We start from the raw sequence: 230,686 nt of genomic DNA, 5'->3' as shown, positions 1-230,686 counted from the left end.
GCGTCGGTCTGGATCACATCCTCGATGGTGCGGCCGTTGGCCGAGCGGATCGAGCGGCCGAGCGCCGAGATCACGCCGGCGGTGACGGTCGATTCAAAGCCCAAAGGATTGCCGATCGCGACCACGAGCTGGCCGCGCCGCAGGCTCTTGGAATTGCCGAGCGAGGCATAATGCAGGTCGCGCGCGCCGTCGGCGCGCAGCAGCGCCAGATCAGTATCGGGATCGACGCCGAGCACGCGGGCATCGGTGACGACGCCCTCATGGTCGCGCAGCCTGATCTGCTTGGAACCGCCGACGACGTGGCTGTTGGTCAGCACCAGCCCATCCGGCGAGATGACGATGCCGGAACCAAGCCCGCCGCGCTCGCGCGCCTGCGGCGTTTTCGGCCCGGTCTCGACGCGCACGACGGCAGGCCCGATGCGATCGGTGACGTCGATGACGGCGTTGGAATAGGCGTCCAACAGCGCCTGGTCGTTGGCCGGCGCGGCATTGAAAGCGGTCGCCCCGGAAACGGGTTCCGGCGGGCTTGATGATGAGAAGTCGTCGATGGTGTCTCGGGTAAAATCCAACATGGTGAAAGTCCTCTGGCGCCATCAAATGGTGGCCAGATTTCACCATCGCAAGAGGCCGCCGGCGTCCCGTCCCGGCCCGGCGCGAGGCTGTGATCTGATGGGCGGGGAAAATGCAGCTTGCGCAGGCCAATGCAGCTTGGACCCGGCCGGCTCTGCTGCCCAAACGGAGCGCGACGGCGCGTTCGTTCACGGCGCCGTTATCATCTTTCTGTCGTGCATAAATTCGGGGCGCGCTGGATAGTTTTTGCGCATGGCCTTGGCGCTACGCGCTTTTTCGCCCGGCGCAGACCGCCTTTGGGGCGGCGGCGGCATGGCTTTTCGCCCGCTGGCGTGTGGCATGCAAGTTGCGTTGGCCGTAACGATGCAGACAAGCCCGGTCCAGTTGAGCGTTCGAAACGTGCGGAAGTCCTTCCACGGCAAGGCCGGCGAGGTCCCCGTGCTCGACGACCTGTCCTTCGACATCCACGCCCGCGATTTCGTCAGCATCATCGGGCCGAGCGGCTGTGGCAAGACCACGATCTTCAACATCATCGCCGGCCTGATCGAGCCCGATTCCGGCGCCATGCACTATCTCGGCGAGGAGATCGACAGCCTGCGCGGCCGCGTCGGCTACATGATGCAGAAGGACCTGCTGTTTCCCTGGCGCACCGTGCTCGGCAACGTGCTGCTGGGGCTCGAGACCCGCGGCGTCGACCGCACCGAGGCGGAAGGCAAGGCGCGGGAATATCTCAAGCAGTTCGGTCTGGCCGGCTTCGAGAACGCCTATCCGAAGACGCTCTCCGGCGGGATGCGGCAGCGTGTGGCACTGATCCGCACCCTGATCATGGACCCGGATATCCTGCTGCTCGACGAGCCGTTCTCGGCACTGGACTACCAGACCCGGCTTTATCTCGAAGGCATACTCAAGGACGCGGTCGAGACCTACCACAAGACCGTGATCCTGGTGACGCACGATATCGACGAGGCGGTGGCGCTGTCGAAACGCGTCGTCGTACTCAGCGGCCGGCCCGCGCGGGTCAAGGTCGTCCACGACATCGATATCACCGCCTCCTCCCCGATCGCGGCGCGCAGCGACAACCGCTTCTCGGGCTATTTCCACGCGCTCTGCGCCGAACTCGACATCCAGACCGAGAAAACCGCGTGACCCTGACCATGCCCGGCGCAACTCCCCTGCCGAAACGGCGGCCGCGCGCGACGCGCCGCCGCGCCAATTTCGACACCGCGCTCGGCCGTACCGCGCTGCAAGCGCTGGCCGTGATCGCCTTCTTCGCGCTGTGGGAGATCGGCGTGCGGATGGGATGGATTTCCGCCTTCCTGGTCGGCTCGCCGGCCGGGATCTTTGCCGACGGCTTCAGGATGATCACCAGCGGCGATCTGTTGTCCGACACCTGGTACACGCTGTTCGAGGCCATCCTCGGTTTCGTCATCGGCACCATCGTCGGGTCGCTGCTGGGGCTGGCGCTCTGGTACTCGGTATTCGTGGCACGGCTGGTGGAGCCGTTCATCGTCGCCATCAACAGCGTGCCGAAGATCGCGCTGGCGCCGATCGTGGTGCTGTGGTTCGGCACCGGCCTGGTGTCGAAAGTGGCGCTGTCGGTGTCGCTGACCGCGATCGTCGCGCTGATCGCGGCCTATCAGGCGGCCAAGGACGCCGACATCGACCTGCAATCGCTGTTGATCTCGATGGGCGCGGACAAGCACCAGGTATTCTTCAAGGCGGTGGTGCCTTCGACCCTGCCGTCGATCATCGCAACCTTCCGGATCAATATCGGCTTCGGCCTGGTCGGCGCCGTGGTCGGCGAATTCATCTCCTCGCAGCGCGGGCTCGGCCACCTGATCTACACCGCGTCCAGCCTCTACGATCTCAACACCGTATGGGTCGGCCTGTTCACGCTGATGATCATGGGCTTCGTCCTCTATTACGTCATCGATACCATCGAGCGCACCAGCCTTCCCTGGAAGCAGGCCAGCGCCACCCATCAGGTTCAGGTTTAATTCATATGTACATACGGAGACGTCAGATGCCGTTGCTCACGCGCATTGCCCGCGCCGCAGCCCTTGTTTCGATCCTGCTCGCCACCCCGGCCCTCGCCGAGAACAAGAAGGCGGTGCTGTCGCAGGCATTCCAGTCGATGCTGTATCTGCCGCTCTATGTCGCGATCGACGAGGGCTTCTTCACCCAGCAGGGCCTCGACCTCACCAAGGAGACCGCCGGCGCCCCGACGGTGGCGCTGTCCGCCGTGATCTCCGGAAGCGCGCAATTCTCGATTCACGGGCCGGAATGGACCGCGATCGCGGCGTCGAAGGGCGCGCCGGTCGATATCATCGCCAATGTCGTCAACGGCGCCGCGGTATGGATCGCGACCTCGCCGGACTTCAAGTTCGACAGCATCAAGGACATCAAGGGCCAGAAGGTCGTCACCGGCCTGATGCCGACCACCAGCACCTCGCTGTTCATGAAGCTCTTGAAGGAAAACGGCATGGACCCCAAGACCGACGTCGATATGATCCAGGTCGCGCTCGGCTCCGAGCCCGGCCCATTCATGGCCAAGCAGGCTGATATCGCCGTGATGTATGAGCCCGGGCTGGACCAGGTCGCAGCCAAGGGCATGAAGGTCGTGCTCGGATTTCCGAAACTGTACGGCGCCTACGCCTTCTCGGCCGTGACCGCACGCAAAGATGTCGATCCCGATATCGCTCAGCGGGTCGTCAACGGCATGGAGATGGCGGTGCGCTTCATGGCCAAGAACCAGGACAAGACCGTCGAGATCGCCAAGAAGGAATTCCCGACGCTGGACCCGGCCGTGGTGGAATCCGCCGTCAAGCGCATGCTCGCCGAGGGCGTCTATCCGCCGAGCGTGGACATATCGGCGGACGCGCTGAAGGTGGCGATGGATACCCAGATCGCGCTCAGCAATCTCTCCGCCCAGCCGGACTACAAGGCCTTCGTGGTCAAGACCTTCATCGATCCGGCAGTGGCGATGAAATAGCGGAAGGCCGGCAACAAGCCGACATGCAGACCGCCGGTCTGCGCGCGCCCTGTCCCTGATCCATTGATTTAGCGCCCGGTTCTGGTTGAATGAGGATCGGGCTCTAATATTTTGTTTTGACGCTTTTTTCGTTACGCGAACCGGTGTCCCGTTCGCTCGAAAACGGTTTAAGAGTTCTGCTTCGGGAATCGCCGACATGATCGATCCGACCACACGCTCCGCCCTTCCATCCGGCGCGGGAGTCCTCGAACTTCTCCGCCTGTTCAGGAACGATCAGGCAGCCGCGGACCAATATGCCGCCGCCTGCCTGGAAAAGGCAAAGGCCGTCGAGCCCGCGCTGAAGGCGTTCGAATATCTTCCCAGGGATGTCACGCGGCGGCCGGGCCCGCTGTCCGGCATTCCGGTCGCGATCAAGGACATCATCGCGACCTCGGACATGCCGACCACCAACGGCTCGCCGGTCTACCGGGATCATGTCCCTGCGGCGGACGCCTGGGTGGTCGAGCGGCTGCGCAATCTCGGCGCCACGATCTTCGGCAAGACGGTGTCGACCGAATTCGCCTGGCGGCATCCGGGACCGACGGTCAATCCGTGGAACAGCCGGCATACGCCGGGCGGATCGTCGTCGGGATCGGCGGCGTCGGTCGCCGCCGGATTGGTCCCGCTGGCGCTCGGCACGCAGACGCTGGGCTCGGTGATCCGCCCGGCCGCATTCAATGGCGTGGTCGGCTTTAAGCCGAGCTTCGGCGCGATCCCGCGCATCGGCGTGCATCATTTGAGCCCATCGCTCGATCATGTCGGCTTCTTTGCCCGCCGCGTCGACGACGTGGCATTGGCGCTGTCGCTGCTCGCCGGCACCAGCGACCGCGACCCGCACGGCCGGCCGCTTCCAGGCTTTACCGTCGATATCGATCAGGGCTTGGCAGCGCTGGAGCGGCCGCGGCTTGCCGTCGTCCGCTTCGCCAAATGGTCGAAGGCCGAAACAGAGCAGCAGAAGCTATTCGACACCGCTATCGCGACGCTGCGCGGATCCGGCGCCATCGTCGAGGAGCTCGAACTCGCCGAGATCGACCGCGCCAATTGGGACACCGTGAACACCATTCTCGCCGCCGAAGGCGCCGCAATCTTCGCCGGTCTTGTGGCGCGCTATCCCGACCGCACCAGCGATCATCTGAAGTCGCTGGTCGAGAGCGGCAACGCCAGGTCGGCGACCGATTACCTGGCCGCCAAAGCGTGGCAGGAGAAATGGCGTCAGGCCTTCGCCACGGACATATCCGGCTATGACGCCGTGCTGACGCTGCCGGCGTTCGGCGAGGCGCCGCTCGGGCTGGACTATACCGGCGACGCCGAATATTGCGCGCCCTGGACCCTGCTCGGCGTGCCCGCGCTGTCGCTGCCCGCGGGCTTCGGCAGGAACGGCCTCCCGTTGGGCGTCCAGGTGGTCGGCCCCTATCGCGAAGACCTGCGAACGCTGTGCGCCGCCAAATGGATCGAAGGCGCGCTGGCGTTCAATCCTGGCCTCGCGCCGGTGCAATAAGCGACCGCTACGCCGCCTTCTTGGTCTCGAGTTCGGCCTTCCACTCGCCTCTGCTGGCGAGCGAATTCATCAGCGCGCGGTGGCTGAAGGCCTGCTGCCCGGCGGGCACGTTCTCCGGCTTGCCCGCCCATGCCTTTTGCGGCGCCGCCTGCAGCGCGCGGCCGTAGGAAAAGGTCAGTTTCCATGGCAGGCCGCCGATCCGGTTCATGGCGTCGAGATGGGCAGTGGCTTCCTCGTCGTCCTGGCCCCCTGACAGAAACGCGATACCCGGCACCGCCGCCGGCACACATTCCTTCAGCAGCCGGATGGTCTTCTCGGCGACTTCCTGAACCGGCGCCTGCTTCGGGCATTTCCTGCCCGAAATCACCATATTGGGCTTCAGGATCATGCCTTCGAGCGCGACCCGCTGGATCCGCAATTCCTGAAACACCTTGTTGAGCACGCGCCGGGTGACATCGTAGCAGCGGTCGATATCGTGATCGCCGTCCATCAGCACTTCCGGCTCGACGATCGGCACGATCTGGGCGTCCTGGCACAGCGCCGCATAGCGCGCCAGCGCATGGGCGTTGACGTGGATCGCGGTCATGCTCGGAATGTCCTTGCCGATATCGATCACCGCGCGCCATTTCGCGAACCGCGCGCCCTGCTTGTAATAGTCCGCCAAGCGCGAAGCGAGCTTGTCGAGGCCAACGGTGACGAGTTCGCCGGGGCAGCCGGGCAGCGGCTGGGTGCCTTCGTCGACCTTGATGCCGGGGATCGAGCCCGCCTGCTCGATCAGCTTGACCAGCGGCGCGCCGTCCTTGGCCTTCTGCCAGATGGTCTCGTCATAGAGGATGACGCCCGAGATGCATTTCGACATCGCATCCCCGGAACGGAACAGCATTTCGCGATAATCGCGCCGGCTCTCCTCGGTGGATTCCACCTTGATCGCGTCGAACCGTTTCTTGATGGTGCCGGTGGATTCGTCGGCGGCCAGAAGGCCCTTGCCCGGCGTAACCACAGCCTGAGCCACCTTGTTGAGCTCGGAAAGGTTCATCGCTGTCTCCCAGACTGTGATTGTGCTGAAATCAAGAACGGTTCAGGGGCCAATCCGTTGCACGCAGGATATGCAATGCCGCCCGCCCGCTCAAGCCGGGCAACGTCCAGGCGGAGCGGATCCGCGGGAACATTTGCGCTCGATAAACCGGTCCGCATCGGCTAGCTTTTTCGCCGGCAGCCATAACGGCCGTCGCCGTCATCAGGCGGTTACAAGAAAATTTCAGGGAGTTTCGAGTATGCCCGCCCCTTCGTTGCGCCTGACCTTGGCGTGTCTCGCCATAAGTGCTTTCCTCATGAGTCTGCCTGCCCAGGCCGCCGGTCCGAAGCTTGAGAGCAGCGATGCCATGATCCCCTCTGGCGACCCCGGGATCGAATTGTTCGTCCGCAACAAGCATCCGGCCGGCACGCAGAAATTCCCATCCGACCGCATTCTCCTGTTCGTGCATGGCGCTACCTACCCGGCCGAGACATCGTTCGACCTGCCGATCGAAGGCGTATCGATGATGGACCTGCTCGCCCGGCGCGGCTTCGATGTTTATCTCGTCGATGTCCGCGGTTACGGCCGCTCGACCCGGCCGCCGGAGATGAACGAGCCGCCCGAAAAGAACAAGCCGGTCACATCGACCGAAACCGCCGCGCACGATCTCGGCGTTGCCGTCGATTACATCCTCAAGAAGCGCCGTGTCTCGAAGATCGACGTGATGGGTTGGTCGTGGGGAACCTCCATTGCGGGCCTCTACACCAGCGAGCACAATGCGAAAGTCGATCGCCTCGTGCTCTATGCGCCGCAATGGATCAAGCAGCCGGCCGTGCCCGTGGATCCCGGCGCTCCGCCGCTCGGCGCCTACCGGCTGGTCTCGAAGGATTCCGCCAAGGCGCGCTGGCTGAAGGGCGTGCCGGAGGACAAGCAGGCCACGCTGATCCCGCCGGGCGTGTTCGAGGCCTGGGCCGATGCGACCTGGGCGACGGACCCGGAAGCCGCCAAGCATTCGCCGCCGATGCTGCGCGCGCCGAACGGCGTTTTCTCTGACAGCGTCAATTATTGGAATGCCGGCAAGGCCCAATATGATCCCGGCAAGATCACCGTGCCGACATTGATCCTGCACGCCGAATGGGACGCCGACCTGCCGAGCTATCTGGCGCAGAATTATTTCAAGCAGCTCACGAACACGCCCTACAAGCGGCTGATCGAGCTCAGCGAAGGCACGCATACGGTAATGATGGAAAAAAACCGGATGCAGTTCTTCCACGAGTTGATCGGTTTCCTCGACGAGGAAAAGCCGCTGGCGCTGAAATAGCGGCAGGCAAAACCGAAACAGCCGAAGCAACCGGGGTCAACGTTGCTTCGGCAGCTCGTCCACCAGCACCCGCATGTTCTCGCTGTAATCGACGGGAACGACGACGAGATGTACGCCCTTGTCCTCCAGCGCCAACTTCAGCGTCGGCAGGAAATCCTTGGCCGACTCCACGCGCGAGCCCTTGGCGCCATAGGATTTTGCGTAGGCCACGAAATCGGGATTGCCGAATTTCAGGCCGAAATCCGCAAAATGGTCCGCCTGCTGTTTCCAGCGGATCATGCCGTAAGCATGGTCCTCGAGAATGAGCACGGCGATGTTGACGCCGAGCCGCACGGCGGTCTCCATCTCCTGCGAATTCATCATGAAGCCGCCGTCACCGCACACCGCGAGCACTTTTTTGTCGGGATGGATCAGTGCGGCGGCGATCGCGGAAGGGAGCCCTGCGCCCATCGTCGCCAGCGCGTTGTCGAGCAGCAGCGTGTTGGCGACGCTGGTGCGGTAGTTACGCGCGAACCAGATCTTGTACATGCCATTATCGAGCGTGACGATGCCGTCCGGTGGAATCGCCTCCCGGACGTCATGGACGATGCGCTGCGGCGTCAGCGGAAAGCGATCCTCCGTCGAGCGTTCCGCGAGCTTGGCGAGGATTTTCTCGCGCAACCCCAATAGCGCGCGGGCGTTGGGCAGCTTGCCCTCCAGCCGGCCCGCAAGCGCAGCCAGGCTGGCGCCGACATCGCCGACGATCTCGGCCTCGGGGAAGTACACCTGTTCGACGGTGGCGGGCGTCGCCCCGATATGGACGACACGCGGCCCGCTCTCGTTCATGATGAAGGGTGGCTTTTCGACCGTATCGTGGCCGATGGAGATGATGAGATCGGCCTGATCGACGGCTTCATGGATCCAGTCGCGTTCCGACAGCGCCGCCGTTCCCATATAGAGGTTGGAGCCGGCATTCACCGCACCCTTCCCCATTTGCGTGTTGAAGAAGGGAATCCCGAGACGGCGCACGAACAGCGACAGCGGCTCGGCGAGTTGCGGGCGGCTGGCGGCGGCGCCCAGCATGACCAGCGGCCGTTGCGCGGCGGCGATCATCGCCGCCGCACGGTCGATCGCCGCCGGAGGCGCAACCGGGAGTTCGACGGGATGCGCAGGCACGACCGCAGCGATTGCTTCGTCGGAGGCCACATCCTCCGGCAGTTCGAGATGCACCGGCCCCGGCCGTTCCTGCTGTGCCACCCGGAAGGCATCGCGCACCAGGGTCGGAATGCTCTGCGCCGAAACGATCTGCGTCGCCATCTTGGTCAGCGGCCGCATGGTGGCGACGATATCGACGATCTGGAATTTGGCCTGACGGCTGGTGTGGATCGCCTTTTGTCCCGTGATCATCACCATCGGCATCGCGCCCAGATCCGCATAGGCCGCGCTGGTCGTCAGATTGAGCGCGCCGGGCCCGAGCGTGGTCAGGCACACCCCGGCGCGGCCGGTCAGCCGGCCATAAGTCGCCGCCATGAATCCCGCCGCCTGTTCGTGACGGGTGATCACGAGCTTGATCTTCGAATTGCGCAGCGAGTTCAGGACATCGAGATTCTCTTCGCCTGGAATCGCGAAGATGTACTCGACGCCTTCGCTCTCGAGCGCCTGGACCAAAAGATCAGAAGCCTTCGTCATCGCTTAACTCCTCGAACGTCGTCCTGCCGTGAACGATGTTAGCAAGATCGCAACAGCGCCGATATGTCCGTTGTTCGATATGTCAGTTGCTTCCTGCGGCAATGAAAACGCCGCCAGCCTTGCGGCCGGCGGCGCGATGACGAAACCATGAGACGAGACTAACCGGCCATCCGCCGCGGCAGCTTCCAGCCCGGCCGCACGAAATGGCAGGTGTAACCGTCCGGATAATGCTCGAGATAATCCTGATGTTCAGGCTCGGCCTCCCAGAAATCGCCGACCGGAGCGACCTCGGTGGCCACCTTGCCCGGCCACAGGCCGGAGGCGTCGACGTCGGCAATGGTGTCGCGCGCGACCCGCTCCTGCTCGGGGCTGGTAAAGAAGATCGCCGAACGATAGCTGGTGCCGATGTCGTTACCCTGGCGATTGCGCGTGGTCGGATCGTGGATCTGGAAGAAAAATTCCAGCAAATCCCTGAAGTTCAGCACGCGGGGATCGAAAATGATCTCGATCGCCTCGGCATGGGTACCGTGGTTGCGATAGGTGGCATTCTTGACGTCACCGCCCGAATAACCCACGCGCGTCGAGATGACGCCGGGCCTGCGGCGGATCAGATCCTGCATGCCCCAAAAACAACCTCCCGCGAGAACGGCGCGCTCTGCATTTGTCGTCATCGGTGTTTCTCCATATTCGCCGCGAAACAAGCCTCGTGCCGGACTTTCCGTCACGGCCCGGTTGAATGGGAGCGTAGCATAAATGTGGGGTGGATCGAGTCCGCGCAAGTCGCGCCGGAGGCATCGGACCCCCGAGGGCATAGGAAAATTGCAGGAATTGCGCTAGCTGTGGACACGCCGCGCGGGTCTTCCAAGAGCGAATATGCGAATGGCTGGATTTCTCCGTTTCAATTGGTCTTCCACCGGCACGCCGACCGGCCGGAGAGGCCTTTTCGGATATCCCATCCTTGTCTCCGGCATTCTCTTGTGCGCGCCGGTCGCCAGACCCTGCGCCGCTCAGGATGCGCCCGAAGCCCCGGCCGCCGCGGAAGACGTTCAGCCGGAAATCTCGCGGCAGGAATGGCTGGACCGGATACAGGAGGCCAGGCGGCGGGCCAGGGAAGTCGCCCTCGAACGAAGGATGCATCCCGAGCGCTATGCGCCCGGGCCCGAAGATGCGGCGCGCATCGCCAGTGAGCGCGCGCTCAACGACAACAGCCTTCAGCCGGGAGACGTCGTCGCGACCGACAAGGGGCTGTTCGTTTTCCGCGGACGGCTCGACCAACATCCGAGCAGCGAGGACTTCATTCAACTGCCGGACCGATAGAGCGATAATGGGATTCTAACCAAGCCGACCTACAGCTTCCCAGGACTGAACGAATCAGATTCGGAAAGTTACGGAACCAAGCCGAGATGAGCTTTTCCATCACATCGCGAACCGCGAAGCTTGCAACCCTTACGGTGTTCGCGATGTTACTATGGCCCTCGCCTGTTCTGGCGGCGCCGAGCGTCGAGGTGGCCAAGCGCTGCGTTCACTACGCCTATATCGTTTACCCCTGGAAGCGTCCGGGATCGGGGCCGATGAGCGGCGACCGCCAAGCCTATATCAACGATTGCTTCGCCAAGAACGGCAATGTCCCGGAGCCTGCACGTCCGACCAAGCAATGATCCAAGCGCCGCAGGCCAATCAGCAGCCGCGGGCCATCGCAGCCGCGGGCCGATCAGCGCCGCAGCCAAATCGGCGTCGCGGGCGAAGCGGCCGCGCTACTTGATACGGGCACGATAGGCCGGGTAGCGATGGATCCGATGCAGGCGCATCGTCCGCTGCGGCTGGGTATGCGAGGTGTTCGGGGTCGCGGTCGATCCGGGGGGCTCGTCACGCGGGCGGATCGGAAACCCCATGGTCGGGCCAAGATAGGAAGGATCTTTGGTCCCCTGCGCCCACGCGGCCGCTGGCCATGTCGGGACAGTCGCCACGATGATCAACAGCAGTTTCGATACGCACATCGTTAGCCCTCGCCAGAGCAACGTAGATACCATAGAGCAACGCAGATGCCATGACGCAGGTTCCAAAATCTGCTCCAGCGTTTTCGAGCGAAGAGGATTCAGGTTCGCGTGAAGAAAATAGAATTTCAGCGCGCGGTTCTAATTCAATCAGAACCAAAATTGCTCCAGCTTTAACTGGCCGCAACCCTTTGCCGTTCACGCGTCAGCGCAAACCTAAATCATGCGAATATGTCTTACTTGAAAGGTCGAGGGTTACGCGAGGCCAGGCGCGCCGCAACGAGACAATTAACCAGGGCCCATATCCCCAACGACACCCATGTGAGCGTACCCATCAATCCTCATCGTTCTCCAGCCCGAGCTTGTTTTTATGTTTCTATTTTTTGTCATCGTGGAGGCAGATTCGCCAAATTCCAAGCGGATTTTTTTAATCCGCTCAACCCATAGTGGCGCATGAATAACTGCGCTCTCCTGCCGCGAAATCCAATAGTTGGCCGGAAGAGATGGATCAGTGGCAATGCCGTTCAAGCCGCATCGGGCGAGCGATCCAAACACTCAACCGAAAATCGCTGAAACGACAGACGCAAAAAATATCAGAGAGATTTGGACCGCGATGCCCGGACCGTTACCGGCAGGCCCGCACGCGGCGCAGGCGCGGGCCCGAGCGCGTCTCAACCTCGACGTAACGGACGCAACGTCCCCAGCCGGTATAGCCGAACGGATACGGCCGGCCGAAAAACGACACATGCTGTGTCTCGCTGGACGACGGGAGTGGATTTACGGGCCCGAGCGCCAAAGCCGAACTTGCGCCCGCCATCAACCCGACCGTAAACACACACAGGATGCCAAAGCTGCGAACCATCAACCTGCTCCCCCAAAAATATCCCGAAACCATATCGCCTCCCCGATTACTAACACTCACAGACCGTTGAAACAAATGGAAGCCTTTTTGGTATGATAACACCTTTATATTCCTATCATTTAGTAACGTTAAAGATGACAACCAGTTGAGAATATATGATAATTTATCAATAAGCGGTTTTACGAAATATTAGCCAATTAATATTCCGACCCGTGATCGGGGTTTAGCTTATGAATCAAGTACCGGGTCTATCGCGACGCTCGCCTCCGGCAGAGGCAAAAGTGGTGTCGTTGGAGATCCCCCCCGGCTCCGGCGAGCACCCGCGGAGAACCTGGAACAGGTTGCTCCGCCCCCAATTCGTCGAGCATGCCGTTCTGGTCACCGATTACGTCCTGATCGTCTTGGCGAGCCTCGCCTGTAGCGTCGGCTATCATTGGATCACGACGGGCGACATCATCAACGAAAAGGCTTTCTTTTCGATCGGAATCATCGTCGCCGCGAATTTCACCGCGATCATGGCCTCCCGGCGGAATTACCGCCTGAAGAATCTGACGTTACTGGCCAGACAGGCCAGGGATACGATCATCATCTGGTGCGGCGTGTACGGCACGCTGACCGTGGTGGCTTTCACGCTGAAGATCAGCGACGAGTTTTCCCGCGGCGCGGCGACATTGTTCTTCTCCGGCGGGCTGGCGGCGCTGTTGTCCTGGCGCTTTCTGGTCGCAAACAGCATTTCCCACGCGCTGGCCAACGGATCGTTCGCACGGAAAAAGATCATCATCATCTCGGAGCGGGGCCTGAATGCGTCGTCCCGTCCGTTCGGCGAACTGCGGCGTTACGGCTATCATCCCGTCAAGACCTGCGAAGTCACGCAGGAAGAGATTTCCGCACCGGGTATCAGCGGCTCGCTGCGATCGAAGCTTGCCGATGTCATTCAGGCCGCGAAAAGCGAGCGGATCGAAGACATCTATCTTTTGCTCGGCTGGCAGCACCGCCGCACCATCGACGGAATCCTGAACACGCTGGCGGTGCTTCCGATCTCGGTTCATCTGATTCCCGATGAAAGCGCGGCGCGCTTCCTGAGCCATCCGATATCCAATGTCGGAAGCACATGGACCACCGAACTCCAGCGGCCGCCGATGACGCGTCTCGAGCTTGCGGCCAAGAGAGTCTTCGATCTGACCTTGGCGACGGCCGCGCTTATCACATTGCTGCCGTTGATGCTGGTCACGGCGCTTCTGATCAAGCTGGATTCGCGTGGCCCGGTCCTGTTCCTGCAGAAGCGCAACGGCTTTAACGGCCATGCCTTCAACATCTTCAAATTCAGGACCATGCACGTCCTAGAAGACGGCCCTGTGGTCCAGCAGGCGAAGCGAAACGATCCGCGCATCACCCGCCTTGGCCGCTGGCTTCGCCGGTCCAGCATCGACGAACTGCCGCAATTGTTCAACGTCATTCTCGACGACATGTCGCTCGTCGGCCCGCGCCCGCATGCGGCCTCGCATAATTCCGAATACGAAAAGCTGATCGCGAATTACGCTTTCCGGCATCACGTCAAGCCGGGTCTGACGGGATGGGCGCAGGTTAACGGGCTGCGCGGCGAGACGTCGCACATCGAACAAATGGAACGCCGGGTTGAGCATGATCTCTGGTACATTAATAATTGGAGCCCCTGGCTCGATTTAAAGATTGTTTTGCAGACAATCGTCACGACGCTGCGCCAGACAGCGGCTTACTGAATAAAGCCCTATATTATTGCCTGCCAGGACGTATTGCCCGCGGAACATGCCTGCCCTGCCTCCAGCCGTCGGCGCAGCCGGGTTGACGGGGACAGAAATAACAATCAAACGGACGATCGTAATGTTAACGCTATCGTAGGAATTGTGTCACGCCGCGGGGGCGGAATGTTACGGTAAAGGACAGGTGAGCGGGGGCTTCGCCAGCGTCCTTTTTGAGGGAAATGATGTGGCCCAGCGTATCGGGTTAATTACTGACATTACCGGCCGGGTAGCGCTCTTTTCGCGAAACCGCTATTCCATCGAGAGACTGCCGTCCGCCGCATCGAGCGTAGAACGTCGTTTTTCAAATCCTGCCCAACAAAATTTACAGACTGGCTGCCTTTGTGCCGCCGCCCGACACGGCGTTGGCCGATAAACTGCCGGCCTTTTTTGATTGATGGTTGGAGCTTTTAATTAATGCGGATTCTGCTGGTTGGCATCAACTACGCCCCCGACCTGATCGGCGTAGCCAAATATAATACCGAACTTTGTGAATCCCTCGCCGCCGCCGGTCATGAGGTCCGCGTCGTCACCGCTCCTCCGTACTATCCTGAATGGAACATTCCACAGGCCCATCGAAGCTGGTTCTATCGATCGGAAACGATCAACAACGTATCCGTCGAACGTGCCCCGATCTATGTCCCCCAAAACCCCACCGGGACCAGGCGCCTCGTCCATCACGTTTCGTTTGCGCTGACCAGCGCCTGGCCAATCATCTCCGAGTCGCTTCGCTGGCGCCCGGATGTGATTTTTTCCGTCGCGCCGTCATTGATGTCGGCGGCGCTCGCCGCGTGGATCGCGCGCCGGACCGGCGCATTTTCATGGCTGCATGTGCAGGACTTCGAAGTGGATGCCGCATTCGATCTCGGCATTCTCAGCAACCGGCGTCTGCGCAACAGGATGGTCGCCATCGAAAGCGCCATTCTCCGATCATTCGACTGCGTCTCGACGATCTCGCCGCAGATGCTGGACCGGCTGGCCCACAAGGGAGTGGCTCCGGAAAGGATACGCGAATTCCGCAACTGGACCGACATCGATCAGATTTCACCCGGCGAGGGATCCACGAGTTTTCGGAAAGAACTTCATCTTGAAGATCATTTCGTCGGGCTCTATTCGGGCACGATGTCCAACAAGCAGGGTCTCGATCTGATCATCCAGGCCGCCAGGCAGTTGGAACTGAGCGATCCGACCGTTCGATTTGTCTTGAGTGGCGAGGGCCCGCATAAGGCCACGTTGCAGGATATGGCGGCCGATCTGACCAATGTTCAGTTCCTGGGATTGCAGCCGGACGACCGCTTCACCGATCTGCTCCGAACCGCCGATTTTCATTTGATTCCGCAGAAGGCCGAGGCTGCCGACCTCGTGCTGCCGTCAAAACTCGGCGGCATCTTCGCCACCGGCCGGCCGGTGATCGCCATGAGCAGACCGGACACGGGACTGGCCAATGAAGTGGCCGGCGCCGGCCTCGTTGTTGCGCCGGGAGACACGGCCGCCCTCGCGGATGCGGTGCGCCTTCTGGCTTCCGATCACGGGCTCTGCTGTTCGCTCGGCAAGGGAGCCCGGTCTATCGCGCTCGCGCGATGGGACAAGACTACGATCCTGGCCTCGCTCGAACAGACGCTGGTGAGGTCCGTCGAACTTAGAAAGACCGCGGCGCATCTCCCGCTCTCGTCGCAGCCGCGCGCCATAAGAATTGAGTAGCGAAGCCGCGCGACGTCCACCTCACCCTATTCCCGACGACGTCCGGTTCTGCTTCAATCAGAACCGACAAGGCTCCTCGGTGAGCCGTTCGCAGCAAACGGGCGGTAATTACTGAACGCCGGCCTGATCTTTGACGCCGTCCTGCGTCAACAACTGCTCGAAATAGGCGATCGTCCGTACCAGCCCTTCCTTGAGCGGCGTGGTCGGTTGCCAGGAGAGAAATTCCTGCGCGCGCGAGATATCCGGCTTGCGCTGACGCGGATCGTTCTCCGGCAGCGGCAGATGCACGATGCGAGAGCGCGAGCCCGTCATGTCGATGACCATTGAAGCGAGCTGAAGCATCGAAAATTCGCCGGGGTTGCCGATGTTGATCGGCCCGGTCACCGAGTCTTCGGTCGCCATCAGACTCATCAGCCCGTCAATCAGGTCGTCCACATAGCAGAATGAGCGTGTCTGGGAACCGTCGCCGTAAACGGTAATGTCCCGGCCAAGCAAGGCCTGAACGACGAAATTCGACACCACGCGCCCGTCGTTCGGGTGCATGCGCGGTCCGTAGGTATTGAAAATCCGGGCCACCTTGATGCGCAGCTTGTGCTGCCGCCAATAGTCGAAAAACAGCGTTTCGGCGCAGCGCTTTCCTTCATCGTAGCAGGAACGCGGCCCGACCGGGTTTACGTGCCCCCAATAATCCTCGACCTGCGGATGAACATTCGGATCACCATAGACTTCGGAAGTCGACGCCTGCAAAATTTTCGCCTTCACCCGCTTGGCCAGCCCCAGCATGTTGATGGCGCCATGCACGCAGGTCTTGGTCGTCTGTACCGGATCGTTCTGGTAGTGAACGGGTGAAGCCGGACAGGCGAGGTTGTAGATCTGGTCAACCTCCACATAGAGCGGAAACGTGACGTCATGCCGCAGCAGTTCAAAGCGCTTGTGATCGAGCAAATGCTCGATATTCCGGCGGCTGCCGGTAAAGAAATTATCCGCGCAAATGACGTTGGCGCCCTGGGCAAGCAGCTTTTCGCAAAGATGAGAGCCGAGGAACCCGGCGCCGCCGGTGACCAGGATACTGCGTCGTTCGGGATACATCTGTTGCTTCTCGCTTTATCCGTGAGGCTGCCGCAAAGACATTTGGTTCAAAAATGACGAGGACCGTCCGAAGAATATAATCGGCGCCAGAGGCAAGCAGTGGCTGATTTCAACCTGTTTCCATTGATTGACGTGCCGATAAAAAGCTGCGCCTCTATCGCTCTCGGTCACCCAGAGATCAAGTCACCAAGAGATCAAATAGACAGACCAACTATTAGCTATGCCGGCGCAAAGATGCAATCTGGGTTCCGATATACTGTTAACATTATTGATTAAAGCTAGGGACAGTATTGTTGGTCGTGTGCGCTCGACACTGCGACAGCCCGCGACTATACTTAGTATTATATTATCCAATAAGATGGTACTCGCGGGCGGCTGTCGCGTGTCAACGGATACGGCATAAGTCGCACACGCACACCGATCCTGAAACCAGATGAAATGATCGGAAGGCTGCGAGAGCAACGCAGTTGGACACGATCATCTCGAGCTAGAACCAGATACCCGAACCAGACCTGGGCCAGTAGAGCAACCGATATCATGAACACCCCGAAGCGCCGGTGTCGTCAATGGACGTAATCGTTATTGAGGCCGGCAGAGCCGAACGCCATTATTGGCTCGACCTCTGGCGATACCGCGAACTGTTCCGGGTTCTCGCGTGGCGCGACCTGGCTGTCCGTTACAGGCAGACAGTGATCGGCGTGCTGTGGGCGTTGATCCGGCCCCTGCTCACCATGCTGGTGTTTACCATTATTTTCGGGCGCATTGCCAAGCTGCCAACCGAAGGCAACGCGCCTTATGCGCTGATGGTGTTCGCCGGAATACTGCCCTGGAGCTTTTTTTCCTCGGGCCTGAGCGAGGCCTCCAACAGCTTGGTCAACAACGAAGGCCTGATCAGCAAGGTCTATTTTCCGCGCCTGATCGTTCCGATCGCCACCATCGTCGTGGCGTTCGTCGATTTCCTCATCAGCTTCTGTATTTTATTCGTGCTGATGGGTTGGTACAGCTTCATGCCTGACTGGCGGATCCTTTTCCTGCCGCTCTTTGCCCTGCTGGTATTCCTCACCACTGTTGGCCCGGCGCTCTGGATCACGTCCCTCAACGTCAAATACCGGGACTTCCGCTACATTATCCCGTTCATCGTTCAGTTCGGACTCTATGTTTCGCCGGTCGGCTTCAGCTCCAGCGTGTTGCCGGGGCAATGGCGGCTGCTCTATTCGCTGAACCCCATTGTCGGCGTGATCGATGGATTTCGATGGTGTGTCCTTCGTGGACAAAGCGAGCTGTATTTGCCGGGCCAGGTCGCCGGCATCGCCGTGACGGCTTTTTTCCTGTGGTTCGGAATTCGTCAATTTCGAAAGTCGGAAAAAAGCTTTGCTGATCTGATTTGAGAAGACAAACAATCATGTCCGAAGACGCGGTCACCGTCGAAAACCTGTCCAAAAGCTATCTGATCGGACATCGGCACACGTCCAAGAAGAACTTCCGTTACAAGGCGCTGCGCGACGTCATCGGGCAGGAAATCCGCAACTTTGCGCGCAAGGCCGCTGCCGTCGCCCGCGGACAGCAGATCGTGCAAGGTGACGAAATCGAGGAATTCGCCGCGCTCAGCGACGTGAATTTCTCCGTCAAGCAAGGCGAGGTTCTCGGCATCATCGGCCGCAACGGCGCCGGCAAAAGCACGCTGCTCAAGATTCTGAGCCGCATTACCGAACCGTCCAAGGGACGGGTGATATTGAGAGGGCGTGTCTCCAGCCTGCTCGAGGTCGGCACAGGCTTCCATCCCGAACTCACCGGACAAGAGAACATCTTCCTTAACGGCGCGGTGCTCGGCATGTCGCGGCGCGAAATCCGCAGGAAGTTCGATGAAATCGTCGCTTTCGCCGAGGTCGAGAAATTTCTCGATACCCCGGTGAAACATTATTCGTCCGGAATGTACGTCCGGCTCGCGTTCGCCGTGGCCGCACACCTTGAACCGGAGATCCTCATCGTCGACGAGGTCCTTGCGGTTGGCGATGCTGAATTCCAGAAGAAGTGCCTCGGTAAAATGAACGAGGTCTCCCGAAACCAGGGAAGGACCGTATTATTCGTCAGCCACAATATGGATGCCGTACTAAAGCTCTGCACGCGCGCGGTATTCTTTGAGTCCGGACGCGTTAAGCTCGAAGGTGACGTCGAGCCCGTGGTGTCGCACTATCTCAGCAGTCAATCGGCTTCCGCGCGGCTGGTCGATCTGTCGAGCAAGCCCCGTCCCGACTATATCGCGGGAGGCCGCCGAGTTCGCCTCGTTCAGGCATCTCCATCGAACAGCGAGAGCAGTTGGTCGCTTCCGTTTGGGCAACGGCTTTCTCTAGACCTCGCGGTGGATGCGGAATCCTCCGTAAACGAAATCGAAGTCTTCGTTGAAATCTACTCGCTGCGCGGATTCGAAGTCGCAACCTGGTCCAATACCTGCAGCGGTGTGAAACTTCCGCTGCGCCCAGGAATAAATACGTTCAGAATAGGATTTCCAGAATTGAGCCTCCTTCCGGGACATTATTTTATCGGCATTTCCCTCGTGGGTAAGGATGGCATCGAAGATTACATCAATGAAGCGATATTTTTCGAGGTCGTTTCGAGTGCCGAGGCCGTAAAGATAAATGCGCAAGTGCTCGGTGGCGCGCTCGTTCCATCCGCAACGGTTTCAATTCTGGATTGATCGGGCGCCAACGCAGGCACGTCGGACCATCAACATTGAGCACACCGCATGAGCGACACGGGTGACACCCGGCTGGCGATCCTGGGCTGCGGCGCGATAGCCGAGCAGTTATATCTGCCGGCAATGCGGCATTTGCCCGGCGCGCGCATCACACTCCTCGTTGACGGCGATGCTGACCGGCGCGGGGGGCTCGCGTCACGATTTGACGTCGCACACACCCATGACACTATCGATCAGTGCTACGATCTTTTCGATGCTGCAATCGTTGCATTGCCGCCGGCGTTGCGCCAGCCCGCCTGCATCAAATTGCTGACGCAGCGCAAAGCGGCACTGGTTGAGCCTCCGATCGCGTTTTCCGTGACTGAATTCGACGACATGATCCGCGCCTCGGAACAGACGAATACCTTGCTGGCGGTGGCGCAGATTCGACGGTTTCTCCGGGCCCATCGTTTCGCGCGTTTCTTGATCGAAAGCGGAACCTGGGGACGGATCGAAAGCTTCGATTTCCGGAATGGCTACATTGATAGCGGGCCCATCGGCTCAGATTTATCTTTTCGCAAGGAAATCGCCGGCGGTGGCGTGCTCATTGACATGGGCGTCCACGTTCTGGATGGCCTGCTGCATTGGCTCGGCGACTTTTCCGACGTCGAGTATTTCGACGATGCCGCGGGAGGCGTGGAAGCGAATTGCCTCCTTAATCTTCGCCTACGAAACGGCGTTTCCGGCGTCGTCGAGCTAAGCCGCACCCGGCAGCTCCGTAATACCGCAATTATCCGTTGCGGGCGCGGTTCGGTCGAAATTGGCCTTGATGCAAATAATTCCAGGCTCACATTCGCCAATCAGCCCTATGCGCTTGGCGGTCTGGTCGGCGATTTGAGAGAGCCGGGCCAGGACCAGGACGATCTCGGATTGACACGCGCGCTCGTCGAAGACTTCGTTGCCGCGATCAGAAATGGCCGCAAAGTCGAGGCCGATGCCCCATCGGCCAGATCCACGATCGGGTTGATCGATATCTGTTACCGTCGCCGTAGACCGCTGCAATCTACCTGGGCATATCAGGAAGCAACAGGGAACGCTTGAATCGATGGACCGCAACGATCTGATTCTCGTTACGGGCGGCGCCGGATTTATCGGGGCGCGCCTTGTCGAAGCACTGGCCGGTCGCGGCCTGCGCATCCGCGTCGCGACATCGGATTTTCGGCATTGCGCACAGGTGGCCCGGTTTCCGGTCGAGCTGGTCAAGGCCGATCTCGGCGACCATGAATCGCTGGCCCGTGCAGCGGCCGGCTGCACGGTTATATTCCACGCAGCGTACCGGTTTGGCGGTTCTCCTAAAGACGAGCGACGGATGAATTTCGACGGCACCTGTGCGCTCGCCGAGGCGTTTCTAGAAGGCAAAGGGCGTCGGTTTGTCCAGCTCAGCAGCATAGAGGCATATGGCGATCAGCGCGGGGGCGACCTCACCGAAGAGACACCAAAACGGCCGATTCGGGGCAAACCTTACGGAAATATCAAGCAGGACATCGAGCGGGCCCTGCTCGACCTCCATCGGACCCGTGGCCTGGCTGTGTCGATCCTCCAGCCGACCATCGTGTATGGCCCCTATGGATATTTCTTCACGATCCGGCCGATCGAGGAATTGCGTTCGACCCGCGTTGTCTTGCCTGCGGGAGGCGTTTGCAACGCGGTCTATGTTGACGATGTCGTTTCCGCCGCGCTGCTTGCGGCCGAGCGGGAAACGGCCATCGGCGAGGCGTTCATCATCTCCGGCCCGTCACCAACGACTTGGCGCCAGTTCTATGGGGCCTATGAAAAGATGCTCGGTAAAGAAGCTGTCATTGAACTTGACGACGACCAGATGGAGATTGCGGTGCGTCGTCAACGAGCGCGCTCATCTTTGCCTGGGCGACTTCACGGTGAATTAGCCAAACGTCCGGCACTTCGGCAGCGTTTGCTCAACTTGCCGCCGCAGCGATGGTTGCTGGCAGGCGGCCGACGGCTTCTGCCGGATCCGGCCAAGGCCGCCATCAAGCGGAGATATGACGCATTCTGGGACGCTTCCTTTAATGCGTCAGAGACTAGCTCGCTTCCCTTCATTCCGGCCGAGTCCTGGCGCGTGATCTATACTGCGGAGTATCATGCGCGAATTGACAAGGCGCGCGCGAAACTCGGATATAATCCCGCCTTCGATCTCGATCATGGAATGGCGCGCACGGCCGAATGGGCCCGGTGGGCCAATTTGCTCCCTATCTAATCGCCAGGATTTTACTGTCTGCCAACGGATGGCCGTAACCGAGGCCGCCAACCATCCGTTGCCCGGATGTGTGACGGCGCCGCGCGCTCTGACAAGTTCAAGCAGATTACGAGTTCACGAAGCTTTTGCGCTCGGCCGTTTCAGGTTCCGGAAGCAATTGGCGGCCATTCAACGCATGACGGCAGGCGCGGGCAGTGAGCGCAAGCATCGTCAATGTGGGATTCTGGTAGCCCTGGGACGGAAAGCATGCACCGTCCGTCACGTAAAGGCCACGCGCATCCCAGCATTCGTTGTTGGAATCGACCACAGAGTTATCCGGATCTGTTCCCATCCGCGCGGAGCCGCATTCGTGGTAGGCGCCGCCCGGCGGCACCGGCGTCTCGTCTATTTTTGTCAGTTCCACGTTTGCAAGTCCGGCGAGTTCGCGCAGCGCCTGCGTTTGATCCCGCGCGCCGGCCAATTCCAGATCACTATAGGCGCAATCGATCCGTAATATCGGAATGCCCCACGCATCGGTCCGGTCGCGATCTAGCGTGACCCGATTTTCCTTCCGCGGAATCATTTCTCCAAACGAAAAGGCCGCAAAATGCGATCGTCCTCCGGCGCCGGCGAACTCGTACACCTGCACGCCGAAGCCGCGTCCGGGATGCGGCGATACCGATCCACGCGCGTCGAAGCGGGGAATAAAGAGGCACCGGTTGGATCGCGGCTCGTGCGCGGACTGCCCACCGATTCCTTCCGCGCTGACAAGCACGTGATCCATCAGGTAACGCCCCAAAGCGCCTGAGCTTGCACCGAGCCCCTGCTGATTTCGCGATGAACGCGAGAGCATCAGGATGCGGGTCGATTCCAACGCCGATGCGCAAAGGAACACCAGCGGCGCGGCCGATCGCTGTTCAGATCGTGTTCGATGATCGATCCAGGAAACTCCACAGACACGTCCCGATCCGTCCACGTTTATTTCCCGAACGACGGCGCCTTGGCGGCAACTCAGACGGCCGGTACGCGCGGCCGCCTCCAGGCTCTCCAGCGGGGGGGCGGAGCGGCCGGCTATCGCACGCGCACCGGGCCAGCGGGCGGCTATTTTATCCCGGAGTGCAGCCTCCGCCGGCGTGAGGCTGAGATTGTTGGTGATCTCGCTATCGGGCAGCCAGGGAAGGCCGTTGCGCATGCCGGACAGGTCCAGCCGCTGCTCGACCGATGCGTACCACGGATCCAGTTCGTTCGGATGCAGCGGCCAGGCCGGACTCAATCCATCGCTCGGATTGAAATCGTCGGAACCCAGACGATAATACTGGCGGCCATGCCCCGGGATCCCGACGCGGCCACCCAGTCCCCGCACCCGTATCCAGGTGAAGGGATGATCTGGCGGCGTCTCATATGGACATTCCCGATCATCGACGAACGCATTGGGCGAGACTTCCCAACTCATGCAAAGCGACTGAATCGGCTGGCGCCACCGTCCGAGCAGTTTCGCCGTCGCTCGCGCCTTCGGAACCAAGGCCGGAGGCAAAAACCTCAATCTATCGGGTGCCGAAAGCCTGCCGGCCACGCGCCCGATTACCTTGCGCAACGGCGCGCGTATCCGGCTGCGTGGCACGCCCGCGTCGAGCACCAACACCCGCAGGCCGCTTTCGGCAAGCAACGCCGCCGCCAAACCTCCGGTTGCGCCGGCACCAACGACAATCGCGTCGTACGGGTCCGCCGCGCGCACCGCATCCAGCGTTGTGGCTTGCAAAACTGCAGGAAGCGCAGCTTCAGACGGCATTATTTATCCCGATCACCGAATCCAGCAGGTCCGACACAATAAGAAGAATTTGAAAAATGATGATCGGCAGATAACCCATTTGCATGCTCGGAACAAGCAACGCATTCCCGCACCACGAGGATGCCTTAATCATGATAAACATAAAGATGGCATGATGCTACCATCGATTTCCGTTACCCTTAATACTGTCTGCCTCGACGCGTTCGCTCCGCAATCAGGGCTTTTCTGATTTAATAATGTGCGATGGATTTACAGGATTTCAGATTGCAATTCATTGAAGTGAAGGGAGGCTTTTAGGTGGAAGTGCTGTGTACCTGTGATGAACGTTATCTGCCTCACGCGGCGGCGATGCTCTGTTCGCTGCTTGAGCACAACAAGGTTTCCAGAATTCATCTCTTTTATAGCGCGGTCGCCGGGCAAGAGCTGGCGAAGCTGGAATCTTTCGTAGCGGGATATGGAAGCAAGATCACATTCTACGAAATGGCGTTGGAGGATTTCGACGGCTTGCACATCGACAAATGGGCTTCGGCGGCGGTTTACTTCCGGCTTCTGGCTCCACGCTTTCTGCCGGTTGATCTCGACAAGATTCTCTATCTGGATACTGACATTATCGTCAGGCGCTCATTGGCCGAGCTTTGGAATATCGACATTACCAATTACGCGCTCGCTGCCGCGCCGCACAACGAAGACGAGGATGACTTCCGAAAAGCGCTCGGGCTGCCTGAGGGATCCAAATATTTCAATTCCGGCGTTCTGTTGATCAATCTGCGATTCTGGAGAGAACATAACGTCGTTGAACACGCGATCACCTTCATCAAGGAAAATCCTGGAAAGATTCAGTTCTGGGATCAGGATGCGCTCAATGCGACATTGCTTGGTCAATGGTTCGAACTGCCGATATCCTGGAATTGGCGAGATTGGTGGCATCCGCCCGGAGAAGAAGCGAAAGCGGGCCCGGCTATCGTGCATTTCGCCGGCCATCTCAAACCCTGGCAATGGTCTAACCGGCACCCGTTCAGGCACGCTTATCTCAAATACCGGCATAAGACGCCCTGGCCATACAGGGAGGAAAACCAGCCGCCCTTCCCGCAGCGCTTTAGCTATTCGCTGCGAAGATTTCTCGCCGTCGCCCTGCCGGGCAGTTTGCGACGTTGGCTAAGGTCCCGCTTCTTTAATGCTCCTGCCTGACGCAGGCCGCGCCAGCCGACGGAGATTTTCCGCGTCGATTGGCGCGCAATCCGAAACCGCAAAATTCACATCACCGCCGATTTCTGTTACCCTTAATACTGCTTGTCTCGACGCGATCGCTCCTCAATCAGGACGCTTCTGATTTAATAAGCGACCCCAGATTAGAGACGGAGTTACGGGATTTCAGATTGCAAATCATTGAACTGAGGGGAGGCTTTTAGGTGGAGATTCTATGCGCCTGCGACGAGCTATATTTTCCTCATGCAGGAACGATGCTCTGCTCCTTGCTTGAGCACAATAGTGTCTCGGGAATCCATCTTTTTTATAATTCCGTCGCCAAACAAGAGCTCGCCAAGCTTGAAGCTTTCGTTTCAAAATATGGAGCCAAGATCACATTCTACGAAATGGATTTGACAGACTTTGAGGGGCTGCACTTCGATAAATGGGCTTCCGCCGCTGTTTATTTCCGGCTTTTAGCTCCGCACTTTTTACCAGCTGAACTCGACAAGATCCTCTACTTGGACTCCGACATTATCGTTAGGCACTCATTGGACAATCTTTGGAATACCGATATTACCGGATACGCACTGGCGGCGGTGCCTAACCTTGAGGACAATGCACGTAAGCTGCTCGGCTTTCCTGAAGGAACCAAATATTTCAATTCGGGCGTTCTGTTGATCAATCTACAGTTTTGGAAAGAAAACCAGATCGTCGATCACGCAATCGATTTTATCAAGAGCAATCCCGACAAGGTTCACTTTTGGGACCAAGATGCCCTGAATGCGACGTTGATTGGTAGATGGATCGAGCTACCAACCTTTTGGAACTGGCAATTGAATTCGGCAACTCCGAAACCGGGAACTGAGTCGGAACCGGCAATCGTGCATTTCCTTACCGACGACAAGCCTTGGCATTCATTCGGCACACACCTCCTCAAGAGCGAGTACCACAAGTACCGTCGTAAAACGCCTTGGCGGCAATATGTGCCGCGTAGCGTGCCGCCGAGAATTAGTCGCACCATTCGCAGCTTCGCCCGAACGGCATTGCCGGGCGGCCTCCGAGCATGGTTACGGACCCGGTTCCTTTGAACAGTTCTGCTCCAAAAGATCGGATAGATCCAAATAATCCAGACTTCAGGTAAGAGCCCATCGGATAGCAGGCCGTTATGAGACATCGCCTAGCCATTTCGCGTCTTTGAACATGGCGGCGGTGGATTGATGACGGCTCAATCCGCGAACCTGAAGCTAAGCCTTAGCAGGACATCGTTTTAAGTACGTCTTTGTAGCATTCGCGCTTTCAGCCGGCTTAGGACATAGCTCATAAAGGGTCGCTTCACGGGATGCCAAAGCGTATTCCGTTTCCATCCCCGGCCAAAACGGATAGGACGAGCGACAAAGGTGCCCGGCGACAAATTTTGACTGCTAAGCGTGCTGGTGTACCAACGGTTCACATTGCCGGGCCGCACGAACGGCCCATCGCCGCCAATGTCTTCGATGACCAGGCCGCGGTTGTGCAAGACTGTCGGCCACATCACTTCATAGTAGCCGTCGACGCCATTCTGCCCGGCTGCAATGATCGCATCCATCGCTCGATCGGAGAACCTCGCGAACGGAAACATGCATCGAACCAGTTCAGGTTTGGTGTCATCCACCCATACAAGGCTCTTCCACCAATCCCACGTCGGATTTGTTTCCGGTCCATGCATGCTGGTACAAAGAAGGTCAGACGCGTTATCGGAAAATGCACGGAACAGATCAGACCAGCGGCCGGAAAACTCCACGTCATTTTCCACGATCCAATAATAATCATATTCAGGCTTGCTCTTACGGAAGGCCAGAATAGCCTGATCAATTCCGGATCGAATGATCTGCGTGTAGCTCGGCGCCGTGTCCATCCACCAGCCGGTATCGCCTGCGCGACTGGGATGGCCGAGCGCGGCGCGCTTGGCCGGCGTTATAGTAAATGTGTCCTTCAACTCTGGTGGAATGTTTTCGCTATTCAGATTCGAAACGAAATAGACATCGGCCAAGCCGCTGCATTCTCTCTCCAGACGCCTGTAAGCGCGCCATAGCGTTTTATTGGCGACGTGGCTTAAGTACAAAATGGCTTGTTTCGGCACCGTTTCTTTCACCTGATGATTTTCACCTGATAATAAGGGATTTTTCGCAATTCAGCCAACGCAGCAGGCCCGATAGATTAACCACGCCCAAGCTAGCTTTCCCTGCCGAAAATATCCAATGCGAATTCCCGGCAGCCTTAATATCAAACGCGGGATAATTGGATCACGACGATCGCCTTGCCCGATAGCGGCGCGCAATTACCGCAGCAGCGCGCATCAGGTCAGCGCATGTTCCTTGATGGATCGCTGCGGCAATGGCTCGATCCGGCGGCGACGCGGCCGGCAGACGAACGAAAGCATCCCGATCAGGCCGCCATACAGGTAGATATGCGAGATAATCGCGATCAGCGAACCTCTCAGGATGATGGTCTCATAGCCTATCAAGCCACCATAGAAAAACTTCTCGAGGATATGGCCCTGCTCTCGGCCCATCGACGCGGCACGGCGATCGAGCGAGATGATAAACCATCCGACCAAAACCGGGATGAGCGCCAGTCCGACGGCGCCGAAATCAACATAGATCTCGGATATCAGCGGCGCGGACAGGTTAGTGAAAGAGTAGCCGGCAAACTCGGCTGCCGACACACCGGTCGGATAGGCCTTCTGCGGCCAGATATCTCGCGGAACATAGGAGAGCAACGCTCCCAGAAATTGCCAACCCCAGGAAAGACCTTTCGACTGAACCATCTCGTAGACATTCAACGTCGATTGAAGCCCGTCGAGGTCGCCGCTTTCCGCGATGTATTTCAGCGGATTGATATCGAGACTTGCGCTGGTATCGCCCCGGGCGAAGTAATCGATCGTGGGAAAGACCGTGAAGATCGAGACGACGGCAACAACGGCAAGGCAGACCTTCAGCCTGACACGTGAAAGATCGACGATCATATATGTCAGGGCGATGATGCGCTGGAACATGACAAATCTGGTTAGCGACAGCGGGAAGTTGACCAGCAGGGCAATCGTTGCGGTGATCGCGAACAGGAAGATGCTGGGAAACGAATTGCGCCGCATCAGGTAGAATGTCGAGATCGCGCATAGGAACATGGCTGAGCTTGGCAACGACGAAAGAATGAGCCCGAGAGGGCTGTCATCATAGGAAGAATCCGCCAGTCGCGAGACATGGATACCCGAGACGGCGATGCACGGGATCGATATCGCCAGCAGCAACATCGCTCCGAGGAACAAGTCCTTGTTGCGGATCTTGCGCGCGGGAATTTGGTCGGGCGCAGCAGCAGCTTGTCGTTTCGACAGGCCGATGCAGATCCCGAGGAATGTGGAAACTGAATAAAGCAGGACCAGGCCGGAAACCGGCAATGTCGTGCTGTATTCGAACGACACCTCGTAGAACGGGAAGATATTCCGGGCCATGTGGATCATGCCCGGCAACAGGAAAAAGAAAAGGTGATACAGCGCAAAGATGAAGAGCAGGATGCTCAATTCCCCGAGCAGGATGCTGATCAGGAAAATCGCGAAGAATATTGCGAAGGAAACGGCGAGCATAACTCTCGGCAGCGCATTGTAGTCGCCATAGGAGCTCGAAGCGAAATAGGCTAGGATGCCCGCCAACGCGCTCAGCAGCGCGATCGTCGTGTATTTTATCGCCACGGCGTCAGCCTCCGCACCCAGCGCCGCAGCACGCGCGGCGACCACGGCCTGTCGCCGGCCGCGCCCGCCTGGCAGGCGCCCGGAACTGCCTCGGGCAGAACGCTGTCGGGTCCCCATCCGGCATGTATCGGGCGAAAATTGACCGGCGCATTCAGCAAGCTGCTTCCATCTGCGATTTGATATTGAACGGCCGAAACCCGCGGATTGACATGAACGGGCGCGGCATCGCTCAGGCAATTGCCATTGTCGCCCTCCTCCCCGCCGGCGGCATTGAAATAGATATTGTGCGCGACCTTCGGCGGCGGAATCTTGCCGCCACAATAATAGGAATACCCCTCCTGGTTAAAGAAGAAGGTATTTTGCGCACCGGAAAAATTCGAAAGCACGAGGTTACGCTCAAAACTATTGCCGGCCATTGGCGTGTTGGCGCCGCCGCGCGGAAGCATCAGGAAAACCGCGGTAATGGTCCGGGCATTACAGCCGAGATCGATGATGTTGTTCTTCACCGTGTTGTTGCTGCCGCCGCTCAGGATGACCGCGGCAGCACCCTCGGCTCCCCACGGTCCGGCACGTATGATGTTGTCCGTCACCGTCACATTCGAAGCCGATTGATCCAGATAGATGCCGCGCCCCTGATTGTTGGAGGGGCCCTGGAAATTGTAGATGTAATTATGCGTAATGGAGATGTTGACCGAATTCAGGATCTCGTCCTGCACATAGATCGCTCCGCCATCGCTGACGACCTGCATCGAGTTTACCACGACATTGCCGTCAAGGCTCGATCCGGAAATATCGTCACCGGGCCGCTCCGCCCCGATACGCGCACCCATGCTGTTGGTGTCGTGGAAATAATTGCGGGCGATCATCGTGTTGGGAACGACCCCTTCGGCGACCACGCCGCCGCTGTTCCAATATGAATAGTCTCCCGCCGCCCCCGATGGCGCGGAGATATCGGATACCTCGGTGTTCTGCACGATATTGCCGACCGCAGGATCCGTCGCGACGTTGAAAACAGGGTCGTCGGAAAACGCCGCACCGCCGTGAATTCCTACGCCCCGATAGAGAATGTTTTTCAGCCGGAACCCGTCGATGGTGATGCCGGAGCCGCCCATGACCAGGAAAATATCGGTCGCCTTGCCGCCGCCGTCGATCTCGGCGGTGCGGTTACCCAGCCAGGTCTCCCCATCGTCCGACCTAGTGAGAACAAGTGCGAATGTGCGCTTGTAGGTTCCGGGACCGACGCTGGTGGTCTTGATGTTGCTTGCGCGCATGGCGTCGCGGGCGCGCTCAAGCGTTTTGAAAGGGGCAGCCTCCGACCCCGGATTAGTGTCGTCTCCCGATAGCGAAACATGGAACGATGACGTCGGAGCATCCGCCCGCGCCGCTGTAATGGCCGAAACGACGCCAAGAACGCCGGCAGAGACGGCAGCGGACCATATCGAAATCCGGGTCATCTTCCCCGCCACGCGCAGGAGCCTCACGGGCCCGGGAGCGGAAGTCGTTGCCATGGATATCCGGCAGATCATTGCAACACCGATCGCTTGCGGTCAGGCATTGGCGAGCTGATGCTCGCCGGATGAACAGATCTCACTGACCAGATCGCTCTTTTGGATATCGGCCTCCCGTTTCAGCATCTCAAATCTCGCGCGCGCTGCGGCTCCGATCGCCTGCCGATATTTGGTGTCGTTATAGCAGCGGATCAGGAACTCAGAAGCCACGGTCTCGAACTCGCTGATCGGCGCCGACGCGCCCGCGTCTCCGACCAGCTCGGCGCAATAACCCTGCCGGGACGCGACGACCGGCACGCCATAACTCATGGCTTCGAGGATCACGAGCGGCTGTCCCTCGACCCGATAGCGGCTGGGAAACAGAAAGACATCGATCGACCTGAAGAACTCCTGCTTGCTCGTACCGGACACCGGGCCCAGCACGGTCAAGCCGTCGCCAAATTCGGCTTGTGCGTCTGCGACCATTTTTTCCGCTTCGCGGGATGCGGCAGGACCAGCCAGTATCGCCCGCAGATCAAGACCCGCCTTCCGGGCGGACCGCAGACAGTCGAGGAAAGTATCAAGTCCCTTTTCGCGGCTCAGATTGCTCATGAAGCCGCAGGTCAACGGGCGCTCGCTGCGCTCCTCGCGCGCGGGATCATCGACATAGGAGGCGTTGAGGGCAACCGTGATATGGGCGAGAGAAGGATAGTTCGCCTTCAGGTCCCTCGCCATGAACTCATCCAGCGCGACGTGCAGCGCGTCCCTGCCGGCGATCCGGGAAAGCCAATCGAACCGGGGATCGAAGGTTCTGGTGTACAGAGCCGAATGGTGATGCAGCACAATCCTGAGCCCCCTTAGCCTCGCAAGCAGAAGGATCAGGAAATTATAGGCCATTCCGGCCCCCGGCTCGACGACGCTGTAGACCAGCCCGCCCCTGGCGCCCAGCAGGGCCGGTACTGCCTTCAGCAGGTGAAGGCTCATCCGCCGGGCATGATAGCTCAGGCCCTTCCGCAGGGCTCCTGGCGACGTGTTGACCACCCTGAGCGACGCTCCCGCCGCCGCAAGCGCGTCGACCATCGCCTGGTTCACCACAGCCTGCCCGTGTGTCGGGGGCGGGAGGGCGAGGATTGCGACGATGTTGCGCAAGGTTTGGTTCTTTCGGCTATCGGGCTGGTCAGCGCGCGGTCAAGGTTTCACACGCCTCGGCGAATCTGGCTGCGTCCGCAAGGCTAGCCTGCCCCGCTGCCGCCACCGCCATCTCGTTCCACAGGCGGAGGTCGGAGCCAAGGAGGTTCATGAAATAGGCGGTTCCGCGTGGATTATCCGGCTCGACCACAAAGCCGTTGACGCCGGATCGCACCAATTCGTCGCAGGCGCCGCAATTGTTCGAGGCGATCACGGGAACGCCCATGCAAAGGGCTTCCGGAATGACGAGGCCAAACTGCTCCTCGGTGCTGAGCAGAAGCAGCGCCAGCGTCCGGCTCAAGATCCGGCTGACCGTGGATGAATCGACCGATCCGTGGAAAACGACCAGATCGGCCAGCCCAAGCTCTTCCACGCGACGCTTGAGGTCCGGCTCGAGCGGACCGGTGCCGCAGAAATGCAGCGCCCGCGGCGCCGATGTCAGGCGGGTATAATGCGTGAAGGCCTCCAGCACGGCGAACAGATTTTTTTTCGGCACCATGCGCGCGACGACGGAGAAATGCCTGGATGGAAAGTCGTCCGGTTCCGGAGCGGCGCGCGGACCGGCCTGTTCCCTGATCCGCTCCACCGAAATCGCATCATAGCCGAAGGCGATCTTCCTGCTCGGGAAACCAAGAAATTCAAGATATGCGCCCGCCCTGCGTCCGGCGACCAGGGCGCCGCCATAGGGCAGGAAGTAGAGGGATTTAAGCAGTTCCCTCCACACACCGCGCGGCTTGTCGTCGAACTTTGAATCGTTCATCGTGAAGACGCTTCGGCCCAGCAGCCGGAGCACGACCGAGGTGACAAACGTGCCGAGCTTCTCGTAACGGCAGAAAAAGAAATCGGCGGGTCCGATCGCGATACTCGCCCGCAGCAGCGCCCAGAACAGCTTCACGCCGGAAACGTCGGCCACGGTGCTACCGGGGAAAAGCGTATGCTTGACGAAACCCGGCACGCTTGTCTGCTCCCAGTCATAGGTATCGCTCCGACCGCCGAGCTCGAGGCCAATGACTTTCCTTGTCGCTCCGAAGCGCTTTGCAACCGCCACGCAGCGATCGATATGCATGGGTCCGAAGTTTTCCCACATGAAGACCAGCGGACGCGCATTCATTTGACGGTCTCTGGAAGAAACTCTGGAAGGGATTCCGGAAGAGTTTTGGCGCTCTCCCCTCGCGCCCGTGAGAACAGGAAGTCCGCCTGCGTGGGACCGAACTGCTTGGTCACGGAAAGATTGAAAACGCCGCTGAGCACGAAGCCATGTGAATCGAGAAACGACACGATCGAGCTCGCCATCGGCTGCCGTTCGTAGAGCTCGACAAAAGACACCTCGCAATAGACCGCATCGACCTGCGGCAGAAGCTTCTCGGCGCCCTGCAAGACCTGAAGTTCGGCGCCCTGAACGTCCAGTTTCAGAAGCACGGGGGCGATGAGGTCCCGCGCACCGATGACATTCTCAAGCCGATCGACGCACACCGTCGTGGTCGACGACAGGCCGACCCCGTAAGCGGACTGCTGCCCTTTCCCGGGCGCGAGAAGAGAGGACGAATCCGCTCTGGAAGCAACAAAGAAGTCCGCATTGCCCTTGTTCGCGCCAAGCGCGACGGAGTGAACCTGCACCGGTCCGGAGATCACCGATTGGTAAATCCGGCGCTCGCCTTCCAGCGGTTCGAAAGCGTGGATCTGCGCGTTCGGAAACAGGTATTGCGCGACCAGCGAAAATTGCCCCTTGTTTGCGCCGACGTCGACGACGGTACGCGGATCAAGCGATCTCAGCGCACCGATATGCTCGACCGCAGGCATCACCCCACGCGCAAGCGCCGGCCAGAAGGCGGGCTTTGATGCAGCCGTCCAATATTTCAGAATGCGGTTGATTGCTATTTTCCTTCGCGGAGCCGGTGACGGAGCACCCTGGCCTGCAATCACAGACAGCACAGGCCTTGTGCTAAAAACTATACGTGACGGACGCCATGATCTCTACCGGCTCATGATCTTCACCGGCTAAAGGGTTAACTTCCTGCCGTTTAGGGCATGATCTTTCGGAAAATCGGTGCCCACTCACGAAGCGATGCTGCCGCACCTTGCGGTAAATCCCGCATAGGGAACGATCAAAATGGCCTGGAAGGCCGAGTCTCGACGCCAGGAACCGCGATGCCGTCCAGATCCTTCCACTCCAGCACCTTCGCAAAACGGCGCCGATTGCCTTCATCGACCTGGACAAGTCCGGCCAGCAGCTTTTCGTGAACCGGCCATCCAGCGCCCACAAGAATATCCGCCGCTTCCGAATAAAAGCCGGAACGCACCATCCCGGCAAATTCCACAACGACCTGGTCCGCAAGCCCGTCCGGCAATGACGGGAAGGCCCTCAGCGCAAGGGGACTTCGTCTGACCGCGATCCATCCCTCGTTCGGTCCCAGCGCATAGGACATGCCGAGCGACTTCAGGCCGACGCCCGGATTGCCGGCGCGGGCGCTTCGAAGCCAGTAATCCGTCAACCAGAGAAACGGATTCGTCGGGCTTCCGTCGAGCGCGGCACCCAGCGCCGTCTCAAGCTTGTCGAAGCCTTGGCTTGAAAGCTGGGCGTTTCCGGACTGCAATCCTATCTCCGCGAGCCGCAGGCGGATCGTGGCGACGTTGACCAAGGATGACGGCCGAAGCGAGCCGGCGGGCGTCGAATCGATCTGTTGCGTCAGCGCATCCAGCTGCTCGGGACTAAACTTGTCTCCCGCCAGAATACGCTGCGCGGGCGCCGTCAAGGCCGCCTCGGCGCGATAGACCGGAATTGAAGAGGCCGCCCATGCTATCGAACAAATGCCGAATGCAGCGGTGAGGATACGCGTAAGTCCAAGCCGCCATCGCCCGGGAAGGTCCGCCATTCGATCTCATCCCGAATAGCCATAGCGGCCGTAATATCTTTTGTCGTAATAGCCGCCGTAATATTCTTCGTAACGTCCCATCACGCGAATATCGGCCTTGTTCAGCACGACGCCGAGCAGGAGATGATGGAGCTCCGGAGCCGCCAACAGCTGTTGCTGCACGAAGTTCTTGCGCGTCTGTCCCCACTCGATCACGTAGATATAGGAATCGACGATCTTGGTGGCAGCGCGAACGTCGACGACTGGCGCAAGCGGCGGCAGGTCGACGATGATGTAATCATAGGTACTGCGCAGCCTGTCGATCAGGCTCTTGAGCGCTTCCGACGCCAGAACCTCGTTGGTATGGACAAGGCGTGATTTCACCAACGCCGGAACAAAGCCGAGGCCGGTCTCGTCGTCGGTGCAGATCGCGTCACCGAGCGAGATCTGGTTATTGAGCACCTCCAGCAGGCCGGCTTTCGAATCCGGCGTCAGCGCGCGTGTCAGGGTCGGATTTCTCAAATCTCCGTCCAGCAGGATGACGCGCTTTCCGGAATGCGCGATCAGCTCCGCCAGATTTGCCGCGACGGTCGACTTGCCCTCTCCCGGAACCGTGGAGGTTATCCCGATCACCTTGTGGTTCCGGCTCGATCCGTCGATATCTGCGGCGATCTTGATCGAACGGAAGGCCTCCGCGAACCCGGAGAGCGGCTCGTCCACCACCTGGCGCAGGAACGGCCTGTTCTCGAAATCCAGCTTCTTGCTGCCCCCCGCAAGGTCGCGCGGGGCAATACTGGCCGCTTTCGTCGCCTCCCGGCTCAGCACCGAGGTGATGAGGTCGGAAACCTTGGATAGGCCGGCATTGTCCATGTCCCGGTCCGATCTTGCCGCAACCGGGTTCGGCTCAGGGACCGCCGATGGACCGTTGCCAAGCCATGCCGCTGGACCGCGGCCAAGCCAAGTGGAACCTGTCGCGGGGCCCAGCCGGGGCAGCACGGCAAGACAATTGACCTGAAGCGCGGTTTCCACTTGGCGGGCGGTTCGGAATACTTGGTCGATGGCCTCACGCAAAACCGCGGCGGCAAAGCTGAGCAGCAATCCGATGAAGCCGGCGATCGCCAGCGCAGGCAAGGTTCTCGGACCGCTTTTGTGGTCGGGCGGCGCCGCCGCACTGATCACACGGGCTTCGGTGATCGGAAACGACTGCTGCTGGATCGCTTCCATATATCGCTGCAGGAAGCTGTCATAAAGCTTCTGGTAGACCTGAGCCGTGCTTTCGAGGTCGCGCAGGCCCAACCGGTCACGATTGATGACTTGCGAATTGGCGACCAAGCCTTCGAGATTATGTTCGAGGCCTTCGACGCGCGTTTTCGCAATTTCATAATCGCTCTTGTAACCCTGCGCGATACGTCCCAGTTCGTCATTGATGGAGCGGCGCAACTCGTCCATCTGGGTGCGCAGATTGACGGTCGCGAGATGGTTCACACCATATCTCACGGACCAGATGGCCTCTTTTCCGGCCAGATCGAGGTACTGATTTCTCAGCCTGTTGATGACTTCGCTGTGAAGGGTGTCCGTTACGGTGGCGTCCGGCAGATCTGCCTTCATCACTTCAGTGATGCGCTCCAGGCGAGCCTTGGCTTCCTCCGCCTGGGCACGCGCCTGACCCAACTGGGTGTTCAGCTCCACGATCTGCTGCTCGCCCAGCAATTTGGGATTATCGTTGGTGCCGCCGACAGAAACGATGTTGTTCTTTTCCTTGTAGTTCAGCACCGCCCGGTCCGCGTCGGAAGCCTGTTGGCGGAGTTCCTTGATGCGGTCCTGCAGCCAGGCGCTCGCCCGCCGCGTGGCCTGATATTTGGACTGCAACTGATCGACGATGTAGGCGTCCGCGACGGCGTTGGCGATTTCGGCGGCACGCGCCGGATTGAACGACGTGAAGCCGATATCGAGAACATAGGTCCGCGCGACGCGCGTGACGCTACGCTTCGCCAGAAACGCAGCCAGCGCGGCACGGTCCAGTTTTGTTTCAGACTGCACCTTGGGTGAGGAAAAAAGGCCGGTTATCCAGCCAAGCAGGCCAGATCCCGAGCCGATGAATTCGCGGTCTTCCGTAAGCTTCAGGTCTTTCACGACCGACAATCCGATATTCTCGGATTTCAGGATTTCGACCTGGGTTTCGACCTGCGCCGTATCGATCGGAATGTCGCTAACCGGCGCGTCCTGCGGCTGCAGCACGCGAAGCTTGCTCGAATCGATCAACAGCATCGCATGCGACGTGAAGGTCGGAGGCGTCGTGAGCAGATAGACCAGACCAAGGGCGAGGCAGCAGGAAGTAATAAAAACGAATATCGGAAATTGACGGCGAATAAATCCCGAAAGCTGCTCAAAGGTTTCGGAAATCGCAAACGAGTCTTCGGATGTTTCCCGCTTGAAACGGGAGCCGCCCTGCCTGTTGAAATTTAAAGGCACGTCCATACAATTACCCTCGACCGTCCGGCGCCACGGCTAACGACCGCAGCCAACTACCGTGGACATCGAACCACATTGCTCTCGGCTCCACCGCACCGGCGGCAAGCGCAACAATTCCCGGATTTCGGCAGGACGCCCTATTGGGGGCTTACCGAAGTCGGCGTGAACGTCGTCGGCGTGAACGAAGAGAAACTCGCCCCGCCCAGTGACCCGCCGGTCAACAGGTTGGGCGTCCCATTCGCGGCAAAATTGCTGCCGCCGTTGAAGCCGCCATTGTTTGCGCCGCCAGTAGGCGCACCGGCCGTATTCGGACCACCGCCGCCGGTACCGCCGCCACCTCCCGTCGACGCCGTTCCGGTGTCGCCCGCGATGGAGGCATAAGCCTTGATGATCTCAGTCAGTCCGGTGGCTGCGACCGCCTGTTGAATCTGGTTGGCGAAGGCAGGATCATTGTTGGCTGCATAGGTCTTCGCGGCCTGTGCCAACCCCTGCGCAATTGCGGTTTGCTGGTCGGGCTCGCCTGCTTTCAAGAGAGCGATGATGGAATCCAAGAACGTCTTGTCGGAGGTGAGTTCGTCGCGAACATTCTTCGTCAACTCGCCGGGAGATTGGGCGAGGCTGGGCTGACTTGGGCCTTGCTGCGCTGTCTGGGCATTCGCAAATCCTGCCGGCACAATCAAAGCGACACTCAGCAACAGACGTGCCGCAAACCGAACGATCATCTGAAATCTCCTTGGGCTACCCAACAGGTTGGTAAAATACTGCTCAGATCGTCTTGTTAAATCTTGGCTAAGTATAACGGACGCAAGCGGAATAAAAAAGCCTAAGCTGCGCAAATCGATTCCACGAACAATCCATTGATTTATATGGATAATTCTACCTTTCTCTCGAATGTTCCAGCCTGCCCGGCCGGTCACGTCGAATTAACGCTAACGGCCTTGATGATACTCTGTTTTTTGCTTCAGGTTGACGACATCTCGTCTACTGTGCCGCGAACGGCTTGCGAAAGCCCTAGACCGAGAAGCGCAAACACAACAATTGAATAGCCGGCAATCTGCAGCGAGAAATCAACCAGTGAGTGCAGCAGCGCGATGAGCGAAACGGCGAGAGCCGCCAGCGGCGCAACCATGCTACGCCGCCGGCCGCGCAATCCCAGGAACAACAGGACCAGGGCCGCGATCCAAGCGCCCGCGACGACGACCGCGAGTGGAATCCCCATTTCGGATGCCAACTCCAGCGGCGTATTATGCGCGATGTCCCATACGCCCCCCATGTAGAAGGCGTTGCTGCGATAGGCGGGAAACGCCGCAGCAAACGTCCCCAATCCGGTTCCAAACCAGGGATTGTCGGCGATGATCCCAAGCGTCGAGCGATAGGCAGCCAGCCGGCCCACATCGCTGAGACCCTCCAGATCGATGCGATCGCCAATATTGCTGCCGAGAATTTGCAGCACGAGCAAACTGGTCAGGATGCAGCCCATCGCCGCGACGACCAGCCCCTTCCCGCGCGGAAGGTCACGGCCAAAGTAAATCAGGAAGGTCAAAACCATGACCATCAACGAGACCAGGGTTCCGCCGCGCGAACTGGTCATGAACATCGCCGACAGACAGACGAACAGCATCACGAATCGAACGATCACCCGCTTCCGGGTGTTGGTCAAAAGATGGCCCGGTACTTTTTTCCACTCGATCGGGCCACGCGGCAGGCTTCCCCTTACCGCCGAAAGCAGCAGCACCAGCCACACCGTCGAGCATGAGCCGAAATAGGCAGCGGCGGTATTGCGATTGATGAATGTCGAGGTCAGGTTTCCAAAATACGCCGTCTTCTCGCGCCACAAAATTTCGTTGGGATCGAACTCGAGCGCAAGAATGCCGTAGACGGCATAGCCAACGCCCGCCCACGCCAAGACGCGAACCGCCCGCCGGGCGCGATCCGCATCGACACCGACCAGCAGACCAAGGACGAGCGCAAGCGTGTTCGCCAGCGAAGGTCCGAGCGCGAAGAGCGGCTCGTCCCTGACAATGGATACCGATGGCGCAAGCTGCCGCCCGAGCACTTCCGAAGCCCTGGCCCAGATCGGGTTGAAGGACGCGACCCAGGGGTGAGCAGATAATTGCTCGTGGAGAACCAGGCCAAAGCACAGGGCCACGAAGGCAAGGACCGCCAGCACCAGAAGATGCCCCGCAAGCAGTCGCCGGGTGGGTGCAAAAGCCAAGCCTGCACCCAGGATAACGCACCATGCGGCGACGAAAATGGGCTCTCGCGATCCGAACAGCAGAGGCGGCCCCGCCAGCGCGACGTAAAGGATGCCGGCGGAAATCCTGCTGGAAAGGCTACGTCTGCTGCGGCGCGAGTCCCCCGGGATTTCAGTCATTTGCAATGAGGATGACGTCCTGAGGCGTTCACGCAAATAGGTGCCGCCGGGAATTAGCCGCCGCGTCGTCCTGAAGTGACACCAGGATCAACGGCAACGAACTTGCCGCTAATCCCGGCAAATTCACACCGAGTCAACATTGAGCGAGGCCGACGTCAAGCGGGGACGTCGACCTCGTAAAGGCTCAGGGCGTACCGGTCGTAACCGTCCCCGATGTCACCACGGTCGTGGACGACGTCCCGGTCCCCGACAGTGCCTTGATCGAGTTGTAGAGCACGATGCCGTTGGTTCCGAGCACGATGCCGTTGTTCGCGGTCGCCATCATGACGTTCAGGTAGTTCAGGAACTTGGTCACGTCGACAGAGGGCGAATTCGCGATGAACAGCACGTCCTGGTTCCGCATCTGGACGTTCGTCGCCAGGAAGTAACCGCCCGGATCCCGGAAGCTTATGGTGAAAATCACCGGGATCAATTCGCCGGTGAACTTCTCGACGCCGACGCCGAGTTGCTGCGCGACCTCGCGGGGCTCAAGGCGATAAAGATAGACGGAGGCCGGATCGGCCTGCACATCGACGAGGCCGCCGGCTTTTCCGACCGCTTCCGCCAGGTTGACGCGCCATGCGTCGAAGTTGAACTCGCCCTGCTGGCCGGAGGCGCCGAACGCCAGGAACTTCTGCTGCTCGCGGTAGACATAAATCCGGTCACCCGGCTGCACATAGATATTGTTCGCGGGTTCGTAGACGAGGTTGGCGAACGGTACAGTGGCGCGGCGCGTACCACGCTGCAACATCACCCAGGTCTCGTAACCCTGGCCCTTGATGCCGCCGGCACGCGTGATGGCGTCGGTGATGCGGTCCAGCGCGCCAGACGCCGCGGCAGGATAGCGCGCCGGTGTATTGACTTCGCCGAAGACGCTGACCAGCGAGGTCCGCTGCTGCGAAAGCGACACGACCACCTGCGGCTCGATCGCGCGATTCTTGATCCGGTTGACGATGTCGTTCTGGATCTCGCCGTTGGTCCGCCCGCCGGCCTTCACAAGGCCGGCATAGGGCACGCTGATATTGCCGTCATTGTCCACGGTCTGATCCGGGATCGTGACGAAGTTGCCCGGGCGAACGCCGGCCTCGGTCGGAATGAACAAACCACCCGCAGCGGCTTCGAAGATCGTGACGCTGACGACGTCGCCGATGCCGAACACGAGATTGGCCGGCCGCACTTCCTTGTCGGGGAAGGCACCTGCCAGCCCGCGCGGCTCATAATGACCGAGGACGGAGACCGTCTCCGGCGTCAGTTTGACCAACGCATAAGGAAGCGTGTGCGTGTGCTGTGAATCGACATCGTAACTGGCAGGGCCGGACGCCGGCACCAGGGCGCAACCGCCCAAAAGAATGACCCCTGCCGTAATAAAAACCACTCTGGAAATATTTTGAAACATAATGGTCTGATCCCACCCTCCCTGAAGGATTATTGGAACGGGAACATCCAAACAAGCGCAGCACCGGCTATTTGAGCCTTCCTGGCGAATTTATTGGGACAGCTGCGCTAAAAATGCCACAAAATGGCCTCGCTGCCGGAGCTTTCAGCGGGTTGACGGAGCATACCGTGACAACCGTAGAATGTCAGATCTTTCAATTGACTAGGGGTATCGCCACGGCTTCGACTTGGCAGCAATCATGTGGCATATTTACAACCCATCAACCAAAGCGTGCCTATCAACCAAGCTCTCTGGGTGGCGAATGGCCTGTTTCCGATTCGGAGCGATCCCGCTGATTGCTCTGATTTTATCAGGATACCTTCTTTCTGGAATACCGAATGCGTCCGCCCAGCAGCAGACCGATATTTCCGAAGGCTTCGCGAAATGCAAGGTCATCGCCGATGATCAGACGCGGCTGAATTGTTTAAAGAAACTGCTGCCCTCGGCCGATTCCGCCGCCATCCCTGCCCAGAGTTCCCAGGATCGGTGGCCACTCGTCGTGACGCCTCATCCCGGCGGAGGCCGCGAGGCTGTCTCGATCATGAGAACGGCCGACACCGCACGATCCGACCCCGATCTGGCCGGGCTGATGATCCGCTGCCAGGAAAAGCCCGGCTTTGAGGTCCTGCTGGCGCTGGTGCGCCCGTTTCCGCCCCGGGCGCCAAGAGACGTCGTGATTAACCTAGGATCGACGCGGCCGGTACTCCACGCCGAGGTCTCGTCTCTCGGCACCGGCCTGGTTCTGCCGGTTGAACCGGCGATATTTACAACCGAGCCATGGCGGGAACTCCGGGAACTCGATGTCGTAATCAAGGACCCGGAAGGCGAGATTCATGGCGTGATCCCACTGGATGGGCTTGCTCCGGCGATGGCGGAACTTTCAGCCAGATGTCCGTCGGGATAGCCTTAAAAGACCCCAAATCCCCAAAAACAGGAGCCAATTTCCCCACCGGGGAGCCAAGCTGCGACGGCTTAACTGAATCTTAGCGTCCGCCGCCGAATCATCCACGGGAAGGAACACTCCTGATGGTCATGATTGCACTTTGCAGCTCATTGGTCGGCGCCGTACTGGGTACCCGCTTCAGGGTCCAAGTGCTGTTTTCGGCTGCGATGATCGGCTTTGTGACCGTGGCGATAATTGCCGCGATCAGGGGCTCGGCCGTGTCGTCGGCGATCGCAGCAGAGGTCGTCTACGCCGTTTCACTGCAGATCGGATATCTGGGCGGATTGTTCGCACAGGCATCCATGACGGCGGCGCGCGTTCCGGCGCGCCGGTCGTTGCGTTCGACCATCGTGCGAAACTGATTCCCCTTCGTAGCTTTAATTAGAAATCAGATCACTCGAAATCAGGTCGTTCTTGCTTGAACCGGCGCGCGCTTTGAGCTGTGCCTTGGGGTTTTCGCGCGCGTTGCAAGGCGTATTTTATCATGTATCGTCAAAGCCATTATTTCGAGAATTGGACAACCGCTTGCCGATCGGTTTCAACCTTCTGCTTGTCTCCATTGCCGTCGTACCTGCCCTCGTCATGTTCGACGGTCCCGTGGCGCAATTCCTCATCGAAGCTCTCGCCGCCATTACGCTTGCTTTCGTCGCGGCTGCCGCCCGTGCGGCGGACATCAATCTTGCCGCCCAGATTACGCGGCGGCTCAAGCTGGTCGCAGCCGTGCCGGCGATCTGGATGCTCATCCAGATTCTGCCGATGCCGTTCTCGGGGATATCCCATTCGATCTGGGTCAATGCCGACGAAGCGCTTAACCAGCGGTCTTTCGGACATATCAGTATCGACCTTGGCCGGACCATCGAGGCATCGGTCTTTTACATCGCCAATGTCGCGCTCATCGTCGCCGGTGTGTTTGCGTTCAAGGATCGACGGCGGGCAGAGCTTGCGCTGTTTGCCCTCGCCGCGATCACGACATTAACCGCCATCGCACTGCTGATCGCAAGATGGGGGCCGGTCGCGGGACTGGCGGCCGGGGAGACCAATGACATTCTCGCCGCCGTAGCCTCACTCGGGATCATATTATCGGCTGCGTGCGGCATCCGCGCCGTCGAACGCGCTGAAAGCAGGCGGGCAGAACCTTCAAGGCCAAAACAACATACCGGCATGGCTCTATTGCTCGCCGGCATCAGCCTGCTGGTTTGCATGGCGGGCCTTGCCGTCAGCGCAACCTTCAATGTCGGCATGGTCGCCGCTTTCGGTGTCGTCGCCTTCATTTCCGTGCAGATTATACGCCGCTTTGCCCTCGCCGGCTGGGCTACCGCCGTATTCGCTGCGACTCTGGTCATCGCGGCAGCGATGATTGTCGTCTGGCGCTACAATTCCTCCGGAAGCGCGCTCTCGCCATTTCTGCGGTTTGCGACCGCCGCATCTCCTGACGCGATTTCAGTGGCGCGGCGCATCCTGGCCGACACGAACTGGCCGGGCACGGGAGCAGGAACCTACGCGCAGCTCTTGCCCGTTTACGGAGAGACTGGCAGTTCGGCGATGAGCGCCCCCTCGACCGCCGCGGCGTTCGCGATCGAGCTTGGCTGGCCGATGACGCTGTTCGTGTTCGCGCTATCGATCGGAGTAATCTTCGCCCTCTACCGCGGCGCCCTGAGCCGTGGACGGGACTCCTTTTATCCGGCAGCCGCCGCGGCCTGCGCCGTCATCATTCTCGGCCAGGCCTTTTGCGACGCCAGCCTGCTGCATTCCGGCATCAACGTGCTCGGCGACGCCGCGATCGGGCTCGGGCTGGCGCAGAGCGTCAGCCACGGCAACAGCAGCTAAAGCATCCTCCGGCCCCAGAAGGCCCGCATTAACCCAAATCAGACGTTGCGGTTGCCGAGCGAAGCCCAATAGTTCGGATTTTTCGGCGTCTGGATACGAAGCCATTGATAGCCGGTCCGCGACCACGGACGGATCTGGCCCGTCAGATTGTCGAGCACGAGATCGCCGGTCGAGGTGCGAACGACCAGCACCAGATGGTGCTCGCCCCAGGCGGTGACGACTTCACTGAGCAGAAGCGCCCGCGTCGGCCAGCCTCGCGCCAGCAGTTCGGAACGCTTGCTTACCGCGTAATCATTGCAGTCGCCGCGGGAAGGATTGATCAGCCACTTCTCACCCGCCAGCCCCTCGGTGTTGCGCTCCGGAGCGATAGACGAATTGACCGCTTCATTGACGTCCTTCAAATCTCCATAGCGCTCGCTGGTCAGACGGACCGGACCGCCGCGAAACACCACCCGGTCGGGCTTGCACTGCTCCGCATAGCGCAGGCAGAACTGCGTGAAGGCCATCGGCGGCAAGGTATAGTTGCTGAACGAAATCCGCTTCACCATCGGACCGAGCGCGCGCGTCATCCCGACGAAACCCGCCTGCGCGTTCTGGGATCCGGCCAGGGCCGTGGTTGCGGCGATTGCAACAAGCCACTTGGAAATGGTACGCATTTTCTTTGCTCCCCTTTGCAGCTTGGAAACCTAGGGGAGAAATTTTGAGATATCGCTCGAATACGCCGGAGCGTTTGACTCAAACGTGAATGGCTCCATCGAGAAATTGTTAACTATTTTACTGAACGTCCGTGGCATGACAGTCGGGGGCCGGCACGTCAAATCGGGAATTTTGCTTCCTATGCTGGGTTTTTTGCGATCGCGCCGGATTGTCGAACCGCCGCAACTGCCGGACGGCGTTCGGGTCTATGCCTTCGGCGACATCCACGGCCGCGCCGACCTGTTGAAGAAAATGTTCACCGTGATCGACGCCGACGTCTCGCGCAGTCCAGTGGACCGCCCGATCGAGATTTATCTCGGCGACTATATCGACCGTGGGCCTTATTCCAGCGAGACCATCGAGCTTCTCATCGAGCGAAGCCAGTCCCGTGAGACCGTGTGCCTCAAGGGCAATCATGAAGCGTATTGCCTCGACGTGCTGCGCGAGCCCACGAAGCTTGAGGAGTGGCGACAGATCGGGGGGTTGCAGACCTTGATGTCCTATGGCCTCCAACCCTCGCTCAATCCGGGTGCGGCCGAGCAAGCCACGCTGATCAGAGCCCTCAAGGAGGCCATGCCGCGCGATCACCTGAGATTTCTCCAAAACCTCAAGCCCTCGTTCACGTGCGGCGATTTTTTCTTCGTCCATGCCGGCGTGCGGCCGGGCATTCCGCTCAAGGAGCAGCGGGAGCACGACCTGCTGTGGATCCGGGATGAATTTCTCGACAGCAACGAGAACTTCGGCAAATTCGTTGTCCACGGACACACCCCGGTCCGCGAACCCGACATCCGCCCTAACCGGGCCAATATCGATACCGGCGCTTATGCGACCGGGAATTTGACGTTATTGACGATTCAGGGAAGCAGCATGCTGGCGCTCTGAGCCGCCGGAGACGCTTCCAGCTATGGAACTTGTAGCTATGAAGCTTGCAGCTATAGACCTTGCGCTGCCAAGCGAAACAGGACCGCGATGAAACCCATCTGGAAGTTCCGGCTTCTTGCCATCCTCATTGTAGTGCTGGTCGGAGCCGTGTCGGTCTCAAGCCTGATTGCCGAATTCCTGCGGCCCGCGCCTTCGCCGCTGCCTTCGAGAGGCGGCAAGGCCCCCACTCCGCAACTGGTTGCTTCGGCAAGACTGGTGTCGATGATCGCGCCGTTCCGGACAGACCTGAAAGCCGATTACGCCATCGCGCTTGCCGCGCAGGCGCTGCAATCCGAAGCCGGCGAACAGGCGCCAGACAGCGAGGCCGCGCAGGATGCCGTGAAAAGCGCGCTGGAATTCGGCGCGCATGACTCGCGGATGTGGCTCGTGCTGGCGCTGCTCCGGGCGCGCCGCAATCTCGGCGATCCTCTCGTCACTGAATCGCTGAAGATGTCCTATCTCACTGGCCCGAACCGCGCCGAGCTTATCCCGACGCGACTGGACAGCGTAACGCTGAACAATGCCTTGAATGACCCCGATCTGAACGAGCTCGCGCGCAGCGACGTCCGCGCCGTTCTCACGCAATATCCGGATCAACGACAGGCTTTGATCAAGGACTATTTTCGCGCCTCCGCCATCGGAAAGAAATTCCTGGAAGACAGCGCCGGGATGCTCGATCCCGTCTTCGCGGCTGCGCTGCGAAACGCGAAGTAATCTGCGAGCGCCTTATCAGTTCTGATAGAGACCCCGCTATCCAAGTACGGGGGCTCAGCCAGGCAGGAGCATCAGAAAACAATAGGACCAAGAAAACAATAGGACCAAAGATATTTGACTTCTCGAGGCCCAAACTTGCTATGGGACCTGATGAAGCGATATTCAAAGCTGTTCCTCGCCATTATTCTTGGTGTGATGGCTACCGACGCAGCGGCAGAGCCATCTACTTGCACGGCGTGCGATCTCTCGCATCGTGAACAAATCAAGGCCGATCGCGCCAAGTACGATCTGGAAAACGACAAAGTCCAGGAAGATTTACACCGCGAACAGATCAGAGCCGACCGGGCCAAATACGATCGCGAAAACGGAAAGATCATCGTTCCTTCCGGAGACGCCATCAAGGACGGCCCCGTTTCCGGAAGAGATTGAATAATCGTCCACGCAGACTTCTTTTTCAGAAAAGCCGGCTTTCACCCATCGGATCGTCGCCCGAGGGCATGCTTTTCCGGCGCTCTAACGTTTCCGGCACTCTGAGTAGAATGAGCCGTTCACGGCGGCGATGCTTTCAAGGCAATGCTTGCTGTCCGTGATCTCGCCCGCGATCGTGAAATCATAGACTTCATTTTTCAGAATCAGCCCGTAGCGGCCCGGCGAAAGCGCCTTATCCGCATCGTCGCCGAGTATCTCGTACATATCGGAATGCCCCTTGATCGGAGCAGTCTGATAGGGAGATGAAATGTTGCGGATCACCCAGCTGTCCGTGCCCTTGGCGATGATAGGCTTGCCGCTCGGATCGAAACTCATGGCCTGCGCGACCTTGGCGATGATCCGCACCTCGGCGTGATCGAGCGCGTTAACGGCAGAGTCGCGCCGAAAGACAACGAATCTGACATGGGGGTCCGGAAGCACGGTTTTGGACGGCGTAGGGATCGCCGCCGAGATCGCGACACGCGGATCCGGGGCGCGGCCGGGCAGCAATTCCAACGGAAACAGCTTGCCGCTGCTGACCGCATACACGCCGAACGAGGTCGGAATGAGCGGATCATCCGGCGGCAGCGGCGCGCTTTCAGCCTGCGCCGGCGCCACCTGCTCAGGCGTAACCTTGACCGGCTTCGACACCGCTCGCGACAACTCGGCTCCGGTCTTGCGTCCCACCAGCGCCAGCAGACTTGAGCGTTGATAAACGGCAATCCCGGCGGCTGCGACGATGGCGAGCACCGCGAGATAACGCCAGGCGGCCGCGAAATGCCACAGCCGGCGAGGATCCGGACGCTCTGGATTTCGCGGTTGCCAGCGCGGCAAATCGAATTGAGCGTCAAGCCGGGCGGAATCGAGCGCTTCCGCCGTCCGGGCCGCCATCGCTGGATCTGCCGGCGCCCCCAATTGCGGCACTTGTCCGGTGGGCGGGCCCAAGGTCTGCAATTGCATTCCGCCGAAATGCGTCTCCACGCCGTGGATGGCAGCTTCCAGGGCGTGGGCGAGACGGCTTTGCTCTTCCGGATCTTCGCTGGCCGCCTGTTCATCGAGCTTGTGACGCGCCAGCTCATAGACGGTCGTACGGAGTTGCTGCGGATCGCCGTTGACCGCGTCGATCATCCGGGACAACACCAGCGCAAAGTCGATCGCGGTCGATGTCGTTGCCACCTCCGTGCTGGGTTCCTTGCGCGTGATATCCCGGGCCATGAATCGCTTGATACTATCGAGAGATCGCTCTGGGTTGCTGTTGCCAAACTATAGCGTTTTTGAGCGAAGCGGATACCGTTTCGCGTCAGAAAATACATTAAAACAAACTATTAGGCCCCGGTCTGGATTCAACCGGAACTACCAGGATCCTGCACCAAGACTTTACGCCAACACCCAGCATTCTGCGCCAGCACTCTATATGGTATTATTGTTATAAGCGCCGCCGCTGGCAATTTCATTTTGGTACCTGCTCATTCCACGAAACTCGCCGGCGTGTACGCGCCTTTCGCAAATCGCCAGCAGGCTGGTCAGATCGACATGCCGTCGAAAAGAGCGAACAGCGGCTTCCCCTGTGGCACGCGGAAGAGCCCGGCGCGCCGGATCGCACCCACGTCCAGCGCCCGGACCCTGCGCCGATGTTCGTATCGGATCGATGTCATGACTCAGCCGTCGCGGCCGGATGTCCTGGCGAGCCCAGCATCACGCCTTTTTTAGAACACAGTCACGCAACCGACATGTCATGCCCGTTCAATGGACCCGGCGATCCCAGAAGGGACGCGTTTATGGTCTGATTGAAGGAGTTTGATATGAAATTTGTAAGAGCGGCCGCTTTAATCATCGGAGTTGCGTTGCCAACCATCGCAACGATGGCTCCCGCCAGCGCAGCGGTTCAGGAAACGTTCGATTGGACGGTCACGGGGATGCCGTTCGATGGATTCGGCGCAGGGCTTTCTGGCAACGGCGAACTCACCGCGACCGAATCCACCAATGGCAGCTGGATTGTCAACACGGTTTCGGGATCTGTCGGTGGCGTCGCAATCGAAGGCCTGGCAAACTTCCTGGGGTCAGACAACCTGATTTTTCCCACTGGCGCCACGCTGGTCGACGATCATGGTCTTGGATTCCTGCTTGCGAATGGCAAGGACGTCGATATTTTCAGTGAGTTTTCCGAAGGTCTGATGCCAAGCAACATCTACACGGTGGAAGGCACCAACTCGAACGGCACCGCCAGTTTCACCCTGGTCGCCGCCGTCCCCGAGCCGTCGACCTGGGCGATGATGATCCTTGGATTTGTCGGCCTCGGCTTCATGACCTATCGCCGCAAGAATACGACGGCATTGCGCGCAGCCTGATCAACCTGCCCTTTCAAATCGAGAGGCCGCCGTAGGCGGCTTTTCTTTTTCGGCAGCTTGATTCCCACCTGGCCCCAGCGAGCATTCGGCCACGGCCGATTCAAATGATTGATGGGAGCAGGCCAATCATCGAAACGGTTCGGCCATTTATTTTTATATATTTCCGGGAAACATTATTCCGCCTCCCAAATTAAATCCTTACGCTCCCTTTACACATAATCGTCACATATCTGTAATGCAGCCGCGCCCATAATAACTTGTTTTAAATTTCGTTAATGGAAGGGCGCGATGCGTAAATTTACCCCTGGATTTTTCAAGACCTCCGCTTTGGCGGCGGCTTGCTTCTTCTCCGTTGCAGCGACGGCGGCTCACGCCGACGTCCTGACCTTCGACTGGACGCTGACCGCACCGGCCGCCAGCCTGGGCGGATTTACGGATACCGGCAGCGGCACGATCACGGTAACCACAGGTTCCACCGGCGATATCGTGACGGCGATCACCGGTGAAATTGGCGGCAATGCCATTACGGAGCTTCTGCCGACGGGAACTCTCAACGGAAACGATAATCTGCTGTTTCCAATTGGCACAAAGTTCGGTACGGGCCGCAATGCCTATACCAGCACATCCGACTTGGACCCCAATGGTATCGGCTTTGCCACTTCGGCTGGTAATTTCGATATTTTCGGCTTCTATGCTCCGGACTCCACCGATGTCACGGCCGGCAACAATTACGGCGAAGAAGGTCCGGTTCCTTTTGGCGTCGGCACCTTTGCCATCACCGCTGCGGTCCCCGAGCCCTCGACCTGGGCGATGATGATCCTCGGCTTCTTCGGCATCGGCGCGATGGCCTATCGTCGTCGCAAGGGCAGTGCCGTCCTGGCTGCCTGAAGGGGTCGAATCGCGACGAAAAAGACCGCCTCGCCGGCGGTCTTTTTTATTTATCCGTATTTAATCGCACAGCGCCTTCAGTCCCGCCTGAAGCGATAATTGAATCGATCACCGTCCGCCGTGACCGAGCCCGCCGTCGGCGTCGGGAAATGGATCGGCAGGATCAGCGCGTCGGTGTCTGCCACGGAAGCAAAGAACTTCCGGCGCGACACCGTGGACTGTTTGGCGTCCCAGTCCGGCATCGCCGACCAATCGGGCTCGCGGCACTGGATCGCGTGGTGCATGAGATCGCCGGTCACGACCGCGCGCTGGCCGCGCGAAAAGATATTGATGCAGCAATGGCAGGGCGAGTGCCCCGGCGTCGGCGTCAAGGTGATGGTGTCATCGAGCGCGTAATCGTCATCGACCAGAAGCGCCTGCCCCGCTTCCACGATCGGCAGGCAATTATCGCGAAACACCGTGCCGGGCGGATCGGCGCCGCGCTCATGCTCGGCTTCCCACACAGCATATTCGCCTTTGTGAAAGACGTATTTCGCATTCGGGAAGGTCGGCACCCAGCGGCCATCGCGCAGCACGGTGTTCCAGTCGGTATGATCGATGTGAAGATGCGTGCAGAAGACGTAATCGATCTTGTCGTAGCCGATGCCCAGCGCCAACAATTCGTTGCGCCAGCGCTCCTTGCCGGGAAAATCGAACGGCGGCGGATGGCCCTTGTCCTCGCCGGTGCAGGTGTCGACCAGAATGGTGTAGCGCGGCGTGCGAACCACGAAGGTCTGATAGGTGATGACGATCATTCCCAGTGCCGCGTCGAACACTTCCGGCTCAGATGGCGTTTGAACGTGGCCCCGTCATAGGCCGGGAAGAAATCCTGCGGCCGCCGCCACGGCCCCGCCCGCTCGATCACCGCATCGATGGTGATGTCTCCTACCCTGATCTGTTTCACTTTTGTTTCCCCCGCACTTGCCGGAGGAGCGTAACGGCCCTACACGGTCCGTCGAGCAAGCGGCCATGGGAATAAAAGCGGAAATAAAAATTGTCCTGCGGTGTTTTCGTCACGCGGTAGCGATCTGCGTTGTAACGATGTCGTGTTGATAACCGCGATCGCGCAGAAAAATCACAAAATTTACGGTTTCGCGACCCGGATCGAATTGTGCTAGCTTCGAATTTGGAGCGGTGACGAAGGCGCTGGAAGTATGCATCTTGCAAGAATGACGATCGGCCTGACTGTGCGTGTTGTCGCGTTGGGCGCCATGACGTTCGGAACGATGACGCTCGCAACGATCGTGACCGCCGAAGCCCAGCTCGGACCGGCAGGACCTCCTGCGGTCGGCGTCATCGAAGCGGTCAAGCGGCCGGTGACCGAATCCAACGAATTTCTTGGACGTATCGAGGCGCCCAATCGCGTCAGCGTGGTCGCGCGCGTCACCGCCTTTCTGGAGAAGCGAAGCTTCGTCGAAGGCGCGGAAGTCAAGACCGGAGATATGCTCTATCAGCTCGAACGCGGTCCGTTCGAAGCCGATCTCGAATCGAAAAAGGCCCAGGTCGCGCAGTTGCAGGCGACGCTCGTCAACGCCAAGCTGACGACCGACCGGGCGCGGACCCTGCTCGGCGGTCCGGCCGGCCAGCAATCCACCTATGACGCCGCGGTGGCCAACCAGCAGAGCCTGGAAGCCCAGGTGCAGGCCGCGCAGGCGCAGGTGCAGCTTTCACAGATCAATCTCGATTATACCGAGATCCACTCGCCGATCGACGGCAAGATCGGCCGCACCGCGGTCACCGAGGGCAACGTCGTCAGCCCGAGTTCGGGCGTGCTCACCACCATCGTCAGCCAGGATCCGATGTATGTCACGTTCCCGGTCTCGGTCCGCGAGGCGCTGACGCTGCGCGAGCGCTACGCGATGCGCGGCGGCTTCAAGGCCGTGGTGATCAAGGTCAGGCTGCCCGACGGCCGCCTCTACGGACAGACCGGCCAATTGAATTTCGTCAACAACACCATCGCCCAGAACACCGACACCATCTCGTTGCGCGGCACCATCCCCAATCCGGCGATGCAAGGTTTCTCCGCCACGGAGGGGGCGGTACGTGAACTCACCGACGGCGAGTTCGTCACCGTCATGCTGGAGGGCGTGCAGCCGGTCGACGTGCTGGCGATCCCGCGCTCCGCGGTGCTGTCGGATCAGCAGGGCGAATACGTCTTCACGGTCGGCGCCGACAACAAGGCCGAGCAAAGGCGAATCCAGCTCGGACAATCGACCTCCACCATTGCCGCGGTGACCAGCGGAATTTCACTCGGCGACAAGGTGATCGTCGAAGGCTTGCAGCGGGTGCGCCCCGGCCAGCCCGTTGCGCCGGGACCGGCGAGCGCCCTGATCCAGTCCAGCATGAAGACCACGGCGGAGGACGCTCGCACGCAAAAGGATGGCGGTGCGATCGGGCCGAAATCCGCGGGTAGCAATCCATGATTTCTTCCGTTTTCGTCGACCGTCCGCGGCTTGCGATCGTCATCGCGCTCGTCATCACGATCGCGGGCGCGCTGGCGCTGTTGCAAATTCCCGTGGCGCAGTTTCCCGACATCGTGCCGCCGCAGGTAACGGTCACCGCAACGTTTCCGGGCGCTTCCGCCGAGGTGGTGGAATCCAGCGTCGCCCAGCCGCTCGAAGCGCAGGTCGTCGGCGTCGACAAGATGCTCTACATGAAGTCGACCAGCGGCAACGACGGCAGCTACACGCTGACGGTTTCGTTCGCGCTCGGCACCAATCCCGACATCAACACCGTCAACGTCAATAACCGTGTGCAGAGCGCGCTCGCGCAATTGCCGACCGAGGTCCAGGCCCAGGGCCTGGTGGTACAGAAGAAATCCTCGGCTGTGCTGCAGTTCATCGTGCTGTACAGCAAGAACGGCGCGCAGGATCCGCTGTTCATTACCAACTACGCCATCATCAACGTGCTCGATGCGATTTCGCGCACGCCGGGCGTCGGCCAGGCCACCCTGTTCGCGAAATTGAACTACTCGATGCGGATCTGGTTCGATACGCAGCGCCTCACCAGCCTCAATCTGGCGCCTTCGGACGTGATCGCGGCGATCCGCGCGCAAAGCGTGCAGGCGCCGGTCGGCCGCATCGGCGCACGACCGATCAGCGAAGACCAACAGTTCCAGTTCAATGTGCAGACGCAGGGCCGGCTGACGACATCGGCCCAGTTCGGCGACATCGTGCTGCGCGCCAACCCTGACGGCTCGGTGCTGCGCATCAAGGATGTCGCCCGCGTCGAGATCGGCGCACAGAACATGGACAGCGAGTCGCGGATCGACGGCCAGGCCGGCGTGCCGCTCGGCATCTACCTGGCGCCCGGCGCCAATGCGGTGACGACGGCCAAGGCCGTACAGGCCACGCTCGCCAAACTTTCGGAGCGGTTTCCGCCGGGCCTGACCTATCTCGTACAATACGACTCCACGACCTTCGTCAGCGACACCATCACCGAAGTGATGAAAACGCTCGGCGAGGCTTTCATCCTTGTCGTGATCGTGGTGTTCCTGTTCCTCGGCAATATCCGCGCCACCGTGATTCCGGCGGTCGCGGTTCCGGTCAGCCTGATCGGCACCTTCGCGCTGCTGCTGGCGCTCGGCTATTCGGCCAACACGGTGTCGCTGCTGGCGATGGTGCTCGCCATCGGCATCGTGGTCGACGACGCCATCGTGGTGGTCGAAAACGTCGAGCGCGTGATGGGCGAAGAGCCGGACCTGACGCCGGCCGAGGCCACCAAAAAGGCGATGGCGCAGATCACGGCGCCGATCATCGCGATTTCACTGGTGCTGTTGTCGGTGTTCGTGCCGATCGCGTTCATTCCCGGCATTTCCGGCACGCTGTTCCGCCAGTTCGCGGTGACGATCAGTTCGGCGATGGTGATCTCGGCGCTGAACGCGCTGACGTTGTCGCCGGCGCTTTGCGCGGTATTCCTGCGGCATAGCGGACCGCAGCGCGGTATCATGGGGCGCGTGCTCGGCAGCATCGACTGGGTTCGCGACCGTTACGCCGGCGTGGTGCATCGGCTGGTGCGTGTGGCGGTGCTGTCGCTGGTGGCGGTGCTGGTGTTTGCCGCCGGCATCTACGGCGTCTCGCGCGTGACGCCGACAGGCTTCCTGCCCGAAGAAGACCAGGGCGCCTTCTTCATCGCGGTGCAATTGCCCGATGGCGCGTCGGTGGCGCGCACCGGCGAGGTGACCAAGCAGGTCGAAGCGGTGCTGAAACAGATGCCCGCGATCGATCACGTGCTCTCGATCATCGGCTTTTCATTGCTCGACGGCGGCAGCGAACCGAATTCGGCCTTCATCGTCGCGCGTATGAAGCCGTTCGCGGACCGCAAGGCGGCAACCGATTCGGTGCAGGCGACGATCCGGCGCACCTTCGGCGCCGGATCGCAGATCCGGCAAGCCAGCATCCTGCCGTTCAACCTGCCGCCAATCATCGGGCTTTCGACCTCAGGCGGCTTCGAATATCAGCTCGACGCGCTGGAAGGACAGGATCCGGCCGCACTCGGCAGCGTGATGGGCGGCCTGATCGGCGCGGCCAACCGCGACCCGCGGCTGACGCGGGTGTTCTCGACCTTCACCGCGACCAACCCGTCGATCTATCTCGACATCGACCGCGCCAAGGCGCAGGCGCTCGGCCTCAACATGGCCGACGTGTTCACGGCGTTGCAGGCAACGCTGGGCGGCATCTATGTCAACAACTTCAACCTGTTTGGCCGCACCTGGCAGGTCAACGTGCAGGGCGAGGCGGCCGATCGCGGCGACATTCCCGACATCTGGCAGATCTATGTGCGCAACAGCACCGGCGACATGGTACCGATCCGCTCCATCGCCAGCCTTCGGATCGTGACCGGGCCGCAGGTCATCACCCGCTACAACAACTACCGCTCGGTCACGGTGAATGGCGGACCGGCAGCCGGCGTCTCGTCAGGCACCGCGATCGCCGCGATGGAGGAGCTCTCCAAGAATACGCTGCCGGCGGGCTATTCCTACGAATGGACCGGCACCGCCTATCAGGAGCAGGCGGCCTCGGGCCAGACCGGCATCATTCTCGCGCTGGCGATTCTGTTCGCCTATCTGTTCCTGGTGGCACTGTATGAGAGCTGGACCATTCCCATTCCGGTGTTGCTGTCGGTCACGGTCGGCGTGCTCGGCTCCTATCTCGCCATCAAGGTGGCCGGATTGAATCTCGACCTCTATGGCCAGATCGGCCTGGTGGTGCTGATTGCGCTCGCGGCCAAGAACGGCATCCTGATCGTCGAATTCGCCAAGGAACAGCGCGAGGCCGGGCTGTCGATCGCGGAAGCCGCGGCGATGGGGGCGCAGATGCGGTTCCGCGCCGTGATGATGACCTCGATCGCCTTCATTCTCGGCCTGCTGCCGCTGGTGGTCGCCACCGGCGCCGCGGAGATCAGCCGCCGTGCGGTCGGCACCGCCGTGTTCGGCGGCATGCTCGCCGCAAGCTCGATCGGCATTTTCCTGGTGCCGATGCTTTACGTGACAATCCAGGGATGGCGCGAGCGGGCGAAGGAGCGCTTCGGAGGATCCGACGAGGCGCCCCACGCAAGCCCGCCCGCGGCTTCGACCTGAGTTTGGTGAGGAAGCCAGATCGCCTCTGGCTTCCTGAAACCTATTCCACCGAAATATCGGCGCTTTTGATCACGCTACGCCATTTGTTGCGCTCGGCGTCGAAGAATTTCGCCGTCTCCGCTGTACTCCCGCCGACCGGCTCGACCGCAATCCTTGCGAACTGCTCCTTCACCTCGGGCAGCGCCAGCACTTCGTTGATCTCGTGATTGAGAAATTCGACGATCGCGGTCGGTGTCTGCGGCGGCGCCGCGACCGCAAACCAGGTGGAAGATTCGAACGATGCGACGCCCGCCTCTTCCAAGGTGGGAACGTCCGGCATCGACGCATCGCGTTTCCGGCCGCCGGTCGCCAGAATCCGCAGCCTGTCGCCCTGCTGCAGCGAGAGCGACGAGCCGAGATTGTCGAAGAACAGATCGACATTGCTGGCCATGATATCCTGTAGCGCCGGCGCCGTTCCGCGATAGGGCACATGCATCATCTGCGTCCCCGTCAGCTTCTGGAACAGGATGCCGGTCAAATGCGAGGTCGATCCGATTCCCTGCGAGGCAAAGCTCACCTTTCCCGGATTCGCCTTGGCATAGGCGATCAGTTCCTGCGCGGTCCTGGCGGGAAAGCCCGGCCTGACGTCGAGCACGTTCGGCACTGCGCCGAGCACCGTCACCGGCTCCAGATCGGGCGGTTTGAAGCCGAGCGAATCCGGCTTGTAGAGCGACTGATTGATCGCGAGCGGACCGGGCGGGCTCGCCAGCAGCGTATATCCGTCCGCCGGAGACGTCGCCACATAGGCCGCGCCGATATTGCCGCCGGCGCCGGACTTATTCTCGACCACAACGGGTTGGTTCCAGCGCTTGCTGAGATACTGCCCGACAATCCTCGGCAGTGAGTCGGCGGTGCCTCCAGCCGGGAACGGCACGATGATGCGGACCGTGTGATCCGGATAACCTTGCAACGCATCCGCAGCGTCGGCGCGATCCGGCCACACTTCCATCCCGCCTTGGGCGAGAACCAGTCCGAGCCCGAGAAGCATCTGCCTGCGACATACGGCCATTGGAATTTCCTGCCCTGGATCGATTGTTATGATTGTCTTGTCGTTAGCCCGGATCTGACCGAATTAGAACCGGGCTTTCATGTTTTCTTTTGACGCGTTTTCTTGCACAGCCTCCGGATTTCCCGACGACACATTTCCCGACGACACGAAGGGATCGGCAAAGAACTGTCCATCCGGCAGCCCGGCCAGCGTTTCGAAGTCACGCCGGGCGGTGCGGATCATCAAGGGATTGCCGCAGGCATAAACCTGCCAACCCGACAAATCGGGGATGTCGCGCAGCACCGCTTCATGCACAAGCCCGGTCGCGCCGTGCCAGCCGGCATCGGGCTCGGAGAGCACCGGCACGAATTGCAGCCAGGCCATACGCGCCTGCCATTTTTCCGCGAGCTCAAGAAGATACAGATCCTGGCGGCGGCCGCCGCCCCAATAGAGCCGAACGCGGCGGGTATTCCCGCGCGCGATCAGATCCTCGATGATGGATTTGATCGGCGAAAAGCCGGTGCCGGTCGCAAGACAAACCACCGGCTTTTCGAACTCCGTGCGCAGGTAAAACTCCCCGTAGGGAATCTCGATATCGAGCTTGTCACCCTTGTTGAGCCGCGCCAGCACGCCTTCGGAAAATTGGCCGCCGGGAATGCGCCTGATATGCAACTGCACGCCATCGCTCTCCCGCGGCGCATTGGCCATCGAGAAATTGCGGGTGTCGCCGTCCAGCATTGCTACGCGCAGATATTGTCCGGCCCTGAAGCGGGCGCGGATGCCGGCGGGAAAACGCAATAGCAACGTGTAGACGTCGTCGGCCACCTTGCCGACCCGGTAGACATCGGCGGTGATCTTCTTGCGCGCCGCCGGATCGTGACGGTTGATCCGCTTGGGATGAATGACGATGTCGGTCTGCGGCGTCGCGCGGCACAGCAAGACCCCACTCGCCGGCCCCGCCATTTGCTTTCCGCCCGAAGTGACGCTGCCGCGGCACAGTTCGGCTTCGCACGTCGAACAGATGCCCTTCCGGCAGGAATAGGGCAGCGAATAACCGGCCCGCTCCGCCGCATCCAGCACGGTCTCACCCGCTTCGCAGGCGAACGCGATATCGGTTTGATCGACGGCGACCTGAAACATCATGACGCCACCGCAACGGTGAGATCGGTCGCGCCGGACAGAAGCTTGAGCGAACGCAGCACCGCCTCCGGCTCGGCAACGCCCCTGCCCGCAATATCGAAGGCGCTGCCGTGACCGACGCTTGCGAACAGCACGCCGGCGCCGATCGACATCGCCGCCGAGTTGCGCCCGGCCATCAGTTTGACCGGGATATGGCCCTGGTCGTGATACATGGCGACAAAGGCATCGAAGTCGCGACGGCCCAGCATCAAATCGGCGCCGAGCGGCCCCTCGACATCGATCCCCGCCGCCCGCAAGCTGTTGGCGGCGGGAACGGTGATCCTGTCGTCATCGTCGCCGAACAGGCCGTTCTCGCCGGCGTGCGGATTGATGCCGAACAGGCCGATGCGCGGCTGCTTCACGTCAAGCTGGCGCAAGGCATCGGCGGCGGTGCGCGCCGCCCGATCCACCAGTTCGGAGGTCAACCGCGCCAGCGCTGTGTGCAGCCGTTCGTGCAAGGTGACGTGAACGATGCGAAGCCCGCCGCCGACCAGCATCAGGAAAACGTGATCTTCGGCAGTGCCGGTCAGGCGCGCCAGCAGGCCGGGATATCCGGAAAACGGAATGCCGGCGGCATTGACGTTGGTTTCCGAATGCGGGCACGCCACGATCGCGGACGCACGGCCTTCATTCACCAGCCGGATCGCCGCGGCGACATAATCGACTGTGGCGCGGCCACCGGCCGCGACCGGCGTGCCGGGATGGAAGGCCTCGCGGCGCAGGGCATCGACGCTCGAAAAATACAATGCGTCCGGGCGGGGCGCTGATCCGTCCAACGGCACAAGCGCAAGATCGCCGGCATGGCGCTCGGCGTAGAAGCGCAAGACGAATTCGTCGCCCACCAGAACGATCGCCGGCCCGCCCTCGCGCGCCATTTGCACCGCCGCCTTGACGGCGATCTCCGGGCCGATCCCGTTGGGATCGCCGGTCGTCAGCGCAATGACGCGCGCGCTCACAGCGGCAGCGCCATCAGCGTATCGATCCGCGAACTGTCGCACACGACCGTCCGCTCGTTCAGGCGCGCCTTGCCGTCCTCGATCCTGTAGAGATCGAGGTAGCGGCCGGTGGCAAAGATGTCGGTGTCGCCGTCCTGCACAATGCGCGCGACGAGAAAGGAGGTTTCGCTCCGCACCTCGCTGCCGCTCTCCTGCAGGATCGAAGGCTGGCCGAGAATGTGCCTGTAGGATTGCCGCTCATAGATATTGGCCTCGCGCAACGCCGAGACGCGGTCCTTCAGCATGCCCTTGGAATTCGCGAAGATGATCGCGCCTTCCAGTCCTTCACGGTGGTTGGCGGCCGTGGTGATCCTGTAGATGCAGGAACCGTGGAAATGATCGGGCCATTCCTCCAGCCGGTCGTCGTCGATGCACCTGGCATATTCGGCCTGGGCGCGGGCGATCATCTGATACACGCTGTCAATCATGGTTATCCCTCACAGGCCCATGTTGCTGCGATAGGCTTTCCAGAAGCCGCGGACGGACGCCTCGGTGACGCGGCTTTCGCTGCTCTGCGCCTGGCTGCCGCCCATCTCCAGAACGGCCTCCTGGTCCGAGGCGCCGGCGATGCCGCGCTGCACGAAGCCGCCGACGCAGCCGTCCTCCATCGAAATGTAACCGGCGGGGCCGACCAGATTGTTCTGCTTGATGCGGACCAGCCGCTGCTCCGGCGTGTCATCGGCAAAGCCGAGATAGGTCCAGTTCAGATCGGTCTTGTCGATCGCGCGCGGAACGATCTGCCGCACCGCGATCGCATTCTGGATCTGCTGCAGCACGAAGGTCGGGAACACCGACAGGATCTGCAGCGTCACGCCGTCATGATATTCGTCGAACCCTTGCAGCAGCGAAGGATCGGCCAGCTTGTACTGGCTTTCCGAGCGAAGCTGCTGCTTGGCATATTCGGCATCCTTTTGCGCGACGGTATCGATCGCGGAATAACTGACGTGATGGCCGCCGCTGTCGTCGACGATGATGCCGCCCTTCAGCGACAGCCGGTTCAGTTCGAAGGTGGTGAAAAACAAATGCAGGATGCTGGCATGATAGGAGTCCTTGACGTTCTCCATATAGAGCTTCCAGTTGTTCGGCAGCGCCTGCGTCACTCGCCCCAGCACCACCGGCTTGCGGCCGCCGAGCACGCGCTCGATGCGCCCCGAGATTTCCTCGCCGAGATATTCCTCGATCGGCGGCACCTCTTCGGAGAACGAGCCGAAGATCAGGCCGTGCAAGATCGCGATCCGCAGCTTGCGGGGAGCATGATCCTCCATGCGGAAGGTTTCGGGCATGCCGCCCTTGCCCTTGATGCCGTCCTTGAACGCGACGCCCCTGAGATTGCCCTGCCGGTCGTAGGTCCAGGCGTGATAGACGCAGCTGAAATCCTTTTTGCCCTTGCCGTGATTGTCGAGACAGATCAGCGCGCCGCGATGGGCGCAGCGATTTTCGAACGCATAGATCTCGCCATCATCGTCGCGGGTGACGACCACAGGGGTGTCGCCGATCCGGGTGGTGCGGAAATCGCCGGGCTCGGGCAATTCCACTTCCAGCGCCAGATAATGCCAGCACGGCCCCTGGAAGATGCACTCCTGCTCCTTGCGGTAGGTCTCTGCGGTCTGGAAAACCCAGTATGGCACCCGGGTCAGCGTTTCCGATGGCGTGGCTTTGTGGGCTTCGAGCAGCATCGTCGATTGTCCTCCCGGATAACGGCTGGAGATTTGTTTTTATTTGACAGTGGCGCGCCGGAATGTTCGGATACCGAACAGCGTTTCCTATATCGAACAACCTAACCCGCCCCGATCGGCTGTCAAGGCGAGCCATGCCCGCGACCACTGCAACTTCAGGCCAACGATCGAGCGAAGGCATGGGCGGCCTCGCCAAGGGCCTCGCCATCATCGAGGCGCTCGCGGCGCGCGGCGTCCTCAACGTCTCGGACGCCGCGCGCGCCTCCAACATCACCCGCGCCTCGGCGCGACGATGTCTGATCACACTCGCCGAGCTTGGTTATGTCGAACAGTCCGGCCGCGAATTCCGTCTCCTGCCCCGGCTGCGCAAGCTGGGGGGCGCTGCGACCGGACGCGACCAGATGGCGCGCCTCGCCGGACCGCTGCTGGCGCAGGCCCGCGACGAATTATCCGAATCGGTTTCGCTGGCCGTGCTCGACCGTGACAGGCCTCTGTTCATCGCGCGCGCGGAAGCCGAGCACATCCTTTCCACCGGAGTCCGCGTCGGCGCGCATCTTCCCGCCTATTGCTCGGCCACCGGCCGGGTGCTGCTCGGCCAGTTTTCGGACCAAGAGATCGCCGAGCGCCTCGGCCACAAACCTTTTCATCAGCGGACGCCGCACACGATCACCGGACTGATGCCGCTGCTTGCCGAAATTCACACCGCACGCAAACGCGGTTACGCGATGAGCAACGAGGAGCTGGAGCTGGGCATGCGCGCGCTTGCCGTGCCCGTGTTCGGCGAAGCCGGCGCGATCGTTGCTGCCGTCAGCGTCAGCGCGGCGTCGGCCCGCGTCCGCGCCGCCGATCTGCGGCACCACTTCGTTCCGGTGCTGCAATCCTGCGCGAGCAGACTGAGCGAAGCGATCGGCAAAGCGGAAATCAGTGGCTGACGCGCCAGATCGTGCCACCGGCGTCTTCCGACACCAATAGCGCGCCATCATGCGCCACGGTGACGCCGACCGGACGGCCCCACACGTCGGAATCGTTGATGACAAATCCGGTGACGAAATCCTCGTATTCGCCGGTCGGCACGCCGTCCTTCAACCTGATACGCACGACCTTGTAGCCGGTCCGCTTCGACCTGTTCCAGGAACCATGTTCGGCCGCGAACGCGTCACCGCGATATTCCGCCGGAAAGCTGTTGCCTTCATAAAACGTCAATCCGAGCGATGCCGAATGCGCCTGCAGCAACACATCGGGAATCGTGATCTTGTCTTTCAGGTCCGGCCGCTCGCCGGCATGCCTCGGATCCTGATGGTCGCCGATATAGAACCAGGGCCAGCCATAGAACGCATTTTCGCGCACCCGCGTCACGTAATCGGGCACGAGATTATCGCCTAAACCATCACGCTCATTGGTCGAGCACCATAGCGCGCCGTTGCCGGGCTGGATTGCGAGACCGACGCAGTTGCGAATGCCGGTGGCGAACAGTTTTTGGTTTTTCCCATCGGGATCGAACGACAATACCGCCGCACGATCGGTCTCGAGGCCCCAACTGGCGCCGAGCGCATGCTCGCCGCTCCACGATTCGACGCCGCCCGGAGCACTGCCCATGCCGTCGGCCACGTTGCTGCCGGAGCCGACCGAAACCAGCATCCGCTTGTCGTCCGGCGTGAACGCTATGTCCCGCGTCGAATGTCCGCGGCCATGCGGCAGATCGGCTACGACGGTTTCGGGCGGACCGGACGCCTTGAGATCGCCGGCATGATAAGCATAGCGCACCACGCTGCCGGTGTTGGCGACATACAGCCATTGCGGATTGTCGCCGCTCGGAAAGAACGCGATGCCGAATGGGCGATCGAGGCCGCTGGCATAGATCTCGTTCGTGCTGGGCTTCGAAGCGCCATCCGCCGCCCGCAACACGCGAAGCCGGCCCGCGCTGGTTTCGGCGACGAAGATGTCGCCGTTCGGCGCCGTCCTGATGATGCGCGGACCGCTCAAGCCGTCGGCGAACAATTCGATCTTGAATCCATCAGGCACCTGCGGAACGGCGGAAGCGGGCCTTGGCACGACATGGGACATGTTGGCGGTGGAAGGCGTCGCGCCCGGCGGCGGCAGATCCTGCGGCAAAATCAGGCGCGTGGTGCCGGGTTTGTCGACCTGCCAATCGCCGAACGCGGCTCTGCCCTCCAGCGGAGCCGGCTGTGCGGCTGCAGCACCGGCGAGTGCGATCCAGAACGAGAGTGCAAGAACGCCCGCCATCGGGCCGAACGATTTGAGCATCATGATTTCCTCGCAGCGCAGCACGAAGCGCGCATCGGCCGCGCAGCTTGCGCGACCATAATGACATTTATGCCGCCGCGTTCATGCGCCCCGGTCCGCACATCGATCACTTTCACTTTCCCCGGGCGTGATCGTGCCGAGGGCCAGCCGATGGGAACAAAATGAGGCCGGGGCCGCCAGGATTCTCGGGAAAAACCGCCGGGCCGGTCCCCTCACCCGCAAAAGCCCTCATCCGGGCAGCCATGCCCGCGGCCGCCGTGGACTTGGCCATCTCATTGGACTATAGCGTTTCCGAGCGAAGCGGCTTCCGGTACGCGGTGAAGAAAGCGCGTCAAAACAAAAACATAGAGCCTCGGTTCTGATTCCATCAGAACCGAAAAGGCTCTAGAACCCTGCCAAATCCAACCGGCGTCGGCGGCGATCGGCCAGCATGACGTCCGACAATCCGGGCCAACCCGAAAGTATTCCGATGGCTTACGAACAAATCGAAATCCAACTTCGTGAGCTCGAAGACAAGGACCGGCTGCGAACGCTGCGCGCACGCTCGGGCGTCGACTTCACCTCGAATGACTATCTCGGTCTCGCCGAATCCGACGAATTGAGGCAGGCTGCGGCCGAGGCGATCGCCCGTGGCGTGCCGGTCGGCGCTGGCGGCTCGCGCCTGCTACGCGGCAATCACAGCGAGCACGAAGCGGTCGAAGCCGAAGCCGCGGCCTATTTCGGCGCCGCGACGGCGCTCTATTTCGGCGCCGGCTACACCGCCAATTTCGCGATCTTCTCGACGCTGCCGCAAGAAGGCGACGTCGTGTTGCATGACGAACTGGTCCACGCCAGCGTCCACGAAGGCATGCGGCGCGGCCGCGCCGAGCGGGTGAGCGTTCCCCACAACGACGCCGACGCCTTCGATACGCGGCTGCGCCACTGGCGCAAGGCCGGCGGCCGCGGACGGGCCTGGATGGCCGTCGAGAGCATCTACAGCATGGACGGCGACAGCCCCGATCTCGCCGATCTCCTGGCCGTCGCCGACCGGCACGAAGCGATCATCGTGATCGACGAAGCCCATGCGACCGGCGTGGCCGGCCCCGAAGGACGGGGACTCGCCGCCGCGTTCGAAGGCCGCGACAACGTGATCACACTGCACACCTGCGGCAAGGCGCTCGGCACCGTCGGCGGCTTCGTGCTCGCGCCGAAAATCGTGCGGGACTTCCTCGTCAACCGGGCGAGGCCGTTCATCTTTGCGACCGCGCCGTCTCCGCTGATCGCGGCGGTCACCCGGAGCGCACTTGAGATTTCGCGTACCAAACCACAGCGCCGCGAACGGCTCGCCGGACTTGTCGCTTATGCCGATCGCGAATTGCAGGCGCGCTGCGGGATCGCCTCCTCGCGTTCGCATATCCTGCCCGTGATCGTCGGCGCCGACGGCAGGGCCGTGGCGCTCGCCGCATCGCTGCAGCGGCGCGGATTCGATATACGCGCGATCCGTCCGCCGACAGTCCCCGAAGGCACCGCACGCCTGCGCATCGCGCTGACGGCAAACCTCGACGAGGCCGTGATCGCGAACCTGTTCGACGCGATCGCCGAAGACATGAGAAATCTGACATGACGGCGCCGATCGTCGTCGCCGGCACCGATACCGGCATCGGCAAGACCGTGTTCGCCGCAGCGCTCGCTGGCGCGCTGGACGGTTATTACTGCAAGCCGATCCAGTCGGGCCTTGAAGACGAAACCGATTCCGACGTGGTACGGCGGCTGTCGGGCCTTGGCGCCGAACGAGTCCTGCCCGAACATTATCGGTTGAAGACACCGGCCTCGCCGCATCTTGCCGCCGAGATCGACGGGGTTACCATCGATCCGGAACGACTCGGCATACCCTCCACCTCACGCCCGCTGGTCATCGAAGGGGCCGGCGGATTGCTGGTGCCGCTGACGCGCGAGCTCACCTATATCGACGTATTCGCACGATGGCATGCGCCGCTGGTGCTGTGTGCCCGGACGACGCTCGGCACCATCAATCACACCCTGTTGTCGATCGAAGCGATCCGCGCGCGCGCGATTCCGCTGCTCGGCGTCGCCTTTATAGGCGACGAAAACAGCGATTCCGAACGAACGATCGTAACGCTGGGACGCACGCGGCGGCTCGGCCGCCTGCCGTATCTGGCGTCGCTGGCGCCGGATACGTTAAGGGCCGCGTTCACGGCGCATTTCGACGTCAACGACTTTCTGAAAGACGCTCCATGAGACCGCCCTCGCCGGTATGGCATCCATTTACCCAGCACGCCGTGCAGGGCGAGATACCAACCATCGTCAGGAACGAGGGCGCTTGGCTGGAGACCGCCGACGGACGCCGGATCTTCGACGCGATCTCGTCGTGGTGGGTGGTGACCCACGGCCATCGCCATCCGCAGATCATGCAGGCGATCAAGACGCAGGCGGACCTGCTCGACCAGATCATCTTCGCCGGTTTCACCCACCCGCCGGCTGAGGAACTGGCACAACAGCTCGTGGCGATGACGCCGCCAGAGCTCAAGCATGTGTTCTTCTCCGACAGCGGCTCGACCTCGGTCGAGGTCGGGTTGAAGATGGCGCTCGGCTTCTGGCTTCATTCCGGCGAGGACCGCCGCCACATCCTGGCGCTCGAAGGCGCCTATCACGGCGACACCATCGGCGGCATGTCAGTCGGCGAGCGCGGCGTGTTCAACGCGCCTTACGAACCGCTATTGTTCGACGTCAGCCGCCTGCCGTTTCCACATCGGGGACGCGAACAGGAGACATTGCAGGCCCTGGAAAAAGCCTGCAACGAGCAGGCCATCGCCGCGCTGATCATCGAACCGCTGATCCTTGGCGCCGGCGGCATGCTGATCTATGAGCCGCGGGTGCTTTCCGAGATGGCCCGCATCTGCCAATCCCACGGCGTGCTGCTGATCGCCGACGAGGTGATGACAGGCTGGGGACGCACCGGAACACTGTTTGCCTGCGAACAGGCCGGCGTGGTGCCCGACATCGGCTGCTATTCCAAGGGGCTTACCGGCGGTTCGGTGCCGCTGGCGGTCACGTTATGCCGCGGTGAAATTTTCGACGCGCATTACTCGCAGGACCGGCGCAAGACGTTTTTCCATTCAAGCTCCTATACCGCCAATCCGATCGCCTGCGCCGCAGCGCTCGCCAATCTGAAGATATGGCAGCACGAGCCGGTGATGCAGCGGATCTCCGATCTCGCCGCCGTCCACGCCAAAGCGCTCGATCGCTTTCGCGACGACCGGCGCTTTTGCAATATCCGGCAGATCGGAACCATCGCAGCGCTCGATCTCGCCGTGACCGATGCGGGCTATCTCGCCGACATCGGCCCGAGGCTCTACGGACATTTCATGGCCCGCGGACTCCTGGTCCGTCCGCTCGGCAATACGATCTATCTGATGCCGCCTTATTGCAGCACGGCCGACGAGATTAATGCCGTCTATCGGGCCATCGCCGACATCGCGTAACGCGGAAGCGGGATCGGGCGGGCAGCGCGCGCACCGCCGCCCAAGCCGGATGCGTTCGCGACATCGGAAAACACCGTTAACGATATAAAGGTCTGGGCAAATCGCCATGGTGTGATATCACGCGAAAAATCCTCGGATTGATGAAGGCCGCAGGCTGCATTGCCTCTGCGAAAGCACAGAACACAGGCTTAAACCGCGCTTGGCGAAGGCAAAGCGGAACGGAGCGCGATGACGTATCGCTGAACTTTCGATGACCAAGGGTAGCTCCCGCCGTTGCGGGCCAAATCGCATCGAAGACCCTGGACTCTGCGTCGTTCGTTCCGGCATGGCGCAAGGTGCAGCATGACCACGATCGCCGCACCCGATGCCGCCAAGCGGCCCACCTCCTACCTGCTGCCGCTGGGCTTGCGCAATTTTGTACGTAATTTCGAAACCGGCCTGGTCACGATCGCCATCGTGATCGGCCTTCTTAGCGGGCTATTGGTTGCAACCATCGCGCATCTGAGCGAGATCGCGCATGCCCTGTTGTTCGACATTCCCTTCGATGCGCGCCTCAGCGCTACCGGTGTCATTTCCTGGCAGCGCACCCTGCTGATCCCGACCCTTGGCGGGCTCGTGCTGGCGATCATCGGCGTGATCGCCGCTGGCCGGCTCAAGGGACAGCAGCTCGCCGACGCGATCGAGGCCAACGCGCTCTATGGCGGCCGTGTGTCCTTTCGCGGCAGCATCCTGATCTCGGTGCAGACCCTGCTCTCCAACGGGTTCGGCGGATCGGTCGGCCTTGAGGCCGGCTACACCCAGATCTGCGCGGCGTTCGGCTCGCATATCGGGCAGCGGCTGGCCGCGCGCCGCAACGACATGCGGCTATTGGTCGCCTGCGGCGCGGCCGGCGCGATCAGCGCGGCCTTCTCCGCGCCGCTCGCCGGCACCTTCTTTGCCTTCGAAGTCGTGCTCGGCGCTTATACATCGGCCAGCCTGGTGCCGGTCATCGCCAGCGCGGTGGCATCCTGGCTGGTGACCCGGCACCTCGCGCATCAATCGTTCCTGATGGTGCCAGGCTTCCCTTCGGCGGTTTCCGTCGAGATGATCGGTCAGACCGCCCTGATCGGCGTGATCTGCGCCTTCGCCAGCATCATCGAGATGCTCGCGGTGGCGTTTTCCGAGCGATGCTTTCAGAAACTGTCGCTCTTCAACGGCTTCCTGAGACCAATGGTGGGAGGAGTCCTGCTCGGCTCGCTGGCGCTCCTTACCCCCACAGTGCTCGGCGCCGGCCACGGCGCGATGCAGATTCTGCTCGTCAGCAACCCGACCTGGCTGCTGCTGACGACGACGATCATTTTCAAGATGTTGGCCTCGGCGCTATCGCTGGGGTCCGGCTTTCGCGGCGGGTTGTTCTTTGCTTCGCTGATGCTGGGCGCGTTGACCGGCCAGCTTTACAGCGTCGTGCTGAGCAGCCCGTTTCCCGATCTCGCCTTGCAGCCAGGCACGGCGGCGATCGCGGGACTCGCGGCGTTCGGCACCGGCGTGCTCGGCGCGCCCTTCAGCATGGTGTGTCTCGCGCTCGAGATCACCGGCGATTTCTCGGTGACGGTGGGCGCCGTGGTCGCCTCCTCGGTCTGCGCGCTGATCGTGCGGGAATTGTTCGGCTACAGCTTCGCGACCTGGCGCTTCCACCTGCGCGGCGAAGTCATTCGCGGGCCGCAGGATGTCGGCTGGGTCCGGCAGTTGAACGCCACCTCGCTGATGCGCTCCGACTTCGAAAACGCGCTGAGCGCGATGCCGGTCGCGGAAGCGCAAAAGATGTTTTCACCGGCCCAAGTCAAGCAGATCGTGCTACGCGATCCCAACGGCGTCTATGCGGGCATCGTAACCTCGGCCGATCTGCACTCGATCGCGACCGACGACAATCTTCCGCTGGCGACGATCGCCCGCCAGCAAGACGAATTCCTGCTGCCGAATGCCTCGATCCGCGACATCATGGCGACTTTCGAGCGTTCCGAGGCCGATGTGCTTGCTGTCGTCGATCGCGCCGATCATCGCGCCACAATCGGCACGGTCAGCGAAGCGCATGTGCTGCGAACCTATGGCGAGGAATTGGAACGGCGCAATCAGGAACTGTTCTTCCGGTAGACTATCCTATGGCCGAAGGTCCATATCGATCCGCACGAAGTCGCCACGATAGGTGACCTCGCCGAGATAGATCACGGTGCGGTCGGCGGAGGTGAACACGCGCCTGACTTCGGCGACTGGCGAATTCAGCGGAACCTGCAACAATTTTGCCGCCTCCAGATCCGCCGTGCCGATCGTCAGTGTCTGCCGCGCGTGCTTGATGGCGGGATCGCGCAGATCGTTCAGAATCGGGATCACGGTCTCGCTGCGGAAGCGTTTGGGCGACCGTCGAAAGATCTTCTCGTCGAGATAGATCGAGATCACGCAATAAGGCCGTTTGTCGCGCGAATGGACGCGGCGCATGAAGACGTATTTGGTCGCGGGCTTGCCATCTCCGGGCAGCAGCGGCGCGTCGGTGCGGCTTTCCGAGATGTTGATAATCTCCGGCGAGGTGTCGCGATAGACCTCTGCAAGATCGCTAAGCGTAGTCTCGACCTTGAGCCAGCGATCCTGCTTCACCATGCCCGTAACGAAAGTGCCACGGCCCTGCTGGGCTTCGACCACGCCGTCACGCGCCAGCAGCTCCACAGCCTGGCGAATGGTGACGCGGGAGACGCCGAATTCGGTCGCCAGCAATTCGTTGGCCGGCAGGCGAAAGCCCTGCGCCCAGATGCCGCGTGCAATCCGCTGCCGGAAAATATCGGCGATTTGCGCGTATTTCGGAACGTGACTGTCGGAGATCAATTCCATCTCACGTCCTCAAAGGTTCAGAAACAATCAGCTATGCCAGAACAAGAGCGGCGCCTCTTTCCCCGATCATCAGGCTGGTCGCATTGGTGTTGGCGGAGGTGACCTGCGGCATCACCGACGCATCGATCACGCGCAGCTTCTCCACGCCACGGACACGCAATTGCGGGTCGAGCACGGATTGTTCATCGCTGCCCATCCGGCAGGTGCCGACGCAGTGAAACACCGTCCCCCCCGTATTGCGCGCGAACTCCCAAAGGCCGGCCGGGCTGTTCACCGCCTCACCCGGCACAACCTCGATGTCCCAGAGATTGCGGAACGATTTCTGCCGATAGATATCGCGCAGAATCCCCAGGCCTGAAACAATCGTCTTGCGGTCGATCTCCTCGGCAAAATAATTCGGCTCGATCCGCGGCTGCTCGAACGGATCGGTCGAGCGGATCGCGAGCTGGCCGCGCGATTTGCCGTGGCACTGCCAGGTCGACGCGGTGAACCCGGAATAGCTGTGCAGGGGATCACCGGGCTTGTCGACCGAGAGCGGCATGACGTTGAACTGCACGTCGGGTCGGCCGCCGATCGCATGTTCGGTACAGGCGGCGCCGCCGACCTGCCCCGCGCCCACCGTCAAAGGACCGCTGCCGGCGAGCAGCCATTGCAGGCCCATCCTGGTGAGTTCGACGGGATTACGAACCTGGTCGTTGAGCGATATCCGTTCCTTCAGGCGGACGATCAGCCGGGCCTGATAATGATCCTGCAAATTCTTTCCGACCTCGGGCGCGTCGGCGATGACGGGAATGCCAAGTCCACCCAGCAGATCGGCTGGACCGACACCCGAGAGCTGCAGGATCTGCGGCGACTGCAACGCCCCCGCCGACAGGATGACCTCGCGGTCGGCACTCGCGTTGAACGCCTGACCGCCCATGATCCATTCCACGCCGGCGGCGACACGTCCCCGAAACGTCACCTTGCTGACCTGTGCGCCGGTGATGATAGTCAGATTCTGCCGCGGCGCCGCCGGGCGCAGGAACGCCGACGCCGCGCTGCTGCGCCAGCGCCGCCCGATACCGAGCTGATAGGCCCCGACGCCGAACGTCGTCTCTCCATTAAAATCCGGATTGCGTGGCAGCCCGTATTCGACGCCGGCCTCCACCCACGCCGCGGAAGCGCGATTGTTGCTGCGCAACTCCGACACCTCGAATTCGCCGAGGCCGCCATGATACTGGCTTTCCCCGCCGCGGTAGCGTTCGTAACGGCGGAAATACGGCAGCAGTTCGCGATAATTCCAGCCGGTCGCGCCCATGCGCTCCCAATCGTCGAAATCTTCGTGCTGGCCGCGGATGAAGATCAGGCCGTTGATCGACGACGAGCCGCCGATGACGCGGCCGCGCGGCCACACGATCGCGCGCCCGCCGGTCGCCTCGCTCGGCTCTGTCTTGAACAGGCGAGAAAAGCGCTCGTTATAGATGGTCCGATAGTAGCCGACCGGAAGCTTGAGCCAGAAATCACGGTCCGATCCGCCGGCTTCCAGCAGCAGCACACGGCAGGACGGATCGGCGGAGAGCCGGTTCGCCACCACGCAACCGGCAGAGCCGGCGCCGACGATGATGTAGTCATACCCTTGCGCCGCCATATGCAATTCCCGCCCGATCACGCTGTCCGGTATTGTTCAATCGAGGAAAGATCGGGCTCGATGCCGAGGCCCGGATCGTCGCCCAACGTCACCGTGCCATCGCTCACATCGGCGACCGGACCGCACAAGCGATCCCGTAGCGGGTTGTCGTTGGCATCGACCTCCAGCAAGCCGTCGCCGCCAACACCGGCGAGCAGATGCGCCGACGTCAGCAACCCAATGCCGCCACCGAGATAATGCGGACAGAACCTTTTGCCAGCTGTCAGGATATCGCGCGCGATCGCGGCGCAGGCGGTCAATCCGCCCCATTTGGCGATGTCGGGCTGCACCACAGACAATACGTTATCGCCAAGCACCTGCGCGAAGCCCTCACGGCTTGCGATATTCTCGCCCGCCGCAATCGGCACCTCGCTGCGTTTGCGCAAAGCCTGCCATTCCTGCCACGGCCGATCCGCACGAATGGGTTCTTCCAGCCAGGCAAGATCGAATTCGGCTAGCGCAGGGACAAGCTCCAGCGCGCGCTCGATCGACCAGCCCTGATTGGCGTCGGCCGCCAGCATACCGGTACCCACCAGCGCACGAAGCGCCGCCAAATTGGCGCGATCGGCCGCTGGCTCGAAACCGATTTTCAATTTCAACGCGCGATGCCCCCGGCTCATCGCGGCTTCGGCCGTCTCACGAGAGCCGGTTGGGTTGATGCCGCTAGCATAGACCTTGATCATATTTCCTTGGCCGCCAAGCAGCTTCCACAACGCCGTGTTGCGGCGCCGCGCGACGAGATCCCAGATCGCGAGATCGATGCCCGCAATCGCCTGCGCGAACGGTCCGGGCTCGCCGGATTGCAGCGCGAGCACCGAGGTGCCCTGCGTCACGGCCTCAAAAATTTCCGATGGTTCGCTGACGGCACGCCCGCATATGCCCGGCGCCAGCACTTCGTTGACGAGCCGCGCGCGGTGCTCGGCGCCGGTCGATGGAAAATTCGACCAGACTTCGCCCCAGCCGGCATGGCCGTCCCCGTCCTCGACCCGAACGAACACCGCGGGCCGGTTCAACATCCGGCCGAACGAAGTAACGACCGGCGTCGCCAGGGGATAGCGGTAGCAGAAGGCCTGGACGCTCCGGATGGTAAAGATCTGCGATGTCATTCCCGTCATCCGAAAGTGCGGCTCGACGCCTCTTGTATGGTCATCCTATCTATAATATGACCTTGTCCAGTTCAACCGTAATTGCAACCGGAAACGCCAGATATGAAGGGAAGTGTCGCGAGACGCTTTTTATTGGGGCTCACACCGTGGGTCGGCGCGGTCGTGCTTTGGTATGCCGTGCGCTGGAGCGGTTTAGTCAACGCCGCACTGATCCCCGCGCCACACCAAGTCGCAGCGAAATTCGTCGAGCTGTTGCTGCATGAAGGCCTGCTGATCGATATCTACGCTTCGACCCGCCGCGTCTTGATAGGGGTCGCGCTCGGCATCTCCGCCGCCGTTCCCGTCGGATTCCTACTTGGCTGGTACCGGCCGGCGCGCACCTTCGCCGATCCCATGATCAATTTCTTTCGCGCCCTGCCTCCGATCGCGCTGATTCCGCTGGTCATCGTCTATTTCGGAATCGACGAGGTCGCAAAGTTGGTGATCCTGTTTTATGCCTCGTTCTTTTCCGGCGTCATCGTGATGTACGAAGGCGTCGCGCAGATCACCCCGCTCTATATACGCGTCGCGAAAACGCTCGGCGCCGGCGAATTTGAGATCTTCCGCAAAGTCATCATTCCGCTCACGGTGCCGCACATCCTAACCGCACTGCGCGTGGCGCTCGGTGTGGCTTGGGCAACGCTCGTGGCCTCCGAACTCGTCGCCGCGCAACGCGGGCTCGGCGCCATGATCCAGAATGCCTCGACCTATTTCCTGCTCGACGTCATCTATGTCGGCATCATCTGCATCGGCCTCATCGCGCTGGTCATGGACTTGATCCTGCGCAAGATCAGCGCCCGCCTGCTGGCGTGGCAGGAACGAGCCGCGTCATGAACACAACCGCGACAAGCGCCAGGCGCGTACAGTTCAATCACGTGTCGCTGACCTTCGGCACGCCGAAGGGTCCGCTCAAGGTCGTCGAGGACGTCACCTACGACATCAACGACGGCGATTTCATCGCCGTGATCGGTCCATCCGGCTGCGGCAAGACCACGATGATGAGCATGCTGGCCGGCTTTCAGAAACCGACCACCGGCCAGGTGCTGTTCGACGGCAGCCCCGTGAAGGGACCGGGTCCCGAACGTGGCGTCATTTTTCAGGAATATGGTGTATTCCCGTGGCTGACGGTGAAGCAGAACATCGCCTTCGGCCTGCAACTGAAGGCCAACCATGTCGCCGCCACCGAACGCGAGCAGATTTGCGCACACTATCTTGACCTCATGGGCCTTTCGGATTTCGCCAATTCCTATCCGAAGCACCTGTCCGGTGGGATGCGGCAGCGGCTCGCCATCGCGCGGGCCTATGCCGTGAAGCCGCAATTTCTCCTGATGGACGAGCCGTTCGGCGCGCTCGATGCCCAGACCCGGTCCAATATGCAGAACCTGCTGCTTCGGGTGCTGGCGACCGAGGGCAAGACCGTCATGCTGATCACCCATTCGGTCGAGGAAGCGATTTATCTCGCCTCCCGTATCGTGGTGGTGACGGCGCGCCCGGCCCGGATCAAGGAGATCATCGAGGTCCCATTTGCCTATCCGCGCGACGAATCGATTCAGGAGCGGGCCGAATTCGGCGAGTTGCGCAGCCACATCCGCGAACTCGTCATGAACGAATACCGGGCACAGCAAGCGCAGATGCGCCCGGTGTCATTTTCGGAATAATAGATAAAATCAAACGGAGGGAGAAAACCATGGATCGGCGTCAATTTCTGACGACAACGGCCGGCGTTGCGCTTGGGGCCTTTGCAACTTCCGCACCCGCGATCGCGCAGGCCAAGACAAAAATCCGCGTCGGCTATCTCCACACGGTTGCGGTCGACGGCCAGATCTGGACTGGCATGGACCAGGGCTTTTTCGACAAGCAGGGGCTCGATCTCGAACTGCGCCAATTCAATACCGGGCTCGAAATCTTCCAGGCCCTGATCGGCGGCAGCCTCGACGTACTCGCCACCGGCGCGGTGCTCTCGAATTTCCCGGCGCGCAACCAGGGCAAGGTGTTCCTGATCAACGACATCGAGGTCGCAACCGCGCAGCTTTGGGTGCGGGCCGATCAGGGCATCAAGACCTTCGCGGATCTGAAAGGCAAACGCATTGCGACCGCAACCGGCACCACCGCGCATGTCTTCCTCGACAAGGCGCTGCGCGCCAACAAAATCGACCCCAAGGATGTCGAGTTGCTCAACCAGAGCATGCCCGCGGCGGTGACGTCGTTCATCTCCGGCGCCGTTCCGGCCGTGGCGCTCTGGGTGCCCTTCAACATCACCGTGCGCGACAAGGTCCCCGGCGCGGTCAAGCTTGCGGACGCGTCCGCCTTTTATCCGCAAGCCGCGATCGTCGGCGGCTGGGCCGCCGCCAACGACTATTATGAGCCCAACAAGGAAACACTCGCCAAGCTGATCAAGGGATGGGCGGAGGCCAACGACTACATCATCGGGAACAGCAAGGAAGCGATGGAAGCCTTGCAAAAGGCGCATTACAGCCAGACCCCGCTCTCCGACATCAATGAGCAGTTCAAGGCGCAGAAGATGTTCTCTTCCCGCGACTGGAAGCGGCTCTATTCGGACGCCACCGTGACCAACTGGCTGCAGCAATCGACCGACTTCTTCATGGCCAACGCAGGCGTCAAGGACTTCACGCCGGCGAGCAAATATTTCGATCCGAGCCTTTATCTCCAGACGATCGCCTGACTGGAGCGCGAAGGGCGGCTACACGGCCGCTGTTCGCACAAAGAGCTCGGAAAAAGCAAGGTGCCGGGCTGGCGCCTTCGCGACGCGCCCGATATCGTTCCTTGCCATATAAAAGAGATCGGAGGAAACGATGTTCAAAGCAGCGGCGCAGGCTGCCGTACTTCTCGCTTTAGGGGCGGCTCCATCGGCCGCGCAGACGCCCTACCCTTCGCGCCCCGTCACGATGGTCGTCCCCTTTTCCGTCGGCGGATCGACCGATCTGATCGCGCGGGTGCTGACCAAATACATGTCGCCCATCCTCGGACAGCCCGTCGTCGTTGAGGACAAGGGCGGCGCCGACGGCGCGATTGGCTCGGCCTACGTGACGCGCGCGGCGCCGGACGGATATACGATCGTGCTGGCCACGACGAGCACCCATGTCATCAATCCCCTGCTCTACAAGGACATCCAGTACAACCCGGTTGAAGACTTTCAGCCGGTCTCGCTGGTCGCGCAGGCCCCGAACATTCTGGTTTCAAGCCCGGGCTTCGATGCCAGGTCCGTTAGCGACGTGATCGCCCGCGCCAAGGCGGCTCCCGGCACACTGAACGTCGCGACTGGCGCAACGATGCATCTTCTGAATGCGGCGATGTTCAAGAGCATGGCGAACGTCAGCTGGGTCGACGTCCCCTATAAAGGCAGCGGACCTGCGCTGAACGATCTGATGGCCGGACAGGTCGACCTGATGTTCGACCAGCTGCCGTCCTCGCTCGCCCAGGTGCAGGGCGGCCGGCTGAAGGCAATCGCAGTGACCTCCGCTAAGCGCACGTCGGTCGCGCCCGATATTCCGACCGTGGCCGAGTCGGGGCTGCCCGCTTTCGAAGCGGTCTCCTGGTGGGGCGTCCTCGCGCCGCCGAAAACGCCGCCCGAAATCGTTGCAAAGCTGAACGCCGCCATCCATGCCGCGCTTGCCGACCCGAATCTTGCTGACATCTTCAAGACCATGGGCCTTGAAGCCCGGCAGAGCACGCCGGAAGAATTCTCCCGGCTGCTGATCGAAGAGCGCGCCAAATGGCAGAAGGTGATCGCCGACAACAATATCGTGGTGAATTGATCGGGACCAACCGGAAGCAGCTACGCCGATTTGACGAGCCTCAGTCGAACCAGCCCTGCCGCTTGAACCAGAACAACGGCAATAGCCCGCTGGCAATCACGGCCAGGCAGGCCAGCGGATAGCCGAGCGTCCAGTTCAGTTCCGGCATGTTCTTGAAATTCATGCCCCAGACACCAACCAGAATCGTCGGCGGCACGCCGACGACAGACACGATGGTTAGAATCTTGAAGAGATCGTTCTGCTGGATATTGATGAAACCGAGAACGGCATCCAGCAGCAGCTGGATCTTGTCCGACAATCGCGTCTCATAGTCGCTCAGGGAGGCAACATCCTTCGAGACGGCCTTCAAGCGAGTCCTTGCAGCGGGCACGATCCATTCACTGGCGACGTCACCGGCAAAGGTTGCGATCCGGCCGACGCCGAGCAAGACATCGCGCGCCTTGGCCAACCGCTCCGCGAGTACACCTACATTCTCCAGCGCTTCACGCAGCCTACGGCTGGAGCGGACCGGACGTTTCGTACGGATCAGCCCTCCCCTGAATATCGCCCTCGACAGATCGTCAATCGTCGCACCGAGATGCTCAAGAACATCGGCGCCGCGATCGACCATCTCTTCGAGCAGGCTCGTGAACACGCTCATGCCGTTCTGCAAACTATCGTCGGAAGTAATCCGCTGTGCGACATTGTCGAAAATCGACAGCTGCGAAAACCGAACGGTCACGAGCGCACGCGGTCCGATGATGAATCCAACCGATGTCAAATAGGCTTCGCCGTCCTCATCTTGCCGCACGGCCGGCGAACTGAGATAAAGCAGACCGTGATCGAAGATCAACCGGCTCGACGCTTCGATCTCGCTCAACGCGTCTTCGGACGGCACCCGTATCTTCAGCACCCGTTCGACGAACTGCTTCTCTTCCGCCGACGGCGTCACAAGATCGATCCAGATGATCTCCGGAGCAAGCTCGGGGCCGGCGCTTCGCCAATCGTCGCTTTGGCTCCGGTACATTCTCAGCAAGGCAATCGGTCTCCATTCACAGCGATTCTATGCCGATTGTAACCCGCCAGCCGCATGACTCGTTCCAGGACGCACAGGATCGGTCCGATGGTAAGATCCCGCCGCGCACCCCAGCGCCATCAGCCCCGGACGCCGACGCGATATTTCAGAACCCGCGTCTCGGCTGGAGCAATATGCATCAGGCCCGGCTTGTGAATGAAGTCCTCATCGATGGCCTCCGGACTGGCAAAGCCGCGCCAGGGCTCGACACAGATGAACGGCGCGCCGCCAGGCTTCGACCAGATTCCAAGCTCCTGGAATCCGTCCCAGGATAATTCGATCGATGGGCCACGATCGGCGCCATAGCGGACCGATGTGCTCACCAGCCGATCCAGGATGATGGCATCGTCGTCGAACAGCCGCTCCGACAGCGCCAATTTTCTGCCGTTGACCGGACTGGTTTCCGGCATCGCCCGCATCAGGCCGCCGCGCAGCCGCCGGATCGGCGCGGACTCATCATGCGAGAACGTGATCTCGTAGTCTTCCTTGGCGAGACCCGGCAGCAACGGCCAATTGAACGCCGGATGGGCGCCGATCGAGGCCGGCAGCATCCCCTCACCGGTATTGGTCACTTCAAAGGTGACGTCGAGGCCGGAATTGGCGACCGCGAAAGCAACTACCAGCCGGTACGCGAATGGATAGCGCTTGCGGGTCTCCGCATTGTCGGTGAGGAGCAGCGCGCATGAGGCAGGCTCGCGCGCCACCCAATCGAACCGCAGATCGCGCGCAAAACCGTGCTGCGTCATCGGGTAGGTTTTGCCGTTGTGTCGCAACACGTCGTCCTTCAAACGGCCGACGATCGGGAACAACAGCGGCGAATGGCGCGGCCATTGCGGTCCGGCCTGCCACAGCAGTTCACGCCCGTCGGCGTTCTTCAGCGAACAGAGTTCGGCGCCGTCAGCCTTGACGGCTGCCGTGATCCCGCCGCCGCGAAGGGTGTGGACCTCACCGGCCATATCCGCACCTGGATGATGTCGCCCGAAACGACCACCGTCATAGCGCGCCAAGCGGTGCGGCGTCGAGCCCCCGTTCAGGAACTGATTTTGGCTTTCCTCGCCGTGATCTGCTGCAACGCCCAGCGCGCATTCTTGCGTACCTCGGGATCGGAATCGTTGGCCACCAGCGCCAGAAACGGCTCGGCAGCGGAATCGGCGATCTCGCCCAGCGCTGCGGCGGATTCTTTACGCAAATTGGCCTGCTCGTGCGTGATGCAGCCGCCGATCGGCCGCACCGCGCGATCGACCTTCATCTTGCCGAGGCTTCGGATCGCCTTGAGCCGCACCTGCCAGAATGCGTCCGACAACGCCGCGATCAATTGATCCGCCGCGACCAGCCCGTTGGCGTTCGAGCCGAGGGTTTCCGCGGCCATCTCGCGGACCATCCAGTCCTCGTCCTTTAACGCGCGGGTGATCGAATCGGCTGCGGGCTTCATCTGCGAAAAGGCCAGCGCGCTGACGGCGGCGCGCCGGACATGGGCGTCCGGATCGGCGGTCGAGGCGGTCAGCGCCGGAATGGATTCCTCGAGTTTCAGAAAGCCGATCACGCCGATGGCCTGGACGCGAACCGCGGCATCCGCATCCTGCAGCGCTTCCAGCGCGGGCTTCAGCGTATCCTTGCGCCGCAACTCCTTCAGCGCCCGCAGCGCGCCCATCCGCACGAAGGCATGTCCATGTGTGACCAGCGGCAGGATCGCGTCGGCGCAGGCCGGATCCTTAAATTCGGCCATGCTGTCGGCAGCGGCGGAGGCAACGATCGGTTCGGGATCGACCAGCAATTGGGCCAGCGCCGCCGCCGATTCCGGGCCGTCGAATTCGCCGAGCGCCATCGCGACCTGCTGGCGCACCCCCGCGTCGGGATCAGAGACCATGTTCTTGAGATATCCGACGGCAGCCGGATCGCCGGATTGCCCGAGTGCTATGATCGCGACGCGGCGCTCGCCGGGATCGGCGGCCTGAAGACGCTCGTCCGCGTCCTCGAGATCATCGTAGGATTCGAACGGACTCGACATGGCAGCCTCTACTTCAGGAGATAGGGAATATTGACGGTGACGGCGCCGGTCGGGCAATCGGCCTCGCACGGCATGCAGTACCAGCATTCGTCATAGGCCATATAGGCCTTGCCGGTCATGTCGCTGATGCGCAGCACATCGAGCGGACAGACATCGACGCAGACGGTGCAGCCCTTGTCCGCGATGCATTTGACGTCATCGACGACGACCGGCACGGAAGTCTGGTAACTGGCGAGAGGCATGATTGGTCTCCTGTTGGACGTGTTCGCAGCAATGTCAGGCGCTGGCGCGGATGCGCTGCTTGTCATAGAGGTCCTTCTCGTCATCGGCGACCGGGACCACATAAGGCTGCACGGCACGTTTCTCGCTGGTCATCCTGCCGTCCTTCTTGCTCAGAAGGGTGTGGCAGAACCAGTTCTCGTTGTCCTTGTCCGGGAAATCGGTCCGCAAATGATAGAGGCCCCAGCGGCTTTCCTCGCGATAGAGCGATGCGTGGGCGGCCATGTCGGCGCAGTCCAGAATCGACTGGGTCTCGAGCGCGCGCAATAGCTCGTGCGCGTTGCGCGCGATCATCTGCTGCTCCATATCCTGCCGCACTTCGGCAAGGCGGCGCTGGCCAAGCTCGAACTTGCGCGTGACCTTCGGCGGTTGCAGATAATCGTTCACGAGACGGCGGGCCTTGTATTCGATCTGGTTCGGTGGAATGCCGTCCTCTCGCCTGGTCGGCGCCATCACGCGGTCGTACTCCTTGGCGACGTCGGCGGCGTCGAAATCCGCGAAGTCATGGTTGTCGGCGAACTCCATCGCGTCGGTGCCGGCAACGGAGCCATTGGTGAAGGCGCCGAGCATGTAATTGTGCGGCACGCTCGCCATGTCGCCGGCGGCATAAAGTCCCGGCACGGTGGTGCGCGCGAAATCATCGACGAAGACGCCGGAGGCGCTGTGCCCCGAACAGAATCCGATCTCGGAGATATGCATCTCGATCGATTCGGTCCGGTAGTTCGTTCCACGCCCCTCCTGGAACCGTCCGCGCGTCGGCCGCTCGACCTTGTGCAACGTCGATTCGATCTCCTCGATGGTCTTGTCGTGAAGATGCTTCAACTGAAGGAACACCGGCCCCTTGCCGGAGAGCAGTTCGTTGTAGAATTCGAGCATCATCTGGCCCGACCAGTAGTCGCATTCGATGAAGCGGTTGCCTTCGTTGTTGGCGGTGAACGCGCCGAAAGGGCCGGCGACATAGGCGCAGGCCGGCCCGTTGTAATCCTTGATCAACGGATTGATCTGGAAACATTCGAGGTTCGCGAGCGCGGCGCCGGCATGATAGGCCATCGCGTAGCCGTCGCCGGAATTGGCGGCGTTTTCATAGGTCCCGAACATGTAGCCCGAGGTCGGCAGGCCCAGACGGCCGGCCGCGCCCATGCAGAGAATGACGGCCTTGGCCTTGATAACCAGCATTTCGGCGGTGCGGGTGTTGATGCTGATCGCGCCGGCGACGCGGCCATCGCCCGACGTCAGCAGGCGCGTCGCCATGTAGCGGTTCGAGATCAGGATGCGGGCACGACGAAGCTGCCGGTAAAGCGCTTTCTTGACCGTCTCGCCGTTCGGCATCGGCAGCACATAGGTGCCGATATGATGCACCTTCTTGACCGCGTAATCACCGTTCTCGTTCTTGAGAAAGCGGATGCCGAAACTATCGAGTTCCTCGATGATTCCGTAACAGTTTTGCGCGTATTTATAGACCGCCTTCTGGTCGACGATACCGTCGTTCGCGATGGTGATTTCCTTGGTGTATTGCTCCGGCGTCGCGTAGCCGGGAATGACGGCGTTGTTCAGCCCGTCCATGCCCATCGAGATCGCGCCGGAGCGCTTGACGTTCGCCTTCTCCAGCAGAACGACATTCGCCTTCGGATTTTTCAATTTCGCCTTCAGCGCCGCCATCGGCCCGGCCGTGCCGCCGCCGATCACCAGCACGTCGCAGGATACTTCCGAAGATCCGCCGACTATCTCATCCATGGCCATCGTTGTCTCCTGGTTCGCCGGCGCTGTGGCCGCCATCGTGCTAGGGTCGTTCAGGCGGCTGTCCGGCGATAGCAATTAGTTGTCGCCGGAACGAGAATTCCAAGGTTTGGCCCATTTGCCTCTATCGAAGCGGCTCCTTGGTCAACAAAGAGGCAAGCGCGCTCCTACCGCTCGACGAAGGCCTTCTCGATCACAAAATGACCGGGCTCGCTGTGATTGCCTTCGGTGAAGCCGTGGCCGGTGAACATGGCATGGAGTTCCTCCAGCATGCCGGGGCTGCCGCACAGCATCACGCGATCAGTCTCGCGATCGAGCCCTGAAAGTCCGACATCGTGGAAAAGCTGGTTCGACGCGATCAGGTCGGTGATCCGGCCGCGGTTGCGGAATGGCTCGCGGGTCACGGTCGGATAATAGACCAGCTTGTCGGCGATCAGCGGTCCGAACAATTCATCCTGCCGGAGCTTCTCGACGAGACGTTCGCCATAGGCGAGTTCGGAGACTTGGCGGCAACCATGCGCCAGAACGATGGTTTCGTAATTCTCGTAAATATCCGGATCCTTGATCAGGCTGGCGAACGGCGCCAGCCCCGTGCCGGTCGACAGCAACAGCAGCCGTTTGCCGGGAATCAGGTTTCCGGTGATCAGCGTGCCCGTAGCCTTGCGTCCGACCAGGATCGGGTCGCCTTCCCTGATTTTCTGGAGCCGAGAGGTGAGCGGCCCGTCGGCGACCTTGATGCTGAAGAATTCGAGTGTCTCTTCGTGGTTGGCGCTGGCCATGCTGTAGGCGCGCAGCAGTGGCCGACCTTCGATTTCAAGCCCGATCATGACGAACTGGCCATTCTGGAAGCGGAAGCCGGGATCGCGGGTCGCGGTGAAGCTGAACAGGGAATCGGTCCAATGCTGTACCGACAGCACTGTTTCGGTCTGAAAAGCGCTCATCGTCCGCCTCTCCTTCGCTTTGTCCGATCGTCAAAAGCGCATGGCATGCACTGCGATCGAACGTTTCGACGAGAGACGGATTCCGCGCAACGCTGAACATCGATTCCCGGTCGATTAGTTTCACATTTCGCCAGGACAGGTTAAACACTGCATCAGCGACCACTGAATTTTATCAGGATGCGGCGGAAGCAGAAGCCGATCCGGAAAGTTTGGAGCAAAACGGCTGGCCGACCGATGCGGCAGGCAATTAGTTGCTATCCAACCGGCAAGCGACGCCTTAATTGTTCTTTGCGAGGGGTCTGGCCGTGACAATAGCCGCGATGGTTGCACCGACAGTGGTCGATTGCGGAGTGAATTCCGATCTGGCGTCGCTTTCGCTGACGACATCGGATGGGCGACAACTTGCGCTTACGGCAGAGGCGCTTCGCGCGGCCTGTAAATGCGCGCACTGTACGCGCGCGCGTTTTGACGGGCGTTTTCCGCAAAACTTCCCGGGTATCGCGATCGTGGAAGTGGCCGATCTCGGCTACGGCCTGAACATTTCCTTCTCGGACGGGCACAACCGCGGCATCTATCCCAAGACCTATCTATTGGATCTCACCACCCTTTGATTTCACTTGCTTTTTCGGCCCCGAGGCCGGATGCCCGGGAGACCACTCGGATCTGTTGTCTGGCATGAAGATTGCTGCTTTCTGGATTGGTTCTAAGTCATCCGGAGGCTAGTCATGTTGCAGATCGCGAGCGGAGTGCGCGGCGGTACGCCTTCAGCGTCCGGACCCGCGGGACCGAGCGCGAACTCATCGCTGCTGCTCACCGAAAGCCCGCAATGGATCGGCGGCCCACCATCGCTGATCGAAAGGCTGACGCCGCGGGAGCGGGAGATCGTCCTCAAGCAGGGCCGCCGCAAGGTTCTCAACCGCGGCCAGACGCTGTTCAGCCAGGGCGCGAAGCATGACGGCATCTACCTGATCGAGAGCGGCCGCATCCGCGTGTTCTACACCTCGCCGCAAGGGCGCGAGATCACGCTGGCCTATTGGCGCGCCGGCAATTTCGTCGGCGGCCCGGAGGTGTTCGGCGGCGGCATCCACCAATGGTCGGGCCTTGCCTCGAGCAATTGCAGCGTCGTCCATCTTCCCGGCAAGGAGCTGCGAACGCTAGCAACCGAGATTCCGAATCTTGCGATCGGACTGATCGAGGGGCTGACCTTCAAGGGCAAATGCTATTCCGCCCTGGCGCAAATGCTGGGCACCCGTTCGATCACGCAGCGGCTCGCGCATCTGCTGCTGCATCTGATGAATCTCTACGGCGTCGAGGATCCCGACGGGGTGGTGATCGCCGCGGCGTTCACCCATGCCGATCTCGCGCATATGGTGGGCGCAACCCGGCAATGGGTCACGATCAGCCTGAAGCGGATGCAGGAAAAGCGAATCGTCCTGACCAAGCGGTCCCAGATCGTGGTCTGCCGTCCGGATGTGCTGGAGGAAATGCGCGGGCAGGCGGTGGATTAATTAAAAGGATTGCGGATTAAAGCCGCTGCATATGCAATTGGCTTTGAGCACCGAAATTGCCCAACGACTATGCAACGGGCTTTTCCCGGCAACTAATCCACCATAACGGCCAGTCCTCATTTGCCCGGAGCGCCCCGCCAACCAATCATGGTAGCCGCAGAACATCCAACCGAATGAGGATGAGAATGGCCCGCCACGCTCCCGCACTCTCGATCGCATTGTCAGTTGCATCTCTGGCCCTGATGCTGGCGCAGCCGGCCGTAGCGGAAACCGTCACGATCGGCATCGGCACACAGGATACCACGACGAACACGGTCACGACCGGAACAGTGATCCGGCAACTGCATCTGCTGGAAAAATACCTGCCGACGACGGGAAAATATGCCGACATCAAATTCGACATCGAATGGCAGAATTTCACCTCCGGGCCGCCCGTCACCAACGCGATGATGGCGGACAAGCTGCAATTCGGCATGATGGGCGATTATCCGCTGATCGTGAACGGCTTCACCTTCGAGAACAATCCCGACAGCAAGAGCCGCCTGATCGCGGTTTCGGCCTACAGCCTGTCGGGCTCGGGCAACGGCATCGTCGTCCACAAGGACTCGCCCTATTACGAACTCTCCGATCTCAAGGGCAAGCTCGTCAGCGTGCCCTTTGGCTCCGCTGCCCACGGCATGGTGCTGAAGGCGATGCAGGACCGCGGGCTGCCGCCGGACTACTTCCAACTGGTCAGCCAGACGCCCGAAGTCGGCTCGACCAATCTGCAGGAAAAGAAGATCGACGCGCATGCCGACTTCGTTCCGTTCGCGGAGCTGTTGCCGTTCCGCGGCTTTGCGCGAAAAATCTTTGACGGTGTGGAGACGAATCTCCCGACCTGGCACGGCGTCGTCGTCCGCACCGACTTCGCGGAAAAATATCCCGAGGTGGTCGTCGCCTATATCAAGGCGGTCATCGCCGCCAATCAGTGGCTCAAGGCGGACCCGAAAGCCGCGGCCGAGAAGATCCAGGAATGGACCGGCATCAACAAGGAAGTCGTCTACATTTTCCTCGGGCCCGGCGGCAACATGACGCTCGATCCGACCGTCAAGCCGCAGCTCATCGATGCCGCGGCGGCCGACGTCAAGGTGCTGCAGAACCTCGGCCGCATGAAGGAGTTCGATCCAAAGAAATGGGTCGCCGATTCCTACATCCGCAAGGCCTATGCCGAGATGAAGCTCGATTACGACGCCGAGCTCGCCAGCACCAAGAACTACGAAGTCTCCGGCGAGGACAAGTTCTGCAAGAAGCCGATCACGGAACCTCGCAAATCCGGCGAAGTGTGGGTTGACGATGAAGGCATCCTGCCCTTCAGCAGCGCCATGTGTGCGCTCGGCGCCTATGCGGACTTCAAGGCCAAGGGCAAGAAGATCGACGTCGCCTATGTCTTCGACACCGCGCGCGGGATCAAGCTGTTTGCCGATCAGGCCTTCTATGCCGTAGGCAGCGGCGATGTTGAGCCATTCCTGTTGAAGAAGGATGCCGAGGCCTACGCCGCCAAGAACAACGGCAAGGTGCTTGGCTTCGAGGACGCCGTGAAGGCAGCCGTCAGTGGGGGCAAGACGTGAGCAGTTCCGCGCTCGTACGGCATCCGGCGGAAGCCGAGGCTCCGGCGGCCGCGGCGGAACAGGCGCCGGCCGTGACACCACCGCACCAAACGGCCACGTTCGGGGCGATGGCCGCACGCTGGTATCGGCTCAACAAGGGCAGGCTGCGCGCGATCGCGGTCGGCTCGATCTCGCTGATCGTGTTTCTGGTCGCCTGGCATCTCCTAACGAAATACCGCGTGGTATTCTTCGTCCGCTTCACCAACGTACCCTCGCCGCTTGCGGTCTATGACAGCTTCAAGCGCGCGATCCACGACCCGATGTTTCTCATGCATGTGGCGTTGAGCTGCCGCCGCATCCTGCTCGGCTTCACACTCGCGGCGCTGGTCGCGGTGCCGCTCGGGCTGGTGATGGGCCGGTTCAAGCTGATTCACGAAATGATCTTCCCGGTCTCCGAAGTGCTGCGTCCGATCCCCGCGATCGCATGGGTTCCGATGGCGATCATGCTGTGGCCGACCAACGAGCAGAGCATCGTCTTCATCACCTTCCTTGGCTCGTTCTTCCCGATCCTGGTGAATACGTTGCACGGGATGACGCTGGTCGATCCGGTGCTGGTGCGCGCCGCGCGCTGCCTCGGCGCCCGGGAAGCCGCGATCTTCCGCGAAGTGTATTTCCCAGCCTCGCTGCCGCACATCTTCACCGGACTTACCGTGGGCATGGGCGTGGCCTGGGTATCGCTGATCGCGGCCGAAATGATCTCCGGCCAATACGGCATCGGCTATTTCACCTGGGAAGCCTATTCGCTGGTCCAATACTCCGACATCGCGCTCGGCATGATCGCGATCGGCGTGCTCGGCCTGACCTCGAGCCTGCTGATACGCGCCATCGGACGGCTGGTGATGCCCTGGGGGCGAGCATGAACCTGATTGACACCAAGAGCGCCGCAGCAACGACGACCAAAGGCCACGTCGACGTCAAAAATTTCTCGCTGAGCTACGAGACCATCGACGGCTCTTTCGAAGCCGTCACCGACACTCAAATTCACGTCAAGCCAGGCGAATTCGTTTCGATCATCGGTCCCTCCGGCTGCGGGAAATCGACGCTGCTGAACGCGGTCGCGGGTTTCCTCAAGCCCACCACCGGCACCGTGACCGTCGACGGCGAACTGGTGAAGGGACCGAGCGCCGAACGCGGCATGGTGTTCCAGCAATATTCATTGTTCCCCTGGAAGACGGTGCGCGAAAATGTCGAATTCGGCATGAAGATGCGCGGCATGGATCGTTCGCAGCGTGAACGCGCGGCGCGCACCCTGCTCGGCCTCGCCGGGCTCGAGGCGTTCGAGAAGCATTATCCCGACCGCCTTTCCGGCGGCATGAAGCAGCGCGTCGGCATCGTCCGCGCGCTGGCCACGGGACCGAAAGTGCTGCTGCTGGATGAGCCGTTCGGCGCGCTCGACGCGCAGACGCGCGTGATCATGCAGCAGATCCTCACCAATATGTGGCAGCGGCTGAAGATATCGGTCCTCTTCGTCACCCACGATATCGACGAGGCGATCTTCCTCTCCGACCGCGTCTACTGCATGACCGCGCGTCCCGGCTCGATCAAGGCGGAGATTCCGATTCCGCTGGAACGTCCGCGCCAGCAGTCCATGATGATGTCGTCTGAATTTCTGGCGCTGCGGCGCGGGCTGATGTCCCTGATCCGGGAAGAGAGCCTGAAGGCGATGGGCGGCGAGATCACCGATCTCGGCATGCAGGGGCTGAATATCGAATTGCAGGGGCAATCCCTGGCCGACGTGCTTTAATTTATCGTGCTCAGTTCACTCACTCAATTCACCGGCGGATAAAGCTGCGAACGCGGACGCGTAAAGGACGTGCGGCCGCGCTTGAGGCCCCATAGCGGCTGGGCCAGCGTCGTGATGACGTCGGCCGGATTGGCAGCATCCAGAGCAACGAGATCGGCCGGTCCGCCAACCCGGATGCCATAATCCGGCAGACGCATCAGCCGCGCGGCCGAACCCGTGATCATGTCGAGGCATCCGGCGAGATCGGCGGGCCGCGATACGTGACAGACATTCGCGTAGAGGTTTGCCATCCGGACCAATGAACCGTCGCCATAGGGCGTGAACGGGTTCAGGACGTTGTTGGTGGAGATCGAGCAGGTCACGCCGGCGGCGCGTAACGGCTCGACGGGCACGACGCCGCGCGGCACTGCATGATCGTGGCTGCGGCCCATGAGGTGAAGGTCGGTCGATGGCAGCACCGTCACCGCAACACCGGCGCTGGCAAGCCGCGCGGCAATGGCGGCAAAGCGATCCGGCGGCAACAGCGACATCTGGGTGACGTGCCCGACAGCCACCCGGCCGCCCCAGCCGAATTCCTCGGTCTTGCGGCAGACATATTCGATCTGCATGCCATCGGTGGTTTCGGCAAGATCCAGATGCATGTCGATCTCGGCATCGAAGTCGCGCGCGATCGCAAAGATGCGGTCTATCTGGCGCGGCGGGTCGGTGTCGAAATACGGAGCCGCGCCGATCGTGCGCGCGCCCCGGCGCAGCCCCTCGATCAGCAGCTCCTCGGTGCCGGGATTGTTGGTCAGTCCTTCCTGCGGGAATACGCACAATTCCAGATCGATCGCCCAAGCATAGTCGCGCGCGAGCTGGCTGATGGCGTCGAAACCGATCATGCCGATGCCGGGATCCAGTTCGACATGGGTGCGCATATGCATCGCGCCATGCGCGATACAACGCTCCAGGGTTTTCTTGCCGCGTGCGTAGACGTCTTCAGCCGTGAAGTTTCGTTTGGCGGCGGCGGTCTCCCGGACCGCTTCCGCAACGGTCCCTTCCTCGATACGGCAGCGATCGAGGATGCAGGTCTTGTCGAGATGGATGTGCGTCTCGATCATGCCGGGGACGACGAGGCAGCCGGCAGCGTCCAGCTCGCGCGCGTCGGCTTGCAGCACGGGGGCTATCGCCACGATGCTGGCGCCCTGAATCCCGATATCGGCGACGCGAAGCTCGTTGTCCTGCAGCAGGCAGGCGTTTCGAATGATGAGGTCCATTAATTCACCGTCGCCGGATATGCGCCCAGATAAGTGTCGCCCGGAGCCGCGAGTTCGGAGACACTTGCCCTCGCCACGCAACCGTCCCCAAGCGGATTATCATCGATCTGGGCCGCAATTCTAAGCAAACGGTATGCCACAACCGCCGACTGTCGGGCGAATGGCCCGGATTTGATATCGGCGGGGAATGAGAGTTCGGCGCCGGTGCGATCGCAACGGCCAAAAAGCGATCGAAAATCGATCTTTATTTTCGATTGAAATAACAGATATAATGAATTTGTTCGATCAAACGGACTCGCCGATCATGGGCCATCTCAATTGGAGTTTAGCCCATGACTGCCCTGTCCCCCGATATTGGCGCCGATGACACAAGCATTAGCCCCCCGGCTGTCGAAGCCAGCCTTCCCTCGGCCTTCGGCATCTGGCCGGGCCTGGCCTTGACGGCGGCGATCGCGGCAATGGCCTTCGCGCTCCGGCAAATTCCGTATGTCTCGACGCTGAGCCCGATCATCCTGTCGATCGCGATCGGCATGACCTTTCATAATTTCGTCGGCACGCCTGCGCTCGCCAAGCCTGGCGTCGCGTTCTCGATGCGGCGCATCCTGCGCTTCTCGATCATCCTGCTCGGGCTGCAGCTCACCGCCTCGCAACTGGTGGAAGTCGGCGGTACCGGACTTGCCATCATCGCAACGACGCTGGTCGCGACCTTCCTGTTCACGGTACAGCTCGGGCGGCTGATCGGCGTCGATCGCAAGCTGGCGCAGCTGATCGCCGCCGGCACCTCGATCTGCGGCGCGTCCGCCGTGATCGCGACCAACACCGTCACCGACGCCCCGGACGAAGACGTCGCTTACGCGGTCGCCTGCGTCACCGTATTCGGTTCGATCGCGATGTTTGCCTATCCGCTGGTGCCTGATTTGCTGCATCTCGATCCGCATGCCTTCGGCCTGTGGTCGGGCGCTTCCATTCACGAGATCGCGCAGGTGGTCGCCGCCGCCTTCCAGGACGGCCGTAGCGCCGGCGAATTCGGCACCATCGCCAAGCTCGCGCGCGTGACCCTGCTGGCGCCCGTCGTGCTGTCGCTCGGATTCATCGCCGCGCGGCAGGCCCGCCACGGCGGCCAATCGACCGCCCGCGTGCCGCTGCCGTGGTTCGTGCTCGGATTCATCGCCCTGGTTGGTATCAACAGCGTAGTTTCCATTCCGGACGGGGCGCGCAGCATGATCGCAACCGTGACCACCTTCCTGCTTGCGATGGCGCTCGCCGCGATGGGGCTCGAGACCGACATCCGCAAGCTTTACGCCAAGGGGCTTCGTCCGCTGCTGCTGGGCGCCGGCGCATTTATCTTCATCTCCGGCTTCAGCCTCGTGCTGATCAAAACCCTGATGTGATGGAGGCGGCGTGACGCTCGAGCAGCTTCGCATCTTTGTCGCTGTCGCCGAACTCGAGCACATGACCCGTGCCGCGCAATCGCTCAACCTCACCCAGTCCGCCACCAGCGCCGCCATCGCGGCGCTGGAATCTCGTTATGCCACCAAGCTCTTCAACCGGATCGGCCGCCGCATCGAACTCACTGACGCCGGACGGCTGTTCGTGGTCGAGGCGCGCGCCGTGCTGGCGCGGGCTGCCGCGGCGGAAACCGTGCTCACCGATCTCGCCGGACTGTCGCTGGGATCGCTGACATTGGCCGCCAGCCAGACCGTCGGCAATTACTGGCTGCCGCCGCTGATCCACCGCTATCAATCGCTGCATCCCGGAATCAAACTGGCTTTCCGCATCGGCAATACCGAACAGGTCGCCGCCTGGGTGATCGAAGGCATTTGCGATCTCGGCCTGATCGAGGGCAACATCGACGAACCGGCGTTGGCGATCCAGCCGATCGCCGACGACGAACTCGTGCTGGTGGTGGGCGCCCGGCATCCGTGGGCGAAGCGCCGCTCGGTCGCGCCGCACGATCTTAGGGCGACACGCTGGGTGTTGCGCGAACGCGGCTCCGGCACCCGCGCCGCGTTTGAATCCGCACTGGCGAAATTCGGCGTGGCCGCGGCCGATCTCGACGTCGCGCTCGAACTGCCGTCGAACGAGGCGGTCCGCTCAGCGGTCGCGGCCGGCGCCGGCGCCACGGTGATCTCGAAACTCGTGGTGACGGCGCTGCTCAAGACCAAATCGCTGGTCGCGCTGGGTCTGCCGCTGGAGAAGCGGCATTTCTCCATCCTCCGTCACAAGGAGCGCTACCTGACCCAGGCCGAGCGGGAATTTTACCGGCTGGCCTCCGGCAAGGCGTGAACGGCTGCGCAGCCGGATTCAATCGCGCGAGCTGCGGATCGCGGTCCAGAAAGAAAATTGAGCCAGCGCACCGGCGACGACCAACACGACGGCGGAGCCCAAAGCCGGCGTCGAGCCCAGGCTTGCGGCCGAGGAACAAATCGCGCCGACTGTCATCTGCATGAAACCGTAGACACCGGATGCCGATCCGATGACTTTCGGATTGACGCTCATGGCTTCCGCAAGCGCAGGTGGGCTTGAGACGCCGACGCCGAACATAAACATGATCATCGAGCCGACGGTGATGGGAACGCTCAGCACGCCGAACAGAACCGCGCCGAGGAAAATGAACGCGCCGGCAACGCTCATCAGATTGCCGCCGATCATTTGCCGGTTGACCGCGACACGTCCCGCGATCCGGCTCGCAACAACGCTGCCGACCCACAAGGCGCCGACGATGATCGCGAGATAAATGCCGACATCTCGGCTCGGCTGACGAAGCTGCTCGGTGAAAATGAACGGCGCAGCGCTGATGAACGCATACATCGACGTCGTCGCGCAGCCGCCGCCGATGGCGTAGCCCAGAAAGGCGCGCGAGGTGATGAGTTGCCGGAAATTCGACCAGAGCTCGCCGGTCCTGCGCGCGTCGCGATGAGTGCTTCGCTGCGGCCCGGTCTCGGGCAGGAGCCTCCAGGTGATCAGGAAATTGATGAGGCCCATCGCGGTCAGCGCGAAGAAGATCGAACGCCATCCGAGCCAAGCCCCAAGCTCCGCTCCCGCCAGCGGCGCAAGGCCCGGACCGACATTGACGATCAGGCTCACGACCGCCAGCCTTCGAGTCGCCTCGTCCACCCCAACGCCGTCACGAACGATGGCCCGGCCCAGCACCAGCCCGGAACAACCGCCAATCGCCTGAAACAGCCGGGCCACCACCAGTATTCTGACATCCGGCGCCAAGGCGGCTACCAGCCCCGCGACGCTGTAGAGCAGTAGTCCAACCAGCAGCACCGGCCGGCGGCCGAATCGATCCGACAACGGGCCGTACAGCAATTGGCCGATCGCCAGCCCCAGGATGTAGATGCTGATCGTGAGTTGCAGCGAGCTCGAACTTGCGGCGAGATCCCTGGCCGCGAGCGGCAGCGCCGGCACGAAGATGTGCATCGCCAGCGTGCCGCTGAAGGTGACTGAGGCTAGAATCCACAGCGGCGCCCGCGGATTGAGCTTACTGGCTCCGCTCACCTGAGACGATCTCGTGAAATCAGACAATCCCGCGAAATGGAGCCGCACGTCGGCCTCGATATCGGCGAAAAATGGGCACTACAAACGAAATCGAAATGATCCTGGGCGACCTTGCCACTAGCCATGGGGGCTAGGGTTAGTGTGTCGCCGCCTTCGTTACCATTGCAAAATACGCAGGGTCGGCTCCGCCTGGCTCAACCCAGTCCTCCGGCAAGAGACAAAACACCAGAATTATTACCGGCGCTGGCCCTCGCGCGTTTGTCTCCCGATGCCTGCTCCAGTAAGCGAGAAACGGAGCCCGGCTGGGATGGGCAGTGCGGGTTCACCCGATCATTTCGATCAAGCCCGCTGCCCCAAATCTGGCCACGACCTCCAACGATTCCGAAACTTGCACTGCGGGCAAATATGTCTATCACCTGCGGCGCCGACCGCCTCCGAAAGGAGGCCTCCTAAAATGTGCGAGAACTTGCCAGCCTTAAACCCGGCTTGCCCGATCGGGCCTCGACTTTAAGCGCGGCTATTTTTGAACGCCAATCGATCCACGATTTGCTCCCTGCCTTGCTTTGTTGATCTCGTTTTTATTTAAAGGCGCTTTTTCCCCGAATGTGACGACGGCTCCGCTTCTGTCACAAAGCGTGAAGAACGCCGCCAAACCGGGATGGCGCAAATCCCGCGCAATGGCACGAAGCCTGCATTGGTGAATTCAACCGGGTAGTTCCCTCATGAATGAAGGTCACCATGCTTGTTACTCTCGTCGCCGTTCTCTGCAATGGCCAGCTCTGCCAGGAGAAAGTCGTCACCACCAGTGAACAGTCGGGCATCACCATGACGGCCTGCCAGGCCAACGCGCAAATGGGCATTGCCGAATGGCTCGCCAACGGCCCGTACCGCGAATGGAAGTTGCAGGGCTATAAATGCGTCCTCGGCAAATACATTCCCAAAGACGCCGCATGAGCTCGCGCGCCGGATCCTTCCGCAGGTAGATCGCGTCACTTCGATCGCCATTGAAATAACCATTGACGAATGGCTATCATTTCCATATTCGTTGAAATATGGAAAAGATAAATGTCGTTGCCGCCCTGGCCGCGCTCGCCCAGGACAATCGTCTCGATGTGTTTCGGCTGCTCGTGCAGGCCGGCCCCGAGGGCATGCCGGCCGGCGCTGTCGCCGAAGCGCTGGACCTCGCCCCCAACACGCTGACGTTTCACTTCGATCGGCTGCGAACGGCCGGGCTTGTCAGCGTGCGCCGCGACGGCCGCTCCATGATCTACGCGGCCCAATTCGAAAAGATGAATGAGCTGCTCCGCTTCCTGACCGAAAACTGCTGCGGCGGCGCGCCATGCGCTCCCGCCGCCATCTGCAAACCTTCGCGCAAGCGCGCCAAAGTGCCAGCCTGAAAGGACACACCATGAAACGACTGCATGTTCACGTCTCCGTCGAGGATCTTCCGCATTCCATCGGGTTTTACTCGGCGCTGTTTGCCGCCGACCCGGCGGTCGTGAAACCCGATTATGCGAAATGGATGCTCGACGATCCGCGGGTCAATTTCGCCATCTCGACGCGCGGCCGCCAGGCCGGCCTCGACCATCTCGGCATCCAGGCGGAAAACACCGATGAATTGCATGAGATCTATGCCCGCTTGCGCCAGGCTGGCGGCAACGTCATCGAGCAGGGCGCGACCGCCTGCTGCTACGCCACATCCGAAAAATCCTGGATCGACGACCCCGCCGGAATTGCATGGGAGACCTTCCACACGACAGGCGAAAGCACGACCTATGGCGATGGCTCCGGCGAAAACCGGGCGCGCGTCGCCCATGAAAAAATCGCCGGAGGGAAAATCGCCAATGAGAAGGAAGGCGCTTGCTGCGTGCCGCAACCGGCGGCCAAAGCCTCGGCCTGCTGCTGACGGCGGGCAACCGAATGGACGTTGTCATCTACCACAATCCCGATTGCGGAACGTCGAGGAATACGCTCGGCATGATCCGCAACGCCGGGATCGAGCCGCACGTCATCGAATATCTCAAAACGCCGCCGGCGCGCGCCATGCTCCAGCAACTGATCGCACGCATGAACATCAGCGTGCGCGCCCTGCTCCGGGAGAAAGGCACGCCGTTCCGAGAATTGGGGCTGGGCGATCCAGCACTAAGCGACGACGCGCTTCTGGATGCGATGGCGGCGCATCCCGATCCTCATCAACCGGCCCATCGTCGTCACGCCCAATGGCGTGCGGCTCTGCCGGCCATCGGAAAAAATCATCGAATTGCTGCCGCCGCAACGCGGTGACTTCGTCAAGGAAGACGGCGAACGCGTCACCGACCTGCGCAACCGGACACTAGTACAGTCGGGCGATATGCCAGGGATATCCTGAATCGGTTTGACGGCATCGCGAGATGCAGTTGTGTCGCAATCGATCGGTTGTGAACCGGATCGCGCTTCGCGTGCAAAAAGAATCCAAAAATAAAAATTGCAGGGTTCCACGCGATCGAGAGCTTTTTATACGGCAAGCAAATGCTTCGGAGCAGTCAGACGCGCAAACATCCTTGACGATAGTTGGAGTTTCGCCTTCAATCCTTTGGCCAACGGCGCTGGATGAACGGAGCATCTCATGACTTCCGAAATCGTCCTTTCAGCAGATGCTGCCCAGCCACTTGATCACCGCGAGTCCCTTGGCCTTCACCTGACTTCCGATGGCAACGGATTATCGGAGACGGAGATTGCCTCACTCGTTCAGGATATTGAACGGGATGGGTATGCCGTCCTTACCCAATATATTTCGCAGGCCGATCTGGACGCTCTCCTTCGTTTCGTGAGAGATGCGGTAGCGGCGGCGGGCAACCGGTACGTCGCGCTGAGCGGTCCGGAGCCCGTGGCCGAAACTGTGCTCGGGAAGATGACGGAATCGCCGACGCTCAAACAGCTTTGCGCGCGCATCTATGAAAGCGCAACTTCCAGGCCCGCGCCGGATCAGCCCTATTATCAAATTCTGCGATGCCTGACCGGAGACTTCGGCCGCAAACATTCGATGAATTTTCACTTCGACTCCTACGTTCTGACCCTGCTGCTCCCGATAGAAGTTCCCGCCGGCAACGACAGCGGCGAGCTGATCGTATTGCCGAATGTTCGGAGCGTCAGGCGCTGGTATGCGGCGAACCTGATCGACAAGGTCCTGCTCGACAATCCCATGACCCAGCGGATTCTCCGCGCAATGGCAAAGTTGCATCCGGAGCGATTTGTGCGCATCCCGATGGTTCCGGCAAACCTCTACTTCTTCTGGGGCTATCGATCGATCCATACCAACGCACCTTGTGATGCTGACAAGATCCGGGCCACAGCCCTCTTCCACTATGGAGACCCACACCACGACAGCAAATTGAAGAAGTGGCTGCGCCGGTCACATTGAAGGCGACAGCCCGATCGGGGCGTCGCCTTGCCCCAAACGCACGGCGATACGTTTGATATCGAACCGTCGGATCGTGCCGCTTCTCGTGCGGACCCACGCGGTCATGCCAGATCGAAGCCAACTTTCCCTTTCCACACAATAAATTTGCCGTTACCAATTGGTGGGCTGTGGTTTCGATGGGGGTGATCCGATGCTCGGCATGGAAGCCGCGGCTAGGAACTTGACGGGAGCGACAGAACACTACGAAGCGATTGTGCTGGGCGCAGGTATCACTGGTCTGGTGTCCGCATCGGTGTTGTTGGCTCAAGGCTGCCGGCGCATCCTCGTCGCCGACACTTACAATCATGTCGGGGGTAATCATATCGACTGGTCGACCGGCGATTACACCTTTGATGCCGGCAGTTTTATTTTCCAGGATGACTCGCCTTTGCTCCGGCATTTCCCGGAGTTGCTGCCCCGGTACATGGTGATCTTTCCCGACTGGGGCAGATTAAATCCGCAAGGCGTCGTGACCTCGTATCCGATCTCCGTGAAAGACGACATTTTGGGCGCCGGCCCGATGGGATGGATTCGCATATTTTCCTCGGTTCTCTATGCGCGCCTGTTTCAAAGGAAAATACGCAACGCCAAGGAATTCGCCCGGTATTGGATCGGCGGTTACTTGCTTCATAGGTCGGGTCTGGAATCCTACATGAAGCGGTTTTATGGCGTGCCGCCAGACGAGATTGATATCCAATTGGCGCAGAAGCGGATGCTCTGGATCAGCGAACATGCATCGGTGGCGAACCTGGTCCGCCGCTTATTGCCCCCGCGGCGTCAACAGAAGGGACCGACCAACCAGCAATTGATCCGTCCCAAACAAGGCTTCAGTCATCTCTACAAGGCTGCCACCGAACGGCTGGAACAAGGCGGAGCCACGTTTCTTCTGGGAGCGACCTTTCAAACTCTCGAGAGAAACGAAAAGACCTTTTTCCTTCACGTAAACGACCGGACGATTTCGTCCGACCGCGTGATATCGACGATCCCGGTCAACCATGTCGGGGCGATGTGCGGGTTCAAATCAGAACAATTGAGCAGCGTGACACTATTGAGCCTGTTCTTCAGTTTTTCCGGACAACGGGGTTTCACCCAGTCCATCCTCTATAACTTCTCGCACCAAGGCGCGTGGAAGCGTCTCACGATGCACTCGGATTTCTATGGCCACGCGAACGGCCGCGACTATTTTGCGGTCGAGGTCATTGCCGCCGATGTCGATTTTTCGGCCGAGCTCGGCGAACAGAACTTCAGGAACCATGTTCAAGCCGCGGGCCTGTTCGACGGCGATCTGAAGCTGGAAGGCAGCATGCTTCTCGAAAACGCCTATCCGATCTACAGCAAGCAATCCGGCGCACGCGCGGCTGAAACAATCCGCGCGCTTGAACATTTCGGCATTGAATCTTTCGGACGCCAGGGAGGCTTCGACTATCAGCCTACCGCCAGGGTATCCACGATAGAGGCCGAGACCGCATTAAGTCGCTGATATTTTAGCTCGTCGACCGTCGAACGACGTCGAGACCGAATTCATCCCCACCGGAACCAACGCAAATCGAACTGCGGTATCGGGTGCTGAGCACGCGGCATCATATTGTTGAACAACGCAGAATATGGGTGAACGGCACTTGGCCCCGGACCCCTTTGAGGCAGGCACGGACGAATTCAAAATTTCACCGGCATTGTGACGTTTTTAAGCCTGCTATTGAGACGATGATTTTCGTCAATGCCGGTGATACACGGATCCGCTTTGGCCCAGGCAACCGCAGCACGGGAAAGTGAGATGCCCAGATCTCCGGGATGTCAATAAAGTCGAACATGATCGATTGCCGATCGAGGCAAATGCTCGACATAAAAAGTTTTCAGGTTGGGTGGAAAGGCAAAGAGCAACATTGTGTTGCTCGATTGAAATAACCAAACCTTTTGCAGCAGCTAGACCCATGTCGAAACCCGATTCCAGCCGGATCGATGGCCTCGACTCTCTCCGCGGCTTGGCCGCTGCCGTCGTCTTGGTTCATCATTGTTATTTTATATTAAGGCGATCGGACACCGGATGGCTGAGCGACATTCGCTTCAGCCCTCTCCGCTTGTTCATCGCCGGTCATGCCGCCGTCATTGTCTTCTTTGTCCTTAGCGGCTTCGTGCTTGCACTTCCCCAAGCTTCAAAACAGATCCATGCATTCGACTTCATCGTGCGCCGAACCTGTCGAATATACATCCCGTTCGCCGCGGCTATTTTTCTTTCCGCCGCGATCGTCATTTTCGTTCCCAGAACCGATTTGATACCCGGCGCCGGAGAAGGATTGAATTTCCCCTGGCCGCATCAGTTGAATCCATCCGTTGTCGCCGGTCACCTCTTGATGCTCGGCACAACCCAGGATGTCGAACTCGATCCGCCGATCTGGAGCCTCGTTCACGAATACAGGATTTCGCTGATATTCCTCGTGCTTTTGTGGTGTATCCGGCGGCGGCCCGTGATCACGCTCGCCACGACTGTTGCCGCCGCGATAGCCGCGGCTGCCGGGCTGGTTGCAACAGGAGATGCCGATGACGGCGTCGTCATTACATCGGGAACCGTGATTGGATCCTTGTTGATCACGTTGCGATATTTACCGCTGTTTATTATCGGCGCATACATGGCCCTGGACAAAAGGGTGATTGCCGCATCGCGTGCTATCTCGCCTGCCATCAGGTTTTTCCTCATGTTGGCAGGTGCTGTCCTTTTATCCGGGCCAAGCGTGCCGGTTTGGTCCGACATCCCGCTCACAGTAGGCGCGATCATGCTGACCTTCGTCCTCGTGTCAGGATGGCAACCGTTCTTTCTTAAAGCGAAAGTCTCGCGGTGGTTGGGGCGCGTCTCGTTCAGTCTTTATTTGGTGCATGTGCCGATCATCATCGCTTCCTGCTTTTTGTTGACGAGCATCATGCCTGTCGAAGCCGCGGTCTTGCTGGGAGCCTGCCTTTCTCTCCTGGGTGCCCAGTTCATGTATGTAACGGTCGAAGCCAACGCACATAAGCTCGGCAAATATCTCGGGAACATCATACAAAAAGCGTCACCTAAAAAGGTCACGCCGATACAGTCGTAACGATGGATCACAAGCCGGACGAACTTCGGCGATTTCCTTAAGTCCAACGCCAGCTTAGGGCGAGCTCCACGGTGTTTTCGAGCGAAGTGAATTCCGGTTCGCGTGAAGAAAAAGGCGTGAAAACAAAATGTTAGAGCCCGGTTTTGACTCAATCAAAATCGATAAGGCTCTACTGAAGCCGCATTGAATGAAGCTGTCTTGCAAGATGCAGGAACACCCAAGGCGACGTGTCCCATCGCTCCACGGATGCAAAAGTGCGTCAGCCGTCCCGAAGATGTTCTGTTTCCGGTTTGGAGAAAGAAACCGGCTTGCGCTGAACGACAGAGAAGATCATCCGGCTGACCAATCCCAGAAAATAGCTGCCCTGGAGAATTACCTGCGAGACGATGATCGCCAATATGGTGCCCGAGACGCCATAATCACGGGAAAATGCGAAGGCCAGTGAAATCACCAATAATAACGTGACGGCCCCCAACAGAAACCGCAAGCGGAAGACCAAGCCGATAGCCACCCCCAATATCGCAAGTACGATGGCGGCGTATCCCATCCGGCAGCCCTCCTCGTCAGCAACGGTCAACGTCCACGCCCGCTATCCGGAAGCTAAGGCCCACAACCCACACCACCGGAAACCTCGTCCACTCAACCGCATTATCCTGTCCCAGCTCGCCGAGCGGAATCCGATCGACTGGAACACGGAGTTTCATCAAGTTCCATAAAAAAACGCCAAAAATTCCAATGAGCACCGCTGGCTTTGTGGGAAACCGGCAATTTGTCGGCGGGCATGTGGTAATATGTAACCGTCCGCTTATCGACTTAACATCGAATTTTATTCTCCGTCGTTTGGTGCCATGAATTTTCGCCAGCGAACGTACCCAGCCACCGAAACGCCTTCAGGTTGCAATCGCCGCTGCATTACAGCTTGATATTGTCACATTCGAAAAGAGCTTTTTCGTCAACGCGGCCGGCTCGTTTAGGTTCATTGCCAATGCTGATATCGCGGCGAACCATAATCCACGTTCGAGAGACCAACATTCTTCGGCTGCGACCCGCACAATCGGGTCGTAGGCGATCGTCGGCCTTTATCGACTCTGCCCGGATCTTGCCTCAAGTGATGGAGATCACGCGAATGCCCCGGCTCTCAATCATATCGGCGGGCCGGAAGTCCGACATTCGGAACACTCGAAAATACGCGACGCCACACGGCTCCGGCGAAAACATCTTCGTGCGACCGGGCGACATCGTGCCCGTCACGCATGACGCGATGTCGCAGAGCCGCGCGGCTGGCCTTGCCGACGCGCAACACCCCGGACAACGCTTGAATGGAGATCGTGATTGTTGCAAGCTGAACGCCGTGTTCAAAGGTTCAGACTTGCCTCGTAGAAGCTGGCCTTCATATCGTTCGAAAGTCCGGATGCGACAGGTCGTACGATGCGCATCTTGCAGTTGTTGAATCATACCAGGCGCCTGAACGGACATGTTCATGCCGCGGTCGATCTCGCCTGCGCCCAGACCAAACTGGGTCACAGCGTTGCGATGGCAAGCGGCGGCGGCGATTTCGACGCGCTGCTTGCGGCCAACCACGTCGAAACCATGCTGGTGAATCACGAGCGCCGGCCTGTAACACTCGTCAAAGGATTGGGAACGCTCTATCGCCTGGCTCGCGGTTGGAAGGCGGAGGTCGTGCATGCCCATATGATGACGAGCGCGGTTTTGGCCTGGCCCGTCTGCAAAGCGCTCGGCATCCCGCTGATCACGACCGTTCACAACGAGTTTGAAAAAGGCTCGATCCTGATGGGCCTCGGCACTCGCGTGATCGCCGTGAGCGCGGCCGTGGGCCGGTCGATGCAAAAGCGGGGAATTTCCAAATCCCGGCTCGATGTCATCTTGAACGGAACCATCGGAGCGGCCCGGTTCGACGGCAAGGATCGGACGCCGCGCCGTCTCAATTTTCCCGCCATCATTTTTGTGGGCGGCCAGCATCCCCGGAAGGGCATCCCGGATCTGCTGGCCGCATTCGACACCGTTTACGACAAGCACCCCGAAACGCGGCTATATCTCCTTGGCGATGGTCCGCACCTCGACGCGTATATGAGTCAAGCCAACGCGATGAAATGCGCAAGCGCCGTCACCTTCATGGGAGCCCAGGACGATCCGTTTCCCTTCCTCTTGGGAGCCGACATCTTCGTGCTGCCCTCGCATGCCGACCCGGCGCCGCTCGTGTTGTCGGAGGCGCGCGAGGCCGGCTGCGCGATCCTCGCAACGGATGTGGATGGAATTCCCGAACTGCTGGAATACGGAAAGGCGGGCATTCTCATCCCCGCGCGGGACCCGCCCAGACTGGCGGAAGCGCTGTGCTCGCTGCTTGAGAACGGGGAAGCTCTTCAGGAATGGAAGCAGAAGAGCCAATTCAACATCGAGCAATTGCGCATCGATCGGGTCGCTCGCCAGACGCTGGAGGTTTACGCAGCCGCCCGCCGGCAAGTTCACCCGACATGACCAGATCTGACATCGGGAACGATCCGCGGGCCCCCCTGGCGAAACCTGTCATGCCTGACAGTCCAAAGCTCGCGGTCATTATCTCCTGCTATAATTATGAATCCTTCGTCGGGCACGCGATCAGAAGCGTCATCGCTCAAGGCCGTGATGATTGCGAACTCGTCGTTGTCGACGACGGATCGACTGACGGCTCCTGGGACGAGATCGGCCGCTTCGGCGTAACCGCCTTCAAGATCGACAACGGCGGCCAACGGGCCGCCTGCCTGTTCGGCCTCGACCGGACCCGGGCACCATTCATTCTGTTCCTTGACGCCGACGACGAGCTCAAGCCCGGCTCGCTTGCCGCCATCATCGACCGGCTGGATCCGGATGTTGCCAAGCTTCAGTTCGCCCTGACACCCATCGATGCGGACAGCCATCGGATCGGCGGCGCGGCTTCGCCGCTCGAGGCGTTCCGGGATCGCGACGGGCTCGCCCGGCATGTGTTCCGAACCGGCGTCTACAAGACTCCGCCAACTTCCGGGAACGTATTTCGCCGGGATCTGTGCGAATTGCTTCGGGAAGCCGATTACGACAAGGCCGTCGACGGCGTCATTCTGTTCGCCGCACCGTTAATGGGTGACGTTGTCAGCCTCTCCGAGGAACTCGGATGCTACCGCATCCACGGCAATAACGATTCCGGCCTCGGAAGCGGACCTGACGCCGCCCTCCTCGAGCGTGACATCAATCGCTTCCTCGCGAGGATGGCGCATCTGCGCATGATCGTGGCGCGGTTGACGCCAGACCGGGAATTGGTAGACCCGCGCGACGCATTCTATTTTCGCGAACGCAAACTGTGCCTCGATATCATGTCAGGACAACGGCCGCGGCTGACCGCGCTGCCGGGGCTGCTTTCCAGGCTCGCGGATGAACCCCATTCGGCGAAGCACAAGCTCGCCATGGCAGCGTTCTTTGTTCTTTCCTCGGTGCTTCCAAACGACAGGGCCAAGGCGCTGCTCGCGTATCGGCTGAAGCGGGGACAGCGCTCCGCGCTCGGCTTTGCAAGAGAGATCGTCGGATGGAGCGCGCCGCTCCGGAACTGATCCGGCGTCGACACGCTACAACACCCTGACTGTCGTGATTATTTCGCCAGCACCAGCAAGGAATAGCCGCCGAGCAACCGCACGGCGAAATCCGCATTGGCCGCGAACATCATACGACGCGGCAGGCGCATGATACGGCTGCTCAGGGCCTGGTTCGGCAACTCCAGACGGCTTGCCGTATAGCAGTGATCAACAATGGTGTATCCGCAATCCTCCAGCGTCGCCAGCGCGGTCTGCTTGAAGAAGAACTGGATGTGACCCACATTGCGCCGGAGCTCCGCGATCGGCCATGCCCGCAGGATGGACTGCGCCGACAAATCCAGCGGAATATGAAATATCTTGAATGTCCCGAACGTCCTGAGCTTTTTTATGAAGGAGATATAGTCCTCGACATGCTCGATGACATCGATGGCCAGGACCACATCGAAATGCAGATCGCTCTCGGACAGCAGGTCCTTGAGATGGAACTTGGTCCTCGGCGTCTCCTTTTGCGCCGCGCGGCCAAACGCTTGCGGCGAAATTTCGTAGCCGGACAGGATCGCCGCCGGAAACGCCTTCTCCAGCATCAGAAGAATTTCGCCGGTCCCGCAGCCCACTTCACATATCGTGTCGCAAGCGAGGTTGTTTCTCTTGATCATCCTCTCGATGTGGCCGGCCTTCCACGGCGCGTCTTCTTCATGCCAGGTGGGATTTTTCTCGCCGTAAAGATCGGTTTCGTACATTTCCTTCATGTTTGCCGCCTCCCAGGCCTATTTGCGCCGTCCCGGTGAACGGAGTCGCGCAGCGATTCTGCCAGTTGCGAATAAAGGATGCGCGTATCGTAGCGCGCCCGCACCGTCTCGGATGCCGCCCGGCCCAACGCTTCGCGACGCTCCCATGCGTTCACGATTCCCGCGGCCAGGCTCTTCGCATCGCCGACCGGAACGAGCCGGCCGTTGATTCCGTCGGTGACAAGTTGTTCGAAAGCACGAATTTGGCTCAACACCACCGCCGCGCCGCAGGCCATCGCTTCCAGCGCCGCCAGGGCGACGGCTTCATTAGCCGAGGGCATCGCGTATACGCCGCAGCGGCGAAAAAAATCGCGCACCTCGGTGCGATCGATGAAGCCGTGAAATCTGACGCGAGATGACAGGTTCAGGCTGGCAGCAAGTGTTTCCAGCATAGGCCGGTCCGGTCCGGTGCCGACAATATCGAGGCTCCATTCCTCGGGTAACTCCGCGACAGCCCGGATGAGGTCACTGGTGCGCTTCTGCCGATTGGTCAGACGGGTTACGGTCAGAATAGTCTTGCCGCGTGGTACCGCGGGGTCGGGAAAAAACTGCGAAACATCGCAGCCATTGGGCTGGAATCTGGAACGGCCGCCATATCTCTCAATGATCCGGCATTCATCTTCCGTCTGGCCGTAGCACACAGCCGCCCCTTCAAGGGCCCTGTGCTTGAATAGCTTCACGACGCCATTCGACAAACCGCCGTGATCGGCGCCCACCACCGGCAGACTGACGGCATGGACGATATGATCGAATCTGCCGCTCCAATATTCCTGTATGTACAACAGGTCGATCTCGTCCTCCGCGAGCGCTTCCCGCAGAGACCGCATGAAGGCGACCGTGTTGATGCGCTCTTCGGCATAGAGCGACCAGCGTGTCGTCCGGCTAAGCCGCTTGAGCCATACCTGTTCGAACAGGCCATACCAGCGGTCGAGCGGGAGAAATCGAACGGCCACGCCCACATCCGTCTGATATTTTCCGGCTTCCCTTAATGCCGGTATATAGAGTGTCGGGTTGATACGGTTTTCCAACAGGCCGCGGGCATAATACCAGGCCCAGTCATTCCGATAACTTTCCAGATAACTTTTCCGGCTCTGCCCCTGCACCCATCCGAAGAATCCCTCGAACGAGCTACAGCTCAGCAACATGGCGACGTTCATGGCATTTTCCCGACGGGCATCGGTGCTTTCGCCGGCGCTCCGGGAAACGCAGGGGCCACCTGTTTCATGGGCGACGCTCCGAAGAGGTGCGGCGGCTTCCTTGATATCACGCACCCTTTCTCGCCTCCCTTTGGAGTAACTGCGCCACCTGCAACGCGGATCAGGAGCCGGGCGATGCGGTGTCCGTTCTAAAACGTGCTCCCTGACGCCGCCACTCGGCCCGCACGTACCAGCCATCCCACTGCGAAAACTCACTGAACACGCGATCATAGCCCTGCCCCGTCAACAACGCCTCGATCCTGGGCTCAGTGTGCCTATTCTGCTCGACGGAAATGAGATCAATCCTGTGACGGGAAAAATCGAAATGCGATAATATGTCGTATTCGCTGCCTTCCGTATCGATGGAAAGATAATCTATTCCGGCAGGCGCGTCGTGCTCCGTCAGCAATTGATTGAGGGATACGGTTTCTACCTTGATCGCGACTCCCTCGGCACGCACGCCGGCGAAATGATCTCCGTCCGCAAATTCAGCAATCGCGCTCAATTCCGGATCGGAACCATCCGTCGTCAGGAACGATGCAATCTTTCCCGTGCTGGAGCTGACGCAACGATGATCGATGATGGAATTGCGGTTCACCCTGAGGGCTGAATGCCACACAGGATTCGGCTCGGCAAGAATACCGGTCCAGCCATACTTGTTTTCCAGCAACCAGGTGTTGCTGTTCACGAGTCCGTCGGTGGCTCCGAACTCCACAAAGAAGCCGCCTCGCCGCTCGCCGAGCTCATAGCCCACCCAAAGATCCTGAAGGATTTGCGATTTCGATTCATGCCGATTCAAAAAGGAATAGGCCAGAAACCCGCACTCCTCCATGCTCCTGAAGCGCTCCGATTCGATACGGTTCAGACGGATCGAATTAAACAGCATCCTCCGGAGCGCAGCGCTCCTTGCTGCCTTGTGGGCAGCGTAGGCCAGCGCGGAAACGCCGTGCTTCGCGACGCGCAGCATTCATGCTCTCCTGTCGACCTGAATCCATCCGCACCCGTCTGGATTTTCACGGCGCTCTTCCGATGCTCGCCTGATGCTGCCATCTTTGCAGCCCGAATGGAAAGTGCTACGTTAAAAAAGATATTGTTCTGCAACTGCTGGTGGAACAGCTTGACCCAAGCATAAATCATGAAGGACGCGTCCGAAAGAGAGAAAAGGACGACTGCGCGTCTGAATATACCCTGTCGTACCCATATCATCATTCGCACCATATCATTTATTGGCGCCTGAAGTTCGTGCGCGATTTGCGATGACACGAAACAGATGACACGGAACAGTCTTTGAAACAGAGTAGTCTCGCCGAGTTAGTCAGTGCGGCCGGGCCGATCGATGTGATCTCCACTGACGTCTTCGATACGCTGCTGTTGCGCACCGGCAGGTCGGAGCGATCGCGGATTGCGAAAGGCGAACGATTATTTTCCGCTCTGCTGGCGCAGCGAGGCTGGCAGATCGAGCCTGATTATTTGGCAGAAGCCCGTGTCTGGGCACAGCGGGTGGCTTTCCGCGAGCTGGCCGTCCGGGGGCGTGCCGGCGAAGTGCGACTAGCCGACGTCATCAGCCGCCAGTTGAGCATGCTCGGCCTTCCACAGTTTCTGCTTGCCGAACGCCTCAAGATCGAAGTGCAGGTCGAGAAGACTTCGCTGATGGCCAACGCACCGCTCGCGAAGGTTTTGCGTACCCGAAAAAACGCCGGCACGCGGATCGTCGCGATCAGCGATACCACGCTTCCGTCCGAGGAGATCGACGAACTCATTCAACATTTTCATGGCCCAGACCTCATCGACAACGTCTACACCAGCTCCGATCACGGCCTGACCAAACGCGATGGTAATTTATTCCTCACCGTGATGCAGGCCGAGAACGTTTCTCCGGACAGAATGACGCATGTCGGCGACGATCTTCTGGCCGATGTGCTGGCCCCATCGGCCAAAGGCATTGCGGCTCATCATCTGCCGCGGCCCGCATATCGCCGCTATATTCGCGCAGCCAATGGCGCATTGACGGAAGCTGCACGTTTCGGGCGCAGACAAGCCCGAGCGATGAAAGCGACGATACCATCTGTCGACGATGCGAATTCGTTCGGACGTTATGTCCTGGGCCCGATCGTAACCCAGTTCTGCATGCTGATCTGGCTCTATGCTGTTGAAGCTGAAGTCTCGGACAAGACAGTCCTGCTATTCTGCGCAAGAGGCGGCGTCGGCATTCGGGAAGCGTTCGAACGCGTACTGGCAAAGCTTTGCCTTCCACTTGGCCTGCGGCGCGAAAATATCATGATCTCGCGCCTGGTCGCGGCACGGGCCGCGCTGTTGACCCGAAGCGCTTCGGTGCTCGAGGAACTGGACCGTGAATTTCGGGGAAGCGTTCTTGCAGATGTCGCCAAGGCGCTGGGTGGGCGGACCTACGAATTGCCGGGAATATGGCGTCAGCCGTTCAGCGGCAAGCACTTCGTAACGCTACTGTTCGGCAGTTCGGGCGCGGAAGTGCTGGCCGATATAAAGCAGCAGAATGCGCTGTTCACGCGCCATTTCAGGCAGATCATCCGCGACTCGAACCGGATCATATTATGTGACACTGGGCTCTACGGCAGCACGCAGCGTCTGCTCTCAAGCGGGTTCCCTGACATTCGGGTGGAAACCATTCAGTTTGCCCGCTCAAATTACAAAAATCATAGCGAGGAGCATTTCCCGAAAGTAACCGGCCTGCTGGTCGAGCAGAATTTTTACAGCCCTTTCAACGTATATTCGTGTGTGCTGCGGTACTGGCATCTGGTTGAAAGCCTATTCGAGCCAGCCGTGCCTTCGGTATACTTGTTTAAAGAGAATGCACTGGGACAGGTGGAAGCAAACTGCGGAGACATCACATTCGGCACGCTCGATCCCTCCGCGGGCAATCATCTTCTCTCCGGCGCTCTCGCTTATATCAATACGTTGCCCGCAAACGGCGGGGTTATTGCGCTTCGGGATGCCGAAGCGGCTTGGCATTATCTCAAACGCGCGATTACCCACCCCACGGAGGCTGAACTAAGATGTCTTGAAGTCGGCGGTCGTTCGGTCGATTTCGGGCGCGCCGATGTGCTTCGAATTCTTACGCCTGGGCAGGATAAGACATTCGTGAGAAAGTTGATGTCCGTGAAGACGCAGTTATGGCGCGAGGGCGCAATTGCACGCGAGTTCCCGGTGCTGAAGCATGCCCTGTTGCCTATGTTCGGTTCCATATTGTCGTTGCGCGGACTGCTGGCTCGCCAACATTGACGAGAGATATTGAGGGAGATCATGTCCGGGATGAAGTGCGTGATGAACAAGCTCGTTCCGGCATGACGCCTAAATGATTGCGCGGAAATAGTTGTGCGTGTCCTGCGTCATTTGCGCGAACCTTCATTTTCGGTAAGCTGCGGCTCAGGCGATTGATGAACTACGAAATATTCTGGAGTTAGGGCTATTCCGAAACGGACAAGCGATCGGGCAGCGATCACGCAGATCCGGCCGGCCCTGGCAGAGCCGGATATTGCGCGATGAGCATCACGCCAATCGGCCTGCTGACGATCATCGCGGGCGTGGCTTGCCTGTTGCTGGGATACCGCGCGACGTTTGCAACGCTGGTGGTCGCGACATTGTTCGGAGCTGCCGCCGCCGTTCTGATCGGCCCGAACAACATCCAGCCGGCGCATCTTCTCGTCGCCTTCGCTGCCGCCGCCACATTGACGCGCAGCGAGGAGACGGCTGCCGCCTTCGGCGCCATGCATTTTCCAAAACCGGGATTTTGGCTCACATGCCTAGTGCTTTACGGCGTCGTCAGCGCCTTCATCGTGCCGCGCCTTATGGCGGGCATCACGCCGATCATTCCGCTCGGAACCTCGGAATACGCCAACACCGGTTCGACGGTACCGCTCGGCCCGGTGTCGAGCAATTTCACTCAATCAGTGTATCTGACGGCCGACCTGATCTGCTTCGCCATCACGGCCGCGATCGCCTCGACACAGGCCGGTTTCGTGACCATCACCGGCGCGCTATTAGCCTATGCCGCCGGCAATGTGCTGTTTGCGTTGCTGGACATCGGCACCTACGCCACGGGCACGCAATGGTTACTGGATTTCATGCGTAACGCCCAATACACGCTCCATCTCGACGACGCGGTCAACGGCCTGAAACGCATCGTGGGATCGTTTACGGAAGCCTCCGCGTTCGCGCGCTCGACGCTCGGGGCCTTGGGCTTCACCGGGACACTCTTTCTGTGCGGGCGTAGCCCGATGTTGACCGGCCCTCTGGCCGCGGCGTCGCTTGTTCTTGTCGTCTTGTCGACGTCGTCGACGGGGCTTGCCGGCACCGCACCCGTGCTGCTGATCTTGTATGCGACGGCCCTATTCCGCTCCGGATTTCACCTCAACAGGCCTTATCGCTCGGCGGCTGTGCTGTGCGCGCCACTCGTAGTGATCGCCGCGGTCCTTGCCATATTGCTCAACGACGCGGCATCGGAGTCGCTGCGCAACTATTTCGACCTCTTGATCTTCAACAAGTCGACTTCGGATTCGGGTATCGAGCGCGATTCCTGGAATGCGTTCGCACTACAGAATTTCTTCGATTCCGATGGGCTGGGCGTCGGCCTCGGCACCGCCCGCGTATCGAGCTTTCCTCTGGCTCTGCTCTCGAATGTCGGCGTGCCGGGGACCATCTTCTATCTGTTCTTTGCAGCATCGGCGCTCGCGATCCCGCGCGGTACGCCGCGGACCTTTTGGGCCGACGTCCGTCTCGCGGCGCGCAATGCCTGTCTTGCCCTGATTATCGGCGATACTTTTGCAGCCCCATCGGTCGAACAGGGCTTGTTATTTTACGTGCTCGCCGGCATGGCCTGCGCCGAGCCCGAACGCGGCACCAAAGGACTTTCGGCCGCATCCAGCCAACTGACCGGAGCGAGACCATGAGCCCGGTCCCGTCATTTGGCGTCAACGGCCGGTTCCTGACCCAACCCGTGACGGGTGTCCAGCGCTATGCGCGAAACGTGCTCACCGCCATGAACGCGGCACTTTCGGATCTGAGTGCCAGCACTCCGATCATCGCTCCGCCATCGGCTCCAGATCCGGTTTTGTCAGCGATGCCGCTCGTCAGCGCTGGCCCGCTTGCCGGACATTGCTGGGAGCAGATAGTGCTGCCCACCCGATGGCGCGGGCGCTTGCTCAATCTGTGCAATACGGCGCCGGTCGCGAAGGCCGATCAGGTCGTTTGCATTCACGACGCCAATATATTTGTTGCCCCCGAAAGCTATGGAACTGCATTCCGCACGGTTTACCGCACGCTTCAACCCCTGCTCGCCCGGCGCGCCGCGAGAATTACCACCGTCTCGGCCGACTCCGCGCGCCAGATCGCCCGTTACCTTCCGGTGCGAGCCGAGGACATCGTGGTGCTTCCTGACGGCCATGAGCATGCGCTTGCGTGGAATCCCGCACTCGCGCGCATCGGCCCTTCGGTTATCACGGAGGGGCGCGAACATTCCGAACGCGGCTTTGTGCTCGCGCTTGGATCGCATGCGCGCCACAAGAACCTGCCCCTATTGCTCAAGATCGCTCCAGAGCTGGCCGAAATGGGCCTCGACATCGTGGTCGCGGGCGGAGGCGCCGGCATCTTCGCTGCCGAAATCCTTGCCTCCGCGCCGAACGTCAGGATGATCGGCTACGTCACGGATCACGATTTGGCTTACTTGATGGAGCGAACCCTCTGTCTGCTCTTCCCGTCCTGGACGGAGGGTTTCGGGCTTCCCATCGTTGAAGCGATGGCGCGCGGCTGTCCGGTGGTCTCCTCTGACCGCGCGAGCATGCCCGAGGTGTGCGGCGATGCGGCCCTGATGGCACCACCTGACAATCCCGCCGCCTGGGTCGATCACGTGCGCGCTCTGGCGCGATCCCGGGATCTCAGGCAGAATCTGATCGGGCGAGGCCGCGAACAGGTTCGCCTGTTTTCCTGGGCAAACACCGCGGCCGGCTATCTCGAACTCATGCGCGAGCCCAAAACGCGTCTGGCTTCACGCCACGCAGGAGACCAGCCCTTGCCCACCGTTGCCGTCGTCATCGCAACCCTCGGCCGCCCGCAGATTGTGACAGCCACGGTGAAGCATCTGCTTGAAACCCAGACCCTGAAGCCTGCTACCGTCATCGTGTCATGCGTCGTCCGCGAGGATGCCGGCGAGGCCGCCAATCTACCGGTCGTCACCGTCGTAACGGGACGGCCCGGGCTGCCGGCACAGAGAAACACGGCGCTGGCCGCGCTGCCGGCTGGGATAGATGTCGTGGTGTTCTTTGACGATGACTTCGTGGCCGATGCAGACTGGTTGGCCGTGGCCGCCAAGACCTTTCGCGACGAACCGCAGGTCGTCGCTTTCACCGGCCATGTTCTCGCCGATGATATCAAGGGACCAGGGCTTAGCTTCGATGATGCCCTCCGCATTCTCAGCACTGCCGATCGTTCGACGTCCTGGTCGCGCCTCGAACCCTACAGCCCTTACGGCTGCAACATGGCATTCCGTCTGTCGGCGATCGGCGACCTGAAATTCGATGAACGTCTGGTGCTCTACGGCTGGCTCGAGGACCGAGACTTCAGCGCGGCGCTCGCCAAGCGCGGCGGCCAATCCATCAAATGCGCAGCTGCCTGCGGCGTGCATATGGGTGTCAAGAGCGGCCGGGTATCGGGCGATCGATTGGGTTATTCGCAGATCGTCAATCCGATTTACATGCTGCGTAAGGGAACGATGAGTTCCGGTCGGGTTTCCGGCCAGTTGTTACGGAATATCGCCAGCAATGTGTGGGGCTCGGTGAGGCCGGAGCCGTTCATCGATCGGAGAGGCCGGTTACGCGGCAATCTCCGCGGGCTTGCGGACGTGGTGCGGGGCCGCGTTGAACCGGAGCGCGCGATGGCGATCCGCTCTGCTCCTCGGGACAAGACAGCATCGTGTACCGGCGTCGTATCCCAGCCCGACAGTCGAAGCGATGGCACGGCCGCTTCCTGATCCTCAAGACGCGGCTGGTTGTGTGCAGGAGCTGATTGACTGAGCGATTGAGCAGACGTCCGGGACCGCAACGATGCTGACAATGAAAACCCTTCTGGGGGCCGGCTGGACGGTTTCTTCGCGGCTTGCGGGCCGCCTCATCGACTTCGTCACGGTGCTCGTCCTGGCAAGAACGCTGACGCCTGCGGACTTCGGGCTGACCGCGCTCGCTATGACGCTGACGGTCATCACCGACATGGTGCTCGAAGTTCCGCTCATTCAGGCCCTGACGCGCCTGAAGCACGTCACGAAATCCCACATGGATACGGCCTTCACGCTGGGCGCCCTAAGAGGTCTGCTGCTCGCTTTCGTCGTGCTGGTGGTGGCGTGGCCGTTTTCCCGTATCTACAATGACAGCCGTCTCGTCGCCCTGGTTGCTGTTATTGCGATCGGGCCGATCGCCCGCAGCCTCTATAGCCCCGCCATGGTGGAATACATTCGGCAACTGAGCTTCCGCCAGGTATTTATCGCCGAGATCCTGGGAAAAATAGCAGCCTTCATCGTGTCGATCTCGGTGATCTACCTCGGCGGCGGCTATTGGGCGATTGCGGCCAACAGCATATCGGCTCCGGTTGCCGCGATGTTGATTTCGTATTTCCTGGCGCCGTACAGGCCTGCGCTGTCGCTGGCTCGTCTCGCCGAATTCTGGACATTCCTGGGATGGCTGTCGATGGCGCAATTCGTTGCCGCCCTGAGCTGGCAGTTCGACCGCATCTTGCTCGGCTACTTCATCAGTAAATCGGATCTCGGCCGCTATGCGATGGCGAGCGATCTGTCGGTCCTGCCGACGCAGAGTCTGATCGGTCCGGCGATGCAGCCGGTGATGGCGGCATTCGCGAGGATCAATGATGATCGCGAGCGGCTCCGAAACGCCTATTCGAAGGCCTCCCGCTTTACGATGATGCTCGCGGCGCCGGCCTGCGTCGGCATGTCGCTGACGTCGAATCTCATCGTCGAAGTGCTCTTGGGCCCTAAATGGACAGAGGCGGCACTCTACTTGCAGTGGCTGGCGCTGACGACCGTGCTCGCCGCTTTCTATCAGCCCCTGCACTCCCTTGCGCTGGCGACCAACCGGACCAGCCTCGTATTCCGGATAGGCTTCATCGAACTATGTTCGAAGATTATCCTGATGTCGCTGGGCCTCTATTTTTATTCGCTGATGGGTGTGATCGCGGCGCGCGGCGCGGTCTCGCTGATCCTGTTTGTCCTATCATTGCTGGCCGCGCGGCATCTGATCGGTGCGAAGGTCGCTTCCGAGGTTGGCCAATTTTGGAAGACCGCAGCGGCCTGCTCGCTGATGGCCCTTTTCGTTCTGTTGCTGCAACACGAATTGACGGGAAAACATCTTAATGCGGTCCTGGAGCTGGTAATTACCTCTGCCTTTGGGGCCGCCATCTACCTCGGCGCGCTTTTTGCCTTTGGGATCCGGATGACAACTTTTCCGACACGGGCTGCGTGACCACGCCGTCACCTTCGGACGGTACGCATCAGGACGGCACAGCCTTTGCAGGCTTCCCGACAAAGTCGTTTGAGGGACACCAATTGACCGGTGTCATGCGATGTTCGATGTTCTGGTATAGATATGCGTGGCTCCGTGTAAAATCGCGGCCTTTCGAAAGTCGTCTAATGCCTGCCTGGACGAAGATGCATTTTGTCCATCGTAAGTATCAATGTTCCAGCCACCAAACAGCGAGGAACGTGCCAGATGAAAAAATCGACTTTCTGCTTCCTGGCCGCCGCTCTCGTCACGTTGAAAGGTCCGACTGCGGCTTCAGCGGAGATCTCCGGATCGTGCGAACTTCATCCCGTCATGATCGAGGATTTCGACGAGGAAAGTATTTCGGCCCACCGCATCGGCCCGGCACGCTGGACCGCCCACACACCGTGGAGCGGTGATTTCGGTGATGCACAGTTTCTCGATCCCGGGCCGCGCGGTCCGTTCAAGGTGGAGAACGGAATTCTTTCGATAACCGCCGCCAAGGATCGCGCCGGCCGCTGGACCTCGGGCCTGATCGCCGCGGCCGATGCGTCGGGCGCCGGTGCCGGAACACGCTACGGATATTTCGAGGTCCGGATGAAAATGCCGCCGGGACCTGGTACCTGGCCGGCGTTTTGGCTGGCGGCGCTGAAGCCGGTCGCAGGTTCCGACCGCAATGTCGAAATCGATGTCATCGAATATTATGGTCAGTTCACGTCCGCTTACCGGACCGCCCTGCACATCTGGTACAAGGACATGGCCAAGACCAGGGCCACCGGCGAGAAGATCACAGTGCCCGATGGTTCTTTGGTCCAGGACTACCATACGTTCGGAGTCGACGTATCGCCGCAGGCCGTGGCTTTCTTTCTCGATGGCAAACAGGTCTGGAGCCAACCCACTCCGCCCGAGCTCGACGGCCCGCTCTACCCGCTCGTGAACCTCGCCCTCGGCAGCGGCTGGCCGATCGACCAGACACCGAACCCCTCCACGCTCCTTGTCGACTATGTTCACGTTTATGGGCGCGACGCCGGGCCGCCGGGTGGTTGTCCCGCGGGACCGCCACATACACCGCATTGACAGCAACCCGTTCCGAAAGCGACCGCTGCGAAGAAGTGATATTCCTGATTTGAGCCATTCATTGAAAGAGCGTCGATGAAAATCGCCATCATTCACTACTGGCTCGTCGGAATGAGAGGCGGCGAAAAGGTGATTGAAGCGCTCTGCGAGATGTATCCGCAGGCCGATATCTTCACCCATGTTTATGTTCCAGAGATGGTTTCCGGCAGAATTCGCCAGCACCGCGTCATTCCGACATTCATCAATGCGCTGCCGCGGGCAGCCAGGATGTACAAGACCTATCTCCCGCTGATGCCGCTCGCACTCGAACAACTCGACCTGCATGGCTACGACCTCATCATCAGCAGTGAATCCGGCCCGGCCAAGGGCATCATCGCGCCGCCCGAGGCCGTCCACGTTTGCTACTGCCACACGCCGATGCGCTATATCTGGAACATGTATCACGACTACCGGAAAAGCGCAGGCTGGCTCGCGCGGCAGATGATGCCGCCACTGACACACTATCTGCGCATGTGGGATGTGACGTCGGCCGCGCGGGTCGACAGCTTCGTCGCGAATTCGGCGACGGTCGCACGGCGTATCCGTCGATACTATGGCGCAGATTCTGTCGTCATTCACCCTCCCGTCGACACCGGCGCGTTTTCGCCGGCAGCGGCTTCCGAACTCGGTGATTATTACTTGATGGTGGGCGAACTCGTACCCTACAAGCGGCCGGATCTCGCGGTGCGCGCCTTCAATGACATGAAGCTCGAACTCGTCGTGATCGGCGGCGGCGAGATGCTCGATGAAATTCGCCGGCTGGCCGGACCCACCGTCAAGGTACTGGGGTCGCAGCCATTCGATGTCCTGAAGCAGCATTACGCGCGATGCCGTGCGTTGATTTTCCCGGGCGAGGAAGATTTCGGAATGGTACCGGTCGAGGCGATGGCCAGCGGACGTCCCGTCGTCGCCTATGGCCGGGGCGGCGCGATCGAAACAGTCGCAAAGGGCCTGTCAGGGGTTTTCTTTGAGAAACAGACCGTCGAGGATATTTCGTCGGCGGTGCGGAGCCTTGCAGCAATCGACATCGATTCCGAACAAATCGTGGCACATGCGCGACAGTTCGGCCGAGATCAATTCTTTCAAAGGATGCGCGCCCATATCGACGGCCTCCTAGCGCAAAAAGCCGACGCGCCTTTGGCAACTCCGCCGCGGATGGAACTTTGATATTCACCCGTCTCGAAGCGAACGCGGGACGCGCTTTGTTTACGTCAGCAGCTCCTGCGCAAAGCATAGGCAGGACGATCATATCCGACCGGCGATTTTCCGGAAAAGGTCAGGCCCTTCAACCTATTGAAGACCGCTCAATTTTGCATCGCAACCGTGATTGATATGTTCGATATTTTACGATATCTTACTAAGAATAATTCTCAATACGAAACAAATAGTTGAAGCAACCGACGGCGTTTTTGCAACAGGTTCCGCGGGCAGTGGCAGCTATCAATCCAAGCTCACATCGAGGGACGACCGTAACGCCCGGCAGCTCAGAAGCTGCTGCCGCATCCGCGATTGCGTCTAACGGCCTCAGCGTCAACACAACGAATTACGCTATAAATATAATAAATATGGCTGCTCACGTAGTTGCCCGGGCGGCACGCAGGTTTTCATTCGTCGATACGAGGTGGCTTTGCTGAATTAAGTCCGCGGTAGTTTGAGGGTTCATAGATGAACATTGCCGGACAGTTTCCGCCCTATACGTCGCAAACAGACAGCGATTCCGGCTCCGGAACGCTGTCGATGCTCCAGCTTCGCGCTTTTTTCAGCCGCGAGTGGCGCCTCATCGCCGCGATTACCGCTTTGTCAATTGTCCTTGGCATCCTCTACGTCGCAGCTTCGCCGTCGAAATACACCGCGCGAACGGACATGATCATCGACACCAAAAAAATCGTTTGGGTGCAGAGCGAAATGTCGTCCGAAAGCCGCGGCATCGACGATGCGGCGGTGGAAAGCGAGATCGAGACCACTAAATCGGAAAAAGTGGCTACCGCGGTTATTCGCCGGTTGCATTTGAACCAAGACCCGGAGTTTGTCGGCTCGGGGCCGGGATTACGGCAACGGATGTTCTCGTCGTTCAAGTCGGCGATCGTCAGGACCGGAATATCCGACCTGCCTGGATTCCGGTGGGCTGCTCAACCCGACGAGGGACCGTCGGATGACGAACTGATGCAGCGCGCCATCGACACCCTCGAAAGCAATCTGCGTGTGATCCGCCTCGGACGCAGCTATCACGAGGAAATTTCCTACACCTCGCTCGATCCGGCCAAGGCGGCAACGATCGCCAACGCATTCGCCGACGCCTACATCGAAGATCAGCTAGACGCAAAGTTCGAATCGACCCGGCGCGCCAGCGAATGGCTCCAACAACGGATAGGAGAACTTCGCCAGCAGGCAAGCGATGCCTACAAGGCGGTACAGGATTTCAAATCCGCAAATAGCATCATCATCGGCGTCGACGGCAAGCTGGCCAGTGAAACCGAACTTGATCAACTCGGAATAGCCCTGGCGAAGGCTCGCGCCGACACCAGCCAAGCGCAAGCAAAGCTCGACCGCATAACGCGCGTTATGGAGCAACGATCGGACAAGGCGAACTTCACCATTCCAGATCCGGTGGTAACGGACGCCCTGAGCAGCCCCGTCATCACAAAGCTTCGGCAGCAATTTCTCGAAGACCAAAACAAGATGACCGAGTGGAGCGCCAAGTATGGTCCGAACCATTCGGCCGTCCTTAATCTGCGAACCGATATGGCCACCTTGCAGCAGTCGATCTGGGACGAGGTTTCCCGCATCGCGGAGAGCTATAAGAGCGAGTTCCAGATCGCGAAAAGCCAGGAAGAAGCCATCGACAAGCGCATGACCGACGTGTTCCAGAAGTCGGCCGCGACGAGGCAGTCGCAAGTCCGGTTGCGCGAGCTCGAAACCGCCGCAAGCAGCTATCGCAATATCTACGAAACCTTCCTGTCGCGCTTCACCCAATCGGTGCAGCAGCAGTCGTTCCCCTCGACCGAAGCCCGTGTCGTCACCGACGCATCGCCTCCGCGTAAGCCAAGCTCGCCGAAGGTCGGACTCACGCTGGCGCTGGCGGCGATTTGCGGATTGATACTTGGAGCGGTATCCGGGATTGCCCGCGAACAACTGAACCGGCAAATCCATACCCGCGCGCAACTCGAAAAACTCCTGGGAACCACCTGCCTCGCCGTTCTGCCGGCTTTGTCCAGCCAAAAGACCCTCGTCGGCATGCGGCGACCGACCCAGGATTCGTCGGCATTTCACCAGATCAACGAGGTCTCACCCTTTTCCGCAACCGCCGAAGCCCTGCGATACATCAAGGTCGCCATCGACCTTCATCCAACCGAGGGCAAGGTGATCGGAATCGTTTCGGCTCTTCCCGGCGAAGGAAAGACCACCGTTGCCGCAGCGTTTGCTGCTTTTGTGGCGAAGACCGGCGTGCGCACGCTTTTGGTCGACGCCGATCTGCGAAACCCCTCGATGACCAGGTCGCTCGGTTATGAAGCTGCGCCGGGCTTGCTCGACATGGTTGCGGACGGACTAAAATTCGACAGCCTGGTCGTAGCAGATCCGAAATTCAAGTTCGATTTCCTGCCGGCCTCGACGCAGGTCCCGTTTTCAAACAGCTCCGACGTCCTCAATTCGGCGGCCGTCAAAGACATGCTGAAGAAGGCCAGACACGATTACGATTACGTCCTCGTTGACTTGCCTCCGATCCTTCCAGTGGTTGACGTGAAGGCGGTAGCCCACTTGTTCGATGCCTTCGTCATGGTCGTCGAGTGGGGAAGCACATCGGCCGATGAAATTCTCAAGGCCGTCGGCTCTTCCTCCATTTTATCCGATCGTCTCCTCGGCGCGGTACTCAACAAGGCCGATGAAGCGGTCATGCGCCGGCACGAAGGCTATTCTGATCGGCGTTATACCTACTACACCAAGCCCCACGCACGCGCCTGAACCGGGCAGCAGCGACCGACGCGTCGCACGGCGCCCACGCAATTAAGGCGTTTGAGGCCGCAGATCGATCAACCATGCGGTTGGCGCGCATGTCGTCGATGATGATGCTGCAATGCCGCGCGAACGAAATAACCATCCTCCAAAGGAGGTAGTGCAAAAGATGTATCTCTCGGATTCGCCTGATGAAAATTTTATTAGCACTGCCCAAAATGGGGGCTTGCGCTAATTGTGCATCGCACGGTATCCTTAAGCTAAAGTAAAACTTGGGGGATAAAAGCTAACCACTTTTGGGGAAGTGCATCGACGTACTAACACAAGCTGTTTTTTCAGTATTTTTGTTAGGAGTACCCCGATGGCCGGTTTGGTTGATACACGCGGCAAGTTGCGGTTTGCTTCTGTGGAAGTACCGCATCCCACTGGGTTAGGTCCAAAGAGAGCAGTGGACATCGTACTGGCGCTCTTCGGAATTATTCTGCTTTCTCCTTTGCTGATTATCTGTTTCGCCGCGGTTGTCCTGACTTCTCCGGGGTCCGCGCTATTCCGTCATCCGCGCATAGGATTCAACGGAAAGCCATTCCATTGTCTGAAGTTTCGCACCATGGCGACGGACGCTCCGCAGCGCCTGCAGCAACTCCTTGCTTCCGATCCCGCGGCCGCAGCCGAATGGGCGGCGAGCTGCAAGCTTCGCCACGATCCGCGAATAACGGAGATCGGCGCTCTCCTGCGCAAGTCCAGCCTCGACGAGTTACCTCAGTTGTTCAATGTCCTTAAAGGCGACATGAGCATTGTCGGACCGCGGCCGGTTACCGAGGAAGAACTGGGCCGGTATTCCAACGCCGTGAGTGCTTACCTGGCCTGCCGCCCCGGCATCACCGGCCTTTGGCAGGTTAGCGGTCGCAGCACCACCACCTACAGCAAGCGCGTCGCATGTGACGCCTTCTATGCCCAGAATTGGTCGATGGCTCTCGACGCGAAGATCTTGATCGTTACGATACCTTCCCTGTTGCTAACCGACAGCGCTTATTGAACGGATGATGATTGAAATCCGAGACGGCAGCGGACGGAGTTGGCGTTATTGTCCCGCTCGGATTGTTCGCCCGATATCAACAGCAGAGCATTCTCCCGCAATAAAGAAATGATATTGAGCCAATCAACAACTGCGCGACGTCCTTGCAAAGGTTCGATCCGCCGCGGTTCAGTTTGAGAAATTGGACTAACGCATGACCATTATGGTGACGGGCGGCGCCGGCTATATCGGCTCGCATACCTGTGTCGAGCTGATCGAGGCCGGCCATCAGGTCGTGATTTTCGATAATTTCTGCAACAGCAATATCGAAGTCGTGAGACGCATCGAGCGCATCACCAGCGCCGCGCCCGTCGTGGTTCGAGGCGACGTCAGAGATCGAGATCTCATTTCAGCCACGCTGGCGAAACATCGCTGCGAAGCCGTGATCCACTTCGCCGGGCTGAAATCGGTTGCGGAATCGGTGAGCCATCCCCTGCTTTACTATGAGAACAACGTGCTCGGCTCGATGAGTCTCGTGCAGGCCATGCAGGATGTCGGCGTCGGCAAGCTGGTATTCTCGTCATCGGCGACCGTCTACGGCGATCCGGTCTTTCTTCCACTGACGGAAGATCACCCGAAGTCGCCTTACAGCCCTTATGGGCGCACCAAACTGGTCGTCGAGGAGATGCTGACGGAGGTAGCCCAGTCCACCAACCGCTTCAAGATCGCGATCCTGCGCTACTTCAATCCCGTGGGATGTCATGTCAGCGGGTTGATCGGAGAAGATCCGCTCGGCGTTCCCAGCAATCTCATGCCCTTCATCGCCCAGGTCGCGGTGGGGCGGCGTCCCCATGTCAATATCTTTGGCAATGATTACAACACGCCGGACGGAACCGGCATCCGCGACTATGTCCATGTGATGGATCTCGCCAGCGGCCATCTGCGCGCGCTCGAACATCTCAGCCGGCAGGACTTTATCCAGGTCAATCTGGGAACCGGCCGCGGCAGTAGCGTTCTCGATCTTGTGCAGGCGTTTTCGAAGGCGTGCGGCAAGGACATTCCGTTCGTCTTTTCCGCACGACGGGATGGCGACGTCGCCAGTTACTATGCCGCTACTGACCTCGCGCACAAACTCCTCGGCTGGCGCGCGACACGAAAACTGCACGACATGTGTGCGGATACCTGGCGATGGCAGAGCCGGAACCCAAACGGCTATGGCATCGTCCCGGATCAGGTCTCGGCATAACGTTACCTGGCGGGACTGTCGTTCCCGCTGCTTATTTTGGAAACGTCTCCTCGTGGAAGCTTTTTAGCGTCTTCTGCGTGCGTTCCAGGATCGGCCTGAGCGAGCGCATGTGCTCGCCTCTGGCGCGGGCCATCTTGATAACCTCGCGTTCGATCGCTTCGAGATCGACGCCAAGCACCTTGCCTTCGCGGACAATTTCGCGGCCGGCGACATACAGGCTTTTGACGTGCCTGGTCGTCGCCCGCGTCAAAACCACTTCCATCGGATCGACCATGCCGTCAATGACGTCATACGCCATCGAATCGAAATTAAGCACGACAAGATCGCCCGGCGCTCCCGGCATCACTTCGCCGTAGCCTTCCTTGTTGTTGACGGCGCGGTAACCGTTCCGATGCCATCCCTCGAACAGAAGTTGCTGGCTCATCGGCGCGGGGCTGCCGTCGAGCGAAAACAGCCAGTGTCCCACCCGCAATTCGCGGAACGCATCCTCGTCGTCGTCGATCGAGAATGAATCGATGCCGAACGAGAAACGCATCCCCGCCTTGATATATTCACTCACTGGCGCGATCCCCGAACGCAACCGCAGGTTCGAACTTGCGTTGATCGCGATCTGCGCGCCGTTCTCCGCCATGATGCGGATTTCGTCAGGCGTCAACCAAATCCCGTGCGCGCCGGTAAACCGCTCCGTGATCAGGCCGAGATCCGCGAGGTGGCGAACAAAGCCCTTCGGATATGTCGCATTGGCCCAGCGCCGCTGGAGCGAAGTCTCCAGAATATGCGTGGTGACACGGCGGCCGTCGCGGGCTGAGGCCTCGGCTATGCTTTGAAGCAGCTTGTCCGAACACGCATAGGGGCTGTTCGGCCCGTACTGCACGGAGACAGTCGGTCCTTCCACCTTCCGGGCAATGTCCGCGACCATATCCATGTAGGTCCGGGGTGAAGGAAATGGATAGAGCCAGGTATTACGAATGAATTCGCGGTCGCGCGGATCGTGAAGCGCCAGCAGCTTTTCGTCATCGGCGTATCCGAGCGTCAATTGGTCCCGCAATGGAACCGCGAGCGCCAGCCTCACGCCCACATCCCGGGCGGCGCGGCTGATGATCTCAGCATCCTCCGCCATCCGCTCGACATTGATCGACGAATAGACGTGCATCACCGATCCGACACCGGCCTGGGCCAGCCGGCCGAACGCCAGCGCGCAATTCATGTAGAGATCGAGCGGCGGCTGCGCATAGAGCGCGGCGCGCCAGACTTCGAACGTCTGATCCTTCGCACCGAACGCGATATGATGAAGGCCGCGGACGTGATCGTGGGCGTCGACCAGGGCCGGCATGGCCAGAAGCCCCCTGCCGTTCGAACCGCTCGAGCTTTCGATCTTGCCGATCAATCCGTCCGAAAATGAAACCGTCGCGCGGTTCCTGATATCTCCACGGCCCGGCGCGACCGCCAGATATTCGACGTCGACCGGTCCAGCATTTCCATTGTTCGTCATTTTTTGCATCCGGCTCGCTTCAGGAGAAATAGGCTTGCTTGATTTCGACATTTGCCATGGCGTCATCCATCGCGCCGCTCCAGGCGATGCGCCCGGCGGACAGCACGATGCAGCGCGTCGCCAGCGCCCGCGCGATCTCCAGATTCTGCTCGATGATCAGAATACCAATGCCGGTATCGCGAATGCGTTTCACGATCCCGATCAGCGACCGCGTCACGCCGACAGAGAGGCCCGCCGAAGGCTCATCCAGCAGCATGAGCTTGGGGTTGGTAACCAGGCCGCGGGCAACGGCAAGCATCTGCTGCTCGCCGCCGGACAGCGAGCCGGCCAGTTGGGCGCGGCGCTGGGCGAGCCCGGGAAACATTTCGTATACGCTCTCCAGCGGAAGCGGCGGCCGCCCGCGCGGCGCCGACATCGCGGCGCGCAGCGTTTCATCGACGCTGAAATTCGCGAACAACTCGCGCCATTGCGGCACCAGCGCCAGCCCACGGCGCACGATGTAGCTTGCCGGACGGCGGGTTACATCCTCGCCGTCAAGATTGACGCGGCCGCCGGCCGTCGGAAGCAGCCCGGCGATCGCCTCCACGGATGAGGTCTTGCCGGCGCCATTTGCCCCGAGCAGCGCCAGCGATTCACCCGCCGCGACATCGAGATCGAGGCCATGCACCACCTCGACCGAACCATAAGCGACCCGCAGACCCCTGACCTCAAGCATCAGGCGGCCTCATCGGTTTCGCCGAAATAAGTACGGAGAACGTCCCGCCGGGCAACGACCTCGGCCGGCACGCCTTCGGCGATGATCCGTCCGGACGCCATCACCGACAATGTATCGCACAACGACACCAGGAAGCCGATATTATGCTCGACGACCAGCATCGTCGCGCCCAGATCGCGATTGATGGCTTTCAGCAGGACCAAAAGTTGTTCGACTTCCTGCTGGCTGACGCCGGAGACCGGCTCATCCAGCAGAATCAGGCGCGGCTGCGACACCACGGCGCGCGCGATCTCGAGCCGCCGTTGATCGCCGAGGGAAAGCTTGCCCGCCGGCAGATCCATGACATGCGCCAAACCGACGGCATCGAGCGCCCAGTCCGCGCGCTCGGCCTCCTCGCGGCTCGTCTTGGTATTCAGCGCCCATCCGGCACTGCGACCTAGCGCGGCGCCAATGCTGTTGCGGCCAAACCCGATGATGACGTTCTGACGGCAACTCAGGGACGGAAAGATTGCAAGGTTCTGGAATGTCCGGGTCACGCCGAGGCCGATGCGTTGTTCGATCCGGTCTGAGGTCACGTCGGTACCGAACAACCGGATCTGACCGGCATCCGGGCGGATGAAACCCGAGACGGTGTTGAACAGCGTGGTCTTGCCCGCGCCGTTCGGCCCCATGATTCCGTGCAAGGCGCCTGCCCTGACTTTCAGATTGACGCCATCGACGGCAGTCAGCGCGTCATAGCGCTTCACAAGCTTGTCCGTCACCAGCGCTTCGACAGCCGAATGATCGTGAGGCTGAACAAGATGCGGCAAGGCCGACACCACTACGGCATCCGATCCGCGCGACGAACGCGCCGGTTCGCTTCGCGCGGGCCACAGGCGAGAGACCATCTCGCTCAATCCGCCGCGAAAGCACAGCATCGTCAGGAGGACGACGGTCGACAAAATAAGCTCGATATAGCCCGCAATCGGACGCAGCACCTCGGGCAGGATGCGCAGCACCGCTCCCCCGACTGCGCCGCCCCAAACCGATCCGAGGCCTCCCACAATCGGGTAAGCAAGGGTGAGGATCGAACTGTATAATCCGAAGCTGTCCGGGTCGATGATGCGAAGGCGCGGCGCGACGATCGCCGCGGCCATCGCAATCGCAGCCGAACTGATGACGAACGCAGCGATCAGATAATGTTCGATACGGATGCCGAAGGCCCGCGCGCCCACTTCGTTGACCGCCAGCGCGCGCAGATTCCTGCCGAACGGCCCCTGCAACAGAATCATCAGCGGGATCAGAATGAGCGCGGAAAACACGCAGGCCATCACGAGATTCGCGAGATCCGAACGGATGGCGACGCCAAGGATCGTCGCCGCCGGAACGCTTAGCCCCTCGGCCCCGCCGGTCAATCCTTTCAACTCGCGCAATGCAATGATGACGATCGACTGGAAGACAAGCGTGACCATCGCAAGATTGTGGCTGCGAAACCGGACCGCCGGAACGGCGAGAAACAGGCCGCCCAGCGCGCCGGCGCATCCTCCCGCCACCACCGCGAGCGGAAACGGCAGCGACAGGTTGATCATCAGCAGCACCGCGCCATAGGCGCCGAGCGCCTGAAAGGCGCCGGTCGCCAACGTGATGCAGCGCGCGAAACTCACCAGCATCGTCAGGCCCGCACCGACGACGACCGCCGATACCGTAAGACACAGGACATATCGCCAGTAATCGTCGGCGAGGCAGCCGGCGAGGATAAACAGGGCCGGAAGTCCGATCGGCAATGCGAGCAGACCGAACACGCGCGTTCCAGACATCAGGTTCCTAGACATGGCGGCGCTTCGCTTCCGGAAACAGGCCTTCCGGCCGCACCAGCAGGACGCAAAACAGCAGAAAATAGCTGATGGCCATGCTCAGGGAGCTGGAGACATAGGCTGCGGACAGCGTCTCGACACAGCCCAGCAGCAGGCCGCCGACGATGGCTCCGCCAAGGGAGTCGAATCCGCCGATGACGGCGGCGACGAAGGCCGATGCGACGATGGAGACGGCAAGATCCGGTGAAACGCCCTTGCTGGGCGCTGCGAACACACCGGCGAGGCCGGCCAGCGCCGATCCCAGGAACCACGCGATCCCATAAACACCCTCGACCGAGTAGCCGCAAAGCTGAGCGCCGCGGCTATTGGACGCCATCGCGCGCATGCTGCGGCCGAGCGAGGAATAGCGGAAAATAGCGACGCCAGCGGTGCCGACCGCAAGTGCCCCGAGCGTGACCCAGATCTGCTCGCGGGTGAAGATCACGACGTCGCTGCCGACATCGATCAGCAGCGGCGGCCCGGTAAACAGCGCGGGAACGGCGAGAAGCTCCGAATTTTCAGCCAGCCGATAGGCTTCCGAAAGCGCCGTCCCAAGAAAGATGGTACCGATGATGACCGTGAAGAGGTCCGCCCGGCGCAATGGCTTGAGCACCACGAATTCGAGCAGTGCTCCGAGTGCGCCGATCAGAACCGGAACCGCGATATAGGCCATCCAGTAAGGCCACTCGAACACCACCACCATCTCGTAGGTGGCAAAGGCGCCGAGCATGACCAGACCGCCATGGGCGAAGTTCACCGTTTTTGTCGCCTTGTGAATGACGACCAGCCCGATGGCCGCAAGCGCGTAGATGGCACCGATCTTGATGCCACCCACGATCGTCATCAGCAATTCAGCCATCACGGCTTGCCTTTCGATGACACCGCCATCAGTTCGGAACGACCTGCCAGATGCCGTCCTTGATCGTCGCCCGCCCCATCAGACGGTTGCCCTGGTGATCGGTCTCCGTGAAGGATTCCGGATAGACCACGTCGAGCCCGCCGAGATCGGAAGGTTTGACATCCTTCAGCTTGCTCCAGGAAGCGATCAGCGTTTTCCAGGACAGATCGTTGCCGGCATTCTTGATCGCCGCGGCCAGAACGTAGGTGTCACCATAGGCCACGAGATCGTAGATGTTCGGCCGTCCCTGCGGAGGCTGGCCGTAGCGATGGGTCCACAACTCGCGAAACTTGCTCGTGGCCGCAACCGACTGCGCGGGGAAGTATGGCGTATTCGAATAGCCCCAGACATTGGGCGGATTCTTGTCGCCGAGAATGGGCACGACGGCATCGTTGACCGCCGAGCCGTCAAGCACCCAGACCACATTGGTAAGTCCCTTCTCCGGCGCCTGCTTGATCGCAAATCCGGCCTCCGAAAAGCTTCCCATCACGATGACCGCGTCGACCTTTTCGCGCGTAAAGGCGAGAAGCTGGGACGTGAAGTCACGGGCGCCCTGGTCGAACTCCTCGACCACGACGTCAACGGGCTTCTTCTGGAGCAGTGGCAGAACGGCGCCCTTATTGGCTTGCGGAAAGGCATAGGTTCCGACCAGAAGCCCGACTTTCTTGGCCTTGGGATTGGCCTGGAAGACACGATCCACCAGGGCCTGCGCGGAGTCCGTGGCGGATGGCATCGCGCCATGAAATACGTTTTCGGCAAACGGCGTCCGGATGATGGGCGTCGCACCGTAAAGGTTGTAGGTCGGGACGCCCTTCTCGCGCACATAATCGGCGGCGGCCGCTGCACCCGTGCTGCCGGAAGCCAGTACCAGAACGAAGACGTTGTCGTCTTCAACCAGTTTCTTCGCCGCCGCGACGCTCTCCGCCGGCGTAAAGGCGTGTTCGAAATCGAGCTTCAGCTTGCGACCGTTGATGCCGCCGGCCTGGTTGATTTCATCGACGGCAAGCTGCATGCCGTCGCGACCGGGAACGCCCATGAAGGAAGTCGCTCCCGTCAGCGGACCGAGCGCTCCAATCGTGATTTCCGTGGCCGTCACGCCCGGAGACTGCGCCTGCGCCGCCGCGGCCCCGAACCAGACCGAACCGGCAACGATCAAGGCCCGCAAGCGATGGCCAGGTTTAACCACGATCATTTCGACACTCCTGCATTAGCTTTTGCATTTAGCTTTCGAACCGGCCAAGCAATCGACATACCAACTACTAACCTATTGAAATAAATCAATTTATTTACTCCTTCACAATTTGGCACGCGATCAGCCGGCCGACAATTAGGCGCCGCGCACAATTTGTATGCAGAATTTTAATTTTTGAATACATCAATAATCGCCGGAAATTGGCCCTGTCGGCGCGCCATGCAGGCTCGCCCAGATTTTCTGGGATGACAGCGGCGCCTCGATATGCCGGACGCCGAGCGGCGCAAGCGCGTTCAACACCGCATTCACGAAGGCCGGCGTGCTTCCGGTTGCCGCAGACTCCCCGATGCCTTTGACGCCGAGCGGGTTGCTCGCTTCGGCATTCTCGAGCAAAGCCGTCGCGATGTTCGGCAGATCCGCCGCTCTGAGCACGCCGTAATCCATCAGACTGCCGGATATAAGCTGGCCGCCCGCGTCATAGATGATCCCTTCCACCCAGCCCTGCCCGACGCCCTGCGCCACGCCGCCATGAAGCTGGCCGGTCACCAGCATCGGATTGATGATGCGCCCGGCATCCTGAACCACAGCGAACGCAATCACCTTCACTTCACCGGTGTCGGGATCGACTTCCACCTCGCAGGCATGACATCCCACCGGGACAGCCTGACCGCTTCCCTTGAAACTCGCCGAAGCGGTGAAGTCGGGCTCCGCCGCGAAGATCTCGTCCCAACCCACCACACGGTTGGTATCGGCGATCCGGAACAGACCGTCCCTGAATTGGGTATCGGCAATGGACGCATCGAGCAGCCGGGCTGCAATCTCGCGCGCCCGTTCGATGGCCAGCGCCGCGGCGCATCGCACCGACGAGCCACCGAGCGTTGTCGACCATGACGCGGCCGTGCCCACGCCATCCGGAATCAGGGCGGTATCGGACTGCACGAAGGCAAGCCGCTCCATCGGCAGATGAAGGCTGTCCGCTGCGATCTGCAGAAAGCTTGTTTCATGGCCGTGACCGGCCGATCCGGAGCCGACCATCACCGCAAGTTTGCCGTCGTGCTGCAGCTTCAGATGGGCCGGGATCGGCTCATGGGAGCCATGAAGATCTTCGGCGAACAGGCAGACGCCGACACCGCGCAGACGTTGCCGCTTCTCTGCCTGCTTGCGCCGCACCGAAAATCCGGAATAGCCGACGAGGCCGAGCGCATCGTCGAGCATCGTCTCGAAGTCCACATCGGCGAAGGGCGTCCCCAGTGGCGACGTCCACGGCATGGAGTTTGGTTGCACAAGGTTGCGCCGGCGAAACAAGATGGGATCGATGTCGAGCCTGCGCGCGATGTCATCCATCAGCCGCTCGCAGCAAAATACGTTTTCGGGACGGCCCGCTCCCCGATAGGGGCTGGTGCAGGCCGTATTGGTCAGGACGCCCTGCACGCGCACATGCGCGGCTGGAATCGAATAGACTCCGGTCAGATGGGTGAGCCCATTCAGCACGGGCACCATCGCACGCGGCGCCGTATAGGCGCCCATATTCATCAGGCGCGTGGCGCGGATTGCCAGAATGCGGGCGTCGCCATCGAGCGCGGCTTCGATGGTGAACAGGTTGTCGCGCCCGTGGCAGTCGCTTTGCAACGCTTCCGATCGCTCCGCCAGCCATTTGACCGGACGACCGAGCCGCCGCGATGCTTCCAGACACAGGACATATTCGGCATAGAGACCGTTCTTCTGGCCAAAGCCGCCGCCGGTATCCGGCGCAATCACCCGGACGCGCTCGCGCGGAACGCAAAACACACGGTCCGCCAACGCGCGCTGCAAGACGTGAACCCGCTGCGTGCTGACATGCAGCGTGAACTCGCCCTTGTGGTAGGTTCCGATACAGGCGCGCGTTTCCATCGGCAACGCGTTCACCCGGTTGCTCATCACCTCCAGTCGCACCACTCTGTGCGAAGCGGCGAAGGCGGCGTCCACGGCCGCCGGGTCTCCCTCTTCATGATCGAAGACCAGGTTGGTGGCGGAATCGTGCCAGACCAGATTTACGTCGGCGAGCGCATCCTTGAGATCGATGACCGCCGGCAGTTCCTCGTATTCCGCGACGATGGCTTCCGACGCATCGCGCGCCTGCGCGATGGTTCTCGCAACGATGAAAGCGACCGGATCGCCGATACACCGCACATAGCCGTTTGCAAGCAGCGGCTGGTCGGCGCAATGGGCTCCGGGCACCGGAGGGCCGGGCGGCGGAAAATCGAGCGGCAATGTCGATAGCCCGCCTTCGGCAAGATCGGCATAGCCGAGCACCAGTTCAACTCCCGGCATTGAACGGGCCGCGCCGAGATCCAGCGACAACAATCGCGCATGCGCATGGGACGAGCGCAGAAAGATACCATGCACCAGCTTGGGCGGATGGATATCGTCCAGAAACGTACCACTTCCCGTGATGAAACGCGCATCCTCCCGCCGGCGCACGCTTTGACCGACCAGCTTGCGCGGCTGCAAAGGAACGACAGACAACAGGCTTTCGGCCGGATGCCGGCTCGACCAGACCGACATGCTAATCGCCCCGTGCCGCCAGCGCCCAGGCAACATCGGCCAGCACGCGCGCGCCGGCAGCAACATGCGCCGGCTCGGCCCACTCGGCGGGATTGTGGCTGATGCCGCCGCGACAGGGCACAAAGATCATGCCGGTCGGACACACGTAATGCAGCTGACGGGCATCATGCCCGGCCGCCGAATAGATATCCATCGACGGCAGCGACAGATCGTCGGCCGCGCGCGCAACGAGCGAACGCACCTCATCGGAGAATGTGAGCGACGGCGCATGCGCGATCTGTCGCAGTTCGACCGCGCAGGGCCCCTTCTCGGCCTCGACAAGACGGCGGATCTCCGCATCGATCCGGTCCACGACGGCATCATCCGTATGTCTCAGGTCGATCGAGAAATAGACTTCCTCGGGAATCACCGACGGCGCGTTCGGTTTCACCTCGAACAATCCAACCGTCAGCATCACATCATCGGGTTCGCGCGCCACGCGATCGATCGCGTGAATGATGCGGACCGCAGCCATCAGGGCATCGCGCCGATCCCGGCGCAAGGTGGTTCCGGCATGGGCCGCCTCGCCGCTCACACGCACGCGGTAGCGGCGGGTGCCTTGAATACCGGTGACGACGCCGATCGTGATATTGCGCTTTTCGAGGATCGGGCCCTGCTCGATATGCGGTTCAACGAAAGCCGCCGGCGCCCATCCGAAGGCACGTTGCGGAACGTCGACATCTTTCGCAAGTACCTCGGCCACCGCCGCGCCGGCACTGCACCCGGCCGCATCCTTGGCGGCGTGCAGGATCTCAAGCGGCTTTGCTCCGGTGAACGCCTCCGATCCGGCCATGCCCGGCGCGAACCGCGACCCCTCCTCATTGGTCCAAGCCACCACTTCGATCGAACGGTCCGGGCGCTGGCCCGAGGCAATGATGGCCTCGACCGCTTCGAGGCCCGCGAGCACCCCGAATGCGCCGTCGAATTTTCCGCCGGTCGGTTGCGAGTCGATATGGGATCCGATCAGCACCGGCGGGAGTTCAGGCCTGCGGCCTTCCAGTCGCAGGAACAGATTGGCCATTGCATCGCTGAACGGGTGCAAGCCGAGAGCACGCCCCCAAGCCACCAGTTGCGCCCGCGCATCACTCTCGGTTGGCGACAGCGCCGGCCTGTCGACGCCGCCATCCTCCCGCGCGCCGAATTGCGCAAGCATCATCAAGCGGTCCCAGAGCCGTTTGTCGTCGACGAATCCGGAGGGCCGATGCGGCATGGTATGTCAGTCCGTGCGCATAATCTGCGCCGGATCGGCGCGCGGATCCCGCTTCACCCAGTGCCCGGTCTCGACCTGCGCAATGAACTCGGCCAGGAGATGATTGAACAGCGCCGGCTCTTCGAGATTCAGGGTGTGGCCCGATTTCGGAAACACCGCCAGGCCCGAGCTCGGAATGACACGCTTCAGGAACAGGCCCGGCTTCAGGCAATGGTCGTCCTCGTCACCGACCATGACCAGGACAGGGGCCTGCATCTTCGCGAAGTCGGCCTCAAGATCGTACAGCGACGGCCGGCGCATCTGCACGCCGATCATGGTATTGGCGGCGCCGACCGAGGAATGCTGCGCCAGCCGGTCGGCGAACAGCCGCCAGCCCCGCGGATCCTTGGCCTGGAATTGCACCCGTGAGGCGCCCTCGGCATAGACCGGCGCGAACGAGGCCGATCCGAGTTTCGTGAAATTGTGCGCCACCTGCTCGGAGATGCCGCGGAAATATTCTTCGTGCTCTTTCTCGGCGCCATAACCGGCGCCGGCGGCGACCACCGACAACACCCGCTCCGGATGGCGAAGTCCGGCATGGAGCGCGGCGAAGCCGCCCATCGAAAGGCCGACGATATGAGCCCGTTCGATTCCCGCCGCGTTCATGACATCGATGATGTCGTCCGCCGCACGCGCTTGCGAATATTGGTCGGCATCCTGCGGGATGTCGGACGGCGGAAAGCCTCGCGCGGCGAATGTGATGCATTGATGCCGCCGCGCGAAGAAATTCATCTGCGGCTCCCAGCTCCAATGATTGCCGCCAAATTCATGCACGAACACGATCGCGGATCCGGAGCCCGCGCTTTCGAAGAAAATCTTGACGCCGTCGCTGACCGTCGCAAATGCCATGACTGCCTCCTCAGACGATGGAACGGCGGGATGAAATTCCTCCATCCACCGTGACGATGGTGCCCGAGGTGTAACCCGAACGCTCGGATGCCAGGAACAGAAACAGATCGGTGATCTCGCGGACCGTCGCCGGCCTTTTCAGCGGATAGAGGTCCCGCAGCTCGGTGTAGCGCCCCTCGTCGCCGAATTGCGACTTGGCGAGCTTCTTCAGCATGTTGTAGATGCGGCTGGTATCGACGGGCCCCGGATTGACGCCGACGACACGGATGTTGTCATCGAGGCTGCGGCCGCCGAGCGCGCGCGTAAAGGCCATCAGGCTCGCATTGGCGGTGGCGCCGGCAATGTACATCGGATCGCAGATCTCGCCGCCATTGCCGATATTGTTGAGGATGACGCCGCCGCCCCGCTGCTTCATCAGCGGATAGATCGCGCGCGTCAGATCGACATAGCCGAAACCCTTCAGCGCCCAGCCGTCCTTCCACGATTGCGCATCGACCTGCCACAGATCGCCGCTCGGAACCGTTCCCGCATTGTTGACCAGCACGTCGACATCGCCGGCCGCGGCTGCAATCTCGTCAATCGCTCCGTCAGCGATCACATCGATCGGCTGGACCGTGACCTCGGTCTTGAACTGGGCGACAAGGGCGTCCCTGATCTCATTCAGGCGCGGGGCGGAACGCGCGACGAGGTGAAGCTTGCACCCTTCCGCCGCGAAGGCATGCGCCAGACCCTCACCGATGCCTTGCGAAGCCCCGGTAATCAGCACTTTCTTGCCACCCAGATTGAGATCCATCATTCTCTTTCCATCACGTTTCAATGTTTTACGACGGCTTTAGCTAGACGATGATGCGCAAGGCTCGCCCAGAGCATCGGAAGCCCGCAAGCGACAACCATCCCCGCCTAAAACAGCTTGACCGATTCGTTTCGCCCCCGCGCCATGTCCATCATGGCGGGCAGCAGCTCCACAAATTCCTCGATCCATTCGGCCGGCACGCTGGTGCTGACCTTGACGAAGCGATCGCCGAAATTGGGCGTGTGATAAGCGCCCTGCCGGATCATGATCCCGCGCTCCTGGTAGCAGGCCGTCAATACTTCCGGCCGCACACCGGCCCCGCTGCATTCGATGACGAGAAAATTGCCGTTCGACGGGAAAACAGGAATTCTCACGTTATCCAAGCGATCGACGGCGTCCTTGATGAGCTGCTGGTTTGCCCTTTGCTGCGCCAGCACGCCGGGAAACCATTCATCCTTGATCTGCAGGCCGGCAATCGCCGCGCGCTGCGACAAAATATTGGAGCCCAGTATATTCGGCTGGGCCGCGGCCAATCGCTCGGCAAGATCGGGCGTCGTTACCATGGCGCCGATTCTCAACCCCGCGAGACCAAGCCATTTGGAAAAACTATAAACCGTCAGCGTCCGCTCGGGAAAGCGGCTCGCCGCCAGCGTATGATCATAAGCAAAATGCCGGTAGGTGCAGTCATGAATCAGGAATGCCTGGCTCGGCCGGACCGCATCGACGATCGCATCCATCTCCGCCGGCGTGCAGGCGCTTCCCAGGGGATTGTTCGGATCGACGAGATAGACGACCTTCGTCTTCGGTCCGATCGCCGCGGCCAGCCGCTCCGGCGCGAGCCGATAGCCATATTCGTCACCGTAGATTGGAATCTGCTTGACGGTCGCGCCGACTGATTTGGCAAAGACCATCGGCCAATTCCAGGTGGGATCGGTCGTGATCAATTCGTCGCCCAGTCCAAGCAACACCCGGCAACTATGGGCAAGCGCGGAAACGGCGCCGTCGAACACCAGCGCAGCCTGATCCGGCAAGCCAAGATCGGCTGTAATTCCCGACCGCAATGCTTCGAGGCCGACGGGCGGCGCATAGATGTGGAACTCCTCATCGGCCAGGCAGCGCTGTATCGCCTCCAGCACGGCGGGATGCGGCGTGGCGTGGTTGGTGTTTTGCCCTAGCCACTTCAGGCCGGACGTATTCACCAGCCGGTCGAAATGAGCGTTGCGGATTTCAAACGGGTGCATTTTTTCCTTGCCGGCTTTGGTCCACAAATTGCTTGGTCGAATAATCTTGACCGTCATTGGGATGCGCGTAACATGGAGTTTGCATGCAAACAATAATTTTTTGTATTATTAGATCGGCTTATACGCGGCGCCAACGGAACCGGCGATAGGAGGAATCATTGAATGACCTTGAATCCGCGACATCGAAGCGGATGAAGCGCGACCGTTCCGCCACCCTGTCGGAAAACCTGCGGCGCTCCCTTGAGGAGATGATCGTCAGCGGCACGCTCACGCCGGGCGAGCGCCTCGACGAGATGGAGATCGCCGAACGTTTCAAGGTATCCCGCACCCCCGTACGCGAGGCCTTGAAAGCACTTGCCGCCGTCGGTCTCGTCGAGATGAGCGGACGGCAAGGCCTGACGGTATCCGCGGTGTCGATCCCGACATTGCTCGAGATGTTCCAGCTGATGGCCGAACTGGAGGGGCTGCATGCACGGCTAGCGGCCCGGCGCGCGCGGCAGGACCACAAGGATCGATTGATCAGCACCCACGAACAGCTGAGCGACGTGCTGAAACGCGGCGATCCGCAACTCTTCTATGATGTGAACCGCGAATTTCACGAGGCCATTTACGATGCCTCGCAGTCCGAATTCCTCGCCGACCAGACCCGAACCTTGCGCCGGCGCGTCGCCCCCTACCGGCGCTATGTCACGTTCCAGCCGGGGCGCATGACCGCGACCATCACGGAGCACCAGCTCATCCTCAATGCGATCCTGGTCGCAGACGCCGATACCGCCCAGCGCGCGGCGCGGGATCACGTCAACCTGCTCGGCGACAATCTCGCCGATTTCATCGCCTCGCTACCGCCCGGGATGACGCGACGATCCGCCTGATCCGCGGGCGTTGCTTCATCCATACCGATCTTCACCGCACGCGGAGTCTCCATGAGCAGCCCTCGGCCGAACCGAACGAAGATCGTCGGAGGCACCATCGTCGCTTACCGGGATGGTGCTCACCGCATTCTGGACGATGGCGTTCTGGTATTCGAAGGATCGAAGATCGTTCACATTGGCCATTCCTATGACGGCCCTGCCGATCTTGTCCTGAATGCCCGAGGCAAGCTCGTCATTCCCGGCTTCGTGTCGACGCACGCCCATATCAACGTTCATGAGGGCACGCGCCTGATTACCGACGTAGGCCGCCGCGACGTGATGCGGTCCGGCTTTCTCAACTACACGCCGAACAATGGTCCGGATGGGCCTCCCTATGTCGCCGCGGCGATTCCGCAAGACACCATCCGCTTCGGCTTCGCCCAGCTCATCCGCAACGGCATCACCACCGCGATGGCGTTCGGCGGCGGCACGCCGGGCGCGGCGAAGACATTCGCCGAACTCGCAGGCGAAAGCGGCATGCGGGTGTATTACGCACCGCAAGCCAATTCAGCCGTGAACTATTTTACCGATGACGGCCGGATGGTGGAGAAATGGGACGAGCCGAAAGGCCATGCCGAACTGGACGCCCAGGAAAAATTCATCGAAGAGCACCACAACAGCCATGACGGCCGCTTCCAGGGCATCGTCGTCATTCGCAATTACGCGCTCGCCACGATCGAGCTGATGCGCCGGGGCAAGGAGATCGCGGACCGCCGAAAATTACGGCTCACGACGCATTTCTGCGAACAATTGTTCGAATTCCACCGCACTGTCCGCGACTATGGCATCACGCCCGTCGACCTGATGGAGCGCGAAGGTCTGCTTGGCGAGAACGTGCTGCTGGCCCACGCGATCTATCTCGCCGGGCATTCCTACACGACCTGGGAATATTCCAACGATCTGGAAAAGCTCGGCCGCACCAAAACGGCGGTGTCGCACGCGCCGCTCGTGATGTTGCGCAGAGGCCATGCGCTCGAGGGTTTTCACCGCTACCTCGCTCATGGCGTCACCATGTCGATGGGAACCGATGTCATGCCGCATGACATCATCATGGAGATGCGGGTCGGCGCGCTGGCCTGCAAGCTGATCGCGCGCGACCACGAAGTCGGCAGATCGATCGATTTCTTCAATGCCGCGACGCTCGGCGGCGCCAAGGCGCTCGGGCGCACCGACATCGGCCGCCTCGAGGTCGGCGCCAAGGCCGACATCGTGGTGATGGATTTCGACAACCTCCAGATCGGCCCTGTCTACGATCCGATCCGGAGCCTGGTGCATCTGGCCTCCCCCGATTTGATCGAGCAGGTCATCTGCGACGGCCGGTTCCTGCTGAAGGACGGCGTGCTCCAAAACTATGACGAGCGCGACATCGTCGAAGGCGGCAAACGCTCGTTTCAGCGCGTCGTCGATGAATTCCCCAAGCGCCACTGGTCCGGGAAGCCGGTTGATGTCGAATACCCTGTTTCGCTGGGTCGCTGGTAAATCTGCATACAGAAACATCATTCCTGCATTCAATTTAGGCCACACTGGAGATCCAGACTAAAAACACCAGTTAACTCAGTCGCTTATGTTCGGCACGGCTCTTGCTGAACGGTCTCTGGCGACTTCAAAGGTCTCCGACGAATTCAGAAGGCATCAGGTGAATGATAACCCTTATCTCGGGCGGAACGATCATCGCGTACAAGGACGGCGGCCATCGTGTTCTGAAGGATGGCGTCCTGGTCTTCGAAGGCGACCGGATCATCCATGTCGGCACCGCCTATGACGGCAAGGTGGACCAGACCATCAATGCCGCAGGCAAACTGGTCATCCCGGGTTTCGTCTCCACCCACGCCCATGTCAACGCGCATGAGGGCTCCCGGCTCATCACCGATCTCGGCCGCCGCGATGTGATGCGTTCCGGCTTCCTCAACTACACCCCCAATAACGGCATCGATGGCCGCCCGGTGGTGGCCGCGGCTTCGGCCGAACATTCCATCCGGTTCGGTTTCGCTCAGCTGATCCGCAACGGCGTGACCACGGTGCTGTCGTTCGGCGCCGGAAGCCGCGACGACCCCAAGCTGATGACCGACCTCGCCGATGAAAGCGGCTTGAGGGTCTACTACGCGCCGCAGGCGACCGGCGCCGAAAACTATTTCGACAAGGATCACCAGGGTCGTCTGCAGCCGATCTGGAACGAGGCCGTCGGCTTCGAACAACTCGAGCGCGCCGTGCGGTATGTCGAGGACCATCACGGAAAGTTCGACGGACGCCTTCAGGGGCTGATCCTGGTGCGCAATTTCATCCTCGCCACCGTCCCGTTGATGCGGCGCGCCAAGGAATATGCCGACAGGCTCGGCGTGCAGTTCAGCACCCATTTCTGCGAGCAGTTGTTTGAATTCCACGAGACCGTAAGAACACACGGCATGACCCCGGTCGATCTCATGGAGGCCGAAGGCCTGCTCGGCCCCAACGTGATCCTAGCCCACTGCGTCTACATCGCAGGCCACTCCTCGACCACATGGGAATACAGCAACGATCTCGAAAAACTCGGCCGCACCGGCTCCGTGGTCGCTCACGCGCCGGTCGCCTATTTGCGCCGCGGCTACAATCTGGAAGGCTTCGAGCGCTATCTCGCCCACAACGTCACGATGTCGATGGGCACCGACGTCATGCCGCACGACATGCTCGGCGAAATGCGGTCGGGCGCGCTGGCGGCAAAACTGATCGGGAAGAACCACGAGGCCGGAACGTCGGCCTCCTTCTTCGATGCAGCCACGCTCGGCGGCGCAAAGGCGTTCGGCAGAACCGATATCGGCCGCCTGTCGGCCGGGGCCAAAGCAGACATCGTCATTCTCGACTTCGACAATATGCAGATCGGCCCGGTCTACGATCCGATCCGCAGCCTCGTACACTTGGCCACTCCCCATCTTATCGAGACGGTCATTTGCGACGGCAAAACGCTGATGTCGGATGGCGTCCTGACCGGATACGACGAGCGGTCGGTCGTCGAAGGCGGCAAGCGCTCGTTGCAGCAGGTCGTCGATCAATTTCCCGAACGCCACTGGTCGGGCAAATCGGCCGCGGAATGCTTTCCCGTTTCATATGCCGCGTGGTGAGGCCGGCAGAGCCGCCGGCCGCTGTCGCCGCGCACCGTCTTGAAATCAACGCCGCAACAAAGGACTTGCCGTGAGCGCCAAATCTTCGTTTCGAAACTGGCTACGACACAGCGGGAAAATTCTCGCCCTCGCCATGCTGCTGATGTCCGCGGGACTGCCGGGAACAGCATCGGCGGAAACCGTGCTACGGGTCGCAAAAACATCGATCCCCCGTATCCTGGACCCGCATTTCACCACCAGCTTCACGGAACGTGATTTCGGCTATCTGATCTACGACACATTGTTTGCCGTCGACAGCAAGTTCGACGTCAAGCCCCAGATGGTCGACACCTGGTCGGTCAGCGACGATCACCTCACTTACACCTTCACGCTACGCGACGGATTGCTGTTCCACGACGGCCAGCCGGTGCGCTCAGCGGATTGCATCGCCTCGATCAAGCGCTGGTCGCAGCGCGACGGCATGGGAGAACGGCTGGCGGCGCTGACCAAGGAATGGGTGGTGGTCGACGACAAGACCTTCCGCCTGGTGCTGTCGCAACCTTATGAATTTGTGCTGGCGACGCTCGGGAAGGTTGGCGCCTCGGTGCCCTTCATCATGCCGGAACGGGTTGCCCAAACGCCGATCACCGAACCGATCAAGGACTACACCGGCTCGGGACCTTTCATATTCGACCAGGCGGCCGGCACATCCGGCGTCAAACTCGTGTTCAGGAAGTTCGACAAATATGTGCCGCGCAAGGAACCGGCCGACTGGGCCTCCGGCGGCAAGGTCGCCAAGGTCGACCGGCTGGAATGGATCGAATTCCGCGACGCCATGACCGCGGTGAATGCGCTGACCAATGGCGAGGTCGACATGATCCAGGAGTTGCCGCACGATCTGGCACCCCTTCTGGACAACGATCCCAACGTGAAGGTGATGATCTACAACGAGCTCGGCCAGCTCGGCTTCATCCGCTTCAATTTCCTCTATCCGCCGTTCAACAACGCCGATGCGCGCCGCGCGGTGCTGCTGGCGGTGAACCAGAAGGAGTTTCTGCAGGGCCTCGTCGGCAACCCGAAATATTACAACGAATGCCGGTCGATCTATTCCTGCGGCTCGCCCTACGAAACCGACGCCGGCGTGCCGAAGGTCGATCTCGACGAGGCCAAGAAAGCCCTCAAGGCGTCGGGTTACGACGGCAGCCCGATCGTTCAATTCCACGCCACCAACAGCGCGACCATCGGCCCGCTGAGCGAAGTGCTGACCCGCGTGTTGCGCGAGGTCGGCTTCAACGTGAAGGACGAAGCGATGGATTTCCAGACCTTCACGCGCAGGAGGCTGGCGCAGTCGCCTCCCGACCAAGGCGGCTGGAACATCGCACTGTCGACCTGGACCGGCCCGGATGTCGTCGACCCCGTCGTCAACGTTTCGCTCGGCGGTGAAGGACAAAAGGCGCAATGGGGCTGGCCGACCATGCCCGAGATGGAAAAACTGCGCGATCAATTCGCGCGGACGGCGAGCATGGATGAACGCAAGAAGATCGCCGCCGAGATTCAAAAGCTCGCCTATGACCAGGCGCTTTACATTCCGACCGGCACTTTCAAGTCGCTGGCCGCCTATCGCAACAACGTCAAGGGCGTCGTGTCGGCTCCCGCGATGATGATGTGGGGAATTTCGAAAGAATAACGTGACCGCACAGTTTTGATGTTGAGATTCATCTTCTATCGCCTGCTGGGAGCCATTCCGGTGGTGGGACTGGTGTCCATCGCCGTCTTCCTGTTCCTCAGGATGGCGGGCGACCCGGTCGCCTCCCTGCTGGGCGAAAATGCGACAGCGCAGCAGGTCGCCGAGATCCGGCACGCGATGGGCCTCGACCGGCCCGTCATGATGCAATTCCTGTCATGGATCCTGCACGTCTTTCAGGGTGATTTCGGAATCTCGCTGGTCACGCACGAGCCGGTCTGGAAGATGGTCAGCGAACGGCTGGGCGCGACGCTGTCGCTTTCGCTGACGACCATCGTGTTCTCCATCCTGGTTGCCGTTCCGCTCGGGCTTTTTGCCGCCCGCCATCGCAAGAACTGGATCGACCGGCTGATCGTATCGTTCTGCACTGCCGGCTTCTCGGTGCCGACCTTCGTCGTGGGCTATCTGCTGGTATGGCTGTTCTCGATCAAACTGCAATGGCTCCCCGCCCAAGGCTATGCCAGCCTCGACCGGGGCGTCGGCGATTGGATATTGCATCTCATCGCGCCGACCATTGCGATGAGTTCCGTCTTCATCGTGCTGATTGCCCGCATTACCCGCGCCGGCGCCATCGAGGTTCTCAACGAGGACTACATCCGCACCGCCCGCGCGATAGGCGCCAGCGAACTGCGCGTCTTTCGCCTGTTCGTGTTGCGCAACGCGGCGGTGCCCATTGTGACGATCATCGGCGTCGGTATCGGGATCGTGCTCACCGGCGTGGTCGTGACCGAAACCGTCTTCAATCTGCCCGGCGTTGGACGGCTGACGATCGAATCCGTCCTGGCGCGCGACTTTCCCGTCATTCAGTGCGTAATCATGCTGTTCTCGTTCACCTACGTCTTCATCAACCTGGCGGTCGATATCATCTACTCGCTGCTGGATCCGAGGATCCGGAATTGATTACGGTTGCGCAAAACGAGAACAACGCCGCCGGCGTGGCCCCGAAGGCATGGCTGCGGCGCTTGCGGAATAACGGCAATTTGCTGCTTGGCGCGGCGGTCCTGATCCTCTTCCTCATCGTCATGGTGCTGGCTCATTTGCTCGGCGCCGCCGATCCGCAGGCGATGACCACCAGCGAACGCCTGCATCCGCCATCCCTTCAGCACTGGTTCGGCACCGACCGCCTGGGGCGGGACATCTATGCCCGGGTGGCATTCGGCACCTCGGCATCGCTGGCCGTCGGCGCCGCCGCCGCCGCGCTCGGTTGCATCATCGGCACGATCTTCGGTCTTGCGGCCGGCTACTTTCGGTCCATCGATATGCTGATCATGCGCGTTATGGACGGCATCATGGCCATTCCAGGCATCATGATCGCGATCGCGACCATCTCGGTTGCGGGAGCGTCCATCACCACGGTCGTACTGGCCATCGCGGTGCATGACGTTCCACGCATTGCGCGTCTTGTCCGCAGCTCCGTTCTTTCAATGCGCGAGGAGCCCTATGTCGAGGCAGCGGTGATGCTAGGTTCGCCATCATGGTCGATCGTGCTGCGCCACATGCTTCCCGGCATCCTCGCCTCGCTGGCCGTACTCGGCACCTATGTTGCGGCCAATGCGATGCTGCTCGAGGCGACGCTTAGCTTTCTCGGCTGCGGCCTGCCTCCCGATATCCCGACCTGGGGAAATATCATGGCCGATGGACGCATCCTTTTCCGGATCGCGCCGTGGATCATTCTGTTTCCGGGAGCGGTTCTGGCCTTTGCCGTGCTCGCCATCAACCTTCTGGGCGACGGTCTGCGCGACCAGTTCGACCCGACGACCGAAAAGACGATGCGATGACCGAGGCTGCCGCATGTCCGCAGAAGCCGGTCCTGGAGATCAGGGATCTTTCGATCGCATTGCCGCCCGGCTCGGATCGGGCGTTCGCGGTCGAGGATGTCAGCTTCACGATTCATCCGCGCGAGATCGTCTGCGTCGTCGGTGAATCCGGCTCGGGAAAATCGGTCACGTCCTTCGCCATCATGGGGCTGCTGGCATCGGCCTTAAAGCCCGTCGGAGGAGAGATCCTGTTCTCCGGGCGCGATCTCTTGAAGGTCTCGCCGGCCGAACTGAGGGAGTTGCGAGGAAATCGGCTCTCGATGATCTTCCAGGAACCGATGACGGCGCTCAGCCCGACCATGAAGGTCGGACGCCAGATCGAGGAAGTCCTGCGCATCCACACCCGGATGAGCCGCGCCGAACGCCGCACGCGCACGCGCACGCTTGAGCTGATGCGCCTCGTCAATATCCCCTCGCCGGACCTGCTGAGCCGGCGTTATCCTCATCAATTATCCGGCGGTCAGCGTCAGCGCATCATGATCGCCATGGCGCTCGCCCTCGAACCGGCGCTTCTGATCGCCGACGAACCGACGACGGCGCTGGACGTGACGACCCAGGCCCAGATCCTCGAACAGATCAAACAGATCCAGCAGCGCTCCAACACCGCCGTCCTGTTCGTTACCCATGACTTTGGCGTGGTTGCCGACATCGCCGACCGCGTCGTCGTCATGCAGCACGGAAAAATCGTGGAACAGGGCCTTGCGCGCGAGGTGCTGCAGTCGCCCAGCAGCGATTACACGCGATCCTTGCTCGCCGCCATTCCGGGCCTCCACAATCGGCAATCCCGTGCCCTCGCCTGCGATGTACCGGAAATTCTCAGGATCGACGGGCTGTCCAAATCATACGCCTCTGTGGGCCATTTCCTGCGCCGTCACGCTCCAACTCATGCGGTGGACAATGTAAGCCTCACCATGCGGCGCGGCGAAACCCTCGCGATTGTCGGCGAATCCGGATCGGGAAAGTCGACTGTCGCGCGCTGCGTCTGCGGCCTGATCGATCCCACCGGCGGCATGATCGAGATCAAGGGCAGCAATCGTAATGCCAGAACCGGAACTCTCGATATCGAACGACATCGCCTGGTTCAGATGATCTTTCAGGATCCGAACCGCTCCCTCGACCCGCGCTGGACCGTCGGCCAATCGATGATCGAGGGTATGCGCAATCTGGGCGTTTCGCGACCGCAGGCGATTGAGCGCGCGGGTTCGTTAATGGAAAAAGTCGGCCTGCAGAAATCCGCACTCGGCCGCTATCCGCATGAATTTTCCGGCGGCCAGCGTCAGCGCATATGCATTGCGCGTGCGCTCTCGATGGAGCCGCAGCTTTTGATCGCCGATGAAGCCGTTTCCGCGCTCGACGTTTCGGTGCAAGCGCAAGTGCTCGCATTATTGGCCAGATTGCAGCACGAGATGCAGCTCAGCATCCTGTTCATCACCCATGATCTGCGGGTGGCCGTTCAGATCAGCGACAGTATCGCCGTCATGCATCAGGGCCGCGTCGTCGAACACGGCCCGGCGCTGGAGATTTTTTCCAATCCCCGGCACGACTACTCACGCCGCCTGTTCAACGCCGCGCCGGGCTGGAACTGGACGGATTGAGAGCCCGGTTCGGATTGAATCAGAACCGGGCTCTCGTATTTTTTTAACGCGTTTTCATTACGCGAATTAGTCTGCGGGGCTACCCTGCGACACGAATTTTCCGATCAGATAGGCTTCGACGGCTTCCATGCCACCTTCGGAACCGTAGCCGGAGTCTTTCACACCTCCGAACGGCACTTCCGGAAAGGCGAGACCTTGGTGATTGATCGAAATCATTCCGCTCTCGATCTCGGCCGCGACCGCCGTCGCGTTTTTCACCGAGCGCGTGTAGGCATAGGCGGCAAGTCCGAACGGCAGGCGATTCGCCTCGCTGAGGGCGTCGTCGAAATCTTTGAACGACGAGACCAGCGCCAGCGGCCCAAACGGCTCTTCGTTCAAGGCCCGCGCATCCTTGGGCACATCGACCAGAACCGTTGGTTCAAAGAAATATCCCTTGTTCTGTTGGCGCTTGCCGCCCGCCTTGATTTTGGCGCCGCGCTGCACGGCATCGTCGAGAAAAGACCCCAGGGCATTTTGGCGGCGATCGTTCGCCAGCGGGCCGATCGTCACGCCGTCATGGAGACCGTTCCCCATTTTCAGAGCCGTCGTGCGGCCGACGAACTCTTCGACGAAGTGGTCATATACCGATTCATGGACGATGAACCGTGTCGGCGCGATGCAGACCTGACCGGCATTGCGATACTTGCCGGCGGCGAGGACGGTGGCCGCAACCTTGACGTCGGCGTCGCCGAAGACGATGGCCGGCGCATGACCGCCGAGCTCCATCGTAATGCGCTTCATATGCGTGCCGGCAAGCGAAGCCAGCTTTTTCCCAACCGGGGTCGAGCCGGTGAAGGAAATCTTCCGGATCACGGGATGCGCGATCAGGTATTCGGAAATCTCGGACGGCACACCGTAGACCAGGTTGACGACCCCGGCGGGCAAGCCGGCATCGGCCAGCGCCCGGATCAACTCCGCGGGCGAGGCCGGCGTTTCCTCCGGCGGCTTGATGATGACAGAGCATCCTGCCGACAGCGCCGCGGCGAGCTTGCGCACCGCTTGGCTGACCGGAAAATTCCACGGCGTGAAGGCTGCGACCGGACCAACCGGCTCCTTGACGACGAGGTTGTAGACGCCGGCGCTGCGCGCCGGAATAACCCGGCCGTAAGTGCGGCGGCTTTCCTCCGCGCACCAGTCGAGAACATCCGCGGAAGCAAGAAGTTCGATCCGGGCTTCGGCCAGCGGCTTGCCCTGCTCAAGCGTCATTAACTGAGCAATGCGATCGATCCGCTGCCTGAGCAGGTCAGCCGCCGTCCGCATGATTTTTGACCGGTCCAGCGGCGAGAACTTGCGCCAGATCTTGAAGCCCTTTGCCGCTGCCGCGACGGCGAGATCGAGATCCTCTTTCCGCGCCGAGGCGACGTGTCCGATCTTTTCCTCGGTAGCAGGATTGATTACGGCAATCGTCTGCCCCGAAAGACTGTCCCGCCAGACTCCGTCGATAAAAAGCTGAACGTTATTGTACATCGTCATTGTTCCTGTTTGTCAGATTCGATCGGCTTTGCATGAGAGGACGTGCCTTTGATGCCGCGAAACGAAGTGGCCTGCATCGCTTTCTCTTTGTGAGTTCTCAAACATAAAACCTTCGATAGAAGCGTCTCTTTGAGACATCCACGCGCAGAATAGCGATAGGGTCACGTTGTATATCATGAGATATATCGTTGTGGAGATCGTTTTATTGATTGCACCTCGCCCTCACCTTTTCTCAAAGCAGCGATGCATTGGCGTGACTTGGCATACCTTGGCATCAGCGCGCTTCTTCAAACCCTGCAAGGGTTGAGGTCAGATTGGCCCCAAGAATATCCGACAGATATCCACCCTCCTGCACGAATACGGTCGGCAACCCCAGCCGCGCGATCGTTTGGCCGATGCGCCGGAAGCCGTCCGTCGTCACCGCAAGACCCGCAAGCGGATCGTGTTCGGACGCATCGAGGCCAAGCGCGACCACCAGCGCACCCGGCGCGAACGCCTCGATCATCTTTTGCGCCGCGCCGAGCGCCTGCAAATAGCCCTGGTCGCCGGTGCCGATCGGCAAGGGGATATTGAGATTGGCGCCAAGTCCCGCGCCTGCACCGCGTTCATGGGCATATCCCCAGACGAACGGATAGAAGGAGGTCGGATCGGCATGGATCGAAACCGTCAGGACATCGCCGCGCTGATAGAAGATGCCCTGCGTGCCGTTGCCGTGATGAACGTCGACGTCGAGGATCGCCACCCGCTCATGTTTGAGCCGCAGATGCGCCGCCGCGATCGCGCTGTTGTTGAGAAAGCAGAAGCCACCAGCGAGGTCGTGATAGGCGTGATGACCCGGAGGACGACAGAGCGCGTAGGCCGCGTCCTCGCCGTCCAAAATAAGCTGCGCTGCCGTCGTCGCCACATCGGTCGCGGCGCAGGCCGCAGCCCAGGTGCCGGGCCCGATCGGACAGGCCGTATCGACGGTATGCCAGCCAAGCCGGCCGACGATGTGCGTGGGGTAACTCCCGGCATGGCGAACCGGGTGCATGTTGGCGATCATCTCCGAACCTGAGTCTCCAAGCTTGGACCAGGCCTCCCATGCTTCCGCCAGGAAGCTGAGATATTCGGGGCTGTGGATTCTGGCGCGCGGCCCCTGCCCGAATATGGTCGGTTCAACCAACTGATGCTTTCCTGCCTTGAGTCCCGCCAGCAGCCGGTCCGCGCGTTCAGGCTGCTCGGTGGTGCGCTTGACGACGCCGCGAACCAGGAAGAATTGCGGATCGTGACTCCGATGCAGTTCGGTATAGACAGCTTTCACTCAAATGCTCCCAGGGTTGCGCCTGCGCTCGTCTCCTCGGTCTTCCTCCAGACGGCGCCGGTCGTCAATGCGGCGCTCGAGGCGACCAGCTTTGGAATGAGGGGTCTGCTGCCAAAGCCGATGCAAGGTGTTCTCGGACGCCCGAAGAGACAGACGCTCTAAATTTAGGCTGAGCTTTGCGCGTTTGCGCCTTGAATCTTAACGTTTTCCTAGAAAATGCCGGGCTTCCTTTAAGGGAGGCCCGCCCCGCGGATCGGCCGCGATCAGGAGGCTCCGAGCGCTGGATCATCGACCGACCGGCTCAAAATTGCTCATGGGACAGGACCGATGCTGAAAGTCCGTTCGATCGCCGCGCGCCTCGTGATTTCGATTGCCATGATCGCCGCAGCCGCGGGCGGATTGGTCGGCTTCCTGGCTGTGATCAAGGAGGGCGACATCACCCGGCTGGCGCTCGATCGCGAGATGGGCATCCAGTATCAGAGCGTGATCGCCTCGTTCGAAGCCGAGAACCGCACCGGCTCCGCCGTCGCCATGGTGCTGGCCAACATGCCGCCCTTCCAGGACGCCATGGAGCGGCAGGACCGGCCGGCGATGGCAGCCCTGCTCGCCCCCGCGCAGAAACTGGCGGCCGGCCGTGGCTTCGGCACATGGTCGGTCACCAGCCCGCCGGGCATCACCTTCTATCGCGCCCACAATCCAACCTCGTTCGGCGACGACGTCACCGGGCGGCGCAAGACCGTCGCCCAAGTCTATGCCAGCAAGCAGCCGGTTGCCGGCGTCGAGCCCGGCGTCGGCAATCTCGGCATCTACAGCGTCAGCCCGGTGTTTCGTGCCGCATCGGACGGCAAGGACATCATCGGCGCCTTCGATGTCGGCATCACCTTCGGTCCGCAATTCGTCGACCGCATCAAGCGACGCTTCCATGTCGATCTCGCCGTTCTTCAAAACGAAGGCGGCACTTTCAAAACCCTGGGCTCCAGCATCGAAGGCAATACCCTGGCCACGCCCGAGGAGACCAGGCAGGCGTTCGACGGCGCCACCATCCTGCGACGAACCGTGATGGCCGGCAAACCGGTGGCGATGTATCTCGGGCAGCTCAAGAATTTCGCGGGCGAACCGATCGCCGTGATCGAGCTGGTGAAGGATATCTCGAGCTTCGTCGACAGCGAGGCGAGCACGCGGTGGTACCTGATCGTCGCCACCGCGATCGTGCTTGCCGCCGCGATCCTGATCGCGCTCTTTGTCGCCCGCAGCCTGACGCGGCCGATCGATCGGCTGCGCACCGCGATGGGCCGCCTGTCGGCCGGCGACACCGCCGCCGAGATTCCCGGCCGCAACCGCCGGGACGAACTCGGCGCCATGGCTGACGCCCTCGCCGTGTTCAAGGAAAGCATGATCGAGACCGATCGCCTGCGCACCCAGCAGGAGGCTGACCGGCAGGCGGCCGAAGGTGCCCGGCGCACGCTGATGAACGGCCTGGCCGACCGTTTCGAGGCGAGCGTGCGCGGCATGATCGGCGCCATGTCCAGTTCCGCCGGTGAGATGCAGGATACGGCGCGGAACATGTCCGTCACCGCCGAGGAAACCCAGCGCCAGTCGCTCGCCGTGTCGACGGCGGCCGAACAGACTTCCACCAACGTCCAGACCGTGGCGACCGCAGCCGAAGAGCTGTCCGCCTCGATCGCCGAGATCGCGCGCCAGACCGCCGAAGCCTCGCGTGTCGCGGGCGAGGTTGCCGATGACGGACGCCGGACCGACAAGATCGTGTCGGGCCTTGCGGAATCGGTGCGGCGCATCGGCGATGTCGTCGGTCTCATCAACAGCATCGCGGCGCAGACCAACCTACTGGCGCTCAACGCCACCATCGAGGCCTCCCGCGCCGGAGACGCAGGCAAGGGCTTCGCGGTCGTCGCCGCCGAGGTCAAACAGCTCGCCAAGCAGACGGCGCAGGCAACCGGGGAGATCCAGTCCCAGGTCGATGCGATTCAGGGCGATACCGGCAAGGCCGTCGAAGCGATCCGGGGGATCTTCTCGCGGGTCGAAGTGCTGACCAACATCACCGCCTCGCTGTCGAGCGCCGTCGAGGAACAGGGCGCCGCCACCCAGGAGATCGCGCGCAGCGTGGGCCAAGCCGCCGAAGGCACGCAGGACGTATCGAGCACGATCGGCTCGGTCACCGAAGCCGCCAACCAGACCGGGGCGGCTTCCTCCAGGGTCCTGACCTCAGCGGAAAGCGTTTCCGCCAATTCCGAGCAATTGCTCCAGCAGGCAGACCGCTTCGTCGCCGAGATTCGCGCCGCCTGATATCGATCCGGCGGTCAATCGCATCCGTTGCGTTGCGCGCAGCAGCTCTCCGGCGCTTCGCTCTCGACCGCCATGCGGCACATACATGACGACATGATCGGCACGTCCGCCAGCGATATCGCTGCCGCAAGCTTCTCTTGCACGACGGCCAATTCCTCGGCCTCGCCGCGGCGACGCAGGCACTCCGCCAAGCCATGAAGCGCCCAGACATTATCCGGGTGCTGCGCATACCGCAGAATCCGGCCGCTCAGGCCCAGATCGTCGCGATAGACCTGCTCCGCCTCGTCGTAATGGCCTTGTTCAGCAAGCAGGGCCGCAAGCGCATGCCGCGGCGGATGCATCCATGCCCACGGTTCGACATATTCCAGATTGTCGTCCCGATCGACGGCTTCGCGCAGATGAGCATAACCAAGTTCATGGTTGCTTTTGTGGTACTCCAGCTCGCCGTCCAGCATCTTCTCGCCTACACCTAAAATGCTGCGAGCGGTGTTATTGAAGACTTTGCGTTGATGCGGGATGCGTCCCAGGCTGTCGTGAAACAATCGACGCTCCCGATCGGCATCATGGAACTGCTTGAGCGCGGCGTACGCGACGCCCTTCGCGTAATGGCACATCGCGGTCGAAACCAGATACAGCTCCGGATCATCCGGCATCGGCGCGTCGACGATCTCCTGCCAGCGACCGAACCGCACCATGACGTGCATGCTCATCGAATAATAGCCTTCGAGGCTTGTGGAAAATTTCGGGCGGCCTTTGACGCTCAAAACTTCCTTCGTAAGCATGGCACGCAACTTATTCGCCGCCCCGATCGATTCGCCATATCTGCCCATGAACATGCAGGCATGCATCATCAGCAGCAGGTCGTGCGCGCAAGCCGTCGTGTAGGGCGTGAGGGCGCCGGCGTAAGCGAGGTATTTGTCGTTCACCGCGATCGCTCTCACGCTGGCGATCTTGGCTTTCTGGTAATCGCCGCACAGCACATGGACATGCGCTGGCATATGGTTCATGTGCCCCGCGTCCGGACACATCGTGGCAAGCACAACCGCGGAGACCGTCGCCCGTTCCGGCTCGTTCGACGTTTCAAGAATATGGATATGCAGATGCAGGAGCGCCGGATGCTGTTTCAGGCCTTCCCGGTTGGCGAGACCGATCGCACGCTCGCACACTTCGAGCGCTTCGATCACGTCTGAGTTTTTCGCAGACCGTCCGGTCCTGGCGTTCCACAGACGCCGTGGCGTTCGGGTGATCAAGGCCTCGACAAAAAGCGCCACCACATCCTGATCGTCCGGATGCCGATGATAAACCCGGCGCAACTCCGCGGCGTAGTCATCGTCCCAACGGTCAAATTCCTCCGGCTGGACGGAATGCGGCTTCTGGACACGGCACGCCAGCGTTTCCACCAGCCAATTTTCGAGCTCCGTCGCCCTATGCGTCAGGGCGCGCGCGATCTGGATATGTTCGTAAGCGGTGCGCGTGGCGTTATTGGCCTCCTCCTCGCTGTGGTCGCGCCACGTCATGTTGTAGAAAGGCCCGCAGCCATAGGCGACGCCCCAATGCGCCATGACGCATTCGGGATCGAATTCGAGCGCCCTTCGAAAGCACTTGACGCCCTCCGACTTGTTGAAGGCAAAGCACCAGTTCAAGCCGATATCGAACCAGCGCTGCGCTTCCGGCGAGGCTGTCGAAATCGTTCTGGTATGGCTGCCAAGGTCGAAACGATCCATCTCTTAACTCCAGCATCGCGCATCAACCGCCTGCATCGGTCACGGCTGGCAGCGCGAATTCCGCATCAGGCGCCTAAGCCCGACGGCATGGTGGCCGACAGGCCGGTACGCTCGGCCTGCTCGATCGCAATATCGTAGCCGGCGTCGGCATGACGCAACACGCCGATGCCGGGATCGCCATCCAGAACCCGCGTCAGCCGCTCGGCGGTCGCCGGATTGCCGTCGGCAACGATGGTCACGCCGGCGCTGACGCCGCGGCCGCCGAGGCCGTGAATAGCGACGAGGTCGGCGCCGGACGAGCAATTCAGCAGCGCGTTGAGGATTGGCCAGTCGGCGATGGCGTCGGAGCCATCCTTCATATTTTCGGTTTCCCGGTGCGGAAGCGCGGCCGAACCGGAATCGAGATGATCGCGGGTAAAGGCGATCGGTCCCGAGATCTTGCCGCTTGCTACCGCCTCGTTGACCAGCAACGCAAGACGGCTGCGCTCGCCATAACCGAGCCAGCCGATCCGCGCCGGAAGCCCGGTGAATTTGACATGTTCGCGCGCCTTGCCGATCCACGAGGATATCGGATGGTTGGACGAAAATGTTTCCAGGATCATGTCGTCGATGGTGTAGATGTCTTGCGGATCGCCGGAAACCGCGATCCAGCGGAATGGCCCTATGCCCTGACAGAACAGCGGGCGGATGTAGAGATCGACAAAGGAGCGCATCCGGAAGGCGTCTTCGACGCCGGCCGCCTTGGCCTCGGCCCGCAGGCTGTTGCCGTATTCGAACACGATGGCGCCGCGGTCCATGAAGCCCAGCATCGCGCGCAGATGCGTGGCGACGGACTTTCGAGCCAGCCCCATCAGCTTCCCGGGATCACTGCTTCGCATCGCTCGCGCTTCCTCGAGCGACAATTCCGCCGGCACATAGCCTTTCAAGGGATCTGGAAAGGTCTGATCGGTGACGATGTCGGGAACGATGCCGCGCCGGGCCAGTTCCGGCAGCACGACAGCTGAGTTGGCGCACAGCGCCAACGCCAGCGGACGCTGTTCGTCGCGCGCGGACTGCCACTGCGCGATCGCGTCATCGAGATTGTCCGTGCTGGCATCGCAATAGCCGCTCGTGATGCGGCGCTCGATCCGCGCCGGATCGACCTCGATCACCAGGGTCGAGGCGCCGGCCAGCTTGCCCGCCAGCGGCTGCGCGCCGCTCATGCCGCCGCAGCCGGACGTGAGCAGCAGGCGGCCGGCGAGCGTGCCGGCGAAATGCTGGCGCGCGATCGCCATGAAGGTCTCGAACGTGCCCTGCAGAATTCCCTGGCTGCCGATATATTGCCAGGCGGCGGCCGTCATTCCCGGATAGACGGTGAGGCCCATGTCGTCGAGCTTGCGGCGGCTTTCCTCGCCGCTCCAGTCGCCCACCAGATTGCCGTTGGCCATGATAACGAGCGGCGTCGTGGCCTGGCCCGGAAAGACGCCGACCGGCTTACCCGACTGCATGACGAAGGTCTGATCTTCGCGCATGCTCGCCAGGGTCGCGACGATGCGATCGAAGCTGTTCCAGTCGCGCGCCGCCCGCGCCACCGACATGTAGATCACGAGGTTTTCGGGATCCTCGCCGTTTTCAAGGTTGTTCTCCAGCAACCGGAGGATCGCTTCCTGGCGCCATCCCTTGCAGCGCAAGACGCTGCCGCGCCCGGCCTTGACTTCCTTGCCGCGACGAACGGGAATATCCATGTCACGCCTCCTCTACCAGGGGGACCCAGCCAGGCTGGGCCTTCACGCGAGCGAGCCACGCACCGATCGCGGGAAATCCTGCCATGTCGTAGCCGCCCTCCGTCGCCATCGACACATATCCGAACATGCCGATATCGGCGATGGTGTAGCGCTCGTCGACGAGCCAAGTGTGGGCGGCAAGCCAATGATCGAGCTTGGCCAGGGCCACATAAGCCCCCTCCTGGAAATCGGCGATCCGGCTTTTCATCTGATCGGCGATGCCGCGCATGTTGTAGAACCGCGGCAGCGCCAAAGCCCGCAACAGGTCCGCCTGCTCGAACGTCAACCAGCTCGTGACCTCGGCGCGAAGATAGCGATCGTCCGGCAACAGCGGCGAGCCTTCCGCGAGGTACAGCATGATCGCCACCGATTCCACGATGGTCCGGCCATCCTCGAGCTCAAGCACGGGCACGCGCGCAAAGCGGCTCTTGGCGCGGAACGCCGCATCGGCGGTCGCGCCCTTGGCCAGGTCAAGCGTGACGCGCTCGAAGGGAATGCCGAGCTGCGTCAGCAGGATGCGCACTTTCCAGGCGTTGCCGGATAACCGGCTGTCGTAGAGACGCAGCATGATCGGTTCGACCTTTCCTTAGAGCCGGATGACTTTTCTTCGAATCGTCATCCCTCTCTATCTTTTTGTTTGAGCATGATCTTTCGGAAAACCGGTTTCCACTTTTCCGGATCATGCTCTAGAGATAGGATCGCATATCGACGCCCATCGCCTGCTCGACCTCGGGAAACACTGCGGGGTCGAGCGCGCCTTTGCCGACCGGAAATTTCGACCGGTGCGCGATGATAATGGCGACGCGGCTGCCGGGCTTGGATTCCGAGATCGACACCACTTCGCCCGTTTGTGGGTCGAGTGCTCCGATCATGTCGGGGAAGGTGGCGACGCGCTTGCCGGCGAAATCCGCGGTCATGAACTCGTTGTAGATGCCGAGTACCGCCTCGCCGTTGTCGCCCCGCACGGTCATCTGGCCAAGATCGAAGCCGCCGCTATAGGTCACGCTGTTCGCCGTGACCTCGCCGTCGACCAGCACTTCGCCACCCAGGAATTCAGCCGTCGCACGCACTCGATCCGCGCCTTCGGCCGCGAGCATGGCGCGGCCGAGATCGAGCTGGAACGTGATCGCGCCCGCGGCGCCATTTTCCCTGATGAAACCGGCGGTCAGCGGACCGCGCGCGGCATAGATCAGTCCGCCATTGATCACCGCCGCCTGCCGCATCACATTCGAGGTGCGGACGATGTCGCCTTCCGCAACGATGGCAAATTCCGATTTTTCGGACTTGCTGCCGCTGCTGGCGATTTGCGTGATCGAAAGATCGAGCCGCGATGCCAGCCCCATGCCGCCCATTTTCACGGTCGGATGTCCACGCCCGTTCGATGCGGCATCGATATAGTCGAGCCCGAGCGCGGCGGCGACCAGCCAGGCGTTGAAGCCCGGCACATGGCCGCAGATCACGCCGGCGGGGGGCGTGTCCAGTTTCTCGATCAGCCGGCGCGCCGCGTTGATGGCGTCGCGCGGCTTGATCGCCCATTTGGCAAAGCCGGGCGCGCCGACCGCGGTCGCGGTAATGATCTTCGCGCCGGGTTCAAGCTCGTCGAGCCCGACCAGACGAACGCCGCCATAGTCCAGCGCCATCCGTCCCAACCCGCGATTCTTGTCGACCGCATTGCGACCACTGCCGCCCGCCGACAGGAACAATCCGCCGACCAGTCCCGCTTCCACATCCTCCGCCGTCAGCATTCGCGCCATTGGTCTTCCTTTCGTCCGCAATACAGCCTTGTTCAAGATGACGGCTAAACCGGCGCGTCCATGCCGAGAAAGGTCGCGAACATCGATCCAGCCGCTTTGGCTTCCGACGCCGTGCCCTGGTAAACCTGCACACCCGACGACAGGACACAGACCTGATCGGCCACATCGAGCGCGCGTGCGGTGTTCTGCTCGACCAGCACGATGGTCATGCCTTCGCGCTTCAACGCCAGCAGCGCATCGAGACAGAGGTCGACCATCTTCGGCATCAGGCCCAGCGATAATTCGTCGACCAGCAGCAGGCGCGGTTCGGCCATCAACGCCCGGCCGATCGCCAGCATCTGCTGCTCGCCGCCCGACAGCGATCCCGCCAACTGCGTCCGCCGCTCGAACAATCGCGGGAAGTAGCCGAACACGCGTTCGCGCTTGGCGGCGTCGCGGCTGAACGGCCGCGCATAGCCGCCAGCGGTCAGATTTTCGTCCACCGTGAGATCGGAAAACAACTGCCTGCCTTCCGGCACCAGCGAGATCCCGAGACCGACACGATCGACGGCGCGGCGGCGGGTGATGTCGTTGCCTTCGAGAACGATGCGGCCGCCGTGGATATCGACGTGGCCCATGATCGCCATGATGGTCGAGGTCTTGCCGGCGCCGTTGGGACCGAGCAACGCGAACACCGAAGCCGCGGGGACTTCGAAGCTGACATGATGCACGGCTTCCACCGAGCCATAGCCGCAACTGAGATTTTCAAGCTTCAGCATGGCCCACCATCCCGGCCCCGACATAGGCGTCATGTACGGCCGGATCGGCCATCACCGCGCGCGGCTCGCCGTCGCCGATCACCTGCCCGTTGTTTAGGACGATGAGGCGCCGGCAGATCCGCATCACTTCTTCCAGATTGTGCTCGACCAGAACCACGGTAATGCCCCGGGCGTGAACCTCGGCGATGGTCTCGACCTGCTTCGAGGCCTCGGTGTGATTGAGCCCGGCCAACGGTTCATCAAGCAGAATTACTTCGGGATCGACCGCGAGCGCGCGCGCGACTTCGAGCCGTTTCATCTGGCCGAGCGGCAGGGAGCCCGCGAGCTTGCCTTCGGTGCCGCCCAAGCCGACCTGGGCGAGAATCTGAGCGGCGCGCTCTTTCTCGCGGCGGCGATCGAGATGCAGCAGGGCCCGGAACGGATTGGAGGTGTAGCGATAGCCGGCGCCCAGCACGACATTGTCGAGCACGGTCATCTCACGAAACGGCCGCACGATCTGGTGCGTCAGCGCAAGGCCGCGGCGCACGCGGGCCGCAGTCGCATCCCCGGTCACATCGACGCCCGACAGCCGGACACGTCCCGCATCGGGCCGCAGCAAGCCCGCGATGATCCGGATCAGCGTCGTCTTGCCGGCGCCGTTCGGCCCGATCAGCCCGACGAAATCGCCCTTCTCCACGGCGAACGACACGCCGGCGATGGCCTGAACGCCGCCGAACCGGATCGCCACGCCGTCGAGCTGAAGTACCGCGCTCATGGCTTCCTCGTCCGCAGGAAGACGTTCTGAAACATGGCGGCGAGGCCGCCCGGCGCCAGACGGATCACGAGCACCAGCAATCCGCCGAACACCAGCAGCCGATAATCGTTCACGAAACGGATCGCCTCGGGCAGCAGCGTCAAGCCGGCAGCGGCGACCACGACGCCCCAGGTCGATCCGATGCCACCGATCACGACCATCGCCATCAGCATCACCGAGAAGATGAAGTCGAAAGCGTCGGCGGTAATGAACTGGGTGAAAAAAGCGTAGAGGCCGCCGGCCAGACCGGCGAGCGCGGTACCGATGCCGAAAGCGGCGAGCTTGTAGGCGCCGGAATTGATGCCGAGCGTGGCGGCAGCGCCTTCGTCCTGGCCGACCGCGCGGAATGCAAAGCCCATCCAGGAACGGCTGATATACAGGCTCAGCGCAATGGTCGCCGCGGCGAACAGCAGGATCATCGTCATGTTGCCGGCGGCGCCGAGGCCGGTGGCGGGAATGCCGCTGATGCCCATCTCGCCCCCCAGCCACGCCTGCTTACGGACAAAACCGACGAACAGGAAATTCACGCCGATCGTGGTGACCGCGAGAAAATCGGTACGCACGCGCAGCGAGGCGAAGCCGACAATGACCCCGAGAATACTCCCCGTTATTAAGGCCGCCACGATCGCCAGCGGAACGCTTCCGCAGCCGACCATCGTCAGCGCCGCCGCGTAGGCGCCGGCGCCGAAAAAGGCGCCGTGGCCGAGGCTGATCTGCCCGCAGAAGCCGCTGATCATGTTCAGGCTGACCGCCAGAATGACGTTGATGCCAATGATCGAGATGATGCTGATCTCGTAAGCGCTCATGCGGTGCGCGCTCCGGTAAATCCCTGCGGCCGTATCATCAGGAGCACGATAAGCGCGAGGAAGGCGATCGCGTCGCGATCGAGCCAGGCGCCGATGAAAATCGTGCCATAGGACTCGACCAGCCCCAGCACCAGGCTCGCGATCAGGGTGCCCCGCACGCTGCCGAGGCCGCCGAGAACGATGATGGCGAGCGCCTTGTAGCTGACGACGAAGCCGATCCCGGGATCGACCAGATTGTTCATCAGCGCGACCAGGCCGCCGGCGATGGCGGCGAGCGCCGACCCCACGGCGAAGTTGAGATAGCGAACCTTGATCGGGTCGATGCCGAAGCTCGCGGCAATTTGCGGCTTCGATACCGTGGCGCGCCAGCCGATTCCGATCCGCGTCCGCGTCGTGAACAGATGCAGGCCGGTAAACACCACGGCCGCGGCGACCACGATCGCGATCTGCACCGCGCTGACGGTGACACCGGAAAAATTGTAGGTCGCGAACGCCAAATTGTTGCTGTGGAACGTGATGCCCTGCTCGCCGAACACGATGCGGAAGGCGTCCTGCATCAGCACCAGCAATCCGACCGAAGCGATCATGGGTACATCCGGCCGGTATTTCAGCAGCGGCTCGTACAGCAGGCGATAGATCGCCATGCCGAACAGCGGGGTGACGATGATGGCGGCGAGAAAACCGAGCCCGATGCTGCCGGTGGCGTTGGCGACGAGCACCGTGACATAGGCACCCAGCGCAAACACCGCGGCATGCGCCACATGCAAAATGCGCAGCAGGCCGTACACGAGCGTCAGGCCGACCGACATCATGGCGTACATGCAGCCGAAGCTGATGCCGGTTACGGCCAGATCGATGTAATACACCGGATCATCCTTTGCCGCGGGCGGCGGAAGCCATCCCTGCCACCGCCGCCCGCATCAATACTATTTTTCAGGCGGTGCGAACGCCGCGAGATCGGTGATCACGCCGGCCGATGTAAACTTGCCGTCCTTGATCACATTGACGCTGATCGGCATCACGATCTCATGCAGGCTGTTGAAGCCGTTGAGATTGCCTTCGAGCATCGGAAAGTCCTTGGTCGCCGCAAGCGCATCGCGCACCTTGGCGGGATCGGCGCTGTTGGCGCGCTTGATGCCGTCCGCCATCAGCCTCACCGCCGAATAGGTAACGGCGGCGACGCCTTCGGGCGAATAGCCGGCGCGGTTCTTGAATTCGGCAAAGAACTTCTGCAGCGTCTCGTCCTTCCTGTCGCGATCGAAACTGTCGATGATGTAGGTACCTTCGGCGGCAGGTCCGGCGATCTCGACGAACTTCTCGGAATCGAATGCCTGCGAGCCGATGATCGGAACGGTAATTCCGGCGGCGCGAAGCTGCGCGACCAGCGGACCGCCGGTAAAGAAATAGCCGGTGGCATAGATCGCGTCCGGATTATCGCGCTTCACGCTGGCGACGATCGAGCCGAACTGGCGATCCTTGAGCGAATAGCTGTATTTGTTGAGGACTTCGATGCCGTATTTGCCGGAGGCTTCAAGGAACCCGTCCATCGTCGCCTGACCGTAATCATTGTCCATCGTGATGGTGGACACTTTCTTGATTCCGAGCGTCTTGCCGACATAGAGCGCAGTGGCGGCGCCCTGTGGCGGCCCGAGATGAACCAGGCGGAACATGTCATCGCCGGCGCGGGTGATGTCGGGATGCACGCCGTAAGCTGAGATCATGACCACGCCGGCCTGCTGAAACACCGGCGCCGCAGCACGGCCCGATGCTGAATAGCTGCCATTGACCACCAGCTTGACGCCGTCTTCGCCGATCAGCTTGTTGGCGGTGAAAATCGCCTGATCGGATTTGGCCTGGTCGTCATAGGTCACGAGTTCGATTTTCTGCCCGAGCACGCCGCCGGCGGCATTGATGTCCTCGACCGCCATCGTCGCCGCGATCTGCGCGGACTTGCCGTCGGTCGCCGAGGGACCGGTCAGCGGCACCTGGAAGCCGATTTTGATGTCGGCGTGCGCCGGCATCACCGTGGCGATGCCAAGCATCAGCATGCTGGCGAAGCCTAACGATAATCTGCTCTTCAGCGCCGGCGTTCTGGAACTCTGTTTCAACATGGCTTTCTCCATTGAAAGGATGATGTCTCGTCGTGCCTATGCAAGTTGATTTTCGTGCAATATCTCGCGGGCGCGCGCCAGCGCCGAATGCGGCGGCCGCGCCAGCTCCCAGTCCGTCCGATCACTCTGCTTGCGCGTCGCATCGATGCCAAGCTTGCCGATGGTGCCGTCTTGTTCGAGCGGCTCGGAACGATCGGCGCGAACGCCGGGAACAATGACGAAATCGCGCTCCGGCTTGGCGCGTGTCGCCTGGGCCCATTCGACCTGAAGCGCATCCCAGGGGTCGATGTCGTCATCGACGACCGTCACCTGCTTGACCAGGTTGACGGCGGCCCAGATGGCGAACATCGCCTTGCGCGCCTCACCCGGGCGCGGCGCACGCACCGCGACCACCGCATGCAGGCGGCCGGCGCCGCCGACACCGACCGCCACGTTGCAGACCGACGGCACGGCGGATCGCATGGCGCGCAGCAGACCGGCCGCGATCGCGACGCCACCGAGCAGGCAGTGTTCGGGGTGATAACCCGGCAAGATCACCTGAAAAATCGCGTCGCGGCGCCGGGTCAGCCTGGAAAACGTCGCGACGATTCCCGCGCCGTAGTTTTCATACATGCCGTGGAACTCGCTGACCGGCCCTTCCACGAAGGAGGTGCCTGCGTCGAGCGTGCCTTCCAGCACGCATTCGCAATGCGCCGGCACCAATAGGCCGGATTGCGGACAGCGCACCACATCGAGCGGCTCGCCCAGCAGCGCACCGGCAACCGGCAATTCATCCTCGCCGAGCCCAAGATAGAGGCATGCCGCCAGCAGAACCGCCGGATGGTTTCCAATACAGACGGCGATGTCGAGTTTTTCGCCACGCGCCTGCGCCGCCCGCGCCAGCACCGCAAGATGATGATTGGGCGCGATGCCGACGAAGGCACGGTTTGCGCCGAGCGGCATCAGCCGGGCGATCGACAGATTGGTGTAGCCGCTGTGGCTATCCCTGGCGATGATCACGCCGGCGGTAATATAGGGCCCGGCTTCCTTTTCGAAGAACCGCGGTATCGGCAATTGATCGGCGAGCGACGGCTCTGCGATGATTTGTTCCTGCCAGGGCGCCGACGGCAGTTCGCGATGCGGCAACGGCCTGTCGATCGCGACCAGCAACGTCTCCTGCGTCTTTTCGATCGTACTGCCCAGTCCCACGGCAAACCGTGGCAGCGAATTAAGCAGATTGCCAACGATCGGCATTGCGGCCGCGCCGGAAGCACCGATGACATTGGTGAAATGCAATGCCGGGCCGCGATCGATCTCAGCAAGGCAGCTGGCAACTTCATAATCCGCCCTGACCGGCTGCGGAATCGAAACCAGCTCGCCGGCCGCGCACAGGGTCGACATGAACGCGCGCATCGACTGCCGGGAATGCGTCGCCTCGCGGTTGATGGCATCGTTCGTCTGCACGTCAGCCTGACCTCGTAAATATCTTAGGGAACAGCCCGGGATTCGGCGACCCCACGCGAATTATCGCTTTCGGATCATATCGGCCCCTGCGGCGCGGTCCATGTCTCCTTGGAACGAACCAGGGCATAGGTTAAAGCGAAGCTATGGTAACGGCTGTCCGCACCGGGAGGATACCCGGTGCCCACCCTTCGAGATCCGATGGTTGAACTTCGCACCCTGGCCTATTTCGTGACGGCCTGCCGCTCCGGCAGCCTGGCACTCGCCGCCGCCGAGCTCGGCATCGCGTTGTCGACGCTCAGCACGACCATGAAGTCGCTCGAACGCGACCTCGGCCTGTCGCTGTTCCGGCGCATCAACAACAGCCTTTATCCGACCGAGGCCGCCCGTTCGCTGATGCGCAGCGCCGATCCTTTGCTGATGGCCGAACTTTTCGCGCGGCGATGGGTTTCGGCACCGGCGAAAGCCAAAATGAAACGGCTGACCGTCGAAATCGGACTGAGCTTTACCATCGGCGGGATCAGTAGGGCGCTGCGGCGCGCCGTCGAGCAAATCGGCATCGAGCGCCCGGACATCCTTATCGATCCGGTGTGGAGCGACGAAAAGGACATTCCACAACCCCGCAGCCTGGCCGAGGATTGGCACGATGGCGACTCCAGCCATGTCGAGGTCATGCTGGGCTCCGAGCGCGGGCTGGCATCAAAAGGCACGGCCACGCTGCTGTCGGACCGATGGGTGTTCGCGTGCCGGGTTCCGGCCGGCACCCGCAAGCTTCCGGATGCGGCGCTTCTCGCCGCTGGCCGTCTTGTCGTGCCGCTGCTGTCGCCGCCACTGATCGCACAGGCCGAACGCTATTTCAGCCAGCACGGCATCAGCAGCGTGCGGTTTCTCAACGACCACCCCGGCGACTTGCCGCGGATCATGGATGATTATCCGGACGCGGCGCTGTTCGTGCCGGAGAGCCTGGCTACTCCTCGGCTCGGACTGCTCAATGTCGCGGTGGTCGCACCGGACAAGCCGCTGACGGCCAGGATCGTCGCCCGCGCGGCCAGGCCGAATGCCGTAACGGCCCTGTTCGTGCGGCATTTGAGGCGGGCGCTGGCGGATCCACGCCAGACGCCGGTCGAACGTCCCGTCATCAGCCTGCGTCAGATTCGCTATTTCAATCTGGTACACCGGCTTCGGCGCGTATCCGCCGCAGCGCGCGGCGCCAATATCAGCCAGCCCGCGCTGAGCGAACAGCTTCACAAGCTGGAGGCTTCGCTGGGCGGCGCGCTGTTCGAACGGCACGGTGACGGCATGATTCCGACCGGCAAGGGCGAGCGCTTCGACCATGTCGCAAGGCTGATCGAATCGGGCTTTCGGCGGCTTTACACCGGCGACGCCGACACAGCGCCACCGCGGAGCCGAAAGATCACCGTCGGAATCCTGCCGTCAGTCAACCAGCATGGCTTCCTCGTCAATCAGATCACCGAGGCCATGCTCGATGTTCAGGCGCGCTATCCGGCGCTGAAACTCGTGATCCAGGAAGCGCCGAACGGCACATTGCAGGACTGGGTGATACGCGGCCTGGTCGGCGTGGCCATCGTAGAAACCGTTCTGCCGCGCATGCCGCGGTTGCCGCTCGGCTCGTCGGAACGGCTGGCGGCTATCGTCCACACCCGCCACAAGATGCTGCCGCCCGGTCCGGTGACACTTGCCGATCTCGCGCGTCTGAAGCTTGCGCTGCCAACCAACCGTTCCGGATTACGTCATCTGCTCGACCTCGCGGCCGAGCAGCACAACATCAGATTACGGCCTGATATGGAGATCGATGCGCTGCCGATGGTGGTGGCGATCCTGGCGCGATTGCCGGTTTGCACCGTGCTGCCGGAATCGGCGGTGGAACGTGAAATCGCCAGCGGCGACCTTGCCGCGCATCCGATTATCGAACCGTTGATTTCCCGGCGGCTGTTCGTGATCTATTCCGGCGAGCGCACCTTGAGCGAATTCGAGCGCGGCCTGGTCAATTCGCTGCGCCGGAAATTGTCCGAGCCGCGCCATGCAGGATGATCGCCGGGGCGGCCCCGACATGACATCATCGGCTGCGCGGCAATGAGCGATCCAACTCCTTCACCGCCTGATAGATAACAGCCGCTCCGGCCGCGATCGCGTCGCGATCCGCCCATTCTTCCGGGGCGTGGCTCTTGCCCTTGAGGCAGGGCACGAAAACCATGGCGGACGGACAGATGCGGCTCATGAACGCGGCATCGTGACCCGCGCCGCTTGGCAGATCCATCTGTCCAAGACCCAGATCCCGCGCGCCCTGCTGCAACGCCTCGCGCAGCTTTGGATCGCAGGCCACCGGAGGGCCATCCGACAAGGTCTTGAACGATGCGCGTGCCACCCGCGCAGCGGCGGCATGCGCCGCGCTGTCGCGATCGATGGCGTCGACGAAACGCGCCGTCAGCGCCGGATTGGTGGTGCGTGCATCTATCACCAGCCGGCAACGTCCCGGCACGATGTTGGACGCCGAAGGATCAACGGCCAGGATTCCAACGGTGGCGACGAAATAATCCGGACCTTCGGCAGCCAGCTGTTCGGCTAGGCGGCGGACCGCGATCACCGTATCGGCCGCGGCAACGAGGGCGTCGTGCCGCAGGTTCATCGGCGTGGTGCCGGCATGGTCGGCTTCGCCCTGGAATACGATCTCGAGGCGGCGAATGCCGACAATGGAGGTGACGACGCCGACATCGAGGAAACGGGATTCCAGCACGATGCCCTGCTCGATATGCAGTTCGAGAAACGCGCGGATATCGTCGCGCCTGGCCCGATCCAGCCGGTCGGGATCACCGCCGACACGCCGCAACGCGTCGCGCAATGTTTCGCCGGACGGCTCGGTGAGCGCGAGCATGGTCTCATCGAGCGAACCGGTCATGCCGCGGCTGCCGACGCATGAAAGACCGTATTCGCTGGGCTCCTCGGCAAGAAAATCGACGATCTCGATGGTATGGTCGAGCCGGGTGCCGGAATCGCGTAGCGCGCGAACGATTTCAAGTCCGGTCGCGACACCGGCGATACCGTCGAATCGCCCCCCCGACGGCACGGTGTCGCTGTGCGAGCCGATCGCGATGACGCCGAGCGCGGGGTCATTGCCTTCGATCCGGCCGATCAGATTGCCGGCCGCATCGAGCCGGGTCGCCAATCCCGCTTCGGCGAAACGTTGCGCCAGCCAGGCGCGGCCTTCGAGAAACAACGCGGTGAACGAGCGCCTGGTATACGGCTTCGCCGGATCGGTGATGTCGGCGAGCGCCATCACATCCGTCCAAAGGCGATCAGCGTCGAGCGGCAAATTCGTCTTCATTCGTTCCTGGCCTAGATCATGATCCGATTAGCTCAAATCGGATCATGATCTCATCTCTTCGATTTGCGCATGATCTTTCAGAAAACCGGTTTCCACTTTTCCGGATCATGCTCTAATGGGCGCGGCGCGGACTGACGAAACGTCCTTGTCCCGGTTCGGACAACACTTTCCCGTCGGCGGCGACGCAATCTCCCCGTAGATAGGTCTCAACCGCCCGGAATGGCAATTCGATTCCGTCATACGGACTCCAGGGAACGAAATTATTTCCACTGGCGGCCGCGCTGTAGCGATACGGGTCGCGGCGCATCAGCACGATGTCCGCATCGCGGCCGACCTCCAGCGCGCCCTTGGCGTGGGTGATCCGGAACAGGCCAGCGGGATTATGGGCCAGAAGACGCGCGGCATGGGTCAAAGAGAGCTTGCGCTGGTCCAACCCCTTCAGAAGCAGGACATACAGGGCTTCCAGGCCCGGAATGCCCGACGCATTCTTGAGCATGTTCGGATCAGTCTTGCGATCCTCCGACCAGCTCACATGATCGGTCGAGACGATCGTGACATTGCCGGCCGCCAGATGGTGCCAGAGCGCTTCAACCTCGTGGCGCGGCCGCAGCGGCGGGTTGATCTTGGCCTTGCCGCCGAGGCGCCGGACATCATTCTCTTCGTCGAGCGTCAGGTAGTGAACGCAGGCTTCGATGGTGGCGCCGTGTCCCTGCGCCCGGTAGGCCGCGGCCAATTCATATCCGCGGCCGATCGAACAATGGACGATATGCACCGGGCAGCCGGCGCCCGCCCCCAATTCGAATACTTCGGCGGTCGCCAGCGCCTCGGAGATCGGCGGCCGCGAAAGACCATGCGCGGTGTAGTCGGTCACGCCGCTGGCCTCGACCTGCGCCATGTAGGCGCGGACCATTTCGTCATTCTCATTATGAATGCCGGCGATCAATCCTCTTTTGCCGACGGCGCAAAAGCTGGCGTACAGCATCTGCGGCGGGATGCGAGGAAACCGTTTCGGATGGGTTCCGAAGGTCGAGAACTTGAAAGCGGCAGCGCCGGCGTCGACCAGTTCATCGACCCGCGCCGCGCCTTCGTCCGGATCGATCGTCGCATAAAGCGCAAAATCGACGCGCGCCTGCGCCCCCGCTTCCCGGACCTTGGTGCGGAAACGCTCGGCCGTTGCGATCAGGCAGTTGTCGTCATAGGGCATGTCGACGATGGTGGTGACGCCGCCCGCCGCGGCGCTGCGCGTCGACCAGACGAAATCCTCCTGTCCAAGCTGACTGCGGCTATGCACCTGCGCGTCGATCGCGCCCGGCAGCACGAGAAAACCTTGACCGCCATGCCTTTCGCCATCGGGCAAGGCGCCGGATCCGACGGACTGCACCTTGCCATCGCCGACGAGAACGTAACCGTTATCGATAATCCGGTCGAGAAGAACGACCGTTCCCGCAAAGACCTTGTCCGCCATCGCCGCCTCTTCGTTGTTCGGAAATATTCGCGCAGCCGACCGGCGATTGATCGGGATCGTTGCTGCACCGCCGATCCAGCGTAGACGAAGCCGTAGCCGGCCACTAACCCGGTTTGTCCGAAGCCGCCGATAGGAAAAACAAAATTTTCCGGCAACCGCCCGGAGACAAATCGCAATTCAGATTCTGCGCCGGCGCTTGCGGCATCCGTTGGCCCGGTTCGCGCTTGCGATGACGAAGCCCGGCGCGAATACCGGGCGGTCCAACTGATGAGGTTTTATGCAGCCAAGGCGCAAATCTCCTCATTCATCCCCGCTTGCCCGCCTGCCCCGGCTCGATTATGTATAGACATGTTCGGTGACAAGGAACGGCCGGCGTGAGCGATTCATTACTCGTCTTCGACGGGATCGGGCAGGACTTTCCAACGCCGGGACGGCGCGCGATGGTGCGCGTGCTCGACGGCATCAGCTTCGACATCGACCGCGGCAAATTCGTCGCGGTCATCGGCCCCAGCGGATGCGGCAAGAGCACGCTGTTGCAGATGGCGGCCGGCCTGCTTGCCCCGACCCGTGGCGCCGTGCGCCATCACGGCCGCAACGTGACCTCGGTCAATACCGAGGTCGGTTTTGTGCCGCAGCAGGCGCAATTGTTTCCGTGGAAGACGCTGCAGGAAAATGTCGAGCTGCCGTTATTGCTGCGCGGCGTCCCCACCGCCGAACGGCGCGAACGGGTGGCCGCCGCCCTCAAATCCGTCGGGCTCGACGGGTTCGAAAGTCATTATCCAAGCCAGCTTTCGGGCGGCATGCAGAAACGCGGCTCAATCGCGCGCACGCTGGTCTACCGGCCCGACATCATCCTGATGGACGAGCCGTTCGGCGCCCTCGACGCCCAGACCCGCATGGTGATGCAAAGCGACTTGCAGACGCTGTCGATCGAGGCCGGCGCGACCATCGTGTTCGTCACCCATGACATCACCGAAGCCGTATTGCTCGCCGACAACGTCGTGGTGCTCAGCCAGCGGCCGTCGCGGCTGCTGGCGAACATCCCGATCGATCTGCCCCGGCCGCGCAACATGTTCGAGCCCTTCCGCAACGCCGGGTTCGAAGCGGCTTACGACGCGGTATGGACCGAGTTCCGCTCGCAGATCGACACCGGACGCGTCCATTGAGCGAGAGCAAGCCCATGACCGACATGGCCTATGATGCGCGTCCGGCAGACGAGGCCACAGGCCCGCGCCGCAGCGTCTGGACGGGAAAGGTGCTGCGCTGGCTGTTGACACTGCTTCCGGGCATCGCGTTCCTGGTGTTCTGGCAATGGGCGGCGGGCCGGCTGATCAAGGAAATCTATGTCAGCAAGCCGACCGCGGTAGCGTTGCGGCTCTATGAGCTTTTCGCATCCGGCGAGATCTACCCCCATTTGTGGACGACGGGCGAGGAACTCGTGCTCGGCTATGTCATCGGCGTCAGCGGCGGCGTGATCGGCGGCTATGCGCTGGGCCGTTCGCCGCGGCTCGCCCGCATCTTCGAGCCTTATGTGATGGCGTTCTACGGCGTGCCCAAGATCGCGCTGGCGCCGCTGTTCATCATCTGGTTCGGCATCGGCATCGGCTCGAAGGTCGCCCTGGCGTCGATCATGGTGTTTTTCCTCGTGTTCTACAACGTGTTCACCGGCGTGCGCAGCGTCGACCGCGAACTGGTGAATTTGACGCTGGTGATGGGCGCGAACCAGCGTCAATTGACCTACCATGTCTTCCTTCCGGCATCGGCTCCGTTCGTCATGCTGGGCATGCGGATGGCGATTCCCTACAGCGTGATCGGCGTGATCGTCGGCGAATTTACCTCCTCGACACAGGGCCTTGGCCTGTTCATTCACGAAGCATCGGCAAACTACGATCCGGCCGGCGTGTTCGCAGGCATCGTCATTCTGCTTGGCTTCGTGACAATCGCCGGTGCGCTCGCCGGCCGGCTGGAACGCCGGCTCCTGCGCTGGCAGAAACCATCGGGCGTCGGCCCGAGCGACATCTGACGCCGTGAGAAGGCGCCAAGACGAAATAGGCCAAACGAAATAGCGCGGGCGAAATAGCTCAGCTGCTTGGCGTGAACCGCGCCATCAGGTCATAGAGCGGCCCGGGATGAACCAGCCGCACCGCCGTAATCGGCTCTCCGTTGCGCCAGGTCCGGCGCTCGACGACGAGACAGGCTGTCCCCTCGTCGACCTTCAACACGGCAGCGAGCGGCTTGTCGGCATTGCAGGCGGAAATGCGGTGCTCCGCCTCGGTCCAGGGCACGTGGTCGACCAGCCACGTGCTCGGCGGCAAAGTCGAGAAATCCTGTTGCAGGGCGTCCGGCACCGCCTTCAGGTTCAGAAGCCTGTCTTCCAGCGCAAACGGTTCATTCGCGGCATCATGGCGGCAACGCAGCGCCAGCACAGGCGTGCGCAAATCGACGCCGAGCCGCACCTTGTCGACCCGCAAGGCGGCGCGCTTCTGCTGATCCAGCAGCTTGTAGCCATAGCGCTCACCGCGATTTTCGACCTCGGCTTTCAAGTCCGGGATTTGCAGGACCGCGGAGTGGACCTTCGGACGCGAAACAAAACTGCCCGCACGCCTGCGGCGTTCGACCAGGCCTGTGGCGGCGAGCCCCGACAGCACCTTGTTCACTGTCATCCGCGAACACGAATAGGAGTCCATCAATTCATGCTCGAACGGCACCCGATGTCCCGGCGGCCACTCTCCCGACAGGATGCGGCCCTCGATATCGTTGCGGATGCGTTGATAAAGCGCGATCCCGCTATTGGTATCCGACTTGGTGGCGTTCGACTTGGATGTGGCAGTCATGCGGCGAGCAACCCCTCAAGCCGCTTGCGGAATTCGGCGGCCACCGGTTCTGCCCGATGATGCCTGCCGCTTGTCACAACCTTTCGGCCGGATGTCCAGACGCAGTCCACAGGAGAGCGCCGGCTGCTGAAGAGCCAGCGGTCGAGGATGACGTCGCCCGCTTGGCCGGCCAGCGCCAGATCGTCGGCGTCGAGGCTGACGATGTCGGCCCGGCGCCCCTGCGCGAGACCGCCGGCCGCGCCGAGCGCCCGCGAGCCGCCGGCGAACGCACCGTCGAACAAAGCGCGGCCGGTCGAGGGAGCTTCGGTCGTCGCCATGACATTGCGTGCGCGACGCGCCAGGCGCTGCGAGTATTCCAACTGGCGCAATTCGTCCGCCGCTCCGATCAGGACATTAGAATCGGAGCCGATACCGAAACAGCCGCCTTGATCGGAAAATATCGGGGCATTGAAAATCCCATCGCCGAGATTGGCTTCGGTGACCGGACAGAGACCCGCAACCGCGCCCGTCGCCGCCATCCTGCGCGTTTCCTCATCGCTCATGTGCGTGGCATGAATCAGACACCAGCGGCGATCGACCGCCGCATGATCGAGCAGCCATTGAACCGGACGGCTCCCGCTCCAGGCGATGCAATCCTCGACCTCCTTCACCTGTTCGGCGACATGGATGTGGATCGGCCCGCCCGCAGCAAGCGGCAGGATCGCGGCCAGTTCATCGGGCGTGATCGCGCGCAACGAATGCGGGGCGATGCCGACCTCCGCGCCTTCACATTCGACAACGGCACGCCGCGACGCTTCCATCAGCCTGCCGAATTGATCGACGGTGTTGATGAAACGACGCTGCCCGTCGGCCGGCGCGCGGCCGCCGAAGCCGGCATGCGCATAAAACACCGGCAGAAGCGTCAGGCCGATCCCGCTGGCCTTGGCGGATGACGCAACGCGGCCGGCAAGTTCGCCGATATCGCCATAAGGCACGCCCGATGGATCGTGATGGACGTAGTGAAACTCGCCGACCCGCGTGAAACCCGCCTCGAGCATCTCGACATAGGCCTGCGTGGTGATCGCCTCGACATCCTCCGGTGTCATGCGGCTGACGAAGCGGTACATCAGTTCGCGCCATGTCCAGAAGCTGTCGGACGATGTGCCCCTGAACTCGGTCAGGCCCGCCATGCCGCGCTGAAACCCATGGCTGTGGAGATTGGGCAGTCCCGGCAACCCAATCGCATGCCGCTCGTCCGCGCCGGTCGCCTGCACGCCGGTTTCGATCGCGGCAATCCGGCCGCTCTCGATCGATATTCTCACGTCGCGCGACCATCCGCCGGGCAGCAAAGCCTCTCTGAAATACAGCTGAGCCAATTTCTCCTCCGACGGCTATTGCGGCGCTGGACAGCGGTTTTACGTTGTCCTAATATGTATAGACAAATTGAGAACATGCCAAGCGACTGGTGCAAAGGATAGCGAGCTTCCATTGTCATGACCGCCGTCGATCATGTTTGGCACCACTGTCGGCTTGCAACCCTGTCTCCCGCGCGTGAGGGCCTTGGCATTGTCGAAGACGGCCTGATCGCCGCCAGGGACGGCCTCATCGTCTACGCCGGTTCGGCGGCAGATGCACCATCCGGCCTCGATGCAAAAGACCGCACCGATTGCGAAGGGCGATGGATAACGCCCGGCTTGGTCGATTGCCACACCCATCTCGTCTATGGCGGCAATCGCGCCGAAGAGTTTGAGCTGCGGCTAGCTGGCGCAAGCTACGAGGAGATCGCGCGGCGCGGTGGCGGCATCGTGTCGACCGTCAAGGCCACGCGGCAGGCGAGCGAGGACGAGCTCGCATCCAGCGCGCAACCCCGCCTCGCCGCGTTGATGGCCGAAGGCGTCACGACCCTGGAGATCAAGTCGGGCTACGGTCTCGAGCTTGCGACCGAGCGCCGCCAGCTTAGCGCAGCGCGGCGGCTCGGCCGCGAAAATCCTGTCACGATAAGGACCACTTTCCTCGGCGCCCATGCGCTGCCGCCGGAATTTTCCGGCCGTTCCAAAGCCTATATCGACACCGTCTGCAACGAGATGATGCCTGCGCTCGCCGCGGACGATCTCGTCGATGCCGTCGACGCGTTCTGCGAAAATATCGCATTCTCGCCGGAAGAAACCGCACAGGTGTTCTCCCGCGCCCGCGACTTCAACCTTGCGGTCCGGCTTCATGCCGACCAGCTGTCCAACCTGCACGGCGCGGCTCTCGCGGCGCGGTTTGGCGCCTTGTCGGCGGATCATCTTGAATATGCCGACGAAGACGGCGTCGTTGCCATGCGACGCGCCGGGACCGTCGCGGTGGTGCTGCCCGGCGCGTTCTATTTCATCCGCGAACGACAGGCGCCGCCGATCGAGCTGATGCGCAAGCACCGCGTGCCGATCGCGCTTGCGACCGACTGCAACCCCGGCACCTCGCCGCTGACCTCGCTGCTGCTGACGATGAACATGGGAGCCACCCTGTTTCGCCTGACCGTCGAGGAATGCCTGGCCGCGGTGACCCGCGAGGCCACGCGCGCGCTTGGCCTGTTCGGCGAAACCGGAAGCCTCGAAGCAGGCAAGCGTTGCGACCTCGCCATCTGGGAAATCGAACGACCGGCCGAACTGGTCTACCGGATGGGATTCAATCCACTTCATGCGCGGGTCTGGCGAGGCATCGCTACATGACCGCGCTTCCCCTCCATTCCAAGCTGGATTTCGATCATGACACGTATTGATAATGCCCGCACCATAAGGGCGGCACGTGGTTCAGAGCTTTCGGCCAAAAGCTGGCTTACCGAAGCGCCGCTCCGGATGCTGATGAACAATCTCGATCCGGAGGTCGCCGAAAAGCCCGGCGAGCTCGTGGTCTATGGCGGCATCGGACGCGCGGCACGCGACTGGGAAAGTTTTGACCGCATCGTCACGACGCTGAAGCGCCTCGAGGGCGACCAGACTCTGCTGGTGCAATCGGGCAAGCCGGTCGGCGTTTTTCGCACCCATGCCGACGCGCCGCGCGTGCTGATCGCCAATTCCAATCTGGTGCCGCACTGGGCGACGTGGGAGCATTTCAGTCTGCTCGACCGCAAGGGCCTGATGATGTACGGCCAGATGACCGCAGGCTCCTGGATCTACATCGGAAGCCAGGGCATCGTTCAAGGCACCTACGAGACATTCGCCGAACTGGGCCGGCGTCACTATGGCGGCGACCTGTCGGGCAAATGGATCCTGACGGGTGGCCTTGGCGGCATGGGCGGCGCACAGCCGCTCGCGGCGGTGATGGCCGGCGCATCGTGCCTTGCGGTCGAATGCCAGCCGTCGCGCATCGAAATGCGGATGCGCACGCGCTATCTCGATCGCCAAGCCAAGGATCTCGATGAAGCGCTGGCGATCATCGCGCAGGCCGGACGCGACCGAAAGCCGGTCTCGGTCGGCCTGCTCGGCAATGCCGCGGAAATCTTCCCCGAACTGGTGCGGCGTGGGGTGCGGCCTGACGCGGTGACCGATCAGACCTCCGCGCACGACCCGGTCAACGGCTATCTGCCGAAGGGATGGTCGCTCCACGAATGGGAATCACGCCGTGAAAGCGATCCGAAGGCGGTCGATCGCGCGGCACGGGCCTCGATGGCGGAACATGTGCGCGCGATGCTCGATTTTCACCGCATGGGGATTCCGGTCGTCGACTACGGCAACAATATCCGGCAGATGGCGCTTGAAGAAGGCGTCAAGGACGCGTTCGATTTTCCGGGCTTTGTGCCGGCCTATATCCGCCCGCTATTCTGTCGCGGCATCGGGCCGTTCCGCTGGGCTGCCCTTTCGGGCGATCCGGAAGACATCTATCGCACCGACGCCAAGGTAAAGGAACTGATGCCCGACGACGCCTCGCTGCATCACTGGCTCGACATGGCGCGCGAACGCATCTCTTTCCAGGGCCTGCCCGCGCGGATCTGCTGGGTTGGGCTCGGCGACCGTCACCGGCTCGGCCTCGCCTTCAATGGAATGGTGGCGCGCGGCGAGTTGAAAGCGCCGGTCGTGATCGGCCGCGATCATCTCGATTCCGGTTCGGTCGCCTCCCCCAACCGCGAGACTGAATCGATGCGCGACGGCTCGGACGCCGTTTCCGACTGGCCGATGCTGAATGCCCTGCTCAACTGCGCGAGCGGCGCGACCTGGGTGTCGCTGCATCACGGCGGCGGCGTCGGCATGGGTTTCTCCCAGCACGCCGGCATGGTGATCGTTTGCGACGGCACGCCGGAGGCCGCGCAGCGGATCGGCCGGGTGCTGTGGAACGATCCCGCCACCGGCGTAATGCGGCATGCGGACGCCGGCTACGATCTCGCGATCGAATGTGCGCGGGAGCATGATCTCGACCTGCCAAGCCTTCGCTAGATAAAAGGCCTGCGTTGAAGATCATTCGCGCCATCGATTGCCGGACCACCCGCTGGAAGAATGGCGGCGGCTCGACCACGGAGATCGCGGCAGAGCCGGCCGGCGCATCGCTGGATACGTTCGACTGGCGCATCAGCATGGCGCAAGTCGCCTCCGACGGGCCGTTCTCCGAATTTGCCGGGATCGATCGGACCCTGGCCGTCGTCAGGGGCCGCGGCCTGATGCTCACGATCGGCGCCAACGCGCCGGTGACGCTTGGGCGCGGCTCCGATCCGGTCCAATTCGCGGGAGACCTCGCAACCTCCGCGCGGCTGGTGGCGGGCGAGATCACCGACCTCAACGTGATGACGCGGCGCCGGCGCTTCAGCCATCGCCTGCTGCCCGTTCGAGAACCGTTCTCGGGTAATTTCGACAACAGCGACATCGCTATCGTTGTTTCGCTGGACGGCCGGACGAATCTGACTTCAGGGCAAGATTTCGCAACGCTCGATCGCGGCGACGCAGCCATTCTGCTGCGGTCATCCAATGCGCCGTTCCGGATCGCGCCGACGGCTCCCGGCGAATGCTATCTTGTGCTATTGCGTGAACGTGGCGATCAGCCGGGCTGACCATATCCTGCGGCGCGCGCTTCCGCCTCCCAGCGCGTCGTCTGAAGATAATCCTCAGCGACGACGGGAGCAAAGGCCTCAAGGGCAAGCCGGTCTCTCAATCCGGCGCACGCGGCTGACTTTCCGAACGCCGCAAGCGCGGACTGCAACGCCGCAACGACCTCTCGGGGACAATCCGTTGCGGCAACCAGCATCGGGATCGGCGCCGGATCAGTGCTCGCGATCACCCTGACCTGCGACACCAGTTCGGGTTGATGGCGCAGCATCAAATCCAGGGCATAGCTGTCGAGCGGGCCGACATCGATATCGTCGGCGAGCAGCGCCTCGATGACCCGGCGCGGCGTGAACAACGGCCCGATGCTGTCTCGATAGAGTTTTGCGCCGCGCTGGCGGTAATACGGCAGCAAATGATGCCGCAGCGCATTGTAGCCGGAATGGGAATCCTCGACGGTATAGCCGAGACGGCCACCGAAGGTTTCCTCCAGCGAATCGAAGCTGGAATCCGCACGCACCACGAGACGGGTAGCGTAAACCGGTCGTCCGGATATCGGCGCGTTAATGGGAATGGGGGCAGCGACCGGTTGCGGCGGATGTTCCGCGAGCGCATAGGGAAAGCCGCACATGAAGGCGCAGGCGAGATCGGAACGCGACCATAAGTCCGCGAGCGGCGACGGAAAGGCGTGGTCGATCGCGTGCAACTCGACGCCAGCCTGCTGAGCCAGCCAGCTAAACAGCTCTTTCCAGGCTGCGGCGGCTGCTGGATTGACCGAATACATCCGCGCATTCGCCACATACGCCATGTTCACACGCTCCCGGTCAGGCTTCGATCAGGCAAAGCGCAGGCGCTGGCCGATGCCAATGCGTTCGGCCTTCACGAGCATCGCATGGCCGAGCGCGATGTCGGACAGCGAAAGCCCGCGATGCCACAATAAATTGGTCTCCGCATCGCTCTCGCGGCCCGGCTTGAGGCCGGCGACGATCTGTCCAAGCTCGGCGTGCAGCGTGGCCTCCGACAATTTTCCGGCCTCGACATGGGCGCGAAGGCTGCCGAACTTGCCGCCTTTGCATTGTCCCCAATCGTCGACAACCAGCTTGCTCATGATGTCCGTCAGCGACAGTTCGATCGCGCTCATGGTGCCGTAAGGTACGACGAAAGCACCCTTCTTGATCCATTCCGTCTTCAGCATCGGCGTCGGCTGGTCGAGGCGGGAAGCTTCGACCACGATGTCGGCGCCCTCGACGCACGATTTCCAGTCCTCTGTTGCGATCACCTTCTTGCCGAGATCCTGGCTCAGCCGCTCGGCAAAGCTGTTGCGGCTTTCCGCGCGGCGCGAATGCACCCGGATTTCGTCGAAATCGAACAGATGATTGAGCAGGCGCACATTCCAATAGGCGGTTCCCCGCGCGCCGATATGGCCGAGAATTTTCGAATTCTTCCGCGCCAGATATTTGGCGCCGACCGCGGTGACCGCGCCGGTCCGCATATCGGTGATGCTGCTTGCGTCCAGAATGGCCTTTGGCGCCCCGGTGCGTGGATCGAACAGCGCCAGGATCGCGATCTCGGAGGGAAAACCGAGCTTGTAGTTATCGACGAAGTCGCCGACGACTTTGACCCCGGCGGAATCGATCGGGGCCTTGATGGCCCCACGCAGCACGTTGAAATGGCCGTTCGCGACGCCGGGTTCGAGGTGAACGCGCGGCTCGATCACGGTCTCGCCTTTGCCCTGACTGGCAAGGCTGGCCTCGATCGCCGACAGGATCTCCTCGTCGGTAATCTTGAGTTCTTCAATATCAAGGCGGTTGAGATAGGCGATGTAGATCGGCGGCACGCGGGCGCTCCCTCGTCACTAATATGTCTATACATTATAAAGGAGCCGAGGAAAGTCAATGCGCGGCCTGAGAGCGTTTTCGAGCGAAGTGGCGGCCGGTTCGCGTAAAGAAAACGCGTCAAAACAAGAATCTGGAGCTTCGGTTCTGATTCAATCAGAACCGATCCTGCTCCAGGCCCGCGGGCCAGCCGATGCTCCCAGAACGGGGCGAAAACGAGCCGCGCGCGACGCGCTCTCGCTGAACTCTTTGATGAAGTCGTCAGTGCATGGCGTGCGCCGGACCCGGCCACGGATATCGGTCAGGTATTTCCCTGCGACGCTTCACTCAACCGCCCACCGGAGATCATGAAGGCAAAAAAAGGGGCTGAACACCGCAGCCCCCTTTTTCCTCCGTCACGCCGACTCCAGAAACGAACGCGCCACTTCGGTTCGCAGGGTCTTGCCATTCGCGTTCTTCGGCAACGCTTCCCGAAAAACCAGCGTGGTCGGAATCTTGAACGGAGCGATCCGGCCGCCGAGTGATTTGGCGAGCGAGCGAATGTCGCTGTCGACTTCGGTTTCCACCTCGGATCTTCGGACCACGGCCGCACCGATCCGGTTGCCGATTTCCGCATCCGGAATAGCAAAAACGCAAGCCTCTTCGAACACCCCAAGGGAGAGCAACGCTTCCTCGATTTCGCGCGGCGCAATCAACACGCCTTTGCTCTTGAAGCAATCGTCCGAACGGCCGAGAATAAAGACGAAGCCATCCTCGTCGATTTTGGCCAGATCGCTGGTCAGGAAATAGCCGTTGCGGAAGCTGTCTGCCGTTCGCTGCGGATCGCCAAGATATCCAAGAAAAAATCCCGGATAATCCCGCTCGAACACCAAGGTTCCGACCGAATTGGCGGCAAGCGGCTGAAAGGCTTCATCCACGATTTTCGGCTGCACGCCCCACGCCACCCCAACCGAACCTTCTCGCGGCGGCGTTATCGGACCATGTCCCAGCACCATCTGCGCTTCGGAAAGTCCGTAATGCTCCCACACCGGGCAGCCGAATCTGGCTTCCCATTCCTGCTTCACGGCCGGTTCAAGCGGCTCTCCGGTCGAATTGACTCCGCGCAGGCTTGAAATATCGAATCGCTTCTCGATCCCCGGCTGGCCAAGGATGCGCCGGTAAAGCGTCGCGACGCTGTAGAGCAGCGTCACCTTATGCCGATCCACCGCCGCCAGGATCCGCTCGGGGCTTGCCCGCTCCTCCAGAATAGCGGCGCTGATGCCGTTTCGAAGAGGGAACAGCACGTTGTGCCCCAACGCGCTGACGAAACTCCACTCCCCGGTCGCGAACGCCACATCATCCTGGCGCGGCGGAATTCGCGTCCGGTTGCTGTCGCCGAGCGCCTCGAGCCATCTATGCGCGTGAACAATGCCCTTCGGCCGCCCGGTCGTGCCTGATGTGAACACGATAAAGGCGGGATCATTCGGCTCGGCCTGAAACGGCTGCACATCGGCCTGAACAGCAACCGCAGGCGATCCGGCAACAGGTTCAATGCCCTCCGTCGTCACCAGATGCACACTGGATGACGGAACCAATCCGGCGACGGAAGCATCGTCTCGAAACGAGCCTCCAACCAGGACCAATGCCGGCTTCACCAGGCCGACCACATGCTCGAGCTCATAGCGCCCGAATTGCGAGTTTTGCAGCGCCGCAACCCCGCCATTCCAGATGACGGCGAGAAAGGACGCGGCAAACTCGACGGAATTCGTCATGCGCAGCAGAACGTGATCGCCGCGCTTGAGCCCCAGCGTCCTTAGCTGTCCCGCGATATGCAGCACCAGCCGGCGAAACTCGGCATTCGTGGTGGCGCTGTTGCCGGTATAGAACGCGACGCGGCTCTCCATTTCCGGAGAAGCCGACAATTTGAGAGCGATCTCAGCGAGATTCATCGGGAGTTCTCCCGATCATATCCGGGGCCTTTGTAGACCGGCCGTCTCTTGTCAAGAAAGGCCGATATGCCTTCGCGACAATCCGCCGTTCGCGTGATCTCCATGACCGCCTCGAGCTCCGCCCGGGCGCCTTCTTCGCTCTTGTTGTGATCCCAGTATTGCTTGACGAGCGCCTTTGCCTGCCTGACGGAGAGAAACGGCGCGGCCGCGATCTTACCCGCGATCTTCAGGACTTCATCCAGCAATGCCGCGTCGGGAAACACACGCTCGACCAGGCCGATGCGCTCGGCCTCTTTCGCGTCGATGATTTCGCCGGTCAGGATCATCTCCATCGCGCGGCCGATTCCGACGAGCTTGGGCAGGTTCCGCGCGCCACCCGACTCCGGAACGAATCCTGCCGGCACGGCTACCTCTCCTAGGCGGGCGCTCTCGGAGGCATAGCGAATGTCGCATGCGGTCGCCAGTTCAAGACCGATGCCGACCGCCGGGCCGTTGATGGCGGCGATCGTGATGGCCTTGAGTTCTTCCAGCTTCCGCAACGCCCGTTGAATGACAACATGGCGCAAGTCGTTGAAGAAATAATTGGCCAGGTCGCTATAAGCGCCGAACGATCCGAAATCATGATCCCCGTCCAGCGCGCCGAGCGGGCCAGCCTCGGACCGTAGATCGCCCCCGGCGCTGAATCCCCGGCCTTCCCCCGTGATCACGACGACGCGGATCTGGTCATCGCGCCTGATCTGGTCAAGCAGGATATCCAGCTCGACCCGCAAGCGAACGTCGATCGCGTTCAGCGCCTCCGGCCGATTCAGCGTGATCAGGCCTATCGTTGGCTGATTGTCGGCCAATGGATTTGGCAGGACCGTCCACTTCAGAGATTTATATTCAAACATGTGCCGCTGTTCCTTCCACAGGGTTCTCGGTGTTTTCAACGAATTGATTGCGTCCCGCCGGCCGGTGAACCGGCTTGCGCCATCTGAAGACGTAGGCTTCCAGCGGGTTGAGCATAACGCCCTCGATCACCAGCATCACCAGGATGACGCTGACGCTCCAGGCGAAGACCTCGGGCGTATGCAGCAGATCCACGGATTCCTTCAGCTTGAAGCCGACGCCGGAAGGCGATCCGAGTGCTTCGGCGACCAGGCCGACGCGCCAGCCAAAGCTGATCGCAAGCCGCAAACCGGCAAATAGCGACGGCAGGATCGCGGGAAACACGATCTTCGAGGCGATCGCCAGCCGGCCAAATCCCATCGTCCGGGCCATTTCCTGAAGGTCGGCATCGGTCGCCCTGACTCCGTCGCGCACGCTTACCGCGGAAAGCGGCGCCGCGGTCATCGCGATCACGAAAATGGTCGCGCCATCGCTGAGGCCGAACCAGAGCAGGCCAAGCACCGCCCAGATGGCGGAAGACGTGGCCGAAACCATCGGCAGCATCGATCCCAGCAACGCCTCCGCGAGCCGCGACGAACCCAGAATGGCGCCGAATGCGATTCCGCTCACGGCGCCGAACAGCACGCCGATGGCAACCCGTCTTAGCGAAATGACAAGCTCGATCCACAATTCGCCGGAACGAACCAGATCGAGGAGAGACCCCAAGGTGTCCAGTGGGGTGGGCACCAGAAGCGGATCGCTCACGCGTGCAACAATCTCCCATAGCAGAACTATGAGTACGAACAGGAACAGCGACGCAGCTTTCCTGCTGGTTGTTTGGAGCCAATCAACCATCATTTGAGGCGCTTAACCGCGTCCTGGTAAAGCGACTGGTCGAACGATGATTTATCGGCCGCTTTGGCGAGGCTGCCCTGCGCCACGAAAAGTTGCTGGGCGAAATCCAGGCTTGCTACGTCAGCATCCTCGAATTCACCGTGGAAGCTGATCGGCCAGGTCTTCGCATAGGCCGCCGCCTCCTCATCCGAAAGCTTGAGAAGCTGAGCCATCAGGGACGACACCAGGGCAGGATCGGATGCGCCGGTTCGGATGCCATCAACGATCGATGCCACAAACGCCACCACGTCATCCCGGCGCTCCTTTATCATGCGATCTTGCGCGACGCCGACCCCCAGCGGGGGGATCGCATGCGGACCGGCTATCTTCGCCCATTCCACCCGCTGGTCAGCCAGGGATCGCAGTCCAAGCCTCTCGCCATACTGCACGAACGACACTTCCCGCAGCAGCGCCGCGTCGATGTCACCCTGGACCAGGAGCTGGATGAGGCGTGCTTCGCCGCCGCCGGCAACCTTGTACGAATTTGTCTCCAGCCCATAACTGCGCGATAGAAATGCGGTGGTGTAGGCATAACCGGCGCTACCGACCGGCGCCGTGCCCACGGTTTTCCCACGAAGGTCCGCGATCTCCTTTATTTCGGCGCGCTTTGTCACGAGCCGCCCGTCAGCCGCCTGCGTGGCGAGAATGATCTTGATCGGCCTTTGCCGCGCCGCCAGGTCCAGCGCTCCAGGGCCGGCGACGCTGAAGGCGACATCAATGCGATCCGTGGCTAATGCGACGGTATTGCCATTGACGTCCGCGAAACTCACCAACTCATAGTTGAGCCCGTATTTCTCGAAAATCTTCTGCCGCTTGAGAAGCTCGATCAAGGCAAGCTGCACACCCGTTGCCCAATAACCGATCCGTATCGGCGGCCCGCCCTCTTTTGCGCGGACGACGGAAGCGAACGGCATGCCGGAAGCCACCAATGCACCGGTGGCGATCTTCAACGCATTGCGGCGGGACGGGCGCATGAAATTTCCTTCAATCGCTTGATTTCAGACTGTTGTCCTTCAGCGCCTCAAGGAGTTCCTCCGCCTTTTTTTTATTTCGCGTTCCCAGTTGAACTTCGATCGCTCCACCTAGTAACGGGTTTCGTAAAATGAACGCACGATCCGCGAGATAGGCCGCTTCTTCCACATTGTGCGTTACCAGCAAGACCGAAAAGCCATGCCGCTCGCGAAGCGCAAGCAGCAGTTCGTACATTTCAGATCTGGTCTGCGGATCCAGCTTCGCAAAGGACTCATCGAGAAGCAGCAACGGCGCCTGCAGGGCAAGGGCGCGCGCGAGCGCCACCCGCGAACGCATTCCACCCGACAGCTGCCAGGGATAGCGATCCGCGGCATCCTGCAAACCCACCTGGGCGAGCAGGGACATGGCGGCCTCGCGGCGATTTCGACGCTCCAGGCCGAGCCGCTCAAGCGACAACTGGACGTTCTTCACCGCGCTCCGCCAGGGCAGGAGGCGATCTTCCTGAAACACACAGGCGAACTTGGGACCATCGCCTTCGGGGGCCAGCGGAAAAAGCAGCGATCCCTTGCTGGGTTCGACAAGGCCGGAAATCACGTTGAGCAGCGTGGTTTTGCCGGCTCCGGATTTGCCAAGAACCGCCACGATCTCTCCCGCATTGATGGACATCGAGAGATTTTGCAGAACCCACGGTCTCGGGGACGAAGGCTCCCCTTTGTAGGCGACAAAGAGGTTGCGAACCTCCAACGCCGCAGACTTCGAGAATTTATTTTCAAGCTGGGCCAGCATGCTAGACGTCTCTTCTACGCGACAGGCGCGGATTGACATCTAATAATCTGTGCTTGGAATCGATCTCTTCATCCTTCAATTCGCCGTTCATGCGGCGACCGTTCTGTAAATCGCTGGTCAAGTCAACGCCGGACTTCAAGCAGCTTTGCATTTCTGTCGAGCCTCACCAACATACGTTGCTTGCATCACTCTGCTCGGTACTTGAGCGACGTGCTCTTATACAAATCGTCGCACGCCGGCCGCCAAGTCATCGTCGATTCAACCTCTGCGTCATGTCCCCACGCGCAGTGCGCTATGCCGCTTGCGCAGATATGCGATCACGGACAACGCGGTGATCAGCCCGGTCTTTGGATTTTCCGACGGGATGTTTTCGATCGCCATTGAAAAGCGAGCAGAGTCGGAATCGACTTCAATACGATGCATGTTGCGCGATACCGACGGATCGGCCCATATCTCGAGCTTGGTTCGATCCGCGCCGATCCCCGCGAGCGACAACGCCACAGCGACGTTCAAATTCGCCGGGAATCCCTTGGCGGCCTCACGCGCCGTTCCATCGAAAATCTTCAGAGGCTCCGTGATGTTTTCGATGTCGATCTTGTGTTCGAGAATATAGGGCGCGCCGGCTAATCCCCTGACCGGCTTGCGCGTCACCATCCGAACCGAATGGATCGTCCCTTCCGCCGCCGCCGTTACCGCATCGAGCCCGATCAATGCGCCGGTGGGCACCACGATCTGGCCACCGTTCCGCTTGGCGAGGTCAATAAGTTCGTCGTGCTCGAGCAATGCCCCCGCACTCAGGACGATCGCCGTCTTTCCCTTGCTGACGAATGGTCCGACGATGGAGGGAAGCAGCGAGCTTGGCGCGCACTCGATGACAATGTCGGCAACTTCCGAGAGGCTTTCGATCGGCAAAATAGCCGGGGCGTTGGTCAGGCCGGCAAGAAAGCCGCGGTGCTTCTCCGGGTTCTGCACCGAGAGCGCCGCCAGAGCCAGTCCGTCGATACCCCGGTCCAGCGCCTGAACGACCTTGGCGCCAATCGCTCCCAGACCGACGACGGCAACACGCGTGCCCTTTGATGACCGAGTCGTCATTATATTACCACTTGCCTCCGCATCGCCGATGACCCGAACAAGAGCGTAAGTCCGACTGTCACAAACCTACAAACGACTAAAATTGACGGACATATTATTATTTCTCATGTATGAACAGGACAGCCTGATTCAACGATGAACGAGCGATGGGACAATTCCTGAAACGTAAGCTGCCACCGATGACGAGCCTGCGCGGCTTCGAAGCGGCAGCCCGCCACATGTCCTTCAGCGACGCCGCAAACGAACTCCAGCTGACGCAAGGGGCGATCAGCCGGCAGATCAAGTCGCTCGAGGACTATTTGAACTTCCCGCTGTTCATCCGCAAAACCCGCCAGGTTGCATTGACCCCGGCCGGCAGCGAATTGTTCCATGTGGTTCGCGACGCGCTCGATCAAATCGAGCACGCGACGTCCCAGGTTCGAAGGAAATCCAGATCCAAGACATTCGTGATCTCGGTGCTTCCGACCCTCGCATCGACATGGATCATGCCGCGGCTTCACACGCTGACGGAAGCGCGAAGCGATATCGATCTGCGAATCGTCACATCGATCGAGCCGGTCGATCTCGCAAACGACCGGATCGACATTGCATTGAGAGTCGGCCGCCTGCCCGGCCGCTCATACGACATAAAACAGCCCCGGATCGAGCTTGAGATGGTCAATGAATGGGATGGCGTAGCCGCCGACGAGTTGTTCCCGGATGTCCTCGTTCCGATCTGTTCGCCAACCCTTCTGCGGGGCAAGACAATCCGGAAAGCCAGCGATCTCCTGGCCTATCCTCTCATCCATACCTCCAGCCGGCGCTTCGCCTGGCCGGACTGGCTGCGCGCCCACGGCGTGGCCGCGCCGGAGAAAAAGAAATTCGAATTCGGCCATTTTTTCATGTCGCTCGAAGCGGCGCTGCGCGGCCAGGGCATCGCGATCATTCCGCAGGTGCTGCTTTCACTTCACAAGGACGCCGATCGCCTGATCAGGCTTTTCAAACCGTCGATCGCCAGCGCTGGCGCATATTATCTGCTGATTCACGAATCCAAAGCGAAGTTGCACGGCGTTCAGGCATTGCGAAAGTGGATATTGTCGGAGGCTGAAGCTTTGCGCTGAAGCGTTCGTTTGACGACATCAAACCCAAGGCAGAAATGGATCCACGTCCAACAACATCTTCAGCCGAACACGACATCGCAGCCGACCTGGTTGCCGTGCTGGTCGCCGTCACCTCTGGCGACCCCCGCGTTCTGACGATTCAAGATCAGCGCGCCCTGCCCTCCGGGCCGTTCGAACTCGCCCATCGGTCGCTGCAATCCGGATTGCGGGCGTGGGTCGAGCGGCAAACCCGGCTGCCGCTCGGTTATGTCGAACAACTCTACACCTTCGCCGACCGCGATCGCGCCGACGCCACCGGAAAACACGTCATTTCCATCAGCTATCTCGGCCTGACGCGAGAGCAACCGGCGCTCGGCGAACACGAGGCACGCTGGCGCTGCTGGTATGACTATTTTCCCTGGGAGGATCATCGCGCCGGCCCGCCGCCGCTGATCGAGCAAGCCCTGCGGCCCGGCCTCAGGGCCTGGATTGCCGCAGCGTCCGACCGGGCGGCGCAGCGCGGCCGCCGGCAGCGCGCAGCCATGCTTTTCGGCCTCGAAGACCACGCCTGGAACGAGGAACTGGTTCTGCAGCGCTACGAACTGCTTTACGAGGCGAAGCTGATCCCCGAAGCCCACCGCGGAAATTCCCAGGCTTTCGAATTGGGCGATACCGTTCGACCGGCCGCGCCCGGCAAACCCATGATGCTCGATCACCGCAGGATACTGGCGACCGGTATCGCCAGGCTGCGGGCCAAGATCAAATACCATCCCGTGGTGTTTGAGTTGATGCCGGACACATTCACGCTACTGCAATTGCAACGCTGTGTTGAGGCGCTGGCGGGAAGACAGGTCCACAAGCCGAATTTTCGCCGCCTGATCGAGCAGCAGGAACTCGTTGAGGAGACAGGCGAAACCAGCCAGGAGGCCGGCGGACGTCCGGCTAAATTGTTCCGTTTTCGCCGGACTGTGCTCGCGGAGCGCGCCATCTCGGGAACCAAGCTTCCCATTTCGGGCGCTTGACAACGCTTATACTCAATTCCAGTATAACTTATGCTCTCTAGGAGTATAAGTGATGCTGACGACACTGGAACCGCCGCCTTCGGACCGTCTCTACGCCAAGGTGCGGAATGCGATCCCCGCCATCGAATGGCCGATGTTCGCGAACGACATCGACGCCATCATGGCGTTGAAGAAGCGCCGCAACGCCGTCATCCTGGCCCACAATTATCAGTCGCCGGAAATTTTCCACTGCGTGGCGGACATTGTCGGCGACAGCCTCGCTTTGGCCCGCGAGGCGATGCAGGTGGAAGCCGACGTCATCGTGCTCGCCGGCGTCCACTTCATGGCCGAGACGGCGAAACTGCTCAATCCGGCAAAGACGGTGTTGATTCCCGATCGCGGCGCCGGCTGCTCCCTGGCGGACTCCATTACGCCCGAGGACGTGAAACTGCTGCGGCAAAAATATCCCGGCGTTCCGATCGTCACCTATGTAAACACCTCGGCGGCAGTGAAAGCCGAATCCGATATCTGCTGCACCTCGGGCAACGCCAAGGCGGTCATCGAGTCGCTCGGCGTCGAGCGCGTGATCATGCTGCCCGACGAATATCTGGCGAGGAACGTTGCGGCCGAAACCAAGGTCAAGGTGATCGCATGGACCGGTCATTGCGAGGTGCACGAGCGCTTCAGCGCCGAAGAAGTGCGCCAATTGCGCCAGGATCATTCCGGCATCGTCGTGCTGGCGCATCCGGAATGCCCGCCGGACGTGCTGTCGGAGGCCGATTTCGCCGGTTCGACGGCGGCCATGTCATCCTACGTCGCCGACCGGCGGCCGCCGCGGGTCGTGCTTCTGACGGAATGTTCGATGAGCGACAACGTCGCCCTTCAATATCCCGACCTCGAATTCATCCGTCCCTGCAATCTCTGTCCGCATATGAAGAAGATCACGCTCGGCAACATCCGCAGCGCGCTGGAAACGATGCAGCAGGAAGTCACGATCGATGAACGTATCATGCGGCCGGCGCGCCTTTCAGTCGAACGGATGCTGGCGGTGAAATGACAGCATTCCACGAGATCGATGGCGCTCCCGGGATAATCGCCCCGCGGATGCGGCGGCTTGATGCAAAGGAAACGCGATGACGCCCGCCCCCCTTCCAGGCATCATGATCGAAGCGCCGGTTCGGATGGCCCTGCTCGAAGATCTTGGCCGCGCCGGCGATCTCACGACCGACGCGATCGTGCCGCGCGACCGCAACGCCACGACATCCCTGGTTGCGCGCCAGCCGGGAATCGTCGCCGGGCTCGATCTGGCCCGGACGACCTTTCAATTGATCGATCCGTCGATCAAGATGCGCGTCGAGCGGGCCGATGGCTCCGCCGTCGCGCCGGGCGATGTGATCGCCACCGTCTCCGGTCCCGCGCGGGGCATTTTGACGGCAGAACGGGTCGCGCTGAACTTCCTGTGCCGCTTGAGCGGAATCGCCACCGCGACGTCGTCCGTGGTTGCGGCGGTTCGGGACTACAAGACCAGGATCGTCTGCACGCGGAAGACGACGCCGGGCCTGCGCATGATCGAAAAATACGCGGTGCGTGTCGGCGGCGGCGGCAACCATCGGTTCGGCCTCGACGATGCCGTCCTGATCAAGGACAACCATGTCGCCATCGCCGGCAGCGTCACCGAGGCACTGAAGCGGGCGAAAAATGGCGTGGGCCATCTGGTCAAGATCGAGCTTGAAGTCGATACGCTCGATCAGTTGCGCGAGGCGCTCGATATCGGCGTCGATGCCGTGCTGCTCGACAACATGAGTCCGGCCACGCTCGCGGAAGCCGTCGCGATGGTCGCCGGCCGCGCGGTGACGGAAGCCTCCGGCCGCATCACGCCCGCCACCGCGCCACCGATCGCCGCCACCGGCGTCGACTTGATATCAATCGGGTGGCTGACCCATAGCGTCGGGATTCTCGATATCGGGCTCGATTTCAAGGACTGAGCTAAGCCAAGAACCGGGCGATGCAACTGACAAGGGCGGCGGCAGAAGGACATAGCTTCCGCCGCCGCCCCGGAAAGCCGGCTTCTATTTGAGAAGCGATCTGTCGATGACACTCTCGGGATCAATCTTGTTCTCGGGATACCCTTGCGAAAGCGCAACCCACTTCCAGGTATCCGCAACAAGCTTGGGATCGAAAGCGCCAAAACCCGTCCGCTTGGAGATTTCATTGTCGACCAGCGGCTTCATCGCTTCGATCTCGATGGTGTTGGTCTCGGCATCCGTATCCGGCGCCAGTTCGTGGACATCCTTGCCGGCCTGCTCCGGATGAGCCAGCGCGAACTCGACGCTCTTCTTGAACGCGCTAACAAATTTCTTTGCAACCTCCGGGCGCTCCTTGATGATCTTTTCCGAAGCCAGCAGCGACCAGTTGTAGCCCGACAGCCCGAACTCGGACCACGGAATCGCCTTCAGCTTGACGCCGGACTCTGCGGCGAGCTTGCTGTACAGCGGCACACTGGTCACCCACGAGATCACCGCATCCACCTTGCTCGCCGCGAGCATGGGGCCCAGCGCATTGTTGTCGACCTTGAGGAATTTCACGTTGTCCGGATCAAGGCCGTTGTTCTTGGCCATCACCGGCCACACCTGGTTCGAACCGGAGAACGTCGCGGTCGCCAGCGTTTTCTTGTCCAGATCCTTGATCGAATCGATGCCGGTGCCCACACGCGCCACGATCGCGTCGGGCGACTTGCTATAGATCGCCAGGACGGCCTTCGCCGGAACGGGAGCGTTGGCGGCGGCATTCATCACCGAACTGAGCGAGGCGGCGCCGAAATCGTCCGTCCCGGCGGCGACGCGGGCGACGGCATCGGAGCCGCCACGGCCGATATCGATCGTGACGTCGAGCCCCTCCTGCTTGAAGAAGCCTTCCTTGATGCCGACATGCGCAAAGCCGATATAGCCCGCCGGGAACCAGTCCAGCACGAATTTTACCCTATCGTCTGCCTTCGCGGCCGTAGAGGCGACCAAAATCATCGCCGCGACCGCGGCGCTTTTTCCGAAGATGTTCACCACCAGCTCCTTCTGTAAAAGGTATTCAGAGCAATCCTAGCGATCGCATCGGAAGCCTGGATGCAGATCATAACGCCGCAGGTTCCGGAATCCTGATTCAATAGAGTTGAGGCGCAGGTTCAGATTTTGTGACGCTGTGGCGACCTAAAATCGATTGCAAGGCATATGGGCCTGTTCGACACTGGCCGTATGATCCATCGTTCAATCAGCCCGGGCGTTGCTACGTCTCTGAGCGCGCCAGGATATGCGCAGCCCGCGTCAACCCAAGCCCCGGATGCCACGGTTTTGCGCATTTCCACTCCGTCCGCCCTCCGATTCCAGCACGTCACCCATACGTTCATCTCCAGCGACCGCTCGGCGATCACCGCGCTGTCGGATGTCAATCTCGAGGTCGGGCGGACCGAGTTCGTCTCCATCATCGGAGCGTCGGGCTGCGGAAAATCGACCATATTGCGGCTGGCATCCGGCCTGCTTGCCCCTTCAAGCGGTGAAGTCAGCGTGTTCGGGCTCAAGGTCACCGAGCCGCGCAACGATATTGCCCTCGTCTTTCAACGGCCGACGCTGTTGCCCTGGCTGAACATCGCGGACAACGTCACTTTCCCCGAAAGGCACACCACGGGCCGCGTAACGCGCGAAACGGCGGATCGCGCTCTTCAGATTCTGGATGTCGTCGGCCTTCGTGATTTCGCGCAGAAGAAGCCGTCCGAACTTTCCGGAGGCATGCAGCAGCGCGTCGCGATCGCCCGCGCGTTGCTTCAAGATCCCGACATTCTCCTGATGGATGAACCTTTTTCGGCGCTCGACGCGCTGACCCGTGACGAACTCTCGGTCGAACTGCTCGGCATTCTCGACAAGCGCCCGAAAACGGTGATTTTCGTGACGCATTCGATCCAGGAGGCGTTGCTGCTCTCGGATCGAATCGTCGTGATGTCTCCGCGTCCCGGCAAGGTCATGGAAACCATCACCGTTCCCCTGGCACGACCGCGGGGATTGGACTCGATGCTCGATCCGCTGTTCAGCGAAATGGCCAATGAGATCAGGTCCAAGGTGTTCACGAGAAGCGGGAAAGCCTGACCATGCGGCTTTCCCGTTTTGCTCCGGCATTGACCCTGATTTCCGCGCTGCTGGCGTGGCAAGCGATATGCGTCGTCTTCTCGGTGCCGGCCTACATCCTGCCGCGTCCAAGCCAGGTCGTCATGGCCGCCACCGAAGTCCCGATCTGGACCTGGCTCGACAATATCGGCGCAACGCTGGAGATCGTGCTGGCGGGCTTCTGCATTTCGTTCGCGATCGCCATTCCGCTGGCGATGTTGCTGGTTAATTCGCCGCTGCTGTCGAGCACCATCGTGCCGCTGCTGGTGGTCATTCAGTCGACGCCGATCGTCGCCATCGCTCCGATCCTCGTGGTCTCGCTGGGCGCGGGAGCGCTTCCCCGCACCGTCATCACCTGCCTGATCACGTTTTTCCCGCTCGTCATCGCGACCGCGGCCGGGCTGCGCTCGGCACCGGCCGAACTCATCGAGCTGTCGGAATCGCTCAAGGCGCCGCGCTTCAGGCAATATACCCAGATCAGGCTGCCCTACGCCGTGCCTCATATCATCGGCGCTGCGAAGGTCGCGGTGACGCTCGCCGTCATCGGTGCGGTGGTGGCGGAATTCGTGGCAGCCGACAAAGGCCTAGGCTACATGATCCTGAACTACACTGCGGTGTTCAAGCTCGGGCGCGCTTTTTTCGCGCTTATCGTTCTGCTTTGCATTTCGCTGAGCTTGTACCAGGTGGTGGCGTTGATCGAGCGGACGTTCTTTTCCTGGAGCCTGCCCGAAAGGCGCTGATTCATTGCGCGTAGCCGTTCAGATTGAACTGACGAACGATCTTGATCGATTGTTCGATGAAGTCGTCGCTGATTTTTGACGGGCGCCGCCGGTAAGGCCGCGCGGCGACGAGATGTGATGGACGGGTATGGCCGGCAAGCGGCCGATAGACGATTTCACGCCGGTCCGGAATGCAGAAATTGAGCAGCGAATAGCCAAATCCGTTCGCAACCAGACTACGAACCATTTCGGCCGACGGGGCTTTCAGCGCGATGTTGGGCTGGACGCCGAGATCGCCGAACACCGACAGGAAATAGTCGCGGGTCTTCGGTATGTCGAGAAGAATGAAAGGCTCTTTCGCGAGCGAGGTGAGCGGAATGGTCGCGCTACCGGCCAGCGGATGCGCCTCGGGCAGAACGCATTGCGCCGGCGCCGCCTGCAGCAATGTGGTGTGGAAGTTCGGAGACATCTCGAAGTCGAGAACGAAGATCACGTCCAGCGCGCCATCTTCCAGCTTCTGCATGAGACCCGCATGCACATCGGTTTGCCAGACGATCTCCACCTGGGGAAAGCGGGCTCTGAAACTCCGCACCAGCGGCGGAACGATGTTCGGAGCGATATCACCCAGGCATCCCAACGCGATGCGGTTGCGAAACCGCCGCGCGCGGCTCGACCTGACCGACTCGATTTCCTTGACCCTGCCGACGATATCGCGGGCCTCGAGAAGAAGATGATGACCGGCCTCCGTCAAGGTGAGGCCGCGGGCATGGCGCCTTACAAAGAGCTGCTCTCCCAGGATCTGCTCAAGACTGGAAATGGCGCCGGAAATCGCGGGAGGCGACACGTTTAATTGCTCGGCCGCCCGCAAAGCGCTCTCGTTTTCCGCGGCCGCCGAAAAATAGATCAGATGCCGAAGCGTAATCCGTGGAATGCCGAGTCCGCTCTCGGATTCGGACACGCCGGAGATATCGTCGCCAAAGGCCTGCCCAAATGACTGCACCATATTTCCCATTTGACGTCCCCTTGAAACGGCAATGCGCGTCCATCGGCAAGCATATTCAGCAATTATCGTGCCATGCGCTTGATTTATTGGTCTAATTCCGCATGTGTTCAGAAAAACTTACTCAAGGGTCGATGATCCCGATTTGCTTCCGATCGCCGCGCGCTCCTATGTTTGAACCTCGATTCCGGTACGCTGAACGATTGCTGAGCGATATGAGCACAAGACGTGAGCAGTGACGCATCGACGCTGACATTGCGTAATCCGTGGTCCTGGTACCCCGTCGTGGCAACCAAAGATCTGGAACGCGGAACACTTGCACCGGTGGTATTGAACGGTGAACGGCTCGTGGTCTGGCGTTCCGCCGCTGGAAGGGCAAGCGCCTGGAGCGATCGCTGCCCGCATCGGGGAATGCGGCTCTCATTCGGGGCCGTCCATCAGGAGACGCTGATCTGCCCGTACCACGGCTGGACATTTGCGGATGACGCCTACTGCGTCCGCATTCCGGCCCACCCAGGCGTCGCCCCCTCGCGCGCCGCACGGGCTCGCGTCTATCCAACAGCGGAAGCCGACGGATATGTGTGGGTTTGCCTCGGCGAGCCCTCGACCGCGGCGCCGTCGGCACAACCGGGATATCGAGCCGTCCGCACGCTTCACTTTTCACATCCGCTGGAGGATGTCGTCGCTGCCTTCATGACCATTCCGCTGCAGCTTGAAACCGGTCGCGCGGTGTCCCTGCCGACGGAAATCGAGTGGACGCGGAAGGCCGACGGCCCGTCAGTCGCGGAACGCACGATTGCCAGTTCGGCAGCGCTGTGGGCCGAGTTCGAGGCTCCGGGCATGATCGTTTGCGAGGCGCGCAGGGATGGCGAAAATTTCTCGTACTTCATTCGGCTGCAACCGACCGAATCCGGATCATGCGCGGTACACGCGGCGTGGCCCGGATCCGACAGCCTGTCCTTTAACCGTGCATTGATCCGGTTTCGCAACGACCTTCAGCAGCCTGAGATCGCATCCCGGCTGCGTGACATGCGGCATAAATTGCACGAACTGATGCCAGTGCATCTGGCTGGCCTGATCCAGGGAGAGGCGCCTTGACCCGCACCACCGACCTTGTCGCGTTGAACGACTGGTATGTCGTCGCCTTTACATCCGAAATTCCAAAAGGCCATTCCGAGACGACGGTGCTTCTCGGTCAGAGCCTCGTCATTTATCGCGGATGGGACGGTGAATTCCAATGCGCGCTGGCGCATGGCGACGGTCATCCGCCTCCTCTTGTGCGCCAGAAATATGGATTCCTCTGGGTGTCGCTCGGCCGGCCCGACCATGACATCGTGTCCGTTCCCGAATTCTCCGAGCACGAACGCCGTTTCATTCACCGCGGCCGCATCGGCGTTCCTTCCTCCGGGCAGCGCGTCATCGAAAACTTTTTCGATCTATCGCATTTCTCGTTCGTGCATACCGGCACCCTCGGCGGATACGAGTCGGCCGAAGTGCCGAAATATTCGGTCGAGTTTCGCGAACAGGAACGCGAGTTGTGGGCCGTGGGCTGCAGCTTCGTTCAGCCCAAGGCCTCGGCGGCGGCCGGAGCGGCCAGCACGATCTACTACGACTACCGCATTCCGTCGCCGTTCATCTCGATCATCTACAAGGACTCGCTGGTGCGGCCGGGCAGGAAAGACCTGATCGGCTTGTTCATCCAGCCGCACGACGAGGAGAGCTGTACGGTCCACTCCTTTGCGCTTGTCCACGACGAACAGAACGTCTCCACCCACATCCTGCATTTCTATCACGAGATATTCGCGCAGGATCGCTCGATCCTGCTGCATCAGACCCCGAAGAAATTGCCGGTAAGCCCGCGTCGCGAGATCCCGACCATTTCGGACGCCAGTTCGATCGCCTACCGGCGTTGGCTGGACAGGTCCGGATTGCAGTTCGGCCTCGACCGTGCGTCGGCGTAAAGCTATCTGCATCCCCACATGATCCAGTTGTACGACTACATCCTCTCGGCCGAATGTTACAAGGTTCGCCTTTTATGCGCGTTGCTCGGCGTTAAATTCCAGCCGATCAAAGTCAACGTGCATCCCGGGGGCGACCATCTCAAGCCGGAGTTCGCCCTGATCAATCCGCGCAGGACCATTCCGGTCCTGCAGGATGGCGCGCACCGGATTTGTGACACCAACACCATCCTGATTCACATCGCCCGCCGCCACGACCCATCGGAACAATGGCTGCCGCGCGACGAGAACATGTTCGACGACACCCTCGGCTGGCTCGGATTCGCCGCCAAGGAGCTGGACCTGTTGCAATCGCTGCGCATGAATTCCATCACCGCAGCCGGCAGTGCGTCCAGGACGGAGATGGAACAGGCCCACGCGGCCCTGACGATCGTCGAGGATCATCTGGCGGAGGGCGAACTCGAACGGCGGCACTGGCTGGTCGGGAAATCGCCCACGATTGCCGACATCGCCGTTTTTCCGCCCACGATCCTGGCTCCCGACGGCGGCGTTCCGCTGGAACGCTATCCGGCGCTCTGGCGCTGGTTCGACCGCGTCAAGAAGCTTCACGGTTTCATCGTCATGCCGGGCATCTTTCCGAATTTAAGCGGCGTCGTCTGACGCACTCGCATATGCGAATCGCCACGGCAACGGTCCCGCGTCAATTCGCCGGCGGCTTCAAAGACCTTGCATCGAATCCCAGCGGCTCGTCAGCGACACGCCGCGCGACCGCGGCATATCCTCTCCCGAACCCGGCGGCCTTGCGCCAGACGTCTTCAAGATCGCGCTGCATCCGGTCGCGGGTTTGATCAAGCTCTCTGCAAAGCGACGCTTCGTCGACCAGCGCGGATTTTCTCTCCTTGACGACCCACGTCCCTCTGACCATGACATGCGAAACGCCGCTCCCAGGCTCGCCATAGACGAGTTGACGCACCGCGCTGTTGAACGGCCGCCACGCCGGACCGCGGACATCGATAAAAGCCAGGTTGGCCCGATAGCCCGGCGCGATGCGCCCCACCTCATCCTGCAAGCCCAGCAGGCGTGCTCCTCCTACGGTCGCGGCCCGGAAAGCCTCGGATGCCGCGGATTCATCATCGGCGGCCGACTGCATGGCCCGGATCAACGCGAAAGTCTTCATCGCCTGAAAGATGTTCTGTGCGTCACTGGCGCTGCTATTGTCGCAGCCGAGGCCGATCGTCATCCCTTCGTCGGAATATCCGCGGATCGGCGCGAACCCGTTCATCAGCTTGAGATTGGTCACGGTATTTGCGGCCAGCCCGACGCCGGCCTCGGCCAGCTGCCGGATTTCGTCCGGCGCGATCCAGACCCCATGCGCGATCGTCAGCCGCGCGCCCGCAATACCGAGACGCGCCAGCCGCCGTACCGCCGAACCGCTGTCCGCAGCCAGGCTGTGGCGCGCCAGGACGGCCTCGCTCCGGGTCTCATAGAGATGCGTATAGATCCGCAGGCCGGTCTCCGCCGAATGGTCCGCCGTCCACCGCAGAGCATCGTCCGAACATATCTGCAGCTGCACGGGACCAAGCGCCCAAGAGAGCCGCGGCGCGGAAACGTGCTTGAAGATGGACTTCAACTTCTCCGCAACGGGCTCGAAATCGACACCGCCTCCCAATGCGGCCAGTTCGGACGCGGAGAAGCATTCTTCCGCAAATGGAATCCCGGCCACGCCGGGCAGATCGCTGAATTGCGGCGCGATCACCGCCTCGATCCCGGTCTGCGAATACGCGTCAACGACCGCCTCGGCATGTTCCTGCTTGAAGTCCACCAGGGTGACCATGTCCTGGATGGTCGTCATTCCGCCGAGCAGGCATTCGATGCCATGCGCGCGGGTCCGAAGCGCGATCTCTTCCGCACCACGCGATGGCCAGTTGAACGGAAATGCGATCATCCCCCAGGACTCGAGAGATTTCTGCTCGAACAGGCCACGCAGCAGCATATCGTGCGAATGACAATGCGCGTTGACGAAGCCTGGCGTGATGAGATGGCCGCGCGCATCGAACGGCTGCGCCGAACGACCGCGCGCATGCGCCTCCCCTCCGAGCGCGACGATCCTGCCCTGCTCCACGAGAATGTCCGTTACCGGCGGCCGGTGCAATTCCCCGTACGGATCGAGAACGCGGGCCCCGCTGATCAGGAGCGAACCGTGGCCCTGCGCGGTATCGACGCCAGTCCAGTTCATGTCAGCACACGTCGTCTGCCCTTGGATTGGGATCCATGTAGCGAGCAAGCTCCTGCTCCGTCGCCGTCGTCAGGCTCGCGAGCATGAAAGCATCAAGATAGATGCGGAGATCGGAGGACAGATCCTCGATGCAAAGCCTCGGATCGTTCCCGGACCTGTCGATCGTCAGCTTGACCTGCGCAAACTCGTTTGTGACATACCAGGCTTCGGCCTTGCCGTTGGGCTCTGTCATCGCGTACCTCAGATCAGGAACGGCGTGCTCTCCAGCACTTCGCCGTTCCGCAGCAGGTTGACTTTCTTGCGCCGGATGGACCACGGGTCCTTGCGGGTATCGAACGAAAATTCGCAGAACGCGGTATGGACGGTCTGCCGCTTGCGTGCCAGTTCGACCAGCAGCATCATGCAGGTCACTTCGAGCGCGCCACTGGCTTGATCCTCGGAGAGAATCCTCACATTGGATATCAGCCGGTGAACGCGCGACGCCGGGTCCTGCGCGAAGGCAAACCCGGACCGCAGGCGTTTCACCCTTTTGGCCATCGACTCCTTGTCGTCATGGATGATCGAGACGTGGCGTGACGGGTCGATATCGTCGCGTCCGGCCGGCACCCAGTAAACGGCGTCGTCGGAGAAGAGGTCCATCCACTGCTCGAACATCTGGCTGTCGAGCAGGCGCGCTTCCATGTACAGGAAGTCTTCGACTTGGCTTCGGGATATGCTCATGGATTACTCGGCAGCCATAAGCGACGAGGCGGCCGCCATCATATGGCGCTTCCAGTTTTGATACATGCCGCGGTGCTGCGTCTCGTCCGACATCGCGCCGGTCATATAGCCGCCCTTGACCTCTTCGCGGTCCAGCCCGCGGGCGAAAACCAGCCATTCCACGGCGCCGCTCTGTAGACCTTCCTGCGTACGCTCGAAGATTTCGAGATCGTCGGTAAAGAACGTGCCGGCGGCGCCGAACTCCAGCTCCTGGTCGCGCATGCGCTTGATATTGACTTCTTCCGGAACGCCGGAAAGCCGAACGACATTGGTGTAGATTTCGGTCCGGTCGACGGCGATCGGCCGCACCGTCCTGATCTGACTGCGCAGCACGATCAGGTTCGGAAAGATCACCAGGTTGAAGCCCCCGGAAAGGCCGGCGTCAGCCGGCATCGGCCCCCAATCCGTATGGTCGGTGACGCCATGACCGTCCATCGCGATCACGCAGCCGACGCCCTGCCGGTAGATTTTCATCGCTTCTGGCGTCACCGCGCTCAGGTGGAGCGCGCCGACGTGGTACGGATCGACCCCGTTCTCAAGCTGGTATTTCCAGTTGCCGTTATAGCCGCACTTCTGGACTCCCTCGAACAGCTCGATTTTCCCCGAGGCCGAAACCGCGGCATAGGCGTCGAGAAAGCGCGTGATGCCGCCGAGATATTCCTCCAGCGACGGCCCATCTTCCGTCATGCAGCCGAAGACGAAGCCCTGATATTGGGCCACGCGCGCCACCTTCGCCAGGCCCAGCCTGTCCCGGTCGAAGGTTGACCCGTAACCTTGCGGCATCGGCACGCCGACCAGCTTTCCGGAATTGTCGTAGGTCCATGAATGATACGGGCAGCGGAAATGCTTGCTGTTGCCGTATTCGTGCTGACAAACGATGGGGCCGCGGTGACGGCAGCGGTTGATGAGCAGCGTGATCTCACCGTCGGAAAGCCTTGAAAGAATGACGGGGTTGCGCCCGATGAACGTCGTCTTGTAGTCGCCCGGCTCGGGAATCTCCGCGACATGACCGACATATACCCAGCATTTGTTGAAGATGTATTCCATCTCCAGATCGAAGATCTTGGGATCGGTATATACTGAGCGATGGATCAGATCGTTCTGGATCAATTCATCGATATTGGGAATCATGCGGCAACTCCGTTCGTGCCTTGTGCAAAAAGAGCCGGCAAAGCGCGGATGTCGAGCTCCTGTTCGGCCGTCATGACGCGCCCGGCAAACTCCTCGCCCCGCTCCGGGGAAAGCCCACGTGCCGACAACGCGACATTCCGGCGAAACTTCGCAATCCCCTGCTCGGCCGACAGCGGCCGTTCCGGATGTCCCATCGGCAGACGCACCACGTTTCGTAAACGCCGCTGGTCCGCCGTGACAATTTCGACGATTCCCTCTTCGAGGCTTCCGGGCTTCGACAGATCAGGCGAAAGCCGGTAGCTCGTCCGCGCCGCCACCTGCAAGGCTTCGGGCTGCAACCTGCCCGGCGTCTGAAAATCTTCCAGCCGAACGCGGCCATTGGCGATGGTCTTTGCCACGACGAATGGGATGCTGTTCATGGCTGCCGATGCGCTGGGCGGATGCTGGCGGATATCGAGCGGCTCGCACATCGCCTGCCCCCAGCTTCCGACATGAAGAATGACTTCGGAAATATCGTCCGGCCTGAGTCCGTGCTCGCGGACCAAATTCGACGCGGCTTCCGCGAATGAATGTCCGACAAGCGTGCCGGGGGCGGTCTTGAAGCAACGGTTGAGCGAAGCGAATTCGGAACCGAGACGGTCCGCCAATCCGGCGCGATCGTAGCGGCCGCCATAATAGGCCTGAAACAATCCGGCCGAACCGGTAAGCGGCCGCCCTTCCGCCGTCACCCCGCACGCCGCCATCAGGGCGCTCTGCAATCCCCCCTGGTTGCTGAAGCCGGCATAAAGCGATTTCCCCATGCTCTGGGCGGCATGCACGACCATTTCCTCGGTTCCAGCCGCGTGCATCAGCGCAAGACCGAGCGCGTTTCGCATCTTGCTCCCGTCAAGCCGAAGCAAGCGGCCGCAAGCCAGCGCCGCGCTGAAATATCCAAAGATCTGACTGGACAGCAGTGTCGGCAGGCCCGCCCCGAAGAACGGAGCGATCGCGCGGGCAAGGCGTGACTGGATTTCGCAGCCGATCGTCACGGCGACGATCAGATCGCGCCCGCTGATCGGCTCCGGGACGTATTCGGCAACCGCGAGCACGGCCGGGACCACGTGAACGGAAACATGGATTTGGGGAAAGGGAATAATGTCGTCGTAATCCAGACCTCGGGTATGGACCGCGTTGACGAGGGCCGCCAAGGCCGGTTCGCAGCGTTCCCCGGTCGACCACACCGTCGATACGCCCCGGCTTTGGAATAGCCGCGCGTAAGACAGCATGGTCTCGGCCCCCTCGCCGAACCGCGCACCGACGAACGCCACCCCTAACGTGTCTAGAATCGACAGCTTGGCCTGCGCAACGACTTCTGGGGACAAATCCTCGAAACGCAAATTCACGGCAAAATCGCACAGCGCGATGTCCGCTGGCGGATCGTCCGATCTCGGGGAAGTCACGGCCAAAAGGGAACTCGCGGGTGCATTACGCGCGGCAGGAGCGCTCCAGCGAATTAGAGACAAGCATGGCTTGCGTCGCAATTCGGATCGGCTGCCTGCTGCGTCAGTTTTCCTGAAGCTGCACGACAGGTTCCAGCTGACCGACCCTCCCTGCTTCAGAAAACCTGACCTTGCGTCCAGATCATCATTATTTCTAACAGCCGGCACGGCATGATTTTGATGATGAGGGAGCAGCTTCACATGACCATACCGGCGCGCTTTGTAGGCATCGATCACGTGGTATTCCGCGTCACCAGCGTCGAGCGCACGGTTACGTTCTACAACGATGTCCTGGGCCTGCGCGTCGAGCGCATCTTCGACAAGATCGGTCTGCACCAGGTCCGCTGCGGCAATAACCTGATCGATCTGATCGGGCTGAAGGCCGGCGAAACGCTGCCGCCGCCGCAATCGCGCGGCATCGAGCATCTCTGTCTCAGTGTGGAAGCAGACCTCGATGAGCTGGTGGAATACCTGAAAGCGAAAGGGTATCCGCCATTCATGGGACCGATGGAGGTCTACGGCGCCCGCGGCTTCGGAACGTCCGTCTATATTCGCGACCCCGATGGCTACGAGATCGAACTCAAGGTCGGTTACGCGCGAACCCCCGTACGCTTCCCTCCGCCGGCGGGGTAGACCCGTGGCATCGAAAATCCTTTCGCTTCATAACGACACGCTGAAACTGCGATGCGTCATGTGGGGCCATGAAGCCGCGCCGGCCGTCATGATGCTGCATGGCCTGCGCGCCTATGGTCACTGGTTCGACGATTTTGCCATACCTGCCTCCCGTCATTTCCGTCTGATCGCGCCGGATCAGCGCGGACGGGGAGGCTCGGATTGGGCCGCCGACGGCCGCTACGATACCGACAGCTACGTCGCCGACATGCTGGCGATAGCTGACGCGCTGGGCCTGCATCGGTTCGCCATCATCGGGCATTCGATGGGCGGCACCAATGCGATCAATTTCGCCGCCCGCTACCCCGAGCGGGTCACCGCGCTGGTCATCGTCGACAGCGCCCCCGAACTCGATCCGATCGGCTTGCAGCGCATCGCGCGCGAGACATCCGAAATGCCGTCGTCGTTTTCGTCACGTAAGGAGGCACGCAACTATCTGCGAACACTGCATCGTCGCGCATCGGACTCCAGCATCGCGACGCGCCTTGAGTGGGCCCTGGAGGAATCCGGCGGGACGTATCGCTGGAGAATAGATCCGGCGATCTTTCCGCTCAAACCCGACAGCCCGCAGCGATCCTGGGACGCCCTTGCCGCGATCAAATGTCCGACGCTGGTGGTTCGCGCCGGCGAATCCGATCTGGTGACATCGGAGTGCGCGAACCGGATGATTCAGGCCATCGCGACCGGATCTGGCGTGGAGATTGCCGGCGCAGGACATATGGTCCTCGAAGACAACCCGGAGGGTTTTGCCGCGGCTGCCCTTCCATTTCTCATGCAGACAGCCGCGGATTTATCTTCCCGTTGAAGACGCCTGCAAAGGCAACTGCTTTGTCGGGCAATCGCTGACCGGCTGGGCGGCATCTCGTGGGACGACGCCAAGAGCGCATCCTCTGCTTACGCAGACCTGCGCTCCCGGCGATTTTGACACGGCTTCATTCGCCATCAACCCTTGTCGTCCGGCGAACTTCGGTTCTGATTGAATCAGAACCGAAAAACGCTAGCCGAGCCCATATTCCGCCCAGCGATCCAGCACGAGTTTCTCGTCTTCCGAAGAGGGGACCACGGTCGGCGGAAATCGCTCGTTATTCCATTCCGGACGGCGCTTGAAAGTCCAGTTGCGCGTCGCATCGATCAGCACCCGGTTCCAGGTGCCGGAGCCGAGTTGCTCGACATCGCGTTCTTCCAGCGGGGTGCTGGGATCGAGCGCGTGGCCGAACGTCTCCGGGAAGATGACGATGCCGCCGTGACCGGCATTGACCCGGTAGGCGATCGACCAATCCATCTGCTGGTAGGAGGTCACGTCGATGTCGTGCTCGAACACGAACACATGCTTGTAGCGGCCCTGCCCCGCGCTGTTCCCCCACAACGCCGCGGCGATCTGCTTGGGCTGCCCCTGATACTGCTTCTTGATCTTGATGTAGATGTTGATGCCGCAGGTGACCGGGTCCGCATAGACGTCGAGCACGCCGGGAATACCGGCCGCCTTCAGGATGTTCCAGGCGATACCGGCGCGCTGCGCGGAGGAAATGACGGCATTTTCGCTGTAGGATCCCGGCATGTTGCCTTCCTGCGTCCCGCGCAGGATCGGATCGTTGCGATGGGTGACGCAGGTGACGGCGATCGTCGGCCGTGGCGTCGGAAGGTCGGATACGTAGCCGGTAAATTCCGCGAACGGCCCTTCGGTCTCGTAACTCGCGGGGTCCGGATCGATGAACCCCTCGATGACGATCTCCGCGCTGGCCGGGACTTCGAGATCGACGGTCTCGCATTTGACGACCGGCACCGGCTCGTCGCGATAGGCGCCAAGGACGTCGAACTCGCACACGCCGGCCGGCAACGGACTGCCCGCCAGAAAGCCCATGATCGGGTCCCAGCCGATCACGCAGGCCACCGGCATCTTCTCGCCCCGCTCCGCATATTTCGCGAAATGCTGGCCCCAATGCTGACCGCCCTTGATCAAGAGCGTTGGGATGGAGTTCTTCTTGCCCACCATTCCCCGGTAGATGCCGACGTTCTGGACGCGGGTGTCCGGATCGCGCGTGACGATGCAGGCATAGGTGTTGATGTAGCGTCCGCCTTCGAGATAGTGCCACTTCGGCACCGGGAATTCGAGAAGATCGATCTCGTCGCCGCGCAGGATATTTTCCTTGACCGGACCGGTCGGCACCAGAACGGGCGGAATGCGTTCGGTGTTCTTTCGCATCACATATTGAACGATCTCGCTGTTGGTGGCGTCTTTCGGAAAGCCCAGCGCGAGCGCGAGCCGCTTGCGGGTTCCGATACCGCCCGAGAAGACCTTGCGGCCACGCGCCGAGGCGTAATCCTTGATGTTCTCGAACAGAAGCGCTGGCCCCTCTCGCTCGAGGACTTTCCTGGAGATCGTGCCGATTTCGCGGTCCCAGTTGACCTCGGCCTTGATGCGCCGCACCTCCCCTTCGCGATCGAGAAGATCAATCCATTGTCTAAGGTCCATGCAGCCCATTTTATTTTTCCTTGAGTTCATTCAGGTTGAGCAAGACGCGAACGGTTACGCCGCTCGCCAGGGAAGAAGCCAGCGCTCGATCTCATCGAGCAGAAGCGTGAAGACGAAGCCGAGGAAGGCGATCATGAACAGGCCGACATACATCGTTTCCACGTCCATCAACTGCCAGGCATTCCAGATCATGTAGCCGAGGCCGCTGTCGGCCCCGACCATCTCGGCGATCGAGATCAATATCAGCCCCATGCCGATCCCGAGTTTCACGCCGGTGATGATGAAAGGCGCAGCGCCGGGAAGCGCGATGGTCCGGAAGGTCTTCCACCGGCCGGCGCCGAAATTCGTTCCGACATCGAAGTAGATTTTCGAAATCTGCAGGACGCCGGTCACAGTATTCATGATGACCGGATAGAACACGCCCATCGCAACCATGGCGATTTTCGAACTCTCGCCAAGGCCAAAAATCAGCAGCACGAGCGGCAGCAGCGCGCTTTTCGGTATCGGGTAAGTCGAGGCGATCAGCGGCTCGATGAACAGCCGGATCGGCCGCGATAGCCCCATGACGATTCCGAGCAGCAGGCCCGGCACGCCGCCGATGATGAATCCCAAAAGCAGGCGGCGCAGGCTGACGCCGACGTTAAGCCACAAATCGCCGGTGCGGGCGAGCTTCACAAACGTCACCGCGATGCTCGACGGTGCCGGAAAAAACTGCGCGCTGATCCAGTGAAAACGAACCAGCAGTTCCCACACGATCAGCAGGAGGATGGGCGAGAGGACGCCGATCAGCCGGTCCCCGTGGCGTTCCAGCAGCGGCTTCATCGTTTAATTGACCTGCGCCCGGGCGGCGTCCACTTCGGTCCGCAGGTAGCCCCATATCTGAAACACCAGTTCACCAAACTCGCGATCCCGCCGCAGTTCCAGAATGTTTCGCGGACGCGGCAGGTTAACATCGACGACCGCCTTGATGCGTCCCGGGCTCGCCGTCATAATCACGATCTTGTCGCCGAGGGTGACCGCTTCGTCGACGCTGTGGGTAATGAAGATCACGGTCTTCTTGTGCTCTTCCCAGATCCGCAGCAGTTCTTCCTGCAACAGCAGCTTGTTCTGTTCATCAAGCGCCGAAAATGGCTCGTCCATGAAAAGAACTTCAGGATCGTTGGCGAAGGCGCGCGCGATCGACACCCGCTGCCGCATGCCGCCAGAAAGCTGATGGGGATAATATTCCGCAAAGCGGCGCAGGCCGGTGCGATCCAGATAATGCGACACGATTTCGCGGATCTGCGGCGCGCTGACACCGCGCAGCTTCAGACCATAGGCGGCGTTGTCCCAGACATTCATCCACGGAAAGATGGAGTCGCCCTGGAAAACCATCGCGTTGAGCGGCCTGCTGCGATCGTCGCGCCTGATGCTGAAATTTCCCGACGTTCTCTCCTCAAGCCCGGCGACGATCCGCAGCAGCGTCGTCTTGCCACAGCCCGAAGGGCCGACCACGACGCAGAACGTGCCGGGAGCGATATTGAGAGAGACGTTGTCCAGTGCGGTGACCAGGCCTGATCGCGACGCGAACGTCTTGCTCAATCCGTCCAGCGAAATTTTCGGGGGCGCGTCCATCGGAGCCGACCTCAAAGCGTATTACCGGCCCGCGGTATAAGGGCCGAGCACCGAGAGGGCGGCCTCGACGAAAGACGTATCGACCGCATCGGTGACCGTGACGGAATCGGAGACGAGCTTGAGATCCTTGTAAAAGGCCAGATCCTTGTTCAGGCTTTCGAGATTCAGGCGGCCGTCCGGATCGACTCCGTTGGGCGACACCGCGTGATAGATCGCGGGATCCTTGACGTTGGTTTCCTTGATCAGCATTTCGATCAATTCGTCGGCGTTCGGCCCGGCCAGCCGACCATCCTTGCAGGCCCCGTTGTAAAAGCGAACGCCTTGCAGATAGGCAATCATGAAGCGCCGGGCGACATCCGGGCGCTCCTTGATGAATTTTCCGCTGTAGAGCAGCGGCGACACATTCTGCTTCGGATAGAACATGTCGGACGGATAACGAACCGCCGCGCCCAGCATCAAGGCGCGCGTTGCCGAAGGCTCGATGACAATGGCGGCATCCACTGCATGATTTAGCAGCGCGGCCGCCATGTCCGGGTAAGGCATGTTATAGATGTGACTGACGTCGTCGTATTTCAGGCCTCCGGCTTTCAAGGCCTCGTTCAGCGTCGAACCGGGCGCGCCACCCTTGCCGGCCTCGGCGATGCGAAACCCTTTCAGGTCCGCGAAAGTCTTGTAACGGCCGGAGTCCACATAGTCCTTTCGAACCAGCAGCGGCATGTAGCAATAGCCCGGCATGTTCGATGATTTATCGGCAACGACCTTGATGTCGATGCCACGCGCGATTGCATTGTAAAGGCCCGCCGACGTCGCGCCGGAAGCAACATCAACCTGACCCGCGCCCAGCGGCGCGACCATCTGCGAGCCGTTTTGAAACGACGTGCAGGTCACATTCAGATTCTGCTGCTTGAAATAACCCTTGTAGATGCTGGCGTAGAAAGCGCCGTCGCTAACCGATCCCGGAATGCCCAGTTGCACATTGTCCATCGCTTGCGCGTAGGACGCCGACATCAATGAGGGTGATGCGATCGCACCAACACCCAGCAACTTCAATGCAGCCCGTCGTGTTCGCATTCAGCTTCCCCGTGCGGGTCGAACCAACAATCTGAACATGTCGGAACACGTTCAACGGCTATTTTACATGCAATATTTGTACCGTCGTTTCGCAACGACCTTTAGAGCCAGCACATCTTGGGACGGTGGGTCCAGCCCTTATCGGCCAGTTGATTTAAGAAACGAGACTGACACGACGGCAGCGTTTTCATTCATCGCGACGCGCGTTCGGCACCCGCTTCGGCGCTGAAAAACAATCATTATCGCTGGATGAATCCGAGTGCAGTCCGACAAGCAACGCCCGAAGCAATGCGGCCGAATCAATCGTAGCTGCGACGTTCGGGCGCAGCCCTTCGCACTGTCGCTAAACGCAACTGAAGCCATTCGGCCGGATCAAACGGCGTTGTGCTATTCCGGCTTCGTCATGACAGCGCACCGAGATAGGCTTCGGCGATCTGCGCGGACTTCAACAAATCGCTCGCGCTGCCTTCGAAACTGATCCTGCCGGTTTCCAGCACATAGCCATAGGTCGCGACCGACAGCGCCTTCTTGGCATTCTGCTCGACCAGCAGCACGGTGGTGCCGGTCTCGTTGATCTCGCGAATGGTCCGGAAGATGTCGTTGACGATCTGCGGTGCGAGACCCATCGACGGCTCGTCGAGCAGCAGGAGCTTGGGCCGCGCCATCAGGGCGCGCCCGATCGCCAGCATCTGCTGCTCGCCGCCGGACATCGATCCGGCATATTGCTTGCGCCGCTCGCGCAAACGGCCGAAGCGCTGATAGACAGCTTCGATATCGGCCCCGACCTGGTCGTCGCGCCGCGTGTAGGCGCCGACCAGCAAATTGTCCTCAACGCTCATATTCGCGACGACGCGGCGCCCCTCCGGCACCAGGCTGACGCCGCGCCTGACGATGGTGTCGACCGCGAGCCGGCTGATCTCCTTGTCTTCCAGCACGATCTCGCCAGACGATGCCGGAACCAGACCGCAGATCGCCGACAACGTCGTCGTCTTGCCGGCGCCGTTGGCGCCGATCAGACAGACGCAGGCGCCGGTCGGCACCGACAGCGAAATGCCTTCGAGCACATCGACCGCGCCATATCCGGCCTTCAGGTTGCGGACCTCAAGCATCTTCGCGTCCCAGATAGGCTTCGATGACCGCCGGGCTCTGGCGAATCTCGGCGGGCGTCCCTTCCGCGATCTCGCGGCCAAAGTTCAGCACCACGATGTGATCGCACACTTTGGATACGAGATCGATGTCGTGCTCGATCAGCAGCACGGTGATGCCCGATTGACGTATTTGCAGGATGAGATCGCCAAGCCGGCCCTTCTCGGCATGGTTCATGCCGGCGGCCGGCTCATCGAGCAGCAGCAAGCGCGGCTGCGACGCCAGCGCCCGCGCGATCTCGACACGGCGCCGGTCGCCGTAGGAAAGATCACCCGCAGCGCTGTCGGCCAGGCGATCGATCCGCAGTTCTTCAAGCAGCGTCCGGCATCGTGCCTGCGCCGCGCGCTCCTCGGCGGCGACACCGGGCAACCGCGCGAACACCGACGGCAAGCCTTTCCGATGACTGCGATGGGTGCCGAGCATGACATTCGCCAGCACCGTCTGATCTGCGAGCAGCCTGATATTCTGGAACGTCCGCGCCACGCCCAGCGCCGCGATCCGATGCGGTTCGACCCCGGTCAGATTCTCGTCGTCCAGCATGATGCGGCCGGCATCGATGGGATAAAGGCCGGTGATCATGTTCATGGTGGTGGTCTTGCCGGAGCCGTTCGGCCCGATCAAGCCGGTCACGTGGCCCGCTTTGGCGCAAAACGAAACGCTGTCCACCGCCACGATGCCCTGGAAATGTTTCGCGATCTGCCAGACTTTAAGCTCGCCGTCGGTCATTGCTTTGTCCGCGGTGTTGCGGTTGCGACTTTGCCGCTCCCCGATTTGCCCGAGCGCCGGCGCAACTTCAGCACCGACAACGCGCCGTCCGGCAGATACAGCACGACCGCCACCACCAGCGCTCCCATCAGAATTTCGCGCAACTGGTTGGAGAAGCGCAGCGCCTCGGGAAGAATCGTCGTGAACACGGCGCCGACGACAGGACCGGCCAGCGCGTTGACGCCGCCGAGAATCGGATAGGTCAGCGCATCGACGCTGCGCACGAGGCCGAAATCGCCGGGACCGATGAAGTAATTGAGATGGGCTGCGAACGCGCCGGCCATGCCGCAGATGAAGCCGCTGGCGACGAACAGCGAGAGCCGGTACGCGAAGACATTGACACCCATGGTCTGGGCCACGACGTCATCCTGCTTGATGGCGGCGATGGCGCGGCCGAAATAGGAGCCGCGCAGCGTATGCACCACATAGACCATGACGATCAAGGCGAGCACCAGATGCCACGTCTGGGTATAGCGCGGAATGCTCACGATGCCGAGTGCGCCGCCGGTGAAGCTGTCCCAGTTCAGCGCGATCACCCGGACCACCTCGGTAAAGCCGAAAGTCGCCAGCATGAAGTAATCGCCGCGCAGCCGCAGCACCGGCGCACCGATCAGCGCTGCGGCCGCCGCGCCGCAAATCGCGCCGGCGAGCACCGCCGGCGCAAATGGCAGACCCAGTTCCATCGTGAGATAGACGCTGGAATAGGCGCCGAGAGCCATGAAGCCGCCGGTCGCCAGCGAGAACATGTTGGCGCTGAGCGCAAGGAACAGACCATAGGCGATCAGGGAGTTGAGCAGGCACAGATCGATGATGTTGGAGTAACTCGCGATGAATTGCGCGACAGCTGCATTCATGCGCGACGTTCCTCGAACCTTGAAAACAGGCCCGTGGGCTTGACGAGCAGGATCAGGAAGATCAGTCCGAAGCCGATCGCATCGCGGAACGACGACGAAACATAGGCGACGCTGAAAACCTCGACGAGACCGAGCAGGAAGCCGCCCGCGACCGCCCCCGGCACGTTGCCGAGACCGCCGAGAATAATGACGGTGAGGCCCTTCACCAGCATCTGCTCGCCCATGAAAGGCGACACCACGTTGAACAGATTGCCGAGCAACATGCCGGCTGCGCCGGCCAGGCCGCCGGCCAGGAAGAATGTCGTCAGGATCGTGCGGCCGACCGGCACGCCGACGATGCGCGCGACATCCTCGCTATAGGCCACGGTACGGATCGCGCGACCTGTCGAACTGCGCTGCAACGTCAGCGCCAGCAGCGCCATCAGCACGATGGAGACCACAAGGATCACGATCTGCAACAACTGGATGCGCACGCCGTCGATATCCCAGGCGGTGTCGAGCAAGGTGCTCGCCGGATAACGCTGGACCTGCGTGCCGAAGATTTCCTGCGCAATGCCCACCATCATCCGCGCCAGAGCGAGGCTGGCCACCAGCCCCATCCAGCGATGGCCGCCGCGCACCCGCAAGGTGCGGAAGATCACCAATTCGGCCAGCACGCCCAGCACGCCGCCGCCGACCAGCGCAACGAGAAGCGCCAGCGGCGCCGGCAATCCCAGACGCGCGGCTTCAAGCCCGAAATATGCGCCGCCCATGAAGAAGGCGCCCTGCGCCATGTTCACGATGTTCAGCACGCCGAATATCAGCGTGCAGCCCATCGCAAACACGGCATAGGTCGATCCAAGCGAGATGCCGTTGACCACCTGCTGGAGGAAGACCGACATACCGCGCTGCTATTCGTTCGTTACAGGGGTAAACTTGCCGTCTTTCACAGCAAGAACTTTGGGATCGATCACCGGTTCCCGATCCGTATCGAAGCTGAACGGACCCATCGGGGAATCGAGATTCTTTGTTGCGGCGACGGCGTCCCTCAGCTTCTTGACGTCTCCGACACCACCCGCCCGCTTCACAGCATCGGCAAACGCGTAAACCGCCGTATAACCCTGCGCCGCAAATGAGTCCGGATCGGAATTGTATCGCTTGCGATAGGCTTCCACGAACGACTTGTTGCGGGCGGCATCATAGGACATGTACCAGGTCGAACCGACGAGATAGCCTTCGGCTGCCGCGCCGCCGAGTTCGGCCATCTTCGTCGAGATCGAAGCAACAGCGCCCATGATCGGGACCGACTGCGGAATTCCAAGCTGCCGGGCCTGACGTACAATATTCGCACTTTCCTCCGCGAGGCCGCCGATCACGATGGCGTCCGGGTTGGCGCCCTTGATTTTGGTCAGCTGCGCAGAGTAATCGACATCGCCCTTCTGGAAGGTTTCGGTGTCGACAATCTTGATACCCTCGTCTTCCAGCGCCTTCTTATGCACACCGTAGGCCGTTTTCATCAGCGTGTCGTCGATGCCGTAGATCTGTGCAGCGGTCTTGAGGTTGAATTTCTTCTTAGCGTAGCGCAGCACCCCGGGAAACACGCCCGCTTCGGGCGGACTCGTTCTGAAGATAAAATCGCCCATCGCCGTAATTCCCGGCGCCGTGTTCGAATTTGCAATCACGAGCACCTGCGCCTTCTGGGCGATCGGGTCCGCAGCGAAGGCGCTCGTCGCCAGCGTGGGGCCGAAGATCACACTGACCTTTTCCTGGAAGATCAGGCGCTGAAAGATATTGACCGCCTGCCCGCGGTCACCCGCGTCGTCTTCGTAAATCGGCACCAGCTTGGACGCACCAAGCATCCCCGAGCCATTGATTTCATCGATGGCCAAAAGAGCAGCGTTCTTTCCCATTGTACCGTAAAGGGCAGCCGAGCCGCCTGACGTTGCCTGAACGATCCCGACCTTGATTTGCTCATCGGCCGCAGCCGCCGGGGTGATAGACGCAACTGCCAGTGCAACACACGCGCTCAGTGCAACGTACTTCATTTCTCTCTCCGAGTTAGGTCAGCACCCACCTAGCAATTACGGGGCCAACTAAGCGTTATAATTATCAAAATTGATCGCCAGAATTTCCCGGACCGGATGCGCAGCACGCAAATGCGTCATTCTGCCTCGCCGGCATTTTCGCAACCGGCCGCGAGACGCGTGAAGTCATTTAGCAAGAGACTCCCTCCGCGCGATCTCGGGCGTGAATTCACGTTGAGCGTGCCTTTTTACGTTGAGCGCGCCTTGCAAAACGGCGCATCGCGCCAAAAATCGTTCTCCTGTCGACGTCGTCATTTGGCGGCGAACTCAGGGCGCTTGACCAGATCCCCCTGCATCCGGCTGAGCAGTCCGTAAATATCTCCGAGAACCCAGAGATCGCGCACCTTTCCGCCGTCGAATGTGAAGATAGGCACGCCATCCCAGCCGACATCTTGGCCGGTCGGCGCACAGCCGAACAATGGCTGCCGGTGGACGCCGTGAAAATGCAGCTTGCCCATCACCTGGTCGTTCTCCTCGACCATGCTGATGATGTCGCTTGTATAGTTTTCAAGCGAGTTCCTGACCCAGAGGACATAATCGGAGAATTGCGCGTGTCCGATCAACACCGGCCCAAGTGATCCGCGAAACGTGAAATCGTCGTGGAAGATTTCCGGTACCAGCTTGATGTCACCGTGATCCCACATGTCCTTGTAGAATTTACGAACGACTTCCTTTTGCGGACTCAGCATTACGCCATCGAACTGCATCGGGTTTTCGCGTTTGGTCGGCACACTGCTCATGATCCCGGTCTTTCGCCTTCTGAATTCAAATTCACCAGACGGTGGTTGCCCGCCTCCCGCAAAGATGAAACATGCATTTTCGCTTGTAAACAGGACGTTTTGCCCGTTATTAGGGCGTTTACGCCCGAAATATCCTACTCCCGGATCATATGAAGCATCGGCCGAGCGATCTTGAATGGACCGATCTCCAGACTCTGCTGGAGGTCGCACGTGAGAAAAATGCTACCGCGGCCGCGGCCCGCTTGGGCATCGACGTGACAACGGTCAGGCGTCGTCTGGCCGCCCTGCAGCAAGCCCTTGGCATTCGTCTGTTCGTCAAGAACGGCAGATCGCTGCAGCTCACCAATGATGGCGAACGGATCGTCGCCGTCGCCACTGGAATGGAAGGCCTGAGCAAGGAGATCACGCGCGGTGCAACCGATGCAGCGCGCGATCTGGTCGGAGTGGTGCGCATATCGACAATGGAAGGGTTCGGAAGTTTCTATCTCGCACCGCGTCTCAGTCAGTTCATCGGTCAACATCCGCGGCTTTCCGTCGAACTCGTGTCATCCCAGCACATCGTCAATCTCTCGGAACGCGAAGCCGATGTATCATTGAATATGGTGCGGCCGCAGCACGGCCGGCTGATGGTTCGCAAGGCTTCGCAGTTCGCCGTCGGGCTCTACGCGGCTCAAGCCTATCTCGATGCTAATGGGCACCCGGCGAGTATTGCCGCGCTGGAAGATCACACCTTCATTACATATGTCGACGAACTCGTATTCGTGCCGCACGTTCGCTGGCTTCCGGATGTCGTCAAAGAACCCAAGGTTCGATTCACCAGCACCAGCCTCGTTTCGCAATATGAAGCGACGTGCGCCGGCGCCGGATTGGCGATGCTGCCCCACTTCATGGCGGCCCGGCGCCCAGGTCTGATCCGTGTCTTGCCGGCTGAAATCAATCTGGTGCGCGACTGGTGGCTCGTGGTGCATCAAGACTTGCAAGCCGTGCCGAGAATTCGCGCCATAACCGATTTCATTACCACCACTATGCGGCACGACAGCCGCGTTCTCATGAGCTCCGATGAGATACCGCCTCTCGATCTGCGATAAGCCGGTCATCTCAAGAGCAAAACTGAGGCAGCTTTTGCCCATTAATTGATCCGCATTCTCTGAAATGCAGCGAGTGCATCCAATCATCGCAATCGCTCGTTCCGCCCCATGATATCGCGTAAGAAAGCCGTCAGATTCGAAATCACCGCGTCGACGTGGTCCGGTGCCTCGAACGCATCGACGTCACGGATAGCAGGCTCCGCCACCAGCACGGTCTTCATGCTCTGCTCATGCGGCACGAGAAGATTTCCGACGCGATCGTCGAACATCGCCGATGTACGGGGATCGATGCCATGCGTACTGAAGAAGCCGGAAAAAGCGCTGAGATGCGGCTTGCCGACAAAATCACTGTCTTCGATGCTGCCGATCGCATCGAACAGATCAGCCATGCCCATGGCATTCAAGGCGGCGGCTGCGTGACCACGTGATGCGTTGGTGAAAATCACCCGCCTGCCCGGCAGCGCGCGAAGGGCCGCGATCAACTCTTCGTCCGGCACCAAGGCCGACAGATCGATATCATGAATGAAATCCAGAAACGCTCGCGGGGCGACGCCGTGCAGTTCGACCAATCCCTGCAAGGTCGCACCGTAGCGTTCGTAATAATCGAGATGGACGGCTTCGGCAGCCACCAGATCGATCTTCATGTGGTCGGCGATGAACAGTACGACGCGTTCTTTCAGCCGTCGATGGATGCCCACCGAGCGGGGATAAAGGGTGTCGTCGAGATCGAATACCCAGCTATCGACATGCGCAAATGCTTCGCGCATGTCGTTTTTCCGCTCAACTTCCATCCTGGTCGCAGAACCGATCATGAAGCCTTTCAGGGCTGAAAGTTCGAGCGCCCCCCGGCGTTATTGCGTCGCCTCTTTCAAACGCTTGATCGTACGATGCGCGCTCGGCTTGATGTCCTTGACGTCGAGACTGATATCGAGCGCCTTGATCGAGTGCGTGAGATCGCCGACCGAGATGATATCGACGCCGGTTTCAGCGATCGGCACGATGGTCTGTTCGTTGATGCCGCCGGAGGCTTCGGTGATGGCGCGGCCATTGACCAGCTTCAGGCCGGCGCGCATCTCGTCGATATCCATGTTGTCGAACATGATGATCTCGACACCGCAGGACAGCGCCTCCTCGACCATTTCCATGGTCTCGCATTCCACCTCGATCTTGAAGGTGTGCTGCGCGGTGGCGCGGAGCGTCTCGATCGCATTGGTGATGGAGCCCGCGATCTTGATGTGATTGTCCTTGACCAGGATGCAGTTGGCGAGGCTGAAGATATGATTGTGGGCGCCGCCGACGCGAACCGCATATTTCATGATCATGCGCAGGCCGGGCCAGCCCTTGCGGGTGTCGGTGAGGCGCACCTTGGTATGCTTGACCAGGTCGACATAACGCCGGGTCTTGGTGGCGATGCCCGACATCTGCTGCAACCAGTCGAGCGAGTTGCGCTCGATGATGAAGAACGTCGAGGCACGCGCCTGGATTCGCAGCAGCACGGTGCCGGGACTGACCACGTCGCCATCCTGCACCGCATAGTCGATCCGCGCATCGGGATCGATCTGCTTGATGGTCTCGTCGGCCAATAGCAGGCCGCAGACGATGCCGTGGCCCTTGGCGTAGATCTGCGCCGTCTGGATCGGATCTTCTCCGACCAGGAAGCCGCCGGTGGTGTCGCCGGGGCCGAGCTCTTCGCGCAGCGCCTGCTCCACCAGCGGCCGGATCATAAAGCGATTGAGTTTCATCGGACCGTTCCTTTGAACCTTAAGAGGATAGTTTGTTGGTGAATGCCTTGCCGGCTTTCATGATGAGGTGAAGGCACTCGCGCTTCTGCATCACGCGGATATCGTCGAGCGGATCGCCATCCACCACAAGGATGTCGGCGACCTTGCCCGCGGCGAGCACGCCGAGTTCCGGGCGCTCGATGCATTCGGCGGCCTTGCTGGTGGAGGCGACGATCACCTCCATCGGCGTCATGCCGAGCCAGTCTACCATGAACTCCAGCTCGACCATGTTCTCGCCGACCAGCAGGCGGTGCGACTGGTCGGTGCCCATGGCGACCTTGACGCCGCGGCGCACCGCGTCCTTCCAGATCGGGATCTGGTCCTGCATCAAATTGTAGATCTGCCTGTCCTTGACGTCTTCCTGGCCCATCTGATGTCCGGCCCAGGACTTGTCGTCGCCGCGCTTCTTCATCGAGAGCGGCACCAGCGCCAGCGTCGGAACCCACCAGGTTTTCATCTCGATCATCGTGTCGGCGGCTTCCTCATCGAGGAACCAGCCGTGTTCCAGCGAGTGGATGCCGGCCTTCACGGCGTTGCGGATGCCGTCGATGCCTTCGGCATGAACCGCCACAGGGCGCCTCTTGGCCGCGGCCTCCTCGACCGCAGTGCGGATTTCATCGACGGTGAACTGCGGCTCGTCCCAGGAGTCGGTAATCGAGGTGATGCCGCCGGTCGCGCAGATTTTAATAAAGTCTGCGCCGCGCATCAAAAGTTCGCGCACCACCCGGCGAATTTCCTCGACGCCGTCGGCCACGGTATTCGGCAACCAGGCACGTTTCTGAATTCGCATGTCGGCCGGCACCCAGTAGTCGCCATGGCCGCCGGTCTGCGAAATCATGCCGAGCGAGATCAACAGGCGCGGCCCATCGATCAGCCCCTCGTCGATCGCGGTGCGGAAGCCGGCGTCGGCGCCGCCCATGTCGCGCGCGGTGGTGATGCCGCAGGCCAGCGTCTCGCGAAAGATGTCGATCGAGCGCAGAACATTATAGGTCGGCGTGTTGAGCAGATGCTGGCGCATGTCACGGGCGCGATAAGTGCCGTGGACGTGGCAGTCAATGAAGCCCGGCAAAATAGTGCGGCCCGACGCGTCAAGGCGCTTGGCGCCAGCAGGAATTGCTACATTTGCCTCGGAACCCGACGCAACTATTCTCCCGTCCTCGATGACGACAATGCCGGAGCGGATCGGGTCGCCGCCCAGTCCGTCAATCAAGGTACCACCGACAATTGCAGTCAGCATCCAGGAAGTCCTTCTTATTCGAGTTGGAAGGCTAGCAGGGCCGAAACCAAGGCGAAGCTCCAAAAGCCGTTCAATCCATGGGTCCAGCAGAACTGGCCCCATGTCCCGTCCACGTGTCCCCGGATTGAGGGCTTCGGACGACGCATCGTCCTTCTAAGCCTTCGGCTCCGATTGAATCAGAACCCAAGCTTCAAATTCCTGCTTTGACGCGTTTCCTTCCCGCGAAGCGGTATCCACCCCGGATCAGGTCCTGGGCAGGCTTTCGCTCGAGAACGCTCTATGTAAGGTCCACCGTCACGGTTTTCACCTCGGTATAAAACGCCAATGCGTTCATCCCGAGTTCGCGTCCCAATCCGGAACGCTTGTAACCACCGAACGGCGCAAAAAGACTGGTGGAACTGGCACTCGGCAATCCGTTGACCGCGATCATGCCGGTGCGCACGGCTTTCGCCACCCGCAATGCCCGGCCGATATCACGCGACCACACCGAGCCGTTGAGGCCGTAGGCCGAGGCGTTGGCCATGCGGATCGCCTGCGCTTCGGTGGCGAACGGCGTGATGCTGCAGACCGGGCCGAAGATCTCGTCGCGGTAGATCGGCAATTCCGGCGAGACATCGCCGAACACGGTGGGCAAATAGAAATTACCCTTCTTCAGTTCGGCAGGCCGGGCACCGCCCGTAACAAGTCTGGCGCCACCCCTTTCCGCGGCGCGAACGCTGCTGTCGACGCGCTCCCAATGCGGCGCCGAGATCAGCGGGCCCAGCGTGGTCGCCGGATCGAGCGGCGAACCAAGCCGCAACTTTGCGAGTTCATCGACCAGCGCCTGCGTGAACGCCGCCACGGCGGATTTCTGCACCAGCATCCGCGAGCGGGCCGAACAGGACTGACCGGCATTGCCGAAGGCGGCGCCGACAGCGCTCTTCGCCGCCTTCTCGATATCGGCATCGTCAAACACGATGCAGGCGTTCTTACCGCCGAGCTCCAGCGCCACGCTCTTGATGCTGCCGGCCGCGGCGCGCATCACCGCGGTGCCCACGGCCGTCGATCCCGTGAAAGATATGCCGTCGATCGCCTCGTGCTCGGCCAGCAACTGGCCGATCTCGGCGCCGCCGGGCAGGATGTTGACGATACCTGCCGGCACACCACAATCGGCAATGATCTCGGCCAGCATCAGCGTCGAAAGCGGCGTCAGCGGCGAGGGCTTCAGCAGGCAGGCGCAACCTGCGGCAAGCGCCGGCGCAAGTTTCCAGGCAGCGGCCAGCAACGGAAAATTCCACGGCGTGATCTGGGCGACCACGCCGAGCGGCTCGCGCAGCGTGAAATTGAGCAGGCTTTCGGACACCGGAATGGTGTCGCCGAAAAACTTGTCCATCGCGCCGGCGTAATAATTGAAGACGCGGGCCGCGCCGGCAACCTCGCGGCATGCGCCCGAGATCGGCTTGCCGCCGTTGACCGACTCCAGCAGCGCCAGATCTTCCGACCGCGCCATGATGCCGTCGGCGATGGCGCGCAGCACCTGGCCACGCTCATAGACCGGCATCCGCGGCCAGTCGCCCTCGTCGAAGGCGCGCCGTGCGGCGCCGATCGCCTTCACGACCTGTTCGGGACGCGCCGCCGTGACGCTGGCGACCGTCTCCCCGGTCGCGGGATCGAGCACAGTGTCGACCGCGCGGCCCGCCTCCTGAAAGGCGCCATCAATGAAGGGCGTCAGCCGCAGCCTGGCGAGCACGGGTGTCATGCTCAGGCGGCGGTCTTGACCGCCTGCATCTGCTCATACAAATGCGCAGCGGCATCGCCCGGCGTCTTGCTGCCGGTAATCAGACGTCCGACGATGGCGAAACGGCGCTTGCACGCCGACGCCGCCGCGAAGGAGGTTTCGATGCTGCCGCCGAGTGCGCCGAAGCCGGTGAGCAGCACCAGCGGCGATGTCACGTTGGCGGCGATCCATTTCGACCAGCGCGCGATCTTGACGGGGTCATGGGCCGGCAACACGAAATGATCGGCCTTGTTATGGACGGCACGGACCAGAATGCGGTCGAGCGCATCGTCGATCATGTAGCCACCGCCGGAGACGCCATAATCCGGCACCGGGATTTCACCACCGACCAGCGGAATCAAGCCGGCCCGAACCGCTTCGCCGACAAAGCCGTCCACCGCGGTCGGCCCGGCCACCGGAAACAGGATCAGGCCATCGACATCGGCTTCCTTGCACAGCGCGGTGTATTTCACCGCCATGTCCGGCATATCGGGGCCGGCCTTTTGGTGATCGTAGATGATCGGCAGATCGGTGAGGTCGCGCAGGCGGCGAACCGATTCCCGCAGGCCGAACCGCAGCACCGAGGTGAGACCGAGCTTGTAGCCGGCGACGCCTTCGCGCTTCGAGGTTTCGCGCATCACCAGTTCGAGATGTTCGGGAGAGTCGATATCGAGCGCGGGCACGATACCCATATTTCCCTTGAGCGCAATTGCCATGAGATCCTCCTCGGTCAATCTTGAACCGAGGCTAGGCGGCCCCCCCGCGTTTCCCAAGGTCCGCGACATGATGCGTTGATGGTACCAGTCGGCGACTGGTTCCATGAACTGCCAATTCACTGGCGCTGAGACCGTGGCCTGGACCCAAATAAGTTATGCGCATCCGCGAAGAGGCCCCCGCGCATGATGATTCTAGCTTGTAACGGTAATCGCAGTCTCGCCACCAGCATCAGTGCCTATCTCCATCTGCCGACCGTCAATGCCGAGGTGCGGCGCTTCGCCGATTCCGAGATTTACGTCGAGATTCTGGAAAACGTTCGCGGCGAAGATGTCTTCGTGGTGCAGCCGACGGCGTTTCCCACGAACGACAATTTGATGGAATTGCTGATTTGCATCGACGCGCTGCGCCGGGGCTCGGCGCGCCGCATCACCGCGGTGATCCCGTATTTCGGCTACGCCCGGCAGGATCGCAAGACCGGGCCGCGCACCCCGATCTCGGCAAAGCTGGTGGCCAATCTGCTGGCCGTGGCCGGCGCCAACCGCATCCTGACCCTAGATCTGCATGCCGGCCAGATTCAGGGCTTCTTCGACATCCCCACCGATAATCTGATCGCGGCGCCGCTGTTCGCGCGCGACATCGCCGAACGCTTCGATCCGGAAGGCAGCGTCGTGGTGTCGCCGGATATTGGCGGCGTGGTTCGCGCCAGGCAGCTGGCGCAGCGGATCGGCTCGCCGCTGGCGATCATCGACAAGCGCCGCCCCAAAGCGGGGGTCTCGGAAGTGATGAACGTGATCGGCGAGGTCGAAGGCAAGGCCTGTATCCTGATCGACGATATCGTCGATTCCGGCGGCACCCTCTGCAATGCCGCCGACGCGCTGCTCGGCCAGGGCGCCACGCAAGTCTGCGCCTATGCCTCGCACGGCGTGCTTTCCGGAGGCGCCAAGGACAAGATCAGCCAGTCACGGCTGAGCTCGCTGACCGTCACCGACAGTATCGAGGATATGATCGCGCCGTCGGCAAAAATCCGCCGCGTCTCGGTGGCCCCGCTGATCGGCGAGGCGATCCTGCGGATCAGCGAGGAGCGCTCGGTGTCATCGCTGTTCGCCTGACCGTTGTTGCCAGCCGCGCCAGCGCATCCACCAATATCTGCTCCTCGACCTCGCGGCCGATCAGCACGATGCGGTTCTGGCGATCCGCGGCCGGCCACGCCTTGAGATCGACCGGCCGGTGCAACAAACCCTGTACCAGATGCAGCACGGTCGGTCCCTGCACGTGTTCGATATCGAGCATCGCCTTCATCCGCAGCAGCATCGGCCCAAGCAGATTGACGGTGTGATCGAGCCACCCCTCCAGCGCGTCCTGTTCAATGACGCCGCTGAATGCCAGTGAAGCGGTTGCGATCGGCGTCGGCTCCGCTGATCGCACCACATTTACTTTTGTCATGAGCGCTTGCGGCAGGTCGAGCAGTTCCGGCCAGAACGCCGCCATCGTCACCGAGCCGGGCGATACGATCACCTGCGGCGCATGGGGATTGATATCGGCCAGCCATTGCTGGACCGCCGCCGTTTCAACAGCCGATACCAGATCGGTCTTGGTCAGCATCAGCCGGTCGGCCAGTGCGACCTGCATTCGCGCCTCCATATGCTCCGTTACCGTGCCGGCGAAGGTGCGCACATCGACGACGGTGACGATGCCCGAGAACGCAAAATAGCGATTGAAGAACACGTCGGCGATCAGATCTTCGAGCAGCGCCGACGGGTCGGACAGCCCGCTGGTCTCGACGATAATTCGCGCGAACGGAGCCTTGTTCTCATCGCGGTTTCGACGCAACAAATTTGCCAGCGCGGGCGTCAGGGCCCCCTTGGTGCGGCAGCACAGACAGCCGCCCGCCAGCACCGCCACCGCATCGGACCCCTGCTCCACCAGCAGGTGATCGAGACCGATGTCGCCAGCTTCGTTGATCACCACTGCGGTGTCGCGAAACGCCGGCGTCGCCAGCAGTCCGTTCAACAACGTCGTCTTGCCGGAACCGAGAAACCCCGTCAGCAAAACGAGCGGTGTGCGATTCATGCGTCGATTTGTTTATGCATCAGGCGAATGGCCGCCGCCACCGCTTCCAGCCGCACATTATCACGGCTGCCGGAAAATACATGGCGCTCCGCCAGCAGCGGCTTGCCGTTGCGCGCCGCCGCAATGAAGATCGTGCCCACGGGATTCTTGGCATTGCCGCCGCCGGGGCCGGCATAGCCCGTGATCGCGACGGTGACGGCCGCTCCGGAATTCGACAACAGGCCTTCCGCGAGCCCCTCTGTCACCTCCGCGCTGACCGCGCCATGTTTCGCCGAGACATCCGCCGCGACGCCAAGACCGGTGGCTTTCGCGGACTCATGATAAAGTACATAGCCGCGGTCGAAAATCTGCGACGCACCCGATACCGATGTCAGGCAGGCGCTGACAAGACCTGCGGTGACGGTTTCAGCGGTAGCGAGACGAAAGCCTTTGTTCTTCGCGGCCGCGAGCGCGGCTGCCGCGGCATCGAGCAGGGCTGCGGGGAAAATGGTCTCACCATCGTTAAGGAAGGTTTCGTTGGACGACATCTTGGCCACTCGCATTATTTATTCAATGCCGGACGATGTGTATCAGTGCCGATCCAAGTCAACCGGTGCTTGGATGTGGCCCCAGAAGGTCGTTATGAACTGGACCCGGATACACCGGCAACCGCTTGCTGCATCGGCCAAAATGGTCTTTGCTGTGGAACGTTGAACGCTTGAGGCCGTTAGTGCTGATATCCCTCGACCGTGGCAGCGCGGAAAGCCTGCAGGAACAGATTTTTGGCCAGATCCGGGAACAGATCGTCACCGGGGTCCTGCGCCCGGGCTCGCCGGTTCCTTCATCCCGGATTCTGGCCGCGCAGCTCAAAGTATCCCGCAATTCGGTGATCTTCGGCTATGAGCGGCTGATCAACGAAGGCTATCTAATCGCACGGCCCATGGTCGGCACCTTCGTCGCTGATATCCTGCCGGACCAGGCGATGGATACAAAGACGAACGATGAAGCCGCGGATTTTTCCGAGACGTCGGAATTCCGTTCCGCCCATGTGTTCTCTGGCCGTCAGCACGCGATCCTCAACAACTCCAACATCCCGATCGATTTCTGGACCCAGCGCACCGACCCCCGCGCCTTTCCGCTGAAGACATGGCGCCGCCTCATCATGCAGTCGCTGGCGACCGCCGGGCATAACCTCACCGAATATGGCGACCCCTGCGGTTTAATGGCGCTGCGTGCCGAGGTCGCCAACCATGTCAGCCATACGCGCGGCATCCGGGTACGGCCGGAACAGGTCGTGATCCTTGCAGGCGCGCAACTGGCGCTGAACCTGGTGTTGCGCCTCCTGGCCTCGCAGGGCGACGAGATCGTGGTGGAAAATCCCTGCAACCAGGGTGCGGCGTATCTGTTCGAGAGCCACCAGATGCGCTTGCGGCCGATTGCGATCGACCGCTCCGGAATCGACGCCACCGCCGTTGCCGCCACCGACGCCCGTATTGCCTATCTTACGCCGTCGCATCAATTTCCCATGGGCGCGACACTGACGCTTGACCGGCGCCGGACCATTCTGCGCTGGGCCCAGCAAACCGGCGCTTATGTGATCGAGGACGATTACGACAGCGAGTTTCGCTATGACGGCGCGCCGCTGCCGGCGATGAAGGCGCTCAGCCCCGACCACGTCGTCTATCTCGGCACATTCTCCAAATCGCTCGGCGCCGGCCTGCGCACCGGCTTTGCGATCTTTCCCGAGCATCTGGTCGATGCGGCCGCTACGGCCAAAGCGCTGCTCGACAACGGCCAGGTGTGGCTCGAGCAAGCCGCCCTCGCGCGTTTCATGCAGGGCGGCGGTTTCATGCGGCATCTGCGGCGCAGCCAGCAGCATTATTTTTCACGCCGCAATGCCCTGATCAGCGCACTGCGCGAGCGGTTCGGCGATGTCGATCTGATGGGCACGGATGCCGGCACCCATGTCGCGTGGCGGCTGCCGGCCTCGTTCGTTCCCGCCCACAACATCAAGGCGATTGCGCGGACCCGCAACATCGGCGTCTATACCGTGCAGTCGGGTGGCGGCCACGAATATGATGGATCACAGTTCGAGGCCAATTGGCTGTTGCTGGGCTACGCCTCGCTGTCGGAAGACCAGATCCGCGCCGGCATCGATCGCCTCGCCGAGGCGCTCAAAATAAGGGACGTCATCAACAACGAGCAGGCATTGCGCGTGCCGCTGGTGCCATCCTGACGGTGCGCCAGCGCGAAAAGAGTCGGGAGCTTCCACGCCCGCCCAGCCGCTTCCGCATCCCACGGGAACAAAAATTGCAAACCGCGCAGCAAACCGGCTTGAGTGTTCCGGTTCTGTCCCCAGCTAAGTGATTGAAATCGCTTGGTGGGCGCAGTAGGGATCGAACCTACGACCCGCTGATTAAGAGTCAGCTGCTCTACCAACTGAGCTATGCGCCCGGACTTGTCCGGGAAGACCCTCGCAAGAGCCGGTCGTTTAGCAAAGCGTTCCCCCGATGTCCAGCATCAGGCCGAGCTTTCCCCTTCTGTCGCGGCCGACCGTAAAACACTGAAAAGCCGCCGGTTTCCCGGCGGCTTTCCGCGCGCTTTCAGGCAGCTCGAAAGAACCGGGCGGTCAAAGCCGCTCGGAGCCGCCCCGTCCGCCGTCCCGATTGCCGTCGCCGTCATGGCCCAGGCCCCGCTCCCAGGCACGGTGGCGCCAGCCGCCGCCAAACCGGTGCTCCAGATGCGTCAGCAGCTTGAGGCGCCGCTTCTGGCCGTCATCCAGCGTCTTGTAGAGCGGATCGGCCGCATCGGCGATCTTCTTCAAGGCCGCCGCCGAGGCCGCCATGTTGTCGGCGCTTTCACGCAGGCGCGCCACCGGATCATCCGGCTGCTGCGCATCGTCCTCGCGCGCCTTCATCCGCGCATTGGCGCGATCGATCCGCTGCTTGGCGAAATCGCGCACCGCGGCTTCGACCGGCGGCCACAGCTTTTCCTGGTCGGGCGTCAGCTTGAGACCGGCATGCACGGCCGCGATGCGCGCATCGGTCAACGCCGCCCTGTCCTCGGGGCTCATTCGGATGTGCTCGCGAACCCACGGACGATGCTGGGCATAAACAACGGTCGAACCGGCGATGACGAACGTCGCGACGCCAGCGAGTAAAATCTTTTTCATGCGAGCCTCCTTCAAAAGGTTACGCAAGAATGAGCGCGATCCGGCGCTCATTCAACTTACAGATTGGACAGGGTGCGCTGTCTTACAAAGATGTAATCCGCCGACATTAATTGAAACATAATCACATCATGCCGAGCAAATGCGGCAACCACAATGAAATCTCCGGGACATAGGTAATCAGGCCCAGGAAAATCAGCATCGCGCACAACCACGGCAGCACCGCGACGGTGATTTCACTGATGCCCATCTTGGCGATGCTGCTGGTGATATAAAGGTTCAACCCCACCGGCGGATGGCACAATCCGACCTCGGTGTTCACGATCATCAGGATACCCAGATGCACCGGGTTGACGCCGAGCTTGCTGGCAAGCGGATACAGGATCGGCGCCATGATCAGAAGGATCGACGACGGATCCATGACATTGCCGGCCGCCAGCAGGATCACATTCACGACCAGCAGGAACGTCCAGACGCCGAAATTCTTGTCGATGATCCACGCCGCCATTTCCTGCGGGATCTGTTCATGCGTCATCAGGAACGAGAACAGCACCGCGTTGGTGATGATGTAAAGCAGCATCGAGCTCATGCTCGCCGCCTGCAACAGCACCTTCGGCACATCGGAAAGCTTCAGTTCCTTGTAGACGAATACGGTGATGATGAAGGCGTAGACCGCGGCGACCGCCGCAGCTTCGGTCGGCGTGAAGACGCCGCCATAGATGCCGCCGAGCACCAGCACGATCAGCAGCAGCCCCCACAGGCTTTCGCGGAACGCATGGAACTGCTCGCGGAACGTCGCCCTGGGCATGCGGGGATAGTCGTTGCGCCGGGCGATGAACCAGGTGACCAGGGCCAGCATCGCCGCCAGCAGGATTCCCGGCACGATGCCGGCGATGAACAACGCGCCGATCGAGGTGTTGGTGGACACGCCGTACAGCACCAGAATGATCGAGGGCGGCACCAGGATGCCGAGCGCGCCCGAGGTCGAGATCACGCCGACGCCGAAACGGCGCGGATAGCCGTGATCGACCATCGCCGGCATCATGATCGAGCCGATCGCCACCACGGTCGCGACGCTCGATCCGGAGATCGCGGCGAACATGGCGCAGGCCGCCACACCGGCGAGGCCGAGCCCGCCGTGATAATGCCCCACCAGCGACGTCGTGAACGCGATCATGCGACGCGCGACGCCGCCGCGGGTCAGGAACTGGCCGGCGAGGATGAAAAACGGAATCGCCATGATGCCGAAATTGTCGAGGCCGGAAAACAGTTTCAGGCCGACGCTTTCGATTGGCACCTCGGTCATGGTGAAGAGGAAGGTCAGCACGGTCAGGCCGAGCGAAATCGAAACCGGCATGCCCGTCAGCATGAGGGCGAACAGCAGCCCGAAAATGATGGCGGCGCTCATCACGCTTCTCCGATCGCGATCGGCGCTTTTGAGCTGACGACTTCGATGCCGTCGACATTGGTGGCGTCATGATGCGGCAGTTCGCCGGTCCTCCAGAACGTCCAGCAGACCTGGAGAAAGCGGAAGCACATCAGGTAGGAGCCGAGCGGAATGCAGGCGTAGACGATCCAGCTCGGGATCTCGAGATCGGGCGAGACCTGATCGGTCCCCATCAATTCGATCACGAATTTGGCGCCCATGGTGCCGACGACGGCGGTGAACAGCGCCCCGCCCAGCAGCCCGAACAGGATCACGCCCTTGCGCCATCGTTCATCGAGACGGTTGATCAGCACGTCGACGCCGACATGGATGCCGATCCGCACGCCATAGGCGGCGCCGAACTTGGCCATCCAGATGAACATGTAGATGCACAATTCCTGCGACCAGGCGAGGTTGATCGGAAACAGGATCGGATACAGGAAGGGAACGTCGACCAGGAAGCGATGCAGCACGGTGATGAAGGTGAGCAGCGTTGCCGCCCCCATCAGGGCCGCGATGATGAATTCCTCAAACCGGTCGAGAATGCGTAACAACATCGATGTCCCCTGTAACAATCGGGCGGGTTACCTGAAGGCGGCATGGGTTTGGTTGAATCGATTTGGCCGCATGCTCCACTCACCTCTCCCTGTCGGGGAGAGGTCGGATTGCTCTTGGCGATACGCAGCATCGTCCAGTGCAATCCGGGTGAGGGCGCGCAGCTCCAACGATAGACCTTAACCCCTCACCCGGCTCGCATCCGACGATGCAAGCCGACCTCTCCCGATAGGAGAGGTCACTTCCGATACCGCCCGCTTCAACCTGATCTCATCACGCTTCAGCCGCCCGATCCTTAAAATCCGCGGAGCCGCGCAAACGGCCCCGCGATCGTTGCTCAGTTCATCGGGCTGCGGCCCGTCTCCTTGAGGAATTCGTCGATCAGGGGCTGACCGACCCGCGACGCCACGTCCTTGTAGACCGGCATCATGGCCTTGCGCATGGCCTCGTCCTGCTCGGCCGTCAGCGTCAGCAATTCGCTCCTGCCGGACTTCTTGATCGCCTCCAGCGCGTCGTCGTTTTCCTTGGCCGACTGGTTGTTGCCGTAGTCGGTGGCCTCCTTCATCGCCTTCGACAGCTGGTCGCGAATATCGGCCGGCAAGCCGTCCCAGAATTTCTTGTTCACGACCACGACGTAGCCGATATAGCCGTGGTTGGTGACCGTCATGTACTTCTGCACTTCGTGCATCTTCTGGGTGTAGATGTTCGACCAGGTGTTTTCCTGCCCATCGACGACGCCGGTCTGCAGCGCCTGATAAACGTCGGAGAACGCCATCACCTGCGGGATCGCGCCAAGCGCGCGGAACTGGGATTCCAGCACCTTCGACGACTGGATGCGGAACTTCAGCCCCTTGTAGTCTTCCGGCGCGATCAGCTTCTTGTTGGCGCTCATCTGCTTGAAGCCGTTGTCCCAGTAGGCCAGGCCGGTCATGCCCTTGGTGTCCAGGAGCTTCAGGAGCTTGGCGCCGAGCGGCCCGTCGGTCACCTTGCGCAGCGATTTCAGGTCCGGCAGGATGTAGGGCAGATCGAACACCTCGAATTCCTTGATGCCGATCGGGCCGAACTTGGAATTCGACGGCGCCAGCATCTGAACCGCACCGAGTTGCAGGGCTTCCAGCTCTTCCTTGTCCTTGTAGAGCGTCGAGTTCGGATAGACTTCGACCTTCACCCGGCCGTTGGTGTATTGCTCGGCAAGCTCCTTGAACTTCTCGGCCGCCTTGCCCTTCGGCGTGTCCGCCGCCACCACATGGCTGAACTTGATGACGATCGGCGACTGCGCCGCCGCCGGGCCTGACCAAGATACTGCGAGCGATCCTGCCAACGCCAATGCCGCGACCGATGCCGCAGCCATAATCAGTTTATGCATCTTTTTTGTTTCCTCCCGCCTGATGTCGGCAAAGCTCGCGCATTGCACGGCTCAACCATTCATGCCTCTGGCACCAATACAGAGAAGCCGCGCGAAATGCCATCGCCCCTTTAGCAGGGTCTGTTTTGCATTTGCTGCAACGCAAAACGCGGTGCCGAGGCACCGCGTCCTTCTCTGAGCCGTTGATTGCCATTCCAGTTCGCCTCGAAGAGGCGAACCTCAGATGCGCTGCGCATCGGGGGAATGACGAAGAACCTTGTTCGTCAGCTTGCCGCCGCTGCCGGAACGTCGCGCTGCCGCTTCATGACGATCTTGTTGAGCGCGCCGAGATAGGCCTTGGCCGAAGCCACCAACGTGTCCGGATCGGCTGCGCGCGCGGTCATCGACCGCCCCTCATGGGCGAGCCGCACCGACACCTCGGCCTGCGCGTCGGTTCCCTGCGTGACCGCATGGACCTGATAGAGCTCCAGCTTCGCCTCATGCGGCACCAACAGCTTGATGCAGTTGAACACGGCATCGACCGGGCCGTTGCCTTCGGCCTCCTCGATCCGGACCTGGCCATCGATATTGAGTTTCATGGTGGCGCGCTGCGGCCCGTGGGTGCCGGCGATCACGGTGAGCGAGGCCAGCTTGATGCGGTCGTGCGAAGCCATGATCTCCTGATCGACCAGCGCCTCGATGTCCTCGTCGTAGATGTCCTTCTTGCGGTCGGCCAGCGCCTTCATCCGCGCGAACGCGTCTTCAAGCTGGTTCGGGCCCAGCTTGTAGCCCATCTCCTCCAGCTTGTGGACGAAGGCATGGCGTCCCGAATGCTTGCCGAGCACCAGCGACGACTGCTTCAGGCCGACCATTTCGGGCCGCATGATCTCGTAGGTCGATGCGTCCTTCAGCACGCCGTCCTGATGGATGCCGCTTTCATGCGCGAACGCGTTGCGGCCGACGATCGCCTTGTTGTACTGCACCGGGAACGAGGTCGCCGCCGAGACCAGCTTCGAGGCCCGCGTCAGTTGCGTGGTGTCGATCCTGTTCCAGTAAGGGAATTTGTCGTTGCGCACATTGATCGCCATCACGACCTCCTCGAGCGCGGCGTTGCCCGCCCGCTCGCCGATGCCGTTGACCGTGCATTCGATCTGCCGCGCGCCGCCGGCGAGGCCCGCCAGCGAATTCGCCACCGCCATGCCGAGATCGTTGTGGCAATGGACCGAGAAGATCGCCTTGTCGGAATTCGGCACCCGCTCGATCAGCGTGCGCATGAAGTGGGTGTATTCCTCGGGCACGGTATAGCCGACAGTATCGGGAATATTGACCGTGGTGGCGCCGGCCTTGATCACGGCCTCGACGATCCGGCACAGGAAATCCATCTCGCTGCGGGTGCCATCCTCGGCCGACCATTCGACGTCGTCGATATGGTTGCGGGCGCGGGCGACGTTGGCGATCGAGGTTTCGATCACCTGCTCCGGCGTCATGTTGAGCTTGACCCGCATGTGCAGCGGCGAGGTCGCGATCACGGTATGGACGCGGCCGCGCTTGGCGAATTTTACCGCTTCGGCGCAGCGGTCGATGTCCTTCGGATGCGCCCGCGCGAGACCTGCGATCACCGCATTCTTGGAACGCCGGGCGATCTCGCTGACCGCCTGGAAATCGCCTTCGGAGGTGATGGGGAAACCGGCCTCGATGACATCGACGCCCATGTCGTCGAGCATCTCGGCAACCTCGAGCTTCTCCTCGAAGGTCATGGTCGCGCCCGGGCATTGCTCGCCGTCGCGCAACGTGGTGTCGAATATAATGACGCGGTCCTTCTCGGACTTGTTCACCGTGGTCATTGGAAAATTCCTTGTAGCTGGTGCGCCGCTATCTTGGGCGCTGAAGGGTTCTTTCGATCATCTCGCTCAAACCCCTGAGTGCCCAGGCGCAACCGCCCAGACGGCCCTCAGGGGCCGATAAGAAGCAGAAGCCCGCCAAGAAGCAGGGTGGGCAGGGACGCCGCAGCCGGAATCGCGTCAGGACGGGCGGCAGAGGCCGCTCCCCCGGAAACTCCAACTTTTTCGCTGCGAATCAGCATTGCCAGACCCTTTGGAGCCCGAATTCTCGGCCAAATCGTTGAAGGATTTATGGCCGGAAGACGTTCCGAAGCCCTTTCTAAACGACAAAGACGGTCGGCCGCAACGCCAAATAATAAGGTCAGAACGGCTGACATATATAGGGGAGACCGCATTTTAAGGCGAAGGTGCAGCTTTACTAATAGGGTCCGGGCATCGCCGCATCGGACCGGGTACCTGCGGCGCCGGCGCCGCCATTTCCTGAGGAAATGGAGAGGGACTCTTGGTGATGGTGATATCGGCTATGTCCATCGCGGCGACCGTGTGAGCGACGATCGTCGAATATTTAAAGGAATCCTGACGGACGTAAGGACCGTTCGGCCTGTAGTAGACAATCCAAGCCATCACCTCTTGCCCAACGCATTTGGACGCCACCTTCAATGTTGTGTTTTCCATCCTAAAGCAAAGCGTGCCATTTTGCGGCGGCTCGATAATTTGGTAGGTGGTTCTCGTGAGGACATCGCATCCCGCAGTTGTTCGGGTACTACCCAGGATCCTGATCTCATTGCTCATGGGGGCAACGGTGTGAATCGTCAATTTGCGTGGATGGCCATCTATAGCCTCCACATTGGAATTCCCGATCGTGAATTGCGTCGGTTCGGCCATTGCCGGTGAAGCCGCCAGAGCTATACCGACCAAGACGAAGATTCGTTTCATTTGATTGCCATGACAGCAGGCGAGCTAAAAAGCACGATTTGCCCAGATCGGAGTGGATTGCTGACCGCTGCAGGATCGCCGGAGTCGGATTGGTTTTAACAAGCTACTGTATCACATTTTTAAAGCCGGCAGAGACGGGCAGCTCAAGCTGCCACATAGACACCCCTCACTGTCTCGCGGCGCGGAGCGCCCGAGTCATGCACGAACGTTTCGCCGCTCAACAACAGAGGGCATAGCGCGCCCCTCAAATGAGGGCGCGGGGAAGGCCGGGTGGCCGTTGCACCCGCAGCCTCGCGTGCAAAAGGTAGAAAGCACACGAGTTCGTCACCACAGGTATACCGGGACAGCCCGGCCTTCCCTGCGCAATGGTTTTAACGGCTTACTCCGCGCTCTCCCCGGTGACCGGGCTTTATTGTCACCGTCGCCAGCGTGATGCGCAGGCATCATCGCCAACTTGACGCCAGCGTCGGGGCGTCAGGACCACACGGCTTCGCCGTCCGCGTTCACCGGCGTTCGTCTCTCGCCGCTGCCGCGTCCACCGCTTCCCGCGCCCAACGTCCGTGACGATCGCGATACGCCCCTCTTGCGGGTGCGGGATAACGCGGGACATGGCGGTGATTTGGCCTGGCTGTGAACCAGAATATTTTCGCGCAAGGCACTGGTCAGACTTTTGGTGATTTGCCCGTCAGGCTGTTTTGGGCGTGCCACTGCCTCCCCGTCATTCCGGGGCGCGCCATTTTGGCGCGAGCCCGGAATCCATTTCGCCGCTGGCGCATGTGGCCCGATGGATTCCGGGGTCACACATTGCACGCGCGCCCTCAGCGACAAGCGCTACGCGCTTGCGCGGGGAATGACGCGGCTTCACCAATTGACGTGCATGGAATCCCGCCGCAGCAGCGGATAGCTCGTAGCGGGTGGATGGCGCTTCGCTAATCCGGTCTACGAGCTACGAGTTCAACAAGATGCGCACGCGAGGATGCGGGGTCAAACCGATCGGCGAAATATTGCGTTTCGTTGGCCACCAGTCCGTCGCGGAATTCCATGATGCTCACCGCGTAGGATGGTATGCCGTCATAGCTAAGTACAAATTCAGTGACCCAGAGATCGCCGCTGCCGACAATTCGCCGGACCGTAAAACGCTTCTTGTTCGGCTGGACGAACCGGCTCTCCTGAATGTTGTACCGGCCCCGAATTCGCTCGCCCGATTGCGGATAATCAAGCACGGCATCGTCGCGGTAGATTTCATGTTCGACGTTGAAATCGTTCGCGTCCGAAGCATTCCAATGGCGTTCCAGCGCCACCCGCACGGTTCGATCATCCATCGCAATCTCCCATCTGCGTTGCGGCCATCATTTCAGCCCCAAGGGCGGATTAGCGAAGCGTCATGCGCCAACTCGGCGGCTGTAACGGCAGAATACGCTAGCGCTATTCCGCCCTACGGACATTCTCAGCCCCGGTCGGCACTTCGCTTTTGGGCCAGAAGCAGACATTCGAGACAGCGCAGAAACAGTCAAAATCGTCTCGAAGCCAACGAGTAAAACGGAGCGAGAAAAAGCTCGACTGTAGCTGATGACGTCCACAACCTTTGCATGCTACGGCACAGTTCACTTCGCACGGCTCGATGCGAACGACGGGGCATGAGATGTCTGATAAACTCCAAGCGAATGATTGCCTAGAAATCTACGAATCGCGCGTCCGGCTCAGTTTCTTCCTTGCCTTTGGGGTTTTTCTCACGCTCGGTGCATTGTTCATGGCCGGAGCGTGTCTCGGCGTTCTTCTTGGCTTCCTTGGCCCCCTCCAACGACGGCTCGCCGGATTGTTTCGCCGATCCTAGCATTGCTGATTGGGGTCGTCGGCATCATCATGTTCGGATCGGCTACTATTCAGTCAGCAGGTAGGCTGTTCGGTTCGCGCCAGCCGGTTCTGTTTTTGACCCGGGAAGGCTTCAAAGACATCCGGATCAGCTCTGAGTGGATTCCGTGGTCTATGATCCTGTCTGCGAAAGATTATCGGGGCAAAGGCCTTGTTCTGGACGTCGCACCCCAGTTCATGAGCAGGCTGCGACTGAGTTTTGTAACTCGGTTTACACGCACAGCAAATCGGCTCTTTGGCTATCGAGGCTTATGGGTCGTAGCATTTCCACTGGTGAACACATCAACGCGCGCACTTCTCGAAGTCATGCGTGACCGAATTGGGAGGGGACAATCTACGGGTTGAGGCCATCGCAGCGTGCCCCAGAGCCGCGATTGCTCGTAGTCCTCCATCGGCCGAATGCCCGCTCCGGATCATTCGCGACGTTTTCACGATCGCGGCTGTGAGTCCGCTTTATCAGCGAGAACCGCCCCCCTCAGTCGGGCTGGCCATGTCTCAGATGGGCCAGTAGCGGAAATGCTGAGCGTTTCCAGAACAGCCGCTCAGGATCTGCTCTCTGAGCCACGAACGCTGTCTCCTGTTGGAGAATCCTCCGCGTGCGCCGTGCCCCCATTCTGTACGATTGTCATCCAAGCCTTCCATGCTGCATCCTCCTCGACGCCTGTCGGTAGTTGGATGCTGTCAAAAAGCCCCCTTTTAGAAAACAGAATTGGAACTTTGAACTTCCCACGTCGCTCCAGCTTGGTCACGTCAGCTCGAAGCATGCTCTTTCTGCCAAACCAAGTGGTGCGCTCTATGCGGTCGGGATACAACGTCACCTGAGCAAATGTAACGTTTAGTGCCGTTACAAGAGTTACTAGTACCAACACCATAACAAAGATTAGTACCGAAGGGGCGATTCCTCGGTCGATCAAATGTGTTCGTGCGACAACACCAAGCAAGATTATTATCATAAACCCAAGTACCTTCAGTCCGCCTCTCCAGACTGATGTTCGGTAGCTGGCGGGATAAAGGCTGGGGTCAAGCGGCGTTGTCATACAATGAGCAAGTTAGTCACGAACAACTACAACATAGCCCGTCATGGAATCAAAACACCATGCGTCCTTGGCTAGGTTGTACAATGACATATTGTCAACTGCAAACGCGCGGAGAGCTGCTTTTGAATTGAGTCAGCCCAATTACCGATATGGGTCATTCGCATCGTCCTCAATGCGCGAGGGCCACTTCCGGTCTGGCCTGTTGGCCGGACATATTCTGAGCCGGTCGGCTTGTCTCAAACGTGTTTGAACCTGCATCCGCGCTATGGAACATCACGGCGCGGGGCGTTTGATGACACGGCCGGAACCCGTCCCGCCCCCGGCGGACAAAGGCTTGGCAGGGCGGCGCAAAGCCGCTAATGGTCCCGCCCCCTTCCAATCATCTGTCAGAGTGGTTCATGGCGAGCGCCTCGTCCGCCGTCTCGATCGGCATCGATTTCGGTACCAGCAACACAGTCGTCGCGCTTGCGACCGAGGACGGCAAGGTCGAGGCCATCCGCTTCGATCATGGCGGAAAACGGCACAGCGTCTATGTATCGGCGCTGTGCTTCTGGGAAGAACGGCCGGGCAGCGGAGCCGAGGCGGAAGGCGGCCCGTGGGCGATCGAGCAGTTTCTCGAAGGACGCCATATCCACCGCTTCATCCAGTCGTTCAAAACCTTTGCCGCCAGCGCCAGCTTCAATTCCACCCAGGTCTTCCGGCAGCGCTACCGGTTCGAGGATCTGCTCGCGGCATTCCTCCGGACGCTGGCACGTCATGGCGGAGACAGGTTCGGATTCGAGGCGCCGACCATCATGGTCGGCCGCCCCGTGCGCTTTGCCGGCGGCAATCCCGACGAGGCGCTGGCGATGCAGCGCTATCAGGCGGCGTTCGAACGGCTGGGCGCCGGTCATGCGCGCTATGTCTACGAGCCGGTGGGAGCGGCGTTCTCGTTCGCCCGCCAGCTGGAGCACGATGCCACCGTGCTGGTCGCGGATTTCGGCGGCGGCACCAGCGATTTCTCGGTGATGCGTTTCTCGCGACAAGGCGGCGTGCTGCGCGCCGAACCGCTCGGCCATGCCGGCATCGGCATCGCCGGCGACACCTTCGATTACCGCATCGTCGACCACGTGGTCTCGCCGCGACTGGGCAAGGGCAGCGACTACCGCTCCTTCGACAAGGTGCTGCCGATCCCCAACCACTACTATTCCAACCTGGCGCGCTGGCATCAGCTGGCGATGATGAAGGGCAGCGGCGATTTGCGCGAATTGCGCGAGCTGTCGCGCACCGCGCTGAAGCCGGGCCCGCTGCAGGATTTCATCACCATCGTCGATCTCGATCTCGGCTTTTCGCTGTATCGCGCGGTGTCCGACGCCAAGGTCGCGCTGTCGGCCCACGACCAGGTGGATTTCCGTTTCAATAGCGGCGGCATCGATATCCGCTCCACCATCACGCGCAACGACTTCGAAGCCTGGATCGCCGACGATATCGACCGGCTCGGCGCCACCATCGACAAGGTGCTGGACGAGGCCGGCATCACCGCGCACGAGGTGGAAAAGGTGTTCCTGACCGGCGGGACCTCCTTCGTCCCTGCTGTGCAGCGCTTGTTCGCCGATCGGTTCGGCGACGAACGCTTGACCTCGGCGGACCAGTTCGAGTCGATCGCCTACGGCCTCGCCCTGATCGGACACAGTCCCGACCCGGATCGCTGGACGGCGGCGCGGCAGGGTTAGGGGCGAGCGCGGATCGGCCTTCGCGCCAAGTCGCTCACGCCAGCGTCGAGGGGGCCGATCCGGGTACACCGGTCCGGGTCGATTGCGCGGACACCGACATCGCGGATTGCGCCACGCCGATCTGGCCGGTGGCATAATTGACCAGGAACGTGATCGACGACGATTCGGCGTTCACCGAACCCGCCGAAACCGAGCCGGCAGATAACGAGGATATCGTAACGCTGCTCGCCGTAGCGATGTTCCGTGTGATCGCAATCTCGTCCAACGCCTCATTGTTGTTGAGCATTGCGCGGCTGACCCCAACACCGGGAGACGCCCCTGTGGTGCCGCCGCCGGAGGACAAACGCCGCGATCTGTTCGCCGCTTATCTGGCCGTGACCGGAGCGGCCTTCCGCACCGCGAGCTTCTTGTCCTCATTCTCCAGCGCCTTGCGGACCTGCTTGAACTCTTCAACCGACGCGGGATCGACCCTCGGGAATTTCAGATTCAGGCCGTCCAGCGCGCTGACGATCACCGAGCCGATCACCACCCGCGCGAACCATTTATGGTCCGCCGGCACCACATACCACGGCGCCTCGGCGCTCGATGTGTGCCGCACCACCTCCTGATAGGCGGCCTGGTATTTTCCCCACAACGCGCGTTCGCTGACGTCGGCCATCGAGAACTTCCAGTTCTTCGCCGGCTGTTCCAGCCGGTCGAGAAACCGCTCGCGCTGCTCCTGCTTGGAGACGTTGAGGAAGAATTTCAGGATCACGGTGCCGTTGCGCGCGAGGTAGCGCTCGAACGCGGAAATATCCTCGAACCGCTCGCGCCAGATGTTCCTTGTCACCAGCCGCGGCGGGATCTTTTCGCCGGCCAGAATCTCCGGATGCACCCGCACCACCAGGCACTCCTCGTAATAGGAGCGGTTGAAGATGCCGATGCGGCCGCGCTCCGGCAGCGCGATCGCGCTGCGCCACATGAAGTCGTGATCGAGCTCGAGCGCCGACGGCTGCTTGAAGGAATGGACTTCGCAGCCCTGCGGGTTGACGCCGTCGAATATGCTTTTGATCGCGCTGTCCTTGCCGGCCGCATCCATACCCTGGAAGATCAAGAGCAGCGACCAGCGGTCCTGCGCATAGAGCTTTTCCTGAAATTCGCTCAGGCGCTTGCGGTTGGCCTTGAGAATCTCCTCGCCCTTGTCCTTGTCGAGGCCGCCCCTCTCGTCGGTCTGGTGCGATTTCAGATGGAATTCACTCGATCCGTCGCACCGGAACGGCGCCACAAAGGGCCTCAACTCGGCCGCGAGAGGCTGCGAAGGTTTCTTGCTCATGCGAACAGTTCCATTGTTCTTGCCGAAGCAGACGGTTTCGAGCGTAACGGAATGATATGCAAGCGCAAAGCTTCGCTTCCCGTTCCGTCATTCCGGGGCGATGCGACAGCATCAAACCCGGAATCCGGAGATGATGGCGCGAGATTCCGGGTTCGCGCTTCGCGCGCCCCGGAATGACGGCAACTCATGCCGAGCCGGAAAAACGCCGCTCCAGATAGGCCGTGACGAAACGCGGCATCGCCACGGTAAAATCCTGCGGCCCGCGCACCAGATGGATTTTGGCCAGCTCCGGCTGGCTCTGGCCGGCGATATTGGCCTCGATGCGGGCGCGCAGCGCTTCGCCGGTCATGTCTACATGCAATCCCTGCATGACCGCGACGGACGCGCCGGTGACGACGCAGTCCCAATAGGGGTCGGCGCGATAATCGGCGGGCACAAGGCCTGTCTCTTCCTCGATCTCGCGCATGATGCTGCCGGCGATATCGAGCGCGTCACCCCTGACATCCCCGAGATCGGGCGTGCCCGACGGAAAATAGATGCGCCCCGCATTGGCGGTGTGACCGCCCATTTCACCGAGCACGAACGCACCGTCGCTGGCAACCAGCGCGCCCATGCCAAAGCCGTTGAAAACGCCGCTGTCCGGAAAACCCCAGTCGCGCCAAGCGAGAAAGCTGGCGAAATCGGTCTCGAAATAGTCCGCGACGAAACGGCCGGCTGCAAAGACCGGGTTGCGCCCCAGCAGCACACGGCCGTTCCAGAGCCCCGGCCGCTTGCCCTGCGCGGCGGCGAAATGCGCATCGATCGCGCCGCGCCGTTCATCCGCGAACGGCCAGCACCACGGCCGCACGTTCAGATCGAGCGCCGCGACGCGATGAATGACGGGAGAGGTCATCGGCCGGTTTTATTTCGCATTGATTCCCGTGGTCTTGTCCGAAGTCTTGCCGGCCTGTTCGACGAATCTGTTGGTGTAGGTTTTGCTGACATCGATATTGGCCCCGGCGACCTCGGGCGAGCCCTCGCTGAACACCGCGAGCACGGCTTCCGCCCCCTTGGGGTCCATCCTGCCGGTTTCCGAATACATCGGAAGCGTGTTGTTCAGCGCCGCGAGATAAAGCGCCTTGTCCTTGCCGACCATCTCCGGCGGCATTTTGGCCATCACCTCTTCGGCCGAATGCGAATGAATCCACGCCAGCGTGTTCAGGATCGCATCGGTCAGGGACTGCACTTCCTTCTGATGCGCGGCGACCCATGCCGCCGTGCTATAGAGCGCGCCGCCCGGATATTCGCCGCCGAACACGGCGAGCGTATCCTTTTGCGTGCGGGTGTCGCTGAGGATGCGCAGGTCCGGATGGCTGCCTTGCAGCACGGTGACGGCCGGATCGAGCATCACGGCGGCATCGATCTGGCCCTGCTGCATCGCCGCGACCGAGGCCGCGCCCAGGCCGACGCCGATCACGGCCACGCTTGCCGGATCGAGGCCGTTCTTCCTCAACAGATATTTGAGGAAGAAATCGGTCGATGAGCCCGGCGCGCTGACGCCGACCTTCTTGCCGGCCAGATCCTTGATGGTCTTGATCTCGCCGGTGTGCGAGGGCGACACCACCAGCACCAGGCCGGGATAGCGGTCATAGACCACGAAGGCCTGCAGCTCCTGCTTTTTGGCGGCGAGATTGACGCAGTGATCGAAATAGCCGGAGACCACATCGGCGCTGCCGCCGAGCACGGCCTTGAGCGCATCCGAGCCGCCCTTGAGATCGACCAGTTCGACGGCAAGGCCGGCCTTGTCGAATTCGCCGAGTTGTTTCGCCAGCACGGTCGGCAGATAGCACAGGCAGGCGCCGCCGCCGACCGCGATGGTGATCCTGGTTTGCGCCGCCGCGACATCGGCCATCAGCGCCAGCACAACCAGCGCGGCGGCCAGCCTGCCAACGATCGTTCTCATGCGTTCCTCCGTCATTTGGCGGCGACGATAGAGTAGCCGGGATGCTTTGAGAAGGCAGCCATTTGAGAACGCAGCCTCGGTGTGCTAGTCAGCCAGCGGACGGATAAGGATGTGCCGATAACCGCCTAAATAATTTACGAAAAGGGAGGCTAACTGATGAACCGCATCGCCACCACGCTCTCGATCGCCATCGCGTTTGCCGCCGGCTGCGGCGTCACGCATCTGCTGCGGCCGGCCATCGCCGCCGAGAACGTCACCGCGCAGGTCATTCACACCCAGGATTTTTCCGGCGACGCGCTCGGCCCGGCCAATGCCGGCGGCATGCATTCGAAGATGTTCATGTCGGCCGACGGCGCCACGATCTCGATCCAGGACGGCAATGTCGGCAAGCACATCCATCCCAGCACCAACGAGATCCAGTACATCCTGGAGGGCACCGGCACGGTCTGGCTTGGCGACAAGCAAGTGCGGGTGCAGCCGGGCGACCTCATCATCATCCCAAAGGGCACTCCGCATGGCGGCACCAAGCCGGACGGCCGCCCGCTGAAGGCGATCGCGATCAAGACGCCGCCGCAGGCCCCGGACGACACCAAGATGCTGGATTGATGACTCTCCCTTCATTCCGGGATGGCCCGAAGGGCCAGACCCGGAATCCATCGCACCGCATTTCC

At 61.1% G+C, this 230,686-nt stretch carries 199 protein-coding genes, 1 tRNA gene and 3 pseudogenes (1 of these 203 cut by a window edge); 90 read left to right on the top strand and 113 right to left on the bottom strand.

What is annotated here, in order from left to right; genetic code table 11:
• Positions 1–572, bottom strand: the 5' portion of a protein-coding gene (locus HB630_RS02845) for a trypsin-like peptidase domain-containing protein (protein ID WP_213769915.1). Its footprint begins 478 nt before the window's first position; 572 of the gene's 1,050 nt are visible here — the first part of the coding sequence; its start codon is at positions 570–572; the stop codon falls past the left edge of the window.
• A 337-nt stretch (positions 573–909) separates the two neighbouring features.
• Here HB630_RS02845 and HB630_RS02840 point away from each other — a divergent pair, with 337 nt between their 5' ends.
• The 4 genes from HB630_RS02840 to HB630_RS02825 all read left to right on the top strand — a co-directional run bounded on the left by HB630_RS02840 (position 910) and on the right by HB630_RS02825 (position 5,099).
• Entirely contained in the window at positions 910–1,716 is an 807-nt protein-coding gene (locus tag HB630_RS02840; protein ID WP_249780611.1) for an ABC transporter ATP-binding protein, read from the top strand.
• On the top strand, positions 1,713–2,567 hold the full coding sequence (locus tag HB630_RS02835; protein WP_346656021.1) for an ABC transporter permease: 855 nt from the start codon (positions 1,713–1,715) through the stop codon (positions 2,565–2,567). Before HB630_RS02840 ends, HB630_RS02835 begins: the two co-directional genes overlap by 4 nt.
• A 26-nt stretch (positions 2,568–2,593) precedes the next feature.
• Positions 2,594–3,562, top strand: a complete 969-nt coding sequence (locus HB630_RS02830) for an ABC transporter substrate-binding protein (protein ID WP_213769914.1) — start codon at positions 2,594–2,596, stop codon at positions 3,560–3,562.
• Positions 3,563–3,758: 196 nt separating this feature from the next.
• Positions 3,759–5,099 (top strand): amidase, encoded by a 1,341-nt coding sequence (locus HB630_RS02825; RefSeq protein WP_213769913.1) that lies wholly within the window; start codon positions 3,759–3,761, stop codon positions 5,097–5,099.
• A 7-nt stretch (positions 5,100–5,106) separates the two neighbouring features.
• Here HB630_RS02825 and HB630_RS02820 read toward each other — a convergent pair whose 3' ends face one another.
• Complete coding sequence (locus tag HB630_RS02820) at positions 5,107–6,135, bottom strand: class I fructose-bisphosphate aldolase (RefSeq protein ID WP_213769912.1); 1,029 nt, start codon at positions 6,133–6,135, stop codon at positions 5,107–5,109.
• Positions 6,136–6,430: 295 nt separating this feature from the next.
• Between HB630_RS02820 and HB630_RS02815 the strand changes: the two genes are divergently transcribed.
• Entirely contained in the window at positions 6,431–7,435 is a 1,005-nt protein-coding gene (locus HB630_RS02815) for an alpha/beta fold hydrolase (protein WP_249780610.1), read from the top strand.
• A 36-nt stretch (positions 7,436–7,471) separates the two neighbouring features.
• Here HB630_RS02815 and HB630_RS02810 read toward each other — a convergent pair whose 3' ends face one another.
• Both HB630_RS02810 and msrA read right to left on the bottom strand, forming a co-directional pair.
• The gene (locus tag HB630_RS02810) at positions 7,472–9,103 is read right to left on the bottom strand and encodes an acetolactate synthase large subunit (protein WP_213769909.1); all 1,632 of its coding nucleotides are present in this window, start codon (positions 9,101–9,103) and stop codon (positions 7,472–7,474) included.
• Between the two features lie 158 nt (positions 9,104–9,261).
• Complete coding sequence (gene msrA / locus HB630_RS02805; RefSeq protein WP_213769908.1) at positions 9,262–9,774, bottom strand: peptide-methionine (S)-S-oxide reductase MsrA; 513 nt, start codon at positions 9,772–9,774, stop codon at positions 9,262–9,264.
• Positions 9,775–9,982: 208 nt separating this feature from the next.
• Here msrA and HB630_RS02800 point away from each other — a divergent pair, with 208 nt between their 5' ends.
• Positions 9,983–10,420, top strand: a complete 438-nt coding sequence (locus HB630_RS02800) for a hypothetical protein (RefSeq protein ID WP_249780609.1) — start codon at positions 9,983–9,985, stop codon at positions 10,418–10,420.
• Between the two features lie 86 nt (positions 10,421–10,506).
• Complete coding sequence (locus tag HB630_RS02795) at positions 10,507–10,761, top strand: hypothetical protein (protein WP_249780608.1); 255 nt, start codon at positions 10,507–10,509, stop codon at positions 10,759–10,761.
• Between the two features lie 96 nt (positions 10,762–10,857).
• Here the strand turns inward: HB630_RS02795 and HB630_RS02790 are convergent, their stop codons facing one another.
• Positions 10,858–11,100: a hypothetical protein gene (locus HB630_RS02790; RefSeq protein ID WP_213769907.1), complete on the bottom strand. Its 243-nt coding sequence runs from the start codon at positions 11,098–11,100 to the stop codon at positions 10,858–10,860.
• Positions 11,101–11,722: 622 nt separating this feature from the next.
• Positions 11,723–11,959, bottom strand: coding sequence for a hypothetical protein (locus HB630_RS02785; protein ID WP_213769905.1), 237 nt, complete (start codon positions 11,957–11,959; stop codon positions 11,723–11,725).
• Positions 11,960–12,300: 341 nt separating this feature from the next.
• Here HB630_RS02785 and HB630_RS02780 point away from each other — a divergent pair, with 341 nt between their 5' ends.
• Positions 12,301–13,698: an undecaprenyl-phosphate glucose phosphotransferase gene (locus HB630_RS02780; protein WP_249780607.1), complete on the top strand. Its 1,398-nt coding sequence runs from the start codon at positions 12,301–12,303 to the stop codon at positions 13,696–13,698.
• 456 nt (positions 13,699–14,154) lie between these two features.
• A complete protein-coding gene (locus HB630_RS02775; RefSeq protein WP_213769902.1) occupies positions 14,155–15,438 on the top strand; it encodes a WcaI family glycosyltransferase in 1,284 nt (427 codons plus the stop codon).
• A 108-nt stretch (positions 15,439–15,546) separates the two neighbouring features.
• Here the strand turns inward: HB630_RS02775 and HB630_RS02770 are convergent, their stop codons facing one another.
• Positions 15,547–16,527, bottom strand: a complete 981-nt coding sequence (locus HB630_RS02770) for a UDP-glucuronic acid decarboxylase family protein (RefSeq protein ID WP_213769900.1) — start codon at positions 16,525–16,527, stop codon at positions 15,547–15,549.
• Between the two features lie 566 nt (positions 16,528–17,093).
• Here HB630_RS02770 and HB630_RS02765 point away from each other — a divergent pair.
• The 4 genes from HB630_RS02765 to HB630_RS02750 are packed head-to-tail and all read left to right on the top strand — an operon-like array spanning position 17,094 to position 21,476.
• Positions 17,094–17,915, top strand: coding sequence for an ABC transporter permease (locus tag HB630_RS02765; RefSeq protein WP_213769898.1), 822 nt, complete (start codon positions 17,094–17,096; stop codon positions 17,913–17,915).
• 14 nt (positions 17,916–17,929) lie between these two features.
• Entirely contained in the window at positions 17,930–19,222 is a 1,293-nt protein-coding gene (locus HB630_RS02760; RefSeq protein WP_213769897.1) for an ABC transporter ATP-binding protein, read from the top strand.
• A gap of 48 nt (positions 19,223–19,270) precedes the next feature.
• Complete coding sequence (locus tag HB630_RS02755) at positions 19,271–20,302, top strand: Gfo/Idh/MocA family oxidoreductase (protein WP_213769896.1); 1,032 nt, start codon at positions 19,271–19,273, stop codon at positions 20,300–20,302.
• A 4-nt stretch (positions 20,303–20,306) separates the two neighbouring features.
• Positions 20,307–21,476 carry an NAD-dependent epimerase/dehydratase family protein gene (locus HB630_RS02750; RefSeq protein ID WP_213769895.1) on the top strand — a complete coding sequence of 390 codons (1,170 nt, stop codon included), beginning with the start codon at positions 20,307–20,309 and terminating at the stop codon, positions 21,474–21,476.
• A gap of 106 nt (positions 21,477–21,582) precedes the next feature.
• Here HB630_RS02750 and HB630_RS02745 read toward each other — a convergent pair whose 3' ends face one another.
• Positions 21,583–23,244: a GMC family oxidoreductase gene (locus HB630_RS02745; RefSeq protein ID WP_213769894.1), complete on the bottom strand. Its 1,662-nt coding sequence runs from the start codon at positions 23,242–23,244 to the stop codon at positions 21,583–21,585.
• Positions 23,245–23,541: 297 nt separating this feature from the next.
• Between HB630_RS02745 and HB630_RS02740 the strand changes: the two genes are divergently transcribed.
• Both HB630_RS02740 and HB630_RS02735 read left to right on the top strand, forming a co-directional pair.
• The gene (locus HB630_RS02740; RefSeq protein ID WP_213769893.1) at positions 23,542–24,432 is read left to right on the top strand and encodes a glycosyltransferase family 8 protein; all 891 of its coding nucleotides are present in this window, start codon (positions 23,542–23,544) and stop codon (positions 24,430–24,432) included.
• Between the two features lie 221 nt (positions 24,433–24,653).
• On the top strand, positions 24,654–25,520 hold the full coding sequence (locus tag HB630_RS02735; RefSeq protein ID WP_213769892.1) for a glycosyltransferase family 8 protein: 867 nt from the start codon (positions 24,654–24,656) through the stop codon (positions 25,518–25,520).
• A gap of 179 nt (positions 25,521–25,699) precedes the next feature.
• Here HB630_RS02735 and HB630_RS02730 read toward each other — a convergent pair whose 3' ends face one another.
• The 11 genes from HB630_RS02730 to HB630_RS02680 form a co-directional block, all read right to left on the bottom strand.
• Positions 25,700–26,563, bottom strand: a complete 864-nt coding sequence (locus HB630_RS02730) for a DUF3405 domain-containing protein (RefSeq protein ID WP_213769891.1) — start codon at positions 26,561–26,563, stop codon at positions 25,700–25,702.
• A 204-nt stretch (positions 26,564–26,767) separates the two neighbouring features.
• A complete protein-coding gene (locus tag HB630_RS02725) occupies positions 26,768–28,201 on the bottom strand; it encodes a hypothetical protein (RefSeq protein WP_213769890.1) in 1,434 nt (477 codons plus the stop codon).
• Positions 28,147–29,427, bottom strand: a complete 1,281-nt coding sequence (locus HB630_RS02720) for a right-handed parallel beta-helix repeat-containing protein (protein WP_213769889.1) — start codon at positions 29,425–29,427, stop codon at positions 28,147–28,149. Before HB630_RS02720 ends, HB630_RS02725 begins: the two co-directional genes overlap by 55 nt.
• Positions 29,428–29,703: 276 nt before the next feature.
• Positions 29,704–30,792, bottom strand: coding sequence for a glycosyltransferase family 4 protein (locus HB630_RS02715; protein WP_213769888.1), 1,089 nt, complete (start codon positions 30,790–30,792; stop codon positions 29,704–29,706).
• 28 nt (positions 30,793–30,820) lie between these two features.
• The gene (locus tag HB630_RS02710) at positions 30,821–31,942 is read right to left on the bottom strand and encodes a glycosyltransferase family 4 protein (RefSeq protein ID WP_213769887.1); all 1,122 of its coding nucleotides are present in this window, start codon (positions 31,940–31,942) and stop codon (positions 30,821–30,823) included.
• Positions 31,939–32,631, bottom strand: a complete 693-nt coding sequence (locus tag HB630_RS02705; RefSeq protein WP_213769886.1) for an FkbM family methyltransferase — start codon at positions 32,629–32,631, stop codon at positions 31,939–31,941. Before HB630_RS02705 ends, HB630_RS02710 begins: the two co-directional genes overlap by 4 nt.
• Before the next feature lie 305 nt (positions 32,632–32,936).
• Positions 32,937–33,704: a hypothetical protein gene (locus HB630_RS02700; protein WP_213769884.1), complete on the bottom strand. Its 768-nt coding sequence runs from the start codon at positions 33,702–33,704 to the stop codon at positions 32,937–32,939.
• A 6-nt stretch (positions 33,705–33,710) separates the two neighbouring features.
• Positions 33,711–36,161: a polysaccharide biosynthesis tyrosine autokinase gene (locus HB630_RS02695; RefSeq protein ID WP_213769882.1), complete on the bottom strand. Its 2,451-nt coding sequence runs from the start codon at positions 36,159–36,161 to the stop codon at positions 33,711–33,713.
• 131 nt (positions 36,162–36,292) lie between these two features.
• Entirely contained in the window at positions 36,293–36,877 is a 585-nt protein-coding gene (locus tag HB630_RS02690; RefSeq protein ID WP_213769880.1) for a hypothetical protein, read from the bottom strand.
• Between the two features lie 239 nt (positions 36,878–37,116).
• Positions 37,117–38,370 (bottom strand): O-antigen ligase family protein, encoded by a 1,254-nt coding sequence (locus HB630_RS02685; protein WP_213769878.1) that lies wholly within the window; start codon positions 38,368–38,370, stop codon positions 37,117–37,119.
• Positions 38,371–38,713: 343 nt separating this feature from the next.
• Entirely contained in the window at positions 38,714–39,964 is a 1,251-nt protein-coding gene (locus HB630_RS02680; RefSeq protein ID WP_213769877.1) for a polysaccharide biosynthesis/export family protein, read from the bottom strand.
• A gap of 238 nt (positions 39,965–40,202) precedes the next feature.
• Here HB630_RS02680 and HB630_RS02675 point away from each other — a divergent pair, with 238 nt between their 5' ends.
• The 3 genes from HB630_RS02675 to HB630_RS02665 all read left to right on the top strand — a co-directional run bounded on the left by HB630_RS02675 (position 40,203) and on the right by HB630_RS02665 (position 42,773).
• A complete protein-coding gene (locus HB630_RS02675) occupies positions 40,203–40,907 on the top strand; it encodes a hypothetical protein (RefSeq protein ID WP_213769876.1) in 705 nt (234 codons plus the stop codon).
• A gap of 122 nt (positions 40,908–41,029) precedes the next feature.
• Positions 41,030–41,308 (top strand): hypothetical protein, encoded by a 279-nt coding sequence (locus HB630_RS02670; RefSeq protein ID WP_213769875.1) that lies wholly within the window; start codon positions 41,030–41,032, stop codon positions 41,306–41,308.
• A gap of 163 nt (positions 41,309–41,471) precedes the next feature.
• A complete protein-coding gene (locus HB630_RS02665) occupies positions 41,472–42,773 on the top strand; it encodes a hypothetical protein (RefSeq protein ID WP_213769874.1) in 1,302 nt (433 codons plus the stop codon).
• Between the two features lie 38 nt (positions 42,774–42,811).
• Here the strand turns inward: HB630_RS02665 and HB630_RS02660 are convergent, their stop codons facing one another.
• Positions 42,812–43,429, bottom strand: a complete 618-nt coding sequence (locus HB630_RS02660; RefSeq protein ID WP_213769873.1) for a transglutaminase-like cysteine peptidase — start codon at positions 43,427–43,429, stop codon at positions 42,812–42,814.
• Positions 43,430–43,610: 181 nt separating this feature from the next.
• Between HB630_RS02660 and HB630_RS02655 the strand changes: the two genes are divergently transcribed.
• The 3 genes from HB630_RS02655 (at position 43,611) to HB630_RS02645 (ending at position 45,533) form a co-directional block, all read left to right on the top strand.
• Positions 43,611–44,351, top strand: a complete 741-nt coding sequence (locus HB630_RS02655; RefSeq protein ID WP_213770697.1) for a metallophosphoesterase family protein — start codon at positions 43,611–43,613, stop codon at positions 44,349–44,351.
• 87 nt (positions 44,352–44,438) lie between these two features.
• A complete protein-coding gene (locus HB630_RS02650) occupies positions 44,439–45,104 on the top strand; it encodes a hypothetical protein (protein WP_213769872.1) in 666 nt (221 codons plus the stop codon).
• 150 nt (positions 45,105–45,254) lie between these two features.
• Positions 45,255–45,533, top strand: a complete 279-nt coding sequence (locus tag HB630_RS02645; protein ID WP_213769870.1) for a hypothetical protein — start codon at positions 45,255–45,257, stop codon at positions 45,531–45,533.
• An 84-nt stretch (positions 45,534–45,617) separates the two neighbouring features.
• On the opposite strand, the gene HB630_RS02640 is transcribed toward HB630_RS02645, so the two are convergent.
• On the bottom strand, positions 45,618–46,748 hold the full coding sequence (locus HB630_RS02640; protein WP_213769868.1) for a hypothetical protein: 1,131 nt from the start codon (positions 46,746–46,748) through the stop codon (positions 45,618–45,620).
• Between the two features lie 611 nt (positions 46,749–47,359).
• Here HB630_RS02640 and HB630_RS02635 point away from each other — a divergent pair.
• Together HB630_RS02635 and HB630_RS02630 are read left to right on the top strand one after the other, a co-directional pair.
• The gene (locus HB630_RS02635) at positions 47,360–47,920 is read left to right on the top strand and encodes a PEPxxWA-CTERM sorting domain-containing protein (RefSeq protein WP_213769867.1); all 561 of its coding nucleotides are present in this window, start codon (positions 47,360–47,362) and stop codon (positions 47,918–47,920) included.
• Between the two features lie 288 nt (positions 47,921–48,208).
• Positions 48,209–48,808 carry a PEPxxWA-CTERM sorting domain-containing protein gene (locus tag HB630_RS02630; RefSeq protein ID WP_213769866.1) on the top strand — a complete coding sequence of 200 codons (600 nt, stop codon included), beginning with the start codon at positions 48,209–48,211 and terminating at the stop codon, positions 48,806–48,808.
• Positions 48,809–48,885: 77 nt separating this feature from the next.
• On the opposite strand, the pseudogene HB630_RS02625 reads toward HB630_RS02630, so the two are convergent.
• Positions 48,886–49,751: pseudogene (locus HB630_RS02625) on the bottom strand (MBL fold metallo-hydrolase).
• Positions 49,752–50,073: 322 nt separating this feature from the next.
• On the opposite strand from HB630_RS02625, the gene HB630_RS02620 reads away from it, so the two are divergent.
• Entirely contained in the window at positions 50,074–51,270 is a 1,197-nt protein-coding gene (locus HB630_RS02620) for an efflux RND transporter periplasmic adaptor subunit (protein WP_249780672.1), read from the top strand.
• A complete protein-coding gene (locus tag HB630_RS02615) occupies positions 51,267–54,425 on the top strand; it encodes a multidrug efflux RND transporter permease subunit (protein ID WP_213769865.1) in 3,159 nt (1,052 codons plus the stop codon). The genes HB630_RS02620 and HB630_RS02615 overlap by 4 nt, the downstream gene beginning before the upstream one ends.
• A gap of 40 nt (positions 54,426–54,465) precedes the next feature.
• Here the strand turns inward: HB630_RS02615 and HB630_RS02610 are convergent, their stop codons facing one another.
• From HB630_RS02610 to HB630_RS02590, 5 genes are all read right to left on the bottom strand, one after another.
• Positions 54,466–55,473, bottom strand: a complete 1,008-nt coding sequence (locus tag HB630_RS02610; RefSeq protein ID WP_249780605.1) for a tripartite tricarboxylate transporter substrate binding protein — start codon at positions 55,471–55,473, stop codon at positions 54,466–54,468.
• 63 nt (positions 55,474–55,536) lie between these two features.
• Positions 55,537–56,595, bottom strand: a complete 1,059-nt coding sequence (locus HB630_RS02605; protein WP_213769864.1) for a 2Fe-2S iron-sulfur cluster-binding protein — start codon at positions 56,593–56,595, stop codon at positions 55,537–55,539.
• Positions 56,592–57,587 (bottom strand): 4-hydroxythreonine-4-phosphate dehydrogenase PdxA, encoded by a 996-nt coding sequence (locus HB630_RS02600; protein ID WP_346656020.1) that lies wholly within the window; start codon positions 57,585–57,587, stop codon positions 56,592–56,594. Before HB630_RS02600 ends, HB630_RS02605 begins: the two co-directional genes overlap by 4 nt.
• Complete coding sequence (locus tag HB630_RS02595) at positions 57,584–58,054, bottom strand: aromatic-ring-hydroxylating dioxygenase subunit beta (RefSeq protein ID WP_213769863.1); 471 nt, start codon at positions 58,052–58,054, stop codon at positions 57,584–57,586. The genes HB630_RS02600 and HB630_RS02595 overlap by 4 nt, the downstream gene beginning before the upstream one ends.
• A 9-nt stretch (positions 58,055–58,063) precedes the next feature.
• Positions 58,064–59,302 (bottom strand): aromatic ring-hydroxylating dioxygenase subunit alpha, encoded by a 1,239-nt coding sequence (locus HB630_RS02590; protein ID WP_213769862.1) that lies wholly within the window; start codon positions 59,300–59,302, stop codon positions 58,064–58,066.
• 134 nt (positions 59,303–59,436) lie between these two features.
• Here HB630_RS02590 and HB630_RS02585 point away from each other — a divergent pair, with 134 nt between their 5' ends.
• Positions 59,437–60,234 (top strand): IclR family transcriptional regulator C-terminal domain-containing protein, encoded by a 798-nt coding sequence (locus HB630_RS02585; protein ID WP_213769861.1) that lies wholly within the window; start codon positions 59,437–59,439, stop codon positions 60,232–60,234.
• Here HB630_RS02585 and HB630_RS02580 read toward each other — a convergent pair.
• Positions 60,224–61,570: a sorbosone dehydrogenase family protein gene (locus HB630_RS02580; RefSeq protein WP_249780604.1), complete on the bottom strand. Its 1,347-nt coding sequence runs from the start codon at positions 61,568–61,570 to the stop codon at positions 60,224–60,226. The two genes, HB630_RS02585 and HB630_RS02580, sit on opposite strands and share 11 nt — an antisense overlap.
• 466 nt (positions 61,571–62,036) lie before the next feature.
• Here HB630_RS02580 and HB630_RS02575 point away from each other — a divergent pair, with 466 nt between their 5' ends.
• From HB630_RS02575 to HB630_RS02560, 4 genes are all read left to right on the top strand, one after another.
• The gene (locus HB630_RS02575; RefSeq protein ID WP_213769860.1) at positions 62,037–63,170 is read left to right on the top strand and encodes an 8-amino-7-oxononanoate synthase; all 1,134 of its coding nucleotides are present in this window, start codon (positions 62,037–62,039) and stop codon (positions 63,168–63,170) included.
• Positions 63,167–63,805 carry a dethiobiotin synthase gene (gene bioD, locus HB630_RS02570; protein WP_213769858.1) on the top strand — a complete coding sequence of 213 codons (639 nt, stop codon included), beginning with the start codon at positions 63,167–63,169 and terminating at the stop codon, positions 63,803–63,805. Before HB630_RS02575 ends, bioD begins: the two co-directional genes overlap by 4 nt.
• Complete coding sequence (locus HB630_RS02565; RefSeq protein WP_213769857.1) at positions 63,802–65,049, top strand: adenosylmethionine--8-amino-7-oxononanoate transaminase; 1,248 nt, start codon at positions 63,802–63,804, stop codon at positions 65,047–65,049. Before bioD ends, HB630_RS02565 begins: the two co-directional genes overlap by 4 nt.
• A 342-nt stretch (positions 65,050–65,391) precedes the next feature.
• A complete protein-coding gene (locus HB630_RS02560; protein WP_213769855.1) occupies positions 65,392–67,179 on the top strand; it encodes a chloride channel protein in 1,788 nt (595 codons plus the stop codon).
• Positions 67,180–67,185: 6 nt separating this feature from the next.
• Here HB630_RS02560 and HB630_RS02555 read toward each other — a convergent pair whose 3' ends face one another.
• From HB630_RS02555 to HB630_RS02545, 3 genes are read right to left on the bottom strand one after another with little or no spacing between them, the layout of a single operon-like run.
• The gene (locus HB630_RS02555; RefSeq protein WP_213769854.1) at positions 67,186–67,908 is read right to left on the bottom strand and encodes a GntR family transcriptional regulator; all 723 of its coding nucleotides are present in this window, start codon (positions 67,906–67,908) and stop codon (positions 67,186–67,188) included.
• Positions 67,909–67,939: 31 nt separating this feature from the next.
• Positions 67,940–69,535, bottom strand: coding sequence for a GMC family oxidoreductase N-terminal domain-containing protein (locus HB630_RS02550; protein WP_213769853.1), 1,596 nt, complete (start codon positions 69,533–69,535; stop codon positions 67,940–67,942).
• 17 nt (positions 69,536–69,552) lie between these two features.
• Entirely contained in the window at positions 69,553–70,680 is a 1,128-nt protein-coding gene (locus HB630_RS02545; protein ID WP_213769852.1) for a mandelate racemase/muconate lactonizing enzyme family protein, read from the bottom strand.
• A 102-nt stretch (positions 70,681–70,782) separates the two neighbouring features.
• On the opposite strand from HB630_RS02545, the gene HB630_RS02540 reads away from it, so the two are divergent.
• From HB630_RS02540 to HB630_RS02525, 4 genes are all read left to right on the top strand, one after another.
• Positions 70,783–71,553 carry an ABC transporter permease gene (locus HB630_RS02540; RefSeq protein WP_213769851.1) on the top strand — a complete coding sequence of 257 codons (771 nt, stop codon included), beginning with the start codon at positions 70,783–70,785 and terminating at the stop codon, positions 71,551–71,553.
• Positions 71,550–72,377 (top strand): ABC transporter ATP-binding protein, encoded by an 828-nt coding sequence (locus HB630_RS02535; RefSeq protein ID WP_213769850.1) that lies wholly within the window; start codon positions 71,550–71,552, stop codon positions 72,375–72,377. The genes HB630_RS02540 and HB630_RS02535 overlap by 4 nt, the downstream gene beginning before the upstream one ends.
• 29 nt (positions 72,378–72,406) lie before the next feature.
• Positions 72,407–73,402: an ABC transporter substrate-binding protein gene (locus HB630_RS02530; RefSeq protein ID WP_213769849.1), complete on the top strand. Its 996-nt coding sequence runs from the start codon at positions 72,407–72,409 to the stop codon at positions 73,400–73,402.
• Positions 73,403–73,532: 130 nt separating this feature from the next.
• Positions 73,533–74,495: a tripartite tricarboxylate transporter substrate binding protein gene (locus HB630_RS02525; RefSeq protein ID WP_213769848.1), complete on the top strand. Its 963-nt coding sequence runs from the start codon at positions 73,533–73,535 to the stop codon at positions 74,493–74,495.
• A 40-nt stretch (positions 74,496–74,535) separates the two neighbouring features.
• On the opposite strand, the gene HB630_RS02520 is transcribed toward HB630_RS02525, so the two are convergent.
• From HB630_RS02520 to HB630_RS02495, 6 genes are all read right to left on the bottom strand, one after another.
• Complete coding sequence (locus HB630_RS02520) at positions 74,536–75,501, bottom strand: magnesium transporter CorA family protein (RefSeq protein WP_249780669.1); 966 nt, start codon at positions 75,499–75,501, stop codon at positions 74,536–74,538.
• Between the two features lie 128 nt (positions 75,502–75,629).
• Positions 75,630–76,505: an aldose 1-epimerase family protein gene (locus HB630_RS02515; RefSeq protein ID WP_213769846.1), complete on the bottom strand. Its 876-nt coding sequence runs from the start codon at positions 76,503–76,505 to the stop codon at positions 75,630–75,632.
• A 74-nt stretch (positions 76,506–76,579) separates the two neighbouring features.
• Positions 76,580–77,557 (bottom strand): HEAT repeat domain-containing protein, encoded by a 978-nt coding sequence (locus HB630_RS02510; protein ID WP_213769845.1) that lies wholly within the window; start codon positions 77,555–77,557, stop codon positions 76,580–76,582.
• Positions 77,558–77,565: 8 nt separating this feature from the next.
• A complete protein-coding gene (locus HB630_RS02505) occupies positions 77,566–77,799 on the bottom strand; it encodes a ferredoxin family protein (protein ID WP_213769844.1) in 234 nt (77 codons plus the stop codon).
• Positions 77,800–77,833: 34 nt separating this feature from the next.
• Positions 77,834–79,576 carry a fumarate reductase/succinate dehydrogenase flavoprotein subunit gene (locus tag HB630_RS02500; RefSeq protein ID WP_213769843.1) on the bottom strand — a complete coding sequence of 581 codons (1,743 nt, stop codon included), beginning with the start codon at positions 79,574–79,576 and terminating at the stop codon, positions 77,834–77,836.
• Positions 79,577–79,740: 164 nt separating this feature from the next.
• The gene (locus tag HB630_RS02495; RefSeq protein ID WP_213769841.1) at positions 79,741–80,514 is read right to left on the bottom strand and encodes a ferredoxin--NADP reductase; all 774 of its coding nucleotides are present in this window, start codon (positions 80,512–80,514) and stop codon (positions 79,741–79,743) included.
• A gap of 320 nt (positions 80,515–80,834) precedes the next feature.
• Here HB630_RS02495 and HB630_RS02490 point away from each other — a divergent pair, with 320 nt between their 5' ends.
• From HB630_RS02490 to HB630_RS02470, 5 genes are all read left to right on the top strand, one after another.
• Positions 80,835–81,125 (top strand): DUF971 domain-containing protein, encoded by a 291-nt coding sequence (locus tag HB630_RS02490; RefSeq protein ID WP_213769840.1) that lies wholly within the window; start codon positions 80,835–80,837, stop codon positions 81,123–81,125.
• Between the two features lie 114 nt (positions 81,126–81,239).
• A complete protein-coding gene (locus HB630_RS02485) occupies positions 81,240–82,022 on the top strand; it encodes a Crp/Fnr family transcriptional regulator (protein WP_213769839.1) in 783 nt (260 codons plus the stop codon).
• Positions 82,023–82,207: 185 nt separating this feature from the next.
• Positions 82,208–83,629 (top strand): ABC transporter substrate-binding protein, encoded by a 1,422-nt coding sequence (locus HB630_RS02480; protein WP_213769838.1) that lies wholly within the window; start codon positions 82,208–82,210, stop codon positions 83,627–83,629.
• Positions 83,626–84,528, top strand: a complete 903-nt coding sequence (locus tag HB630_RS02475; protein ID WP_213769837.1) for an ABC transporter permease subunit — start codon at positions 83,626–83,628, stop codon at positions 84,526–84,528. The genes HB630_RS02480 and HB630_RS02475 overlap by 4 nt, the downstream gene beginning before the upstream one ends.
• The gene (locus tag HB630_RS02470; RefSeq protein WP_213769836.1) at positions 84,525–85,412 is read left to right on the top strand and encodes an ABC transporter ATP-binding protein; all 888 of its coding nucleotides are present in this window, start codon (positions 84,525–84,527) and stop codon (positions 85,410–85,412) included. Before HB630_RS02475 ends, HB630_RS02470 begins: the two co-directional genes overlap by 4 nt.
• 23 nt (positions 85,413–85,435) lie before the next feature.
• On the opposite strand, the gene HB630_RS02465 is transcribed toward HB630_RS02470, so the two are convergent.
• Positions 85,436–86,668: an amidohydrolase family protein gene (locus HB630_RS02465; RefSeq protein WP_213769835.1), complete on the bottom strand. Its 1,233-nt coding sequence runs from the start codon at positions 86,666–86,668 to the stop codon at positions 85,436–85,438.
• Between the two features lie 332 nt (positions 86,669–87,000).
• On the opposite strand from HB630_RS02465, the gene HB630_RS02460 reads away from it, so the two are divergent.
• Both HB630_RS02460 and HB630_RS02455 read left to right on the top strand, forming a co-directional pair.
• Complete coding sequence (locus HB630_RS02460; protein ID WP_213769834.1) at positions 87,001–88,059, top strand: YeiH family protein; 1,059 nt, start codon at positions 87,001–87,003, stop codon at positions 88,057–88,059.
• A 10-nt stretch (positions 88,060–88,069) separates the two neighbouring features.
• On the top strand, positions 88,070–88,954 hold the full coding sequence (locus tag HB630_RS02455) for a LysR substrate-binding domain-containing protein (protein ID WP_213769833.1): 885 nt from the start codon (positions 88,070–88,072) through the stop codon (positions 88,952–88,954).
• 18 nt (positions 88,955–88,972) lie between these two features.
• Here the strand turns inward: HB630_RS02455 and HB630_RS02450 are convergent, their stop codons facing one another.
• Positions 88,973–90,172 carry a multidrug effflux MFS transporter gene (locus HB630_RS02450; protein WP_346656019.1) on the bottom strand — a complete coding sequence of 400 codons (1,200 nt, stop codon included), beginning with the start codon at positions 90,170–90,172 and terminating at the stop codon, positions 88,973–88,975.
• Between the two features lie 738 nt (positions 90,173–90,910).
• Between HB630_RS02450 and HB630_RS02445 the strand changes: the two genes are divergently transcribed.
• The 7 genes and pseudogenes from HB630_RS02445 to HB630_RS02415 all read left to right on the top strand — a co-directional run bounded on the left by HB630_RS02445 (position 90,911) and on the right by HB630_RS02415 (position 96,688).
• On the top strand, positions 90,911–91,126 hold the full coding sequence (locus tag HB630_RS02445; protein WP_213769832.1) for a hypothetical protein: 216 nt from the start codon (positions 90,911–90,913) through the stop codon (positions 91,124–91,126).
• Positions 91,127–91,224: 98 nt separating this feature from the next.
• The gene (locus tag HB630_RS02440) at positions 91,225–91,569 is read left to right on the top strand and encodes a helix-turn-helix transcriptional regulator (RefSeq protein ID WP_213769831.1); all 345 of its coding nucleotides are present in this window, start codon (positions 91,225–91,227) and stop codon (positions 91,567–91,569) included.
• A gap of 11 nt (positions 91,570–91,580) precedes the next feature.
• Positions 91,581–92,078: an ArsI/CadI family heavy metal resistance metalloenzyme gene (locus HB630_RS02435; RefSeq protein ID WP_213769830.1), complete on the top strand. Its 498-nt coding sequence runs from the start codon at positions 91,581–91,583 to the stop codon at positions 92,076–92,078.
• Between the two features lie 14 nt (positions 92,079–92,092).
• Positions 92,093–92,540: pseudogene (gene arsC / locus HB630_RS02430) on the top strand (arsenate reductase (glutaredoxin)).
• A gap of 237 nt (positions 92,541–92,777) precedes the next feature.
• On the top strand, positions 92,778–93,572 hold the full coding sequence (locus HB630_RS02425) for a hypothetical protein (RefSeq protein ID WP_213769829.1): 795 nt from the start codon (positions 92,778–92,780) through the stop codon (positions 93,570–93,572).
• Between the two features lie 199 nt (positions 93,573–93,771).
• Positions 93,772–95,091: an NAD(P)-binding protein gene (locus tag HB630_RS02420; protein WP_213770691.1), complete on the top strand. Its 1,320-nt coding sequence runs from the start codon at positions 93,772–93,774 to the stop codon at positions 95,089–95,091.
• Between the two features lie 451 nt (positions 95,092–95,542).
• Positions 95,543–96,688 carry an acyltransferase gene (locus HB630_RS02415; protein WP_213769828.1) on the top strand — a complete coding sequence of 382 codons (1,146 nt, stop codon included), beginning with the start codon at positions 95,543–95,545 and terminating at the stop codon, positions 96,686–96,688.
• A gap of 259 nt (positions 96,689–96,947) precedes the next feature.
• Here HB630_RS02415 and HB630_RS02410 read toward each other — a convergent pair whose 3' ends face one another.
• On the bottom strand, positions 96,948–97,265 hold the full coding sequence (locus HB630_RS02410) for a hypothetical protein (RefSeq protein WP_213769826.1): 318 nt from the start codon (positions 97,263–97,265) through the stop codon (positions 96,948–96,950).
• Positions 97,266–98,116: 851 nt separating this feature from the next.
• Here HB630_RS02410 and HB630_RS02405 point away from each other — a divergent pair.
• Together HB630_RS02405 and HB630_RS02400 are read left to right on the top strand one after the other, a co-directional pair.
• On the top strand, positions 98,117–99,184 hold the full coding sequence (locus tag HB630_RS02405) for a glycosyltransferase family 4 protein (protein ID WP_213769824.1): 1,068 nt from the start codon (positions 98,117–98,119) through the stop codon (positions 99,182–99,184).
• A gap of 50 nt (positions 99,185–99,234) precedes the next feature.
• Positions 99,235–100,266, top strand: coding sequence for a glycosyltransferase family A protein (locus tag HB630_RS02400; protein ID WP_213769823.1), 1,032 nt, complete (start codon positions 99,235–99,237; stop codon positions 100,264–100,266).
• A gap of 38 nt (positions 100,267–100,304) precedes the next feature.
• Here HB630_RS02400 and HB630_RS02395 read toward each other — a convergent pair whose 3' ends face one another.
• From HB630_RS02395 to HB630_RS02385, 3 genes are read right to left on the bottom strand one after another with little or no spacing between them, the layout of a single operon-like run.
• Positions 100,305–100,997 carry a class I SAM-dependent methyltransferase gene (locus tag HB630_RS02395; protein WP_213769822.1) on the bottom strand — a complete coding sequence of 231 codons (693 nt, stop codon included), beginning with the start codon at positions 100,995–100,997 and terminating at the stop codon, positions 100,305–100,307.
• The gene (locus HB630_RS02390) at positions 100,994–102,307 is read right to left on the bottom strand and encodes a glycosyltransferase family 4 protein (protein ID WP_213769821.1); all 1,314 of its coding nucleotides are present in this window, start codon (positions 102,305–102,307) and stop codon (positions 100,994–100,996) included. The genes HB630_RS02395 and HB630_RS02390 overlap by 4 nt, the downstream gene beginning before the upstream one ends.
• 46 nt (positions 102,308–102,353) lie before the next feature.
• A complete protein-coding gene (locus tag HB630_RS02385; protein ID WP_213769820.1) occupies positions 102,354–103,199 on the bottom strand; it encodes an FkbM family methyltransferase in 846 nt (281 codons plus the stop codon).
• 320 nt (positions 103,200–103,519) lie between these two features.
• On the opposite strand from HB630_RS02385, the gene HB630_RS02380 reads away from it, so the two are divergent.
• The 10 genes and pseudogenes from HB630_RS02380 (at position 103,520) to galE (ending at position 118,076) form a co-directional block, all read left to right on the top strand.
• Positions 103,520–105,490, top strand: a complete 1,971-nt coding sequence (locus HB630_RS02380; protein WP_213769819.1) for an HAD family hydrolase — start codon at positions 103,520–103,522, stop codon at positions 105,488–105,490.
• A 260-nt stretch (positions 105,491–105,750) separates the two neighbouring features.
• A complete protein-coding gene (locus HB630_RS02375; RefSeq protein WP_213769818.1) occupies positions 105,751–107,157 on the top strand; it encodes a hypothetical protein in 1,407 nt (468 codons plus the stop codon).
• A complete protein-coding gene (locus HB630_RS02370; protein WP_213770690.1) occupies positions 107,154–109,232 on the top strand; it encodes a glycosyltransferase family 1 protein in 2,079 nt (692 codons plus the stop codon). The genes HB630_RS02375 and HB630_RS02370 overlap by 4 nt, the downstream gene beginning before the upstream one ends.
• An 82-nt stretch (positions 109,233–109,314) precedes the next feature.
• A complete protein-coding gene (locus HB630_RS02365; protein ID WP_249780603.1) occupies positions 109,315–110,730 on the top strand; it encodes a lipopolysaccharide biosynthesis protein in 1,416 nt (471 codons plus the stop codon).
• Positions 110,731–110,976: 246 nt separating this feature from the next.
• A complete protein-coding gene (locus tag HB630_RS02360) occupies positions 110,977–111,825 on the top strand; it encodes a glycoside hydrolase family 16 protein (RefSeq protein ID WP_249780602.1) in 849 nt (282 codons plus the stop codon).
• A 75-nt stretch (positions 111,826–111,900) separates the two neighbouring features.
• Entirely contained in the window at positions 111,901–113,031 is a 1,131-nt protein-coding gene (locus HB630_RS02355; RefSeq protein WP_213769816.1) for a glycosyltransferase, read from the top strand.
• A 498-nt stretch (positions 113,032–113,529) separates the two neighbouring features.
• Positions 113,530–113,805: pseudogene (locus HB630_RS28235) on the top strand (Wzz/FepE/Etk N-terminal domain-containing protein); the annotation flags it as partial.
• Between the two features lie 222 nt (positions 113,806–114,027).
• A complete protein-coding gene (locus tag HB630_RS02350) occupies positions 114,028–115,824 on the top strand; it encodes an AAA family ATPase (protein ID WP_249780665.1) in 1,797 nt (598 codons plus the stop codon).
• 352 nt (positions 115,825–116,176) lie between these two features.
• Complete coding sequence (locus HB630_RS02345; protein WP_213769814.1) at positions 116,177–116,851, top strand: sugar transferase; 675 nt, start codon at positions 116,177–116,179, stop codon at positions 116,849–116,851.
• Between the two features lie 193 nt (positions 116,852–117,044).
• Positions 117,045–118,076 carry a UDP-glucose 4-epimerase GalE gene (galE, locus tag HB630_RS02340; RefSeq protein ID WP_213769813.1) on the top strand — a complete coding sequence of 344 codons (1,032 nt, stop codon included), beginning with the start codon at positions 117,045–117,047 and terminating at the stop codon, positions 118,074–118,076.
• Between the two features lie 31 nt (positions 118,077–118,107).
• Here the strand turns inward: galE and HB630_RS02335 are convergent, their stop codons facing one another.
• The 10 genes from HB630_RS02335 to HB630_RS02290 all read right to left on the bottom strand — a co-directional run bounded on the left by HB630_RS02335 (position 118,108) and on the right by HB630_RS02290 (position 130,977).
• Entirely contained in the window at positions 118,108–119,568 is a 1,461-nt protein-coding gene (locus HB630_RS02335) for an amidohydrolase family protein (protein ID WP_213769812.1), read from the bottom strand.
• Between the two features lie 19 nt (positions 119,569–119,587).
• A complete protein-coding gene (locus tag HB630_RS02330; RefSeq protein WP_213769811.1) occupies positions 119,588–120,283 on the bottom strand; it encodes an ABC transporter ATP-binding protein in 696 nt (231 codons plus the stop codon).
• Positions 120,283–122,079: a branched-chain amino acid ABC transporter ATP-binding protein/permease gene (locus HB630_RS02325; RefSeq protein ID WP_213769810.1), complete on the bottom strand. Its 1,797-nt coding sequence runs from the start codon at positions 122,077–122,079 to the stop codon at positions 120,283–120,285. Before HB630_RS02325 ends, HB630_RS02330 begins: the two co-directional genes overlap by 1 nt.
• 7 nt (positions 122,080–122,086) lie before the next feature.
• The gene (locus tag HB630_RS02320) at positions 122,087–122,974 is read right to left on the bottom strand and encodes a branched-chain amino acid ABC transporter permease (protein ID WP_213769809.1); all 888 of its coding nucleotides are present in this window, start codon (positions 122,972–122,974) and stop codon (positions 122,087–122,089) included.
• Positions 122,975–123,002: 28 nt separating this feature from the next.
• Entirely contained in the window at positions 123,003–124,205 is a 1,203-nt protein-coding gene (locus tag HB630_RS02315) for an ABC transporter substrate-binding protein (protein WP_213769808.1), read from the bottom strand.
• Between the two features lie 183 nt (positions 124,206–124,388).
• Complete coding sequence (locus tag HB630_RS02310) at positions 124,389–126,749, bottom strand: xanthine dehydrogenase family protein molybdopterin-binding subunit (protein ID WP_213769807.1); 2,361 nt, start codon at positions 126,747–126,749, stop codon at positions 124,389–124,391.
• 1 nt (position 126,750) lies between these two features.
• On the bottom strand, positions 126,751–127,998 hold the full coding sequence (locus HB630_RS02305) for a M20 family metallo-hydrolase (protein ID WP_213769805.1): 1,248 nt from the start codon (positions 127,996–127,998) through the stop codon (positions 126,751–126,753).
• 6 nt (positions 127,999–128,004) lie between these two features.
• On the bottom strand, positions 128,005–128,886 hold the full coding sequence (locus HB630_RS02300) for an alpha/beta hydrolase (protein ID WP_213769804.1): 882 nt from the start codon (positions 128,884–128,886) through the stop codon (positions 128,005–128,007).
• Between the two features lie 10 nt (positions 128,887–128,896).
• Positions 128,897–129,679 (bottom strand): SDR family oxidoreductase, encoded by a 783-nt coding sequence (locus HB630_RS02295; RefSeq protein ID WP_213770688.1) that lies wholly within the window; start codon positions 129,677–129,679, stop codon positions 128,897–128,899.
• A gap of 107 nt (positions 129,680–129,786) precedes the next feature.
• Positions 129,787–130,977 carry a pyridoxal phosphate-dependent aminotransferase gene (locus HB630_RS02290; protein WP_213769803.1) on the bottom strand — a complete coding sequence of 397 codons (1,191 nt, stop codon included), beginning with the start codon at positions 130,975–130,977 and terminating at the stop codon, positions 129,787–129,789.
• Positions 130,978–131,078: 101 nt separating this feature from the next.
• On the opposite strand from HB630_RS02290, the gene HB630_RS02285 reads away from it, so the two are divergent.
• The 7 genes from HB630_RS02285 (at position 131,079) to HB630_RS02255 (ending at position 140,061) form a co-directional block, all read left to right on the top strand.
• Positions 131,079–131,792, top strand: a complete 714-nt coding sequence (locus HB630_RS02285) for a GntR family transcriptional regulator (protein ID WP_213769802.1) — start codon at positions 131,079–131,081, stop codon at positions 131,790–131,792.
• Positions 131,793–131,843: 51 nt separating this feature from the next.
• Positions 131,844–133,310 (top strand): amidohydrolase family protein, encoded by a 1,467-nt coding sequence (locus HB630_RS02280; RefSeq protein ID WP_213769801.1) that lies wholly within the window; start codon positions 131,844–131,846, stop codon positions 133,308–133,310.
• 161 nt (positions 133,311–133,471) lie between these two features.
• On the top strand, positions 133,472–134,926 hold the full coding sequence (locus tag HB630_RS02275) for an amidohydrolase family protein (RefSeq protein ID WP_213769800.1): 1,455 nt from the start codon (positions 133,472–133,474) through the stop codon (positions 134,924–134,926).
• A gap of 70 nt (positions 134,927–134,996) precedes the next feature.
• A complete protein-coding gene (locus HB630_RS02270; RefSeq protein WP_213769799.1) occupies positions 134,997–136,592 on the top strand; it encodes an ABC transporter substrate-binding protein in 1,596 nt (531 codons plus the stop codon).
• Positions 136,593–136,610: 18 nt separating this feature from the next.
• Positions 136,611–137,549 carry an ABC transporter permease gene (locus tag HB630_RS02265; protein ID WP_213769798.1) on the top strand — a complete coding sequence of 313 codons (939 nt, stop codon included), beginning with the start codon at positions 136,611–136,613 and terminating at the stop codon, positions 137,547–137,549.
• A complete protein-coding gene (locus tag HB630_RS02260) occupies positions 137,546–138,427 on the top strand; it encodes an ABC transporter permease (RefSeq protein ID WP_249780600.1) in 882 nt (293 codons plus the stop codon). Before HB630_RS02265 ends, HB630_RS02260 begins: the two co-directional genes overlap by 4 nt.
• Positions 138,424–140,061: an ABC transporter ATP-binding protein gene (locus tag HB630_RS02255; RefSeq protein WP_213769796.1), complete on the top strand. Its 1,638-nt coding sequence runs from the start codon at positions 138,424–138,426 to the stop codon at positions 140,059–140,061. The genes HB630_RS02260 and HB630_RS02255 overlap by 4 nt, the downstream gene beginning before the upstream one ends.
• Before the next feature lie 66 nt (positions 140,062–140,127).
• Here HB630_RS02255 and HB630_RS02250 read toward each other — a convergent pair whose 3' ends face one another.
• The gene (locus HB630_RS02250; protein ID WP_213769795.1) at positions 140,128–141,573 is read right to left on the bottom strand and encodes an NAD-dependent succinate-semialdehyde dehydrogenase; all 1,446 of its coding nucleotides are present in this window, start codon (positions 141,571–141,573) and stop codon (positions 140,128–140,130) included.
• A 274-nt stretch (positions 141,574–141,847) separates the two neighbouring features.
• Entirely contained in the window at positions 141,848–142,873 is a 1,026-nt protein-coding gene (locus HB630_RS02245; protein WP_213769793.1) for a histone deacetylase family protein, read from the bottom strand.
• 327 nt (positions 142,874–143,200) lie between these two features.
• Here HB630_RS02245 and HB630_RS02240 point away from each other — a divergent pair, with 327 nt between their 5' ends.
• A complete protein-coding gene (locus HB630_RS02240; protein WP_213769792.1) occupies positions 143,201–145,177 on the top strand; it encodes a methyl-accepting chemotaxis protein in 1,977 nt (658 codons plus the stop codon).
• A 14-nt stretch (positions 145,178–145,191) separates the two neighbouring features.
• On the opposite strand, the gene HB630_RS02235 is transcribed toward HB630_RS02240, so the two are convergent.
• From HB630_RS02235 to HB630_RS02190, 10 genes are all read right to left on the bottom strand, one after another.
• Positions 145,192–146,901 (bottom strand): tetratricopeptide repeat protein, encoded by a 1,710-nt coding sequence (locus HB630_RS02235; RefSeq protein WP_213769791.1) that lies wholly within the window; start codon positions 146,899–146,901, stop codon positions 145,192–145,194.
• A gap of 65 nt (positions 146,902–146,966) precedes the next feature.
• On the bottom strand, positions 146,967–148,625 hold the full coding sequence (locus tag HB630_RS02230; RefSeq protein ID WP_213769790.1) for a urocanate hydratase: 1,659 nt from the start codon (positions 148,623–148,625) through the stop codon (positions 146,967–146,969).
• Between the two features lies 1 nt (position 148,626).
• Positions 148,627–149,232, bottom strand: coding sequence for a glutathione S-transferase family protein (locus HB630_RS02225; protein ID WP_213769789.1), 606 nt, complete (start codon positions 149,230–149,232; stop codon positions 148,627–148,629).
• A 118-nt stretch (positions 149,233–149,350) separates the two neighbouring features.
• A complete protein-coding gene (locus HB630_RS02220; protein WP_213769788.1) occupies positions 149,351–150,418 on the bottom strand; it encodes a DUF917 family protein in 1,068 nt (355 codons plus the stop codon).
• A 44-nt stretch (positions 150,419–150,462) separates the two neighbouring features.
• The gene (locus tag HB630_RS02215; protein ID WP_213769787.1) at positions 150,463–151,176 is read right to left on the bottom strand and encodes an ABC transporter ATP-binding protein; all 714 of its coding nucleotides are present in this window, start codon (positions 151,174–151,176) and stop codon (positions 150,463–150,465) included.
• Positions 151,163–151,930, bottom strand: coding sequence for an ABC transporter ATP-binding protein (locus HB630_RS02210; protein WP_213769785.1), 768 nt, complete (start codon positions 151,928–151,930; stop codon positions 151,163–151,165). The genes HB630_RS02215 and HB630_RS02210 overlap by 14 nt, the downstream gene beginning before the upstream one ends.
• A complete protein-coding gene (locus HB630_RS02205) occupies positions 151,927–152,775 on the bottom strand; it encodes a branched-chain amino acid ABC transporter permease (protein WP_213769783.1) in 849 nt (282 codons plus the stop codon). Before HB630_RS02205 ends, HB630_RS02210 begins: the two co-directional genes overlap by 4 nt.
• Positions 152,772–153,641 (bottom strand): branched-chain amino acid ABC transporter permease, encoded by an 870-nt coding sequence (locus tag HB630_RS02200; RefSeq protein WP_213769781.1) that lies wholly within the window; start codon positions 153,639–153,641, stop codon positions 152,772–152,774. The genes HB630_RS02205 and HB630_RS02200 overlap by 4 nt, the downstream gene beginning before the upstream one ends.
• Before the next feature lie 60 nt (positions 153,642–153,701).
• Positions 153,702–154,886, bottom strand: coding sequence for an ABC transporter substrate-binding protein (locus HB630_RS02195; protein ID WP_213769780.1), 1,185 nt, complete (start codon positions 154,884–154,886; stop codon positions 153,702–153,704).
• 36 nt (positions 154,887–154,922) lie between these two features.
• Positions 154,923–156,329, bottom strand: coding sequence for a UbiD family decarboxylase (locus HB630_RS02190; RefSeq protein ID WP_213769779.1), 1,407 nt, complete (start codon positions 156,327–156,329; stop codon positions 154,923–154,925).
• 198 nt (positions 156,330–156,527) lie between these two features.
• On the opposite strand from HB630_RS02190, the gene HB630_RS02185 reads away from it, so the two are divergent.
• Positions 156,528–158,378, top strand: a complete 1,851-nt coding sequence (locus HB630_RS02185) for a LysR family transcriptional regulator (protein WP_213769778.1) — start codon at positions 156,528–156,530, stop codon at positions 158,376–158,378.
• A 25-nt stretch (positions 158,379–158,403) separates the two neighbouring features.
• Here the strand turns inward: HB630_RS02185 and HB630_RS02180 are convergent, their stop codons facing one another.
• A complete protein-coding gene (locus HB630_RS02180; protein WP_213769777.1) occupies positions 158,404–159,669 on the bottom strand; it encodes a Zn-dependent hydrolase in 1,266 nt (421 codons plus the stop codon).
• A 112-nt stretch (positions 159,670–159,781) separates the two neighbouring features.
• Positions 159,782–161,134 (bottom strand): dihydroorotase family protein, encoded by a 1,353-nt coding sequence (locus HB630_RS02175; RefSeq protein WP_213769776.1) that lies wholly within the window; start codon positions 161,132–161,134, stop codon positions 159,782–159,784.
• 374 nt (positions 161,135–161,508) lie between these two features.
• Here HB630_RS02175 and HB630_RS02170 point away from each other — a divergent pair, with 374 nt between their 5' ends.
• Positions 161,509–162,300 (top strand): ABC transporter ATP-binding protein, encoded by a 792-nt coding sequence (locus HB630_RS02170; RefSeq protein ID WP_213769775.1) that lies wholly within the window; start codon positions 161,509–161,511, stop codon positions 162,298–162,300.
• A gap of 14 nt (positions 162,301–162,314) precedes the next feature.
• Positions 162,315–163,157 carry an ABC transporter permease gene (locus HB630_RS02165; RefSeq protein ID WP_213769773.1) on the top strand — a complete coding sequence of 281 codons (843 nt, stop codon included), beginning with the start codon at positions 162,315–162,317 and terminating at the stop codon, positions 163,155–163,157.
• A gap of 58 nt (positions 163,158–163,215) precedes the next feature.
• Here HB630_RS02165 and hutC read toward each other — a convergent pair whose 3' ends face one another.
• A complete protein-coding gene (gene hutC, locus HB630_RS02160; RefSeq protein ID WP_213769771.1) occupies positions 163,216–163,968 on the bottom strand; it encodes a histidine utilization repressor in 753 nt (250 codons plus the stop codon).
• Positions 163,965–165,323 carry a formimidoylglutamate deiminase gene (locus tag HB630_RS02155; RefSeq protein WP_213769770.1) on the bottom strand — a complete coding sequence of 453 codons (1,359 nt, stop codon included), beginning with the start codon at positions 165,321–165,323 and terminating at the stop codon, positions 163,965–163,967. Before HB630_RS02155 ends, hutC begins: the two co-directional genes overlap by 4 nt.
• A 117-nt stretch (positions 165,324–165,440) precedes the next feature.
• Between HB630_RS02155 and hutI the strand changes: the two genes are divergently transcribed.
• From hutI to HB630_RS02140, 3 genes are read left to right on the top strand one after another with little or no spacing between them, the layout of a single operon-like run.
• A complete protein-coding gene (gene hutI / locus HB630_RS02150; RefSeq protein ID WP_213769768.1) occupies positions 165,441–166,658 on the top strand; it encodes an imidazolonepropionase in 1,218 nt (405 codons plus the stop codon).
• A gap of 33 nt (positions 166,659–166,691) precedes the next feature.
• The gene (gene hutU / locus HB630_RS02145) at positions 166,692–168,359 is read left to right on the top strand and encodes a urocanate hydratase (protein WP_213770685.1); all 1,668 of its coding nucleotides are present in this window, start codon (positions 166,692–166,694) and stop codon (positions 168,357–168,359) included.
• Positions 168,360–168,373: 14 nt separating this feature from the next.
• Positions 168,374–168,967, top strand: coding sequence for a HutD family protein (locus HB630_RS02140; RefSeq protein WP_213769766.1), 594 nt, complete (start codon positions 168,374–168,376; stop codon positions 168,965–168,967).
• Here HB630_RS02140 and HB630_RS02135 read toward each other — a convergent pair.
• From HB630_RS02135 to HB630_RS02100, 8 genes are all read right to left on the bottom strand, one after another.
• Positions 168,955–169,767 (bottom strand): PhnD/SsuA/transferrin family substrate-binding protein, encoded by an 813-nt coding sequence (locus HB630_RS02135; protein WP_213769765.1) that lies wholly within the window; start codon positions 169,765–169,767, stop codon positions 168,955–168,957. The two genes, HB630_RS02140 and HB630_RS02135, sit on opposite strands and share 13 nt — an antisense overlap.
• A gap of 27 nt (positions 169,768–169,794) precedes the next feature.
• Positions 169,795–170,796, bottom strand: a complete 1,002-nt coding sequence (locus tag HB630_RS02130; protein WP_213769763.1) for an ornithine cyclodeaminase family protein — start codon at positions 170,794–170,796, stop codon at positions 169,795–169,797.
• Between the two features lie 393 nt (positions 170,797–171,189).
• Complete coding sequence (locus tag HB630_RS02125; protein WP_213769761.1) at positions 171,190–172,722, bottom strand: class I adenylate-forming enzyme family protein; 1,533 nt, start codon at positions 172,720–172,722, stop codon at positions 171,190–171,192.
• Positions 172,719–173,612: an enoyl-CoA hydratase-related protein gene (locus tag HB630_RS02120; protein ID WP_213769760.1), complete on the bottom strand. Its 894-nt coding sequence runs from the start codon at positions 173,610–173,612 to the stop codon at positions 172,719–172,721. The genes HB630_RS02125 and HB630_RS02120 overlap by 4 nt, the downstream gene beginning before the upstream one ends.
• Positions 173,605–174,354: an ABC transporter permease gene (locus tag HB630_RS02115; protein ID WP_213769758.1), complete on the bottom strand. Its 750-nt coding sequence runs from the start codon at positions 174,352–174,354 to the stop codon at positions 173,605–173,607. Before HB630_RS02115 ends, HB630_RS02120 begins: the two co-directional genes overlap by 8 nt.
• Positions 174,355–174,443: 89 nt before the next feature.
• Positions 174,444–175,457, bottom strand: coding sequence for an ABC transporter substrate-binding protein (locus tag HB630_RS02110; RefSeq protein WP_213769756.1), 1,014 nt, complete (start codon positions 175,455–175,457; stop codon positions 174,444–174,446).
• Positions 175,458–175,467: 10 nt separating this feature from the next.
• Complete coding sequence (locus HB630_RS02105; RefSeq protein WP_213769755.1) at positions 175,468–176,241, bottom strand: ABC transporter ATP-binding protein; 774 nt, start codon at positions 176,239–176,241, stop codon at positions 175,468–175,470.
• A 270-nt stretch (positions 176,242–176,511) separates the two neighbouring features.
• The gene (locus HB630_RS02100) at positions 176,512–177,333 is read right to left on the bottom strand and encodes an aspartate dehydrogenase (RefSeq protein WP_213769754.1); all 822 of its coding nucleotides are present in this window, start codon (positions 177,331–177,333) and stop codon (positions 176,512–176,514) included.
• A gap of 146 nt (positions 177,334–177,479) precedes the next feature.
• Here HB630_RS02100 and gcvA point away from each other — a divergent pair, with 146 nt between their 5' ends.
• From gcvA to nadC (HB630_RS02080), 4 genes are all read left to right on the top strand, one after another.
• Entirely contained in the window at positions 177,480–178,433 is a 954-nt protein-coding gene (gene gcvA, locus HB630_RS02095; protein ID WP_213769752.1) for a transcriptional regulator GcvA, read from the top strand.
• 35 nt (positions 178,434–178,468) lie between these two features.
• A complete protein-coding gene (locus tag HB630_RS02090) occupies positions 178,469–179,434 on the top strand; it encodes a hypothetical protein (protein WP_213769750.1) in 966 nt (321 codons plus the stop codon).
• 52 nt (positions 179,435–179,486) lie between these two features.
• A complete protein-coding gene (nadA, locus tag HB630_RS02085) occupies positions 179,487–180,470 on the top strand; it encodes a quinolinate synthase NadA (RefSeq protein ID WP_213769749.1) in 984 nt (327 codons plus the stop codon).
• A gap of 76 nt (positions 180,471–180,546) precedes the next feature.
• Positions 180,547–181,398, top strand: coding sequence for a carboxylating nicotinate-nucleotide diphosphorylase (nadC, locus tag HB630_RS02080; RefSeq protein ID WP_213769747.1), 852 nt, complete (start codon positions 180,547–180,549; stop codon positions 181,396–181,398).
• An 84-nt stretch (positions 181,399–181,482) separates the two neighbouring features.
• Here nadC (HB630_RS02080) and HB630_RS02075 read toward each other — a convergent pair whose 3' ends face one another.
• Positions 181,483–182,469: an ABC transporter substrate-binding protein gene (locus HB630_RS02075; RefSeq protein WP_213769746.1), complete on the bottom strand. Its 987-nt coding sequence runs from the start codon at positions 182,467–182,469 to the stop codon at positions 181,483–181,485.
• A gap of 285 nt (positions 182,470–182,754) precedes the next feature.
• Between HB630_RS02075 and HB630_RS02070 the strand changes: the two genes are divergently transcribed.
• A complete protein-coding gene (locus HB630_RS02070) occupies positions 182,755–183,543 on the top strand; it encodes an ABC transporter ATP-binding protein (RefSeq protein WP_249780599.1) in 789 nt (262 codons plus the stop codon).
• A 2-nt stretch (positions 183,544–183,545) separates the two neighbouring features.
• Positions 183,546–184,301, top strand: coding sequence for an ABC transporter permease (locus tag HB630_RS02065; RefSeq protein WP_213769744.1), 756 nt, complete (start codon positions 183,546–183,548; stop codon positions 184,299–184,301).
• Position 184,302: 1 nt separating this feature from the next.
• Here the strand turns inward: HB630_RS02065 and HB630_RS02060 are convergent, their stop codons facing one another.
• Positions 184,303–185,292, bottom strand: a complete 990-nt coding sequence (locus HB630_RS02060; RefSeq protein WP_213769743.1) for a LysR family transcriptional regulator — start codon at positions 185,290–185,292, stop codon at positions 184,303–184,305.
• A gap of 216 nt (positions 185,293–185,508) precedes the next feature.
• Between HB630_RS02060 and HB630_RS02055 the strand changes: the two genes are divergently transcribed.
• The 3 genes from HB630_RS02055 to HB630_RS02045 are packed head-to-tail and all read left to right on the top strand — an operon-like array spanning position 185,509 to position 187,898.
• Positions 185,509–186,378 carry a Rieske (2Fe-2S) protein gene (locus HB630_RS02055; protein ID WP_346656018.1) on the top strand — a complete coding sequence of 290 codons (870 nt, stop codon included), beginning with the start codon at positions 185,509–185,511 and terminating at the stop codon, positions 186,376–186,378.
• A complete protein-coding gene (locus tag HB630_RS02050) occupies positions 186,375–187,241 on the top strand; it encodes an aromatic ring-hydroxylating dioxygenase subunit alpha (protein ID WP_213769742.1) in 867 nt (288 codons plus the stop codon). Before HB630_RS02055 ends, HB630_RS02050 begins: the two co-directional genes overlap by 4 nt.
• 18 nt (positions 187,242–187,259) lie before the next feature.
• Positions 187,260–187,898, top strand: coding sequence for a glutathione S-transferase family protein (locus tag HB630_RS02045; protein ID WP_213769741.1), 639 nt, complete (start codon positions 187,260–187,262; stop codon positions 187,896–187,898).
• 40 nt (positions 187,899–187,938) lie between these two features.
• On the opposite strand, the gene HB630_RS02040 is transcribed toward HB630_RS02045, so the two are convergent.
• From HB630_RS02040 to HB630_RS02020, 5 genes are read right to left on the bottom strand one after another with little or no spacing between them, the layout of a single operon-like run.
• Positions 187,939–189,474 carry an amidohydrolase family protein gene (locus tag HB630_RS02040; protein WP_213769740.1) on the bottom strand — a complete coding sequence of 512 codons (1,536 nt, stop codon included), beginning with the start codon at positions 189,472–189,474 and terminating at the stop codon, positions 187,939–187,941.
• A gap of 1 nt (position 189,475) precedes the next feature.
• On the bottom strand, positions 189,476–189,706 hold the full coding sequence (locus HB630_RS02035) for a hypothetical protein (protein WP_213769739.1): 231 nt from the start codon (positions 189,704–189,706) through the stop codon (positions 189,476–189,478).
• Positions 189,707–189,714: 8 nt separating this feature from the next.
• The gene (locus HB630_RS02030) at positions 189,715–190,194 is read right to left on the bottom strand and encodes an aromatic-ring-hydroxylating dioxygenase subunit beta (RefSeq protein ID WP_213769738.1); all 480 of its coding nucleotides are present in this window, start codon (positions 190,192–190,194) and stop codon (positions 189,715–189,717) included.
• 3 nt (positions 190,195–190,197) lie between these two features.
• Positions 190,198–191,364: an aromatic ring-hydroxylating dioxygenase subunit alpha gene (locus tag HB630_RS02025; RefSeq protein WP_213769737.1), complete on the bottom strand. Its 1,167-nt coding sequence runs from the start codon at positions 191,362–191,364 to the stop codon at positions 190,198–190,200.
• Positions 191,361–192,803 (bottom strand): MmgE/PrpD family protein, encoded by a 1,443-nt coding sequence (locus tag HB630_RS02020; RefSeq protein ID WP_346656039.1) that lies wholly within the window; start codon positions 192,801–192,803, stop codon positions 191,361–191,363. The genes HB630_RS02025 and HB630_RS02020 overlap by 4 nt, the downstream gene beginning before the upstream one ends.
• 240 nt (positions 192,804–193,043) lie before the next feature.
• Here HB630_RS02020 and HB630_RS02015 point away from each other — a divergent pair, with 240 nt between their 5' ends.
• The gene (locus HB630_RS02015) at positions 193,044–193,475 is read left to right on the top strand and encodes a VOC family protein (RefSeq protein ID WP_213769735.1); all 432 of its coding nucleotides are present in this window, start codon (positions 193,044–193,046) and stop codon (positions 193,473–193,475) included.
• 4 nt (positions 193,476–193,479) lie between these two features.
• The gene (locus HB630_RS02010) at positions 193,480–194,319 is read left to right on the top strand and encodes an alpha/beta hydrolase (RefSeq protein WP_213769734.1); all 840 of its coding nucleotides are present in this window, start codon (positions 193,480–193,482) and stop codon (positions 194,317–194,319) included.
• A gap of 192 nt (positions 194,320–194,511) precedes the next feature.
• On the opposite strand, the gene HB630_RS02005 is transcribed toward HB630_RS02010, so the two are convergent.
• From HB630_RS02005 to HB630_RS01960, 10 genes are all read right to left on the bottom strand, one after another.
• Positions 194,512–195,996: a UbiD family decarboxylase gene (locus HB630_RS02005; protein ID WP_213769733.1), complete on the bottom strand. Its 1,485-nt coding sequence runs from the start codon at positions 195,994–195,996 to the stop codon at positions 194,512–194,514.
• 45 nt (positions 195,997–196,041) lie between these two features.
• Positions 196,042–196,809 carry an ABC transporter permease gene (locus HB630_RS02000; RefSeq protein WP_213769732.1) on the bottom strand — a complete coding sequence of 256 codons (768 nt, stop codon included), beginning with the start codon at positions 196,807–196,809 and terminating at the stop codon, positions 196,042–196,044.
• A gap of 3 nt (positions 196,810–196,812) precedes the next feature.
• A complete protein-coding gene (locus tag HB630_RS01995; protein WP_213769730.1) occupies positions 196,813–197,601 on the bottom strand; it encodes an ABC transporter ATP-binding protein in 789 nt (262 codons plus the stop codon).
• 21 nt (positions 197,602–197,622) lie between these two features.
• The gene (locus HB630_RS01990) at positions 197,623–198,672 is read right to left on the bottom strand and encodes an ABC transporter substrate-binding protein (protein ID WP_213769729.1); all 1,050 of its coding nucleotides are present in this window, start codon (positions 198,670–198,672) and stop codon (positions 197,623–197,625) included.
• A gap of 401 nt (positions 198,673–199,073) precedes the next feature.
• Positions 199,074–199,781 carry an ABC transporter ATP-binding protein gene (locus HB630_RS01985; protein WP_213769727.1) on the bottom strand — a complete coding sequence of 236 codons (708 nt, stop codon included), beginning with the start codon at positions 199,779–199,781 and terminating at the stop codon, positions 199,074–199,076.
• Positions 199,774–200,544, bottom strand: a complete 771-nt coding sequence (locus tag HB630_RS01980; RefSeq protein ID WP_213769725.1) for an ABC transporter ATP-binding protein — start codon at positions 200,542–200,544, stop codon at positions 199,774–199,776. The genes HB630_RS01985 and HB630_RS01980 overlap by 8 nt, the downstream gene beginning before the upstream one ends.
• Positions 200,541–201,437, bottom strand: a complete 897-nt coding sequence (locus HB630_RS01975) for a branched-chain amino acid ABC transporter permease (protein WP_213769724.1) — start codon at positions 201,435–201,437, stop codon at positions 200,541–200,543. The genes HB630_RS01980 and HB630_RS01975 overlap by 4 nt, the downstream gene beginning before the upstream one ends.
• Complete coding sequence (locus HB630_RS01970; protein ID WP_213769722.1) at positions 201,434–202,318, bottom strand: branched-chain amino acid ABC transporter permease; 885 nt, start codon at positions 202,316–202,318, stop codon at positions 201,434–201,436. Before HB630_RS01970 ends, HB630_RS01975 begins: the two co-directional genes overlap by 4 nt.
• Positions 202,319–202,327: 9 nt before the next feature.
• Entirely contained in the window at positions 202,328–203,461 is a 1,134-nt protein-coding gene (locus tag HB630_RS01965) for an ABC transporter substrate-binding protein (RefSeq protein WP_213769720.1), read from the bottom strand.
• Between the two features lie 290 nt (positions 203,462–203,751).
• Positions 203,752–204,240, bottom strand: a complete 489-nt coding sequence (locus tag HB630_RS01960) for an ester cyclase (protein ID WP_249780598.1) — start codon at positions 204,238–204,240, stop codon at positions 203,752–203,754.
• 149 nt (positions 204,241–204,389) lie between these two features.
• Between HB630_RS01960 and HB630_RS01955 the strand changes: the two genes are divergently transcribed.
• Positions 204,390–205,328, top strand: a complete 939-nt coding sequence (locus HB630_RS01955; RefSeq protein WP_213769719.1) for a LysR family transcriptional regulator — start codon at positions 204,390–204,392, stop codon at positions 205,326–205,328.
• A gap of 83 nt (positions 205,329–205,411) precedes the next feature.
• Here HB630_RS01955 and HB630_RS01950 read toward each other — a convergent pair whose 3' ends face one another.
• The 5 genes from HB630_RS01950 to HB630_RS01930 all read right to left on the bottom strand — a co-directional run bounded on the left by HB630_RS01950 (position 205,412) and on the right by HB630_RS01930 (position 210,818).
• Positions 205,412–206,095 carry a pyrimidine 5'-nucleotidase gene (locus HB630_RS01950; RefSeq protein WP_213769717.1) on the bottom strand — a complete coding sequence of 228 codons (684 nt, stop codon included), beginning with the start codon at positions 206,093–206,095 and terminating at the stop codon, positions 205,412–205,414.
• Positions 206,096–206,179: 84 nt separating this feature from the next.
• Positions 206,180–207,070 (bottom strand): carboxylating nicotinate-nucleotide diphosphorylase, encoded by an 891-nt coding sequence (gene nadC, locus HB630_RS01945; protein ID WP_213769716.1) that lies wholly within the window; start codon positions 207,068–207,070, stop codon positions 206,180–206,182.
• A gap of 19 nt (positions 207,071–207,089) precedes the next feature.
• Entirely contained in the window at positions 207,090–208,346 is a 1,257-nt protein-coding gene (locus HB630_RS01940; RefSeq protein WP_213769715.1) for an amidohydrolase family protein, read from the bottom strand.
• Between the two features lie 277 nt (positions 208,347–208,623).
• On the bottom strand, positions 208,624–210,084 hold the full coding sequence (locus tag HB630_RS01935; RefSeq protein ID WP_213769714.1) for an aldehyde dehydrogenase family protein: 1,461 nt from the start codon (positions 210,082–210,084) through the stop codon (positions 208,624–208,626).
• A 2-nt stretch (positions 210,085–210,086) separates the two neighbouring features.
• On the bottom strand, positions 210,087–210,818 hold the full coding sequence (locus tag HB630_RS01930; RefSeq protein ID WP_213769713.1) for an orotidine 5'-phosphate decarboxylase / HUMPS family protein: 732 nt from the start codon (positions 210,816–210,818) through the stop codon (positions 210,087–210,089).
• A 183-nt stretch (positions 210,819–211,001) separates the two neighbouring features.
• Between HB630_RS01930 and HB630_RS01925 the strand changes: the two genes are divergently transcribed.
• Positions 211,002–211,928: a ribose-phosphate pyrophosphokinase gene (locus tag HB630_RS01925; RefSeq protein ID WP_213769712.1), complete on the top strand. Its 927-nt coding sequence runs from the start codon at positions 211,002–211,004 to the stop codon at positions 211,926–211,928.
• Here HB630_RS01925 and HB630_RS01920 read toward each other — a convergent pair.
• Together HB630_RS01920 and HB630_RS01915 are read right to left on the bottom strand one after the other, a co-directional pair.
• On the bottom strand, positions 211,891–212,889 hold the full coding sequence (locus HB630_RS01920) for a GTP-binding protein (protein ID WP_213769710.1): 999 nt from the start codon (positions 212,887–212,889) through the stop codon (positions 211,891–211,893). The genes HB630_RS01925 and HB630_RS01920 overlap by 38 nt on opposite strands.
• Entirely contained in the window at positions 212,886–213,416 is a 531-nt protein-coding gene (locus tag HB630_RS01915; RefSeq protein ID WP_213769709.1) for a CinA family protein, read from the bottom strand. The genes HB630_RS01920 and HB630_RS01915 overlap by 4 nt, the downstream gene beginning before the upstream one ends.
• Before the next feature lie 182 nt (positions 213,417–213,598).
• Between HB630_RS01915 and HB630_RS01910 the strand changes: the two genes are divergently transcribed.
• On the top strand, positions 213,599–215,104 hold the full coding sequence (locus tag HB630_RS01910) for a PLP-dependent aminotransferase family protein (RefSeq protein ID WP_213769706.1): 1,506 nt from the start codon (positions 213,599–213,601) through the stop codon (positions 215,102–215,104).
• Positions 215,105–215,246: 142 nt separating this feature from the next.
• Here the strand turns inward: HB630_RS01910 and HB630_RS01905 are convergent.
• The 8 genes from HB630_RS01905 to HB630_RS01870 all read right to left on the bottom strand — a co-directional run bounded on the left by HB630_RS01905 (position 215,247) and on the right by HB630_RS01870 (position 223,462).
• Positions 215,247–215,322 (bottom strand) — tRNA-Lys (locus HB630_RS01905).
• A 175-nt stretch (positions 215,323–215,497) separates the two neighbouring features.
• A complete protein-coding gene (locus HB630_RS01900) occupies positions 215,498–216,040 on the bottom strand; it encodes a Spy/CpxP family protein refolding chaperone (protein ID WP_213769705.1) in 543 nt (180 codons plus the stop codon).
• A gap of 121 nt (positions 216,041–216,161) precedes the next feature.
• On the bottom strand, positions 216,162–217,445 hold the full coding sequence (locus tag HB630_RS01895; RefSeq protein ID WP_213769703.1) for a TRAP transporter large permease subunit: 1,284 nt from the start codon (positions 217,443–217,445) through the stop codon (positions 216,162–216,164).
• Entirely contained in the window at positions 217,445–218,020 is a 576-nt protein-coding gene (locus HB630_RS01890; protein WP_213769702.1) for a TRAP transporter small permease, read from the bottom strand. Before HB630_RS01890 ends, HB630_RS01895 begins: the two co-directional genes overlap by 1 nt.
• A 335-nt stretch (positions 218,021–218,355) precedes the next feature.
• The gene (locus HB630_RS01885; protein ID WP_213769701.1) at positions 218,356–219,384 is read right to left on the bottom strand and encodes a TRAP transporter substrate-binding protein; all 1,029 of its coding nucleotides are present in this window, start codon (positions 219,382–219,384) and stop codon (positions 218,356–218,358) included.
• A gap of 263 nt (positions 219,385–219,647) precedes the next feature.
• Positions 219,648–221,207 (bottom strand): 2-isopropylmalate synthase, encoded by a 1,560-nt coding sequence (locus HB630_RS01880; protein ID WP_213769700.1) that lies wholly within the window; start codon positions 221,205–221,207, stop codon positions 219,648–219,650.
• Positions 221,208–221,600: 393 nt separating this feature from the next.
• Positions 221,601–222,140, bottom strand: a complete 540-nt coding sequence (locus tag HB630_RS01875) for a hypothetical protein (protein ID WP_213769699.1) — start codon at positions 222,138–222,140, stop codon at positions 221,601–221,603.
• A gap of 929 nt (positions 222,141–223,069) precedes the next feature.
• Positions 223,070–223,462 carry a nuclear transport factor 2 family protein gene (locus HB630_RS01870; RefSeq protein WP_213769698.1) on the bottom strand — a complete coding sequence of 131 codons (393 nt, stop codon included), beginning with the start codon at positions 223,460–223,462 and terminating at the stop codon, positions 223,070–223,072.
• A 1,985-nt stretch (positions 223,463–225,447) separates the two neighbouring features.
• On the opposite strand from HB630_RS01870, the gene HB630_RS01865 reads away from it, so the two are divergent.
• Positions 225,448–226,761 carry an Hsp70 family protein gene (locus HB630_RS01865; RefSeq protein WP_213769696.1) on the top strand — a complete coding sequence of 438 codons (1,314 nt, stop codon included), beginning with the start codon at positions 225,448–225,450 and terminating at the stop codon, positions 226,759–226,761.
• A 34-nt stretch (positions 226,762–226,795) separates the two neighbouring features.
• Here the strand turns inward: HB630_RS01865 and HB630_RS01860 are convergent, their stop codons facing one another.
• The 4 genes from HB630_RS01860 to HB630_RS01845 all read right to left on the bottom strand — a co-directional run bounded on the left by HB630_RS01860 (position 226,796) and on the right by HB630_RS01845 (position 230,015).
• Entirely contained in the window at positions 226,796–226,936 is a 141-nt protein-coding gene (locus HB630_RS01860) for a hypothetical protein (protein ID WP_213769694.1), read from the bottom strand.
• 189 nt (positions 226,937–227,125) lie between these two features.
• Positions 227,126–228,073: a polyphosphate kinase 2 family protein gene (locus HB630_RS01855; RefSeq protein ID WP_213769693.1), complete on the bottom strand. Its 948-nt coding sequence runs from the start codon at positions 228,071–228,073 to the stop codon at positions 227,126–227,128.
• A 184-nt stretch (positions 228,074–228,257) separates the two neighbouring features.
• Positions 228,258–228,965, bottom strand: coding sequence for an NUDIX hydrolase (locus HB630_RS01850; protein WP_213769691.1), 708 nt, complete (start codon positions 228,963–228,965; stop codon positions 228,258–228,260).
• Positions 228,966–228,974: 9 nt separating this feature from the next.
• Positions 228,975–230,015, bottom strand: coding sequence for an ABC transporter substrate-binding protein (locus HB630_RS01845; RefSeq protein ID WP_213769689.1), 1,041 nt, complete (start codon positions 230,013–230,015; stop codon positions 228,975–228,977).
• Positions 230,016–230,171: 156 nt separating this feature from the next.
• Between HB630_RS01845 and HB630_RS01840 the strand changes: the two genes are divergently transcribed.
• Positions 230,172–230,621, top strand: coding sequence for a cupin domain-containing protein (locus tag HB630_RS01840; RefSeq protein WP_213769688.1), 450 nt, complete (start codon positions 230,172–230,174; stop codon positions 230,619–230,621).
• Positions 230,622–230,686: the final 65 nt, after the last annotated feature.

It is taken from the genome of Bradyrhizobium sp. dw_78, assembly GCF_018449525.1.
GTDB lineage: Bacteria > Pseudomonadota > Alphaproteobacteria > Rhizobiales > Xanthobacteraceae > Bradyrhizobium.
This window is presented reverse-complemented; position numbering and strand designations above follow the sequence as displayed.

Excerpts from the sequence above, each read along its gene's own strand:
- nadC (WP_213769716.1), bottom strand. The coding sequence starts at position 207,070 with ATGAAACTCAATCGCTTTATGATCCGGCCGCTGGTGGAGCAGGCGCTG.
- HB630_RS02650 (WP_213769872.1), top strand. The coding sequence starts at position 44,439 with ATGAAACCCATCTGGAAGTTCCGGCTTCTTGCCATCCTCATTGTAGTG.
- HB630_RS02220 (WP_213769788.1), bottom strand. The coding sequence starts at position 150,418 with ATGGCGCGAATGCTGACGGCGGAGGATGTGGAAGCGGGACTGGTCGGC.
- HB630_RS01940 (WP_213769715.1), bottom strand. The coding sequence starts at position 208,346 with ATGCTGACTGCAATTGTCGGTGGTACCTTGATTGACGGACTGGGCGGC.
- HB630_RS01885 (WP_213769701.1), bottom strand. The coding sequence starts at position 219,384 with ATGCATAAACTGATTATGGCTGCGGCATCGGTCGCGGCATTGGCGTTG.
- HB630_RS02100 (WP_213769754.1), bottom strand. The coding sequence starts at position 177,333 with ATGACGACTCGGTCATCAAAGGGCACGCGTGTTGCCGTCGTCGGTCTG.
- HB630_RS02620 (WP_249780672.1), top strand. The coding sequence starts at position 50,074 with ATGACGCTCGCAACGATCGTGACCGCCGAAGCCCAGCTCGGACCGGCA.
- HB630_RS02290 (WP_213769803.1), bottom strand. The coding sequence starts at position 130,977 with ATGACGGTCAAGATTATTCGACCAAGCAATTTGTGGACCAAAGCCGGC.
- HB630_RS02320 (WP_213769809.1), bottom strand. The coding sequence starts at position 122,974 with ATGGCTGAATTGCTGATGACGATCGTGGGTGGCATCAAGATCGGTGCC.
- HB630_RS01840 (WP_213769688.1), top strand. The coding sequence starts at position 230,172 with ATGAACCGCATCGCCACCACGCTCTCGATCGCCATCGCGTTTGCCGCC.
- HB630_RS02515 (WP_213769846.1), bottom strand. The coding sequence starts at position 76,505 with ATGGCCGGTGAGGTCCACACCCTTCGCGGCGGCGGGATCACGGCAGCC.
- HB630_RS02595 (WP_213769863.1), bottom strand. The coding sequence starts at position 58,054 with ATGATTGACAGCGTGTATCAGATGATCGCCCGCGCCCAGGCCGAATAT.
- HB630_RS02250 (WP_213769795.1), bottom strand. The coding sequence starts at position 141,573 with ATGACGATGTACAATAACGTTCAGCTTTTTATCGACGGAGTCTGGCGG.
- HB630_RS02790 (WP_213769907.1), bottom strand. The coding sequence starts at position 11,100 with ATGTGCGTATCGAAACTGCTGTTGATCATCGTGGCGACTGTCCCGACA.
- HB630_RS02365 (WP_249780603.1), top strand. The coding sequence starts at position 109,315 with ATGAAAACCCTTCTGGGGGCCGGCTGGACGGTTTCTTCGCGGCTTGCG.
- HB630_RS02510 (WP_213769845.1), bottom strand. The coding sequence starts at position 77,557 with ATGTCGAGTCCGTTCGAATCCTACGATGATCTCGAGGACGCGGACGAG.
- HB630_RS02045 (WP_213769741.1), top strand. The coding sequence starts at position 187,260 with ATGATCCAGTTGTACGACTACATCCTCTCGGCCGAATGTTACAAGGTT.
- HB630_RS01925 (WP_213769712.1), top strand. The coding sequence starts at position 211,002 with ATGATGATTCTAGCTTGTAACGGTAATCGCAGTCTCGCCACCAGCATC.
- HB630_RS02255 (WP_213769796.1), top strand. The coding sequence starts at position 138,424 with ATGACCGAGGCTGCCGCATGTCCGCAGAAGCCGGTCCTGGAGATCAGG.
- HB630_RS02125 (WP_213769761.1), bottom strand. The coding sequence starts at position 172,722 with ATGAATCTCGCTGAGATCGCTCTCAAATTGTCGGCTTCTCCGGAAATG.
- bioD (WP_213769858.1), top strand. The coding sequence starts at position 63,167 with ATGACGGCGCCGATCGTCGTCGCCGGCACCGATACCGGCATCGGCAAG.
- HB630_RS02505 (WP_213769844.1), bottom strand. The coding sequence starts at position 77,799 with ATGCCTCTCGCCAGTTACCAGACTTCCGTGCCGGTCGTCGTCGATGAC.
- nadA (WP_213769749.1), top strand. The coding sequence starts at position 179,487 with ATGCTGACGACACTGGAACCGCCGCCTTCGGACCGTCTCTACGCCAAG.
- HB630_RS01915 (WP_213769709.1), bottom strand. The coding sequence starts at position 213,416 with ATGTCGTCCAACGAAACCTTCCTTAACGATGGTGAGACCATTTTCCCC.
- HB630_RS02015 (WP_213769735.1), top strand. The coding sequence starts at position 193,044 with ATGACCATACCGGCGCGCTTTGTAGGCATCGATCACGTGGTATTCCGC.
- HB630_RS02490 (WP_213769840.1), top strand. The coding sequence starts at position 80,835 with ATGGTTGCACCGACAGTGGTCGATTGCGGAGTGAATTCCGATCTGGCG.
- HB630_RS02500 (WP_213769843.1), bottom strand. The coding sequence starts at position 79,576 with ATGGCCATGGATGAGATAGTCGGCGGATCTTCGGAAGTATCCTGCGAC.
- HB630_RS02235 (WP_213769791.1), bottom strand. The coding sequence starts at position 146,901 with ATGGATCGTTTCGACCTTGGCAGCCATACCAGAACGATTTCGACAGCC.
- HB630_RS02360 (WP_249780602.1), top strand. The coding sequence starts at position 110,977 with ATGAAAAAATCGACTTTCTGCTTCCTGGCCGCCGCTCTCGTCACGTTG.
- HB630_RS01890 (WP_213769702.1), bottom strand. The coding sequence starts at position 218,020 with ATGTTGTTACGCATTCTCGACCGGTTTGAGGAATTCATCATCGCGGCC.
- galE (WP_213769813.1), top strand. The coding sequence starts at position 117,045 with ATGACCATTATGGTGACGGGCGGCGCCGGCTATATCGGCTCGCATACC.
- gcvA (WP_213769752.1), top strand. The coding sequence starts at position 177,480 with ATGGGACAATTCCTGAAACGTAAGCTGCCACCGATGACGAGCCTGCGC.
- HB630_RS02785 (WP_213769905.1), bottom strand. The coding sequence starts at position 11,959 with ATGGTTCGCAGCTTTGGCATCCTGTGTGTGTTTACGGTCGGGTTGATG.
- HB630_RS02705 (WP_213769886.1), bottom strand. The coding sequence starts at position 32,631 with ATGCCTGCGGTCGAGCATATCGGTGCGCTGAGATCGCTTGATCCGCGT.
- HB630_RS02090 (WP_213769750.1), top strand. The coding sequence starts at position 178,469 with ATGGATCCACGTCCAACAACATCTTCAGCCGAACACGACATCGCAGCC.
- HB630_RS02425 (WP_213769829.1), top strand. The coding sequence starts at position 92,778 with ATGACTTCCGAAATCGTCCTTTCAGCAGATGCTGCCCAGCCACTTGAT.
- HB630_RS02470 (WP_213769836.1), top strand. The coding sequence starts at position 84,525 with ATGAACCTGATTGACACCAAGAGCGCCGCAGCAACGACGACCAAAGGC.
- HB630_RS01865 (WP_213769696.1), top strand. The coding sequence starts at position 225,448 with ATGGCGAGCGCCTCGTCCGCCGTCTCGATCGGCATCGATTTCGGTACC.
- HB630_RS02210 (WP_213769785.1), bottom strand. The coding sequence starts at position 151,930 with ATGAGCGCGGTACTTCAGCTCGACGGCGTGGCGATCCGGTTCGGCGGC.
- HB630_RS02330 (WP_213769811.1), bottom strand. The coding sequence starts at position 120,283 with ATGCTTGAGGTCAGGGGTCTGCGGGTCGCTTATGGTTCGGTCGAGGTG.
- HB630_RS01900 (WP_213769705.1), bottom strand. The coding sequence starts at position 216,040 with ATGAAAAAGATTTTACTCGCTGGCGTCGCGACGTTCGTCATCGCCGGT.
- HB630_RS02605 (WP_213769864.1), bottom strand. The coding sequence starts at position 56,595 with ATGATGTTTCAGGTCGCCGTCGATCAAACCGATATCGCGTTCGCCTGC.
- HB630_RS02675 (WP_213769876.1), top strand. The coding sequence starts at position 40,203 with ATGTGGCATATTTACAACCCATCAACCAAAGCGTGCCTATCAACCAAG.
- HB630_RS02185 (WP_213769778.1), top strand. The coding sequence starts at position 156,528 with ATGGTTGAACTTCGCACCCTGGCCTATTTCGTGACGGCCTGCCGCTCC.
- HB630_RS02005 (WP_213769733.1), bottom strand. The coding sequence starts at position 195,996 with ATGGGCTGCATGGACCTTAGACAATGGATTGATCTTCTCGATCGCGAA.
- HB630_RS02110 (WP_213769756.1), bottom strand. The coding sequence starts at position 175,457 with ATGCGCCCGTCCCGCCGCAATGCGTTGAAGATCGCCACCGGTGCATTG.
- HB630_RS02480 (WP_213769838.1), top strand. The coding sequence starts at position 82,208 with ATGGCCCGCCACGCTCCCGCACTCTCGATCGCATTGTCAGTTGCATCT.
- HB630_RS02545 (WP_213769852.1), bottom strand. The coding sequence starts at position 70,680 with ATGACATCGCAGATCTTTACCATCCGGAGCGTCCAGGCCTTCTGCTAC.
- HB630_RS02105 (WP_213769755.1), bottom strand. The coding sequence starts at position 176,241 with ATGCTGGCCCAGCTTGAAAATAAATTCTCGAAGTCTGCGGCGTTGGAG.
- HB630_RS02750 (WP_213769895.1), top strand. The coding sequence starts at position 20,307 with ATGGACCGCAACGATCTGATTCTCGTTACGGGCGGCGCCGGATTTATC.
- HB630_RS02175 (WP_213769776.1), bottom strand. The coding sequence starts at position 161,134 with ATGGCGGACAAGGTCTTTGCGGGAACGGTCGTTCTTCTCGACCGGATT.
- HB630_RS02550 (WP_213769853.1), bottom strand. The coding sequence starts at position 69,535 with ATGGCGGCGCAAGGGTATGACTACATCATCGTCGGCGCCGGCTCTGCC.
- HB630_RS02060 (WP_213769743.1), bottom strand. The coding sequence starts at position 185,292 with ATGGGAAATATGGTGCAGTCATTTGGGCAGGCCTTTGGCGACGATATC.
- HB630_RS02215 (WP_213769787.1), bottom strand. The coding sequence starts at position 151,176 with ATGCTGAAGCTTGAAAATCTCAGTTGCGGCTATGGCTCGGTGGAAGCC.
- HB630_RS01965 (WP_213769720.1), bottom strand. The coding sequence starts at position 203,461 with ATGAAGTACGTTGCACTGAGCGCGTGTGTTGCACTGGCAGTTGCGTCT.
- HB630_RS02710 (WP_213769887.1), bottom strand. The coding sequence starts at position 31,942 with ATGAATGCGCGTCCGCTGGTCTTCATGTGGGAAAACTTCGGACCCATG.
- HB630_RS02645 (WP_213769870.1), top strand. The coding sequence starts at position 45,255 with ATGAAGCGATATTCAAAGCTGTTCCTCGCCATTATTCTTGGTGTGATG.
- HB630_RS01955 (WP_213769719.1), top strand. The coding sequence starts at position 204,390 with ATGAAGCATCGGCCGAGCGATCTTGAATGGACCGATCTCCAGACTCTG.
- hutC (WP_213769771.1), bottom strand. The coding sequence starts at position 163,968 with ATGACTGCCACATCCAAGTCGAACGCCACCAAGTCGGATACCAATAGC.
- HB630_RS02315 (WP_213769808.1), bottom strand. The coding sequence starts at position 124,205 with ATGATCGTGGTTAAACCTGGCCATCGCTTGCGGGCCTTGATCGTTGCC.
- HB630_RS02300 (WP_213769804.1), bottom strand. The coding sequence starts at position 128,886 with ATGGCATTTGCGACGGTCAGCGACGGCGTCAAGATTTTCTTCGAAAGC.
- HB630_RS02695 (WP_213769882.1), bottom strand. The coding sequence starts at position 36,161 with ATGGACGTGCCTTTAAATTTCAACAGGCAGGGCGGCTCCCGTTTCAAG.
- HB630_RS01935 (WP_213769714.1), bottom strand. The coding sequence starts at position 210,084 with ATGACACCCGTGCTCGCCAGGCTGCGGCTGACGCCCTTCATTGATGGC.
- HB630_RS02525 (WP_213769848.1), top strand. The coding sequence starts at position 73,533 with ATGTTCAAAGCAGCGGCGCAGGCTGCCGTACTTCTCGCTTTAGGGGCG.
- HB630_RS02230 (WP_213769790.1), bottom strand. The coding sequence starts at position 148,625 with ATGGATATTCCCGTTCGTCGCGGCAAGGAAGTCAAGGCCGGGCGCGGC.
- HB630_RS02385 (WP_213769820.1), bottom strand. The coding sequence starts at position 103,199 with ATGCTGCGCGTCGCGAAGCACGGCGTTTCCGCGCTGGCCTACGCTGCC.
- HB630_RS01970 (WP_213769722.1), bottom strand. The coding sequence starts at position 202,318 with ATGTCGGTCTTCCTCCAGCAGGTGGTCAACGGCATCTCGCTTGGATCG.
- HB630_RS02400 (WP_213769823.1), top strand. The coding sequence starts at position 99,235 with ATGCCTGACAGTCCAAAGCTCGCGGTCATTATCTCCTGCTATAATTAT.
- HB630_RS02335 (WP_213769812.1), bottom strand. The coding sequence starts at position 119,568 with ATGACGAACAATGGAAATGCTGGACCGGTCGACGTCGAATATCTGGCG.
- HB630_RS01920 (WP_213769710.1), bottom strand. The coding sequence starts at position 212,889 with ATGAATCGCACACCGCTCGTTTTGCTGACGGGGTTTCTCGGTTCCGGC.
- HB630_RS02670 (WP_213769875.1), top strand. The coding sequence starts at position 41,030 with ATGGTCATGATTGCACTTTGCAGCTCATTGGTCGGCGCCGTACTGGGT.
- HB630_RS02585 (WP_213769861.1), top strand. The coding sequence starts at position 59,437 with ATGCCCGCGACCACTGCAACTTCAGGCCAACGATCGAGCGAAGGCATG.
- HB630_RS02030 (WP_213769738.1), bottom strand. The coding sequence starts at position 190,194 with ATGAGCATATCCCGAAGCCAAGTCGAAGACTTCCTGTACATGGAAGCG.
- HB630_RS02610 (WP_249780605.1), bottom strand. The coding sequence starts at position 55,473 with ATGGCCGTATGTCGCAGGCAGATGCTTCTCGGGCTCGGACTGGTTCTC.
- HB630_RS02745 (WP_213769894.1), bottom strand. The coding sequence starts at position 23,244 with ATGCCGTCTGAAGCTGCGCTTCCTGCAGTTTTGCAAGCCACAACGCTG.
- HB630_RS02435 (WP_213769830.1), top strand. The coding sequence starts at position 91,581 with ATGAAACGACTGCATGTTCACGTCTCCGTCGAGGATCTTCCGCATTCC.
- HB630_RS02680 (WP_213769877.1), bottom strand. The coding sequence starts at position 39,964 with ATGTTTCAAAATATTTCCAGAGTGGTTTTTATTACGGCAGGGGTCATT.
- HB630_RS02810 (WP_213769909.1), bottom strand. The coding sequence starts at position 9,103 with ATGACGAAGGCTTCTGATCTTTTGGTCCAGGCGCTCGAGAGCGAAGGC.
- HB630_RS02460 (WP_213769834.1), top strand. The coding sequence starts at position 87,001 with ATGACTGCCCTGTCCCCCGATATTGGCGCCGATGACACAAGCATTAGC.
- HB630_RS01950 (WP_213769717.1), bottom strand. The coding sequence starts at position 206,095 with ATGCGCGAAGCATTTGCGCATGTCGATAGCTGGGTATTCGATCTCGAC.
- HB630_RS02035 (WP_213769739.1), bottom strand. The coding sequence starts at position 189,706 with ATGACAGAGCCCAACGGCAAGGCCGAAGCCTGGTATGTCACAAACGAG.
- HB630_RS02540 (WP_213769851.1), top strand. The coding sequence starts at position 70,783 with ATGAAGGGAAGTGTCGCGAGACGCTTTTTATTGGGGCTCACACCGTGG.
- HB630_RS01985 (WP_213769727.1), bottom strand. The coding sequence starts at position 199,781 with ATGCTTGAGGTCCGCAACCTGAAGGCCGGATATGGCGCGGTCGATGTG.
- nadC (WP_213769747.1), top strand. The coding sequence starts at position 180,547 with ATGACGCCCGCCCCCCTTCCAGGCATCATGATCGAAGCGCCGGTTCGG.
- HB630_RS02615 (WP_213769865.1), top strand. The coding sequence starts at position 51,267 with ATGATTTCTTCCGTTTTCGTCGACCGTCCGCGGCTTGCGATCGTCATC.
- HB630_RS02445 (WP_213769832.1), top strand. The coding sequence starts at position 90,911 with ATGCTTGTTACTCTCGTCGCCGTTCTCTGCAATGGCCAGCTCTGCCAG.
- HB630_RS02590 (WP_213769862.1), bottom strand. The coding sequence starts at position 59,302 with ATGCTGCTCGAAGCCCACAAAGCCACGCCATCGGAAACGCTGACCCGG.
- HB630_RS02630 (WP_213769866.1), top strand. The coding sequence starts at position 48,209 with ATGCGTAAATTTACCCCTGGATTTTTCAAGACCTCCGCTTTGGCGGCG.
- HB630_RS01960 (WP_249780598.1), bottom strand. The coding sequence starts at position 204,240 with ATGAGCAGTGTGCCGACCAAACGCGAAAACCCGATGCAGTTCGATGGC.
- HB630_RS02755 (WP_213769896.1), top strand. The coding sequence starts at position 19,271 with ATGAGCGACACGGGTGACACCCGGCTGGCGATCCTGGGCTGCGGCGCG.
- HB630_RS02830 (WP_213769914.1), top strand. The coding sequence starts at position 2,594 with ATGCCGTTGCTCACGCGCATTGCCCGCGCCGCAGCCCTTGTTTCGATC.
- HB630_RS02760 (WP_213769897.1), top strand. The coding sequence starts at position 17,930 with ATGTCCGAAGACGCGGTCACCGTCGAAAACCTGTCCAAAAGCTATCTG.
- HB630_RS02375 (WP_213769818.1), top strand. The coding sequence starts at position 105,751 with ATGAGCATCACGCCAATCGGCCTGCTGACGATCATCGCGGGCGTGGCT.
- HB630_RS02575 (WP_213769860.1), top strand. The coding sequence starts at position 62,037 with ATGGCTTACGAACAAATCGAAATCCAACTTCGTGAGCTCGAAGACAAG.
- HB630_RS02040 (WP_213769740.1), bottom strand. The coding sequence starts at position 189,474 with ATGAACTGGACTGGCGTCGATACCGCGCAGGGCCACGGTTCGCTCCTG.
- HB630_RS02825 (WP_213769913.1), top strand. The coding sequence starts at position 3,759 with ATGATCGATCCGACCACACGCTCCGCCCTTCCATCCGGCGCGGGAGTC.
- HB630_RS02795 (WP_249780608.1), top strand. The coding sequence starts at position 10,507 with ATGAGCTTTTCCATCACATCGCGAACCGCGAAGCTTGCAACCCTTACG.
- HB630_RS02765 (WP_213769898.1), top strand. The coding sequence starts at position 17,094 with ATGGACGTAATCGTTATTGAGGCCGGCAGAGCCGAACGCCATTATTGG.
- HB630_RS02655 (WP_213770697.1), top strand. The coding sequence starts at position 43,611 with ATGCTGGGTTTTTTGCGATCGCGCCGGATTGTCGAACCGCCGCAACTG.
- HB630_RS02535 (WP_213769850.1), top strand. The coding sequence starts at position 71,550 with ATGAACACAACCGCGACAAGCGCCAGGCGCGTACAGTTCAATCACGTG.
- HB630_RS01895 (WP_213769703.1), bottom strand. The coding sequence starts at position 217,445 with ATGAGCGCCGCCATCATTTTCGGGCTGCTGTTCGCCCTCATGCTGACG.
- HB630_RS02465 (WP_213769835.1), bottom strand. The coding sequence starts at position 86,668 with ATGGACCTCATCATTCGAAACGCCTGCCTGCTGCAGGACAACGAGCTT.
- HB630_RS02265 (WP_213769798.1), top strand. The coding sequence starts at position 136,611 with ATGTTGAGATTCATCTTCTATCGCCTGCTGGGAGCCATTCCGGTGGTG.
- HB630_RS02815 (WP_249780610.1), top strand. The coding sequence starts at position 6,431 with ATGAGTCTGCCTGCCCAGGCCGCCGGTCCGAAGCTTGAGAGCAGCGAT.
- HB630_RS02555 (WP_213769854.1), bottom strand. The coding sequence starts at position 67,908 with ATGGAATTGATCTCCGACAGTCACGTTCCGAAATACGCGCAAATCGCC.
- HB630_RS02350 (WP_249780665.1), top strand. The coding sequence starts at position 114,028 with ATGCAGCGCGCCATCGACACCCTCGAAAGCAATCTGCGTGTGATCCGC.
- HB630_RS02660 (WP_213769873.1), bottom strand. The coding sequence starts at position 43,429 with ATGCGTACCATTTCCAAGTGGCTTGTTGCAATCGCCGCAACCACGGCC.
- HB630_RS01845 (WP_213769689.1), bottom strand. The coding sequence starts at position 230,015 with ATGAGAACGATCGTTGGCAGGCTGGCCGCCGCGCTGGTTGTGCTGGCG.
- msrA (WP_213769908.1), bottom strand. The coding sequence starts at position 9,774 with ATGACGACAAATGCAGAGCGCGCCGTTCTCGCGGGAGGTTGTTTTTGG.
- HB630_RS02800 (WP_249780609.1), top strand. The coding sequence starts at position 9,983 with ATGGCTGGATTTCTCCGTTTCAATTGGTCTTCCACCGGCACGCCGACC.
- HB630_RS02025 (WP_213769737.1), bottom strand. The coding sequence starts at position 191,364 with ATGATTCCCAATATCGATGAATTGATCCAGAACGATCTGATCCATCGC.
- HB630_RS01870 (WP_213769698.1), bottom strand. The coding sequence starts at position 223,462 with ATGGATGATCGAACCGTGCGGGTGGCGCTGGAACGCCATTGGAATGCT.
- HB630_RS02325 (WP_213769810.1), bottom strand. The coding sequence starts at position 122,079 with ATGTCTGGAACGCGCGTGTTCGGTCTGCTCGCATTGCCGATCGGACTT.
- HB630_RS01975 (WP_213769724.1), bottom strand. The coding sequence starts at position 201,437 with ATGAATGCAGCTGTCGCGCAATTCATCGCGAGTTACTCCAACATCATC.
- HB630_RS01880 (WP_213769700.1), bottom strand. The coding sequence starts at position 221,207 with ATGACCACGGTGAACAAGTCCGAGAAGGACCGCGTCATTATATTCGAC.
- HB630_RS02520 (WP_249780669.1), bottom strand. The coding sequence starts at position 75,501 with ATGTACCGGAGCCAAAGCGACGATTGGCGAAGCGCCGGCCCCGAGCTT.
- HB630_RS02770 (WP_213769900.1), bottom strand. The coding sequence starts at position 16,527 with ATGTATCCCGAACGACGCAGTATCCTGGTCACCGGCGGCGCCGGGTTC.
- HB630_RS02205 (WP_213769783.1), bottom strand. The coding sequence starts at position 152,775 with ATGAGCGCTTACGAGATCAGCATCATCTCGATCATTGGCATCAACGTC.
- HB630_RS02280 (WP_213769801.1), top strand. The coding sequence starts at position 131,844 with ATGAGCAGCCCTCGGCCGAACCGAACGAAGATCGTCGGAGGCACCATC.
- HB630_RS02530 (WP_213769849.1), top strand. The coding sequence starts at position 72,407 with ATGGATCGGCGTCAATTTCTGACGACAACGGCCGGCGTTGCGCTTGGG.
- HB630_RS02275 (WP_213769800.1), top strand. The coding sequence starts at position 133,472 with ATGATAACCCTTATCTCGGGCGGAACGATCATCGCGTACAAGGACGGC.
- HB630_RS02000 (WP_213769732.1), bottom strand. The coding sequence starts at position 196,809 with ATGAAGCCGCTGCTGGAACGCCACGGGGACCGGCTGATCGGCGTCCTC.
- HB630_RS02720 (WP_213769889.1), bottom strand. The coding sequence starts at position 29,427 with ATGCGCGCAAGCAACATCAAGACCACCAGCGTCGGTCCCGGAACCTAC.
- HB630_RS02775 (WP_213769902.1), top strand. The coding sequence starts at position 14,155 with ATGCGGATTCTGCTGGTTGGCATCAACTACGCCCCCGACCTGATCGGC.
- HB630_RS02370 (WP_213770690.1), top strand. The coding sequence starts at position 107,154 with ATGAGCCCGGTCCCGTCATTTGGCGTCAACGGCCGGTTCCTGACCCAA.
- HB630_RS02310 (WP_213769807.1), bottom strand. The coding sequence starts at position 126,749 with ATGTCGGTCTGGTCGAGCCGGCATCCGGCCGAAAGCCTGTTGTCTGTC.
- HB630_RS01980 (WP_213769725.1), bottom strand. The coding sequence starts at position 200,544 with ATGACCGACGGCGAGCTTAAAGTCTGGCAGATCGCGAAACATTTCCAG.
- HB630_RS02840 (WP_249780611.1), top strand. The coding sequence starts at position 910 with ATGCAAGTTGCGTTGGCCGTAACGATGCAGACAAGCCCGGTCCAGTTG.
- HB630_RS02420 (WP_213770691.1), top strand. The coding sequence starts at position 93,772 with ATGGAAGCCGCGGCTAGGAACTTGACGGGAGCGACAGAACACTACGAA.
- HB630_RS02305 (WP_213769805.1), bottom strand. The coding sequence starts at position 127,998 with ATGCCGCATCGGCCCTCCGGATTCGTCGACGACAAACGGCTCTGGGAC.
- HB630_RS02295 (WP_213770688.1), bottom strand. The coding sequence starts at position 129,679 with ATGGATCTCAATCTGGGTGGCAAGAAAGTGCTGATTACCGGGGCTTCG.
- HB630_RS01930 (WP_213769713.1), bottom strand. The coding sequence starts at position 210,818 with ATGGCAATTGCGCTCAAGGGAAATATGGGTATCGTGCCCGCGCTCGAT.
- HB630_RS02560 (WP_213769855.1), top strand. The coding sequence starts at position 65,392 with ATGACCACGATCGCCGCACCCGATGCCGCCAAGCGGCCCACCTCCTAC.
- HB630_RS02345 (WP_213769814.1), top strand. The coding sequence starts at position 116,177 with ATGGCCGGTTTGGTTGATACACGCGGCAAGTTGCGGTTTGCTTCTGTG.
- HB630_RS02225 (WP_213769789.1), bottom strand. The coding sequence starts at position 149,232 with ATGCTGCGTCTCTACGACAGCCGGTTATCCGGCAACGCCTGGAAAGTG.
- HB630_RS02180 (WP_213769777.1), bottom strand. The coding sequence starts at position 159,669 with ATGAAGACGAATTTGCCGCTCGACGCTGATCGCCTTTGGACGGATGTG.
- HB630_RS02165 (WP_213769773.1), top strand. The coding sequence starts at position 162,315 with ATGACCGACATGGCCTATGATGCGCGTCCGGCAGACGAGGCCACAGGC.
- HB630_RS02485 (WP_213769839.1), top strand. The coding sequence starts at position 81,240 with ATGTTGCAGATCGCGAGCGGAGTGCGCGGCGGTACGCCTTCAGCGTCC.
- HB630_RS02405 (WP_213769824.1), top strand. The coding sequence starts at position 98,117 with ATGCGCATCTTGCAGTTGTTGAATCATACCAGGCGCCTGAACGGACAT.
- HB630_RS01850 (WP_213769691.1), bottom strand. The coding sequence starts at position 228,965 with ATGACCTCTCCCGTCATTCATCGCGTCGCGGCGCTCGATCTGAACGTG.
- HB630_RS02240 (WP_213769792.1), top strand. The coding sequence starts at position 143,201 with ATGCTGAAAGTCCGTTCGATCGCCGCGCGCCTCGTGATTTCGATTGCC.
- HB630_RS02135 (WP_213769765.1), bottom strand. The coding sequence starts at position 169,767 with ATGGCGTATGTGGCGAATGCGCGGATGTATTCGGTCAATCCAGCAGCC.
- HB630_RS02580 (WP_249780604.1), bottom strand. The coding sequence starts at position 61,570 with ATGATGCTCAAATCGTTCGGCCCGATGGCGGGCGTTCTTGCACTCTCG.
- hutI (WP_213769768.1), top strand. The coding sequence starts at position 165,441 with ATGACCGCCGTCGATCATGTTTGGCACCACTGTCGGCTTGCAACCCTG.
- HB630_RS02065 (WP_213769744.1), top strand. The coding sequence starts at position 183,546 with ATGCGGCTTTCCCGTTTTGCTCCGGCATTGACCCTGATTTCCGCGCTG.
- HB630_RS02415 (WP_213769828.1), top strand. The coding sequence starts at position 95,543 with ATGTCGAAACCCGATTCCAGCCGGATCGATGGCCTCGACTCTCTCCGC.
- HB630_RS01855 (WP_213769693.1), bottom strand. The coding sequence starts at position 228,073 with ATGAGCAAGAAACCTTCGCAGCCTCTCGCGGCCGAGTTGAGGCCCTTT.
- HB630_RS02565 (WP_213769857.1), top strand. The coding sequence starts at position 63,802 with ATGAGACCGCCCTCGCCGGTATGGCATCCATTTACCCAGCACGCCGTG.
- HB630_RS02195 (WP_213769780.1), bottom strand. The coding sequence starts at position 154,886 with ATGTTGAAACAGAGTTCCAGAACGCCGGCGCTGAAGAGCAGATTATCG.
- HB630_RS02495 (WP_213769841.1), bottom strand. The coding sequence starts at position 80,514 with ATGAGCGCTTTTCAGACCGAAACAGTGCTGTCGGTACAGCATTGGACC.
- HB630_RS02440 (WP_213769831.1), top strand. The coding sequence starts at position 91,225 with ATGGAAAAGATAAATGTCGTTGCCGCCCTGGCCGCGCTCGCCCAGGAC.
- HB630_RS02820 (WP_213769912.1), bottom strand. The coding sequence starts at position 6,135 with ATGAACCTTTCCGAGCTCAACAAGGTGGCTCAGGCTGTGGTTACGCCG.
- HB630_RS01995 (WP_213769730.1), bottom strand. The coding sequence starts at position 197,601 with ATGGACGCGCCCCCGAAAATTTCGCTGGACGGATTGAGCAAGACGTTC.
- HB630_RS02395 (WP_213769822.1), bottom strand. The coding sequence starts at position 100,997 with ATGAAGGAAATGTACGAAACCGATCTTTACGGCGAGAAAAATCCCACC.
- HB630_RS01990 (WP_213769729.1), bottom strand. The coding sequence starts at position 198,672 with ATGCGAACACGACGGGCTGCATTGAAGTTGCTGGGTGTTGGTGCGATC.
- HB630_RS02690 (WP_213769880.1), bottom strand. The coding sequence starts at position 36,877 with ATGATCGTTCGGTTTGCGGCACGTCTGTTGCTGAGTGTCGCTTTGATT.
- HB630_RS02120 (WP_213769760.1), bottom strand. The coding sequence starts at position 173,612 with ATGTTTGAATATAAATCTCTGAAGTGGACGGTCCTGCCAAATCCATTG.
- HB630_RS02355 (WP_213769816.1), top strand. The coding sequence starts at position 111,901 with ATGAAAATCGCCATCATTCACTACTGGCTCGTCGGAATGAGAGGCGGC.
- HB630_RS02700 (WP_213769884.1), bottom strand. The coding sequence starts at position 33,704 with ATGGCGGACCTTCCCGGGCGATGGCGGCTTGGACTTACGCGTATCCTC.
- HB630_RS01875 (WP_213769699.1), bottom strand. The coding sequence starts at position 222,140 with ATGAAACGAATCTTCGTCTTGGTCGGTATAGCTCTGGCGGCTTCACCG.